This window comes from Rhizobium sp. YTUHZ044 (genome assembly GCF_051123975.1).
Classification (GTDB): Bacteria; Pseudomonadota; Alphaproteobacteria; order Rhizobiales; family Rhizobiaceae; genus Rhizobium.
The window spans coordinates 1-228730 of sequence record NZ_CP101430.1 but is presented as its reverse complement, the minus strand read 5'-3'; the positions used below and the strand labels follow the sequence as shown (position 1 = coordinate 228730).

Below are 228730 nucleotides of genomic sequence, written 5' to 3'. Positions count from 1 at the left end.
TAGCCGTTGACGGCGCCGATGAAGACCGAGATCGCGACGGCGGGAACGGTGATCGCCACCGAATTCCAGAAGCCGCTGCGAATGCCGACGCAGACAGTTCCCATGCAGGCGCCCGACCAGGCTGTCACCCAGGCGGAGAAATCGAGCGTGGCGGGCAGGGCAAATATCTGCCCGAGTCGGATTTCGTCCATCGACTTCAGCGAAGTGACGACCATCGTATAGAGCGGCAGCAGGAAGAAAAGGGCGGCGCCGACCAAGAAGGTATAAAGGCCGATGCGTCCCGCGGTGATCCGTGCCGGCTTCGGCCCATTCGGGTGAGGCTGGTTCATCACGCCCCACCCTTTGCCTGGTTGCGCATGTGCATCGCGTAGCGGAATGGCGTGACGGCGATGATGACGCCAAGGACCAGCACCGTCGCGCCTGCTGTGGCAAGGCCGAGATTCTGGCGCCCGAACAGATTATCCATGATGAATTTCGCCGGCACTTCGGTGGCATTGCCGGGGCCGCCGTTGGTCATGGCGACGACGATGTCGTAGGTCTTGATCACACCCATGGCGAGCAGCATGCCGGCAGCGGCAAGCGCCGGTCCGAGCTGGGGCAGGATGATTGAGACATAGATGCGCCAGACGGGAATGCCGTCAATGCGCGCCGCTTTCCATTGCTCGGCCTCGATGCCGCGTATGCCGGCGAGCGCAATCACCATGACGAGCCCGGCGCCCTGCCATACGCCGGCAAGCACCAGCGCATAGATCGCCATGTCCCGATTGACTGCCCAGTCGAGGACGAAGCCTTCCCAGCCGAGCGAACGCATGCTCGCCTGAATGCCGAGCGTCGGATTGAGCATCCATTGCCAGATCAGCCCGGTCACCACGAAGGACATGGCGTAGGGATAGAGAAAGATCGTCCTGAAGGCGCTTTCCAAGCGGATCTTGCGATCGAGGGCGGCGGCCAGCAGGAAGCCGAGCACCAGACAGCCCGACACATAGAGTACGCCGAAGATCAAGACGTTTTGCAGCGAGGCGAGCCATTTGGCCGAGGCGAAGAGCTTGGAATATTGCGCGAAGCCGACATAGGTCGAAGATGGAAAGAGCGTGGAATTGGTAAAGGACAGCCGGATCGACCAGGCCATCGTGCCGATGAAGACCACGACCGCGGCGAACCATGTCGGCAAGAGGGCGATGGTCGCGGAAAGATTGCGCTTGCGTTTGACGGGCATCGGCCAGCTCATTGACGGTGGAAAGCGGAACACGCGCCGCCCCGCGAGCGCGGCGGCCGGCCAGTAGTGGCGTCGGGATCAATCCGACGCCACGGGCACGATCCTACTCGAAGGTGGCGAAAAAGTTCTCGGCCGCAGCCGCCGCGTCGTTCGAGCCGCCGCTCCAATATTCGTCGACGAAATCGTCGAGCGCGCCGACCTGCTGCGGCGTGAGCACGATCGCCTGATCCGGTACGATCGCGCCGGCAGCCATCAGCTCCGCACCCTTCTGGGCGCAGGCATCAAGCTTCGACTTATCGACATCGGCGCGCATCGGGACCGAGCCCTTCTTAAGGGCGAATTCGACCTGGACGGTCGGGTCCATCACGACCTCGGCAAGAAGCTTCTGCGCCTTGTCGGTCTGGCCATTGCCGGTCTTGGGGAACCAGAGGGCGTCGGCGATGTAGACCATGCCCTTGGATTCAGGAGCGATCATGCAGCCATAATCCTTGCCCGGTTCCTTGCCGGCGACGGTGAATTCGCCCTTGGCCCAGTCGCCCATGAACTGCACGCCGGCCTTGGCGGTGATCAGCATGGCGGTCGCATCATTCCAGTTGCGGCCCGCAGCACCCGCATCGACATAGCCGCGCAGCTTGCCGAGGATTTCAAGCGTCTTCTTGATGCCGGCGACAGACGCTTCGCTCTTGTCCTTATCGACATAGATCTTGAGGAAGCCGTCGATGCCGACCTGCGAAAGCAGGATCATGTTGAAGACCTTCGTCTGCTGCCAGGGCTGGCCGCCCCAGGCGACCGGGATGATGCCGGCGGCCTTCAGCTTGTCGAGATCGGCGAAAAACTCGTCCCAGCTCTTCGGTTCCTGCGCAATCCCAGCCTTGTCGAAGGCCTCCTTGGAATAGAAGACCCAGCTTTCGCCATGCGCGCCGGTCGGCGCGAGATAGACCTTGTCGTCATAGGAAATGAGGTCATGGATCGATTTCGGCAGGGCGTCGGCCCACTTGCCGGCGGCGGCCACGTCGTCGATCGAATTGAACAGGCCCTGGCTGACGAAATCGGCGGCGGCAAGGCCGATGACGCCCTGCTTGGCGCCGGGCGCATCACCGGCAACGATACGGTTCTGAAAAGCCGCGTCGGCCGCGCCGAAACCGGCGATCGAGGAATCCTTCCAGACGCCGCCGCGCTTTTCGAACTCCGTCTTGATGACGTTGAGGGCTGCGGCTTCGCCGCCCGATGTCCAGGACGACATGATCTCGATCGTCGGCTTGTCCTCGGCATGCGCCGCGGCGAAGAGACCGGCGAAAGCCACACCGGCAAGAAAAAACTTCATCATGGTCTTCATATGTTCCACCTCTTGAAAATGCCCTCTTGGCGGGGCGTTTGTCGTCTTCGGAATGATATCAGCGGTAGATCGGCAGGAGTGCCTGCCGGACGAGCGTGAGCCCGTTAGCGATGTCGCGGACCGGGTCCGGCGCGGCATCGAGTTCAAGGATCGCCCAGCCTTCATAGGCCCGGTCGCGCAGCAGCCGGATCCAGGCCGGCCAGTCGACCCGTCCGAGGCCGAAGCCGCAGAAATAGGGCTGGTGGCGTTCGTGGATGTGCTTGTCGATCGGGGTGTCGGCAGGCATCGGGCCGATCGCGTCCTTCCAATGGGCGATGATCATGCGCTCATGATGGCGGTCGACGAGCTGGACGGGGTCGGAGCCGGCAACGATGATGTGGGCCGTGTCGGGGCACATATGCACATAGGCCGGATCGGTCAGCAACATCATCAGGTCGACGTCGCGCGCGGCGGCAAAGACCGAGTGCGCCTCCGTGTGCAGCGCGAGCCGGACGCCTCTGGCATGGAGGGTCGCGCCGAGCCGGTTGAGGAAATCCGCGATTGCCTTGGCATGGTCGAAGTCATGGAACTGCACCGGCTGGGCGCCGAGCGTCTGGCGCAGGGGGGCGCCGATCACCATGATATCGCTGCCGCAGGCCTTCAGGAAATCGGCATATCGTTCCGCCTTGTCGATCAAAGCGCGCTGGGCTTCAGGGTCGGTAAAGTCTCCCGCTGCCTCGAGCTCTGCGAAGAAGCCGCTGCAAAGCGTCAGCCCGCGCCTTGCCAGTTCGGCGGCAAAGCCATCGATCGAACCGTAGGTCTGGATCGCGTCCTGCCAGTTAAAGGGAGAGAAGGTCACCTCGACGCCGGTGACGCCGGAAGCCTGGACGCTGTCGAGGATTTTGTCCCAGAAGGCGCGCGGCGCGGCGCGCGCATGGTCGACAATCGCATCATGGCTGCCGACGCCCCAGAAACCGGGATGGAAGAACGTCACGAGATCGACACCGAAGCGTAGTCTGTCGTCAGTGGCCATAACCTATCCATTCTCAAGGCACGATGCTATCTGCATGCGAAACAGCGGCTCCGCATTCAATACGTCGTGCATTTTCAATGCATTAAGAGACGGCAATCGTTTGCCATGCCCAAATGATAGCCAAGCTGGTTTTTTAAGCAAGCGATTTTTGGCAAACGTTTGCTATAAACCGTCACCTGCCTTAGAATTGCAAATCGAAGCATCCGGGAGGACGGAATTAAAGGTGAATAAAAACAAGGATGTGGCGGGAGAAGAGCCGTCTGGCGCTTTGATGGCTGATGTCGCGCGGCTCGCCGGTGTCGCAATATCGACGGTCAGCCGGGCGCTTGCCAATCCCGGACGGGTCAACGAGAAGACCCGTGCCAAGATCAATGCGGCCGCCAGGCAACTCGGCTACACGCCGAACGCAATGGCACGCGGCCTGAGGGTCGGAAAATCCAACATCATCATGATCATCCTGCCGGGGTCGCTTTATTATGGCGTCTCCCAGATCATTCCTCAGGTCCTGCAGAGCATCAACAAGACGCTGATCCAGGGCGGCTATAACCTGATGATCGCCAACCTTGATCGCGACGAGGCCTCCGAGCGGCACATTCTCGATCTCGCCTTCGGCGGCAGCGTGCGCGGCGCCATCATCCTGTCGTCGAAGCTTCCGGAGGTCGACGGGCGTTCGCTGGCAAATTCCGGCCTGCCGATCGTGTCGATGCTGCTCGACATGAGCGATGCGGGCCTGCAGAGCGTCGTTACCAACGATCGCGAGGCTGTGCGCGACGTCACGGCCGAGTTGGTCCGGCTGGGGCATCGGCGGTTCCTCTATCTTGCAGGCCCTGAAGGCAATTATCACGATGTCGAGCGCTATGGCGGCGTGCTCGAGGCGCTCGATGCAGCGGGCCTGCCACAGCAGGCAGTGCGTCGCTCGGGCGGTCGCCTCGATTATCAACACGGCTTCGACATCGGCGTTCAGGCGGCGGACGATTTCACGAAGCTAGCCGAAAAACCAACGGCGGTTATCGCCACCAGCGATGACATGGCCATTTCATTCATCAGCCGCATCAAGCGTGCAGGCTTGCGCATTCCCGACGATCTGTCGGTCATCTCCTTCGACGGCTCCCCGGTCTGCGAATTCTCCGCGCCGCCACTCTCGACGATCGAGCAGCCGGTGGAAGAGATGGGCCGCGCGGCGGTGGAACTCCTGCTCGACACCATTGGCCGGGCGCAAAACCCGGCACCGCTGCGTACCGTCATCCGCAGCAGGCTTATCCTGCGGGAGAGCATCGCCGCTGCGAAGACTTGACGATGCCGGAACCCGCGGCCTCCCGTAATCAGGGGGCCGCACCATCAATTCTGAAGTTCCACTATAATCCATCAAGCGGTTCCGGCGGTTCTTACAACCGCCCGGGAGATTTTAGTTGTCAGTAATACAATCGTCCGGCAACATTACTGGCCAGCTTCTTGAACTGAATAGTATTGCCACCAGCGCGTTGGGGAGACGGGCATGTGCGCAGAGCTTGTTGAACGTCGGCTGGCGGCTATTCTGGCTGCCGATGTGGTGGGCTATAGCCGTCTCCTCGAAGCCAACGAAGAGGAGACGCTCAACGCCCTTCGTCAGCATCGCCGGGAACTCTTCGATCCTGCTGTCGCAACCCATGGCGGACATATAATCAAGGTCATGGGCGATGGTTTCCTGGTCGAGTTCGGCAGCGTGCTGAGTGCGGCACGCTGCGCTGTCGAGATCCAGCGCGGCATGCTGGAGCGCAACATAGGGATTCCGGCGGACAGGCATTTTGCGTTCCGCATAGGCTTGAATCTCGGCGACATCGTCTTCGATGAGGATGACTTTCATGGAGACGGCATTAATGTCGCAGTCCGGCTGCAAGCTCTTGCGGCCCCTGGCGGTATCGCCTGTTCGGCGGCCGTGCGCCACGAAGTCGCCAACAAGCTCGGCCTCGGTTTCGCAGACCAGGGCGCCATGACCGTCAAGAATATATCCCGACCGGTCCATGTCTATTTTGCCGATTGGGGCAATGCCCCCTCCAGTGAAGAGGTTCCGCTTACCGCAGGCGGACACACACGGGCGCCCGTCAACAAGCCCTCGGTTGCGGTTCTGCCATTCGCCAACATCAGCAACGATCCCGAGCAGGATTTCTTCAGCGACGGCATCACCGAAGATCTCATCACTGATCTATCGAATGTTTCAGGCCTGTTCGTACTAAGCCGCAACACTGTCTTTACGTGGAAAGGCCGGAGCGAAAACCTCCAACGTATCGCTGCCGAACTCGGCGTTGCCTATATCGTGGAGGGCAGCGTCCGCAAGGCAGGCAACCACGTCCGGATCAATGCGGAATTGATTGAAGCAGCCAGCGACGGCCATGTCTGGGCCGCGCGTTACGACCGCGATTTGACCGACATTTTCGAAATGCAGGACGAGATCGTCAAGGCAATCGTCGGGCAGCTCAAGGTCAAGCTGCTGCCGGAGGAGAAGAGGGCAATCGAGCAGGCGCCGACAGAGAGCGTTGAAGCCTATACGCATTTCCTCCGAGGACGCGAATACTACCATATTGCTTCACGCTCCAACCATCTGATGGCCAGGCAGAGCTTCGCCAGAGCCATCGAACTGGATCCGGGTTATGCCCGCGCCTATGCCGGCATCGCGGTCTGCGATGCGCGCCTGCGGTCTCAATTCGGCGCTGAAATTCCGGTCGAAGATATTCTTGCAAACACAGCGACGGCGCTCCTTATCGATCCTAATCTGGCGGAGGCTTATGCTGCCAAGGGATTTGCTTTGGCGGTGGCCGGCAATCGCACCGAGGCAGCTTCCGCATTCGAGCAAGCTTTGTCACTCGACGCCAATTGCCACGAAGCGAACCGCTACTATGCCGAATTTTGCGTCACTGAAGGTCAGTTCGAACTTGCGGCTACGCACTTTCAGCGGGCGATGGAAATCAAGCCTGCCGACTACGGTGCACCGATCATGCTTGTGAACGTCTTACGTTCACTCGGACAAATAGATAAGGCCAGCAGCTATGCCAGGATCGCATTGAAACGGGCGGAGGAGGAACTGCGGCTCCATCCGGAGAATGCCAATGTTGCCTGCCTGGGAGCGACAGCGTTGGCCTTCCTCGGTGTTCGCGACACCGCGCTGGAATGGTTGGCGCGCTCCCTGGCGACGGATCCCGATGATATAAACATTCAGTACAACGCCGCCTGCACCTATGCACTGCTTGGCGAGATCGATCGGGCGATAGACTTGCTTGAAGTCTGGATGCCGCAAGTCGGCATCGAAATGCGGCTATGGTTCAAGAATGATTCCGATCTCGATCCCATTCGCAGTCACCCGCGCTATTTGAAACTGGTTTCACTGTCTGAACAACGTCACTAATACCATTTTATTACTTGCTAAATCTGCCACGAGCGCCGAATGTCAACTTAAACTGGCAATCAAGAAAGTCTTTTGAGGGGGGAGCGGATGGGCACCCGGTTCAGACTTTTTGTGCAGCCTCCGTTTGAAGATGCTCGATCAAGTCCCGAGATTGTCGAAGTGTCGTCTCCGTTGGGCAGCCTGACCGCTGGTCCGGCCGACGATTACATGTTTGTTGTCGAACCGGTCGGCAAAATCTCTCCCTATGGCGTAAACCACGGCCCGCTCGGGACGCCGTATATGTCCCTTCCGCCCTGGACGGGCAAAATCCTCGAGCCGGCCGCTCCCGATGAGCGCGGCAATTTCGACCATCTCCGACCTTCGATGCCCGCTTTCGAAGCCGCGCATGTCTTCGGCTGCGTACGGTTCACACTCGATGTTTGGGAGCGTTATCTCGGCCAGCCGCTTACGTGGCATTTTCGCGATCACTATGACCGGTTGGAAATCTCCATTTTGCCGCAGTGGGACAACGCCCAGTACGGCTACGGCTTCCTTGAAGTCGGCAGCCAGTTCGAGAAGGATGGGCGCATCCTTCCCTTCAGCCTGGATTTCGACGTCATCGCCCATGAGGTGGGGCACGCGATCATCTTCAGCGTCCTCGGCGTACCGCGCCCGGGAACCGAGTATCCGGAATATCTCGGCTTCCAGGAGTCCTTCTCAGACTGCGTGTCGCTGATCGCGGCCATGCATTTTCCGTCGGTGATCGAGAATGTACTCGAGGAGACGCGCGGCAACCTTTACCGGGCAAATCGCCTCGCACGCTTTTCGGAATTCTCGCCGCATCGTCAGATTCGTTCGGCAAACAACAAACGGACGATGGCCGAATTCACGCGTGCCTGGAAGGACGAACACGAGCTCTCCCAGCCACTCACCGGTGCGGTATTCGATATACTCGTCGATATCTTTCACGAGAGCCTGGTGGCGCGAGGCCTCATCTCCCGGGACGTCGAAGATCTCTCGGATATTGCCGAGTTCGACCCGACTGCCGAGGCGCCCGTACAGCTCGCTTTCGACCGCGCTTTTGCGCGGAATCCGGATGGATTTGTCGAAGCGCTGCTCGATGCACGAGACATCGCCGGCACGTATCTGGCGGAAACCTTGTGGACCCTTGCTCCCGACTTTTTGGACTACGGTGACGTCGCGGAAACAATGCTTGCAGTTGATCGAAAGGAAACTCGCGGCCAATTCGCGGGGATCATCACCGGAAATTTCGGGCAACGGGCGATCGGCAAGCTACACGCCGGCGCGCACCTCAAGGGTAGCGAGCATCGCAGCCATTTTCACTCTGCGCGAATCTTGCTGCCGAGAGATCATCTGAATCTTCCGAAGATGAGCTATCGCGAGAAAGTTCTGCTGTCGACATTAGCTAGAAGCCAATAATCACAGAGATGGAGGGAGAAGTGGCAGACAATGAAACTTTACTAGGCATATCATCGATACATCTGTTCGGACGTCCGCTGAGCGATCTGATCCTTAGAGGAGGCCCCATTTATCAGAATCTAAGCGTACCAATAGCGGGAAGAAATAATTTTCTGAGAGACCAGCTTGGTGCAGCCGACGCGGTTCTGGCGCGAATCTTCGCTTTCTCGTTCGAGGGGGCGTTCGTTGAACTTGGTCGACCAGCGATCTTCGTTGTCCACGGCCCGGGAGCCGATCCTGACGATCCGCCGCCGAGGAACGTGGATGGCGATATTGAGTATGACAGATTGTATCGGGCTCCTGGTTCGAGTGCGCGAACCGGCCTTGGTTCCCAATTCGGAGCACTCGCCAAGGACATCAGGGTCTGGATTTATGACAAGGGCGACGTCTCGATGAGACTCGATGCTGAAACAGGAACCCTCGAGCAAATCCTTCTGTCGGCCGAGGTTTCCTCTGACCCCCGAGGGATGGCGAGCAGCGCAATGTCCAGATCGGGCGGGGCCCTGTCCCGCTCCGGTGGCGTGATGTCAAGATCAGGTGGGTTCATTCCTCGAAGATCAGGCGATAACGAGTAATTCAAGTTAAAGACGGATGAGGGAGGATCATATGCCCGCCGCAAACCCTAAAGTTAAAATCGAGCGCCTCGAGCCGGAGACCGTCGTTGCTCCATTGCTTGTTCGAACGCCCTTTAAAATAATAGGCTCCGGTCTCAGCAACAAGATATATGTCTATATCTCTACTCAGCCAGACGGGAGTGACGACGTTTCAAACCCAACTGCCAGCGACAAGAAAGAAATCTATAAAATCAAAATAGATACCGACGGCTCTGCGACGAACACAGACAAAGTGTTGTCGCTCGTTGTTAAACCGGAACTAGATGCCGGCCCATTCGACGAAAAAACTGAGTTCTGGATTGCCATAAAACTGGATGACATGAAGGGCAAAGTTGAAGCGACACGAAAAACATTCAAACTTGTCTGACGTCGAGGCCGCCGCTATCGATGGCGGATTGAGGGCGTACAGGACTTAAGCGCTTTTGTCTCAGCGCCGGCTGCCATAACGGCATCCGGCGCCATGTCCCCACAGGGCGCGGACTGCGCTCCATCAAAACTTCGTCTGACCCCATCAATCCGCCCGTCGTGCTACGAAATCACAACACCGGGCGATCTGAAACTTCGGCTATGCGCGGTGGTATTTTGAAATTCCGAGCACGCACATGGACCTCTCGAAGATCAAGACGCTGATCGACTTTGTCGGACGATCCAATATTACCGAGCTGACCGTGACGGAAAAGGACGTGACGGTTCGGATTTTCCGAACGGCAGCGAGCCAGGAGGCTGTCGCCGAACCCGAGCGAAAGCCGAGACCGATCGCCGGTGCGCCCTCGGGCGGCGTCGAGCAAACCTCCCATGCGGTGACGGCGCCTGTTTTCGGCGTTCTCCACAAGGCCCCGGCGCCCGGGGAACCGCCATTTGTCGCGATCGGAGACGCGGTGGAGGAGGGGCAGACGCTCTTCATCATCGAGGCCATGAAGGTTTTCAACACGATCACCGCACCGCGGGCCGGGCGCATCATGCGCCTGACCGAAATAGACGGCGGCGAGGTCGAGACCGGCGACCTGCTGGCGGAGATTGCCTGATGCCGGAATCAACTGAACAATCCGCTGTCTCACGGCGCCGCTTCGATACCGTCCTCATCGCCAATCGCGGCGAGATCGCAGCACGGATCCAGCGCGCGAGGCCGAGCCGGTGGAAAGAGCGATAAGGGCGGCAGCGGCGGCAAGAAGGCGGCGGTGACGCGAGGCAGAAATGCTGTTTTCAGAATTTTTCATGTCGATCCCCTTTTACGTGGCAGTGTTAGCACTTGCTATCTGTTTTTGTCCAATATAATGTACATATGATCTAAATACCGGACTGCCAGTTTTATGCGATTTGTCCGCCTCGCAAGAGGGATGAAAAAATTTTCGTCGGCCGGGAACAGCGGGATTGGTTGACAGATGCGGCAGAGGGTTTGAAAAGCTTGGCCAAACAGAAATTGGGATCGACAGCAATGGACGCAATTCAGGACGAAGCAATCGGCAAGCGTGCCCGAGGGCTCGACCGTGCCTTCGAAATCCTCGATTTCCTGCGCCAGAAGCGGCAGGCTTTGAAGCCGAATGAAATCGCAGCGCAGATCGGCGCGCCGCGCTCATCGGTTTATGAGCTCGTCAACTTGCTACTGAGCAATGGCATTCTGGAATTCACGGGCGGCGAGGGGCGCGTCTATCTCGGCCGTAAGCTCTATTTCCTCGGCGCCGCCTATGAAAACCATTTCGATTTCACCCGCGAATGCGAGGCCGCACTGGAGCAGCTCGCCGACGAAACGCGGGAGACGGCGCAGTTCTGCATGCTGGACGGAAATAAATATACGGTCGTGCGCATGCGCGAAGGCGCGCGGCCATTCCGCATTTCGACCGATATCGGTCAGTCGGTGCCGATCCCGTGGACTGCCTCCGGACGTCTGCTCGTCGCGCATCTGTCGGATCAGGAAATCCTGAACTTCATCCCGTCGCAGGATTTTCGTCTGCCGAACGGCGATTGGCTCGATCCGCAAAGCTTCATCGTCGAGGTCCGCCAGGCCGAGCGAGAAGGTCTCTTCACCTTCAACAGCATCGTCGACAGCTTTACCCATTGTTTTGCCGTGCCGGTGCGGGGCGAGGAGGGTCATGCGGCCGCAACGCTCTGCCTGGTCACGCCGCGCGATGACGGCATCGCCAACCGCGACCGCTACCTCGACTGCCTGAAAAAGGCCGCCGCCGGCCTGGAGCATGCCCCGGCCAGGCCGAAACGGGGCTGACACCCCGGACACGAACACGCATTGATCGCCGGCGACACTTTCTGCGGGAATTCGCGCCGAGCCGCGTGCTTCCTTAAATCTTAGCACGCTCGCTGGGCTCTGCCCGCGTGCACATCCAAGAGCCGCCGCAGGACGAGCTATGTTTCGTTGCGCGCTTCGATGTTAATTTCCAGTTTCAGCCCAATCCCGCAAATCTATTCACACTCCTCCCGAAACTACGGAATGAAGTTTCTCTATAAAATTTATAGAGTACGTATTTTAACATTTTGACGACAGTCGCAAAAACGGAGAGGACGCAAATGACGCGCAAAATCAGGCTTGGGGCATTTCTTCCTGGCGGTGGACAGCATGTTGCATCGTGGCGGCATCCCGACCAGCCGGCCGACGGTGCGACCAGTTTCGAGTTTCACAAGCAGCTGGCACTCACGGCCGAACGCGGCCTCTTCGATGCTTACTTCCTGGCCGATGGATTGGCGGTCGGTTTCGGCGGAGCGCGTGAAGGCGGCAACGCCCGCGTGGCCGGCTTCGAGCCCGTCACCTTGTTCTCCGCTCTTGCGCCGCTCACCACTCACCTCGGCTTTATCGCGACCTCCTCGACCACCTACGAGGAGCCCTATACGACAGCCCGCAAGTTCGCCTCGCTGGATCTGATCTCGGATGGCCGTGCCGGCTGGAACGTGGTCACCACAACGGGCGATCTCACCGCGCAAAACTTCAACCGTGAAACGCAGCTGCCGCATGCCGAACGATATCGCCGCGCCGCCGAGCATGTCGATGTCGTCCGCAAACTCTGGGAGAGCTTCGAGGACGACGCGTTCATCCGCGACAAGGAGACCGGCGTCTTCTTCGATCCGGCGAAGCTGCACGACACCGACCACCGCGGCGAACATTTCAGCGTGCGCGGCCCACTCAACGTCTCGCGCTCGCCACAGGGGCATCCCGTTATCGTGCAGGCCGGACAGTCGGAAGACGGCCGCGGACTTGCCGCAGCAACCGCCGAAGTCATCTTCACCGCCCACCAGCATATCGAAACCGCCCAGGAGTTCTACCGCGATATCAAGGCACGCGCCCGCAGCCTCGGCCGCAATCCCGATCATATCCTCGTCATGCCCGGCGTATCCGCCTTCGTCGGCAGGACCGAGGCGGAGGCACGCGAGAAGTATGATCGCCTGACCTCGCTCATCCTCGAAGAAGACGGGATCGGCCTGCTCAACGGCCTCACCGGCGGCACGCTCGACCTGCACGGCTACGATCTCGACGGGCCTCTTCCGCCCGCACCGCCGACGGAAGGCATGAAAAGCCGCCAGGCACTCATCCGTCAGATCGCAGACGAAAACAACTTCACCATCCGCCAGCTCTACCAGTGGATCGCCTCGGCCCGAGGGCACTACACCATCGTCGGCACGGCAGAGCAGATCGCCGATACGCTGCAGACATGGTTCGAGAACGAAGCGGCCGACGGCTTCAACATTTTGCCACCCTGGCTGCCAACGGCGCTCGAGGACTTTGTCGATCTGGTTATTCCGGAACTCCAACGCCGCGGCCTGTTCCGCACGGCCTACGAGGGCAAGACGCTCCGGGAAAACCTCGGCCTGCCTTTCCCGACAAACCGCTGGACTGCCGGACGCGCCGTCCTTGAGGCAGCGGAGTGAGGAGAAATCCATGGCCTACGAAATCAATCAAGCTCTTCCGAGAAGTTTCAGCCGGCTGAAAAGCCGCAAAGGCGATGATGCGCCTCTGGCCTCCCATGTGCGCGGATTGCTTGTAGCGTTTCTGCCGCGCTACGGTCTGCTCATCAGCTTCCTCGTGCTCTGGCAGGTGTCGAGCACCAGGGGCTGGATCAATCCCGCCGTCTTCCCGCCCTTGAATGTGATCCTGTCGGCGCTGTGGACCAATCTTGCCAATGGCGCCTTGCTCGATGACATCGCCATCAGCCTGCAGCGCTCCGGAACCGCTTTCGCCTTCGCGGTCGTTGTCGGTATTCCGCTCGGCCTGTTCATGGGCCAATTCCGCTTGGTTGAACAGGCGCTCGACCCGATCCTGCAGCTCTTCCGGCAGACCTCGGCGCTGGCTCTCTATCCGGTCTTCATCCTGCTGCTCGGGCTCGGTGAAACCTCCAAGATATTCGTGATCTTCTGGGCGACACTGTTTCCCGTGCTGCTCTCGACGATCGGCGGCGTCAAGGAAGTGGACAAGAAGCTCATCGAAATGGCTCGCACCTATGGCGCCGGACCGCTGACCGTCTTTCGCCGCGTCATTCTGCCGGCCTCCGTCCCGGCGATTTTCGTCGGCTTGCGACTTTCGGCGACGACGGCGCTTCTGCTGCTGATCGCTGCCGAGATGATCGGCGCCAACAAGGGCATCGGCTTTCAGGTGATGAACGCCCAGTACAATTTCCAGATCCCGCTGATGTTTGCGGCGATCCTGCTGCTCGCCTTCCTTGGGCTTGCCGCGAATGCCCTGCTCGTTCTCCTGCAGCGCCGTCTCTGCCGCTGGTCTCAGCCGAGCACGTAACCCGCTTCCCGCAAATCTCCTCTTCCGAAAGGATATTCCATGACATTCCACCCCCGCAATCTTCTTCTGCCGGCTGTGATCGCTCTCGGTCTTGCCACGCCGGCCGCAGCCACCGACACGGTCAAGCTGCGCTACCTCGCTAGCCAGGGCGGTCTTGCCGCCCATGAACTTGCCGCCGAACTCGGCTATTTCGACGGTACCGGCATCACACTGGAGAATGTCGGCTATGCCCAGGGCGGACCGGCTTCTCTCATCGCCCTGGCGTCCGGCGATGTCGAGATCGGCAGCGCCGCCACCTCCGCCGTCCTCAATTCGATTATCGGCGGCAACGACTTCGTCGCCGCCTATCCGTCGAACGGCATCAATGACGAGGTGCAGTCGACCTTCTACGTGCTGAAAGACAGCCCGATCAAAACGATCAAGGACATCGTCGGCAAGAGCATCGCGGTCAACACGCTCGGCGCGCATCTTGACTACACGATCCGCGAGGCATTGCATTCGGTCGGTCTGCCGAGCGACTCCGCCAACCAGGTCGTCGTTCCCGGGCCGCAGCTCGAACAGGTACTGCGCTCCAAGCAGGTCGATATCGCCGCCTTCGGTTATTGGCAGACAACCTTCGAGGGTGCAGCGCTGAAGAACGGCGGCCTGCGCCCGGTTTTCGACGATACCGACGTACTTGGCGACATCGCCGGCGGCTTCGTCGTCCTGCGCCGCGATTTCATCAAGCAACATCCGGAAGCCTCGAAAATCTTCGTCGAACAGTCGGCCCGCGCCCTCGACTATGCCCGCGAGCATCCCGAGGAAACCAAGAAGATCCTGGCCAAGGCGTTAGCCGAACGCGGCGAGAACGCTGATATCGCACAGTATTTCCGCGGCTACGGCGTGCGCGCCGGCGGTCTCCCGGTCGAGCGCGACATCCAGTTCTGGATCGACGTGCTGGTTCGCGAAGGCAAACTGAAGCAGGGCCAACTGGCGGCCAAGGACATCCTCTATACGGCCGACGCCAAACCGGCGAGCAATTGAGGAGGCGTGATGAGCGTCGCTGAGAACATTCGCCGCGGGGAGGTGACGATCCGTCGCCTCTCCAAATCCTACAAGCTGAACGGCAAATCGCTGCAGGTTCTGAAGGATATCAATCTCCATATCCGCTCCGGCGAAAGCCTCGCCATCGTCGGCGCCAGCGGTTCGGGCAAGACGACCCTGCTCAGGGTTCTGGCCGGACTTGAGGATTCCGATACCGGAGAGGTGCTGGTCGACGGCAAGGCAATACGAGGAGTCGGCGCCGAACGCGCCGTCATCTTCCAGGAGCCGCGCCTTCTTCCCTGGCTTGATGTACTCGACAACGTGGCATTCGGCCTGGAAACGAGAGGTCTGACGCGTCAACAGGCGAGGGAGAGGGCGCGCCGCTACGTCAAGCTCGTCGGCCTGCAGCAATTCGAAGCCGCCTACCCCCGGCAGCTCTCGGGAGGCATGGCGCAGCGCGTCGGCATCGCCCGCGCACTTGTCGTCCAGCCCGAAATCCTGCTGCTCGACGAACCGCTTGGTGCGCTCGACGCGATGACCAAGATCGGCATGCAACAGGAGCTCGCCCGGATCTGGCGCGATGAGGATGTGACGACCATTCTCGTCACGCACGATCTCGAGGAGGCGATTTATCTCGCCGACCGGATCCTGATCCTGCCACGGGAAAAAGGAGCCGAGCCGCGCCTGATCGACATCGATCTGCCCCGACCCCGCGACCGCAGCGCGACGGAATTCGTCCGCCACCGCGAGCAACTGCTGAACCTATTTGGATTGCATTGACGGATGCTTTGCGGGCAGCCGTTAGCAACTCGCAAATGGGATAGAGGAATGAAGACAGCTCCGGCCGCACAGCCGGGGCAGTTCTTATGATTCGTTTGCCGATGGCTTCGTGAAATGAGGTGAGATCGTCGAAAGTGTCGGGCCGTCCGGAGCGTCGCTTGGGAGCGGACGGGAAAATTGCCTCCGCACGACCCAACTCTTGGATGGGGTGGATCGCTAGGTGAAAGGCATGTGCGATCCGAAGTTACTACCTCTCGCCCGCGATCCGGTGAGTCAACTTCGTTGTCCCAATGCAGTTCCGGTACGATGCCGGACAAAAAAGCCCCGCCGAAACGGGGCAAGTCTTGCAACACGGATCGCACAGGAGGAACACCCGTGCTTTCCTGCTAATACAATAAGATAGGATCGGTAAGGTTCCGTGCATCGATCTCTTATTGAGGATTTATTCGCACCAGTCGTTACTGGTGTTGACGAGCGGCGTGTGCGATGGCGTGTTGTCCTCTCCGCTCACTACGATTTCGATTTCCGCCAGTCAGCGGCCCAAGCTCCGAATTCCGAGCAGAACCGCCGTTCTCCGTACTTGGGGTTGATCTTAGTCTGCTCGTAGTATCGCTGCACCGGCACATGAAAGATGCGCTCGCTCGTCTCGATGGGATGTTGCCCTTGATCCTGAACGACTGTCCGGAGCGGCCTGAAGTGCTCCATAAGGCGAGCAAGTCGCTGACAGTCAGCCGCCGGCGGCGCCAAATGCGAGAGCGCCGATGAGCAACCCCGGCGCCTCGAACAGCGCTGATCTCTGCGGATTGCGATTATTGTGACGCATGCCCCATCTCCGTCATTTCGGGCGGAGACTGTAACCCCCTAGGGCACGGCGAATATCTATCCAAAAGAGCTTATCTGACACGGCGCCGTAGGAGGGCTCGCGGCTGACGACCGCAGAGGCGGCATTGGTCGACGCGGAAAACAATCTCAGCGACTTGACGCGATCATCGCGTCACTGGCGAAAAACAGCGCCCGAGTGTCGGGCGGTGCATCGCTTTGAGCGGAAACGGGGAAACTTCAAGCGGGTCAATGGACCGTGATTGGACTCGGAGAGGTGAGATCGATCCAGATCGCCGGCGAAGTCTCCTTAGGGCGCATTAATGTCTGCGCAAATTCTTACTTAGCGATTTCGACGATCGACCGCGAAAGCCGGGCGATACGTCCAGAAATGAACGCCGCTGTGCAAGGGGCCTTTCGAGTTCAGGCCATCTTCGCACATTACGATTTCGATTTCCGCCGGCCGGCGGCCCAACTTTGGGCTGATCTTCGTCTGCTCGTAATATCGCTGCACCGGCACATGGAAGATGCGCTCGCCCGTCTCGATGGAGATGTTGCCCTAACAGCGTTTCACCCGACCCATGGATCCACGAGCTCGATTCCAAAACCTTCGAAGCCCCTGGTGTTGCGCGTCGCAAGGGCAAGATCGTGAGCAACCGCGGTCGCAGCGATCAACCCATCCATCGACGATAAGCCACGGCCGCTCCGCTTTGCGTGGCCCATCAGCTCTCCCCAAGCCACCGCGAATGGGTGAACGGCAAGCTTCGCGAAAGAAGTGACAGACGCCCGTCGCCGAGGCGGAATGGGCGACCTGCGCCATCATCACATGAATATGCTCGAAACAATCAAGGGCTGAGCGGCGGCACGGCGACCGTCACCCGCGGCCAAGATATCGCCTCAGCGCGAAAGCGTCCTGCCGAGGCGATGAATATGGGCAGCGCCGATGCCGCAGCAGCCGCCGATGATCGTGGCACCCGCTTCGGCCCAGGAACAGGCAAAGCGCGAATAGGCGTCGTCGTTCAGGTCATTACGGGTATCGTGCAGGCCTTCATTGGCGGCTCCCTCGCCCGTTTCTCCTTCGAAGGCATTGGCATAGACGCCGATTTCGATCTGCGCATTCCTCTCCCGGAACACCCGTGCCGCCGTCTCGACCGCGCGCTGCATGACCTCCGGCTTGCTGCAATTGAACAGGAAAGCCTCAGCACCCGACGACACCGCCCAGGAAGCCGCCTCCTCGACGCTTTCGCCGGAGCGGAGTTTAGGCGCGCCGCCCCTGGTCGCCGCCTCGTCATCCGCCAGTGTGAACGAAATCCAGAACGGCTTGCCCGATGCCGCCACTGCCTCGCGGACGGCCTCGCCCTCGGCAATCAGGCTCAAAGTCTCGCCGAGCCACAGGTCGACGAAGGGAGCGAGGTTTTCGACCAGCACCTTGAGATAGTCCTGCACCCGGGAAGGCTGGAAATTCTCAGGCTCGTAGGAGCCGAAGATCGGTGGCAGCGAGCCGGCGACCAGCACTCTGCGGCCGGTTACGGCATCGGCAGCCTCGCGCGCCAGGCGCCCGGCAAGGCGAATCAGAGCAGGCCCCGCCTGCTGAAATCGGTCTTCACCGATATGGAAGGGCACGAGCGCATAGCTGTTCGTCGTGATGATCTCAGAGCCGGCGGCGATGAATTCCCTGTGTACCTCCCGCACGATGTCGGGCGAATTCATCAGCGCCAGCGCCGACCATTCCGGCTGCTTCAGTTCGGCGCCCAGCCGCAGAAGCTCGCGGCTCATGCCGCCATCGAGAATTCGCGTTGTGCTCATGAGGTAGTCTCCATCCAGGCTGTCGCGCCGTCATCGGCGGCGGGCTTTTCAAAATAAAGTGGCGAGCTTCCGCCTAGCGGCGAACCGGCACCTGCGCTTCGAGACCTCGAAAGACGCGGGCGATAACGGCGGTCAGGACGAGATAAAAGAGGGTGACGACGATGAGCGGTTCGTAGACGAGCAACGTGTCCTGGCGAACCTTGTTGGCGACGGCGTAGAGATCCATCACCGTCACGGTGAAGGCGAGCGGCGTCGCCTTGAGCTGCATGACGATCTCTCCGGCAATGGTCGGCAGGGCGATGCGAATGGCGCGCGGCAACCAGATACGGCGGGTTAGCTTCCAGGGCGACAGGCCGAAGGCCCGACCGGCTTCAAGCTCGCCCTTGGGAACGGCAAGCAGCGCACCGCGCAGCACCTCGGCCTCATAGGCCGCATAATTCAGCGTGAAGCTGACGGAAGCGAAGAAAAACCCCTCGCGCAGGATCGGCCAAAACAGGCTCTGGCGGATGCCAGGGATCATCGGCAGCAGCGAGCCGACCCCGTAATAGAGGAGCCAAAGCTGGATCAGCAGTGGCGTGCCGCGGAAGAAGGTGCAGTAGCCGCGGGCGGCAAGCCGCGTCAGCCTGCCGCCGCTGACCTGTGCGAAAGCGAGACCGATGGCGATCACGAAACCGAGCACCACTGATATGACCAGCAGCGCTACGGTCTGCCAGGCGCCGGTCAGAAGCAGCGGCCAATAGGAGGAGATCCAGGTGAAACTCATGGCGCGCTTTCTTCAGGCCAGACGCGGCTGTCCCCGCCGCACCCGCCCTTCGATCAGTTTGAAGACGACGTTGGAAGCGAGTGTGATGGCGAGATAGAGAAGAGCCGAGGCGAGGAAAAACACGAAGTAATGTTTGGTGCTTGCCCCGGCGAGACGGGTGGCGAGCGCCAGTTCCTGATAGCCGACGACGGCGACCAGCGCGCTATCCTTGGTCACCGACATCCACAAATTAGCAAGCCCCGGCAGCGCGTTCGGCAACAGCGCCGGCAGCAGGATGCGGCGGAACCGCAGCACCGGTCCCATGCCGAAAGCCTTGGCGGCTTCAATCTGGCCGACGGGAATGGCGAGGATCGCGCCGCGCAGCACCTCGGTCATATAGGCGCCCTGCACGAAGCCGAGCACGGCGACGGCGGCGACGAAACCGTTCACCTCGAGCGGCGGCAGATTGAAAGCCGCCAGCAGCCGGTTGAGGCCGTCGGTGCCGGCATAATAGAGCCCGACGATCAGGATCAGCTCGGGAACAGCGCGAATGACGGTGGTATAGAAATCAAGCAGCAGGCGGAGCACTGGATTGCCCGAAAGCTTTCCCAGCGCGCCGCCCGTGCCGAGCAGCAGACCGACGGCAAAGGCGCAGGCCGAGATGGCGACCGTGGAGACTGCACCTGTCAAGAGAACGCCGCCCCATCCCGGAGGATAGGGGGACAGCAGGTCCAGAATGCCTTGTTGCGCGGTCGCCATCTCTAGAAGTGCTTACTTCGCGCCGTAGATATCGAAGTCGAAGTACTTCTTGGTGATCGCGTCGTACTGACCGTTGGCGCGAACCGCTGATATCGCCTTGTTCAGCTTGGCTTTCAGCTCCGTATCTTCCTTGCGCAGGCCGCCGGAAACGCCAGCCCCAAGGATCTCCTTGTCGTCGGCGACATCGCCCATGTTGGCGCAGCAATCCTTGCCGGCATCGCTTTTCAGGAAGGCGTCAAGCGCCAGCGAATCGCCGAAGACGTAATCGATGCGGCCGGAGGCGAGATCCTGGAAAGCCTCGTCGAGTGTCTGGTAGGTCTTTTCCTCGGCGACGTCGGCAAAATACTTCTTGTAATATTCCGACTGGATCGTCGACACTTGGATACCGATGGTCTTGCCCTTCACGTCCTCTGCCGTGGCGCCCGGCTTCTGATCCTTGGGGCCGATCAGCGTGCTCGGCGTGTTGTAGTATTTATCGGTGAAGTCGATCACCTTCGAGCGTTCCGCGGTGTTCGACATCGACGACCAGATCACGTCGAACTTCTTGCTCTCAAGAGCCGGAATGAGGCCATCCCAAGAGATCTCGACGATCGAGCACCTCTCCTTCATCTCTTCGCAGACGGCATTCATCAGATCGATTTCCCATCCCTGCCACTGGCCCGAAGCGTCCTTGGCGAAGAAGGGCGGATAAGATTCGTTCATGACGCCGAAGCGGACGTCGGCCTGTGCCGCGACGGCGGAAAGCGCAAATGCGACGCCGGCGAAAAGCGTGGGGAGCAGTTTCATTCGCAGGATTCTCCTGGTTCGTGTTGTGGTGATGGCTCGATGGCGGTTCAGTGGGCGCTGAGACGAGTGAATTCCCGGCAGCGGGCGCTGACAGGTGCCCCGAAGACTTGCTCCGGCGTGCCTTCCTCCTCGATCCGACCCTGGTGCAGGAAGAGGACGCGACTCGAGACGTCGCGGGCGAAGCGCATTTCATGCGTGACGATCAGCATGGTCCGGCCCTCTTCCGCCAGATCGCGGATGACTTTCAGCACCTCGCCAACCAGTTCGGGATCGAGCGCCGATGTCGGCTCATCGAACAGCATGACGGCGGGATCGACGCAGAGCGCTCTTGCGATCGCCGCGCGCTGCTGCTGGCCGCCGGAGAGAAAGGCGGGATAGGCATCACGCTTGTCGAAGAGCCCGACCTTGTGCAGCAGGGCTTCCGCCTTTTCGATCGCCTCGCGCCTGGAAACGCCCATGACATGCACCGGCGCCTCGATGACGTTTTCCAGCACGGTCCGATGGGCCCAGAGATTGAAGCTCTGAAAGACCATGCCGAGCCCGGTTCGCAGCCGCTCGATCTGCCGCCAGCTCTGCGGCTGCAGCCGTCCGCCGCGACCGGTCTTCAGAGCGACCGCCTCGCCGTTCACGGCGATGCGGCCGCGATCCGGCGTTTCCAGAAAATTGATGCATCTGAGGAAGGTGCTCTTGCCAGAACCGGACGAGCCGATAATGGAGATGACGTCAGACTTATGGGCCTCAGCCGAAATACCCTTGAGAACCTGTTGCGAGCCGAAGCTTTTATGAAGATCTTCGACGCGAAGAGCAGGAATGGACTGATCCGACATGCATGGGTCCGGCTGAAATGAGTTTGCGAAGGATAATGATAAAGTTGCGCGGTTTTTTCGCGCAATTTCTGCCTCTTCTGCATTTAATGTGCAAAATAATCTTTCTCATGCGGCAAATCGGGCAGAACGCATGAGCCGCGAAACGCCGAAATGGACTGGACAATGGAACAGCTGGATCGTTTTGATCGTGACATTCTCGATATCGTTCAGCGCGACTGCCAGCTGAAGGCCGAAACGATCGCCGAACGGGTGGGGTTGTCGGTCTCGGCCGTGCAGCGGCGGTTGAAGCGCCTGCGCGAGGAAGGGATCATCAAAGCGGAGGTCGCCGTCCTCGACCGGAAGGCGACGGGAACATCGATGGTGTTCATCGTCGGGATGGAGATCGAGCGGGACAATTACGACGCCTTGGCGAAGTTCCGCGTCTGGGCGGAAAAACAGGATCATATCCAGCAGGTCTATTACGTCACCGGCGCGGTCGATCTGATCGCGATCGTCACCGCCCGCGACGTCGAGCACTATGACGATATCGCCGCCCTCATCATGGCTGACAATCCGCAGATCCGCCGCATGCACACCAATGTCGTGCTGCGCGACGTCAAGCTCGGCCTGTTCGTGCCGCTGGAATAGGATCGCGCCCGGGCAAGCGACTGGACTCAGATCGGGCAAAGGGCATAATTCCGGGCGCAGATCCTTGGGAGGAATGACCGTTGACGCTACGACACCAGATCATCGCATTGGCGATCGTTCCGCTCGTCATCTCGATCCTCGCGATCACCACCTTCATCACCTGGCAATCGGCAAATCTCGCAAAGAACAGCATCGACACGTTCGAGCAGAACATGCTGAAGACAAAGGAAACCGAAATCCTCAACCTGACCAATCTTGCCTTGTCCGCCATCCAAGCGATCTATGATAAGGCCGGTCCCGACGACGAAGCCGCCAAGCAGCAGGTGGCTGAAATTCTGACCTCGCTCGATTACGGCAGGGATGGCTATTTCTTCGTCTATGACTATGACGGCAACAATATCGTTCATCCGCGCCAGAGCTTCCGGCATGGGCAGAATTGGCTGGATCTTACCGATCCTGACGGCGACAAGGTCATTGCCGAGCTGATCGCCACGGCAAAGGCCGGCGGCGGCCTGCATCAATATAAATGGCAGAAACCCTCGACCGGGCAGGTTGCCGACAAGCTCTCCTTCGTCGTCAGCCTCGACAAATGGCGCTGGGTGGTGGGAACCGGCGTCTATCTCGACGACGTCTTTGCCCAGAGTGCGGCCGCCAACGCCGTGATGCGCGCCAACATCAGACGAACCTTCGTCATCGTCGCGCTGATTGCCGTACCTTCGGTGCTCGTCGTCTTCACGACCTGCATGCTGCTGACCTTCCATGAGCGCCGTATGGCCGACGGCCGACTCAAGGAGCTGACGCAGCGGGTCATCGATACCCAGGAGGAAGAACGCGCGCGGCTCGCCCGCGAGCTGCACGACGGCATTTCCCAGAATCTTCTCGGGGTGCGCTATGCGATGGATCTCGCCGGCCGCAAGGTCAGGACCAACGTCGACGATGCAGCGCTGACCATCGACCGTGGTGTCGAGGCGCTAAACGGCGCCATCAAGGAAATCCGGCGGCTGTCGCACGATCTGCGCCCCCGCGTGCTCGACGATCTCGGCCTGACAGCCGCGCTGGAGGCGCTCTGTCATCATTTCGCCGAGCGCACGGGGATCGAGACTGATATCGACGCTTCAGGCTTTACCGGCACGCTGAAAGCCGAGGCCAACACTGCCCTCTATCGCGTCGCACAGGAAGCCTTCAACAATGTCGAGCGGCACTCGGGCGCCTCGAAGCTTTCGGTGAAGCTCTGGAGCGACGGCGGCCGCGCCCGCATGACGATTTCAGACAACGGCACCGGCTTCGACGGCAGCAAGGACGGCGCAGACGGCGAATCAGGGCTCGGGCTGCGCAACATGCAGGAGCGGATGGCCCACTTCCGCGGCCTGCTGCTTATCAACAGCAGCGAGTCCGGCACGACGCTGACGGCGATGATGCCGAGATCGGCCAATCTGCCCGCCGGCAAGCAGGCGGAAGCCGCATGACCGAACGCCCGAAAATCAAGGTGCTCCTGATCGACAACCATCCGCTGGTGCTGGACGGGCTGAAAGCCGTGCTCGAAACCTTCGATCATATCGAAGTCGCCGGCACCGCAGGGCTTGCCCAAACGGGTCTCGACATCGCCCGGCAGGTCCAGCCGCAGGTGGTGCTGATGGACATCAACATGCCGAAACTCAGCGGTATCGATGCGATCGAACTGTTCAGGAGCGAGCTTCCCCAGGCCCGTGTTGTCATGCTCTCCATGCATGACAGCCGCGAATATATCTCCTCCTCGGTCATGCATGGCGCTGCCGGTTACGTGCTCAAAGATGTTTCGACTGACGAGATTGTCTCGGCTATCGACACCGTGGCTGCGGGGGGCACCTATTTCTCCTCGGGTGTCTTCGACGCGCTGATGGGCGAACGCGCGGAAGAGGGCAGTGATCCCCTGACGCCTCGCGAGCGCGACATTCTCGGGCTGATCGTTGCCGGCAGCAGCAACAGGGAGATCGCCGAAGCGCTCGGAATAACCGCCGCGACGGCGGAAACGCACCGCAAGAACCTCAAGAAGAAGCTCGGCATCGCCACCACGGCCGGCCTCATCCGCTATGCGCTCGATCACGGTATCGTCTCGAAAATCAGCGGAAATCCGCGCCTACCCACTTCTGGGTAGGCCCCGGCATTTCGGCCCCGCGCCCATCTTGTGAGGACAAAACCGACGCCATAGGACTCCATCCGCGGCTGGCCAAGTGTCAGTCGTTGGGAGGAATTCATATGCGTTACATCAGCCTTCGATCGGCCGGGAAGGTCGAGCGATCCGAACCGGGCTCGCCGCGGCAGCCGGCTGACAGACCCGCCTTCCACGCCGACAACTGGAACATGGCGATCGCCGCCCGCGTCGCCTGAAAGGTATCCGACATGGAAAAACCACGTAGCAAGGCAGCGCTCTGGCTGCTGATCATTCCGTACATAGGGCTGCTCTGGCCGCCATTCTACAATCTCCGTGAGCCGTCGCTTTTCGGCTTTCCCTTCTTCTACTGGTATCAGCTTCTCTGGGTGCCGATCACCGCGACGCTGACCTGGATCGCCTATCGGAGCGTTCGCCATGACGACTGACATCGACGGCACGGCGCTTGCCGTCTTCATCTTCTTCTTTGCCCTTGTCACCGTCATGGGCTTCGTCGCCAGCCGCTGGCGCAAGCCCGAGACCCTCGCCCATATCGATGAATGGGGCCTCGGCGGCCGCAACTTCGGCACCTGGATCACCTGGTTCCTCGTCGGCGGCGATTTCTATACAGCCTATACCGTGATCGCCGTGCCGGCGCTGGTCTACACGGTCGGCGCCTACGGCTTCTTCGCGCTACCCTATACGATCGTCGTCTATCCCTTCGTCTTCATGGTCATGCCGGTCCTGTGGAAACGCGCCAAAGATTTCGGCTATGTCACGGCGGCCGACGTCGTCCATGGCCAATACGGATCGCGCGGTCTCGAACTCGCCGTCGCGGCCACGGGCGTCATCGCCACCATGCCCTACATCGCCCTGCAGCTCGTCGGCATGACGGCGGTCCTGAAGGGGCTCGGGCTGCATGGCGAACTGCCGCTGGCAATCGCCTTCATCGTGCTGGCGCTCTACACCTATTCGGCGGGCCTGCGCGCACCGGCGCTGATCGCTTTCGTCAAGGACATCATGATCTATATCGTGGTGATCGCAGCGGTCGCGCTGATCCCATCAAAGCTCGGCGGTTATGCGAATGTCTTCGCCTCAGCCGATGCGGCTTTCCAGGCCAAGGGCTCCGGTAATCTGCTGCTCGGTGGCAACCAATATGTCGCCTATGCCACACTCGCTCTCGGTTCGGCGCTCGCAGCCTTCATGTATCCGCATACGCTGACCGGCATCTTCGCCTCCAACAGCGGCAAGACGATCCGCAAGAACGCGATCATGCTGCCCGCCTATACGCTGCTGCTCGGCCTGCTGGCGCTGCTCGGCTATATGGGGCACGCTGCCAACCTGAAGCTCGACAGTGCGAACGACGTCGTTCCCACGCTGTTCAAGACGCTGTTTTCGGGCTGGTTCTCCGGCTTCGCCTTTGCGGCGATCGCCATCGGCGCACTGGTGCCGGCGGCGGTGATGAGCATTGGCGCAGCCAACCTCTTCACCCGCAATTTCTGGAAAGCCTATGTCGATCCCAAAGTCAGCGATGCGGGCGAGGCCAAGGTGGCGAAGGTGACGTCGCTCGTCGTCAAGGTCGGCGCGCTTCTCGTCATCATCTTCCTGCCGACGCAATTCGCACTCGACCTGCAGCTGCTCGGCGGCATCTGGATCCTGCAGACGCTCCCGGCGCTCGTCTTCGGCCTCTATACCAACTGGTTCCGCGCACCCGGCCTGCTTGCCGGCTGGTTCGTCGGCTTCTGCGGCGGCACCTTCCTGGTCTGGGATGCCGGCTGGAAGCCTCTGCATCTGATCAGCCTCGGCGGCGAACCCTTCACCGTCTATACCGGGCTGCTGGCGCTTGCGGCAAACATCGCGGTTGCAATCATGGTCAACGCCTTGCTTCCGGCCAGGGCGACGGCCCGCGCATAGCTGAAAACGCGAAGGGCAGCAAATGCTGCCCTTCGTCGCTTTATGCTTCGGGCAGAAGCTGATGAAAGATCAGGCGATCAGAACTCTTCCCAATCGCTGGCCAATGCCGCGTTGCCATTTGCCTGGAACGACTTGCTACCTTTGCAATCATCTGGCGCGGGCGAGACACGGCTGCTCGCCATGGTGTCAGGCAGCGCGAGGCGGGTATTCGCTGGCAGAGAAGACGTGGTGATGCACCTTCCCGGTGAAGAGCTTCAGAAGCTCACCCGTCACCTCGCGGCTCTGGAACCGCACATCGGAAAGAAGTGCTGCATTCACCGCATCCATATCGGGATAACGAATGGCAAGCGCCATGGCATAGACCGGAGCGCCCTCGTCACGCTCCATTCCATCCAACACCCGGACTTCCTCGGCTCCGGGAAATTTCGTCCATAGAGGAACGAGCCGCTGCCTGACAAAATCGCGGAATTCCTCTTCTCTGCCGGGATGGATTTCGCCTTCAAACAAAGCATAACGAATAATCATGGGTTCTCTTTTCCAAAACTCGCCGGAGCTGGATTGATGGTGGTGCGGAGGCGGGGAGGGCGTATCCTCCGATACGCCCGTGGGAAGGCTTATTTGCCCCAGATTTTCTTGTATTGATCGCGATAGCCGTTATCGGGATCGAAGCTGTTCTTCGGCCCTCCGTCGAATTCGACATTCGCGCTGGTCACCACGTGGAGCGGCGACACATAGCCCGACCACGGAGCGCCCGCGAAGGCGCGGTTCAGTTCATCGACGAGTTGCCAACCCTGGAGGTTGAGCGGCTCGGCGACCGTGACGGCCTGGAACTGCTTGGCGCGGATGCGCTGATAGGCGCTCTCCGAACCGTCGCCGGCAGCGACGTTGACCGGCTTTCCGTCGCCGGCGATACCGGCCGAGGCGAGCGAGGGGCCCATGAAGTCGTAATAGAGGTCGTTGATCGCCAGCGAATGCGTCCATTTCGCACCGTACTTCTGCAGGAGCGACGTGGTGAGCTGCGGCATGCGCTGCGAGGTTTCGGCAATCGGGGTATCGACGTATTCGAGCACCGTGCCGCCGAGATCCTCGATCTCCTTTTTCATGCGGTCGGCCTTGGCGATCGCGATCGCATAGGTGGAGTCGGTGAAGATGATGACACCCGGCTTGCCGCCGGCATCGGCGAAGGCCCAGTCTGCCGCGGACTTCGATACTTCCATCGCATCGGTGGTGACGTTGGCGAAGACGCCGACGTCGGCAACCGGACCGACGGCCGAGGCGGCGTGCCAGGACACCATCGGGATGCCGGCAGCCTTGGCCGCTTCCATCGCCGGCTTCTGCTCGACCGCGTCAAAGCCGTTGATGATGATGCCATCCGGCTTCAGCGCCATGGCCTGGCCGAAAGCCGCGGTGCGCCCACCGATCGAGCCGGCGCCGTCGAGTACCTTCACCGTCCAGCCGAGCGCGCCGGCCGCTTCCTGCACGCCGTTGGCCACGCCGAGGATGCCGCCGTTCTTCATGTCGCCGGCAAGGACGACGATGTTCTTGCCCGCAGCCCCCTTGGGGCCGCTCGTCGGGCCATCCCATGCGCTCACCTTGGACGCATACTTTTCGACCACCGCTTTGGCATCCGCCATGGAATCGGCCAGTGCCGGCACGCTGAGCATAAAGGCGACGGTTGCAACCGTTGCCTGCAATAAAGTCCTGCGCTTCATGTTCACTCCTCCATTTTGTTTGTTATGAAATGCCGGCTTGGCCGACATCCTCATTTGGATGCGGGTGTGATCCTCCTCACAGCTCCGCGCTTGCGCTGGGCGTAACCTGCAATGCCGATGGCAATCAGCAGGGTTACGCCGTTGAACAGCGGTTCGACGAAGAACGACCCGCCGAATTGCTGAATTCCCGATATACCGACCGCCAGGATGATGACGCCGATCAGGGTGCCCCAGACGTTGACCCGTCCCGGCTTGATCGTCGTCGATCCGAGAAATGCGCCGACAAGTGCCGGGAGGAGATATTCGAGGCCGACGCTCGCCTGACCGATGCGCAGCTTCGAGGCGAGGAGAACCCCCGTCAGAGCCGCCAGCAGGCCCGAGGTGACGAATGCGCCCATCACGAACTTGCGGACGGGAATGCCGTTGAGTGCGGCGGCCTTGGGGTTGGCGCCGATGGCGTAGAGATAACGGCCGATCGGCAGGTATTCGAGAACGATCCACATGCAGATCGCGATCAGCAGCACGTAGAAGCCGGTGATCGGCAGGCCGAACAGCATGGTGCCGTTCAGCGCGTAGAACCCTTCCGGCAGGACGCCGACCACCTGCCGGCCGCCGGTGTGCCAAAGTGCAAGCGCGTACAGCACCGTTCCCGTGCCGAGCGTGGCGATGAAGCTGTCGATCTTCGCCACCTCGACCAGCAGACCGTTGATGAAGCCGGTGAGGATGCCGAGCGCAAGAACGATGAGGACGGCGACCGGCCAGGGCAGGCCGTAGACCGTCTGCAGGCTGATGGCAAGAATGTGCCAGAGCACGATGCCGTAGCCAACCGTCAGGTCGATGCGGCCCGACGCCATCGGGATCATCGCGGCGAGCGACAGCAGCGCAATGATCGCCTTGTCGGAGACGATCGAACGGACGTTCAACACCGTCGGAAACGTATCCGGCAGCATGATCGAGAAGAGCAGGATCAGGCCGACGGTCAGGATCACCAGTCCGTAGACGGGGATCAGGCGCCCGATCTTCTGTCCTGTGGACAAGCCGGCCATTTCGCTTTTGGTCGGCTCCAGCGCCGTGGATTCAATGGATTGCATGGCTGTTCTCCCGATGGCTCAAGCAGCTTCCGATGCGGATGCGGCCGTGATGACCGCCTCCGTCGTCAGAGCCCTTCCAGTCAGTTCGCTGACGATTTTGCCGCGCGAGAAAACCAGCGCGCGGTGGCAGATATGGGCGATTTCCTCGAAATCCGTCGACACCACGACGACTGCGAGACCGGCCTCCAGCGCCTGGGTGATCAGACGGTAGATCTCCGCACGCGCGCCGATGTCGACGCCGGCGGTCGGATCTTCCGCGATCAGCAGCTTGCGGCCGGTTGCCAGCCAGCGGCCGACGACCACCTTCTGCTGGTTGCCGCCCGACAGGGCCTCGACAGGCAGATCCGGATCGTTCGGCCTGAGGCCGACGGTATGGCCGATCGCATGGGCAAGATCGGCTTCGCCGCGCGGTGACAGGAAGGACAACAGCCCGCGCCCGACAGCGCCGGGATTGAGGTAGGTGTTTTCCCGAATGGAAAGCGATGGTGCGACGGATTCCTCCGTGCGGTCACGGGCAATTAATCCGATGCCCGACGCCATTGCGCTCAGCGGGCTTGAAAGGTCCGGGGCCCGGTCATGCATCAGGATCGTGCCGCCGAAGGGCTCGCAGCCGAACAAGGCGCGGCCGATGCGTTCCTGGCCTGCGCCGCGCAGTCCTGCAAGGCCGAGCAACTCGCCCTCTCTTATATCGAAGGATATCGGGCTCGTGCCGGCGCAGACCAGGTCGCGCACCTTGACGATCGCCTTGCCGGGCTTGATCTCGGTCTTCGAAAAGAGACTGTCGCCGCTGCGGCCGATGATCATCGTCACCAGTTCGTCGGGCGTGGTCTCGCTGACGGGCTTCTGTCCGACCATGCATCCGTCGCGCAGCACGGCGACGCGATCGGCGATGCGGAAAATCTCGTCCAGTCTGTGGGAGACGTAGATCATGCCGACGCCGCGCTCCTTCAGCGGCCGGATCGCATTGAACAGGCGATCGACTTCGTCGGCGGGCAGGCTCGCTGTGGGTTCGTCGAGCACCAGAACGTCGGCTTCGACGGCAAGCGCGCGGGCAATGGCGACGAGCGATTTTTCGGTGCGCGACAGGGCCGAGACCCGCGTCGTCGGATCGAAATCGCAGCCGACCAGCTTTAAGGCCTCTTTGGCGCGCGCCTGCGTCCTGTTCCAGTCGATCAGGCCCCGGCGCATCGAGAAGCCCTGCGACAGGCCCATATTCTCACCGACCGTCATCCACTCGATCAAGCCGAGATCCTGATGGATGAATGCGACCGGTTGCCGCTCGTTCGGCTTCGGCGGGCGATGATGGTAGCTCTGGCCGCGGAACAAGATGTCACCGTTGTCGGGCTTGTAGATGCCGGCCAGCGTCTTGATCAGCGTCGATTTGCCGGCGCCGTTTTCGCCGAGCAGCGCGAGGATCTCGCCCTCGCGCAGGTCGATCGAGACGTCACGCAGCGCCTGCGTGCCGCCGAAGCTTTTGGTGATCGATTGGAACTCCAGCAGTCTCTTGGCTTCCACTGTGGCTCCTCCCAAAGCTGCAGCTGTCGTTATGGATAGATGTTATCGATAACATTCCCGAATAGTCAAGCGGAAAGTGACAATCTCCCATGCCTGAAATGAGGTCAGTCGGCGGCAAATCCGTCGAGCAGACGCATCATCTCTGCAGAGTCCTTCGGCCCAAGACCGGCAGCGCAAAGCAGACGGTGAATCTCCACCACCGCTCCCGTCATCGGTAGCGGCGTTTTCGTCTTCAGCGCAAAGGCCTGAAGCGAGTCCAGATCCTTCAGCATATTGTCGATCCTGCCTGTCGGCGAGAAATCCCGGGCAGCGAATTTTGCCATGAATTCCTGCAATATCCGGCTATCCGCCCTGCCGCCGGCAAGGGCGGCCGGAATGGCGGCGGGATCGACGCCGCCGGCTTCCGCCAGCTTGACGGCTTCAGCGACCGCCTGGAACAGCACGGCGCAGAACAGCTGGTTGATCAGCTTGGTGGTCTGCCCGGCGCCGGAGGCGCCCATCAGCGTGTAATTGGCGGCAAGATGCCGCATCACCACCCGCGCCCGCTCGAAATCCTCGGGGCTGCCACCGGCCATGATCGTCAGCTTTCCGCCGAGCGCGCCGGGCACGCCGCCCGAAAGCGGGCAATCCACCCATGCCATGCCCGTTTCCCCACGCAGCCGCTTCGCCATGTCGGCGGTCTCGGCCGGGTCGATCGAGGACATATCGATCAGCAGCTTGCCGGCGTTTGCCGCCGCCGCAATACCCTTCTCGCCGAAGACGACGGCGCGGACGATGTTTGCGTGATTGAGGCTGAGCACGCAGAATTCCGACCGCGAGACCGCATCCTCCACCGAAGCGGCCGCGTGGGCGCCCTTGGCTTCCAGCGCCGCGACCTTTTCAGCATCGAGATCGAAAACCGATACTTTGTGGCCGGTTTCGATCAATCGCGTGACGATCGCCGCTCCCATGATACCCGCGCCGATGACGGCGACATCTGCTCTGTGGTCATCCTGCATGATAATCTCCTCCCTTGACGGCCACGCCGCTCAGCCCCTCACAAGCCAGCGCCACCATATCATCCAAAGCCATATCGATCGCCACCGTCACGACACCGGGCTCACCGGTCGGCGGCTCCAGCGTCTGCAGCTGGCTGTCGAGCAGCGACGCCGGCATGAAATGGCCCTGACGGGCCTGCATCCGCGACAACAGCAGCTCGCGCGATCCCTCCAGGAAAACGAAGGCAAGACGCCCATTTGCCGCCTGCCGCAGCCTGTCCCGATAGCTTCTCTTCAGCGCCGAACAGGAAATCACCAAACCCTGCGACGCCTTTTGCGCCGCCGTTATTTCCTCGCCGATCCGGTCGAGCCAGGGCAGGCGGTCATCGTCGGTGAGCGGGGTGCCCTTTGCCATCTTCTCGACATTGGCAGCCGGATGGAGTTGGTCGCCTTCCAGGAACGGCATGCCGTTTTGCGCAGCGATGCGTTCTCCAACCGAGGATTTGCCGCAGCCGCTGACGCCCATGACGACAACGGCCGGGGGCAGTGCGTTTTTCTCGAGGTTCATCATCTCACCTCCCTTAGAGGCAGGTCGTGATGCCGCCGTCGACATAAAGCGTATGGCCGTTGATGAAGGACGAACCGCGGCCCGACAGGAAGACGGCAGCACCCACCAGTTCCTCGACATTGCCCCAGCGTCCGGCCGGCGTCCGCTTTTCGAGCCAGGATGAGAATTCGGGATTGTCGACCAGCGCCTGGTTGAGGGGCGTCTTGAAATAGCCCGGCGCGATCGCGTTGATCTGCAGGCCGTGCTTGGCCCAGTCGGCGCACATGCCGCGGGTCAGATTGCGCACCGCGCCCTTCGTCGCCGTGTAGGGAGCAATGCCGGGACGGGCGAGTTCGCTCTGAACCGAGGCGATGTTGATGATCTTGCCCTGACCGCGGGCGATCATCGCCTTGGCGGCCGCCTGGCCGACGTAAAAGACGCTGGAAACATTCGTGGTCAGCAGCAATTCCCATTTGTCCGCCGGGAAATCTTCCAGCGGCGTGCGGAACTGCATGCCGGCATTGTTGATCAGGATATCGAGCGGACCGATATCGGCCTCAATCGCATCGATGCCCTGTTTGGCGCCGTCCTTGCTGGTCACGTCGAAGATGGCCGCATGGGCAGACAGACCTTGAGCCTTGAGGCTTTCGACTGCGCGTTTGACGCTTTCGGGCGTGCGGCCGTTGATGACGACCTCGGCGCCATGCTGCGCCAAGCCCTCGGCCAGCGCATAACCGATCCCCTGGCTCGAGCCGGTGATCAGGGCGAGCCGCCCGGTCAGATCAAACAGGTTCTTCATGCAAATCACTCCTCCGGTGTCGCTGCGAATGACGGCTTATACCGCCACTTGAGGTGAAACTCACTTGACATCGCCTTTCCGAATTATATGTTATCGATAACATAATCAACAGCCAAAATGCGGGATGGAGACGGAATGCCTGACGTAGAAATCTTGATGGCCGGGGCCTATCCGGAGTGGGACATGGTTGATCTGGAGGCGACCTACCGCGTCCACCGCCTGTGGGAAGCCGCGGATCGGCAGGAACTGATTTCGAAAGTCGGCAGCAATATCCGCGCGATCGCGACGCGCGGCGAACTCGGCGCTTCCGCCGATCTGATGAAACAACTGCCGAAGCTGGAGATCGTCTCCTGTTACGGCGTCGGCACCGACGCCATTGACCTGTCCTATGCCCGCGCCAACGGCATTCGCGTGACGAATACTCCTGACGTGCTGACCGAAGACGTCGCCGATATCGCCATCGGACTGCTGCTTTCCACCGCGCGCCAGATTCCGCAGGCTGACGTTTTCGTCCGCAACGGCCAGTGGGGCAACGTACCCATGCCGCTGGTGACGCGGGTTTCGGGCAAGAAGGTCGGGATCGTTGGCATGGGGCGGATCGGCAAGGCGATCGCCTGGCGGGCTGCCGCTTTCGGCTGCGACATCTCCTATTTCGCCCGCAACAGGGACCAGGATGTCGCCTATGGTTATGAAGCCAATCTGGTCGCGCTTGCCAATTGGGCCGACTTCCTGATCGTCATCGTTCCCGGAGGGGCCGCGACCATGAAGATCATCAACGCCGAGGTGCTGGAAGCGCTCGGCCCGGAAGGCATGCTGATCAACGTTTCGCGCGGGACGACCGTCGACGAGGAGGCACTGATCGCAGCGCTTCAGAACCGCACCATCCAGGCCGCCGGCCTTGACGTTTTCCTCAATGAGCCGAAAATCGATGCGCGCTTCCTGACGCTGCCAAACGTCGTGCTGCAACCCCACCACGGCTCCGGCACCATCGAAACCCGCAAGGCCATGGGCAAACTGGTCAGAGACAATCTCGCCGCGTATTTTGCCGGTCGCGCGCTTCCGACTCCGGTCGTATGAGGATCCCGGTATGAAAGCCATCGTCATTCACGCCGCCAAGGATCTCAGGGTCGAAGAGCGCGAGCCGGAGGTTGCCGGAGCTGGGCAGGTGGAGATATCAATCGAAGCCGGCGGCATTTGCGGCTCCGACCTGCATTATTACAATCATGGCGGCTTCGGCACCGTTCGTCTGCGCGAACCGATGATCCTCGGCCACGAGATCGCCGGCACCGTCAAGACGCTGGGTGCCGGCGTGACCGACCTTGCCGTTGGAGACCGCGTTGCGGTTTCCCCGAGCCGGCCGTGCAGCCATTGCCAATATTGCCTGAAGGGACAGCAGAACCACTGCCTGAACATGCGGTTCTACGGCAGCGCCATGCCCATGCCGCACATTCAGGGCGGCTTCCGCCAGCGGCTGGTGGCGGAGCGCTGGCAATGCCACAAGGTCGCCGACGGCATTTCCATTCATGAGGCTGCCTTCGCCGAACCCTTTGCCGTGACGCTGCATGCGGCAAGCCGCGCCGGTTCGCTGCTCGGCAAGCGGGTGCTGGTCACCGGCTGCGGCCCCATCGGCATGCTGGCGATCGTTGCCGCCCGCGTTCTCGGCGCCCGTGAAATCGTCGCGACCGATGTGACCGACAGCGTTCTGGCCATCGCCCGCACCAGCGGCGCCGATCGCACGATCAATGTTGCCACGCATGCCGCCGATCTTGCCGCTTATGGCGCCGACAAGGGATATTTCGACGTCATGTTCGAGGCGTCTGGCAATGAGCGGGCCGTGCGCGCCGGCCTTGAGGTGCTGAAGCCCCGTGCCGTGCTCGTGCAGCTCGGCCTTGGCGGCGATGTCTCCATTCCGCAGAACATGATCGTTGCCAAGGAAATCGAGATGCGCGGCACATTCCGCTTTCACGAGGAGTTCGGGCTCGCCGTCGAATTGATCAATGCGCGCCGTGTCGATCTGAAGCCGCTGCTGACAGGGGTTTTTGCCATCGAAGAGGCTGTCGCCGCCTTCGAACTGGCCAGCGACCGCAGCAAGTCGATGAAGGTGCAGATCGCCTTCTGATATTGTCGCCAGCTATGAGGCGCTGCGATCAGTGCTTTCGCGCAGAACGACCCTGTAGCCCGTCAATATAATCTCGTCGCCGGTCGCCTCGCCGATGCCCTGCAAGGCATCGAGCAGGCGGGCGGCGGCCTGACGGCCGATGCCGTAACAGTCGACATTGATGGTGGTGATGCTGGGATGACAGATCGACGAGATCTCATAATCGCCGAAGCCGGCAATGGCGATATCACCCGGCACGCTCATTTCCCTGCGCTTGCATTCCATGATCGCGCCGAAGGCCGAAAGGTCGGAAACGCAAAGAACCACTTCCGTGTCCGGCCAGCGCTCCAGCAGGCTCATGATCGCCTGGCCGCCCTGTTCCATGGTGATCGGCGGCACGCCGAAGGAAATCGCCCGGCCCGGTCCCAGGCCCAGTTCTTCGACGGTCTTCAGGAAACCGCTTCGCCGCTGGCTGCCGCGCGTATCGCGCGCCGTCGTTCCGCCGATATAGCCGAACCTCCGATAGCCCTGGCTCGCCAGCGTCCGCACCAGCAGCGACATCGCCTCGCTGTTGGAAAAGCCGACGACATGGTTGATCGGCTTCTCCGGAAGCTCCCAGGTTTCCACCACCGGAATGCCGGCCTTATCAAGCATGCGTCGGGCGCGGTCGGTGTGCGAACCGCCTGTCAGGATGACGCCTTCGGGGCGCCGGCGCAGCATCGCCTCGATCAGCTTTTCTTCCTTCTCGGCGGAATAGTCGGTGTAGCCGAGAAGAAGCTGAAGACCGGTATTCTCCAGCGCATCGGTAATGCCGCGGGCGGTGTCGGAGAAATTCGAATTGTTGATGGAGGGCACCAGCGCCGCGATGAAGCCGCTGCGCCGCGAGGAAAGACTGCCGGCCGAAAGGTCGAGCACATAGCCGAGCGCATCGACGGCTTCCATGATGCGCTTGCGCGTCTCTTCGGAAACACTCGCATCCTGCCGAAAGGCGCGCGAAACGGTCATGGCCGATACGCCGACATATTTGGCGACCTCAGCCATCGTCAGCTTCTGGGCGTCTCCTCCTTTGAGACGCTTGTCTTTTGGCTCATCCTCGTTTTTCACTGGGTCCCGCTTTCACAACAGCTTCCGAGTTGGGCAACTCGGGACACGATAAAGTTATCGTTATCATCGCACAATCGATATTATTGCAGGAATGAGTCGTTCCACAGTCCGTCGGGTCTCTGTACGAAGGCTGCAAAACAAGGCAGCATGATATCGATAACAATTTGGGAGGGAGCGTCATGTTCGGAGAAATCGAGGGTACGGGCTTTGAGGTTCTCGACCCGCGCTTTGAAAACTGCTTCGTCGGCCATATCCGCGTCGAGCGGCTTTGGACGGGCGGCCGCTGGCTGGAGGGACCGGCCTGGTTCGCCGCCGGGCGTTATCTGGTTTTTTCGGATATCCCCAACAACCGCATGATGCGCTACGACGATACCAGCGGGCAGACCTCGGTATTCCGCTCGCCCAGCAACAATTCGAATGGCAACACCGTCGACAATCAAGGACGGCTCGTTACCTGCGAGCATCTGACGCGCCGGGTCACGCGGACGGATTTCGACGGCGGGATTACCATCCTGGCCGATCGCATTGCCGGCAACCGGCTCAATTCTCCCAACGACGTCACCGTTAAATCCGACGGCACAGTCTGGTTCACCGACCCGAACTACGGCATCCTCCACGATTACGAGGGTGACTACGGCGAAGAGGAAATCGGCGGATGCCACGTCTACCGGCATGATCCGGCGACAGGCGCGACCGAGCGGGTGGCGTCCGATTTTGTCAAGCCGAACGGGCTGGCCTTCTCCCCGGATGAGACAGTGCTCTACATCGCCGATACGGGAGGAACGCACTTGGCGGGCGGTCCGCGTCACATTCGAAAACTCGCCGCATCAGAGAATGGAAAGCTGACCGATCTCGGCATTTTCGCCCAATGCACTTCAGGCTTTTTCGACGGCTTTCGCGTCGACCGGAAGGGCAAGATCTGGACGAGCGCCGCCGATGGCGTGCACGCTTACGATCCGGATGGCACCCTGCTCGGCAAGATCCATATTCCCGAGATCGTCTCAAACGTCGCCTTCGGCGGCGAGAAACTGAACCGCCTCTTCATCACCGCAACAACCTCTCTCTACGCGGTCTATCTCACTGCCAACGGGTCGAGGCACGGGTAGCTCTCATACAGGCGAGGCCGCCCTTCAAGGCGGCCTCTACTTTGCGGTGCTTTTCTCTCATCGTTGGCTGAGGCTGTCAGCCAGCCTGACGAGGCCGAGGAAATCCGATCTGTAGCCGAAGGGATCCGTCCCCCGCGATGCCGCAGCGAGGTCGGCAATCGCCTGATAGGAATAGGCATCGACGGCGGCGATGCGGCTCAGCTTTTGGCCGAAGGCGGCGACGGCTACCGAGAAACGGACATCCTGCGGCGCGGCGTCGATGGTGGCGACCGCGTTCCCGGCGCCGACAGGTGTGGTGATCAGCGCGCTCTTGTCCTCGCCGGGCCGCTTGAAGCGCATCTTGACGAAGGCAAGCTCGCCCTGATGCCCGCTGCCCGCTGCCTCGGCCGGCGCCTTGTCGGCCGGCACCTTACCGGCTGCGCCATACCGCAGGTCGTCATTCATGACCGCAGGGCTTCCCTTGGGCGTAATCTCGTAGATCGCCGTGACGCTGTGGCCGGAGCCGATATCGCCGGCATCAACACGGTCATTGTTGAAATCCTCGCGGTTGAGGGCGCGGGTCTCGTAGCCGATCAGCCGGTATTCGGCGATCCGTTCCGGGTTGAACTCCACCTGGAACTTGACATCCTTGGCGATCGGAAACAGCGTCGACCTGGCTTCCTCGACCAGCGTCTTCTGCGCCTCCGCCAAGGTGTCGATATAGGCGGCGCTGCCATTGCCGTTCTGCGCCAGCGTCTGCATCAGGGAATCATTGAGATTACCGCGTCCGAAGCCGAGAACGGTGAGAAAGATGCCGTCTTTGCGCTTTTCTTCGATGATGTGCTTCAGATCCTCGTCGCTCGACGGGCCGACATTGAAATCGCCGTCCGTCGCCAGCATCACCCGATTGACGCCGTCCTTGACGAAAGCCTGTTTGGCGAGATCGTAGGCCGCCTCAATGCCCTCGGCGCCGCCGGTCGAGCCTCCAGCCTCCAGCCTGTCGATCGCCGAGAGGATCTTCGATTTCTCCGCCACCCGCGTCGGTTCCAGCACCGTCCCGGCATTGCCGGCATAGGTGACGATCGAGACGGTGTCGTCGGCCTTCAGCCTGTTGACCAGCAGCCGGAAAGCGCTCTTGAGGAGCGGCAGCTTGTCCGGTTCATCCATCGAGCCTGAGACATCGATCAGGAAAACCAGATTGGCATGCGGCGCGGTCGCCGGCGCGATGTCATACCCCTTGATCGCCACATGCATCAGTTGCGTGTCGTGATTCCACGGCGTCGGCATCACCGTCACGGTCGCCTTGAAAGGCTGATCGGCATTGTTGGGAAGCGGCCAGTCATAGGGGAAATAATTGATCATTTCCTCGACGCGAACCGATTGCGGATCGGGCATCGCCCCGCCCGTCAACGACCGGCGGACGAAGGAATAAGAGGCGCTGTCGACATCGGCGGAGAAGGTCGAGACCGGATCGGTCGCCACGCTCTTAATCGGATTTGCCGCGGCATTGGCAAACCGTTCGCGGCTGGGGTCGAGCTGGATCTGCACACGCCCATCTGCTGGCGGAACAGGCGAGGGGGCAACGGCGCCCATCGGCTCGACCAACAACTGTCCCTGAGCGGCCATGCCAGGAGCGGCCGGTGCAACACGTTTGGCCATCTCGAGTGCCGCGGCGGAATCCTCCGACTTGTTCTTGAGAGCCACAATTTCGCCGGCATCGAATTCAGAGGGCCGCTCCGCCGCGGGTTTTGCAGTCTGTAGCTCCTTGTCCTGCAAGGCTTGGGCGCCGCTGACGGCAGACGGTTGAGCCGGCCGGCTTTCTTCGGTCGGGGCTTCGGAAAGCTGAGGCGCGGCCGTGACTGGTTCGGCCGGTTTCGGCATGTTGTTTTGCACGAGGTGGCTGGCGATCTCGGTCTGGTCGACGATCGGCGATCCGTTGCGGGTCAGCTCGATCGTGAGGTAACCGGCAGCGGGAATGACGAGCAGCGTCGCGAGAGCTGAACCGGCGAGGAATTTCTTGTTCATGGCAGGGCTCCATATCCAGTTGATGATGGAGCTTGGACGCCAGCCTTTCGCATTTCCTTGGGCTGCCGCCGCATTATTTTCCGCGCTGTCGAAGGCCTGCATTGCCGCGGCAAGCGCGCGCGCGCGCGCTTCCGCATCGGCTGCCGGGGCTGTGAGACGGGAGAGCTTTTCGAGTTCCTTGTCCATCATACCTCTTCCTTGCCGAGCATGGCCTTCAGTCTCTTGCGCGCCTCGTGCACCTGCCAGGACACGGTCGCCTCCGAGCAGCCCATAACATCGGCGGCAGCCGAATGGCTGAGGCCTTCGCCATAGACGAGCAGCACGGCGTCGCATTGCCGTTCCGGCAAAGCACGCACGGCCGTCCATAATTCGCTCGACAGCTCGTCATCATGTCTGCCCGGCGCGGCCGGTTGCGGTTCGGCGGCATAAGCGCGGAATGTCAACTCTTCTCGCGCAAGCTTTCGCCTATGGTCGCGGGCGGCATTGAGCGTCAGCGTATAGAGCCATGTCCTGAAGCGGCTGGCGCCGCGAAAGCCGCGGATGGCCGCACCGAGCTTGACGCAGACCTCCTGTGCAATATCGTCGGCGTCGGTGGCACTGCCCGACCATCGCCACGCCGTCGCGTGGACGAAATCATAATGGCGCGAGACCAGTTGCCCGAAGGCCTCCCGGTCGCCCGCCTGCGCTCGTTCTATGAGCTCCGCATCCAATGCGCACCTACCCCCAAGATATCAGCCAAGATGCTATTTCGGGATTGAGACGTTTCTCCAATGGCTTTCCTTGGGTGGACCATAAAAAAATTATCGGATTTTTAGGAAAAGCGGCAAAGCCTGGAAACTCAAGGCGAAATAAGCAAGCATCGCGACATCCTTGGGTCGCGGTCAGACAGATTACCCTCGAGGCAAAGGCGCATGATGGGGTCAGAGTCGGCCAGGGACATGATCTGTATGTCCCAAATCGAAAGGACCCTGCATGTCCGCTCCATCGCCTGCCCCCACAGAAAAGGGCATTCTGCAGTTTCTCGAGATTTGCGATAGTTTCTATCCGCCGGATGCCGTCCAGGCATCGGTCGAGCAGCAGCGGCATTGGTACGACGCTCTTTGCGCCCGCTTCGACCGCTCGGCTCCCCCGGATATGATCTTTGCGGACGGCATGCTCCAGCGTATCCCGATCCGGCGTTATCGGCCACGGAAAATCAGCACGCGCACCATCCTGCTCTATCTTCACGGCGGCGGCTTCGTCGTCGGTTCGCTGGAAAGCCATCACGCCATCTGCGCCGAGATCGCCGATTTTGCCGGCGCGGAACTGGTTTCCGTCGATTACCGGCTGGCCCCAGAATATCGCTGGCCGGCACAGACGGATGACGGTTTCGCGGTGCTCAAACATCTGCTTGCCGCCAGCAACAAGGTCGTGCTGATCGGCGACAGCGCCGGCGGCAACCTTGCAGCCGGCCTTGCCTTGCGGGCGCGCGATGAAGAACTAACCGGAATTGTCGGCCAAGTCCTCATCTACCCCGCGCTCGGCGGCGACCTCGATGCCGGTTCCTATGTTGAAATGGCTGCGGCGCCCGGCCTGACGACGGCCGATGTCGCCTATTACCGCGATATCCTGCAGGCGCCTGATGGAAACGAGATCGCCGAGCCGTTAAAGGCATCCTCGGTTGCCGGACTGCCGCCAGCCTTCATCACGGTCGCCCATTTCGATCCGCTGCGGGACGACGGACGGCAATATGCCGCCCGGCTCACCGCCGAAGGCGTCGAAGTCTGGTTCCGGGAGGAGCCGCAGATGGTGCATGCATGGCTGCGCGCCCGCCACATCAGCGATGGTGCGCAAGAAGGCTTCCGCGCCGTTTGCGAGGCCGTCAGACATTTTGCAACGGCTTAGAGCCTTTCCGGGTTAGATTGCAGCATTCTGCCGGAGCAGGTTTTCGTCAGGGCAAAGGCGATTGGCGACGGGTATACCCCTTGGTACGTCCGAGCCGATCGCCTTTGATCCTGGCGGAAAGATGCCCGGCCCTTCGGGTTGGCTGAAACGGGCCGGCTGATCGACCGGCCGGCTTGGCCGTAGAGCCGGGCTACGACACGCGCCGGCCGGTCGACCATCGACTCCGTTTGAGCCAACAGAATGCTGCAATCTAACCCGGAAAGCCTCTAACGATCACATCAGGTCGCGCGCGATCCGCTTCTCCGCAAAGACCTTCTCGAAGATCTGCACGTCATCTTCAAAAGCCGTGACGACGGCGCTGATGATCCACTCGGTCCCGGTGCAGGCAATTCGCGCCGTCGCGACCGTGCGGGCAAACCAGCCAGGCCGGCGCATGTCGCAGGTCCAGGTGGACATGCCGGTCATCGACAGCGGATCATCCGGTGCAATCGACCAGACCTCCTCCCGCAATTGCCGGGTCGACAGGCCGGTCTCAGGATGTTCGGTGAGCCCGGTATCCTCGTGGATATGATACTGCGTCCGGTTGGCCGAGAGGTCGCGAACGACCTGCCGCTTCGTCGCCGCGGCCGCGTGCTCGATATATTTCGGCAAGGGATCGGGATTGGCCGGTTCCTCGATGTCGATCCGGCGATGGTCGCCGATCACCGGCAAACCCAGGCCGAGCGAGGCGATATCGATCTCGACCCCTTCGTCTTCAGGCGGCGGCAGGATCATCGGCCAATAAGCGGTGGAGAGTGAAAGGCGGATGCGATGGCCCTTGCGGAAGCGGTAACCGCAGGCATCGAGCACCAGCCGGATCGACGCCGTCTCGCCCGGCACCAGCGGTTTCGGATCCGCATTGCCGTCGCGATGGGTGAGATTGAGAACGCCGAAGGCGACACGCGTCGCCGTGCCGTCGGGATGGACGTCGATCAGGCGGGCGCAGAGATTGCCGCCCGTTGCATGAGCGCGCAGCGCAAGCGTCAGCACGGGCCGGCCGAGATAGTCGCAATCGTTGGCAAGCGGCATCGTATCGAAGACCAGCGAACCGGCATCGTCCGAGCGCTGATCGATCGCCAGTTCGGCGTCTGGCTTCAGCGTGAAATATTCCCCTGATGCCGTGCCGGTGTCGAGCGGAGAATGGAGATGGACGGGATGCGCGGGCGCATGCGGGATCGGCATGCCCTCCGTCAGCCGGCCGAATTGCTCGACATAGAAACACTGCATGTGCGGTGGCGACCAGACATCCCTTGCGATCCAGAAGCCGGGATCGCTGTCGCGGCGTGCGGCAGGACGGATCGCATCGAGAATATAGGCGCGGGTCTGCGCCAGCCCGTCGATGCCATTGTCCTCGCCGCGCAACCATTTGTTCCACCAGGCGATCGCTTCGCCATGAAAATCGACGCGCGGCTTCGGCCAGGCGAAATGCGGATATTTGTGGACCCAGGGACCGATCAGTGCCTTTGCTTTTTCACCGAGGCCTTCGACCGCCATCAGAGGCGTATTGCGGTAACCGTCCGCCCAGCCGGCAATCACCAGCGCCGGGACCTCCACCTTCGAAAAATCCTCCGAGATCGAGCCGTGACGCCAGAAACCGTCGCGCCGTTGATGGCTCAGCCATTCCTCCATGAAGAAGGGCTCGCCGGCCAGGCGTTCCAGCCACATCTCCTTCCACCGCTCGCCGACAAGGGCAGGATCCGGCGGGCGCGACTGATAGCCGAGCATGGTCGCCGCCCAGGAAAGCTGGGCGGAGAGATGGCAACCGTTCTTGTAGTGAATGTCGTCATTGTAGCGGTCGACGGTCGAGGCGATCGAGATGACGGCTTTGAGCGCCGGCGGACGCAGTGCCGCGACCTGCAGGCTGTTGAAGCCGCCCCATGAAATACCCATCATCCCGACCGCGCCGTTCGACCAAGGCTGCCCGGCAATCCAGGCGATCAGCTCGCAGGCATCGGCAAGCTCGCGCTCGGTATATTCGCCATCGATGACACCATCCGATTCCCCCGATCCGCGGATGTCGACGCGTACGCCGGCAATGCCTGCGGCTGCGAAGACCGGATAGGTCGACTCGTCGCGGGGGCTGGTTCCGTCCCGCTTGCGATAGGGCAGGAATTCGAAGACGGCGGGAACGGGATCGTCTGCCGCGCCGTCTGGCATCCAGATGCGCGCGGCGAGCCGCGTTCCATCCTTGAGGGCAATCCACTCATTCTCGATGGTGGTGAAGCCGCGCGAGGCCATGCTCACTCCTTCATTAACATTCAGTGGCCGGCGCTTTCCATGCGCCGTGTGGCAAGCACTCGTTCCAGCCAGCCGATTTCCATTTCCGGCACCGACTTCAACAGCAGGTCGGTGTAATCGTCGAAAGGCGGCGACAGCGCTTGAGATTTCGGGCCGAACCGTACCAGCTTACCACGATGCATCACCGCCACGCTGTCGGCGATCGCCCGGACGATCGCGATATCGTGGGTGATGAAGACATAAGAGAGCTGCTCTTCCTCCTGCAGGCGCAGCAGCAGCTTGAGGATACCCTCGGCCACCAGCGGATCGAGCGCCGAGGTCGGCTCGTCGCAGAGGATGAGTTCGGGCTTGGCGGCTAGGGCTCTGGCGATCGCCACGCGCTGCTTCTGGCCGCCGGACAGCTCCGCCGGATAACGATCGATGAAGCCGTTGCCCATTTCGATCTGGTCGAGCAATTCCTTCACCCGGGCGGTCTTCTCAGCGCCTCTCAGGCCATAATAGAAGGTCAGAGGCCGGCCGATGATGTCGCGCACCGTCTGGCGCGGGTTCATCGCCGTATCGGCCATCTGGTAGATCAGCTGGACGCGCCTGAGGTCGTCGTTCGGCCGGCTCTTGAGATCGGGCATCAGCGGCTTGCCGTCAAAGAGGATGCGCCCGCTCTTCGGCGGCAGAAGGCCGGTAATGGCGCGCGCCAGGGACGATTTGCCCGAGCCGGATTCGCCGACGACCGCAAGCGTCTGTCCCTTCGGCACGTGCAGCGAGATGTCGTGCAGCACCTTGAAGCCGTTGGAATATTCGGCGCTGACCTTCTCTATCCTGAGAAGGGCTGACGACTGATCGGCGGCTTCGTCGCGGTAGGCCTGCCTGACATTGACGAGGGCACGCGTATAGTCTTCCCGCGGCGCCTCGATGATCTGCTTGACGCTGCCATATTCCACCTGTTTCCCATGACGCAGCACCATGATGTCGTCGGAGATCTGGGCGACGACGGCCAAATCGTGGGTGATGTAGAGGGCGGCAGTGTGCGTTTCCTCGATCGCATGTTTGATCGCCGCCAGCACGTCGATCTGCGTGGTGACGTCCAGCGCCGTCGTCGGCTCGTCGAAGACGATCAATTCGGGGTTCGAGCAGAGCGCCATCGCCGTCATTGCGCGCTGCAGCTGGCCGCCGGAGACCTGATGGGGAAAACGTTCACCGAAGTTTTCCGGATTGGGCAGGCCGAGGACACGAAACAGGTAAAGCGCACGTTTGCGCGCCTCGTCCTTGCTCATCAACCCATGTTCGACCGACGCCTCGATCACCTGATCGCCGAGCCTGTGCGCCGGATTGAAGGCGGCTGCGGCCGATTGCGCGACGTAGCAGACCCTTGCGCCGCGAATTTTTCGGATGCCGTTCTTGCCGAGCGCCAGAATGTCGGTGCCGACGAGCCGCACCTCGCCGCCGGTGATTTCGGCGCCGCCGCGGCCGTAGGCCAGCGCCGAGAGGCCGATCGTCGATTTGCCGGCACCCGATTCCCCGATCAGGCCGAGGACCTTGCCCCTCTGGAGATCGAAGGAAACCCCGTCGACGATCGTCACCCGCTTCGGCGGTTCGCCGGGCGGATAGCTGGTCGCTTCGATCTTCAGATTGCGGACGGAAAGAAGCTCAGGCATCGCCGCGCCCTCCCTTGAGGCTGGATGTGCGTTTCAGGAGCCAGTCGACGACAAGGTTGACGCAGACGGCAAGGGCGGCGATCGCCGAGCCCGGCACCAGCGCGGCCGATATGCCGAAGATGATACCGTCCTTGTTGTCCTTGACCATGCCGCCCCAATCGGCCGCCGGCGGCTGAATGCCGAGGCCGAGGAAGGACAGGGTCGAAAGAAACAGGATGGAGAAGGCGAAGCGCAGGCCGAACTCGGCGAGAAGCGGCGACAGCGTATTCGGCAAGATCTCGCGGAAGATGATCCAGAGCTTGCCTTCGCCGCGCAGCTTGGCGGCCTCGACGAATTCCATCACCGCGACATCGAGCGCCACGGCGCGGCCGAGACGATAGACGCGGGTGGAATCGAGGACCGCCATGACCAGGATCAGCACGATCATATTCTGCGGCAGCACCGCAAGCACCACGAGCGCGAAGATCAGCGTCGGGATCGACATCATCAGATCATTGAATCGTGAGAGGACGGTGTCGATGAGGCCACGCGAAACGGCGGCGGTGAAGCTGAGGATGATGCCGAGCGAGAAGGAGATGATGGTGGCGGCGGACGCGACCAGCAGTGTCGTGCGCGCGCCGAAGATTAGGCGCGAGAGGATGTCGCGGCCGAGATTGTCGAGGCCGAAGACGTAATTCGCGTCGGCAGGCGCCCAGACGTCGCCGACGACCTGGGTCTCGCCATAGGGTGCGATCCAGGGTGCGAAGAGGGCGAAAATGAAGGCGATGGCGATGCCGATCATGCCGATCCAGGCGGTGATGGGGATGTCTCTCAATCTCATCGTGGATGCCTCAGCCGGGGATTGGCGATGATCGCGAGGATATCGGCCGTCATGTTGAGGAAGATGTAAACCGCGGCGAAGATCAGGCCGCAGGCCTGCACGACGGGCATATCGCGCACCGTCACCGCATCGACCATGTATTGCCCCATGCCGGGATAGACGAAGACGACCTCGACGACGACGACGCCGACTACGAGATAGGCGAGGTTCAACGCGACGACATTGATGATCGGCGCCAGCGCATTGGGAGCGGCATGCTTAACGATCGAGCGGAAGGCGCTGAGGCCCTTCAGTTCGGCGGTCTCCATATAGGCCGACGACATGACCGAGAGGATCGCCGCCCGCGTCATGCGCATCATGTGAGCCAGCACGACGAGCACCAGGGTCGCCGTTGGAAGCGCGATCGCCTTCAATCGCTCAGAAAAAGCCATGCTGTCATAGACCGTCGCCGGAAAGGTCGCCATGCCGAACTTCACCGCGAAGAAGAGGATCAGCAGGTAGCCGATGAAGAATTCCGGCAGCGAAATCGCCGCCAGCGAGATGACGTTGATGATCTTGTCGGGCATCCGGTTGCGGAAATGCACCGACACCATGCCGAGGCCGACGGCAAGCGGCACCGATATGACCGCCGCGAAACCCGCCAGGAAGAGCGAATTTCCCAAGCGCTTGCCGATCTGCTCGCTCACCGAGTTCTTGCTGGCCCAGGAGGTGCCGAAGTCGCCCTGAACGGCACTGCCGAGCCATTCGACGTAGCGCGTCGTCACCGGGCGATCGAGGCCGAGATCCTGACGGATATTGGCGACGGCCTGCGGCGTCGCCGACTGACCGAGATAGGTGGTGGCAAAATCGCCGGGCAGAGCCTCCAAACCGCCGAAAATCAGGATGGAGACGGCAAAAAGCAGGACGATGCTGAGCACGAAGCGCTCGAGGATGAGGGCCAGCAGCGGAAAACGCTGCCGGAACCGGAGGCCGGGCAGGATATTGCTTTGGGCAGGATTGGTCATGGTGAAGACCTAGCGCTGAAACGTCGGGAGGACCGCGGGGTTTTTCCCACGGTCCCGGCTTCGTTGAAGATCGAGAGGGCGTGTGCCTTTGCCGCTAGGCGTCCAGCCAGACGCGCGTTGCGACGTAGCCGTTCGACATGTCGTTGCCGATGTCGTGGACATAACCCTTCACCTGCTTGGTGGAGGCGTTCACGAAGTCGTTGAACATCGGCAGGATCACGCCGCCTTCGTCGCGCACCATCATTGCCATGGTGCGATACATGTCCTTGCGCTTGGCTTCATCAAGCTCGGCGCGCGCCTGCAGCAGCAGCTTGTCGAAGTCGGGGCGCTTGAACTTGGTGTCGTTCCAGTCCGCCGTCGAGAGATAGGCGGTGGAATACATCTGATCCTGTGTCGGCCGCCCGCCCCAATAGGAGGTCGAGAAAGGCTGGACGTTCCAGACGTTGGTCCAGTAGCCGTCACCCGGTTCGCGCTTCACCTCGATGTCGATGCCGGCCTTCTTGCAGCTTTCCTGGTAAAGGACAGCCGCATCGACGGCGCCCGGGAAGGCAACTTCGGAGGTGCGCAGGAGAACCGAGCCGCTATGGCCTGACTTCTTGTAGTGGAAGGCAGCCTTGTCGGGGTCGTAGGTGCGCTGCTCGATGCCCTCGGGGAAGAGCGCATAGGTGCTGTTGATCGGGAAATCGTTGCCCACCTTGCCGTAACCGCCGAGGATCTTCTGCACCATGGTTTCGCGGTCCATGGCATATTTGAGCGCCAGGCGCAGGTCGTTATTGTCGAACGGCGCCTTGTCGCAATGCATGATAAAGACGTAATGGCCGCGGCCGGCGGTCGAGAGAATCTCGACGTTGGGTGCGCGCTTCAACAGGTTGACTGTCTTCGGGTCGACACGGTTGATGTAGTGCACCTGTCCGGACGAGAGCGCGGCGATACGGGCGGTGGCGTCGTTCATGCCGATGATTTCGATGGAATCGACGTAACCCCGGTCGGAGCGCCAGTCGTCCTTGTTCTTTTCGAAGGTGGCGCGCACACCGGGCTCGAAGCTCGTCAGCTTGTATGGGCCGGTGCCGATCGAGGCAAGCGGATCGTCGACGCCGCCGTTCGGCTGAATGACCAGATGGTAGTCCGACAGCAGCAGCGGCATGTCGGCATTGCCTTCGCTGAGCGTCAGCACGAGATTGCCGCCGTCCGCCTTGATCTCCTTGATCGAGCCGAGGACACCGAGCGCGCCGGACTCCGACTTTTTGTCGGTGTGGCGATTCAGCGTCGCGACGACGTCGTCGATCGTCAGTTCCTTGCCATTATGGAACTTGACGCCCTTGCGGATCTTGAAGGTCCAGGTCACCGCGTCCTTCGAGGGCTCCCAGGATTCGGCGAGCGCCGGCACGGCGGCACCCGTCAGCGGGTCGGATTCGACCAGCATGTCGCCCCAGCAGCGGCCGACGCAGAACATGAACTGCGACAGGAATTTCGCCGGGTCCTTGGAATCGGTGGCGGCACCGCCTTCGAGGCCGAGCTTCAGGTGGCCGCCGCGCTTCGGTTCGGCGGCTTCGGCGCTTTCGGTGAAGAGCTTGTCGGCGACGGCAAGTGTGATGCCGGCCGCCATGGCGCGTCCGATGAATTCGCGGCGGCTGAGCCCGCCTGCGGTGACGCGGCTTGCGAGATATTTCGTATAGTCGTTCATTCCCCAGTTCCTTCTTTGGTGCGTTGACAGAACTTCCGGGCAGGATCGCAGGCGGTTTCCTCTCCACCTCCGGTGCCCGCATCATGCGGGAAAACATTGCGGTTGTTGCCGCCTTCTTATCGTCCTTTCCAAATGGGGCTTCGCTTCTCGGCGAACGCCCGCACGCCTTCCAATTGGTCTTCGCTCGAATAGAGCCGGTCGACTGTCGCAAACTGCCGCTTGGTGATTTTGTTCATGGCAGTCTGGAACGTCGAACCTTCCGCTTCGCGCACGATTTCCTTGATCGCCGCATAGACGAGCGGCGGCCCGCTTTCGAGCAACCGGGCAAGCTCCCAGGCTCTTTCCATCAGCCGGTCGGCCGGTAGAACCTCGTTGACGAAACCCCAGCGATGCGCCTCGTGAACATCGAGCCAGCGTCCCGTCAAAAGCATGTCCATGGCGATGTGATAGGGGATGCGCTTCGGCAGTTTGATCGAAGCGGCATCGGCGACCGTGCCCGAACGGATTTCCGGCAGGGCGAAGGTCGCATGCTCGGCGGCGATGATCAGATCGGTCGAAAGCGCGAGCTCCAGCCCGCCGCCGCAACAGATGCCGTTGACTGCACAAATGACAGGCTTGTTGAGGTCACGCAGCTCCTGCAGCCCGCCGAAACCGCCCACCCCATAGTCACCGTCGACCGCGTCACCAGCGGCAGCGGCCTTCAAATCCCATCCGGCGCAGAAAAACTTCTCGCCCGCACCCGTGACGATGGCGACGCGCAATTCAGGGTCGTCGCGAAAATCCCGGAAAATCAATCCCATGACGCGGCTGGTCGCCAGGTCGATGGCGTTCGCCTTCGGCCGGTCGATGACGACTTCCAGTACTGCGCCGTCACGTCGTGTACGAATGTGGTCGCTCAAACTATGCTACCTCCTTCGCCGTATGAGAGCATCGACTGCAACAACACCGCGCCCCTCGGGAAGAACCATCAGGGGATTAAGGTCCAGTTCCTCCAGGCGCACCGCATTCTTTACGACATATTCTGCCGTAGCTGCGACGGCGTCTATAGTGGCTTCAATATCGCCGCGCCGGCGTCCGCGATAGCCATGGATCAACTTTGCGATTTTAAGGCATGAAATCGCCGCACAAATATCGGCTTTCGTCACCGGAAGCGGCAGGATGACGGAATCTTCGAGCAGTTCGACGAAGATTCCGCCCGCTCCCAATGTCAGCGACAATCCGAAGACCGGGTCGCGGCTGGCGCCGACAATGAGCTCGGCGACCGGCGGATCAATCATCTTCTCGACGAGATAACCGCCATTCGGCGGCATCGCCGCCGCCGCATTCGACACCGCCTCTGAATCTTTGAGGTTGAGTACGACGGCGCCGGCCTCGGTCTTGTGCGCAATGCCGAGACCCTTCAGCACGACGGGAAAACCGAGCCGCTCGGCCTGCTCGGCGGCTTCACGGGGAGAAAAAGCCTGCAGCCCCCGGGGAACAGGAAGGCCGCAGGCAGCAAGTTCCGTCTTCGCATCGGCTTCCGTCAGCGTCTCGATTTCGCCGTCCATGGGCGGCACGTCGAGCAGCGGCAGGGGAGGCGGGCGATCCCAGACCTTGCCAATACCGGCGGCGACTTCCGCCGCTATGATAGCTTCGTCGATGCCAGAGAAGGCGACGATACCATTCGCCATCAGCCGATCGGCGATCGACTCGGGCATGTTCTCGGGAAGGGTCGCCAGAAGGCCGGCCAGCGCACCGGTGGCAGAGGCCGCGGCGATAACCGCGTCCGCCGTCGTCGCCCATTCGGCCGCATCGCAGCGGTCCCCGCGCGGAAAATCAAGGACGACGAGATTGAGGGCATAGCCGCCGTCGAACATGGCGCTGAAGGCTTCGGTCTGGCGTTCGAAATCGCCCCAGACGAAGGTATGGTAGTCGAGCGGATTGGAAAGCGCCACCATCTCGCCGAGAACCTGTCGCAGACGCGGCAATTGCTGCGGCTGCAGGGGTGGGAATTCTATCCTGCGGCCGACGGCGGCATCCGCCATCAGCGAAGCCTCGCCACCGGAGCAGCTCATGGATGAGATCGAATGGCTTGGCAGAGGGCCTGCGACATGCAGCAGCTTCAGGGTTTCGATGAGCGCCGGCAGGCTCTGGACCCGGCCGATGCCGAGGCGGGCGAGCACGGCATCGGCCACGCCATCGCTGCCGGCAAGCGAGGCGGTGTGCGACACGGCCGCCTTTTTAGCCTGCTCGGACCTGCCCACCTTCAGCAAGACGACCGGCTTCTTCGACCGGCGGGCGATGGCGGCAAGGCGCTCGAGGGCCGAGAGGTCGCCGAAACCTTCCACATGAAGGCCGACCGCCGTGACGCGCCGATCCTCCATCAGTGCGCAGGCGATATCGGCAAGCGATGTCTGCGCCTGGTTGCCTGCCGTCACCATATAGGCGATCGGCAGGCCGCGGGCCTGCATGGTGAGGTTGAGGGCGATATTGGATGACTGTGTGAGGATCGCGACGCCGCATTCGATGCGCTTCATGCCGTGCTGGTCGGGCCATAACAGGGCGCCGTCGAGACTGTTGATCAGCCCGTAGCAGTTCGGCCCGAGAATCGGCATGTCGCCCGCCGCCTCCAAAAGGGCTTGCTGCAGTTCGGCGCCGTCGGCAAGTTCCGCCGTCGCCTCGCTGAAGCCCGATGCATAACAGACCGCTCCACCGGCGCCCGCCCGCGAAAGGCTGCGCACGATCTCGACGGTGAGCGTCCTGTTGACGCCGACGAAAGTGGCGTCCGGGGCAGAAGGCAGATCGGATACGGAGCGGTAACACCGCCGTCCAAGCACCTCGTCGAGTTTGGGATGGACGGGCCAGATCGCGCCTGAAAAGCCCATGCGGTCGCATTGCTCGATCACCCTGCGCGCCTCGCGGCCGCCGAAGACGGCGATCGTTTGCGGTCTGAGCAGGCGGTCAAGCGGGCGAGATGTCATCGGCTCATGCTCCCAAAGGCCGGAGCAGGTCGCGGCTGATGATGTGCCGCTGGATCTCGGAGGTGCCGTCCCAGATGCGCTCGACGCGTGCGTCGCGCCAGAAACGGGCAAGCGGCAGGTCGTCCATCAGGCCCATGCCGCCATAGATCTGGATCGCCTCATCCGTCACGTGGGCAAGCATTTCGGAGGCATAGAGCTTGGCCGAAGCGATCTGCCGGTCGGCGGCAAGGCCGGCGTCGAGCCGCCAGGCGGCCGCAAGCGTCAGCCAGTCGGCCGCGTCGATCTCGGTGATCATATCGGCAAGCTTGAACGACACGCCCTGATTGGCGCCGATCGGCTTGCCGAACTGCTTGCGCTCGGCGGCATAGGGCAAGGCCATTTCGAAGACGCGGCGCGCCCGACCGACGCAGGTGGCGGCGACCGTCAGCCGGGTGCCGTAAAGCCACTGATTGGCGATATCGAAGCCGCGATGCACCTCGCCCAGCACCTGGGCTTCAGGAATGCGGCAATCTTCGAAGTTGAGCGTCGAGTTGTGATAGCCGCGATGCGAAACGGAATCGTAGCCTTTGAGGATTTGAAAGCCCGGCGTACCGCGATCCACCAGAAAGGCGGTGATCTTCTTCTTGATGCCTTTCGGCGTTTCCTCCTCGCCGGTCGCGGCAAAGACGATGACGAAATCGGCGACGTCGGCATGCGAGATGAAATGCTTCGTGCCGTTCAATACGAAATCGCCGCCATCGCGGCGGGCGGCGCATTTCATGCCGCGCATGTCGGAACCGGCATCCGGCTCGGTGATGGCAAGCGCATCGATCTTCTCGCCGCGCACCGCCGGCAGCAGGTAACGCTCGCGCTGTTCGCCCTCGCAGGCCATCAGGATGCCGGACGGTCGGCCGAAGAAAACCGTCAGCCCGAGGGAGCCACGCCCGAGCTCCCGCTCGACCAGCGTGAAGGTGACGTGATCGAGGCCGGCGCCACCGACCTCTTCGGGGAAATTGCAGGCGTAGAAGCCGAGTTCGATGCATTTGCGCTGGATCTCGCGCCCGAGTTCCGGCGGGACGATGCCGCTGCGCTCCACCTCGTTTTCATGCGGGTAGATTTCGGTTTCGACAAAGGCTCGAACCGTGTCGGCGATCATTTCCTGTTCTTCGCTGAGACCGAAATCCATGCCGCTCCTCCTATCGCCTCTGGCCGACGTGACGACCGGCGCCTTCGGGCAGCGTCAATTCCGAATGTGCCGCGGCGATCGCCTTGATCTTGTCGAGCACAGCGGCCGGCGCCGGCACGGCCCTGCCTGCCTTGCTGTCGACATGCAGCAGCATGTGCTCGGCGGTCGCGAGAGCCTCGCCCGACGCCGTGTCGTAGAGAGTGTGGAAGACATGCAGCCGCTTGTCATCGGCGGCCAGCACCTGGCAGGTCGAATGGATCGCCTGCCCGAGTTTTGCCTCGCCGAGATGGCGGATATGGCTTTCCACCGTATAGTAGCTGTGGCCTGCCTCGACATAGCCAAGGTCGACGCCGACGAGACGCAACAGGGCGTCCGAGGTGTCACCGAAAACCTGCAGATAGCGGTGCTCGGTCATGTGGCCGTTATAGTCGACCCAGGCAGGGCTTACCTTCGTTTCGACAAGCCGCAGCGGCTTCGACGGATCGAAGGACGCGGCCGCGCTGCCGTCCCGCGCCCAGAGCGACTGCTCGAAATCCTTCAGCAGCTTGCCGGCGCCCCATCCCCGGCCGCCGTGGCCGCCCTTGAGAGCCTGGAGGATGCCGACGAGGTTTTCGTCGCGGATGCGTTCGAGCTCGCGGATCGTAAGGCCGGCGGCCTGCTCGTCGGATTGCCGGCCGATCTTTTCGATCAGCGCATCGTCGAGATCGACGACATCGGTGAGCTTGGTCCAGGGCCAGGCAAGGCAAGGGCCGAACTGCGCCAGGAAATGCCGCATGCCGGCCTCGCCGCCGGCAATGCGGTAGGTCTGGAACAGGCCCATCTGCGCCCAGCGCAGGCCGAAGGAATAGCGGATAACGTCGTCGAGCGTCTCGACGGTGCAGATATCGTCATGGATGAGCCACAAGGCCTCGCGCCAGAGCGCTTCCAGCAGCCGGTCGCCGACAAAGGCCTCGATCTCCTTGGCGATGTGGACGCCCTTCATGCCGATCGGCGGCAGTCTGTCCATCGCCGCCTGGATGGTCGCCCCGGAAGTCTTCTCGCCGCCGACGATTTCGACGAGCGGCAACAGATAGACCGGGTTGTAGGGATGGGCGACGAAGAGACGTTCGGGATGTTTCATGTCGCGCTGCAGATCGGTCGGCAACAGTCCAGAGGTAGAAGAGCCGATCAATGCGTCGGGACGCGCCGCGGCGTCGATTTGCGTCAACACGCCGCGTTTGAGGTCGAGCCTTTCCGGCACGCTTTCCTGGATCCAGTCGGCATCGGCAACGGCTTCCTCGAGCGTCCCGCAAAAGGTCAGCCTGCCGCGCGGTGGCAGCGGCGCGCCGGTCAGCATGGCATAGGCCTTTTCGGCGTTGGCAATCACTTCGCCGACGACGCGGCCCGCCTCCGGGTGCGGATCGAACACATCCACGTCGATGCCGGCGAGCAGGAAACGGGCAATCCATCCGCCGCCGATGACGCCGCCGCCGATACAGGCCGCCTTGCCGATCTTGGTCATGATATCCTCAGCGTTTCGTCAATTTCAGCTTCTTGCGGACATCTTCCGGACCGATGATCCGCGCGCCCATGCCTTCCACCACCTGCACCGCCTTTTCGACGAGCTGCGCATTGGTGGCGAGCTGGCCCTTGCCGATGAAGAGATTGTCCTCCAGGCCAACACGCACATTGCCGCCGGCAAGAACCGCCGCAGCCGGATAGGCCATGGCGTTGCGGCCGATCGAAAAGGCCGAGAAGGTCCAGCTCTCGGGCACATTGTTGACCATCGCCATGAAGGTGTTGAGATCGTCAGGCGCGCCCCATGGAATGCCCATGCAGAGCTGGATCAGCACCGGGTCTTCGATCAGCCCCTCCTCGGCGAGCTGCTTGGCGAACCAGAGGTGGCCGGTGTCGAAGGCTTCGATTTCGGGCCGCACGCCAAGAGCCGTCATCTTGCTTGCCATCGCCCGCAGCATGGTCGGCGTGTTGGTCATGACATAGTCGCCGAGGTTGAAGTTCATCGTGCCGCAGTCGAGCGTGCAGATCTCCGGCAGGCACTCGGCGACATGGCTGACGCGCTCGCTGGCGCCCGCCATGTCAGTACCCCTCGCATTGAGGGGAAGGGGGCTTTCGACATCGCCGAAGATCAGGTCCCCGCCCATGCCGGCAGTGAGATTGAGGACGACGTCGACATCGGCCGAACGGATGCGGTCGGTGACCTCTTTGTAGAGATCGTTGCGGCGGCTGGCCGCCCCCGTTTCCGGATCGCGGACATGGCAGTGAACAACGGCCGCCCCAGCCTTGGCGGCGTCGATCGCGGAATCCGCGATCTGCTTGGGAGTGATGGGAACGTGGCTGGATCTGGAAACCGTATCGCCGGCACCGGTGACGGCGCAGGTGACGAAGACATCGCGGTTCATCGCTAGAGGCATGTTTTTGTTCTCCCAGTCTTGTCTCCATTACGCGACAGCATCGAGGAGGATGCTTTGCACTTTCAGAAGATCTTGATACATTATCAGAACTCATGGAGGTGGCCTTGCTGCAGCGATCAACGGAACGGCTCGATATCGACCTTCTCGTCCTGCCGGATACCAACCTGATCCTGATCGCGTCGGTCATCGAGCCGCTGCGCGGCGCCAATCGCATCTCCGGCAGCGAACTCTATCGCTGGCGGCTGCTGACGCCGGACGGGGCGCCGGTCCCGACCACCAGCCATATCGCCATTCCGGCCCAAGGCACCTTCAGGGCAACGAGCGAGGAGACGCCGCTTTTCGTGCTGGCCAGTTACAACTGGCACCAAAGCGCAACGCCGGCGCTGAAGATGCAGCTCTCGCAGGCCGCCCGCCACCGCACGGTCATCGCCGGCATCGAATCCGGCACATGGCTGCTGGCCGAAGCAAGCCTGCTCGACGGATTGCCGGCGACCGTCCATTGGGAGGATTACGAGGATTTTGCGCTCGCCTATCCGGAGGTGCGGGCCGTCAAGGATCGTTTCGTCATCGACGGCAAGCGGCTGACGACATCAGGCTCGCTTCCGACCGTCGACCTGATGCTGGAGATCATCCGGCAGCGCCAAGGTTATTCGCTGGCGCTCGAAGTCAGCCGGCTGTTCCGCTACGAGCAGCCCTCCTTTCATGCCGAAGAGCCGCTTTCCGCCGCCTCGCCAGGATTGCGCATGCACGATCCCCGCGTGGCGCAGGCGGTGCGGCTTATGGAAGAACATATCGAGCAGCCTCTGATCCTGGCGCGGATCGCCCGAAGGGTGGGCATCAGCGCCCGGCATCTGCAGGATCTCTTCCAGCAGAGCATCGGCGTGCCGCCGCATGTGCATTATCTCGCGCTGCGCCTGAACGCGGCGCGCCGCAAGGTGATCGAGACGACTGCCTCCTTCGCCGACATCGCGGCGGCAACCGGCTTCAATTCGGCCTCGGCCTTTGCCAGAAGCTACCGGGCGAGTTTCTCCGAAAGCCCGTCCGAGACCCGGCGCCGCCTGCGCCGCCGCATCACGCCATCGGCAGCGGCGACGTAGGCTGGAACGCGTCCCGGATCATCTCGGCGAGCTCGCGGATGGCTTCGGTGGAACGGTAGGTGCTGCGGCGGAGCACGACCTTTGAGGAATCAACTGGCGGGAAACCATCTTCGGCGGTCAGCTCCCGGCAGCCGGGCGGGATGCTGCTGCGGGAAAGTGTTGTCACGGCAAGGCCCGCGGTCAGCGCATTCTTCAGTCCCGATCCCGTATCGGCGATGAAAGCGATGCGGTAGTTGCGGCCGATCTGCTCCAGCGACCGGAGCGCAAAATCACGTGACCAGGTGGAGTTGCGATAGGTCGCAATGGGGAGGGGGTCGAGATCGTGCAGCCGGTGGACCATCGAGGTGACCCAGACTGTGGGATCGATGCAGATGACCTCACCTTTCGTCTGGTCGCTCCAGTCGAAAACGACGGCCAGATCGAGTTCGTCCCGCTCCAGAGCGGCAAGGTTGCGCGACGTATAATCACAGGAGACAGTGACCTCGACGGCCGGGTGACGCACAGCGAAAGCCGCAAGCGCCGCGGGCAGAACCGTCTGGCTGTATTCCTCGGGAATTCCGATGCGCACTGGCCCGTCCAGCGGCTTGCTGCGGATCGTCGCGGCGGCCTCGTTCAGCAGATCGATGACCCTGCGGGCATAGGGCACGAGCTGTATACCCGGGCGCGTGAGTTGCACGCCGCGGGCGCCGCGCTCGAAGAGGGGCTCGCCGATCGCCGCCTCGAGCCTCTTGATCTGGGTGCTGACGGCCGATTGCGTGCGCCCGATTCGCTGCGCGGCCGCGGAGAAGTTCGACGTCTCGGCCACGACCAAAAAGGTTCTGAGAAGGTCGCTTTCGATAGCCTCGTGCATTGGCAAGCCATAGAAAAACTCGATGATAGCCATCACTACTATTCGTTTGTCTAATGTCAATTGCTGGCGCAGAAATGGGCGGCGTTCGACTTCCTTCATTGAGACCATCCGCGTGACCATTGAAAATCCGGCCAGAGACCTCGCAGGCAGCGAGCACGAGAAGGGTGTGCTTCTCATCATTGCCGCGACCCTTGCCTGGAGCGCGAGCGGTGTTTACTCGCGGCTCCTGACCACCGACGTGTGGACGGCGATCGCCTGGCGGTCGTTGTTCGGAGGCCTGTTCCTGCTGATCCCCTGCCTTTTCCTCGAAGGGGGCATCTCGCGGCGGCAATGGCGCTCTGTCTTTCATCCGTCGGGACTTGCAATGATCGCATGCCAGACCTTCAGTCAGGGATGCTTCATCGGGGCGCTTTACATGACCACCGTCGCCAATGTGACGATGATCTATGCGACGACGCCCTTCATCGCGGCGCTGTTCGGCTGGCTCATCCTCAAGGAGAGAGTGGCCAGGCGGACGATGATTGCCGGCGCCGTTTCCCTCTTCGGCGTCGGCATCATCGTCGCTTCGTCGATCGGCGGCGGCACGGGCTGGGGGGACCTGCTGGCGCTCGGCATGACGGCCTCCTTCGCGCTCGTCATCATCATTCCGCGCATCAGCCCCGATGTGCCGAGCCTGCCGCCAACCGTCGTCAGCGCTTTCCTCACTCTCGTCATCTTCGCGCCCTTCGGCTCGGTCGGCTCGCTCGATCTGCACAACTGGATCGTCCTTGCCGCCTTCGGCGCGACCAACTTCTCGCTGGCACTGGTGCTCTTCCTTGCCGGGGCAAAGCGGATGCCGCCGGCGGAGGCGGCGCTGATCGGCACGATGGAAATCGTGCTGACGCCCTTCTGGGTATGGCTGTTGTTTTCCGAGCAGCCGCCGATCGCCACCTATTTCGGTGGCGCAATCATCATCGGCGCCGTGTTCTGGCACACGGCGGTCGACTTCAACCGGGACCGCCGGCCGTAGGCGGCTAGCTGCCGCCTATCCTCCAGTCCACTGACGCGACGGGTTAGGCAGTGTTCGCTCATGCGCCGATGAGCGACCAAGCGATTGCCGTGGCGGCCGTCCCACCCGGCGGCACGGCTAGCCCTTTGCAGCTCCAGGTGGCCTTGGCCTCAATTACCAAAGAACGCACGAAGCTGAGCGAAAAACCCGCCTGGTTTGTGAGCCGCCATCTTTCGTACGCGGCGAGCTAGTGTTGCAGCGCTGACGCGTTCCCCGAAATGACAAAAGCAGACCAGGTCGTGCAATTGCTCATCGCTGAGTTCGAAGAACCGCCTGGCTTCTCCATAGCTGTCATTTTCCATTCCTGCCGCCCGCAGAATGGGATCAGCGAACGCAACAGAGATCGGAGTGTCGTCATCCCGCAACGCAAGCCGATCTGCAATCGGCTGATACTCGGTTTCGTGAAGCGTCTTGAGAAACGGCCTGGGGCTGCGTTCCAGACTGTCGGCCCACCGTTCAAGCCGTTCGCGCCTCGTCATTTCAAGGCGATTATAGGTCGTGCTGACCTTCGCGATCGTTTTCAACTGCTCGAGTGCATGCTGTTCCATTTCGGCCTCCTATCCCGGAAAAATAGATGGTCCGCTCCCAAAAACAGCCTCGCTCAGGTCACAGCCGAAGTCCAATCACGATTGAAAACGACATCTGCCGCGGGCCAAAAGATGTGATTACAGGTGCCACGAGTTTAGCAGGGGAAGCCCGACGGTTGCGATCCTATCATCCGGAGCGATCCGGAAAACTGCCGTATTCGCGAGGTCAATCTATCGTTTCCGCTGGAAGCCGTTGCGACTTGGCGGACTGTCGCCTTGAGTGTCACTCATGTCGTTTTTTTGGGCGCCGTTTTCGATCAGGCATGGTTTTCTGGTCATGTTCACGGCGCTGCCTCTTAAGCTGGCGACATGAACATGCGAGGCTGGCCAGCCGCCGGCGCGCTGCCCCTTAGCGGTGGTAGAACTGAAGTCCTGAAAGCGGTCGCTGGATTGACATCCGCAGATCGAGACGGATCGAAAGGAGGTTCTGGAGCCCGAACGAGCTCTTTGTGCAGCAGATCTCTGGATTGCGGCGGGATATGACGATCGGAACGACAGGCCAGACCTATCGTGCTCACTCTCTCCTCGATCCCGCCTGTCGCCGCCTATCTGCGAAATTCGAAATATCGCCCGATGCGGCGATCTGAATACCGGACTGCGGAGGAGGCAGGCCGGAGGAATAGTTGTCGTCGACTGCATTGGTTGCAGCTCGAGGCATTCAACACATGGGAGGAATCCATGAGCAAGAATAGAGGCGTCGTCTATCTCCGGCCGGGAAAGGTCGAAGTCCGCGATATCGACGATCCGAAGCTGGAAGCGCCCGATGGCCGCCGCATCGAGCACGGCGTGATCCTGAAGGTTATCTCCACCAATATCTGCGGCTCCGATCAGCACATGGTCCGCGGCCGCACGACGGCAATGCCGGGCCTGATCCTCGGCCATGAAATCACCGGCGAAATCATCGAGAAAGGCGTCGACGTCGAGATGCTCGAAATCGGCGATATCGTTTCGGTGCCCTTCAACGTCGCCTGCGGCCGTTGCCGCTGCTGCAAATCCCAGGATACCGGCGTCTGCCTGACGGTGAACCCGGCGCGCGCCGGCGGCGCTTACGGTTATGTCGACATGGGGGGCTGGATCGGCGGACAGGCCCGCTACGTCACCATTCCCTATGCCGATTTCAACCTGCTGAAAATTCCAGATCGCGACAAGGCGATGGCGAAGATCCGCGATCTCACCATGCTTTCCGACATTCTGCCCACCGGCTTTCATGGCGCAGTGCGCGCGGGCGTCGGCGTCGGCTCGACCGTCTATGTCGCCGGTGCCGGTCCTGTCGGGTTAGCGGCTGCGGCTTCGGCTCGCATCCTCGGTGCCGCCGTCGTCATGATCGGCGATTTCAACAAGGATCGCCTGGCGCATGCCGCGAAGGTTGGTTTCGAACCCATCGATCTTTCCAAGAGCGATCGTCTCGGCGACATGATTGCCGAGGTCGTCGGCAGCAACGAGGTTGACAGCGCGATCGACGCGGTCGGCTTCGAGGCACGTGGCCATTCCGGCGGGGAACAGCCGGCGATCGTGCTCAACCAGATGATGGAGATCACCCGCGCCGCAGGCTCGATCGGCATCCCCGGCCTCTACGTCACCGAGGATCCGGGCGCCGTCGACAATGCCGCCAAGCACGGCAATCTCTCGCTTCGCTTCGGTCTCGGCTGGGCCAAGGCGCAGTCCTTCCACACCGGACAGACTCCGGTGCTCAAATATAATCGCCAGCTCATGCAGGCGATCCTCCACGACCGGTTGCCGATCGCCGACATCGTCAACGCCAAGGTCATCCCGCTCGACGATGCCGCCGCTGGATATGAAAGTTTCGACCATGGCGCGGCAACGAAGTATGTCCTCGATCCGCATGGAGAGGTCGCGAAAGCCGCCTGACGCCAGGGCCTGAAGACAAGATTTACGGCGCCGCGCCTGTCTTCGCAGGCGCGGCGCCGTAACGGTCTGAACCGATCGATTGCCAGAGGTTTACGGCAGAACTACTGGATGCTGAACGGGAAATACTTGGCGTTGATCATGTCGTAGGTCCCGTCGGCCTTGATGGCCTTCAAGGCCTCGTTCAGGCGCGCAAGACGCTCCTTGTCATCCAGGCGCAAGGCGATCCCCGCACCTTCGCCGAAATAGGTGACGTCGACCAGATCCGGTCCCTTGAATTCGCAGCAGGTTCCCGCCTTCGTGTTGGCGATCCAGTCATAAATGGCAAGCTTATCCTCAAGGATGATGTCGACGCGCCCGTCCGACAGACCTTTGTATAATTCCGGCGAAGACCGGAAAACCGTCTTCTTCAACTCCGGATAGAGGTGGTTGGCATAGGATTCCTGCGCCGTGGACGATGTCACCCCGAGCCTTTTGCCGCTGAGGGCGGCAGGGCTGACGTCGTTGATCGGCGAGTCCTTGCGGGCGATGAACACCGACGGGCTGGTGTAATATTGCTCGGTAAAAGCGACTTTCTGGCGGCGCTCCAGGCTCATCGACATGGACGAGATGATCGCGTCGTATTTGCCGGCGACGAGATCGGGGATCATGTCGTCCCATTTTTCGATGACGAACCGGCATTCGAACTTGCCGGCGTCGCAAAGGGCATTGGCAATATCGATGTCGAAGCCTTGCAGCTGGTTATTTGCATCAAGGTAATTGAAGGGCGGAAATGCACCTTCGACCGCAACTCTCAGAGGCGTACGATCTTGCGCCGCCAGCTGCAGCGGCGAGGTGGCGGCAAGAAGGACGACCAAACCGCCCGCCATGAGCGCTGCGCGCAGTATAGTCCGAAAGGATAGACGCAACATCGACGGAAACTCCTTGTGACGTAGTCTCCGCCATAGTGCGCCCCAGCCTTTAATTCTACGTGAACGCTTGTTTGTTACCGTCCACGAATGCGCCCGTGGTGGGTTCAGGGGTTTAGGCTTGCACATCGTTGTCCCTTCCAGCTCCAATTCGTTTCAGCAATCCTGGATCGCTTCAGGGAGAATTCTATTCCTGATCGCTGTCAGCGGACTCGGAGCGATCGGACTGGTCGTGCTTTCCGCACTCTGGGCGGGAACCGAGAGCGATGCGGCAGCCCTTGATCGACAACGCCAGCTTGTCAATGCGCGCCTCAGGGAACAGGTCGATCAAGTCGCGCATGTCATCGGCCAGTTCGGCAATGGCTACCTCTCCGGCGTTTATCCGGCCTCACGGGCAGCCGGAGTTTCCTCCAGCCTCGATACCGTTCTCACGGCGGCGGCCGGGAGTGCGATCAGCCACACTGCGATGTCGGCATTCGGCTATGACCAGGCCTTCGTCGTCGATGACAAGGCGCAGCTGATCATGCTGACCGACGGCGAAACCGAAAAGCGCTATCGCTGGATGAGACCGCTCTTTCTGCCTCTCCTTAAAGACGCGCGCCTGAACGCGAACCACGGCACCGCTTCCAGCGAACGGACCTCATCATCATTGGAAAGCCGAGCGGCCAACACCGCCCGCTCGAACCATGCACTGGCCAATCTGATGCGGCTCGAAGGCCGGCCGACGATCGTGGGCGTCGTTGCCGTCAACGAAGCGGCCGAGGGGCAACCACAGCCGATGCGGCAATTCCTGATCGTCGTGCGGTTTCTCGACGGCGCGGCGCTCGACGAGTTGAGCCGGCAGCAAGGCCTCAACGGCGCGCGCTTCGCGCGAACGGCCGACGCTGATGAAAACGAGGTTGCGTTCCAGATCGACGCAACGGCAAACGGCGAACCGATTGGCTTTATCGTATGGCGGCCTGATCTTCCTGGTTCGAGAGTGATCGGCCGCTTGATGCCGGCGCTTTCGATCGCCGCCCTGGTGATAGCGGTCCTGTTTTCGGTTCTGCTCGTGCGCCTGCGAAGCAGTCTCGGCGAATTGAAGAAAAGCGAGCTGCACGCCAGGCAGCTCGCCTTGCACGACGTGCTGACCGGCCTTCCCAACCGCGCCTTGTTCGCGATGCGGTTCGAGGCGTGCCTGGCCGATACACGCAATTCTGCCGAGCGGTCGGCCGTGGCGCTTCTCGACCTCGACCGCTTCAAGGCGGTGAACGACACCTTCGGGCATGCTGCCGGCGACGAACTCATCAGAATGGCTGCGGAGCGGATCCATGCGTTGCTTCGTCCGGACGACACGCTTGCCCGGCTCGGCGGGGACGAGTTTGCCCTGCTTCTCCGGAACATCAGAGATGATCAACTCTTGCCGTCCATCTGCGAAGCGATCGTTGCCGAACTCGGCAAACCCTTCCCGCTTTTGAGGGGCGAAGCGGTCGCCCGGGTCGGCGGCTCGATCGGCGTCACCGTCGTGCCGGATGCCGGGCGCAATGCCGACGATCTCATTCGTTATGCCGATGTCGCGCTCTATGAGGCTAAGGTGGGCGGAAGAGGTCAGTGGCGCGTCTACTCGCCATCCATGGACGGCGGCAGGAATGCGCGCGACGTCCTCAAGAACGAATTGCGGGATGTTCTGGCGAAGAGCGCGGCCTTGTCGGCTGGTGCTCCACAACCCGGTCCAATCGGCAACAGACCGGACTTCGGGTCGCTCGAGGTCTACTACCAGACAGTGCATCGCGCCGAGGGCGGATACTCCGCGTCTGGCGCGGAGGCTCTCGTGCGCTGGCGTCATAATCAGCGCGGACTGTTGACGCCTGCCAGCTTCATCCCTGCGGCCGAGGAAGGGGGCCTCATCGATGCCCTCGGTGTCTGGGTGCTGCGCGAAGCCTGCAGGGCTGCCTGCAAGTGGCCTGGAGACACCTTTGTGGCGGTGAATGTGTCTCCCTCCCAACTGAGAAGGCCCAACTTCGCCGAGGAGGTCTTCGCCGTGCTTGAAGAGACCGGCTTGCCGCCGTCTCGCCTGGAGCTCGAACTCACCGAGTCCTCGCTGATCGAGGATAGCTCGGATGTCTATTCGGTCCTGAAATCACTGCGCGGCCGCGGAGTTCAGATTTCGCTGGATGATTTTGGGACCGGCTTTTCGTGCCTCAGCCATCTTGTCCGCTTCGACATAGACCGCATCAAGATCGATCGTTCCTTCGTTTCCCAGCTGGGCGCAAAAGCCAACGGCGCGGCCATCATCGGCGCCATCGTCACGCTCAGCCGCAACCTCGGCATTTCGACGACGGCCGAAGGGGTCGAAACCGAATATCAAAGGGACTTTCTGGCCGCCCTCGGCTGCACCGACCTCCAGGGCTACTTCTTCTCCAAACCGGTTCCGCTTCGCGAACTCGACTGCTTCGGCAAACCCGAAAGCAGCGCCGCCTTACGGACGATCGTTCCAGGAGCCATTGCCTGACCATCTCCTGATCTTCCGGCCGTCGGGAACTTTCGCTCCGGGCAGCGGTTCGCGCCCAAAGACGAACGGAGGATGCGATGGGCGAGATCGGCGAGTGGCGGCACCTTTGCGTCGACATGCAGCGGATGTTTGCCGAAGACACGTCATGGCACGTTCCATGGATGGCCCGGATCTCCCCTCAGATCGAGGAACTCGCCGGCCGCTATCCAGCCCGAACGATCTTCACCCGTTTCGTGCCACCCCAGCATGCGGACGCGATGCCGGGAAAATGGCGCGATTATTACCGGAAATGGTGGATGATGACAGGCGAACATCTTCCGCGTGGCCTCGTCGAACTGGCTTCCTCGCTCGCCTCGCATGTTCCGCCGGCAAGATATTTCGACAAACGCACCTATTCCCCCTGGATCGACGGCCGCCTTCATAACATCCTGCAATCGGAACGCGTCGACACCCTTGTGATTACCGGTGGGGAAACGGACGTCTGCGTGCTTGCCGCTACGCTCGGCGCCATCGATCTCGGCTATCGTGTCATCATGCTGAAGGACGCCGTCTGCAGCAGCGCCGACGACACCTATGACGCATCGCTGGAACTTCTGCACGACCGCTTTTCCGTGCAGCTGGAGCTCATGGAAACCGATGAATTCTTGAGCGGCCTTGGCTGAGAAGCCTTTTCCGCGATCTTTATTGATGTGTATCAAGGCTGGTCTTTCCGCGCCGGCATACGTTTTCCGGGCAGCCTGTCCGAGGAGCCCGGCAGCGCGTGTTGTGGCAGGTTTGCGAGATCAACCGGTCCGGAGATAAGCAATGTCTTTGAAGCTGATCAGTGGAATGATGAAGTCGTCCGGCGAGGAAGCCCTGCTGGTTATGGATGCGGGCGGCACGAACCAGATGGTCGTTATCGACAGGGAGGCCCTTCTGGAGGTTGCCCAGCCGCCGCGTTGCGACGAAAGCCGGCTTCAGGAAAACATCGGCCTTTTCAGCCGGATTGCCTGCGCGAAATTCGATCGCGGCGATTTCGAGCGCGATGGGCGCATCAGAATTCATGCAGCCGACCTTGTCGCATGAGTGCCGCTCGCCTCCCTGACGTGGTGAGGCTCGCATAGGAAGCGGCGCGTCAGATCCAACGCGATCGAACGCCAAGCATCATCGCCAACGGCGAGATCATCCGCCTACGTCAGGAACGAGCCGGCGGCACCGGCGAGCACCGCGATACCGCTCACCATGGCGAGCCGAACCGCATAGCCAAGGCTTCCCGCGCTTGCTGCAAGCGCTGTTTTCGCAAGAAGATTGGCGAAGGCAGCAACCGCTATGGCTTGTGCAGCCGCATCCGCCGGCAGGTTCGGGAGCTTCGCGATCGAAAGCGTTATCGCATCGAGATCGCCCAGCCCTGTGATGAAGGCGACCACCCCCAGCGACTGGGTTCCGAAGAATTCCAAAGCCGCCCGCGTCACGATGGTGACGGTGGCAAGAAGAAGAGCAAAGCGCAGGACGACGTTCACCTCCAGCGGATTTTTCGGTGAAAAGTCGGGACTGTCACCGGCGCGCGGCGACAAGCCGGCCAAGCCACCGCCGATGGCAAGCGCCGCCGCACCCGGGCCGAGCAATGCCGCAAGCTCCGCCATCACCGCCGGTGCGATGACACCGCAAATCAAAAGCACCCGGCTCAGGGATACCGCCCCCGCCATCATCGCTCCGGCTGAAAGCAGCGGCGAGAGCGCGGGAATCTGCTTGGACTGTCGGGCAAAGGAAAGGGTCAAGGCCGTCGAGGAAACGATACCCCCACAAGCGCCCGTCAGGAGCAGTCCGGCTCTGGCGTCGGTGAGCCGGATCATGACATAGCCCACAAATGAAACCGCCCCCACGAATATGGTCAGCATCCACAGCTCGAAGGGGTTGATCATTTGCCAGGGATCGACCGCCTCATTGGGAAGAATTGGAAGAATGACGACGGTCATCGTCAACAAGATCAGGGCGGCTCTCAACTCGAGCCAGGTCAATTTCCGCAGAAATCCGTGCAGTGGCTCCCGCGCCGCCAGAAGTGCCGTCATTGCGACCGCGCTCGCCGCGATCGTCGTCATATCTGCAACGACGGCTCCGAAACCGAGCGCGAACACCGTGATCGCGGCAATGGCGCCGGTTGCGCTGTAGTCACCCTCCCGCAGCGCCTGCATGCGGCTGAAGACAAGGATCGTGATGCAAAAGAATACGAAGATGGCCGTCGGCAGGATCGGCCCCGCAATAGGTTGCAGGAAGCCGCAAAAGCCGCCGAGGAAACTCGAGAGGCCATAGGTCCGGATACCCGCCACTCTCTTGCCCGGCGGGGCCTCGCGTTCTTGCCATCCACGTTCGATACCGACGAGTATGCCGATCGCAAGTGCAAGACTGAGGCGCTGGAATGCATCAGCCGTCACCAATGAAGTCATCATCCGAAGGTCCAGTTTTTGTCGGCGCCGCCTCCCGGAGATCTTCTGCCCGATATGCCATAAGCATGCATTTCCCTCTCCCTGTTCCTGGAAGCCATCCACACCCATGCGGCCCGGTCATTGCGATTGCTCAATCACCCCATCTGATTGTGCCGTTGCAGTGAGCAGAGTCCGCTTGATGTAGATCAACGAGATCTTTCGCCGCGACGATAATCTTGAACGAGACGAGAGGATTCCGCCATGGTCGATAACGCGCTTTTGATACCGGAGCAGGCGCTGCCTGCTTCTGCTAGAAATCTTTTCCTCGCCGCCTACAGACTGAACATCGAGGCGTCGCGGATGATGCTGCGTTGTCAGATCGAACTACTGACTTCATTCCGGCGTCGGCTTCAACTTTACGAGACCTTCCTGGACGACCTCGCCGAAAGTGCCGAACTGAACGATACGTTCGAGGTCGTGGCCGACTTTGCACAGAATGCCTTGGCCGAGGCGCCTCGAGAGACCGCGCGACTGGCCGGGATCTCCTCGAAAATGGGGGTGGTCTCCGCAAAGGTCGTGCGCAAACTGGCGGATGAGACGGTCAAGGACTTGGGCGCTCGAACCTGCGCTTGAGGCGTCCGCTCAGCCCGCTATCTCGTCTTCTGCTTTTTCCAGGGCTGCGTTCAACAGTTGGAGCGCGAACTCCTCTGCTGCCTTTTCGTCATCCGCGCAAAGCTTCAATGGGGCGCACCGCTCCTTCAGATTACGGATAAGTCTCCGGCGAAGCCTCGGGACCAGGCGCGATTCCGTTTTGGCGACAAGCTCCTGCAAACAGGTGACGGCAATCGCTTCGAACATGAGAAGCTTGCCTTCGACTTCACCTTGTGAAGGAATGGGCAACCGCTCGCCGCCCCGTTTGAAGTCTCGTTCCGTCGACAGCATTTACGGCCTCCTAACCGATGACAGGCCCTGCACCTCTCCGAATTCCGCGATCGGGACGTCCACGGCCACGCCTGTCAATCGAGAAGCAGCCTACAGGGCGGAAATCGATATCGCTTTGACGAAGGTCAAGGAACCCGGGGCGATGGTGACTATCCTTTTCCTATCCAACCAGAGAGGTATATCGACATGACCATCAGGACGGTACTCAGCATCCTCAGCGTTCATCAGTTCGAGGAAGATCTCAAAACCGCCATCGACTTCTGCGGTGCCCATGGCGCGCATTTGAATGCGCTGGTGATCGCGACGGGAGCAGCTCCGATCATCGGGGACTACAATGTCATCTCGCCCGTATGGATTGAGGAACGCCAGCGCGAGATCGACGCGCTCTCCGACAAGGCTGCGGAGATCAAGGATATTCTCGACCGAAGCGAGATCTCCTACGAAGTCCAGGACGTCTACACGGAATTCGCATGGGCCGACGAAGATATTGCCGAAAGGGCACTCTATGCCGACGTCGTCCTGATCGGGCGGCAGGCGGCCCGAGACGAAGACCTCCGCAAACGCATCATCGATGGCGCACTCTTCCAGACGCCGACCCCGATCCTCATCAACCGCGGAACACGGGCGATGAATGCCTCGTCGAGATCGGTTTTGCTGGCATGGGATTCCAGCGACGAAGCGTCACGCGCCGCCCGGCAATCGCTTGATCTGCTCAAGCAAGCCGACACCGTTTACGTCACGATGGTGGATCCGGTGGCGCGGATGCGGGCGAACGGCGAGGAACCCGGCGCCGACATTGCCGCCTATCTTGCCCGGCACGGCGTGAAGGTGCAGGTGGATCGCATTGCCAGCGGCGGCCAGCCGGCAGACCAGGTCCTGCGGCAGCACGCCGTCGACGTGTCCGCCGACCTGATCGTCATGGGTGCCTATAACCATCCCCGCTGGCAGCAGACGATCTTTGGCGGCGTGACGCGCGGCATGATCGAAGAAAGCAGGATGCCGATATTCATGGCCCACTGATCGGCCGGCGTTCAGCCGGCCCGGCGCCTCTCACCTTGCATGCATGTCGCCCGGTTGCGGCACGTGTCCGGGCGATAGGTATTAATCGATGGCAAAGGCCGCGCGGCCTGACAACGTCCGGACAAGGATGCCAAAGAAGATGTGCGGAGATTCGGCAAGGATCGGAACCTCCTTCGGGCTGAGCGAACCGACTTCCCACCAGTCCGCGTGCTTCTGCAATATTTCCCAGGCGTGCAGACGCTCACTCCGCCGGAGCTCGGTGTCGGGGAACTCCTCGAACTTTCCTTCGGCGATAACGCTCGTCCAGCCCTTGCCCACCCGCCGGTCCACCTGCAGGCACGCCCTGTCGTTTTCCCGCATCCATTCCACTTTGCGGCCGGGCATCGAAAAACAGTATGCGACGCCATCTTCAAAGGAGAAATAGATAGGCACGACATAGGGCCGACCGTCCTTGCAGCAGGCCAGGTGCCCAAATCTTGTCTCTCCCAGGACGGCGTGGCATTCAGCCAGCGTAAGTTCCCGTAAACCCAATGACATGAGACGCTCCTTCGGGTGGTGTTCCAGGAGTCATTTTAGACCGGCCGCGCGGCTTCGCACATTGATAAAGAGCAATCTCGTTTGGGTCTGGCAGGGCCGACTGACGGCTCGGGCAACAGATCGCTCATCACAGAAGAGGTCAGCTTGGCTGACGCCAGAGTGCTGCATGGTCGCTGCGGGATGACCAGAGGAGCGATTATCCAGGCGGCGAGAAAGGCAGGCCCCCTCGCTTTCTCGCCGCCACAGAACGCTCGGTCTTACGGGGAGGGCCCCTCGTCCGCCAGACGGGCACAGCTCACGCAATATGGCGTGTAGGGGATGGCCTCCAACCGGTTGGGTTCGATCGGGGCGAGGCATCTGACGCAGCGACCGAAGCTTCCGCGCTTCAGCCGTTCCAGGGCCGCCTCGATCGATGTGATTTGCGCAACGGCTTCCCTTCGCATTTCGGTCAGCACCTGATCGTTCTCGACCTGGGTGATACGATCTTCGCTATCCGGATCCAGCGCGGCACCGAGATCGGCATCGATCGCCGACCGCCGGCGCTGCAGGTCCGCTTTCATGGTCTTCAGTTTGTTTTCTATCTCTTCGTTCTTCATCGACGCTTTCCCGCTGCGTGAAACGGCGGCACATGCCGCGCTCTGTTCGCCCATTCGGCCGGCCGAATGCAACGCTCATCACCGTACAACCGCCCGGGAAGGCTGCATTGATCGGCATCAATGGGGAGGGGATGGGCAGTTTGAGACATGTCAACGCGCAATTCCCGCTGAAGTGCGAGAGTGGCGACCCAGTCCGCCATTCTCTTCTTGGGGTGTCCACCATGAAACGGCATATCTTTTTACCGCTTCTCACCTATCCTGATGCGACTTCGGAAATCATGATCGCCAATGCGGTCATGCTGGCGCGCCACATGCAGGCGACGCTCACCGTCTGTGCGGTGGAGATTACCATTCCCGACGTCTCCAATGCCCTCTCCTCACTGATCATCGATGCGGCACAAATGGCGCGGGAAGCGGCGGCGCTGAGCCGCAGGCGCGCTTCGACGCTGACGCAGAAAGCGGTCGATGAGGCACGGGCGGCTTCCGTCGATCTACGCACCCGCGAGATCAAGGTCGAGGAGCCATTCGTCGTCGACGCGCTGGCGGAAGCCTCGCGCGCCTACGATCTCGTGCTTCTGGAACTGGCCGGCCTCTCCCGCCCGATCGTCGAGGCGGTACTGTTCGGGTCGGGGCGGCCGCTCATACTCTATCCGCCGGCGCCCTTCGGCGGCCGGATCGACCGTGTCGCCATCGCCTGGGATGGCAGCCGCGCGGCTGCCCGGGCGGCACATGATGCCTTCGTCTTCCTGGAGCAGGCCTCCAAAGTCTGCCTGCTTTCCGTGGTCGACGAGAAGCCGGTGACGTACGAGACAGGCGATTATCTCGTCGAAAACCTGCTGAAGAGCGGCGTGATGGCGGAGGTGACGCGGCTGCGCGCACACGGCGATCCTGTCGGGGAGGTACTGCAGAGCAGGGCCTTCGAATTGCGAGCCGATCTTCTCGTCACGGGCGGCTTCGGTCATTCGCGTTTGCGGGAATTCGTGCTCGGCGGCGCGACGCAGGCGGTGCTGACCAGCATCACCCTGCCTGTCCTGCTGTCGCATTGAGGGGCCTGCATGACGTTTAAGGACCGGCTTCGGAACGATCGGCTGTGGGATCGTATCGTCGATGCCGCGGAGGCCGCGCAGCTGATCACCGATGGCATGATCGTCGGCATGAGGCCAAGGCGACGACCGGTGCATCGCTCGGCCACAATCTCGACAGCACGCTCACCGAGGCTCATGTCATCGCGCGCCGCATGCCGGTCCAATCCGATCCCGTCTTGCTCCGGGCGATCAATGCGGCGAAGTGATGTTCGTCTATAGCATCTTTCGGAGACGGTGGAATTCCTGCGTACCGGCCGGCTTGCACCGGTGGATTTGGCCGTCATCGAGGCGACCGCGATTACCGAGGGCGGCGGCATCGTGCTGACGACCTCCGTCGGCAATTCGGCAAGTTTCGCCGTCCTCGCACCGAAGGTGATCGTCGAGATAAACCTGTCGAAGCCGGAAGCACTGGAAGGTCTCCACGATATCTATATCCCTGCCGCGCGACCGAGCCGGGAGGCGATCCCCATCGTTGCGCCCAACCGCCGCATCGGCGTACCCTTCATTCCGATCCCGCCGGAAAAGATCGCCGCGATCGTCGTCACCCAGCCTTGCCCCGCGGGAGCGGGCGGAGGTCGTCATCGCCAACTGCGTGCATCCGACCTATCGTGAAACGCTGGAAGATCATTATCGGCGCGCGCTGCTACGCGGCGGCCACACGCCTCATCTCCTGGAAGAGGCGCTCAGCTGGCATGACGCCTTGCGGCGGATGGGAAAGATGCTGCCGTAGTGCCGCCCGTTTCACGCCTCCATGGCGTCAGCCGCTGCCGTGTCCCCGACCATCTCGTCCTCCTGCAATCTTACGGCAGTACTTGCATCCCGGATCATGGCATACTTCACCTGCGTGACCCTCAGGTCGCGATACCAGTCGACGAGTTCTCCCCACGGGTCTCTGATTTTGGAGAGGCCGGAGATGAAGGCGACGACGGTTCCAATTTCCGTCTGACCAGTGACGACATAATAGCCGCCCAGGGCGAAGATGCCGGCATAGCCCAGCTGAGTCATCAGGTTCATCATGAAATTCATCGTGAATTTGATCCTGTAGACGCTCATGTTCAGCGAGAAGAGCCTCTCAATCCGATCATCCTGGGCATCGAGCGCATCACTAGTGACAACGTGCTGGACCATACTCTGGCTGACATGGCGCATGACGGTGATCTTGGTTTCGACGCGGCGGTTGATCGCGGACTGCATCAGCGGCACGAAGCCGATCTGCGGAAGGAAGACGACGGCGACGGCAAGCGCCATCAGGGGCTGCAGGAAGATCAAATAGCCGCCGACCGCGACAAGAATGCCTGCCTGCAGCAGCGGTTCCGAGATGCTGGTGCCGACAAAACCGCCGACCGGTTCGGCTTCGGCGATGATGATCGAGAGCTGCACGCCTTCGGCAATCGCATCGAGAGGAGCCTCGGCCGAGCGTTCCGAGGTCGCAAGCGCCGATTTACGCAGCCAGCGGACCGCGACCTCGCCGATCCAGCCACGATAGATATTGAGCATCAGCTTGGTCAGGCCTTCCAGCAGGACGAGGCCGAGATAGGCAAGAACGAGAATTAGAATGGCCTGATAGGGGGTGCCGTTTGTGGCCGCATTGATGATGCGCCTCTGGACCTCCAGCGGCGCGGTGCCGGCGAGGAAGAGAACGATCGAAAGGGCCGCGATCGCGATCTGGTGATGGCGCCCTATCAGGAACACGAATCCAAACAGACTTCTCGGCATTTCAGCCTCATGGCCTCGTATTTGTGCGTCAGAATGGCCGGCGCCGCTGCGAGCGACGGGAACGGGCTTTCACCTTTTGGAGCGCTCCTGCCGGCTGGCCATTCCGTGGTTTGCCTCCCTGACTTTTCAATTCTGTCTCATCTCGGCATCCGGCGGCGGCAGTGCGATGCCGTAATAGGGATCCACCCAGACGAGCAGGTCCCTGACAGACGTCACGCCTGCAACGTTCTCGGCCGCGACCTTTGCGGCCAGGCGCTCGCGTTCGTCGAAGATCGTTCCGGTCAGTTCGGCAACGCCGCCGGCGACGTGGCAATGGATGAAGCCGTTGCGGCTCCAGCTCTGCTTTGCAAGTTCCGATTCGATTGCCGCCTGGATCTGAGCGTCTCCGGCCGAAAGCGATGACGGTAGTGCCCGAGACAAAGCCCGCAAGAGATCGCAGCGCGAGACGATACCGACGAGCCTGCCATTTTCCACCACCGGCAGACGCTTGACATCCTGGCGTTCCATCGATTTGACGGCGTCGGAAATGGAGGCGGTCGGCGCGATCGTGCTGACCTTGGAGGTCATCACCTCATCGACCCGCCTTCCATGAGTTCGGACATATTCGGCGGCGATCTTTCCGGAGCTCGTCAGCCATTCGAGCAGCCACGACCGCTTGCGCTCGGTGTTCAATTCGCCGCGGCGCAGAAAGTCCCCTTCGCTGACGATGCCGACGAGCGCTCCATTGGCATCGACAACCGGTAGTCCGCTGATCTTGTTGTCGAGCATCAGCTTGGCGGCTTCGGCGACGGAGCAGGACGTCGTCACAGTGATCGCCGGCGATGTCATGATGTCTTGAACGAGCATTTTCGACTCCTGTTGCTTCGCATCTCCTCGGCAACGGCGCACGAGAATCTTTAACCAGGCCGGCATTTGCCTGCGAAGCCCGTGGGCTGAGTGCCAGCCTTTGGAGCAGGCAAGCAACCTTGGGGCTAGTGAGGATAAGTTAGCGGCGTTGAAGCCAGGACGCTTTGATCAACGTCAACAATGGAAGGAACTCGAAGCCGCGGCCGAATCGTCTTCAATTCCGGCGTGGGGGCTTTGCCCTGCTCACCGGATCGGCAGGACCAAGGCGCCCGCAGGCTACCCGTCTTCGCCTGCCGCAAATACGAATGGTCTCACCGACAGCAAACAGACAGGTTCAAGCCTCTATCCAGTCGCGGTCGCCTCATGGAAGGCAGAAGCAAAGGATTGAACGATGAAGTTGAAACTTATCTCCGCTCTTGTGATCATCGCCGCAACTCCCGCTCTGGCGATCGCCAGTCCAAGCTGCACCAAGGAGCCGAAGTCCAAGTGGATGCCCGAGAAAGCCATGAAGGAAAAAATCGACGCTCTGGGCTACCAGGTGAAAACCTTCGAGATCACCGGAAGCTGCTACGAGATCTACGGCAAAGACAAGCAGGGCGACCGCGCCGAAGTCTATTTCAATCCGGTGTCCGGCGAAATCGTCCAGAAAGGCGACTGACCATGGCGCCCATTGAGTTGCAGAAGCAGGAGGGCCTCCGGCCCTCCCAGGTCGCGAGCGGCACCGTCAAGGTCTGGGACCCAATCGTCAGACTGTTTCACTGGACCGTCGTTACGGCCTGCATCCTCAATCTTTTTGTGTTTGAGGAAGGAAAATATTGGCACCGTTTGACCGGCTACGTCGTTGCCATGGCCATCGTCGTACGGATCATCTGGGGGTTCGTCGGAACCAGGCATGCGCGGTTCCGAGACTTCTTCCCGACACCTGGCAAAGTGAGGGCGCAGATCCTTGGCATGATCAATGGCAGCGAGCAACGCTATATCGGCCATAATCCGCTGGCATCGATCATGATGCTGGGCCTCATGGTGATTCTTGCAATGACCGCGGTCAGTGGCTGGATGACGACGCTCGATGCCTTCTGGGGCGACAAATGGCTCGAGGAAGTGCACGGTGTCATCGCCAACAGCATCATGGTCTTCGCCTTCATCCATGCCGGGGCGGCATTGGTCGAGAGCTGGAGACATCGGGAAAATCTCGTCTGGTCGATGGTGACAGGTCGAAAGAGAGCATGAGAATTCTTCTGATCGAAGACAGCGTCCGGCTTCGCGATCTTCTTTGCGAAGCCATCCGCGAGGCCGGCTGGCGCATGGATGCCTTTGCTACGGCAAATGAAGGCCGTCTCGCGCTTGACGGAACAAGCTACGATCTCCTTCTTCTTGACCTTGGCCTGCCTGACGAAGATGGCCTCGACGTGTTGAAGTCTCTGCGTCTCGCGAAGCGGCAGATTCCGGTGCTCGTCCTGACGGCACGCGGGGCCGTCGACGAACGGATCGCCGGGCTGGATGCCGGGGCTGACGACTACTTGATCAAACCCTTCAACAATGGCGAGTTGATCGCGCGGATTCGAGCCCTGATGCGGCGCTCGCCCATGACAGCCATGCCGACACTGGAATTCGCCGACGTCAGGTTTGAGGCGGCGTCCCGCCAGGTCACCTGCAACGGCATTGAAATGGCGCTCGCCCCCTCGGAAAAGTCGCTGCTCGAACTGCTGATGCGCAATGGCGGGAACGTGGTTTCCAAGCGCAAGATGGAACACGCTTTCTCCGAGTTCGGTGACGAGCGCAGCAGCAACGCCGTCGAGCTGGCGGTCTCCCGGCTCCGGCGGAAACTGGAGGGACATCCCGCCAATGCCGTCATCGAAACCGTGAGAGGCGTCGGTTACATGCTGCGCGAGGACCGAGGTTGATTCGATCGGCTCCTACCTTGACGGCCATTCTGACGCGAAGGATCGCCTTCTTCGCCATGGTCGCGATGCTTGTCCAGCTCGCCGTCGTCTTCTCTGACTATTATTGGAACGTCGGGGAACTTTCCCGCCTGTATGTCGAGCAGGAAACAGAGCGGCTTGCCTCGGGCGTCGGTGGCAGGGACGGAGCCGTTACCTACAGGCTGCCGGCAGCTGTAGGCCGGCGTTATGCCCATCCGCAGACCGGCTATGTCGCCCGCATTCGCGACGGCCGGGGCCACCTTATCTTCGAGTCCTGCGACGATGCCTGCGAAAGCCGTTTCCTGCCCGCGGAGGTCAATCCTCCGGATTTTTGGCTTCGCACCATCAAGCCAGGGAAACCGCTTACGCTTGTCGGGGGCCGAGCTTTCCAGATCGGCGAGCAGCGGATTCTGGTTGATGTCGCCACTGTGGGCGATCCTGAGAATCTCGCCTCCGCCGTCTTTTGGAACGAGATCCTCGAGCACATGATCGTGCCGATGAGCATCTTGCTCGGACTTGTTCTCGGGGCAACCTTAATATCGGTTCGCCGCGCCCTGAAGCCTGTGAAGGCCGCGGCCGATGCTGCCGAACTCATCGATCCGATGGATTCCGGATCTCATCTGCCCTTCGAGGGAATGCCGCGAGAAATTGCCCATCTCGCGGTGGCCGTCAACCGGGCGTTCCAACGAATTGGCGAGCTGATGCTATCGCAAAGGATACTGACATCGGGCATCGCCCATGAAGTGCGCACACCGCTTGCGGCCATCAAACTCGAACTCGGCCGTATTGACCATCCGAGGGCGCGGAAAGCTGAGGCGGATCTCGATGACCTCGTGCATTTTGTGAGCCAGCTGACGGCGCTCGCGCGGCTGGACACGTTCGATCACAGCACGTTCGAAGAGGTCGATCTCGTCGTTCTTTGTACAGGCGTGGCCGAGCAGCTCGCACCTTGGGTTTACGAAAACAAGCATTCGCTGGAGGTGTTCGCCCAGATCGAGGCGGCAGGTGTCAGAGCAGCACCAGCCCTATTGAAAGACGCCCTTCGCAATCTGATCGAGAATGCGGTTCGCCATACGCCGGATTCAACGAAGATCATTGTCAGGGTGGGAGAATACGGTATCCAGGTCGAAGATCGACAGGATGTATTTGGCAGTTTCCTCCATCAAACCCAGAGTGCGGAAGGCCTCGGAATAGGACTTAAGATCGTTGAACGGATCGCGGAACTTCATAAGGGATCGTTGAGGCGTTCCATATCGCGGCACGGCAACATCTTCGAACTCTTATTGCCGGTGGTGGCGCGACGCAGGCGGTGCTGACCAGCATCACCCTGCCTGTCCTGTCGTCGTATTGAGCGACGGCAGGCGGTCAAGGACCGGCTCTCGAACTCATTGTCAACGCCACGAGGGCCGCGTACCTCATCAGCCGCAGCCTGCCGGCCGGCAACAAGCGGCTCCTCAATCCCGTCGCAGCGTCTTGCCGGACTCCGCATCGAACAGATGAAGCTTGCCCGGCCGGGCCGCGATCGTTACGGCCTGCCCGGGCTCGAAATCGTGACGTTCGGACAGCACCGCGACAAGTTCGCCGGATCCGTAGCGCAAAAATACCATCGTCTCGTGGCCAGTGGGTTCGGTGACGTTGACGGTCGTCTTCAAGCCGCTCGGAGCGAGCGACAGATGTTCGGGCCGCACGCCCAGGCGCACAGGCTGGCCATCGGACGCCTCCGGCGTGAAGCCGAGCGCAATCTCATCGCCTGTCTCCGTGACGAAGACCGCACCGTCGGCCTTGTAGTGACCTTTCAGCAGATTCATCGACGGCGAGCCAATGAAGGTGGCCACGAACGTATTGCGGGGACGGTCGTAAAGCTCCAGGGGCGTTCCCGTCTGTTCGACCTTGCCGCCCTGCATGACCACGATCTTGTCGGCCATCGTCATTGCTTCGACCTGGTCATGGGTAACGTAAATGGTCGTGGTCTTCAGCCTTTGGTGGAGCTCCTTGATCTCCTTGCGCATCTGCACGCGCAGCTTGGCATCGAGGTTCGACAGGGGCTCGTCGAATAGGAAGACTTGCGGCGATCGGACAATGGCTCGCCCCATCGCTACGCGCTGCCGCTGGCCGCCCGAAAGCTGGCGCGGATAGCGGTCAAGATAGGGCACGAGGTCGAGGGTTTCGGCCGCCGCCTGTAGGCGCTGCTTGATGACATCGGCCGGCTGCTTCTGCAGACGCAGCGCGAAGACCATGTTCTCGGAAACGGTCTTGTGCGGATAGAGCGCATAGCTCTGGAAGACCATCGCAATATCACGGTCCTTCGGCGGCAGATTGTTGACGATCTTTCCGCCGATCGAGATGGTGCCGCCGGTAATGCTCTCGAGGCCTGCGACCATGCGCAGCAAGGTCGACTTGCCGCAACCGGACGGGCCGACGAGGACCACGAACTCGCCATCGCGAATGTCTATATTGACCCCATGCAGGATGTTTAAGGCGCCGTATGCCTTCCGCGCCTCTGAAATATTGACCTCAGCCATATGCCTCCCACTCGCTTTCCGGTCACCCCCGGCACACGTTCCAGGGGATGAATTTCTCGACAGTATCCAGAGTTTGAGGCACAGCGAAAGTGCGCTCTGCCACGATCCGAAATACCTTCAGAACCTCCTCCATGAAACGTTTCATTTTTTATTGACTTTTTGCGCTTCCCGTCTAATGCTCACTGATGAGACCGAGAGGAGCGGTTTCAAACAAGAATTATGAAACGTTTCATTTTCTTGTTTACCAGATAGTTCTGCACGAGACCAGTCCCAAATTCGGGCCGGAGCCTATCCGGAACACTGGCTGGCGGCAGCGCACCAAACGTGGAGGAGGAAGACATGAAAGTCGAAATTTACGATGCATTGATGCGCCGTCAGGCAAGCCGCCGCGACCTTTTGCGCGGAACGGCAAGTGCGGCGGCTCTGCTCGGCCTGTCCGGCGCGATGGGCGGAATTGCCGGCACCGCATTCGCGGCCGATGACCTGCGCGCCCAGATCCTGCAGATCCCCGGCGTCGGCAAGGGTTCGCCGACGGACGCGGACTGGCAGAAGGTCGGCGAGCTCTGCCTCGGCCCGACCAAGGCCAATGTCAAGCAGGGCGAATTCGCCGGCGTCGAGCTGACCTTCATGGGGCTCAACAACCAGAATCTGCACAACTTCCTGTTCCGCGGCTTCCTGAAGCCTTGGGAAGCCTATACCGGCGCCAAGATCAACTGGATCGACCTTGCCCAGGCCGATTACAACGCCCGCCTTCAGCAGTCGATCGCAACCGGCACGGTTGATTTCGACATCCTTGAAATGGGCGCGCCTTTCGAAGGCGATACCGCCGGACGCGGGCTTCTCGACGAGATGCCTGATTGGGCTGCAAAGCAGGTCGAAGCCGACGACCTGGTGAGCTACCTGAAGCCGCCGGTCGGCACCTGGGACGGCAAGACCTATCGCGTCACGATCGATGGCGACTGCCACACCTTCGCCTATCGCAAGGATTACTTCGGCGAAGGCTCGATCAGCGGCATGGCCGAGCCGCCGAAGACCTGGCAGGACGTCAACGCAGCGTCCAAGGCGCTGATCGGCAAGACCGATCCGCTGACCGGCCAGCCGGCCTACGGCTATCTCGACCCGCTCAAGGGCTGGGGCGGCTTCGGCTTCTATTTCATCGAGAACCGGGCGACGGCCTATGCCAAATACCCCGGCGATCCAGCCTGGCTGTTCGATCCTGAGAACATGAAGCCGCTGGTCAACAACCCCGCCTGGGTCCAGGCGATCCAGGATGTGCTGGATCTGATCGCGGCCAAGGCCTATCCCGCCGACCAGATCAATGCGGACCCCGGCACCACCGCCTTCTCGCAGTTCCTGGCAGGCACCGGCGCAATGCTGATGTGGTGGGGCGACGTCGGCTCCAGCGCGCGCACCTCGGATACCTCGGTCGTCGGCGACGTGGTCGGTTTCGGCATCAACCGCGGCTCCAACCGCGTCTACAACCGCAAGTCCGGGCAATGGGAAGACAAGTATAACGAAGCGCCCAACATGGCCTATCTCGGCTGGGGCATCTACGTCACCAAACGGGTCTCCAGCGACGAGAAAAAGCGCAAGGCGGCCTGGTCTGCTGCAGCCCATCTCGGCGGCAAGGATCTTTCCCTTTGGACGTCGGCCTATCCGTCCGGTTTCCAGCCCTATCGTCAGTCGCACTTCAACTACGACGAATGGGAAAAGGCAGGTTACGACCGCGCCTACATCGAGGACTATCTGGGTTCGAACGCCGACAGCTACAACCATCCGAACGCTGCGATCGAGCCGCGCATCCCCGGCATCTTCCAATACTACTCCGTTGCGGAGGACGAATTGGCGAAGGGCTTTGCCGGACAATACAAGTCGGCACAGGAAACCGCGGATGCGATTGCAGCCGCCTGGGAAAAGATCACCGACCAGATCGGCCGTGATAGCCAGCTGAAGCTCTATCGGACGAGCCTCGGGCTCTGATCGATTGACATAAACGCGCTGGCGGACTGAAAGGCTTCGCCAGCGCCCATCCTGTCCGGGCGAGGAATATCAATGTCGACAGTCGAAGGCGACCTGCTCCACACGGTCGAAGCCGGCTCCATTTCCGCGAGCCGCCGTTTTTGGGGCCGCTCGGCTCTGTGGCTGAGCGCCATATGGTTCATGGCATCCTTTGTATTGCAGGCTGTCCACGAACTTGGCTGGACCGATTGGGGCTTTGCCAACTGGCGGCCGGTTCTCTACGCCTATTTCATTTGGGCCGCGGTTCTCTGCGTCACCCGCGTCGTCATATACGGCGAGGCCGGCAAGAAGGCGCTCTTTGTTCTGCCGGCCGCACTTTTCGTCGTATCGATGGTGGTCTTCCCGCTGCTCTTTGCGCTCTGGATCGGCTTTTCGGATTGGAACCTCGCCTCTTCTGCCGGGCGGCGCTTCAACGGGCTCGACAATGTGCGCCGGATGATCGCCGATCCGTTCTATGCCAATGCCTTGCTCAACATGATCCTTTATTGCCTTGCGATTGCCGTCGAATATGCGATCGCCTTCGGCCTGGCGCTGCTCCTCAACCAGGAAATCATTGCCCGGAAGTTCTGGCGGGTCACCTTCCTTGTGCCCTTGATGCTGTCGCCGGTTGCGGTGAGTTGGATGGTCGGCAAGTCGATGCTGGAGACCCGTTTCGGCCCGATCGCGCGCATGGCCCGCTGGCTCGGCTGGGAAAACCCGTCCTTTTTCGGCGATCCGCTGACGGCGCGCCTTTCGATCATGATCATGGATGCCTGGACCTTCATTCCCTTCATGATGATCATGCTGCTCGCCGGATTGCAGGCCTTGTCGAGGGAGGTGCTGGAGGCGGCCGAGGTCGACGGCGCCACCAAATGGCAGCGCTTCTGGCAGGTGATTTTCCCGCTGATGCTGCCAGTGTCGGTCACGGCAGTAATGATCCGCATCATCTTCAAGTTGAAGCTCGCCGACATCATCATCACGGTGACATCGGGAGGCCCCGGAGGAGCGACGGATTCCGTCACCAGTTTCATCTATCGCGAATACCGCGACCGTTCGAATGTCGGATACGGAACCCTGCTCGCGCTCGTCTATCTGGTGATCATCGTCGTCGGCATGACGGGGCTGATGAAGATCTCCGACCGTATCGTCAAGCGGATGACAGGAAGGCTCTGATGGTTCGCATCGATTTCGAAAAATACGGACGGGGCCAACGCATTCGCTGGTGGGCCATGCGTTTGGCGGTCTACGGCCTGCTCGTCATCTGGGCGTGTGTCTGCATCTTCCCGCTGTTCTGGACGGTTTCGACCTCATTCAAGACAGCCGCAGATGTCATGCGCGGCAATCTGATCCCCTGGTTCAATTTCGCGCCCAACTGGCTCGGCTGGCGCTCGCTCGGCCTCTCTCCCGATACGATTCCCCAGATTTCGACGGTGCGTGATGAATTCATGCGCAGGCTCTGGAACAGCGTGATCATCTCCGTCACGGCATCCGCTCTTGCGGTTGTGCTCGGATCGCTCGCCGCCTACGGCCTCAGCCGTTTCTCCTATAAATTCGGCCATATGCGCAATTCCGACATTTCCTTTTTCTTCCTGTCGCAGCTCATCATGCCGCCTGTCGTCCTCGCCCTGCCATTCCTGGTTCTCTACAAGGAGCTGGCGCTGCTCGACACCTATGCCGGCATGATCGCCGTCTATACGCTGATGGTCCTGCCGATCGTCGTCTGGATCATGCGCGATCAGTTCGCGACCATACCGGTCGAGCTCGAGGAGGCCGCGCTGGTCGACGGCCTGTCGATCTGGGGCGCGTTTGCCCGCATCATCGTGCCGCTCGTACTGCCGGGCATGGTTGCCGCCTTCCTTTTGGCGCTGATCCTGTGCTGGAATGAATATTTCTTCGCCGCATTGCTGACCTCGACCAACACGAACACGCTGCCGGTGATGATCGCCAGCCAGACCGGCAGCCAGGGCATCAACTGGTGGTCGATGGCTGCCCTTTCCACCGCTGGTATCCTTCCGCTGGTCATCGTCGGCGTCGTGTTGGAAAAGCACATCATCGCCGGGATGACCGCAGGAGCGGTAAAATAGCCGCGGGACGTTTGAACATGCCAAAGATGCCCACAGTCAAGGATGTCGCCGAATATGCGGGCGTCTCCGTGGGCACCGTTTCGCGCGTTCTGTCGGGCGAAGCCGCGGTCAAACCCCTGCTGCGGGAAAGGGTCAACGACGCTATTTCGGCGCTCGGTTACCGGCCGAACGTGACCGCACGAGCCTTGCGTACCAGCAGAACCGACGTTATCGGCCTCGTCGTTCCCGACATCACCAATCCTTTTTTTGCGCAGCTTGCGGCAAGCATCGAGCGTGCGGCGCTCGAATGCGGTCACAGCCTTATGCTGGCAAGCTCGCATAACGACAGCGAGGCGGAGCAGAGCCACGTTTCGGCTTTTCTCGACCGATCGGTGCGCGGCATCATCGTGGTGGCTTCGAGCGACGGTTCAGGTCTCGATCTGCCAGCCTCGGTCCCGGTCATATCGCTGGACCGGCGCTTCGGCGCCTTTCCCCTGGTGTCGACCAACCATGCGCAGGCGGCCACGCTGATTGCCGATCATCTCTATGGGCTGGGGCACCGGCGCATCGCTTATATTTCCGGGCCGACCGACACTGAGGCAGGGCGCATGCGCAAGGAGGCCTTCGTCAGCCGCATGGACGGCTTCGGCAAGACCGGCGAGCCTGTCGAACTGCAAATCGCCCATGGCAGATTCGACTATGAATCCGGCGAAAGAATTGCCCGCGAGCTGCTTTCGCGCCCGCCGCAGGATCGGCCGACGGCGATAGCCGCCGCCAGCGACCAGCAGGCGATCGGCGCATTGCGCGCCGCCCGTGACCTTAAGATCGATGTGCCGCGAAAACTGTCCGTCACCGGTTTCGACGACATTTCGCTTGCCAATCTCGTGGTGCCGCGGCTGACAACCATACGCCAGCCAGCCGACATGCTGGCGCGGCGCGCGGTCAGCCTTCTCCTGGAGGAACCGCCGGGCAAGGGGGACGAAATGGTGGACGGATCGCTGATCGTGCGCGGTTCGAGCGGCCCGTGCCCGCAACCTGGCGAACCGAAAGGCGCACGGGCGCTCCGAGCCGGACATCGCCGGGACAGAAATTGAAGCACGGCCGGCGCTCCGGCTAGAGAAAGGATGGAAGATCAATGCTCAAGGGAATTCGGGCCGAACTCAATGGCGACATTCTTCAGGCACTTAGCAACATGGGACATGGCGACTATCTCGTCATCTCCGACATGAATTTTCCATCGGATTCGATAGCCCGCCAGACGCGTCTGGGTAAACTGCTGACCATGGAAAACATTCCCGCGCCGCAGGCGATCGACGCGGTCCTTTCGGTCCTGCCTTTGGACACGCCGATTCAGCCGTCGGTCGGACGCATGGAAGTGATCGGCAAACCGGATGAAATCCCGCCGATCCAACAGGAAGTACAGTCGATTGTCGACCGGGCCGAAGGCAAGCCGTCGCCGATGTATCCCGTCGAACGCATGGCGTTCTACGACATCGCCAAAAAGGCCTATTGCGTGATCGCAACCGGGGAACTGCGGTTCTATGGATGCTTCCTTTTGACCAAGGGCGTCATTCCAGCGGAAGAGGCCGTGCGATGAGCGAGAAAAGCGGGATCGTCATCTTAGGCATTTTTGCCGCCGACACCGCCTATAAGGCAAAGCGCTTGCCCCAAATCGCCGAGACGCTGATGGGGTCGGGTTTTACGCTCGGGCCGGGAGGCAAGGGCTCCAACCAGGCGATCGCCGCGGCAAAAGCCGGCGGCAAGGTGACTTTCATTTCACGGGTGGGCAACGACGCGTTCGGCGCGATGGCCCTTGCGGCCTATGCGGAGGCGGGTGTCACAGCCAATGTGATGAAGATGGACGGGGTTTCCACGGGCGCTGCCTTCATCTTCGTCGACGAAGCGAGCGGCGACAATGCCATCATCGTGGTGCCGGGCGCCGCAGGGCTGATCGGCATCGAAGATGTCGAAGCGAACCGGGCAGCGATCGAAAGTGCTGCTATCTTCATGACACAGCTCGAACAACCGCTGGAAGCGGCCCTGCATGGCCTGTCGATCGCCAAAAGGGCAGGGGCCACGACCATCTTCAACCCGGCGCCGGCCAGCACCATCCCGGACAGCATCTATGGCCTGAGCGATTTCATCGTTCCCAACGAAGTCGAAGCGGCGCAACTGGTGGGCCATGCGATCGAAACCGATGAACAGGCGCGTGCGGCGGCGCGCACGCTGGTCGCCCGAGGCGCGCGCGCAGCGGTCATCACGCTCGGCGCGCGCGGTGCGCTCTATCACACCGCCGAGCAGAGCGAATTCGTCCCCGCATTTTCGGCGGGAAATGTCGTTGACACAACCGGAGCCGGCGACGCCTTTCTCGGTGGGTTCGCGACGGCGATCTCCGAAGGCCGGGCGCCAATCGAGGCCGTCCGTTTCGGCTGCGCGACTGCCGCGATCGCCGTAACACGGCCGGGTACGGCCCCCGCCATGCCTTCTCGCGCCGAGATCAGCGCCTTGCTTGGCTCCTGATGACTGGCCGTCGCAGGGGAATTGGGCGGGGCGTGTCAGCCTCGCCATCTCCAGAAGCCGTCAATCCAGCCTTGCGGTAAAGACGTAGCCGACGCCGCGCACGGCCTTGATGAATTGAGGCTTCTTCGGGTCCGTCTCAATCTTGCGCCGCAGCCGGACGATCTGGGCATCGATCGTCCGGTCGAAAGCTTCGAGGCTTCGGCCCCGGGTCAGATCCATCAGCACGTCGCGGGTCAGAACCCGTCCGGCATGCCGGACGAAGGTCGTCAGCATATCGAACTCGCCGGTCGTCAACTCGATTTCCGTGCCTTCCGGATCGAAAAGCTGCCTGCGGCTGAGATTGAGCTTCCAGTCTTCGAAGCCGACAATCTCCTCGCCGGCCGCCTCGGCACTGCGCGCAGGAGCTTGCCGGCGGCGCAGGATCGATTTCAGGCGGGCATGAACCTCCCGGAGATGGAAGGGCTTGGCGATGTAATCGTCGGCACCGACTTCCAGACCGACGATTCGATCGACGACGTCGTCACGGCCCGTCAGCATCATGATCGGCACGTCGGACTGGGCGCGAATTTCGCGGGCGAGGTCAAGGCCATCCGTGCCGCCGGGAAGAACGAGGTCGAGCAGGACGGCGTCGAAATTCTGCTGGCGCAGGCGCACGCGCATCTCGATTCCGTCGGCGGCGGAAGAGACCGTGTAACCCTCGTCCTCGAAGTAGCGCGTCAACATCTGGCGAATGCGCGGGTCATCGTCGACGACGAGAAGATGCGCGTCATGTTGAAGTGCTGCCATCGTCCATCCGCCAAGCCGTTGCTCGTTACAGATCGTCTTCAATGGCATCGTCTTTAACATGCCCGTCAAGCTGGTGTCACCACCAGGCGGTCGTTGTCCTCATCGTAAACCGCAAATCCATTCCGGCCAGAATTACGCGGGCCTGGCATCGTGCAGCCGATGGCGTTTGGTCTGCATCGGAACGGGAGCCGGCGAGGATTGCCACGCGCAGAGCCATCCGCGGACATCGTTCGCTGTGATCCGAACCGTGTTTGCGCTCGTGGAGGCAAGGCGGCGCGCGGCTATCTGGCAGAAAGTGTCGACGTATTGAAGAAGGCGGAATTCGGTAGCCCGCGGCGGCGAGGCCACCGACAGCAATGCCCGCCGCGACACGATGACGGTCTTCATGTCGGGCCCGAACCGCACATCGATACGCCCCGACTTGTCTTTCGCGTCGAGATTTGCTGTGACGATTTCATATGGCATTCCATCGCTCCGGATCGTTGGTTCGTCGCTGCGGCTTCTGAATTTTTTTCTCCAAGTTACGACGCCGGTCGTACGACGCTTTGACTTCGATCAAATGAACAGGGCGAGAGGTCGGCACCGAAACATCCGCGCCGTGACCGAAAGGATATGGACAAATATCCGGACAATTTCCACGCCGACGGCATCATCATTGATTTGGGACAAGGAAGAGCGTGCGGCCTGAGGTCATAAGGCATCCTGCTTTTGAAAAGGGATGTGACAATGTCCGACGATCTGGTCGCCAAATACGGCGATGCGCGGCTTCCGCGTTATACGAGTTACCCGACGGCACCGGCTTTTTCGGCCACCGTTGGGCCGGATGAATATGCCCGCGGTCTCGCCGATATCGGCAAGACCGGGCCTGTTTCGGTTTATCTCCACGTACCGTTCTGCCATTCGATGTGCTGGTACTGCGGCTGCCACACGACCAACACCCGGCAGGACGCCCCGGTCGTCGAATATCTTGATGTGATGAACCAGGAGATCGAACTCGTCTCCTTTGCCGCCGGAAACGACGTGCCCGTCAGGAACGTTCATTTCGGCGGCGGCACCCCTACAATCATGAAACCTCGGGACTTTTCCGCCCTGATGGCAAAGCTCAGGAGCGCCTTTGCTTTCGAGGCAGATGCCAGTGTTGCCGTGGAGATCGATCCGCGCAGATTGGCCGCTCCCATGATCGATGCGCTCTGCGAAAACGGCGTCGATCGCGCGAGCCTCGGCGTCCAGAGCTTCGATCCGGTCGTGCAGGCGGCAATCAACCGGCTGCAGTCCTTCGAGCAGACGGAGACGACAGTGGCCGAGTTGCGGTCCGCAGGTGTGACCAGCATCAATTTCGACCTGATCTATGGCCTTCCGAAGCAGACGGTACAATCCTGCTTGGAAACGGTCCGCCTGGCCACAGAGCTGCGTCCCGAACGTTTCGCCGTCTTCGGTTACGCCCACATACCCACCTTCAAGAAGCATCAACGCCTAATCGACGAAGCATCGCTGCCGGACGCAAAACAGCGGAATGAGCAGGCCGAAGCCATCGCCCGGGAGCTTCAACAAGCCGGATATGTGCGTATCGGGCTCGATCATTTTGCACTGCCGCAGGATCAGCTCGCACTTGCCGCCCGCAACGGCACGATGAGACGGAACTTCCAGGGCTATACCACGGATGATTGCGATAGCCTCATCGGCCTTGGCGCTTCCGCGATCGGACGGCTGCCGAGCGGCTATATGCAGAACCACGTGCCTCTCGGACTTTATGCCGAGCGGGTTGCCGCCGGCATGCTGCCCACGGCCAAGGGTTATCTTCTCAGCGAAGAGGACAAACTTCGCGCGAGAATCATCGAAAGGCTGATGTGCGATTTCGAGGTCGATCTCGGAAAGGTGAGCAGCGGCTCGGGTTTCGACACCGGCTTCCTTGTCGAACGCAACGAGCGCCTAGGCGAGCTGGTGGCCGACGGCGTCGTGGCGATCAGCGGCGAGCGGATCGTCGTATCTCAGGATGCACGCTTCATGGTCCGTGCCGTCGCGGCGGCATTCGACGCCTATTTCGGCTCGCACGGACGCACGCACAGCAAGGCCGCCTGACCTGAATCAGAGCCAGGCCGGAAGTGCCGATCCATGACTCCGGCCTGTTTACTCATGCCCTTCAGGCGGTGGGTTGATAGATTGCTGGCAGGGGTGCGCCAGCACCGTCTTCGCGTTTGTCACACGGCAGTAGAGATCGCCGGTCATTTCTTGCAGAGGTAATATGATGAACAAACCGATTCCGACCGATTTCATGGAACTCGAACGCTGCTACGACCAACTGATGTTGTGGTGCGACGTGCTCCAGGCAATCGCCGATTTCCTGCCTTGCCACATAGACGAAGATCTTTGCGACCGCATCTCTCGCGGCCTGCTTCCGCTGCTGCAGACGACGCATGAGCTCGAACAGCGGCTGATCTCCTCCCGGCTCGGATTGATCATGGACGCCGCGGAAAAAGCCGGCGCGGAAGAACGGCGGCGGGCAGGCCGCCTGGTGGGTCTTGGCGCCGCGCGAGACGTGGCCGTCACCCTGGAAACGGTGGGCGAGGGGGGCTGCCGGCTGTCCTGGGAAACTGTCGGATATCAGCTGCGTTCGTTCTTCTGCTCGATGCGCAGTCATATCCGGTCCGAACGCGAGATCATGACGTTAATGCAGCGGGCGACGGAAACTGCAGCGCGGCTGGAGGAGGCGACCAATCGGACCGAAGCAGCCTGAGCAAAGCCGGATTACCGTGCCGACATCTCAAGAACGCGCTTGCCGGTCCACGCGCCGCAACAGGCTTTTCAATTCCGGCTCGTTCACCATTGAGGCCGCCTCGAGAGGCGGCATCCAGGCGAGCTTGCGCTCCTTGTGCTCCGGGAAACGGGACTTGGTGTGGCGAACCGTCATGACGTGCACCGTCACGAATGACGCCACCTGTTTCCCATCCTGAAGCGTCTTGAGATAGGAGAAGCAGCCGAAAGCGCGTTTCTTCGCCCGCCCCTTCACACCCGCTTCTTCCCAGGCCTCACGCTCGACCACCTCATGCGGCGCGAGACCCTTGATGGGCCAGCCCTTCGGAATGGTCCACCGTTTCGCGCGTCGTGATGAGCAGGACCTCATAACCGCCGCCCGGTCCATCACGCAGGCAAAGCGCACCGAATTGCTCCAGGGCCTTGCCGAGGAGGATTGTCTCGGCATGGTCGGCTAGCTGGGACAAGAGTGTCGGGGCCTTGTTCATAGAATTCAGATGTGTCGGTTGTTCACCTTGGCAAGCAGACGCGACGGTTGAATTCCGCAGTGACCGTCATTCCGACAGGCTGCTTTTGAAATGCGCCGAATGACTCCGGCCGGCGCCGGTCCAGCGTCTCGTTGCCAGCCGGCATCTAACAGCTGCGCCGGCCGCACAGACAACCGCCGCGAAAGCAAGCATCACAGGCTTGAACATGATGGTTCTCCATCGTGCGGGATGGCGCGCGATCACGGCCATCCGCACCGGTCGTTGATCACTGGGCGATATGGACAAGATCGGCATCGAGCCGCTTGCGTACCATGTTCGGCACCTTTGCCGTCTTGATCGCTTCGAGATTGGCCGGGCTGTCGCCGACCTGGATCAAGGCAACCATGCCCATGCCGGCATGCGGCGTGCATTTCAGGACATAGGCGCCGGCAACATCGAATTTGGCCTGATACTGTTCGTTCGGCTTGGATTTGAATTCGGCGACGCCATCCGGAATGAGGCCCTTGAAGGTCTCGACGTTGTGGCTCTTGTCGGTGGGAATGAAGGTGACGGTGTCGCCGGGGGCGATCTTCAAGAAGCCGGGCTCGAACACCATTGCGCCGTCGGCGCCCTTGTTGAGCATCTGAACCTGGTGGTCGGCGGCCAGCAACGGCGCTGCCGAGGCAATCAAGGCTGCCGCCGCAGCGATCAGACCGAATTTCAAACGCATTTGCAATCTCCTGTTCTGCGAGGCTCGATCAGCCTCATGAACCTGTTTTAGGAGATGCCGAAACCGGCCTCTTTGACGCCCGTCAAATTCCCGGAAAAAGCTGAAGATCAGTTTTTGGCTGTTGCCCGCCACACCAGGAATGGCCTTGCCTTACTCGGCCATACGGCCTTGCGCCAATTGCCGGAGCGTTCCGACGAAGCCGTCAGGCGACGCAGATGACCGGGAGGACGTTCGCCTGGCGAGCGTCAGCAATTCGAGATGGCAGCAGGTCCGAGATCACCTCGCGTCGAGAAGCTCGCGGATCTTCAACCCCAGTTCCTTGGCGGTATAGGGCTTGCGCAGCCACTGTGCGCCGGGAACGATGCCTTTGCCCGCAAGGCCCGGCTCGCTATATCCGGAGGTGAACAAAACCGCGATGTCGGGACGCTGGAGGCGCACCTGTCGTGCGAGTTCGTCGCCCGTCATCCCGCCCGGCATGACGATATCGGTGAACAGCAGCGCGATTTCGGGATTTTCCCGCAGGAGGTCGAGTGCACGGTGGCCGTTTTCGGCTTCACGCACCCTGTAGCCCATTGAGGCGAGCCTGGCGACGGCCACGCGGCGGACGCGGGCATCATCCTCGACGACCAGCACCGTTTCGTCGCCGCGCGGCAGCTGGCTCTCGCCGCTGCCATCATCCGCCGCGGGCTCCCGGGGTTTTACCCCGTTGACCGCCGGCAGATATATCCTGACCGTCGTGCCGCGCCCCACCTCACTGTAAAGCTGGAGATGCCCGCCCGACTGTTTGACGAAACCATAGACCATGCTGAGTCCGAGCCCCGTGCCCGAGCCGACCTCCTTGGTGGTGAAAAACGGCTCGATCGCGCGCTTCCTGACCTCCTCGGTCATGCCCGTGCCGGTGTCCGTCATGGTAATGAGGACAAAGTTGCCGCTGCGCACCTCCGGATACATTTTCGCATAATCGGCATCGAGATGGACGTGCGAAATCGTTGTCGTCAGACTGCCGCCCTTCGGCATGGCGTCCCTTGCGTTCAGGGCAATATTGAGAATGGCGTTCTGAAGCTGTGAACTGTCGACGAGGACGTTGAGGCCCGACCCGTCAATGACGGTCGACAGCCTGATATCTTCGCCGAGCGTTCGTCGCAGCATATCCGAAAAGCCGCTGAGGAGCTGACCGAGATCGGCATGTTTGGGATTCAGCGGCTGCCGTCGGCCGAAAGCCAGCAGCTGGCCGGTCAGGATCGCCCCGTCCTGCGCGGCGGCCTGAGCCTCGTGGAGAATGTCTCGAAGGCTTCCGGAGGGCAGCTTGTCCTCAATCATTTCGAGATTGCCGCTGATGACGGTGAGAAGATTGTTGAAATCGTGCGCGATGCCACCCGTTAATTGGCCGACGGCTTCCATCTTCTGGGCCTGACGGAGATCCTCCTCGATCTTGAATCGGCTCGTCAGATCGCGGACGAAACCCGTGAAAATCCGCTCGCCATTGGCCGTCGCCTCGCCAACGTGCAATTCCATGGGGAATTGCGATCCATCGGCCCGCTGTCCGGTTACGACGCGCCCGTAGCCGATGATGCGCTTCTCGCCGGTTTCGATGTAGTGGTCGATATAGCCGTCGTGGGCGTCGCGGTAGGGATTCGGCATCAGATTGCTGACATTACGGCCGCAAATCTCCTCCGCCGGCATTCCGAACAGTTTTTCGGCAGCCTTGCTGAACGACAGTACCGTTCCCTTGTGGTCAATGACTACCATTGCGTCGGGCACTGTATCGAGGATCGAACTGAGATGTGCCTCACGCGACTTGACCGCCTCCTGAGCCTGCCTCAGGGCGCTGACATCGCTGTTTGTCTGGATGACGGTAAGCTCTCCGTCCGGCAGATTGACCAGCACGCAGCGGGAGGCGACATGGATGTCGTGCCCGCTCTTATGGCGATGAATGATTTCGCCGTGCCAGAAGCCGCGCGATTTCAACTGATCGCGGATGTTTTCCGCCGGTTCGGGAAACTTCGTCGCCAGAAGTTCGTGGACCTTCTCGCTGACGGCCTCCTCTCTTGCCCAGCCATACATGTTCTCGCAGCCGATCGACCAATGCGTGATCGTTCCGTCGAAACGATGAACCATGATATCCGCTCCGTCGAGCACGTGCACCATGGCATCCAGCTCCTGCGGCGATGCGGTTCTCGGTGACACGAGGCGGTGAGGCATGAATGTCGATCCTCCGGCTTGTTCCATCAGTGCAGGTTGACCCTATGACAGGAATCGTCAGTAAAATCATCTGCGTCGCCGGACAACTGTTTCAGGCGGGCGAGATTGACGATCCTCAGGTCGTGCCTGCCCTCGGGAATAACGATGTTGCGTGATGCCAGTTTCGTGATCGTGCGAGACACGGTCTCGATGGTCAGGCCGAGATGATCCGCAATGTCCTGGCGGTTCATCGGAACGCGCACCAACCCTTGGCGCGGCCGCGGGTTGCGGCGCGATGCAAGCTTGACGATGAAACTGCAGAGGCGTTCCTCGGCATTCTTTTTCGACAACAGCACCATCTGTTCATGCGCAGCGGCCGCCTCCTGGCAGAGCAGGGAGATATAGGCCGGGCCGAGGGCGTCGGAACGGGCGACTTCTTCATGAAAGCTCTTGCGCGACATGCGCCGGATCTTGCATTCGGTGACGGCCTCCGCAGTGAAAATGAAATCGTTCTGCAAGGATGCGCCGATGAGATCGCCGGCGAAATGAAAGGCGGTGATCACCCGGCGGCCTTCGCCGATGATGCGATGCAGGCGAACGACGCCTTCTTCCACCTGGAAGAGATGCTTCGCCTGATCGCCCTCCCAGCAAATCGCCTTGCCGGCTGCGACGGGTTCCGCCGCCGAGCTCCGGAAAAGCGACGAAAGCGATTGGCCGGCATTAATGGCTTCGCCCGTTTGCTCGGCATTTTCGAACGCGTGGTTGTTCTGCATCAGCATCGTCGTGTCCCCTCGTGGCAGTGGGTGCAGTAGAAAGCCGCTGCGTCACACGCGTATGAGCGGACGGTGCCAAAGGGTGAAAGAGTGTAACAATGTGTAACAGCGGCGGTCCATCCGCAGCTTGGAGTCTCCTTGTTGATGTAGATCAAGGAGCCGTCGCCGGCTTCGTGACAGTCCTGCCCCGAACTACGAGAAAGCCGGCCGCGGGGCGGTCGTCTTTGCACTGGGGACGACATCATGAATTATACTGTGGAAACAATGATGCTCGCGGTCGCGGCGTTTCTAGCGCTGCTCGGAGCCGCATTCGCGCATGATCATCTCTTTGCGGTCCATATGGGCATACTCAGCTTCTGCCTGGTTGCGGGAACCCTGCTCCTTGTCAGGAGGATCGACTTCGCACCGGCGGACCAACGGCGGAAGGTCGACCTGTCCGGCTATTTCGACGACGTGATCCGCTATGGTCTGATCGCCACCGTATTCTGGGGCGTGGTCGGCTTCCTGGTCGGCGTCATTATCGCGCTGCAACTGGCCTTTCCCGACCTCAATTTCGCGCCCTATCTCAATTTCGGCAGGCTGCGGCCGGTTCACACATCGGCGGTCATCTTCGCTTTCGGCGGCAACGCGCTGATCATGACGTCCTTCTACGTGGTGCAGCGGACCTGTCGCGCACGTCTCTTCGGCGGCAGCCTCGCCTGGTTCGTCTTCTGGGGGTACCAGCTCTTCATCGTCATGGCGGCAACCGGCTACGTGCTCGGCATCACCCAGGCGCGTGAATATGCCGAGCCCGAATGGTATGTCGACCTGTGGCTGACCGTTGTCTGGGTCGCCTATCTCGCCGTCTATCTCGGAACGATCCTGAAGCGTAAAGAACCACATATCTATGTGGCGAACTGGTTCTATCTTGGCTTCATCGTCACCATCGCGATGCTGCACGTGGTCAACAACCTTGCGGTACCGGCCTCGTTCCTCGGGTCCAAGAGCTATTCTCTCTTCTCGGGCGTTCAGGATGCGCTGACGCAGTGGTGGTATGGCCACAACGCCGTCGGCTTTTTCCTTACCGCCGGCTTCCTCGGCATGATGTACTATTTCGTGCCGAAGCAGGCCAACCGGCCGGTCTATTCGTACCGGCTGTCGATCATCCACTTCTGGGCCCTGATCTTCATGTATATCTGGGCCGGCCCGCACCATCTCCATTACACGGCGCTGCCCGACTGGGCCCAGACGCTCGGCATGGTTTTCTCGGTCATGCTCTGGATGCCCTCCTGGGGCGGCATGATCAACGGCCTGATGACCCTTTCGGGCGCCTGGGACAAGATCCGCACCGACCCGATCATCCGCATGATGATCGTCGCCATCGCCTTTTACGGCATGTCGACCTTCGAGGGCCCGATGATGTCGGTCAAAACGGTCAATTCGCTCAGCCACTATACCGAATGGACGATCGGCCATGTGCATTCCGGCGCGCTGGGCTGGGTCGGGATGATCACCTTCGGGGCGATCTATTACCTGACACCGAAATTGTGGGGGCGCGAACGTCTCTACAGCCTGCGGATGGTCAACTGGCACTTCTGGCTCGCGACCCTCGGGATCGTGATCTACGCCGCCGTGCTCTGGGTTGCCGGTATCCAGCAGGGGCTGATGTGGCGCGAATACAATTCCCAGGGCTTTCTCGTCTATTCCTTCGCCGAAACGGTCGCGGCGATGATCCCCTACTACGTGCTGCGCGCGGTCGGCGGAGCGCTTTATCTGGCGGGCGGTCTCGTCATGGCCTGGAACGTGTTCATGACGATCCGCGGCCACCTGCGCGACGAAGCCGCAATCCCGACCACTTTCGTGCCCCAGGCACAGCCTGCCGAATGAGGTGAGACATGGCATCGATATTGGATAAACATAAGATCCTCGAGAAGAACGCGACGCTTCTTCTGGTCGGCTCGCTGCTCGTCGTCAGCATCGGCGGCATCGTTGAAATCGCACCGCTGTTCTATCTGCAGAACACGATCGAGAAAGTGGAAGGCATGCGGCCTTACACGCCGCTGGAGCTCGCCGGGCGCAACGTCTATATCCGTGAAGGCTGCTATCTCTGCCATAGCCAGATGATCAGGCCGTTCCGTGATGAAGTCGAACGTTACGGCCATTATTCGCTGGCCGCGGAATCGATTTACGACCATCCGTTCCAGTGGGGATCCAAACGCACCGGGCCGGACCTGGCCCGTGTCGGCGGACGTTACTCGAACGAATGGCATGTCCAGCATCTCGCAAATCCGCGGGCCGTGGTGCCGGAATCGATCATGCCGAGCTACGCCTTCCTCAAGGAGCGGGAGGTCACCGTCAAGGACGTCGGAATGGACCTCAAGGCCAACGAGGACGTCGGCGTGCCTTACAACGACGACATGCTGGCGAATGCGGAGGCCGACATGAAGGCTCAGGCCGATCCGAATGCGGACACGATGGCCCTCCTCGAACGCTATCCGAAGGCTAAGGTCGGCGATTTCGACGGCGACCCGACCAGGCTGACCGAAATGGACGCGCTGGTCTCCTATCTGCAGATGCTCGGAACGCTGGTCGATTTTTCGACCTATGACGACGCGTCCGGCTACCGTTGAGGTGATCCATGGAAACCTACACTGCAATGAGACACTTCGCCGACAGCTGGGGGCTCCTCGCCATGGCGGCATTCTTCGTCGGCGTGGTCGTATTCACCCTTCGCCCGGGCAGCAAGCAGACGGCGAAAGAAGCCGCCGATATTCCCTTGAAGGACGATTGAGATGTCGGAAAAACATATCGATGAATTCAGCGGTGTCGAAACGACCGGACATGAATGGGACGGCATCCGCGAGCTCAACAATCCCATGCCCCGATGGTGGGTGTGGACCTTCTACGCCACCATACTTTGGGCGGTTGGCTATGCGATTGCATACCCCGCTATCCCGATGATCACTTCCGCCACTAAAGGCTATTTCGGCTACTCAACCCGCGCGGAGCTGCAGCAGGATCTAAATCAGGCCAAGGCGTCTCAGACGCAGTTTCACGACCTGATTGCTGCAAAGACGGTTCAGGAGATCGACGCCGATCCTGCCCTCCGTGAATTCGCAATTGCCGGCGGTGCGTCCTCATTCAAAGTCAATTGCGCGCCCTGTCATGGCTCGGGGGCGAGCGGCGGCCCCGGCTTTCCCAACCTGAACGATGACGACTGGCTGTGGGGCGGCGACTTGGGCGCCATCCAGACGACGATCGCCCACGGGATCCGATTCGATTCGGATGCCGAAACGCACGCCTCCGAGATGCCGGCCTTTGCCGATGTGCTGGAGCCTGTCCAGATGCGACAGGTCGCCGCCTACGTCTGGGGGCTGACCAACGCGCCCTCGAATCCCACAGTCGCGGAAGCCGGAAAAAAGGTCTTTCTCGATAACTGCGCCGCATGTCACGGCGAGGATGCCAGAGGAAAGGCGGAAATGGGTGCCCCGGATCTTGCCGACGCGATTTGGCTGAAGGCACGCGGCGAGGATGCCATCGTCCGCCAGGTCGCCTTTCCCAAACATGGCGTCATGCCTGCCTGGGCAGCACGCTTGGGCGACACGACAGTCAAGGAGCTCACCATTTTCGTCCATTCGCTTGGCGGCGGAACCTAGAGCAACCCAAGCAAAAGTGCGCGGCGGTTTTGCGCCCGCAATGGCGAGAAAACAAAGAGATAGAGCATTTCCGTGATTCAAGGAAAACGGAAATGCTCCAAGGAGAAACGATGACAGTCCACGATCACAATCCCATCCTCGGTCTCTATGGCACGCCGCGCGCCATCATCCGCTCTCGCGTTTCGGAACGCGCCAAGGCGGTGGCGCCGTCGGCCGAACAGGAGGATCCGGCAAAGATCGGAAATTCGATCGTAAGCTTGATCTGCCTCAAGGATCACAAGCAGACGAGCCGATAATTTCAGCTCCTGTCGAGGACGTCTCAGCGGTGTTTCTCCCCCGCTGTCCTCCCGCCACGCCCTTACCCCGGGGCGTGGCCTTTTCATTCCGAAAGGTCATTTCTTGATCTGCATCAAGGAACGGATGCGCCGCGGGTGGGACAAGGGCAGGCAAACACTGGACAGGTCTCCATGAATCTCTACACCGCCCCAGATCCGAATGACATCGAGCGCGTCAGTGTCGAGCCGGTCAACGCCCGGCGCAACCGACAGCCTCTCTATGCGCCGCGCAAGAAGATCTTCCCAAAGCGCGCCGAGGGTCGATTCCGCCGGTTCAAATGGATGGTGATGCTGATCACGCTCGGCATTTATTACCTGGCGCCGTGGATCCGCTGGGATCGCGGTCCCTACGCGCCCGATCAGGCAATTCTCGTCGACCTCTCCTCCCGGCGCTTCTTCTTTTTCTTCATCGAAATCTGGCCCCAGGAATTCTACTATGTCGCGGGCCTGCTCGTCATGGCGGGCTTTGGCCTCTTTCTCGTCACCGCCGCGGTCGGCCGCGCCTGGTGCGGCTACGCCTGTCCGCAGACAGTCTGGGTAGACCTGTTTCTCGTCGTCGAACGCGCCATGGAAGGGGACCGGAACGCGCGAATGAAGCTCGACGCCGGCCCCTTCACTTTCGACAAGCTCAGCAAGCGGTTGATCAAGCATGCGATCTGGCTGTTGATCGGAGCCGCCACCGGCGGGGCGTGGATCTTCTATTTTGCCGACGCGCCGAGCCTGGCGGCTTCGCTGTTTGGTGGCGGCGCTCCTGCGGCCGCCTATGCAACGATCGCCATCCTGACAGCCACGACCTATGTGCTTGGGGGGCTGATGCGCGAACAGGTGTGCACCTACATGTGTCCGTGGCCGCGCATTCAGGGCGCGATGCTGGACGAGAATTCGCTTGTCGTCACCTACAATGACTGGCGAGGCGAGCAGCGGTCGCGCCACGCCAAGAAAACCCAGGCCAAGGGCCTGCCGGTCGGCGATTGCGTGGATTGCAATGCCTGCGTCGCGGTCTGTCCGATGGGCATCGACATACGCGACGGTCAGCAGATGGAATGCATCACATGCGCGCTCTGCATCGATGCCTGCGACGGCGTCATGGACAAGCTGGGAAAACCTCGCGGGCTGATCGCCTATGCGACGCTCAGCGAATATTCGAGCAACATGTCGCTTGCGACGGACGGAGGACGGACCGCCATCCAGCCCTCCAATGTCCGAAACGCCGATGGAAGCTTCATCTCGGCGGTCCGGCATTTCGACTGGCGGATCATCTTTCGTCCGAGGATCGTTTTCTACGCCGTCGTCTGGGCATCGATCGGCATCGCCATGGTCATCCATCTTGCCTTCCGCGAACGACTCGAACTCAACGTCGTCCATGATCGCAACCCCCAATATGTCTTGGAAAGCGACGGCTCCATCCGCAACGGCTACACACTTCGCGTCCTCAACATGGTGCCGACGCCGCGGGATGTGACCATCACCCTCATCGGGCTCGAGGGCGGCGTGATGCGCATTCCCGAGTTCGGCAGGCAGGATGGCCGCAGCTTCACGGTCCATGCCGAACCGGACGCGGCCACGACGCTGAAGGTCTTCGTGACGCGCAAGCCCGACGGGGCCGAGATCAATGAATTCCTATTCGTTATCGAAGATTCGGACCATTCCGACCGGGCGACCTATCGCGCGGCGTTCAACGCACCGGGAGAGGTGAAATGAAGGCGTCCACTCGAGGTTTTACCGGCTTGCACATGCTGCTCGCCACCTCGGCATTTTTCGCCGTCGTGATTGCCGTCAACGTCACCATGGCCTTCTATGCCTCATCCAGCTGGAGCGGCCTGGTCGTTGAAAACACCTATGTGGCCAGTCAGGAATTCAACGGCAAGGCGGCAGCGATGAAGGCGATGGCCGCCTCCGGCGTCGAGGGCGCTCTCTCCGTCAAGGGCCGCGCGATCCGCTACGACATCCACGATGGCAAGGGCGCGCCTGCGATCATCGACGATGTCACGCTGAACTTCAAAAGACCGGTCGGTGATCACGAGGACTTCCACCTGACGCTCCGGAGGACCGGCGATGGCCGGTTCGAAGCCGACCACGAGGTGACCGGCGGCGACTGGATCGTCGAGGCCATATCGAGAAGGAACGGCGTGGTCGTCATGCACGAGGCGAAGCGCATCGATACGGCGGAGTTTGGCCAATGACCTGCTGCACCATGGATACGGAAAGCGTACTCGCCCTCAGCGCGACATCGGCCAGCGCCGACGAAGTCCGGCTGGCGAGCCACCCGCTCGGGGCCGGATTGCATCAGCTCGACCTCAGTGTCCCCGACGTCCACTGCGGCGGCTGCATAGTCACCATCGAAAAAGCGCTGTCGGCGCTTCCCTTCGTCAGGAAGGCCCGGGTCAATCTCACTGCCCGCCGGGTTAGCTGCATCTATCAGGAAGAATTCGAAAGGCAGGCGACCGATCCCTCCGAAATCCTCGCAGCCATCAATGCGGTTGGATACCGCGCGCATCTCTTCACAGCCGCGGCGCCTGAAAACGACCGAATCAGGAACCAGTTGCTGCTGGCGATCGGGGTTTCTGGTTTTGCAGCTGCCAACATCATGCTGCTCTCGGTGTCGGTCTGGTCTGGCGCCGACGCGGCGACCCGGGACATGTTTCACTGGATCTCGGCGATGATCGCGGCCCCCGCACTGGTCTATGCGGGGCGCTTCTTCTTCAAATCGGCTTGGAACGCCTTGAAACGCGGGCGCACCAACATGGACGTTCCGATCTCGCTCGCGGTGACGCTCTCCTATGCCGTCTCCCTGTGGGAGACCGTGCATCACGGCGAACACGCATGGTTCGACGCTTCGGTTTCGCTGCTGTTCTTCCTGCTGATCGGCAGAACCCTCGATCACGTAATGCGCGAAAAGGCACGCGCGGCGATCAACGGTCTGGCAAGACTGGCCCCGCGCGGGGCGCTGCTGATGATGCCGGACGGATCGCGCCGCTACCTTCCGGTGGAAGAGATCGCGGTGGGTGACGACATCGCGATCGCGGCGGGCGAGCGCATCCCCGTCGATGGCATGATCGTCAACGGCGAGAGCGACGTGGACCTCTCCATCGTCACCGGTGAAAGCAGTCCGGTCGCCGTCGCCAAAGGCAGCGCGGTGAATTCGGGTGCGATGAACTTGACCGGCTCCCTCATCCTGAGGGCGACGAAAGTGGCGAGGGATTCCCTTCTATCGGAAATCATCAGCCTCATGGGAGCCGCCGAAGGCGGCAGGGCTCGCTATCGCCGGATCGCCGATCGGGCCGCAGCGCTCTATTCCCCGGCCGTGCACCTGTTGGCGCTGGTCTCCTTTCTCGCCTGGGGATTTTTCGGCGGCGACTGGAAACAGGCGATGCTGGTCGCGGTCGCGGTGCTGATCATTACATGCCCGTGCGCGCTCGGCCTTGCCGTTCCCGTGGTTCAGGTGGTCGCGGCGGGTGAGCTTTTTCGCAAGGGCATCATGGTCAAGGACGGTTCGGCGCTCGAAAGACTGGCCGAGGCGGATATCGTCGCCTTCGACAAGACCGGCACGCTGACGATGGGGCGGCCCCGCCTCGTCGGGGTCGAGGCGACCGACGCGAGCAATACCGCCATCGCCTGCGCATTATCCGCGCATTCACGGCATCCTCTTTCCCAGGCGCTGCTGCGGGACATGGAGCAGGCTTCTTCCTTCTCCTTCGACAGGGTCACGGAAATACCCGCTGGGGGGCTGGAGGCCAGCAATGGAACGGATGTCTATCGGCTGGGCAATCGGGCCTTTGCCTGCGAAACCGGCCCTACGACCGGCGCGGCCGACAGGCCGTTTTCGGAAGTGGTCCTGTCGAAGAACGGTGCCGAACTGGCATATTTCCTCTTTGACGACACGCTTCGCCCCGGCGCTGCCGAGGCTGTCCGCGATATCACTGCCGCCGGCCTTGAAACGCTGATGGTATCAGGCGACCGGCAAACCGTCGTCGACAACACGGCGCGGGCTCTCGGTATTCGAAGGGCTCTGAGCGCAGTGGCGCCGAAGCAGAAGGTCGAGGAATGCCAGAGGCTGAGCGGCGAGGGCCATCGCGTGCTCATGGTCGGCGACGGGATCAACGACGCGCCGGCACTTGCCGCCGCGCATGTCTCGATGGCGCCCGCCACCGCATCCGACATCGGCAGGCAGGCCGCCGACCTCGTCTTTTTCAACGAACGGCTCGATGCCGTTCCGGAAGCGATCGCCGTCGCGCGACGATCCGCCAGCCTGATCCGGCAGAACTTTGTTCTGGCCATCGGCTACAACCTGCTGGCGGTCCCGATCGCGATCGCCGGACTGGCGACGCCGCTGATCGCAGCGGTGGCCATGTCGACATCATCGATCATCGTCGTAACCAATGCGCTGCGGTTGAATACCTTCGGCAAACACTCCCCCATGCCGACCGAAGCGCGAGCCGGCGGGGAGGTCAAAACCGCATGAACATGCTGATCTATCTGATCCCGATCGCGCTGCTGATGGGGGGAATGGGCCTCCTGGCATTCCTCTGGTCGTTGAAGAGCGGCCAGTATGACGACCTTGAAGGAGCCGCTTGGCGAATTCTCATCGAGGACGAAACCGACCGCAACAAATCTTGAGCCGCATATGACCAAGACGAGAGGAAGATCGATGCTTGCGAAAAATCCCATACTTTTGCGGTCTGACCTGTTCGACGGCCTCCACGAGTCGACGATAGAGGAGCTCGCCGCTACAGCTCAGTTTCAAACATTCGCTGCAGATGAGCGGATCATCGCAGAAGGCCAGCCAGCGTTGTTCGTCTATTGCGTGATGAGCGGATTCGTCCGACTTTCCAAATCCGAGTCCGCCGGGCGCGAGGCGGATATCTGCGTCTGCGAGCCCGGCGACACCTTCGGCGAATATCTTCTGTCGGGCGGCGGCACCTACGCCTACGGCGCGTGGTCCGCCGACGGAGCGGAGGTGGCCCTGTTCGAACTTGCGGACTTGCGGGCGCTCGCCGAGCGGTACCCCACCATTCATCGCAACGTCATGCGAATCATGACCCGACATCTGCTCGGCGCGATGGATTGCATAGCAGGAGACCGGCTGCACACGGCCGCGCAACGTGTCGCGAACTACCTCGTGAGCCGTTGCCCGGCCTCGGCGTCGCAGGCCACATTTCGCCTGCCTTACCGGAAGAGGATCCTGGCCGGCAAACTGGGGCTTGCGCCCGAAGCCCTTTCGCGCGCATTCGCGGCGCTCGTTCCTGCAGGTGTCGAAGTCAGAGGCAAGATTGTCCTGGTCGACAGTGTCGACCAGTTGCGGAAGGCGTGCTGACATCGGGAAGCCGGAAAAGAGCGCCGCAATTTGACCGGCGTCAATGTGGCGATCGCCCGCTCCACTAAGGTCGGGGCGAAAGGCACCTCGACGTCATGCTTATCTGGATTGTTTTCGCGGTCATCGCGACTGCCGTCATTGCTTCCCTTCTTCATCCGTTTGCTTCGGGCCTTGCCCGGATCGACAGTGGTGCGGCTGATGCATGCCGGGTCTATCGGGACCAGCTTGTCGACCTCGACAGGGACATGGAGACGAGCCAACTCCCTCGCAACGAGGACGAATATGCCCGTGCCGAAATCGCGCGGCGGCTTTTGCCCGACATGCCGTCGCAGCCGCTGCAGGCGCGGCTGGAAGATCCCGGCCACAATATCGCAATGCTCATTTCCAAGACGGAACGCCATCTCGCAAGCCAGCCCGATGACGGGCGGGGATGGAACGTCATCGCTCCGGTCTACCTCAGGACCGGCCGGATCGCCGAGGCACAGTCGGCTTATCGGAATGCGCTGCGGATCCTCGGACCCGACGTCGATCGCCTGGGCGGCCTCGCCGAGGCCCTGATGATCGAAGCGCAAGGTTCGGTGACCGCGGACACGCTTGACATCCTGCGGCAGATACTCCGGCTCGAACCGAAAAACCCGCGCGCGCTGTTCTACATCGCCGTCGGCATGGAGCAGGCGGGACGGACCACCGAGGCGCTGGCAGATTTCGAAGCGCTGGCGAAATTGTCGCCTGCCGGCGCGGCGTGGCTGCCGCTCGTCAACCAACATATTTCCGCCAATGGCGGCGTTCCGCTGGCCGCTTCGAGGCAGAAGCCTCACATGACAGCTGCAGGAGATTCGCGATGACGCGCAAGCAGAAGCGCCTTGCGGTGATCGCGGGCGGGATGAGTTTCATCCTTGCGGCGGTGCTTTTGGTGATGTTCGCCTTCAGCCAGTCGGTGGCCTATTTCTACATGCCGGCCGATCTGGCCAAGACGCCGGTGGCGCCGGAGACCCGCATCCGGCTGGGCGGCCTGGTCGGAGCGGGCAGCGTCGTGCGCGGCGCCGGTTCGACGGTGGAGTTTTCCGTCACCGACGGCAGCGCCAATGCGGTGAAGGTTCAATATACCGGCATCCTGCCCGATCTGTTCCGCGAAGGGCAGGGTGTCGTCACCGAAGGCATGTTTACACCAGGCACGAATGTCTTCGTTGCCGACACCGTGCTGGCCAAGCATGACGAGACCTATATGCCGAAGGAGGTGGCCGACAAGCTGAAGCAGCAGGGGCTGTGGCAGGAAGGCCAAGGGGGAGCCGGTCAGGGACAGGAGGCGAAGGCGACGCCATGATCATCGAGATCGGCCATTACGCTTTGGTGCTGGCGCTGGCGACGGCGCTGATCGTCTCGATCGTGCCGGTGATCGGCGCCCGCCGCCATGACCCGGCGATGATGGATGTGGCGAGCGTCGGCTCGCTGGTCATGTTTGCGCTCGTCGCCTTTGCCTTTGCCGTGCTGACCTATGCCCATGTCGTCTCCGACTTCTCGGTCGAGAACGTCTGGGAGAATTCGCATTCGCTGGTGCCGCTGATCTACAAATATTCCGGCGTCTGGGGCAATCACGAGGGATCGATGATGCTCTGGCTGCTGATCCTGGCGCTGTTCAGCGCCCTGGTCGCGATCTTCGGCGCCAACCTGCCGGAGACGCTGAAGGCCAATGTGCTGGCCGTGCAGGCCTGGATCTCGCTCGCCTTCACGCTGTTCATTCTCTTGACCTCCAATCCCTTCCTGCGGCTCGATCCGGCCCCGGCCGAGGGCCGCGACCTCAATCCGGTGCTGCAGGATATCGGCCTCGCCATCCACCCGCCGCTGCTCTATCTCGGCTATGTCGGCTTTTCCGTCTGCTTCTCCTTTGCCGTCGCAGCCCTGATCGAAGGCCGCATCGACGCCGCCTGGGCCCGCTGGGTCAGGCCCTGGACGCTGGCCGCCTGGACCTGCCTGACATTAGGCATCGCCATGGGCTCCTACTGGGCCTATTACGAGCTCGGCTGGGGCGGCTGGTGGTTCTGGGACCCGGTGGAGAACGCCTCCTTCATGCCGTGGCTCGCCGGCACCGCGCTGCTGCATTCGGCCCTCGTCATGGAAAAGCGCGAGGCGCTGAAGATCTGGACGGTGCTGCTCGCCATCCTGACCTTCTCGCTGTCGCTGATGGGCACCTTCCTGGTGCGTTCCGGCGTGCTGACCTCGGTGCATGCCTTTGCCAGCGATCCCACCCGCGGCGTCTTCATTCTCTCCATCCTGCTGATCTTCATCGGCGGGGCGCTGTCGCTGTTTGCCCTGCGCGCCCCGAAGCTTGCGGCCGGCGGGCTGTTTGCGCCGATCTCGCGCGAGGGCGCGCTCGTCCTCAACAATCTGATCCTGACGGTTGCCTGCGGCACGGTGCTGACCGGCACGCTTTACCCGCTGCTGTTGGAGACGCTGACCGGCGACAAGATCTCCGTCGGGCCGCCCTTCTTCAACCTGACCTTCGGCCTCTTGATGGCGCCGCTGCTCGTCATCGTGCCGTTCGGGCCGCTGCTGGCCTGGAAGCGCGGCGATCTGCTCGGCGCCCTGCAGCGGCTCTATGTCATCGCGGCTCTCGCCTTCGCCGCCGCGGTCGTCTTCTTCTATCTCCAGCATGGCGGGCCGGTGCTCTCCGTGCTTGGGCTGGTGGCCGGCCTGTTCCTGATCCTCGGCGCCATTGCCGATCTCTGGTATCGCGCCGGCATCGGCAAGGTGGCGGGCGCCATCGCCTGGCGGCGCCTGAGCGGTCTGCCGCGCTCGGCCTTCGGCACCGCGCTTGCCCATGCCGGGCTCGGCGTCAGCGTGCTCGGCATCGTCGCCGTCACTACCTTCCAGAGCGAACATGTCGTCGAGATGAAGCCGGGTCAGACGGTCGATGCCGGCGGCTACAGCCTTGAGTTCGACGGCATGCGGTCGGGCAGGGGGCCGAACTACACCGAGGAGCGCGGCCACTTCACCATCCGGCGCGCCGGTGTCACCATTGCCGACACCTGGTCGGCCAAGCGGCTCTACACCGCCCGGCAGATGCCGACGACGGAGGCGGGCATCCTGACCTTCGGCCTCAGCCAGCTCTATGTCTCGCTCGGCGACGCCACCAAGGACGGCGGCATCGTCGTGCGCATCTGGTGGAAGCCGTTCATCCTGTGCATCTGGGGCGGCGCCTTGATCATGGCCGCCGGCGGCCTCGTCTCGCTGAGTGATCGGCGCCTGCGCGTCGGCGCCCCGCGGAGAAAGGTCAAGGCCAAACCGGCCGCGCCTGCCATGGAGCCGGCGGAATGATGCATTTCTCCCGTCTCCTCGTCGCCGTGTTCCTGTTCTTCGCACCCGTTTCCGCCTTCGCCGTCAATCCCGACGAGGTGCTGGCCGATCCGGCGCTGGAGGCTCGCGCCCGGAGCGAATGTGACGGCGGTCATGAACAGTTTGACGAAGATCAAAGCGGTATGACCGCCCGCTCTCTAGCGTATCTCTAGAATAATCATGATCAGTGAGGCAACGACCATGCAAGCGAGGGATATAATGACCACGAATGTGGTTTCGATCAGCCCGGTGGTCAGCGTGCGCCATGCGGTCGCGATGATGCTGCAAAATCACGTCAGCGGCCTTCCCGTCGTTGACGACCACGGCCGCGTCTGTGGCATGATCACGGAAGGCGATCTGCTTTTACGCCGGGAGGTCCGCTTTTCTCCCCGACCGGCGCGAGCGCCGGAGCTGATTTCCGAGATCGATCTCGAACGTTACATCGGCAGCAACGGATGGTGTGTGGCGGACATCATGTCCCAAGATGTCATCGTCGCCCGACCGGACAGCGAACTCTCGGACATCGCCGAAAGCCTGCAGGTGCATCGCATCAAACGGCTGCCGATCGTCGATGACGAACGTCTGGTCGGGATCGTGAGCCGACGGGATATCTTGCGTGTCATTGCCGAAGCGCCGACGACCGTATTGCCGCGGGGAGACGAGGCCATCAGGCTGGCGGTGCGAACCCGGCTGAGATCGGATCTCGGTCTCACGCCGCAAAAAGTCCAGGTGTCCGTCCGGAACGGGCAGGTGACTGTCGACGGTCAGGTGGAATCCGAGCTCAAGCGCAGGGCGATCAAGGTTCTCATCGAGGGCCTTGGCGGGATTGCCGGCTATAAGGATTGCCTGCTCGTATCGCCTGTTCAAACCCAGGATTGAAAGCTTTGGCGCGCCCTCATCGCGCCAAATGACGAGGAGGCTTGCTCGATCTGTCAAGATCGAGCAAGCCATCTGTCAACCTCCCTGCTTGACACGGAAACTCCGACTCGCCCTGTGACTTTAGCCCGGCCGCCGGGCTTCCTCTTTGATGAAAGTCAATCGCGCCGGGCTCGGCGAAGCAGGCGACTTGCGCCGAACTTGACGGAGATCAAATACCGACCGGCTGCCCCGATGTATCGCTTGACCGTGCAAAAGGGAGCATATGATGGATTTCGAAGCATTTTTCAAAAACGAGCTGGACGGGCTTCATGCCGAGGGCCGCTACCGCGTTTTTGCCGATCTCGAGCGTCACCGCGGCAATTTCCCGCGGGCGACGCGCCATACGGCCGATGGCGAGAAGGAAGTCACGGTCTGGTGCTCCAACGACTATCTCGGCATGGGCCAGAACCCGAAGGTGATCGAGGCGATGAAGGCCGCCATCGACCACTGTGGCGCGGGTGCGGGAGGCACCCGGAATATTTCTGGCACCAACCATTACCACGTCCTGCTCGAGCGTGAGCTTGCCGATCTGCACGGCAAGGAATCCGCACTGATCTTCACCTCCGGCTATGTCTCCAACTGGGCGGCGCTCGGCACGCTCGGCGCGAAAATCCCCGGCCTGATCATCTTCTCCGATGCGCTCAACCATGCCTCGATGATCGAAGGCATCCGCCATGCCAAGTGCGACAAGGTGATCTGGAAACACAATGACGTCGCCGATCTCGAAGCCAAGCTCGCCGCCGCCGATCCGCAGGCGCCGAAGCTGATCGCCTTCGAGAGCGTCTATTCGATGGATGGTGACATCGCCCCGATCAGGGAGATCTGCGATCTCGCCGACAAATACGGCGCGATGACCTATCTCGACGAGGTGCATGCGGTCGGCATGTACGGCCCGCGCGGCGGCGGCATTGCCGAGCGCGAGGGGCTGATGGACCGGCTGACGGTGATCGAGGGCACGCTCGGCAAGGCCTTCGGGGTGATGGGCGGCTATATCGCCGCCTCGGCGGCGCTGTGCGATTTCATCCGCTCGTTCGCCTCCGGCTTCATCTTCACCACGGCGCTGCCGCCGGCGCTCGCCGCCGGTGCGGTCGCCTCGATCCAGCACCTGAAGGTCAGCCAGTTCGAGCGCGCACGCCATCAGGACCGGGTGCGCAAGCTGCGCGCGCTGCTCGACCAGCGCGGCATTCCGCATATGCACAATCCCAGCCATATCGTGCCGGTGATGGTCGGCGATGCCGCCAAGTGCAAGTGGATCTCCGACCTGCTGCTCGACAATTGCGGCGTCTATGTCCAGCCGATCAACTATCCCACCGTGCCGAAGAAGACCGAGCGGCTGCGCATCACGCCGACACCGCTGCATTCCGACGCCGATATCGCCCATCTGGTCGACGCCCTGCATTCGCTTTGGTCGCGCTGCGCGCTGGCGCGGATGGTAGCCTGAGCACAGGGGAAAGATGCACGAGATTGACCGCGATCAAAGAGATAAGTCGCCGCTCGCGGGACAAAAAGTGAAGCAAGCACCGAGGAGACAACGGCGTTGATGATAGCCCCGCATGACTGGCAAGCCGCCATTTCACCAGAAATAGCCTCCGCCATCGGCAAGGACGGCGGGAAAGATTCGCGGAATCGGACATTCACTCCGCTCTTCAGCCTGCTTCCGCGTCTTCGCCCACATAGGTCGCTCTCGGTTTGCGCACTTCTGGCGCTCACATCCGCAGCTCTCATCTCGCTCGCCCTGCCGATGGCTGTGCGGCGCATGGTCGATCACGGCTTCAACCAGGCGGACGGAGCCTTCATCAATCGCTATTTTCTCATGCTGATCGCGCTCGCCGTCGCGCTGGCAATCGCAAGTGCGGCGCGCTACTACTTCGTCACCACATTGGGAGAGCGGCTGGTCACCGACCTTCGCCTCGAGGTCTTCCACCATATCATCCGGCTTCCTGCGGCATTCTTCGATCGAAACCGCTCAGGCGAAATTGCCTCGCGCCTCGTGGCAGATGCGACCCAGATCAAATCCGCCGTCAGTCTCACGGCATCGGTGGCTTTGAGAAATTCAATCCTCTGCCTCGGCGCCCTTGCCATGATGTTCGTGACCAGTCCCGGCCTGTCGGCCATCGCTCTCGGGGCCATTCCCCTGGTGGTGGCTCCTCTCGTCCTGTTCGGTCGCTCGGTGCGGAAGAAATCCCGTGTCGCACAGGATGCGCTTGCCGAGGCTTCGGCCTATGCAAGCGAGATCATTGCGGCAAGCCGCACCGTGCAGGCATTCAACGGCGAAGATGCTGCGGGGCAGAGATATGGGCGCGATGTCGACCTGTCCTTCGACCGGGTGGTTGCGGCCTCCCGGGCAAGAGCCTTGCTGACCGCCATTGCCATCACGCTGGTCTTCGTCAGCGTCGTCGGCGTGCTGTGGCTGGGGGCTCATAAGGTGCTGGCGGGAACGCTCTCGCCTGGCAGCCTGAGCCAATTTCTCATCTACGCGGTGATCGCAGCCGGTTCTCTCGGCTCACTGTCGGAGGTCTGGGGAGAACTTTCGCAGGCAGCCGGCGCCGCCGGACGGCTGTTCGAACTGCTGAACGAACAGACTGACGAGCGCGAACCGCACACCTGCACGTCGCTCCGGACCCCCACCCAGGGGGGCATGGAACTGCATGACGTGCGCTTTTCCTATCCGGGCGCACCGGAAAAGGAGGTTCTGAGCGGACTTTCCTTCCGCGTTTCGCCAGGCGAAACCGTCGCCCTGGTCGGCCCTTCCGGATCCGGAAAGAGCACCGTTTTCTCCCTGCTCCTCGGCTTCTACGAAAACCAGGCGGGCAGCATTTCCATCGATGGCAGGGAGCTTGCCCTGATCTCCCCGCAGACCCTGCGCAAGGAAATCGCCATTGTCCCGCAGGAGGTGACGATGTTTGCCGCCTCCGTTTACGACAACATTGCGTTCGGAAAGCCGGACGCGCTGCGCGAAGATGTGATCGCCGCGTCGATCAAGGCGCAGGCGCATGGTTTCGTCACGAAGCTGCCGAACGGCTACGGTTCGGTTCTCGGCGAGCGTGGGCTGACGCTGTCGGGCGGACAGAGGCAGAGACTGGCCATCGCACGGGCCATGCTCAGGAACGCTCCGATCCTGCTCCTGGACGAGGCAACCGCATCGCTGGACGCGGAAAACGAGGCGCTCGTGCAGCGCGGCCTGGAGGAATTGATGGAGGCACGGACCACCATCGTGATCGCGCACAGGCTCGCCACCGTGCTCAAGGCGGACAGGATTCTGGTGATGGACAAGGGCAAGATCGTAGAAGAGGGGACTCACGCCTCGCTCATGCGCCAAGGCGGCCTTTATACGCGCCTGGCGGAACTGCAGTTCAAGATTCCGGCCGGTCTTGAACCGGAACAGCACGCAGCGTGATGACATCATCCGGCGTCCGCGCAACGGGACTTTGATCTTCCGGCGCTATTCTTCCAGGAGGAGAGCCGTCGCGAGATAACCCATGCCGATTGTGCTCGCAAAGAGGTAGATGAACAGGCCCTGAGCGAGATAATTTTGCGGCCCGCCTGCCGCGGCAAAACCGTTCTGCCAGACGAAGAACCCCACGGCGCTTCCGATTGCAAAGCCCGTGGCCAATCGAGTGAGTATGAACCTGATCATGCCGGGCATGGCGCCCACCTCTGACATAACCGCAATAAACGTCGGGGGTGCCCGGAATGTTCCGTCCCGCAAATGATCTCTGTCAACGACCGGCAGGCGCGGCCGTGCAAGATGCGGAAGAAACCCGGAGACCGTAACAGTGCATCTTCTGCCTTTCGCAGCGGGCGTTTTCACGCTTCTCATCCTGCCCGGACCGACCAACGCCATTTTGGCGATGGCATCTCAGGGGCTGACCTTCGGACGCGCGATCGCCCTGCTCGCCACCGTCATGTCCGCATATCTTGCGATCGTCCTTCCGGCGGCCGGTCTGGCCGGTTCTTTTCTCCGCGACCACCCTCTGGTTTCGCAAGGCGTCAAACTTGTCTCGGCGACCTGGGTTTTGTACCTGGCGCTGCGGCTCTGGGGCATCGGATCGAGCCCTGTCGAGGCTGTGCGCGTGCGGCAGCTGGCCGTGACGACGCTGTTAAATCCCAAAGCGCTGATCATCGGATTGACGATGGTGCCTCCCGCGCAGGAGGTGCCTTTGACAGGATCCATCGCCATTCTCGCATCGGTGGTCCTGGCAGTCTCCTCGATCTGGCTGTCGATCGGCAGGCTCATCCTCGGACGTGAAAAACGGATACCGCCATTTGCCCGGCGGTGCGGATCCGCAACCCTCGTCGCATTCTCCGCCGTGCTGACGTTCAGCGCCCTTGGCGGATGAAACCCGCGCTGTTGCGCTGCGCGCGGCGGAGCGACTGCCTGCGCAAGCCCTTGGTGCGGCTGGCAAAGGCCGTTGTTCCATAATGTCGATTACGCCAGAAATCGCTGTATCGGCTATTTAGTAATGCGACAGTTGGGCCAGTTAGAGATGCGACAGTCTCGCCTCTCGACGTTCTGGTCAACGCCAACGTTGGGAGCAAGGATGACGACCTTCAGCCTGGTCGAGACCATGAGCGGTCGGAGTCGTGATGTCCTGTTTGATCACCATGTCGCAGAAAGAGTTGCATCGCCTCGAAGTCATTCAGAAGATCCGCGACCGGCGCCTGAGCATTATCCAGGCCGCCGAGTTGCTTGATCTCAGTCGAAGTCAGGTTCATCGGCTGCTGCGGGACTATGACCGTTTCGGTGAAGCCGGCCTGGTTTCGAAGAAGCGATCCCGACCGAGCAATCGGCGCCACAGCGAGGATTTTCGCAATGCGGCGCTGGATCTGATCCGCGAACGCTATCTGGATTTCGGTCCGACGCTGGCGCGCGAGAAGCTGATCGAACTGCATCAGATTTCGGTCGCCAAGGAGACGCTGCGCCAATGGATGACCGAGGCTGGCATCTGGATCTCGCGGCGCGAACGTAAGAAGCGGGTTTTCCAGCCGCGCGGCCGGCGGGATTGTCTCGGCGAGCTCGTCCAGATCGATGGCTCGCATCACTGGTGGTTCGAGAACCGCGGCCCCAAGTGCGCCCTGCTCGTCTACATCGACGATGCTACCGGCAAGCTCTTACATCTGCGGTTTGCCGGATCGGAGAACACGTTCGATTACTTGCATGCGACGAAGGCCTATCTGCAGCAATGGGGCAAGCCTCTGGCGTTCTACAGCGACAAGCATGGTGTCTTTCGTTCGATCCATGCGTCGGAGAAAGACCGGACGAGCGGCCTGACGCAGTTCGGGCGAGCGCTTTATGAGCTCAACATCGACATCATCTGCGCCAACACCCCGCAGGCCAAGGGACGCGTCGAACGAGCCAATCAGACGCTGCAGGATCGGCTGGTGAAGGAACTGCGGCTTCGCGGCATCGACACGATCGAGGCCGCAAACCTCTATGCACCGGCGTTTATCGAGGATTTCAATGTCCGTTTTGGCAAACCGCCGCGCAATCCGAAGGACATGCATCGTCCTGTGGCCGATCATGAGAACCTCGATGGTGCCATGTGCCGGAAGGAGGTCCGCACGCTGTCGCAGTCCCTGACGCTCCGCTACGACAAGGTCTTGTTCATTCTCGATCCGACGGAGCTTTCCAGGCCCCTGGCGGGTAAGAAGGTCGTCGTTTGCGACTACCCGGACGGCCGCCTCGAGATCATGCACGAGAGTTTTACCCTGCCCTACAGAACCTTCGACACATTGCGGTCGATCCACCGGCCGGAGGTCGTCGAGAACAAGCGTTTGGACGACATGCTTTCGATCGTCGCTGAGCTGCAGGCTGGACGGGAACTGCAGCGCAGTAAAAGCGGCCCTCGCCGCACCGGTCAGACGGATCATATGTTTGGGATACCGGATGGCAGCCAGGGAAATGGTTATCAGAAGTGTGGCCGCAAGCCCGGCCGGCGGACGGACTTCATGAACGATCCGGAGGTGATTGCCAAACGACAGAAGGCGCTGGCGCGGATGGAAGCTGCGGAATGAAGGGTGAGGGACATAGTCTCAAAGCTAAAGCCGAAGGGGTGCGTCCTACCCGCCCCCGCTCCTCCCTGCAATCCGGCCCAGCCGGTCGGATCGGGGGCTGACCGGCAGGGCCGGGACAGCCAGAGCGTCGCAATTCTAACTGGCCAGCGGCGCCGCATCTCTAATCAGCTTTGACAATCGCCTGTAGCGGGGCACATTCTATCTCGAACTGCAACAAAGGCGCTAAGCTGCCTGCTTTTCGGGAGCCATGGTTTGATCCGTACCTTTTCGCATTTGAGTTTTGACGAACGCCGATCGATTTCCAGGATGTTGGATCAGAAGTTTAGCCAGTCTGAGATCGCCAGGCGCCTCGGCCGGGACCGCGCGACCATCTCCCGGGAGATCAAACGCAACTACTGGCACGATCAGGAATTCCCCGATGCCGAGGGCTACTGGGCGATGACCGCCAACGACATGGCGCGCGACAGGCGCCGGCGGATCGGCAAGCTCTTTCGTCGCGAGGATCTGCGGAACGAAGTGATCGGAAAGTTGGAATCCGGCTGGTCGCCGGAACAGATTGCTGGACGACTGAAGATCGAACCAGCGGCCAAGGCAAGCGTCTGTCACGAGACGATCTACCGATATGTCTATTCACCGGAAGGACAACGGCAGCAACTGGCGCGGCTTCTTCCGGAACGGCGGAGAAAGCGCCGGCCGAGATATGCTCGCAAACCGCAGAACCCGGTCTTTCCAGATGAGCGTTCGATCAAACATCGGCCGGAAGCCATCAACGATCGCAAGGAATTCGGTCACTGGGAAGCCGATCTGATGATCTTCGAAAGGGTTCAGGGCAATGCCAATGTGGCAACGGTTGTCGAGCGGATGAGCCGGTTCACCATGCTGTTCAAGAACAACGACCGGCAGTCCAAGCCGATCATGGAGCGGCTCATCAACGTGCTCAGCCCCCTGCCCAGGCATGCCCGGCAAAGTTTGACGTTTGATCGCGGATTTGAATTCGTCTCCTGGCGGCGACTGAAGCAAGGAATGGGAACCGATGCATGGTTCTGCGATCCGTCTGCGCCCTGGCAAAAAGGCTCCGTTGAGAACATGAATCGGCGGATTCGGCGTTACCTGCCGAGGGATACTGCTGTCCTGTCCGTTCCTGATGAATCGATACGATCACTGATCGATCGGTTGAACAGTACGCCGAGAAAATGCCTTGGGTTCCGCACCCCAGCTGAAGTGTTCAGGCGTGAAGTGAACAAATGACGGCAAGCCGGGGCGGAGGACGGATTTCATGAATGATCCTGCGGTGATTGCGCCGACCAGCCCCGATCTGAGCGCTGGTCCGGGTTGCAAGATCAGATCGGGACGGGTTCGTGGCACCATCGGCTTTAGCTTTGAGACTATGCGCTGACGCTGGTTCGTGAACGTCATGCGGGCTTCGGCCCGACGCTGGCGGCCGAGAAGCTTGCCGAGCGCGATAGATTGCGTGTGTCGCGCGGGAAGTTGCGGCTGGATGTCGGAGATTATGGCTGTCGCGCAAGCCACGGCGCACGTTTCATCAGCCACGATTACGGCGCGAAGCCTGTGGCGAGCCGGTGCAGATCGACGGGGCCGAGCACCGCTGGTTTCAGATCGTCGAGATCCGTGCTCGCTGTTGGTGTTTGTCGATGATGCGACAGGCAAGTTGATGCAGTGTTGCGGTTCGTGCTCTTGGAGCGCCTTTCGCCGGGACTGCACGCTCGAGCGACCGACGATGACGGCCGGTTCGCCATACGATGGCGATCGAACAGTTACTGTCGTCTTCGATCGCGGTGCTCCATCTCGGCAGGCGCAAGGATAGCATGAGATTCTGCACGGTTCAGCATGTTGACCAATTCTTCGCCCTCATCGGCGGTAAGCATGTCCATAACGAAGCCATCGACGAGAGCTTTCCGGTCTGAAACCGTATCGATTACCGTCCAGTAGATGTTCAGGTTCTTCTGCAGGGCGTATCTTTGGTTTTGCATGGATCATACCTTTCCACGATCTTTCGGTTATTCGCGTTGCGTCAACATCGATGAGCGTCCGTCCAATGGTAGGGATGCGCCGACCCGACGCAGATTCTTGCACCGAGACGTGATAACGTCCGTCTTGTCTCTGCATGTTTTTTCAGCTGGTAAGAGGATAGAGCCGACGGCCTTCGGAACGTATTGCCGAATGAGATAAGCGACCAGCCGAATTGAAGCCCCGACTATCCACCCGTGGCAGGCGCCCGATACTTTGGTCTAGATATGTGAGCCTACCGGACCCACGCCGGCTTCGTCGTCAATCCGAGGCTGTCCGCCATCCGGACCAGGTCAACGAGAGATCTCGCCTGCATCTTCTGCATGACGTGGCCGCGATGAACCTTGACCGTTACCTCGCTCAAGCCCACTTGAGCAGCGATTTGCTTGTTGACGCTGCCCGCGACCACCAGGTTCATGATCTCGCGCTCGCGCGGCGTCAAGGAATCATAGCGGGACCGCAGCTCGGCAATGAGCGCGACTTCCTGCCTCCGAGCGCAGTCGCGCTCGATCCCGGCATAGGCGGCATCGAGCAATTCCTGCTCGCGCAGCGGCTTCGTCAGGAATTCGATGGCGCCGGCTTTCATCGCCCGCACAGAGATCGGAATGTCGCTGTGGGCACTGATAAAAATGACCGGAAGCTCAATTCCAAGGGAAGTGAGCATGCTCTGAAATTCCAGGCCGCTCCGCCCCGGCAGCCTTACATCGAGAATGATACAGCCCGGAACGTCAGGGCGCTTGCTGTCCAAAAACTCCTGGCTGGAAGCGAATGTCAGTACCTCAAGTCCAACCGAGCGCAGGAGATCGCCGAGGCCTTCGCGGACAGATGCGTCATCATCAATGATGTAGACAATCTCCTTCATCCATGTCCCCAAGTTTCGCGCCGGTCAGGCGCCGCCCCGGACATGGATCATTATTTCTCCTCGGTTGGTAATGTAAACTGAAAAATGGCACCGTGGGGCGCGTTTGGCGTGGCCCAGAGTTGGCCTTTGTGAGCCTCTATGATCGAACGACTGATCGTCAGGCCCATGCCCATACCCTTGGGTTTGGTACTGTAGAACGCCTCGAATATATCGCCGATCTTCGCCAGGTCGAGGATAGGGCCGCTATCGCGGACTGCCACTAAAACGGTATTGGGTGCTGCCTTTTCAGTGCTCACGATGAGTTCGCGCGCTCCTTTTGGCATCGCCGCCATCGCGTCGTTGGCGTTCATGATAAGGTTCAGGATCACCTGCTGGATCTGCACTTGGTCCCCCACGATCGGGGGCAAGCCGTCGGTAAGGTTTGTACGAAGCGACACCGCACTGCGTTCGAGGTCCGTGGACACCAGCGCAATCGTCTCGGACACGATATCGTTGATGTTCAGCCGGTCCCGGCGTTCGGGTGATTTCTTCGCCATTGCCCGAATCCGGTCGATGACCTCGGATGCGCGAAAAGCGTCGCTGATCATGCGCTCGATGGCGCGACGGGCGGAGACGATGTCACGAGGATCCGCGTCGAGATAGCGAAGGCAGGCATTGCCGCTGCTGACCAGCCCGGTGAGCGGCTGTCTGACCTCGTGGGCGATGGAGGCTACAAGTTCTCCCATGGTGGTGAGCCTGCTTACATGGGCAAGTTCTGCTCGCGCAAGCTGAATAGCATCCTCGGCTTGCCTGCGGTCGGTGATGTCACGCGCCAGCGAAAGACGAAACCATTGCCCTTCCTGTTGGAATTTGCCGACGCGAACCTCGACCGGAAACGTTGTTCCGTCCTTACGCCGGTGGAGCGTTTCGAAAGTCATTGGCTGTCCTGCGTCGACGCGATCCACCAATGTCGCAAGAGCCTTTTCGTCGATAGCGCCGTCAAAGTCGCGCGGGTGCATGCCAATCAATTCCTCCCGGGTGTAACCGAGGCTTTCACAGGCTTGGCGGTTGACGTCTATGACGATCAGATCATCCGTATGGAGGAAAAAGGCATCGGTGGCATGGTCGACGAAGGTCCGAAAACGAGTTTCGCTTGCTCGAAGCCTCTCCTCTGCTCGCTTGCTCTCGGACAGGTCGAGCACGAAGGCCACGGCCTGGCTCCCGGCCCCCTCGAAACTTGCCTCACCGATCATCACGGGTACGTGACCGCCATCCTTTCGCTGATACTCCTTTTCAAAGGGGCGGGCGCTGCCGGTCACTCTCAGCTCGGCCTCGGCTTCGGCGTCACGCTCGCGCCATTCCGGCGGCGTCAGCTCTTTATCGATGATCTGACCGGCCAAGAGTTCGTCACGGCTGTAGCCCACCATTTGCAGGAACGCCTCGTTGGCCTCGATAATCCGACCTTCGATATCCCGGATAAAAATTCCGATGATGTTCGCTTCGACAAGCCGGCCTATTCGCGCTTCACGTTCTGCCAGGTCTCGGTAAAGTCCGGTTATTTCGAGCGTGCTGGCGGCTTGCGAGGCGATCAGCTTCAACACCGGAATGCGCCCTGGCGCGAAGACACGGCCCGCCAGAGTGTTTTCCAGATAAAGCGCACCGATCAGCTTGGCGTGATTGATCAGCGGCAAACAGAGAATGGATCTGGCCGCGCGATAGCGAATATAGGGATCGCCCGCAAAGGCCTTTTCAGCCGAGGCATCGTCGAGGCTGACGATTTCCCGCATACGCAGGACGTAATTGAGAACTGACTCCGGCATCACGCCGGCGATGGCCTCATTACGCAACTCTATGAGGACCGCTTCGCCGTGGATCGTCGCCTCAGCGGCAATCCGCGGTTCGCCGCCACGCGACAGGATCAGAAGGCCACGTTCGGCTCCGGCCTGCTCGACGGCCATTCGCAGGACCGTATCGATCAGCTTCTCGACGACGATTTCGCTGGAAACGGCTTGCGACACCTTGATGACGGTGGCGAGGTCGAGATGCTCGATCGGCGCTTCGATCGTGCTTGTTGCAGCCGGTGCCGATTGTCCATCGCGCAGTTGGGGATAGGCTTCTTCGAGCTGCCGCACCTTGCCGTCGGCTCCCCAACTGAGATAACAGCGACGGGCGTTTTGAAGATAGAGGCGAGCAATCTGATCGAAGCCGCGCGCCCGGTAAAAGGCGGAAGCGCGCTCATACGCAATCGCTTCATCGTGTGGGAGCGCGTGTGCATGCGCCAACTGGATCGCCTGTTCATAGAGGCGCTCGGCATGCAACTCGCGGCCTCCCAGGCGGGCGATCTCTGCGCCAAGCAATTTTGCGCGGCTTGCGAAATTCTCCGGGCAGTGCGCGGCCCAAGTGTCGAGCTGGCGGCGGTGAGCGCGCATGGCCTTGCGATAATGAGCTGTTTCAGTCGTCGATCCTTGCAAAGCAGAGGCCAATGAAAGGCCTGTGTAGAAGTGATATTCCGCCCGCTCGAAAATAGCAGGAGTCATCCAGAGGAGGCTTTCTGCTTTCGCCGCTGCCGAAAGTGCTGTGAGGGTATCCCCGGCAAATACACAAGCCTGCAGCTTGCGGATCCAGTACAAGCAACTGCCCGGCTTGCCGTCGGTCTTAAGTTCGAATTGCTGCTCGTCGAACCCTTCATCGTTGAAGCATCCGAAGATTGGCGTCAGCCCGCGAAGCGTTCGGATGAGTTGGAGCTGCCCGCTGATGAAACCGACGGCGACTCCAAAGCCGGCCTGACGCGCGAAGTCCAGGCCGGCTTCCGCATCGCGCTGAACCTGCGAGAGGGGCTCGCCGGCGGCCAGAAGATAAGTCACAAGATTATTTCGGCTTAAGACGGCATAGGTGAGATCGCCGACCTGCTGTGCCGTTTCTAATACGCGCTGCGCAAGCGCACGGCCGGTGCGGACATGACGCGATGACGATTTCGCAAGGTTGCCGAAGGCGAGGTAGACCCGTGCCTTCAGGCGTTCCATTCCAGGCTGTTCCGTCAGGTCCAGTCCCAGCAGGCCGAACCGAAAACCGGCTTCATAATTGCCAAAATACGGCCCGAGCACCGTGCCCACGGCAGTGAAGGCATAAGGCGATGTGTCGCTGTTGCCGTGCTTGAGGCTGAGGTTGCCCATTCGCCCGATAATGAGGCAGCGCAGATTCTCGTTGGTAAACAGGGCCGGAGTAACAAGTGAAGTCAGAACGTCCATGGTCGCGAGCGCGACAGGGTCCGCCATTGGGGGCGAGTTAAGCAGCGCTTCGATAGGGCGGCCCCCCAGTTGTCGCCAAAGCCGCGCGTATTCCTGGCGCACCTGGCTCCTGGTCGGGTGGGACGACCACGAAATGCCGACCCGGTGCAGGTAGTCGAGGCCGAATATGATGGCCTGATCGCTCCGACCCAGGCTCATGAAAAGGTCGACGCGCAGGCGCGTGACGCGGGCCAGATCGGCGAGGCTGGCGGCTCGGCTTGCTAATTCTGCAAGGCGGGCCTGCGCCTCCGCCGGTGCCCCAGTCAAGAATTCGCATTCGGCCCTGTGGAGTTCGAGGGCGAAAGCGAGTTCGTATCGGCGCTCCCAGGCATCGTCCGGCAGGTAAGCCGCACCCGTGCCGGCATAGGCCAGCGCCGATTCGTATGCAGCCGACGCCTTGGCGCGGCGAGTGGCAAGCAGGTTCAGGTCCGCGAGACGCTCGCGCTCTTCGCCGGGCGCGATGAGCGCGCCGCCGCAGTTGAGTTGGCCGACAATCTCGAAAATATTCTCCTCGAGTGCCTGCGGCGGCGTATGCATCAGCAGGAGGCGGCCAATGGAAAGATGCGCTGCCGCCCGCTCGTCTTCAGGGATCAGCCCATAGGCGGCCTCCTGCACACGATCGTGCAGGAAGCGGTATGATGACCCCTCTTCAAGCAGCACGAGTCCGGCCCGCGCCGCGGCCCAAAAGGCTGCATGAACCGCGTCGTGATTTTCGCTCCTGATCAAAGCCAGGGTATCAACGGCCGCGTGATTGCCGAGACACGCCAGCATGTTCAGGGCAGCCTGCGTGATATCGGGCAGGCGCCGCAGCTTGCTTAGCATCAGATCCGCGACGTTATCGGTATAGCCTTTGGCTCTTATGCGATCGAGATCCCAATCCCAGTGCGTCTGTTCGCGATTGAATTCCAGCAGGCCTTCGTCCGGCAGGGTGCTCAGGAACTGGAGCGCGAAGAAGGGATTGCCTCCGCTCTTCTTGTGCACTAGTCGAGCAAGCGGCTGGACACGGCTGCTTCCGCAATGAAGAGCGTCGGCCAGCATCCGGGTCAGATCTTCCAGCCTAAGGGGTGTCAGCACGATTTCATGCACCTGGGCACCGGCCTCCCGGATCGCTGCCAGCCGGCGGATCAGCGGATGGTTGGACGATACTTCGTTGTCGCGATAGGCGCCGATGAGCAGCAGGTGACGCATGTCCTGCTGGGTGCACAAATCTTCAAGCAGATCGAGCGTTGCTGCGTCCAACCATTGGAGATCGTCTAAAAACAGCGTGAGCGGATGTTCTGCTGTGGCAAACACGCGCAGTAGGCGCCTAATGTTCAATTGGAAGCGGCGTTTGGCGTCCTGAGGCGGCAGATCCGCAACCGCCGGAAGCCGGCCGATGAGAGATTCAAGTTCCGGAATAAGCGGTGCCAGCAGCCGACCGCTCGCGCCCAGTACTTTGGTTAAAGCAGCGCGCCAGGGCGCGAGTTCCGCTTCACTCTTGCCCAGCAGCACTCGGACGAGGCCTTGCAGGGCCTGCGCTACGCTCGCATAAGGAATGTGGCGCTGGTTCTGGTCGAATTTGCCGGAGGCAAACAGCCCACGCAGCGGCACGAGCGCGCGGTGGAGCTCATTCACGACCATGGATTTGCCCACGCCGGCATGACCCGAAACCAGCACCAGCGTCGGCCCGGCGCCTGCGACGACCCGGTCGAATGCGGAGGTTAGGGCGGCGATTTCGCGTTCGCGACCGTAGGGCCGCTCGGGAATCACCAGTCTGTCCGGCACATCGCGTGTCCCGAGCGGAAATTCTGCAATCCGCCCATGCTTCTCGCTCTGGACGAGGGCACGTCGCAGATCCGCCTCTAGCCCTGCGGCCGTCTGGTAGCGTTCCTCTGCGTTCTTGGCGAGCAGCTTCATCACGATTGCCGAGATAACGCCTGGTAGCTCTCTGACACGCTCGGACGGCGGCACCGGTCGCTTGGCAACATGGCAGTGCACCCATTCCATCGGCTCCGAAGCGGTGAACGGCAACTGGCCGGTGATCATTTCGTAGAGCGTGATGCCGACGGCGTAGAGGTCACTACGCGAGTCCACCGACCGGTTCATGCGCCCGGTCTGTTCGGGCGCCATGTATGCGAGGCTGCCAGCAATGACCTCAGGGGGCTCGGCGGCCTGGCGCTCACGAGAAAGATGCGACGCCACTCCGAAGCCCGTGAGACGGACCCGCCCTTCCGCCTCGTCCGCCAATATATTCGCCGGCTTGATGTCCCTGTGAATGAGGCCGCATCCGTGAGCCTTGCCGACTGCCGCCGCAATGCCCTTGGCAAGACGCAAAAAGACGGTGAGTTCGGCGGCCATGCCATGGCTGTGCCGTCCCATCAACTGCGGGAGGGGCACGCCGCCGCAATCTTCGAGGACGAGCACGACACGACCGTTTTCCGTTGTGAAATCCAGCGGTTTGGCTGCCCACTCCCGGTCGAGTTCGTCTTTCAGGCGATATTCGTGGGCCAGTCTGTCGAGGCTGGTTCGGCTGGGATGTTCGGCTGCAAGCTGCACCCTCAGAACGGCTTTTGATGCGCCGTTGCCGCTCCGGATCAGCTCTCGTGTAAAGATGCGATCGCCGTCACTCCAGGATGATTGTGGCTCGTAGTGCCGAAGGTCAGTCGAAGTCTGCTGGCCGACGGAAGCGAGAGCGCGCTTCCGTCCGAACATGTTTTTCCTGGTCTTCTGCGCATCTTTGACCGTGTCGTCCATGGCACACCGCTCGCTTCGATGCTGCCCGCATACGATCGGAGGTGCAGGCATCGGAGACCCAATCAAGCTTCACCGACTTTCCTCTCATGTCAACGAGCCTATGCTTCGGATTATTGAGGGGGTCGCATCTCTGCTGATCTTCCCGACTCAGGTTCCAGTGCGTGTTGTTAAGGCAGGTCCGCGAAGAGCAAAGCTGCGGCAATGCGGTTTCATGCTATAAGAGGCGCCGCGCCGGCAGGGGTGAAGGTCTTGCGGTCAAGCAAAACGCCGGCGCGGCAAGTCGGCCCGTGATGGGAGGGCGTTTTGCTTTAGGGCCGTTGCAACATTAACTCTGCCTGGAGCGCCCCCGCTATTATGCCGAAGTATATTTGTTTAGCCCTTTCGCCCGATTTCCTAAACGAGACCCATTATGCCGGATGTATCGGCTCGCCCTTCTTCGTGCTGATCACCCATCGCTAGACTAGCATTCGATGCCGGCGGATCCCGTTGGAAGCTATCGGCAGCGAGCGGCGCAACCTCTTTAAGTCTGCAAGAAAATCCGGCGATTACCTCAACATAATCGACGCCGGCTGCAATGGGAGACGGATCGCGCCAAGGGCGATCCCGGAATGGTCTGCACTTTCGTGCAGTTGAGTTCGGACGAACGCCGAGTGATAGCGCAGATGCATGCCAAGAAGATCTGGCAGGCAGAGATTGCACGCACCCTCAGCCGTGATCGCTCGAACGATCCAGGAACGCCCCTTATGCCCCTTTCGCAAAGACGGCGAAGCGCTATGCTGTTTATCGCAGGTCGAACGAGAGAATTCCATGACACGATCACGGCAGAACGAGCTACGCGAACGGATCGCGATCCTTGGCGACGTCAGTTCCGCCTCATTCGTCCCGTGGATACGCCGCCATGCCGACAAGCTCGGCCTTTCCCAAGATTTTTTGCAGGCCGGCGCCGAGCGGATCGAACTCGAGGTCGCAGGGCCTGTCGAGCTGATCGACATGCTGGAAATGGCGTGTTCGTTGGGGCCAATCGATGTCTGGGTCGACGAGATTCAGCGCAGGATTGTAGATCCCATCTCTACACCGAAGTCGGAACGCCATCCGACTTGATGCCCTTAATTTGATCATTGTTGCCAATGCGAATTTTTTATGCAAGCGTCAGAAACCGGGGTTGCACCGACACCAAGCTCGCAGGCGCCAGCCCACTGGTAAGATTGAGGAATTGACCGTCATGCCTTCCGATACGACCGGCTCCTGGACGCCTGTCGCCCTTTCTGCCGATCTGCCTCCGGCAAGCGTCATTCCGGCCTGGACGCCGGCAGGATCGATCGCTCTCTGGCGCAGCCGGTCCGGGCGCGCATCAGCTTCTTCGGATCGCTGTCCGCATCGCGGGATGCGACTGTCGCACGGCTTCGTGCGGGGCGAGGCGCTCTCCTGTATCTATCATGGCTGGAGCTATTCTCCGGCGGGAGGATGCATTCGCATCCCGGCTCATCCAAACCTTGTGCCGCCGGAAACGATCCGCGTGGCAGTTCAGCGGGTCGAGGAATCAGATGGAATCGTCTGGGTCGCAGTCGGCGAGCCGGCAATGCCGCCGCCAAGCCTGGATGGTTTGGCGCCAATACGCTCGCTGACGCTTGTTGCCGACATCGTGGCAATCGAAGCAGCAGCCGGCGGCAAGGCCGCGAGCGGGTTGATCCCAGTCGCGGACCGTCCATGGGTTCGGCTGTTGCCCGCGGCGCAGATCGGATGCACTCTGATACATGTCCTGGTCGAACGGGAGCGCACTGTCGCAGATCGGATTGCGGCGTCCCGCATCGCCGAAGCCCTGCGCCGCCGCGCGGAAACACGCCAGAAGGATGTCGCATGAAAGGGGCCGGTGCGATGATCGACGAATGGTACCCGGTTGGCCTCTTCAGCCAGCTCACCGGTGCAGGAAGCAGGACTGCTCTGATGGGCGAGCCCATAGAGGTGATGCGCACGGCTGATGGCGCGGCGCGGGTCACATCGGGCGATGGGCGTGCCCTGCCCGTCCGCGTCCGTTATGGTCATGTCTGGTCTTCTCTTGGCACCCCCGCCAAGGAGCTCTTCGCCATTCCCGAAGCGGATCAGCCCGGCCGCCGCTTCGTCGATGTCGGTGTCGTGCGGGTACGCTGTTCCCCCTTGAGAGCAGTCGAGAACTTCCTCGATATTGCGCATTTTCCCTTCGTCCACACCGATATACTCGGCGCCGAGCCGCATACGGAGGTCGAAAATTATAAAGTCGAGATCCGCGAGAAGGAGGATGAAGTCTGGGCGACGCAGGTGAAATTCTACCAGCCGCAGGCTGCAAAGTCGGCGACCGGCGGAATAACCACCGAGTATATGTACCGCGTGCCTGCCCCGACCTGCTCGGTGCTTTACAAGACCTGCCCTCCCCGCCCGGAGGAATGGGACGTCATTACCCTATTCGTCCAGCCGCTTGCCGAAGATCTCTGTGACGTATGGCCGTGGATGGCCCTCTTCGACGACGTGACGCCAATGACGGACCTCATCCATTTTCAGCAAATGATTTTCCTGCAGGATCGATCGATCCTCGAAAACCAGATCCCGGCGCTTCTGCCGCTCGATCCGGGCATGGAAATCCCGACCAGGGCCGACCTGACCTCTATCGCTTACCGGCGCTGGCTGAAGCGCCACAATTATCTCTATGGCGCGCAGTTGGTCGCACAATGAAGCTCTACGACTACATCCTATCGCCGAGCTGTTACAAGATCCGCCTGATGGCTGCCATCCTCTGCGTCGAGCTGGATATCCGGCCGGTCGATTTCCATCCCGGCAAGGAACATCGTGGTCCTGAGCTTCTGGCCCTCAATCCGGCAGGCTCAATCCCGATCCTCGTGGATGGCGATCTGGTGCTGACAGAATCTTCGGCCATGCTCGCCTATCTCGCCGCCCGGAGCGGGCCTGACTGGCTGGGTATGAGCGCGCCTGAGGAGACCGCGCGGGTGCACCAATGGCTCTCGTTTTCGCATCGGCTGACGACAAATCTCGGCGGCGCACGGCTGCATCAGATGCTTCTGCGTCCCGGCAATATCGAAGTCCTGCAGGCACAAGGAGTCGCGGCGCTGCGCGAGCTCGAAGCCGGCCTCTTTGAGCAGCGGCTCCGCGACATGCGGTTCCTGGCTTGCGACCGTGCGACGATCGCCGACATCGCCTGTTTCCCTTATGTGGCACTGGCGCCCGACGGCGGAATCTCGCTCGATCCCTATCCGAACATTAGGCTTTGGCTGCGCGCCATCCGCAGCCTTGAAGGTTTTATCGAAATGCCCGGCATCCACCGGCTGCACGAGTTGAAACCCGACCCTCATCCCGTCAACGAGGAGACGTGAGATGGCGGGCTACCTGCTGAAGAACTGCGCAGCGATTATCGTCGACGAAGGCAACGGGCCGGCCGTGCGCCGGAACGTCGATCTGCTGACCAATGGTCCGGCGATCCAGGCGATCGGGACGAACCTGTCGCAAGAGCCCTTGCCTGCGGACACGGTCATTCAGGATGCATCAGGCTGGTTTGTCTATCCGGGTCTCGTCAACACCCATCACCACTTCTTCCAATGCTTCGTGCGCAATCGGGCCGATCTCGACTGGACGAAGCTTTCGGTTATCGAGTGGCTCGACCGGATTTATCCGATCTTCTCGCGACTGAACGAGGATTGCTTCTATCATTCGTCGGTCACGGCCATGGCCGAGATGATCAAGCACGGCTGCACCACGGCCTTCGACCATCAATATTGCTTCCCCCGGCACGCAGGCAAACGCCTGATCGATCGTCAGTTCGAGGCGGCCGATCTTCTCGGCATGCGTTTCCACGCGGGACGCGGCGGCAACACGCTGCCGAAGTCCGAGGGCTCGACGATCCCGGACGCCATGCTGGAAACGACGGACGAGTTCATCGCCGATTGCGCCCGGCTGATCGACAGCTACCACGATGCCGGCGCCTTCAGCATGCGGCAGGTGGTCGTCGCTCCCTGTCAGCCCGTCAATTGCCACCGCGAAACCTTCGTCGAGTCGGTCGCGCTCGCCCGAGATCGCGGCGTCCGACTGCACACGCATGTCGGTGAAGGCGAAAGCCCGGTCATCCAGGCGCGGCATGGAATGCGGACGGTCGACTACTGCGCCGAACTCGGCTTTGCCGGGCCTGACAGCTTTTATGCCCACTGCTGGGAGCTGACACACGACGAATTACGCAAGATGGCGGCAAGCGGCACGGGTGTCTCCCATTGCCCCGAACCGGTCTATCTGGTCGGCGCCGAAGTGACGGACATTCCCGCTATGGCCGCTTTCGGCCTACGTATTGGCCTCGGTTGCGATGGCGCGGCCTCGAACGACAATTCCAACCTTATGCACTGCATCCACTCTGCCTATATGCTGCAATGCCTGACGGCCTCGACGCGCGCCCATCCGATTCCAGCGCCCGTCGATTTCCTGAGCTACGCGACCACGGGTGGCGCAAGCCTGCTTGGCCGCAGCGATATCGGCCGCCTTGCTCCCGGCATGGCCGCCGACCTCTTCGCCATCGATACCAGGCGCATGGATTATGTCGGAACCCGCCACGACCCGTTGAGCCTGATTGCCAAGGTGGGGATCGGCATGCCGACCGATTTGACCATGATCAACGGGCGCATCGTCTGGCAGGCCGGCGAATTTACCGGCCTCGACGAAGCTCAGCTTTTCGCCGCCGCGGAAGCGGCGCTCGAGACAGTCGAATTCTAAAACCAAAAGAGGGAACTGACATGACCAACGATTTCACCCGCAGAAAACTTATGAAGAGCGCGGCGGCTGCCGGTCTCGCGACGGCCTTTGCCGGCCGCTCAGCGCTTGCCGCCGACGAACCGCTCGGCATCGCGCTCGTCGTTCCCTCGCCTATCGGCGACGTCGGCTGGGGTCATGCGCTTGCCGCCGGCATCGATCCGATCAAGGCCGCCTATGGCGACAAGGTGAAGGTTACGGTCATCGAAAACATCGCCGAGGGCCCGGACGCCGACCGCATCATGAACAAGACCGTTGCCGACGGAAACCATTTCCTGATCGCCGGCTCCTTCGGCTATCAGAATGGCGCGCTGCAGATTGCCCGCCGCAATCCGAAGGTGACCGTCCTACATGCTTCAGGCTTCCAGGTCGCACCGAACTTCTCGCCCTTCGCCGCCAAATATTTTCAGGGAACCTACCTGTTCGGCATGGCGGCGGCGGCCCTTTCCAAGAGCGGCAAACTCGGCTCGGTGTCAGCCTTTGCCATTCCTGAGCTGATCACCTCCGTCAACGCCTTCACGCTCGGCGCTCAGGCCGTCAAGCCGGATATCGAAGTGTCTGTCGTCTGGGTCAATTCCTGGTTCGATCCGGCCAAGGAGCAGGAAGCCGCCAAGGCGCTGATCTCTCAGGGCTGCGACGTGATCTTCTCGAATGCGCAGGATACCCCTTCGGTGATCTCGGCCTGCGAGGAAGCCGGCGTCTATGCCTTCAACCTCAACTCGTCGATGAAGAAATATGCCGAGAAGACCTATCTGGGTTGCATCGCCACCGACTGGTCGCCCTTCTTTAAGGCGTCGGTCGACGCCCATCTTGCCGGCACCTTCAAGGGCGCCAACGCCTTCCTCGGCGTTGCCGACAAGGTTGTCCGGGTCGTCGATTGGAACCCGGCAATCCCGGCCGATATTATGACCAGGATCAAGGAAATCGAGGCCAAGATTGCCAATGGCAGCTTCTCGCCGTTTACCGGTCCGATCACCAAGGCTGATGGGAGCGAAGGTGTCGCTTCGGGGACCACGGCGACGGACGCCCAGATCGTCGCGATGGACTGGCACGTCAAGGGTGTCACGACGCCGCTGCCGAAGTAAGCCATGCCGAGCCCGCTCCTGTCGCTGCGCGGCATTACCAAGAGCTACGGCCCGGTCGATGCCAATCAGCAGATCGATCTCGACGTCGCTCCCCGCTCCATCCATGCCATCCTCGGAGAAAACGGGGCTGGCAAGTCGACGCTGATGAAGCTGATCTACGGCGTCGAGCAGCCGGACAGCGGCACCGTCGCATGGAACGGGAAAGCCCTTAGCCTTGCCTCTCCCGCAGAGGCAAGGCGAGCCGGTATCGGCATGGTGTTCCAGCATTTCTCGTTGTTCGAGAGCCTGACGGTCGTGGAGAATATCCGCCTGATCGTGTCCGGCAAGAAGAGCGAGCTTGCAGAGCGCGTTCGCAAGCTCGGGCATGAGTTCAGCCTCGAGGTCGATCCACACGCTCATATCCATTCGCTTTCCGTCGGCGAGAGGCAGCGGGTGGAAATCATCCGTTGCCTGATGACCGATCCGAAACTGCTCATCCTTGATGAGCCCACCTCGGTGCTGCCGCCGCAGGCGGTGGAAAAGCTCTTCGAAACATTGCGCCGGCTGCGGGACGGCGGCGTGTCCATCCTGTTCATCTCTCACAAGCTGGAAGAAATCCAGTCGCTCTGCGATCGCGCCACGATCTTGCGCGGCGGTCGGGTGACCGGCCACGTCGATCCCCGCGAACACGATGCCCACGAGCTTGCCCGCTTGATGATCGGCCGCGACATGCCGGAACCCATGCCTGCGCTGCCTTTGGGAGAAGGTGAAAAGCGGCTGGAACTTGTCGGGCTCGATTACCGGGCGGATCCTTTCGCCGTGCCGCTTTCGAATGTGAGCTTGGTCGTGCGCGCCGGCGAAATCCTCGGCATTGCAGGCATTTCGGGAAATGGTCAAAGCGAACTCGCAGCGCTGATTTCGGGTGAAACCCAATTGCCGCGGGATCAACGCGACCAGATTTTCATGATGGGCCAGGATGTCGGCACGCTCGACTCCGCCGCCCGCCGACGGCTCGGTCTCGCCTTCGTCCCGGAGGACCGGCTCGGCCGCGGCGCGGTCCCTGAGATGTCGCTCACCTATAATAGCCTGCTGACCGCCCACCCGCTGAACCTTGTAAAACATGGCCTGCTTGACAAGGTGAGGGCGAAGGCCTTCACAAGTGATTGTATCCGGGACTTCGACGTGCGCACGCGCGGTCCAGGGGCAGAGGCCGGTTCGCTCTCCGGCGGCAATCTGCAGAAATTCATCGTCGGACGCGAAATCATGCTGGCGCCGAAGCTTCTTTTCCTCGCCCAGCCGACCTGGGGCGTCGATATCGGCGCGGCGGCGGCGATCCGCAAGCGCCTCATGAGTCTTCGCAACAAGGGCATGGCCGTCCTGGTCATTTCCGAAGAGCTCGAGGAACTGTTCGAACTGAGCGACTTTATACAGGTCCTGCATCACGGCACGTTGAGCCCGCCGTTGCTCACGCGTGACACCAACCCGGAGGAGATCGGCCGATACATGATCGGAGCTCAGCCGCAGCGCGAGAAAGCCACCGCATGAGCAGACCCTTCCTCGCCGCTCCGCCCATTCTCGTCCGCCGGGAGCGGGCATCGCTTGCCGCCACCCTCCTGGCGCCGCCCATAGCCCTCATCGTCACCGTCATTCTCAATCTCGGACTTTACGTCATCATGGGGCGCGATCCGGCTGCGGTCGTCTACGCGATGCTGATCGAGCCCTTCTTTTCATGGGCGTCGTTTTCCGAAGTGCTGCTGAAGACCGGACCGCTGCTCCTCATCGCGCAGGGGCTTGCAGTCGGCTTTCGTGCCAAGGTCTTCAATATCGGTGCCGAAGGACAATTCGTCCTCGGCGCGATCTTCGCCTCCGCCATTCCGATCTGGTGGCCCGGCGCAACCGGCCAGTGGATCTGGCCGCTAATGCTGCTGTTCGGCGCGATGGGCGGCGCATTCTGGGCGTCGCTCACCGCCTTCTGGCGCGTCCGGCTCAATGCCAACGAAATTCTCGTTTCCCTGATGTTGAGTTTTGTCGCCGTGCAGCTCCTCAATTATCTGCTGCTCGGCCCCTGGAAGGACCCGAACGGCTTCAATTTCCCGCAGTCCGTCATGTTCCAATATGACGCGATGGTGCCGATCCTGATTGAGGGAACGCGCGTCAATGTCGCGCTCATCCTCGCCGTTCTCCTGTCGATTGCCGCTTGGGTCTTCATGCAGAAGAGCTTCATCGGCTATAAACTGCAGGTCGGCGGACTGGCGCCGCGCGCTGCGAGCTATGCCGGATTCCGGGAGAGCGGCGCAATCTGGCTTTCGCTGCTGATCGGTGGAGCCGCAGCCGGTCTTGCCGGTGCAGCCGAAGTCGCCGGTCCGCTTGGCCAGCTGCAACGCTCGATCTCGACCGGATACGGCTATGCGGCAATTATCGTCGCCTATCTCGGCGGCCTGCACCCGGTCGGCATCGTTGTCTCAGCGATCGTCATGGCCGCGCTCTATATCGGGGGCGACAATGCGATGGTCTCCGCCAATCTGCCGGTTGCGGCGGTCCGGGTTTTCCAGGGCAGCCTGCTCCTTGCCTATCTGGTGGCCATCGCCTTCGTGCGCTACCGTCTTGCCTGGCGGTCCACATCCACCAGGAGCCCCACATGAACGCCGTCGAGTTCGTTCTGGCCGGAATGCTGGCGGCTGCGACACCCTTTCTCCTGGCCGCTCTCGGAGAACTTGTCGTCGAGCGTGCCGGCGTGCTCAATCTTGGCGTCGAGGGGCTGATGGCATTCGGCGCCGTCATCGCCTTCATCATTGTCTATCACGGCGGCGGGCATTTTCTGGCTTTTCTCGCCGCCGGCCTCGGCGGCCTGCTTCTGTCCCTGATCTTTGCGGCGATTGTCCTCGGCTTCAACGCGAACCAGGTGGCGACCGGGCTGGCGATCGGGATTCTCGGCCAGGGCCTGTCAGCGTTGTTCGGCAAAACCTATGAGAGCCTGACGGTTAAAGCTGTGCCGAAAATCGCCCTTCCCGGCCTCTCCGATATCCCCGTCATCGGCGGCCTGTTTAGCCAGGATATCGTCGTCTGGCTTTCACTGCTCGTGACTGTCGCCATCTGGGCGATGTTTGCCTATGGCAAGCTCGGCCTGATCATCCGCGCCGTCGGTGAAAACCCGAAAGCGGCGCATGCCATCGGCTATCCGGTTATCGCCATCCGATTCGCCGCGGTCGCAGTCGGCGGCATGATGGCCGGCTTTGCAGGCGCCTATGCAGCGACGATCTACACGCCGCTCTGGGCCGATGGGATGATTGCCGGTCGCGGCTGGATTGCGATTGCGCTCGTCGTCTTCGGAACCTGGCTGACCGGCCGCATCTTTCTCGGGGCATGCCTGTTCGGCGCAGTATCGCTGATGGGGCTTGCCGCCCAGGCAACCGGTCTCAACGTCTCGTCGCAGCTGCTCGCCTGCCTGCCCTATCTGGTGACGATCATCGTGCTCGGTATTATTTCGGCGGATCGCCGCCTGCTCAAACTCAATGGCGTCGCCTCGCTCGGCGAGCCGTTCGAGCGATCATGATAACGCCCGTCGAAGCGATGGCAATTGAGAGTCAACTTGCCTTCCGAGCCCGCCACGAACGGTAATCAGAACGAGGAGCCCCGCAATCGTATCAGCCGTGGTCAGACTTCTTCTGACCCCGAGGTTCAAATTCGACGAGCAGCGACTTGAGTTCGACCTCTCGAACTCGTCGCGCCGCCTCGTCAGGGCTGACCCATTCGAGAATACGCTGGCCTTGCTCCTTGAAGTCGTTTCCGATCTCGGTGACTTCGATCTGAAACAGATCGACGATACATGGCGCCACATCGCCGTCGTCGAATTCCTTGAGATAGGTATAGCGGCCGACAGGTTTCCTTTTCACCGCCCCGCGCATGCCTGCTTCCTCCCAGGCTTCGATCGCCGCCGCTTCGAAAGGCTTCTTTCCTTTCATCGGCCAGCCCTTCGGTATGACCCAGCGCGCGCGCTCGCGCGATGTGATCACGAGAATTTCGATCTTCGGCCCGCCATCGCAATAGCGGAAGCAGATGGCGCCGTACTGTTGGCGGAAGGCGCCGGCAAACAGCTTCGCAGGAACCGCAGCGAGCTGCCGCAGCAATGGCTGAGACTTGTCTGGTCGGGACTTGCTGCGTTTTTTTGTAGGCTTCATGACGCTCCGTCTTCAGCGCATCGTGCGGCCGCGCATGGCCTTGTGGGGTCCCCGCCGGCTATTCGCCGGTGGTCCTGGCATTCAGGATTGTCCCGGCAATGTCGGCAAAACCAAGTCCTGCCGGCTGGGAGGAGATCCAACGCGGCACATGCTGAAGGTGCGGAAGAACAGGAAGAATATTGCCGACACCGAAAGAGTTGCGGATGAAGCCGAACATCGGCGCATCGTTTCGAGAATCGCCGACGAACGCCGTGACCGATGGCAATTCTATGGGATCCACCCCGAATTTGCTGGTCAGGAGGCGCTCGCTCATGGCGCGTTTGTCATAATCGCCAATCCAGGTGTTGATGTGGATGGAACTGATGGCGACGGTGCCGCCGATTGCCCTGATATCGCATGCAAAATCTTCGACGTCCTGGGTATCATGACGCTGAATGTCGATTGCCACGTCAGCCAGGCGGAACACCTGGTCGTGTGCGATCTTGAATGTGCCGCCTTTTTCCGCGATCAGTTTTTCGATGGCACCAAGATGCTGGCGTTGACGCTCGCCCTGCAATGCGCCGTTCTCCCAGTAATCGAAAACAACCTCACCGTTGCGGCGGGTGACGGCATAAGCACCGCTTTCGCCGATGACCGCGGCAACAGGCCAGGCACGGACGATGTGTTCGCACCAGCCGGCTGAACCACCCGTGACCGGCACGACGGCGATGCCGGCCCGGCTGAGTTCCCAAAGGGCATCATAGGTGCGCGGCAGAAGTTTACCTTCTGTCGTCAGCGTGTCGTCGATATCGGTGAAGAGATAACGCACATGCTGCAATTCATGCGCGGAGGGTGCCAGATCTACGAACGTCACGTCATGTCCTCGCAGGTCACCACCTCCATGCTGCTATCGGCCAGCACACTGGCGACGGACGGATCGGCCGGCAGCCGATCCGTGTAAAAGCGGGTTATCTTATTGAAAGGTGCAACGCGCACCGCCGCATGGCGGGTCCATTTGCTGACGTCTGCAGCCAAAAGACGCGTTTGCGAATTCTCCAGAAGCGCATTGGTGATCTGCGCCTCGCTATAGCTGAAGTCCATCATGCCGTTCACCGGACTGAGTGCACCGGCACCGACGACGGCATAAGTCGCATAGAATTTTTCCACGAATTTGATCACATCGCTGCCCACGACGTCGCGGTCGTCATGGCGCAGCAGGCCGCCGGTGAGATGGACCTCGACACTCGGCGATTCGCAAAGGGTCAGAGCGACATGAATGTTGTTGGTGATAACAGTCAGCCCCTGGTGATCGCGCAACGCCTCCGCGACGAATTGGACCGTGCTGCCGATTCCCAGGAATACCGTCGCATCCGGGCCGATGTCGGCGGCGACCCGCTTGGCGATCAGCCGCTTGGCCCGACGGTTCAGTTGGGCGCGGGCGTTCAGCGAAATATTGCTGCCTTCGACCGGCACATCGACACCGCCGTGAAAGCGGCGGGCATGCCCGAGATCACACAGCGCATTGATATCACGGCGGATCGTCTGGGTCGTCAGATCGTACCGGCGCGCCAGATCATCGATATATTGGACGCCCTCCGTTTCGATCAGCGCCAGTATTTCGCGTTGTCGGCTCGATATGACCCGCTGCCCCATCGCTTTTTCCTATGAGAGATAGACACTCGGGTCGTCTGTTATCACACCGGTCAAGCAGACAGGCCAAAAAGATGCGAGGAGCTTGGGGTCATTGCAGGTCCATGCCCGCACCTTGATCCCCTGGTGCGCCGCCTCCTCAAGGAAACCGATGCTGAGAGACTTGTAACCAAGATGGATCGTTCTTGCGGGAATTGATTGGAGAACATCACTCCAGTCATCCGGCAGTCTACTCCACAACATAGCGAGCTCGTAACTGGGATCGATTTCGTGCATGCGCCTGAGCGCCGCCGCGTCGAAGCTCGATATCATGATCTTGGTCTGCGGCGCGCGCGCCTTCAGATGCTCGTCAACGGTCTTTACCAGCTGGTCGAGAGATTTGTGATGCGGATGCTGCTTGATCTCGACGTTGGCGTTCAATCCCAGCTCTCCCAATGCGGACAGGACCTCGGCAAGGGTCGGCAAGGGTTCGCTCTTGAAACGGGGGGCGAACCACGCGCCGGCGTCGATCTCCCGCAGGTCGGATGCAGTGAGATCGCCGAGCCTGCCGGTCGATGAGGAGCAACGGTCGACGGACACGTCGTGGATGACGACTGCGGTCCCATCGCCAAGGAGCGCGACGTCCAGTTCGACCCATTCGGCGCCCCGGTCCGCAGCCGCCCGAAACGCGGCAATCGTGTTTTCGGGCGCGACAGCGGATGCGCCTCGATGTGCTTGAACCTCACTGCGGCCGGGTTCGGATCGCGGCTCTGACTTTGGCATGTCTTTCTCTTTTTCCTCACTTTTCGACGCTGCAGATGTCGGACAGCTCTATCCGGCCGTTTCAGTCCGTACGTCGTCCAGTTTTGCTGTTGAATGGATGCATCTGATCAATCCGCGCGAAGATCTCGATCTTTGCAGTCTCGGCGAAGTCCGGCCGGCCCTGAACCGTCAGAACGACCGTCTGCTGGCCTTCCCCCAGTCTTACATGCAAGTGGCTTTCGCCGCCGATCGGCTCGAGCAATTCGACGAGGGCGTTCAGACGAACGGAAGGCTCGCTGGGCTTTGCGATGAGAAGAGCATCCGGCCTGAGACCGACGATGTCCGTCCCGTCAGGCAAGGCTAGGACGTTCCTGGCATCGGCCGTACCCAGCACCTCGATCGGCACGAGGTTCATCGGCGGAGAGCCGATGAAGCCGGCAACGAACAAACTTGCCGGACGGTCGTAGACTTCAACGGGCGTTCCCACTTGTTCGACCAGTCCGCCATTCATGACGACAAGCCGGTCGGCAAGCGTCATCGCTTCGAGCTGATCATGGGTGACGTAGATGCTGGTGGTCCTCAGGCGGCGTTGCAGCCGGCGTATTTCGACGCGCATCTGCACGCGCAGCTTGGCATCAAGATTGGACAGAGGCTCGTCGAAAAGAAACGCCGCCGGTTCGCGCACGATGGCCCGTCCCATCGCGACGCGCTGGCGCTGTCCTCCCGACAATTCGCGCGGCTTGCGATCCAGCATTGGCCCAATTTCGAGAATGTCGGCCGCTTCCTTGACGCGGCGATCGATTTCCGCCCGCGGCGTGCCGCGGTTCTTCAGGCCATATTCAAGATTTCCGCGCACCGTCATATGTGGATAAAGCGCATAATTCTGGAAGACCATGGCGATATCGCGCTCGGCCGGCTCCGCCTTGTTGACGTTACGGCCGCCGATTTCGACTTGGCCGCCGGTGATCGATTCCAATCCGGCGATCATGCGCAGCAAGGTTGACTTGCCGCAGCCGGAAGGGCCGACGAGCACGATGAATTCACCGTCTTCGACCGTCAGGTTGATGCCTTTGACAGCAGGAATCGAACCATAGTTTTTCTTGACGTCGACGATATTGATCGGGGCCATTTCATTTCTCCGTTTCGACCAGGCCTTTGACGAAAAGGCGTTGCATGGCGACAATGACGAGGACGGGCGGCAAGGCGGCCAGGATGACCGCTGCCATGACAAGATTCCAGCGCGGCTCGGCATCCGCGACCGCGGCCATGCGCTGAATGCCCATGACGACGGTGTAGAGGCTCTGGTCGGTCGTGACGATGAGCGGCCACAGGTACTGATTCCAGCCGAGCACGAACAGGATTATGAACAAGGCTGCGATGTTGGTCACCGACAAGGGCAGCAGGATATCGCGGAAGAATTTCATCGGCCCCGCCCCGTCGACACGCGCAGCCTCCATCAGCTCGTCGGGCACGGTGAGGAAAAACTGACGAAACAGGAAGGTGGCCGTCGCCGATGCAATCAACGGAATGATGAGTCCGCCATAATTGTTCAGCATTCCCAGGTCGGCGACCACCTTGTAGGTCGGCACGATGCGCACCTCGACCGGCAGCATCAGGGTGATGAAGATCATCCAGAAGGCGAGCGTGCGAAAGGGAAATCGGAAATAGACGATGGCGAAGGCGGAAAGGATGGAAATGGCAATCTTACCGACCGCGACACCGACGGCCATGATCAACGAGTTGAACAGCATCGGTCCGATCGGCGGTGCGCCGGAACTCGTCATACCCGAAGACAGCATGGTCGAATAATTCTCAATGAGGTGCGGTCCCGGCATCAGCGGCACGACACCGGACAAAAAGTCGTTGGGGCCATGGCTCGAGGCGATGAAGGCGATATAGACCGGGAAGATCACGATCGTGACGCCGAGGATAAGGACGAGGTGAGCCAGAAAATTCAGGAAAGGACGATTTTCAACCACCTTTGACGCTCCTCAATATTGCACACGGCGTTCGACGAAGCGGAACTGGACCGCGGTCAGAGCAACAACGATGATCATCAGTATGACCGACTGCGCTGCCGAGGAGCCCAGGTTGAGGCCGATGAAACCGTCGAAATAAACCTTGTAGACGAGGATTTCCGTGGCGCGCGCCGGTCCGCCCTGCGTCGTCGCATGAACGATGCCGAAAGTGTCGAACATGGCGTAAACGATGTTGATGACGACCAGATAGAAGGTTGTCGGCGAGATCAGCGGAAAGACGATCGTCCAGAAGCGCTTCACCGGCCCGGCGCCATCGATGGCGCCGGCTTCCTGGAGCGAGCGCGGCACGCTTTGCAGCGCGGCCAGGAAAAACAGAAAATTGTAGGAAATTTGCTTCCAGGTGGCGGCGATCACGATCAGGACCATCGCGTTGTCCGGATTGATCAGATGGTTCCAGCTGATCCCCATGCTGCGAAGCATATAGGCGACGATGCCGATCGAGGGATTGAACATGAACCACCAGAGTATGCCGGCGATCGCAGGCGCAACGGCGTAAGGCCAGATCAGCAAGGTCGAATAGATGCGGGACGTCCGCAGCACACGCATGGCCGCGGCGGCCAGAGTGAGCGCAATCGTCGTCGACAGAACCGTCACCGAGACGGCGAAAACCAGGGTGTGACCAAAGGCGTCCATATAGAGCGGGTCGGCAAACAGCCGGCGATAATTCTGGAACCAGACGAAGTTCGTTTTGAAACCGAACGCATCCTGGCGAAGGAACGATTGCCAGAAGGCGGTTGCGGCCGGCCAGAGAAAGAAGACGACGGTTATCAGAAGCTGGGGAGCAATAAGCAGATAAGGCAAAACCTTATTGGGAAAGACGGTTCGTTTCGTTTGCATGGGCCCTCACAGAATGACGGAGAGGCAGGGGCCGGTTTGGCCGGCCCCTGCCCCGAGCCCTTAATTGGCAGATTCGAAATCGCGAAGCTGTTCGTTGCCGCGTGCGACGACGGAATCAACCGCTTCCTTGGCAGTCTTCTTGCCGCCGAGCAATGCCGCGAATTCGTCATCGATGATGCCGCGGACCTGGACGTAATTGCCGAAGCGGATGCCCTTGGAATTTTCGGTCGGCGTCACCCGCGTCAGCTGCTTGATGCCAACATCTGCACCGGGGTTCTTTTCGTAATATCCCTGCTCCTGGCTCAGCTTGTAGGCAGCCTCGGTGATCGGCAGATACCCCGAGAACTGATGCCAGTCGGCCTGAACTTCCGGCTTCTGCAGATAGGTATAGAATTTTGCCACACCCTTATATTCTTCTTCCGGACGCCCCCTCAGCGTCCAGAGTGTGGCGCCGCCGATGATCGAGTTGAGCGGCTGCTTGATGACGTCGTCATAATAGGGAAGCGGCGCAAAACCGACCTTGAAGGCTTTGGCATTGTTGATGACGCCCGCCCGGCCGGCGGACGAGTTCATGTACATCGCGCATTCCTGCGAATAGAACATCGGAGGCGCGTTATCTCCGCCGACCGGCCCGCCGAACTTGAAGAGCCCTTCGTCCTGCCACTTCTTCAGGTTCCCCCAATGGCGGATCGTCAGATCATTGTTGAAGGTGAACTCCGCATCCAGGCCGCCGAACCCGTTGGCCTTGGTGGAATAAGGCTTGTCGTGCAGGGCGTTGAGATTTTCCGTCTGAATCCAGGAGATCCAGGCGCTGGTGAAGCCGCATTTGGCGGCGCCCGACTTGATGATCGTGCGCGAAAAGGCCTCCACCTCGGCCCATGTCTTTGGCGGCGTCTCCGGATCAAGCCCGGCTTTCTTGAAGACATCCTTATTGTAATACATGATCGGCGTCGACGAATTGAAGGGCAGCGACAACACGTTGCCGCTGGTGTCGGAGTAGTAGCCGACAACCGGCGCGATGAACTTGTTCTGGTCCCAGGGTTCGCCTTGGTCCTTCATCAACTGATACACCGGATAGACCGCGCCCTGTGCTGCCATCATGGTGCCGGTGCCGACTTCATAGACCTGCACGATGGCCGGCTGTTGCTTGGCGCGGAACGCAGCGATAGCGCCCGTCAGCGTCTCGTCGTAGGTGCCCTTGTAAACCGGCACGATTTCATAATCGGACTGAGATGCGTTGAAACCCTTGGCGATTTGCTCCAGCTTCGCGCCGTTCTCGCCGCCCATCGCGTGCCACCACTGGATTTTCGTGGCGGCCATCGCCGGAACGGACAAGGACAGGCTGGTCAATCCTGCGGACAGGAAAAAAGCGATCTTGTTCATAATCTCTCCCACTTCTCTCGGTCCGCAGCCTCCCGCTCCAGACGCGCGGATGGTAGCAGCCGAGTTTCACTTTGCAACAACGGAATGTTCACATGAACATTTGAAGCGCTCGTAAACCGAAGGCCGCACGGGCCTCCTGCTTCCAAAGCATGATTGGCTGGGCACGGAGTTCGCCGTCAGCCACTCGGATGCTCGATACAGTGTTCAAATGAACGTCTTGTGTCAGTTGGCGCCGAAATATCATTTTTTGCGGGAACCCAGACTTTGCCGCAGCACCGTTCCATCTTCGACGTGAAGCTCAGCGAAAGAAGGCCGCACATGGCTGCGTAGGCGCGCAAGCTGGTCGATACCCCGCGAGTATCGTTTCATCGACCTGTTTTCGCACGACGAAATGGAATGCTGATGCTTGTTTCTTCCAAATGAACTAAACTCGTGCGCTAGCTTTCTCTAGCTGACATTCATCGGATCATCATCATGAATATCAGGCAGATGACCGAGATCGCCGAGCAGTGGCTAACGACATTCATTCTGAACGAATGGACGTTCTTTCAGCTTGCGATCATCGTGGCGGGCTTGGGTTTTGCGTCCTTACTTGCGTCACGCACAGAGCCTGCGATGGAGGCAAAGGCGCGCCTGATCAAGGGTAATCCAGACCTCCTTCGGGTCATCATTGCTCCTATGCGCCGGATGATGTGGCTTTTCCTTGTAGGTTGGTTATGGCTCGCCAACGTTGTGCTGAGCAAGAGCGCGTGGCCCTCACAACGCTGGCTTGTGTCAACGGCTCTGACGCTGGCAGCGGCATGGTTCGTCATCTCCGTTCTGACCAAAATCATCCGCAACCCAACCCTGTCACGCGCCGTCGCGATCGGCAGTTGGAGCTACATCGCTCTTTATGCAGTCGGTCTTGACGGCCCAGTTCTATCTGCTCTTGACGGTCTCGCGATTAATTTAGGCGCGGTGAGACTCTCGCTTCTGCTTGTGCTCAAAGCCCTCGTGCTGGCGATCGCCCTGATCTGGTTGGCCGTCCTCATTGGCAATATGCTTTCCCACTGGGTTCAGCGGTCGGCCGACTTGTCGCCTTCCATCAAGGTGTTGATCAGCAAATGCATCAAGATCAGCCTGATCATAATCGCTGGAGCCATCGCTTTGTCGGCGACCGGGGTCGACCTGACGGCCCTGACCATTTTCTCAGGCGCAGTCGGCGTCGGAATAGGCTTCGGCCTTCAAAAAGTCGTATCGAACTTCATATCCGGCATAATCATCTTGATCGACAAGTCGATAAAGCCGGGTGACACGATCACCCTTGGCGACACGTTCGGGTCGATCCGCGACCTGCGATCGCGGTTTGTTTCCGTCATCACCCGCGATGGCAAGGAGTACCTCATTCCAAATGAGGACTTCATATCGCAGCAGGTCGTCAACTGGTCGTTCTCCAGTGATTATGTGCGGATCGACGTTGACTTCGGGACGTCCTATAACAGTGATCCGCATCAAGTCGTTAAGATCGCCATTGCGACAGCATCGACCGTGCCCCGGGTCGCTAACGAATACAAGCCACCCGTCTGCTGGCTGACCGCCTTTGGCGCTTCGTCGCTCGACTTCCGGCTTCGCTTCTGGATCTCGGATCCAGCGAACGGGCTGACGAATGTTCGTGGGCAAGTCCTGATGGCGCTGTGGGACGCCTTCAAGAAAGCTGGCATCTCTATCCCATTTCCGCATCATGAAATCATCATGAAAAGCCCTATAGAGATCAAACAACAGGACTGATTTGCCAAGCCCGTCGATCCGCCGAGCGGATGCCGTTTTCGAACACGCTGCTGGAAGGCGACATCGATCTGTGCCGAACAGGAGCCGGCCTTGAAGAACAGGACGGCAGCGCCCGGACTGCTCACCGCCTCCCACCAGCCGATGCGGATCTTTCCACGGCCGCCGCCGGAGCCTTGTCGGAGCGGCTGATAGCGGCGAACATCTCGCCTCCCGCTATCCGAGGAGACGACGCGGTTCCTCCTGCGGTCGGTCGGCGTTCTCCGTCACGTCGGGTTTGCGTGCACACAGGTATTCGCCAACATGTTCGCGACCCATGGGTTTGCCGAACAAATAGCCCTGCAGCGTGGTGCAGCCCATTTCCAGCAAACACATCGCCTGCCGATGGCTCTCTACGCCTTCCGCCGTGACCTTCATATCGAGCTTCCGCGCCAGATTGAGCACCAGTTCGACGATTGCGAGGCTCGATTCATCCACGAGCATGGTGTCGATAAAGCTCTTGTCGATCTTGATGATGTCGACCGGCAGACTTCGCAGATGCGTCAGCGATGCATAACCTGTCCCGAAGTCATCAAGCGCCACTGTCAGGCCCTTCTTGCGCAAACGTTGCAGGGTTGTTGCAACGGTATCTTCCAAGCCCTGCAGGAAGACCGTTTCCGTCACCTCCAGCACGAGCGTATCCAGCGGGATGCCTCTCGACGCAAAGGCGGCAACGATCCGGGTTTCCAAGTCGCCCCTCATGAAATCGGAGGCGCTTATATTGAGACCCACCCGCCCGAATTCCAGCCCGCGGTCGATCCAGCTTCGAATGTCGGTCGCGACCTGCTCGAGCATGCGGGTCGTAATGTGGTGGGCAACGCTTGGATCTGTGAACGCCTCGTGAAATTGCGCCGCCGACACGATTGAACCATCCGAATGCTGCATTCGCACCAGCGCTTCAAACGCCCATACCCGACCGTCGGCACAACCGACGATCGGCTGATAGTGCGGCACCATCCGATAATCGGTAAGAGCCGACTCCACCTCCCGGATGATCTGAATGCGTCGCGCTATCCTCGAACGCAGGCTGGGCTCGTAGTGGACATAGCTGCCGCGCCGCGTTTCTTTGGCATGATAGAGGGCGAAATCCGCGTTTTGCGAAAGCGTTGCGGCATCCATCCTGCCCTCCGAAATCGCTCCACCCACAGTTATCGTCGGATTTATCGTCGACCCCCCAACATCCAGAGGGCGACCGATATATCCGATCAGGTGGCGCGCGAGTGAACCCATGCGGCGTACGCTTGCGGGCGCGTCCAGAATAACAGAGAACTCATCGCCGCCCAGGCGAAAGACCCTTCCTCGTTTTCCCAAGCGTTCATCCAGACGTGAGGCCACGCCTTTCAGCAGCAGGTCACCTGTCGCATGGCCAAGGATATCGTTCACTTGCTTGAGGCGATCGACGTCGATCAGCAGCAAACCGATGGAAGGAGCGTCGGCCGCTGTGAGCCGCTCCATATGAGCGTTGTAGGCTGCCCGGTTGCCAAGTCCGGTCAGCGGATCGGCGTTTGCCGCCTGGAGCAGACGTTGCTCGTACTGCACTTTTTCGGAAACATCCTGAACGATGCCAAACAGACGACTGGGCTTGTCGCTCAAGCGCTCGATATCGCTGACCACGCGTACCCAGCGCTCCTCCCCCTCTGGCGTCATGATGCGATATTCCCTGTCGATGCCGGCCGCAGAACCATCGAGGACATCGCGTATCCTGCGTCTGACGCTCTCGCGCTCTTCGGGAGCATAGCAGCCGATCACCTCCTCCGAGGTCATTCGTTTGCCGACCGGCAATCCAACGGTGCGGTAAATCTGGTCGGACCAAATGATCGTGCCGGTCTCGAGATCCATCTCGAAGCCGCCGACCTTGGCAGAGCGTTCGGTCTGCTCGAAACGGGCCTGCTTCAATTCAAGTTCACGTTGCTGCTCTCTCAGCAGGCTTTGCTGACGATGTTCCCTGATGAGGCCGACGACGACGCTTGCCAAACTGCGAAGCTGTCCGAGATCCCGATCGCCGAAGCGGCGGTTCTTGGTGTCGAGGACGCAGAAACTGCCGTAGCAGGTCTCCCCTTCCGAAAGCGGCACTCCCGCATAGAACCGGACCGAACGCTCTCTGACGAAGATGTTTCCGGAAAAGCGAGAATCCTTGTCGGCGTTTTTAACGACGAGCGGTGACTTCGTTTGTACGATGTGGCTGCAGAAGGAATGCTCGCGAGGCGTCTCTTTCAAAAAGAGACCGTGCTCGGCCTTGAACCACTGCCGATCCCCGTCGACGAACGAAACCAACGCCATCGGCATGTCGAACACGCTGCAAGCCAGCCGCACGATTGCATCGAACTCTTCCGTCGGCGGCGTATCGAGAATACTGGCCTGGTGAAGGAGATTCAATCTCTCATCTTCTGAAAGGGACATGCGACCTTGGGCTCCTCGCAGCACTTGATGACGCGGAGTGAAACCCTTCATGGGTCATGGAAGCGGAAGAACTAACCGCTGACTATCTGTAGAATGGCACAATCTGGTTGCCAAATATTGAAGCGGCCCACATATAGTTTGGTCGTAAGACATCCTGCCGAACGGGATATTCTCGCCTGGCCGCAAGATACTGAATATCTGAGTGACATGCCATCTCCGATCGGTCGATGGCCCAGCGACCTTCAAAAAACATAGGCCACGCGGTTCGCATCCGTGTAACGCGCTTAGCCAACTTTGCCTTTACGAGCGCGCAAGACGGCTTGAACATGAGCCTTTGACGCCTCCGTCTTTTTCTTTGTAATTTCCGACATACATTAAATATTATGTACGTTTCGCCGATTGGCACGCGGGGATTGAGGTGTTGGCGATGGCAACCGCCAATCTTCACTTTGTTGTTTTTGCTGCTTTCAGCTTGGGGATTCGGCGTACCGTCGGCGTCTGACCGGGCGTCTGTCGTCCTCAAGGTGAATGGCGCCATTGGGCCTGCTATAGCTGACTACGTGGTACGAGGCATTCAGCGTGCTGGCGAACGTGCAGCGGTCTTGATCGTCCTGCAAATGGATACACCAGGCGGCCTTGACACCTCCATGCGGGAAATCATCCGCGCGATCCTTGCCTCGCCGGTGCCTGTCGCGAGTTTCGTCGCGCCAAGCGGGGCACGGGCTGCCAGCGCCGGCACCTATATTCTCTACGCAAGCCACATTGCGGTAATGGCCCCTGGGACCAATTTGGGTGCGGCGACACCAATCGCGCTCAGCGTAAAGCCTTTCGGCGGTGATGAGGAACCGGAAAAGAAGCCGAGCGAACCTAGTGGCAAGCAGCCGGAAGCTTCAGGCAATGCCCACGAAGCAAAAGCCGTTAACGACGCAGTCGCTTACATTCGTGGGCTTGCGGAATTGCGCAATCGCAACGCCGACTGGGCAGAGCGTGCTGTCCGCGAAGCTGCAAGCCTTTCATCCACAGCGGCAGTGCGCGAACATGCCATCGATTTCACGGCAACTGATGTCAACGATCTCCTTGCAAAGGCGCAGGGCCGCATGGTGCGGGTCGGTCAAACGGAGGTCCGGCTCGATACCGCCGGTTTGGCCGTGCAGGAATTCGAGCCTGACTGGCGCACGCGCCTGCTTTCCGTCATTACCGATCCGAACATCGCAATCATCCTGATGATGGTTGGTATCTATGGCCTGATCTTCGAATTTCTCGCACCTGGGACAATGCTTCCTGGAACGATCGGCGGCATCTGTCTCCTCCTTGGTCTCTATGCCCTGGCATTGCTGCCGGTAAGTTTTGCCGCCGTTGGGCTTATTTTACTCGGCGTGGGATTGACTGTGGCTGAGGCGCATTCGCCAAGCTTCGGCGCTCTGGGCATCGGCGGCGGGGTAGCCGTGATCCTGGGAGCAACCATCCTGTTTGATACCGATATCCCCGGGCTGCAAGTATCGCGCCCCCTACTGGGCGCAATTGCATTTGCGACTCTTGCCTTTAGCCTTGTCGTTGCTCGCGTGGCATTCACCTCGCGATTGCGCCGGGTAGCCACCGGTGCAGAGGAGATGATTGGCATTTCCGGCAAAGTTGAGAGTTGGACGGGGCTCACGGGGTACGTCATCGCGCATGGCGAACGCTGGAAGGCCGTTTCCGCCGAACCCCTTGTTGCTGGTGACCCTGTCAGGGTGACGGGCCGCAACGGGCTGGCGCTCGAGGTCGCCAGCCGTCCTAAGAACACCTAGCGGCATTCAAGGACGCAGGAGGAGAAGTCATGGATATGTTTGCAGATCTTGCCTTCTACTTGGTGGCCATAGTCATTGCCGTCGCCATCCTCGCATCCGCGGTTAAGATCCTGAGGGAATATGAACGCGGCGTCGTGTTCACACTTGGCCGCTTTACCGGAGTCAAGGGACCCGGCTTGATTCTGCTCATTCCCTATGTCCAGCAGATGATCCGGGTCGACTTGCGCACGCGCGTACTCGATGTCCCTAGCCAGGACGTCATCTCACATGACAATGTCTCGGTTCGTGTCAGCGCGGTGATCTACTTCAGGGTCATTGACCCCGAGAAATCGACAATACAGGTCGAGGATTTCATGATGGCAACAAGCCAGCTTGCTCAGACGACTTTGCGCTCCGTGCTCGGCAAGCACGACCTCGATGAAATGCTGGCAGAACGCGACAGGCTCAACTCCTATATTCAGGAAATCCTCGACTCTCAGACGGACGCTTGGGGAATTAAAGTAGCCACTGTCGAGATCAAACATGTGGATATCAACGAGTCGATGATACGGGCGATCGCTCGCCAAGCGGAAGCCGAACGCGAACGCCGCGCAAAGGTCATCAATGCCGAGGGCGAACAGCAAGCTGCAGCGAAGCTACTGGAAGCGGCGGAAATTCTGGCCAAACAGCCGGAGGCGATGCAACTTCGTTACTTGAGCACTTTGAACGTCATCGCCAGCGAGAAGACTTCGACGATTTTATTCCCCTTCCCGATGGAATTGGGCAATCTAATTGCCATTAAGCCGAAGAGATCGAACGGCACTGGCGTTGATGTTTGATCCGGCTTCTGTGTCGCCCTCGGGCCAAAATGAGGCCACGCCCCAGAGAAATGATATGAATGTTGAATCAGCTTCGACTCGCCTCGTCACCTCACAATCGATTCATCGATCACAGGATCTGCTCTAGCGCATGGGAGGCGATTACGTGTTTGCCTCTCGGAGGGGCTGATCGCGGCGAACACCTCGTCCCCTGCTATCCGAGGAGACGACGCGGTTTCTCCAGCGGTCGGTCGGCGTTCTCTTAACAGGCTTTGCTGACGATATTCCCGGGGCCTATTGCCGCCATGCAACTGTGCTTGTTCATTCGCTCAGCCAGGCCTAAGCAGGATCGCTGGCCCAGTCTTCGTGTCCATGGCGTATTCGGATCACGAATATAGCTCCGTGCTCCTCGATCCGGTAGACAATGAGATGGGCTTTGAACGGATGAACTCTAACTGGCGGCGAAATCTCCTCTCGCTCACGCGCCATTCGCGGATTGGCCGCAATCAGATCAAGCACGGTAAACAACTCGTCATGATACTGCCTAGCCTGTGCGGCTCCGAACATGCGCACTCCTTGTTCGGCGATCGCAATGATGTCCTCTTCCGCTTCGACTGAAAGGTCAAAGCGCATTATCTACCGCCGCGCGTTGTTTCTGCACGTGCCACTGCCGCGGCAAAGAGTTCGTCCTTCGAGCGGCTGCCAATACCGCTTTTAAAACCGTCATCAACGAAACGCTGCATGGCGGCAACCTTGTCACTGCGAATTTGGTCCCTCCGGATCAGGTCGCGCACATAGTCACTCGCATTGGAATATCGCCCGCTCTTTGCTTGTGCCTCAACCCAATCTTTCATCGGGTCCGGAAGAGATACGTTCATCGTAGCCATTCGAGCCTCCATGGTGCGAGTAGGTTAGCTGGACTTGGCAAAGTTTGTCAATCGGCTCCACGAACGGCGATCTGTGTCATATCCGGGGATTGCCGCCTACGCGATGACGAAGTCAGCGCTTCAGGGGTAGTCGGCCTGTCGATCAACGTCCGTGTGACGCTGATCCTCGTACGACAGGTCGAGCTCTTGCCCTTGTGGGCAAAGCTTTTCGGCATCGGCACGGCCTTATTCCGGTCTCAGTTGATGGGATCCGAACCGGCAGACGTCAATGCGTGATCCGGGTCCAGTCGGCTCAGATGTGCAAAGCGTTTCCCAACGCTTTCAGCGCCGCTTCCATGAGCGCTTCGCTGCGGGTCGGATGGACGTGAATGGTGCCGGCGATGTCTTCCAGGCGTGCTCCCATCTCGATCGCTAGCGCAAAAGCTGCCGAAAGCTCGGAGACTCCGGCTCCCACCGCCTGCAAGCCGAGAACCAGATTAGTGTCGGCACGGGCGACGACGCGCACGAAACCTTCCTCAGAGACCATCGTCATCGCCCGCCCGTTGGCGCTGAACGGAAACTGGGCGGTGCGGATCTCATATCCTTGCGCGCGCGCCTCCGCCGGCGTCAGGCCGGCGCTGACGATCTCAGGATCGGTAAAGCAGATGGCGGGAATGCATCTTTTGTCCCAGCCCCGCTTCTTGCCCGCAACGATTTCTGCCACCATCTCCCCTTGCGCCATCGCCCGATGCGCCAGCATCGGTTCGCCGGTCACGTCGCCGATCGCATAGATGCCGCGCATCGAGGTGCGGCATTGATCGTCGATCCTCAGATATGGACCGGCGCGGTCGAGATCCAACTCCTCGAGACCGGACCCTGCCGTTCGCGGGCGGCGGCCGACAGTGACAAGGATGCGATCCGCCGGCAGTGTCTCATGCCGGCCATCCGACGTTTCAACGATCAATGACTCGCCATTATCGGCAAGACCCATCGCCTTCGCACCCGTCAGCACCCGGATGCCGCTCTCGGTCAGCTTGCGCATCACGGGACGCACCAATTCCGCATCATAGAGCGGCAGCACCTGGGGAGTCGCCTCGACGACGCTCACCTCCGAGCCCATCTTCGAAAAGGCCATCCCGAGTTCCAGCCCGATATAACCGCCGCCGACCACGACGATCGTTTTCGGTAGTTCCGTCAGCGACAGCGCCTCGGTCGAGGAAATGACGCGGCCGCCGAAGGGCAGGTTGGCAAGCTCCACCGGATCGGAACCGGTGGCGATCACCACGGTCTCGGCGCGGATGACCTGCTGACCGGTTTCGGTCTCCACCTCCACCGTCTTGCCGTCACGGAAGTGCGCGCGGCCATGGACGATTTTCACCCGCGCCTTCTGCAACAGACCTGAAACACCTCCCGTCAGCCGGCCGACAATGCCGTCTTTCCAGGCGATCGTCCTTGCGAGATCGATCGAGGCGCCTTCGACGCGGATGCCCATCGGGTTCTTGCCTGCCAGCATTTTTTGCGTGGCGTCGAATTCCTCGGCCGCATGGATCAACGCCTTGGAAGGAATGCAGCCGACCGTCAGACAGGTGCCGCCCGGCTTGCCGGCTTCGACGATGACGGTATCGATGCCGAGCTGTCCGGCGCGGATGGCGCAGACATAGCCGCCCGGGCCGGCGCCGATGACGAGGAGCTTGCAGACCATTTCTTTCATGTGCTCAGCCTTCGATGAAAATGAGCGCCGGCGTTTCAAGGAGCGTGCGGATACGCTGGACAAAGGTCGCCGCATCCCAGCCGTCGATGATGCGATGATCGAAACTCGAAGAGAGGTTCATGATCTTGCGCGGCACGAATTGCGTGCCGTCCCAGACCGGGCGTGTGGCGATCTTGTTGACGCCGATGATCGCCACCTCGGGATGGTTGATGACAGGCGTCGAAACGATGCCGCCGAGCGCACCGAGCGAGCTGATGGTGATGGTGGAGCCGGAAAGCTCGTCGCGCGTCGCCGTGCCCGAACGCGCCGCATCCGCCAGCCGGCTCATTTCGGCGGCGCAATCCCAGAGGCCGCGCGCTTCCGCATGCCGCACGACAGGCACGGTCAGGCCGGCCGGCGTCTGCGTGGCGATGCCGATATGGACGGCGCTATGGCGCGTGATGATGCCGGCATCGTCGTCGAAGGTGGCGTTGACCTCCGGCTGCCCGGCAATGGCCTTGACCAGCGCCCGCATCAGAAAGGGCAGGACCGTCAGCTTCGGATGGCCCTCCCTGCGGTCGCCGTTCATGGTGGCGCGCAGCTCCTCCAGCGCCGTCATGTCCACTTCCTCCACATAGGTGATGTGGGGAATGCGCGAGGTGGAAAGCACCATTTTTTCGGCGATGCGCCGCCGCAGTCCGGTGAGCTTGATCTCCTCCGTCGCTGTCTTCTTGACGGATCCACCCTTTAGGAGGGCCGGAGCGGCGCCTTGCATCAGGAATTGCTCGACATCTTCGCGCAGGATACGTCCGGCCGGCCCGCTCCCCTGCACCTGCCTGAGATCGACGCCGCTTTCCCTGGCAAAGAGCCGAACGGAAGGGGCAGCAAGCGGTTTTTCGACGGGCGGGGCGGCAGTAGACGGGATTGCGGAGACCGGCGCTGCCGGGGCAGGCCTCGTGATTTCCGCTACGACGACTTCGGCGGTCGGCGCCTGCGAAATCCGCATCGGCTGGGCCTCGCCGGCACCTTCCGCCGTTTCGATCCGCACCAGCGGCGCCTTGACCGCGATGCGGTCTCCGATATCGCCGGCGAGCCAGATGACCGTGCCATCGACGGGAGAGGGAATTTCCACTGTGGCCTTGTCGGTCATCACGGCGGCGATCACCATGTCCTCGCGGACGGGATCTCCCGGCTTCACATGCCATTCCACAAGTTCGGCCTCGGCGACCCCTTCCCCGACATCGGGCATCTTGATGATGAATTCGCCCATGGCTCAGGCCTCCATGACTTCGGCAAGCGCCCGCCCGACCCGGCCGGGACCGGGGAAATAGTCCCATTCCTGCGCATGCGGATAGGGCGTATCCCAGCCCGCGACGCGCACGACAGGCGCTTCGAGATGATAGAAGCAATGTTCCTGCACCAGCGCCACGACCTCGGCGCCGAAGCCCGACGTCAAGGTCGCCTCATGAACCACGACGCAGCGGCCCGTCTTCGAAACTGATTTGACGATCGTATCGAGATCGAGCGGCAGCAGGCTTCTCAAATCGATCACTTCGGCGTCGATGCCGGCATCCTCGGCCGCGGCCAGCGCCACATGCACCATCGTGCCATAGGCAACGACTGTTACCGCCGATCCCGTGCGCCGCACCTCGGCCTTGCCGATCGGGATCGTATAATGGCCATCGGGCACCTCGCCGAGAGCGTGTTTCGACCAGGGTGTGACCGGCCGCTCGTGGTGGCCGTCGAAGGGGCCGTTATAGAGCCGCTTCGGTTCGAGGAACATCACCGGATCCGGATCCTCGATCGCCGCGATCAGCAGGCCTTTGGCGTCATAGGGATTGGACGGCACGATCACCTTCAACCCGCAGACATGGGTGAAGAGCGCTTCCGGGCTCTGACTGTGCGTCTGGCCGCCGAAGATGCCGCCGCCAGTCGGCATGCGCACGACGATCGGGCAGGTGAAATCGCCGTTGGAACGGTAGCGGATACGCGCCGCCTCCTGCGTCAGCTGGTCATAGGCGGGATACATGTAATCGGCGAACTGGATCTCGACGCAGGGTTTGAGCCCGTAGGCCGCCATGCCGATTGCCGTGCCGACGATGCCGGATTCGCTGATCGGCGTATCGAAGCAGCGCGTCCTGCCGTATTTTGCCTGCAGGCCCTGGGTGCAGCGGAAGACGCCGCCGAAATAGCCGACATCCTCGCCGAAGACCACGACATTGTCATCCTTCGCCATCGACACGTCCATGGCGCTGCGCACGGCCTCGATCATCGTCATCCTGGCCATGTCAGTATCCTGCCTTCTGCCGCTGGCGGCGGATATGCGCCGGCATCTCGGCATAGACGCCCTCGAAAATGTCGCGCACCGAAGGTCTGCCGCCGGCATGCAGCGTGCCATGCGCCTCGGCCTGGCGCTGCGCCTCGATCACCTCATCGGCGATTTCGGCTTCCGCCTGCACATGCCGTGCCTCCGACCATACGCCCTTGCCGATCAGATGTTTCTTCAGCCGCAGCACGGGATCGCCGAGCGGCCAGGCCTCCGATTCCGTCTTCGGCCGATAGGCGCTCGGATCGTCGGAGGTCGAATGCGCGCCGACGCGGTAGGTGACATGTTCGATCAGCGTCGGCCCGAGATTGCGCCGGGCGCGTTCAGCTGCCCAGCGGGCGACGGCATGGACGGCGAGATAATCATTGCCGTCGACCCTGAGCGCCGGAATGCCGAAGCCGAGGCCTCGGGCGGCAAAGGTGCCGGAGCCGCCGCGAGCAATTCCCTGAAAAGTGGAGATCGCCCACTGATTGTTGACGATGTTGAGGATCACAGGGACCTTGTAGGTCGAGGCGAAGACGAGCGCCGAATGGAAGTCCGATTCCGCCGTCGATCCGTCGCCGATCCAGGCCGCGGCAATGCGGCTGTCGTTCTTGATCGCCGAAGCCATCGCCCAGCCGACGGCCTGCACATATTGGGTGGCGAGATTGCCCGAAATGGTGAAGAAGCCATGCTCCTTGGAAGAATACATGATCGGCAGCTGCCGGCCGTGCAGCGGATCACTCTCGTTAGAGTAGATCTGGTTCATCATCTCGACCATCGGATAGTCGTCGGCGATCAAGAGGCCCGCCTGGCGATAGGTCGGGAAATTCATGTCGCCCTTAGCAAGCGCCTTGCGGAAGGCGCAGCTGACGGCCTCTTCGCCGAGATGCTGCATGTAGAAGGAGGTCTTGCCCTGGCGCTGCGCCATCAGCATGCGGGCATCGAAGGCGCGCAGCTTCATCATGTTACGAAGCCCGGTCAGCAGTTCCTCATCGGTGAGCGATCCGGCCCAGGGACCGACCGCCTCGCCGTCACGGTTCAAGACACGGATGATCGAATAGGCGAGATCGCGGATATCCTCGGACGCGACATCGACCTCCGGCCGCGGCACGGAACCGGCCTTGGCGATCTTGACGTTGGAAAAGTCGGGCTGGCCGCCCGGGCGGACGGCGGGTTCGGGGACGTGCAGGCTCAAATGAGCGGAATCCACCATGTTTTTGCGTTCCTCCCTTTGCCGACCCCGCCTCCCTCCCGGAAGCGGGCCGGATGTCATTCCTAAAGATTGCGGGCGATCACCATGCGCTGCACGTCGCTCGTTCCCTCGTAGATCTGGCAGATGCGCACATCGCGGTAGATGCGCTCGACCGGATAATCGGCCATGTAGCCGTAGCCGCCGTGGATCTGGATCGCATCGGAGCAGACGCGCTCGGCCATCTCAGAGGCGAAGAGCTTCGCCATCGAGGCTTCCGACAGGCAGGGCAACTCCGCCTCCCGAAGAGACGCGGCGTGAAAGACGAGCTGGCGCGCCGCCTCGATCTGCATCGCCATGTCGGCAAGGCGAAAGGCGACGGCCTGATGTTCGAAAATCGGCTTGCCGAAAGCCGTGCGCTCCTTGGCGTAATCACGCGCCGCCTCGAAGGCCGCCCGTGCCATGCCGACCGCCTGCGCGGCAATGCCGATCCGCCCCCCCTCGAGATTGGCGAGCGCGATGCGATAGCCTTCGCCTTCCCCACCCAGCCTCAGATCCACGGGAATGCGCATCGTGTTGAAGGCGATCTGACAGGTGTCGGTGGAATGCAGTCCGAGCTTTTCCTCGACGCGGATCACCTCATAGCCGGGTGTGTCCGTCGGCACGATAAAGGCGGTGATGCCCTTCTTGCCGGCATCGGGATCGGTGACGGCAAAGACGATGATGACATTGCCGTTTTTTCCCGAGGTGATGAACTGCTTGGCACCGTCGATCACATAGTGGTCGCCGTCACGCCGGGCCCTTGTCTTCAGGTTCGAGGCATCGGATCCGGCCTGCGGCTCGGTGAGGGCGAAGCCGCCAATCCATTCGCCGGTCGCAAGCTTCGGCAGGAAACGCTGCCGCTGCTCCTCGGTGCCGAATTTCAGGATCGGCACGCAGCCGACGGAGCTGTGCACGCTCATAATCGTCGAACAGGGTCCATCGCCGGCGGCAATCTCCTCGAGTGCCGCGGCATAGGCGACAACACCCGTGTCCGAGCCGCCATAGGCCTCCGGCACCAGCATGCCGAGCAGCCCTAGTTCGCCCATCTCCTTCAGTTCCTCGCGCGGGAAAAGATGTTCCCGGTCGCGTTTGGCGGCTCCCGGCGCCAACCGGTCGCGGGCAAAGTCGCGGGCGAGATCTGTGATCTGCTGCTGAAGGTCGGAAAGGATCATGTCGCTCCTCCTTCCCGCTAATGCCGCTCGATGGCGACGGCCGTCGCCTCGCCGCCGCCGATGCAAAGCGCCGCCATGCCGCGCTTCAGATCGTAGCGCTCCAATGCTGAAAGCAGCGTCACCAGGATGCGGGCGCCTGATGCGCCGATCGGATGGCCGAGCGCGCAGGCGCCGCCATGCACATTGACCTTTTCATGCGGCAGGTCGAGATCGCGCATCGCCGCCATGGCGACGACGGCAAAAGCCTCGTTGATTTCGAAGAGGTCGACGTCCGAAAGCGCCAGGCCGGTCCGATCTGAGAGCTTCTGCAACGCGCCGATCGGCGCGGTGGCGAAAAGATTGGGCGCCTGCGAATGGGTGGCATGACCGAGGATGGTGGCGAGCGGCGTCAGGCCGCGATGCTCTGCCTCGGAGCGGCGCATGAGCACGAGCGCTGCCGCGCCGTCGGAAATCGAACTTGAATTGGCGGCCGTCACCGTGCCATCCTCTCGGAAGGCGGGCTTCAGCATCGGGATTTTGTCGAGCTTCGCCCGACCCGGCTGCTCGTCGCGGCTCGCCCGCTGCTCTGATTTGCCCGACTTGACCGTCACCGGCACGATCTCGCTTTCAAACCAGCCTTCCGCGATCGCCTTCTGCGCCCGCGTCAGGGAGGCGATGGCGTAATTATCCTGCGCTTCGCGCGTGAACTGATAGGCTTGGGCGCAGTCCTCCGCGAAGCTGCCCATCAAGCGCCCCTTGTCATACGCATCCTCCAGCCCGTCGAGGAACATGTGGTCCACGACACGCCCATGGCCGAGCCTGTAGCCGCCGCGGGCCTTGTCAAGGAGATAGGGCGCGTTCGTCATGCTTTCCATGCCGCCGGCGACTGCCACAGAAGCACTGCCGGCGGTGATGAGGTCATGAGCCGTCATGACCGCCTTCATGCCCGAGCCGCACATCTTGTTGACGGTGCTTGCCCCCGTCGCGAAAGGCAGGCCGGCGCCGATCGCCGCCTGGCGCGCCGGCGCCTGGCCTTGGCCTGCAGGCAGCACGCAGCCGAAAACGACTTCTTCAACCGCCTCGGCCGAGACATGGCTACGCTCCATTGCCGCGCGGATCGCCGTGGCTCCGAGTTCCGGCGCTGTCGCCTCCTTCAGCTCTCCCTGGAAACTGCCGATCGGCGTGCGCGCCGCGCCGACGATGACGATAGGGTCCTGCAGTGCCATGTTTCCTCCCTGGGGCAAACGCTCAGCGCGCGCCCATCCGCAATGCGCCGTCGAGGCGGATGACCTCGCCGTTCAGCATGGTGTTTTCAAAGATATGGCGCACTAGCGCAGCAAATTCCGCCGGCCGGCCGAGCCGCGGCGGAAAGGGCACGCTCTGGCCGAGTGCCGCCTGAACCTCGGCCGGCATACCGGCCATCATCGGCGTCTCGAAAATGCCGGGCGCGATCGACACGACGCGGATGCCGTGACGGGCGAGCTCGCGGGCGATCGGCAAGGTCATCGCCGCCACCCCGCCCTTGGAGGCGGCATAGGCCGCCTGGCCGATCTGACCGTCAAAGGCGGCAACCGAGGCCGTATTGACGATCACGCCGCGCTCGCCTTCGGCATCCGGCTCCCCGGTCTGAATCGCAGCGGCGGCAAGCCGGATCATGTTGAACGTGCCGATGAGATTGATGCCGACGGTGCGCGCGAAACTCTCCAGCCGGTGTGGCCCGTCGCGGCCGATCACCTTTTCGGCCGGCGCCACGCCCGCGCAGTTCACCAGCCCGCGCAAACCGCCAAAGGCTTCGGCCGCCGCGGCAACCACAGCTGCTCCAGCCTCGCCATCGGTCACATCCGCCTTGACGTAGCGGGCATCGATGCCAAATTCCCGCGTGATCGCCTCGCCCAGGTCAACGTTGAGATCGGCGATCGTCACGCGCCCGCCGGCCTCGACGAGCATGCGCGCCGTCGCCGCTCCGAGCCCGGAGCCGCCGCCGGTGACGATGAAACTTGCCCCACGGATCAGCATGAATCTGTTCCTCCCTGTCGGCTGCGTCCTCCTCCGAGCGCCACCGACGGTCACGATTCTATTCGTTCCACCTATTGCAAGCGATGACAGAACTGCTCCATTATTTCGGCCAGTTTTGCCATAGCGGGGTTGAGATGGCCGAGATCGAGCGACGCATGATTGCACCGGGCTTCGTCGAAGAGGCGCTGGACAGCCTGCGGCGGCTCGGCAAGCCGACGGCGCCGATCCTTGCGCGGGTCGGCCTGCCGCCGATCGTCGATCAGCCGGTGTCTGCCGAAACTTATGGCGCCGTCTGGCTGATGATCGCCGCCGAACTCGACGACGAATTCTTCGGCATGGGCGGCCGACCGATGCGCAGCGGCAGCTTCACGCTGCTCTGCCATTGTGTGCTGCATGCGCCGACGCTCGGTCAGGCGCTGCGTCGGGCGCTACGTTTTCTCGATGTCGTGCTCGACGACCCTAGAGGCCGGCTCGTCATCCGCGACGGCTTGGCCGAGATTGAGCTCAGGGATGTGGGCGGCCCGCGATCGGCCTTCGCCTATCGCACCTACTGGATCATCCTGCACGGCATCATATGCTGGCTGGTCGGCCGCCGCATCCCCATCCGGCTTGTCGACTTCCGCTGCGCCGAACCGAAACAGGGCGCCGACTACCGGTTGTTCTTCGGCGCTCCGGTGCGCTTCTCGCAACCGATCAGCCGTCTCGGCTTCGACAGCACCCTGCTCGACCTGCCGATTTCCCGTAGCGAACAGGCGTTGAAACAGTTCCTGCGCGGCGCGCCCGCCAATATTCTGGTGCGCTACCGCTACGACGCGGGCATCGCCGCCGCCGTCCGTCGGCGATTGAGCCAGGCAACGCCGGCGACGTGGCGCAGCTTCGCCGAACTCGCCGCCGACATGCGCATGCCGCCCTCGACGCTGCGCCACCGCCTGCACGACGAAGGACAAAGCTATGCCGCCATCAAGGACGACATCCGCCGGGATCTCGCCGTCGAACTGCTGCTGAATACCTCGAAAACGATCGGCGAGATCGCCGTACAGCTCGGCTATTCCGAACCCAGCGCCTTTTTTCGCGCATTTCGCAAATGGATGGGCAAGAGCCCTGAGACTTTTCGACGGGAGGAAGCGGGGGAATAGCGCAGTGGGTAACAAGCCGAGACCTGCATCTAGACCCAGTCGCTATTTGGCGCTGGCGGTTCCACACCCTCCCTCATGCCTGTGCTTGTCACAGGCATCCAGCGCGCCCAAGTCCTTGGGCGCAAGAGACTTTCTTCGAGCGAGCAACGAGCCATTCTCCGCGCGGACGCGCGATGGTTGGATGCCGGTGACAAGCACAGGCATGAGGGAGGCATGGGGTGCCTCTTTGAACCTGCCGCAACCCGCGCTACATATTTCAGCGGGAGGAGTGCCATGTTTGATTTCTCGCTCGGCGAAACCGCGGACGCGATCCGCGAAACGACGGCGCGATTTGCCGCCGATCATATTGCTCCGCTCGCCGCGGAGATTGACGAAAGCAACACGTTTCCACGCCAGCTCTGGCCGCAGATGGGCGCACTCGGCCTGCATGGGATCACCGTCGAGGAAGAGTTCGGCGGCGCCGGTTTCGGCTATCTCGAGCACGTCGTCGCCATGGAGGAGGTCTCGCGCGCCTCGGCTTCCGTGGGCTTGAGCTACGGTGCTCATTCCAATCTCTGCGTCAACCAGATCCGCCGCTGGGCCTCAACGGAGCAGAAACGCCGCCATCTGCCGAAGCTGATCTCGGGCGACCATGTCGGCTCGCTTGCCATGTCCGAGGCCGGCTCCGGTTCCGATGTCGTCTCCATGGGGTTGCGAGCCGAGAAAAGAGGCGACCGCTATATTCTCAACGGCACGAAGTTCTGGATCACCAATGCCCCGCATGCCGACGTACTCGTCGTCTATGCCAAGACCGATCCGGCCGCCGGCCCGAAGGGCATTTCCGCCTTCATCATCGAAAAGGGCCTGACCGGCTTCAGCGTCTCCAAGAAGCTCTCGAAACTGGGCATGCGCGGCAGCGACACGGCCGAACTGGTCTTTCAGGATTGCGAGGTGCCAGCCGATGCGCTGATGGGCCGGGAGGGAGAAGGCGTGAAAATCCTGATGTCCGGCCTCGATTACGAACGCGCCGTGCTCGCCGCCGGCCCGCTCGGGATCATGCAGGCCTGCCTCGATGTCGTGCTGCCCTATGTGCGCGAGCGCAAGCAGTTCGGCAAGGCGATCGGCGATTTCCAGCTGATGCAGGGCAAGATCGCCGACATGTATGTCGCGCTGAATTCGGCGCGCGCCTATGTCTATTCCGTCGCCCGCGCCTGCGATGCCGGCCGGGCAACGCGCACCGATGCGGCCGCCGCGATCCTTTTTGCCAGCGAAAATGCCGTGAAAGTCTCACTGGAAGCGATCCAGGCGCTCGGCGGCGCCGGCTATACCAAGGAATGGCCGGTCGAGCGTTTCCTGCGCGACGCCAAGCTCTACGATATTGGCGCCGGCACCAACGAGATCCGCCGCTATCTGATCGGGCGGGAGCTCATCGCATCATGACGGTGATTTCGACTGCGATCGATCGCGACAGCGAAAGCTTCAAAGCCAATACCGCCAAGAATAAAGCCCTCGTCGACGAACTCTACGCGCGTTCGGCGAGCGCGCGCGAGGGCGGATCGCAGACGGCGCGCGCGCGCCATACCGGCAAGGGCAAGCTCCTGCCGCGCGACCGCGTTCAGCTCCTGCTCGATGCCGGCAGCCCTTTCCTGGAGATCGGCACGCTGGCAGCCAACGGCATGTATGGCGACGAGGCGCCGGGCGCCGGCATCATATCGGGCGTCGGCCGCGTTTGCGGCCGCGAGGCGATGATCGTCGCCAATGACGCGACGGTGAAGGGTGGCGCCTATTTCCCGATGACGGTGAAGAAACATCTCAGGGCGCAGGAGATCGCCCTGCAGAACCGGCTGCCCTGCCTCTATCTGGTCGATAGCGGCGGCGCCAATCTTCCGCATCAGGCCGAGGTCTTTCCCGACCGCGACCATTTCGGCGCCATCTTCTACAATCAGGCGCAGATGTCGGCCGAAGGCATTCCGCAGATCGCCTGCGTGATGGGAAGCTGCACGGCCGGCGGCGCCTATGTCCCCGCCATGTCTGATGAAACCGTCATCGTGCGCAATCAGGGCACGATCTTCCTCGCGGGTCCCCCGCTGGTCAAAGCCGCGACCGGCGAAATCATCTCGGCCGAAGAACTCGGCGGCGCCGAAACCCATGGCCGCCGCTCCGGCGTCGTCGATCATGTTGCCGAGAATGACGAACATGCGCTGCTTCTGGTGCGAGACATCGTCGCCAGCCTCAACAGCGTCAAATCGGTCGATATCGACATCCAGCCTCCGCGGCCGCCGAAACTCGATTTCCAGGATCTTCTTGGCCTCATTCCCGATGACGTGCGCTCGCCCTATGATGTGCGCGAGGTGATCGGACGGATCGTCGACGGCTCGGAACTGCACGAGTTCAAGCCGCTCTACGGCTCCACGCTCGTATGCGGCTTCGCCCGCATCTGGGGCATGCCGGTCGCCGTCATCGCCAATAACGGCGTGCTCTTTTCCGAAAGCGCGCTGAAGGGTGCGCATTTCATCCAGCTCGCCTGCCAGCGCCGCGTGCCGCTGCTGTTCCTGCAGAATATTTCCGGTTTCATGGTCGGCGGCCGCTATGAGGCCGGCGGCATCGCCAAGGACGGGGCAAAGCTGGTGACGGCGGTTGCGACGGCGACCGTGCCGAAGGTCACCGTCATCATCGGCGGCAGTTTCGGCGCCGGCAATTACGGCATGTGCGGCCGCGCCTATCGCCCCCGTTTTCTCTTCACCTGGCCGAACAGCCGCATCAGCGTCATGGGCGGCGAACAGGCGGCTTCCGTGCTCGCCACCATCCGCCGCGACGCACTGGAGGCGCGCGGAGAGAATTGGTCTGTCGAAGAAGAGGAGGCTTTCAAGGCGCCGATCCGCGCCGGCTACGAGGCGGAGGGCAATCCCTATTATGCCACTGCCCGCCTCTGGGACGACGGCATCATCGATCCCGGCCAGACGCGAGACGTGCTCGGCCTTGCCTTTTCCGCCTGCCTGAACGCGCCGATCCCAAAAGGGCCGCGCTTCGGACTGTTTCGGATGTGAGGCGGCTATGATGGAAAGCCTTCTCATCGCCAACAGAGGCGAAATCGCTCGCCGCATCATCCGCACGGCAAAGACTGCCGGCATCCGCACCATCGCCGTCTACTCCGAGGCCGATGCCGGCCTGCCCTTCGTCGGAGAAGCCGACGAGGCGATCGCCATCGGGCCGTCGCCGGCCCGCGAAAGCTACCTGTCTGAGGTACACATCCTCGAAGCCGCCCGCAAGACCGGGGCGGCCGCGATTCATCCGGGCTATGGTTTCCTGTCGGAAAATGCCGAATTTGCCGAAGCAGTCGAGAAGGCCGGTATCATCTGGGTCGGAGCGCCGGCGGCCGCTATCCGGGCGATGGGGCTGAAAGACGCGGCCAAAGAATTAATGCAGGCAGCCGGCGTGCCGGTCACTCCAGGTTATCTCGGACCAGACCAGAGCGAAGCAAGACTGGCGGCCGAGGCCGAGGCCATCGGTTATCCCGTACTCATCAAGGCGGTGGCCGGCGGCGGCGGCAAGGGCATGCGCCGCGTCGACCGCCCGCAGGATTTCACCGAGCTTCTCGCCTCCTGCCGCCGCGAAGCCGCCGCTTCGTTCGGCGATGATCGCGTTCTCATCGAACGCTATATCGCCAATCCGCGTCATATCGAGGTGCAGATCTTCGCTGACGAGCATGGCAACTGCGTCCACCTCTTCGAACGCGACTGCTCGCTGCAGCGCCGTCATCAGAAGGTCATCGAGGAGGCCCCCGCTCCCGGGCTCAATGCAACCACGCGGGCTGCGATCTGCGATGCGGCGGTGAAGGCCGCAAGAGCGGTGAACTATGTCGGCGCCGGCACGATCGAATTCATCGCCGATGCCTCGCAAGGCCTGCGTCCGGATCGAATTTGGTTCATGGAGATGAATACACGCCTGCAGGTGGAACATCCCGTCACTGAAGCCATAACAGGTGAGGATCTGGTGCTCTGGCAACTGAAGGTGGCTAACGGCGAGCCGCTGCCGAAAAGCCAGGATGAGATCGCCATGAAGGGCTGGGCCCTCGAGGCCCGGCTCTATGCCGAAAATCCCGCCGCCGGCTACCTGCCCTCGACCGGCCGGCTCGAACATCTCAAACTCCCCCGAACCATCCGCGTCGAGAGCGGTGTCGAACAGGGCGATGAGATCACCGCCTTCTACGATCCAATGATCGCCAAGATCATTGCGCATGGGCCGAACCGCGAAGCCGCGCTGTCGAAGCTGGCCGCCGCTTGTGCCGGTATCGAGATCTGGCCGGTCAGATCCAATGCCGGCCTTCTCGCCCGCGTCGCCACCAACCCGGATTTTCGCGCCGCCCGGATCGATACCGGCTTCCTCGACCGGCATGGCGAGGGCCTTGTGGCGACGGAGCCAGATGAGACGACAATCGACAAAGCGGCAACGGCACTTTCGAAGGCCGCAAATGAGGATCCCTGGTCGGTGCTGACCGGTTTTCGCATCGCCGGGCCAGGTGACGGCCGCGTTCGGGTGCGCATCGACGGTCACCTCCACTGGGGGCGCGTGCGCCCCGACCTTGAGGCGAATGCCGTCGAGATCGACGCGAAGACCGTGCTTTTCGACGCCGGCAATGCCTGGCCGATCGGCCTGCCCCATGCGGGCGAAGTCGAGGCACGTCAGGGTGCGGGCGACGGCGCGATGCTTTCGCCCATGCCGGGCCTCGTCATCTCGGTCGATGTCGCCGAAGGCGACACTGTTGCCAAGGGGGATCCTCTGCTGACGGTCGAAGCGATGAAGATGGAACATACGTTACGCGCGCCCTTCGACGGCATCGTTGGGAAATTGCAGGTTTCCACCGGCGCCAGGGTCTCGGAAAACCAGCTGGTCGTCAGCGTCATCAAGGAGCAGGCGTGATGGCCGGCCGTTATTTCGACGAGTGGACAGTCGGCGACCGCATCGCCCACGAGATCCGCCGCACCGTCACCGAGACCGATAACCTGCTGTTCACGACGCTGTCCCACAATCCGCAGCCGCTGCATCTCGATGCCGATTATGCCGCCGGCACCGAGTTCGGCCGCATCGTTGTCAACGGCACCTTCACCTTTGCGCTCACCATCGGCCTTTCGGTCGGCGACACCACACTCGGCACGCTCGTCGCCAATCTCGGCTATGACACGGTGACGATGCCGAAGCCGGTCTTCATCGGCGATACGCTGCGGGTGGAAACCGAGGTGACGGAACTGCGCCGCTCGAACTCCCGCCCCGATGCCGGCATCGTCACTTTCCGGCATGTCACGTTGAACCAACGTGACGAGATCGTCTGCCAGTGCCTGCGCACGGCGATGCTGAAGGTGAAACCGTCATGAGGCTGCGCTCGCTGCTCTTCGTACCCGGCGATCGGCCGGAGCGTTTCGAGAAAGCGCTCGCTTCCGGCGCCGATGCCGTCATTCTCGATCTGGAAGATTCGGTTGCGCCCGCGAACAAGCCAAAAGCACGCGAGACCGTGCACGAATTCGCCCACCGCTATGCCGGCGAGACCGTTCTCTTGATCCGCGTCAATCCCCTCACCTCCCCTGAATTCGAAGCCGACCTTGCCGCTCTGAACGGTCTTCATCCCTTCGCCATCATGTTGCCGAAGGCCGAGGGGGCCGTTTCCGTGGGCAAACTCGCAGCCTCGTTGACCCCGGCCGTTCCCGTTTTGCCGATCGCGACGGAAACGCCGTCCGCGATCTTCGAGATTGGCAGCTACCGCGACGTCTCGGCGAAGCTTTGCGGCCTGACCTGGGGCGCCGAGGATCTGCCGGCCGCGATAGGGGCTGCGACAGCGCGGAGGACGGATGGCCGTTATACGCCGCCCTACGAGCTTGCCCGCTCGCTCACCCTATTCGCAGCCCATGCCGCCGCCGTTCCGGCAATCGAAACCGTCTATCCCGATTTGCGCGATCTCAACGGTCTCAGGGCCTATGCCAGCCGCGGCCGGCGCGACGGCTTTTCCGGCATGATGGCCATCCATCCGAGCCAGGTCGAAACGATCAACCACGCCTTCACACCTGACGCCGCCGAGGTCGCCTGGGCAGAGAAGGTCGCCGCCGCCTTCGCCGCCAGGCCTGACGCCGGCGTCATCCAGCTTGACGGACGCATGCTTGACCTGCCGCACCTCAAGCTTGCGCTGCGCATTCTGGAAAGCGCCGGACGATAAGCCCACCCATCCAGCGGATCAGCCCGGTTTTGCGGTTTGCCTGGAGGCGGCCTGCTCCGGCTCGAGGTAACCGGCGCCGATGGCGACATAGAGATCCACATAATCCTTTGCGACCTGCTGCATGGTGGCAGCAAGGCTTTCCTGAGCATCCGAGACGGACCGCTGCGCGTCCAGAACGTCGAGCAGCGAAGAGGCGCCGTCCTTGTAGCTCGTGGTCGAAAGCGCCAGCGATTCCTGCGCCGTCTGTACCTGCCTGCGCAACGGCCCCAGCGTCTGCGTGTCGTGGCGAACGGCCGCAAGCGCGTTTTCGACCTCTTCGACGCCGTTCAGCACCGCCGCTTTCCACGCCAGATATTGCGTTTTGGCATCGGATTTCTCGATATCGACATTGGCCCGCAATTTGCCGCCATCGAAGATCGGCAGGTTGAGCGTCGGTCCGAAAGACCAGCTCGTCAGGCTTGCGCCGGTGGCGCCCGATGATTTGACCCAGCTCGGCGAAATCGAACCGGAAAGCGAGATCGACGGGTAAAGCTGGGCTTCGGCAGCACCGATATCGGCGACAGCTGCCGCCAGCTCGCGTTCGGCCTTTCTTATATCGGGACGGTTGCGGATGAGATCGGCCGGGATGCCGGCACCAATGTCGCCGCGGAACACCGGCTGGCCAGTATTCCTGCGCAGCTTTTCCGTCAGCGAAGCCGCCGGCATCCCGAGCAGTGTGGCAATGTGATGGGCCGATTCGGTAAAACTCTGTTCGAGGCCGGGAATGTCGGACTTCGTCGACTGTACAAGACCCTCGGCCTGGACGACGTCGAGGCGGGAGGCCGCACCAGCTTTCAACTGCAGCTCAGTGAGTTCGTAAGTCTGCTGGCGGGATTTCAAATTCGCCTGAGAAAGGGCGATGCGCTCCTGGTAATAGCGGGCGTCGATATAACTCTCGACCAGGTCTTTCAGAAAGGTGAGCCTGGCATTATCGGCCGTCGCATAAGCGGCTCCAAGCGAGGCGAGGGCGCGCTCTTTCGAGCGACGGTACTGGCCGAAGACGTCGAGCAGCCAGGAAAGGCTGGCATCGCCTCCCGTCGTGTTCGTGGTGCCGACCGTCGTCCGCAGCCGCCCCTTCTCCCCGGAGAGAGTATGCGATCCGTCGACCGTCAGGCTCGGCAGGGCGCCGGCGCCGGCTACCGTGACGTTGGCGGAAGCCGAATTGATGCTCTCGAGTGCCCGCAACACATCTAGGTTCTCGCTGAGACCCTGCGTGACCAGCCCGTTGAGCTTCTTGTCGCGATAGGCCGTCCACCACTTTGCCGTCACGACATCGCCGTTGCTCTTATTACCCCCGTCTTCGAACTTGGCGGGAAGCGGCATCTCGGGGGCAACGTGATCCGGGCCGCTGACGCAGCCTGCCAGCAGCAGTGTGAATGCGGCTGCGGTGTAGCGGAGGGATGATAATCTAGTGCGAAGCGACGTACTCACGGGGGAGCCTTCTGAACCGGGATCGTGGGTTCAGGCTTAGCGGCGCTAGCGTTAATGGCGGTTAAGAAACGGTAAAGTTAGGTAAAAGCAGCGTCCCGCCGCACATCTCGGTTCAGCAGAGCTGCGCGGCCTCGTCCTCGATGAGGGAGAGATGCATCGAGTCAGGATGGAAGGAAGGCACCGCAATTCCCTCATTGATGCCGCGAGCGGGTGGGAAGATAGCGAGGGGCACCCAGCTTATTCGCGATCTTCTCGTCGGTCAGATCGTCGAGAGGCTTGGGGGCTATGCCCGCCTTCGCGCCAGCGAACTCTTGCCTCAAATCGACAATGCAAATGCTGCTCAACATGACGGGATCAAGGCGTGCCGCCCCTGCCACTCGCTGCTTTTTGTCCTGCCGCTGCTGTTGGTCCGGCCGGCCGCTGCGCTGGCGGGTGATGAGCCCGACCGACCAGCTTCCGGTGCTAGTCCGTCGGCTCAAGCAAATCGTCCAGTTTTTCGACGACGGCCCGAACCACGTCAGCGCGGCTGACGATGCCAACCAACACGCCGTCACGCAGGATAGGGACGCGCTTGATCCGATGTTTCAGCATCAGATCGGCCAACTCCGCAAGCGAGGCTTCCTCATCCGCGGCGATGATGGTCTCGTTCATAATCTCGCGGACATGCTGCTGGTTGAGGCGGATTTCGGCGAGAAACTCCGGGGCGAGCTTCTCGCCTTCGGCCAGCATGCGCAGCCATTGCGCTCGCTTGCTTTGAAACTGCGAGCCAAAGTGGCGCATCACATCGCCTTCGCTGACCAATCCAAGCGGCCGGTTATCGGCGTCCACCACCGGTACGGCGGTGATATGATGGATAAGCATGCACCGGGCGGCCTCGGCCACCGTGGTCTCAGGCGATACCGTAATTAAATCCGTTGTCATCACCGACTTGGCAGGGATCGTCATGTGTAAAGGCTCCAGCTAAAGGAGCATGCACGATACCGGATCGGCTTGGCGGCCGCCTTGACTTACCGCAATGTGCGATGGCGCGGTTCGCGACCATCGCGCCCGTCGCTTTTACTTCTGGATGAGCAACCACGATACCAAGCTTCGTCGATTGGTGCTCAGGCCTGTTCGTCCGCCAAACCATAGGGTATCGGCTTCCTGGGAAGCTCCAGGGTGATCGCCAGCCCCCCCGCCTCCGGCAATGACGCATGCACGCGCCCGCCATGCCGTTCGATGGCCTGCCGGGTGATTGCAAGACCGAGACCGTATCCGCCTCTCGGCACCGCCTCTCTCCCGCGAGAGAACGGCTGGAAAATGCGTTCGAGTTCGTCCCGTTGGACGCCCGGCCCCTGATCCGTGACGCAGATTTTTAGCCGGTCGGCTGTCGCCTCTGAGGAGACCGAGATGTGCGAATGGTCGGCCGTATATTTGACGGCATTTCGAACGACGTTTTCGAGCGCCCGATAGATAAGCTCGCCTTCGACTTCGGCCCGGAAGGTGCCATCGACGCTCGTCGTGATCGAGATCTCCCGCGCCTGGGCTTCGAATGCCGCATCGCTGAGGATCTCGTTGAGGAGTTCGATGACATCGATGGTCTGCGTCTTCAGCGGCAGGCTGGATCCTGCCGTCAGCCTGGCGAGCGTCAGAACCTCGCCCACCAGCATATCGAGCCGTTCGACCTCGCGGTCCATTCGATCCAGCATGGCGCCGAGTTTGGCGGGGCTTTGCCGCAACACACCGACGGCGGCCTGCAGCCGGGACAGAGGCGAGCGCAGCTCATGGGAGACGTCATGGAACAGCCTCTGCTGCGCATCCTGTAGCTCCTGAAGGCGGGCGGCAGTGGAATCGAAATCATGCGCAAGTGCTGTGACCTCGTCCCTGCGTCCCGCCATCTTGTCGCCGATACGGACGTCGAAACGGCCGTGGGCAAGCGCGCTCAGGCCATCGCGAAGGTGGACGACGGGACGAATGAGGTATCGCGCCAGCGCGCCGGCCGCGATCGTGCTGGCGACCAGGATGGTGAGCCACGGCAGGAATGGTCCAAGGCTGTCGAAAGTGGAACCGGCCGGGGCCGACACGGAAAGCCGATAGCAGACTCCATCCTTCAGCATGGATCGGGCGGTGCCCGTGTCCTTCTCGGCGCAGGCGTCGGCGTCGTCGGGCTTGGACAAGGTCAGGCCAAGCGGTAGCGTCTTCTGGCTTGTGGTCACGAAACGCGCGGCGGCGGCTTCGCCGTCCTCAGCCAGAATATTTGCAGTCAGGTTGAGCACAAGCGTCCGCCGCTCATGTTCCAGCTCGCTTGCGAAGGGAACCGCCTGAAGGAGTTTGACGATAAGGATAACGGCAGCAAGGCTTGCCGCCAGAGTCAGCCAGATAATCCTGAAGAACTTCCAGAAAAGCCGGGGCATGGTCAGTCCACGAGAAGTTGATAGCCCTGGCCGCGAACGGACTGGATCCAGGATTGCCCGTCCTCCCGCAGCCCGAGCTTCTGGCGAACGCTGCTGATGTGGACGTCGATGCGGCGATCGAACGGGGTGAGCGGCTTGCCGAAGGCCCGCTTGGAAATATCCTGTTTCGACACGAGCTGGCCGGCGCTGCGGGCGAGAACCTCGAGCAGGCTGAACTCCGTGCCGGTGAGGTCAAGGCTTTCCCCCCGCCATTCGGCGATCCGGCTGCCCGGATGGATCACCAGCCGCCCTGCCCTGACCGTGTCTGTGGACATGCCGGCCGCCGGCTGACCTGCCCGGCGCAGGATGGCGCGCAGCCTCGCGGCCAGTTCGCCCGGCGAACATGGCTTCGGCACATAGTCGTCGGCGCCGAGATTGAGACCGGATATCCTGTCCACGTCGTCGCCTCTGGCCGTCAGCATCAGCACCGGAACCTGGCTCAGCTTCCTGATCCGCTGCAGCACTTCGATGCCGTTCATCCGGGGCATCATGATGTCGAGCACGATGATGTCGACCGTATTGCCGGCCGCCGCGGCAATGGCGGCGCGGCCATCCGTGTCCGTTACGACGTCATATCCTTCTTCGACCAGATATTCCTGCAGAAGTGTCGTCAGCTCCGCATCATCGTCGATCAGGAGAACCTTGTTCATTCGCGTCATCCATTATCAAGCCGGGCAAGCCATACAGCACAAACACGCTCAGGCGACCAAGTTTTACCCAACTTAACACTAACTTGACCGCACTTAACGTTCGCCCCGTTACATAGCGGTCATGACATCGACCCGCGCCGAGACCCGGTTGCCATGCATGAACGGTAATTCTTGGTCGAATTGGCGCCGATCGGGAAAAGGCGCCGATGCCTTGACGACAAGGAATGCATCGTTGAGAAAAACCTCCAGACTATTCGCCTCCGCCTTCGTTGCGATGGCGCTGTTTGCTCCCCTCCGCAACGCCATGGCGGAACAGGCCGCGGCAACCGCCCTCACTGTCTCTTTGACGGCGCCGGCTCAGCGGGACTGGCCTGAGACCGTTCCCGCGAGCGGATGGCTGAAACCGTGGCAGGAAGCGGTCATCGCCTCCGAGACGAGCGGGCTGCGCATAACCGATGTTCTGGTCGATGTCGGTTCGGTCGTCACCAAGGGCCAGACGCTCGTGCGGCTTTCGCAGGAGAGCGTGCTTGCAGATCTTCGCAAGCAGGAGGCCGCCGTCGCGACCGCCAAGGCAAGCCTTTCAATGGCCGAAGCCAATGCCGACCGGGCGCGGCAGCTCCAGCCTTCAGGGGCGCTCTCCGACGAGAAGATCGTCGAATATCTCGCCGACGAGCAGACGGCGACGGCAAGTCTTGCATCCGAAGAGGCCGCGCTCGACAGCGAAAAGATCAAGCTTGCGCAGACGACCATAACGGCCGTCGATGACGGCCTCATCACGTCGCGTTCCGCCGATCTCGGCGCCGTCGTCTCCGCCGGCACCGAACTGTTCCGCATGGTTCGCCAGCAGCGGATCGAATGGCAGGCCGAGGTTTCCGCTCGCTACCTCCCACGCATTTCACAAGGCCTGAGCGTCCAAGTCAACGGGCCTGAAGGCCACGCCATCGAGGGCAAGGTGAGGCTTGTCGGGCCGTCGGTCAGCACTGATACCAGCCGGGCAATCGTCTATGTCACGCTGCCGGCCGACACCCGTCCACGCACGGGCCTTTACGTCACGGGCAACATCGAGCTGCAGACCTCCCCGGCGCTGACCGTGCCCGAGACCGCAATCGTGTTCCGGGACGGGATCAGTTACGTCTTCACTGCGAGCGAGGATCAACGGGTGCAAAGGGTCCGGGTGGAAACCGGCCGCCGCAACAATGGCGAGGTGGAAATCGTCTCCGGCATAGATCGGACGTCGAAGGTGGTGACCTCGGGCGGCGCGTTCCTCTCGGACAATGACCTCGTGAAGATCGCGGAGAAAAACTGATGAACTTCTCGGCATGGTCGATCCGCAACCCCGTCCCGGCAATCTTGCTGTTCGTGATGCTGACGGTTGGGGGACTCTTGGCCTTCAAGACCCTGGCGGTCCAGAACTTCCCCGATATGGATCTTCCGACGATCAGCGTCACGGCGACGCTCGACGGCGCGGCGCCGGCACAGCTCGAAACCGAGGTCGCCCGCACCATCGAAGACAGTTTGGCTTCGCTCAGCTATCTCGACCACATCACCACGACCATCACCGACGGCACCGTCTCGATCAAGGTTTCCTTCAAGCTGGAGAAAAACAGCGAAGCGGCGCTCAACGAAGTCCGCAACGCCGTCGACAGCGTCAAGAGTGATCTTCCCTCGCAGATGGAGACACCAAGCGTCACCAAGGTCACAGTCCAAAGCTCCGCGCTGGTCACCTATGCCGTCCGCTCGACTGCTCTCAACGAAACCGAGCTTTCCTGGTTTGTCGACAATGATCTGACCAAGACGCTGCTTTCGGTGCCCGGCGTCGGACAAGTCAACCGCATCGGCGGCATCGACCGCGAGATTCACGTCGATCTCGATCCCGCGACGATGGCGTCGCTCGGGGTCACTGCGGCGACCGTATCGTCGCAGCTGAAGGCGGTGCAGGCGGATACGTCGGGCGGCCTCGGCGAAATCGGCGGCACTCGTCAAACCCTGCGCACGCTCGGCGCTCTGCCGTCGGTCGAGGCACTGAAAGGGCTGAGAATTCCCTTGGCCAACGGCCAGCAGGTTCGTCTCGACGAAGTCGCATCGGTAACGGACAGTTTCGCGGAGCGGTCCTCGATGGCTTATCTCGACGGCAAGCCGGTGATCGCGGTCGAGATCAAGCGCTCGAACGGCTTTTCCGACAGCGGCGTCGCCGGCGACGTCGACAAGGCGATCAAACAGTTCGCCGCCAAACATTCCAATGTGCAGATCGACGAAGCCTACAGCACGATCGGCCCGATCATCGACAATTATGACGGTTCGATGCACATGCTGTTCGAAGGGGCGATCCTGGCGATCATCGTCGTCTGGCTCTTCCTGCGGGACTGGCGCGCGACGATCCTGTCGGCCGTGGCACTGCCCTTGTCCGTGATCCCGACCTTCCTGGTCATGTACCTCTACGGCTTCAGCCTGAATATCATCACGCTGCTGGCGCTGTCGCTGGTGGTCGGTATCCTGGTCGACGACGCCATCGTCGAGATCGAAAACATCGCCCGCCACCTGCAGATGGGTAAACGGCCGATCGATGCCGCCCTCGAAGCGGCCAACGAGATCGGGCTCGCCGTCATCGCAACCACCTTCACGCTGGTCGCGGTCTTCCTGCCGACGGCCTTCATGAGCGGCATTCCGGGGCTTCTGTTCCGCCAGTTCGGGGTCACCGCCGCCGTCGCCGTTCTCGCCTCGCTCGTCGTTGCCCGCCTGCTGACGCCGATGATGGCAGCCTATTTCATGAAAGCGGTCCCGCCGACGGAGGAAAATGATGGCCGCATCATGCGCGCCTATCTGGCAATCGTGAAAGCTGCCATGAACCGCCGGAAGACCACCGTGGCCGTAACCGCCATTGTCGTCGCGCTTTCTCTCTCCACTATTCCGCTGCTGAAATCCGGCTTCCTGCCGGCTTCGGACGACGCGCGCACCCAGATCACATTGACCATGCAGCCGGGCGCCACCATAGAGCAGACCGATGCGGCGATCAGAAAAGCCGCCGATCTCGTCGGCAAGCTCACGGATGTCACCCGTGTCTTCTCTTCGGTCGGCTCCGCATCTTCGGGTGGCGGCGCCGACGCCAGCACCACGAGCAGCGTCAATTCCGCCACGATCGTCGCCGTGCTGACCCCGATCGGCGAGCGTGACCGCAAGCAGTCGGAAATCGAAAACGACATCCGGCAGGCGCTCTCCCTGCTGCCCGGTGTGCGCGTGGAGGTCGGCAGCGGCGGCAACGGCACGAAGCTCGAAATCACGCTGGCGAGCGACGATGCGAATGTCCTGGAAAGTGCAAGCACGGCTCTTGAGGAACAGCTCCGCACGCTGCAGGGTATAGGCGCGGTGACGTCGACTGCCGCGAGGCAGGCGCCCGAAATCCAGATCAAGCCGGATTTTGACCGCGCAGCAGCGCTCGGCGTGACGTCGAGTTCCATCGCCGAGGCCGTCCGCGTGGCGACGAATGGCGAATATTCCGCCAGTTTGCCAAAACTCAACCTGCCGCAGCGCCAGGTTCCGATCGTCGTCCGCTTCAGCCCGGAGTCGCGCACCAGCCTGGACGATATCAAGAACATGCGGGTGGCGGGCACCAACGGCAATGTCGATCTCGGATCGATCGCCGATATTGGGATCGGCGGCAGCCCCTCCGAAATCGATCGCATCGACCGGATGCGCAATGTCACCGTATCGGTCGAGCTCAACGGCCGCATCCTCGGCGACGTCAACCGCGAGTCGCAGGCGCTGCCGGCGCTCCAGCATCTGCCGTCCGGCGTCACGCTTGTCGAACAGGGTGAACTTCAGCGCAGCTCGGAGCTGTTCCAGAGCTTCGGCCTTGCCATGGCGATCGGCGTGTTCTGCATCTATGCGGTCCTCGTCCTGCTCTTCCACGACTTCCTGCAGCCGCTCACCCTGCTGATGGCTCTGCCGCTCTCGCTCGGCGGCGCGCTCCTGCCGCTGGTGCTGACCGGGACCAGCTTTTCGATGGCGGCCGTCATCGGGCTGCTCATGCTGATGGGCGTGGTGACGAAGAACTCGATCCTGCTGATCGAATACGCGATCATGTCGCGCCGCCAGGGCATGGCCCGCTTCGATGCCCTCGTCGATGCCTGCCACAAGCGCGCCCGGCCGATCGTCATGACCACCATCGCCATGGCATGCGGCATGCTTCCGGTCGCCCTCAGCCTGACCGGCGGCGATTCGAGCTTCCGGCAGCCGATGGCGATCGTGGTGATCGGCGGCGTGATGATGTCGACGCTGCTCAGCCTCATCGTCATCCCCGTCATCTTCACCTTCGTCGACGATCTGGACGAGGCGCTCAAGCGTCTTTTCCGTCGAGCCGAACCGAAAGCTCCCGACAGCGAACCGCAGGCTTCCAACGATCACGCGGCAATCACCTTCAAGCCCGGGCAATCGAGGCGAGGGCAAGGTCAGCGATGATCGCCTTCCGGCGAGCGATCAGCCGGATCGTCCCACGCCCGCTGCGGGCGAGGCTCGGTGAATCTTGATGGCAACCTCTTCGGTCGCGTTCCCCCCCGGAACAAGACCGCGGGACGTGTTCCCCCGCAGGCGGCGTCAGCCGCCTGCGCGTCCTGTCCATCCGATAAGCCAGGGCGCTGCAGGAGAGCATAATGAGGCGCACCTTCAAATGCATATAATCCCTGAACACCGCATGCTTCCAGTCGGAAAATGTCAGCGGCCGTGCTTGGCGCGCCAGGCGGCGAATTCTTCGAGATTGTGCGGCCGCGTCGCCGGATAGAGACCGATGATCGACTGGCCGGCCAGCACGCGCTCGGTCACGAAGTCCTCATAAGTGGTCATTTCCACGGCCTCCTCGGCAATCTCGTCGGCCAGTTCCGCCGGAATGACGATCACCGCTTCGTCGTCGCCGACCATGATATCGCCGGGCCAGACCGCCACGTCACCGCAACCGATCGGCACGTTGATGTCGAGCGCCTGGTGCAGCGTCAGGTTCGTCGGCGCCGAGGGGCGGTTGTGATAGGCCGGGATCGCCAATCTCGCTATTTCGGGGCTGTCGCGGAAACCGCCATCGGTGACGACACCCGCCACGCCGCGCACCATCAGCCGCGTGACGAGGATCGAGCCGGCGGAGGCGGCGCGTGGATTCTTGCGGCTGTCCATCACCAGGACGGCGCCGGGGGGGCAGCTTTCCACGCAGGCGCGCTGCGGGTGTTCGGGATTGCGGAAAACCTCGAGCTTGTTCAGGTCCTCGCGCGCCGGAATGTAGCGCAGCGTATAGGCCGGGCCGACCATATTGCGGCCTTTGCCGGCGACCGGCTGCACATCCTGGATCGTCTGGTTGCGCAGGCCGCGCTTGAAGAGCGCAGTGCTGATGGTGGCGACGCTCACCCGCATGAGTTTTTCGCGCGTGCTGTCTGAAAGTGTGATCATGCATGTCCTCCTAGAAAATGTCCGGTTCTCCGGCTGCCGCTCCGAATTCGGGCAGCAGATAATCGAAATCGCAACCCTTGTCGGCCTGGCTGACATGCGAGGCGTACATCCAGCCGTAGCCGCGGCCGAAACGATCCGCCGGCTGCATCCAGGCGGCGCGGCGCCGGACCAGCTCCGCCTCGTCGACCAGCATATCCAGCCGGCGGTTGGGGATGTCGATCCTGATGATGTCGCCGTTCCGCAACAAAGCGAGCGGGCCGCCGACATGGGCTTCGGGCGCCACGTGCAGCACGCAGGCGCCATAGCTGGTGCCGCTCATGCGCGCATCCGACAGCCGCAGCATGTCGCGATATCCTTGCTTCAGCAGCGCCTTGGGCATCGGCAGCATGCCCCATTCCGGCATGCCGGGGCCGCCGAGCGGTCCGGCATTGCGCAACACCATCACATGATCCGGCGTCACATCGAGCGTCTCGTCCTCCACCGCCGCCTTCATGTCGGGGTAACTGTCGAAGACCAGGGCCGGGCCTTGGTGGACATGGAAGCGCGGGTCGCAGGCGACGGGTTTGATCACCGCGCCGTCGGGCGCCAGATTGCCCTTGAGTACGGCAAGCGAGCCCTCCGGATAGATCGGATTGGAAAGCGGGCGGATCACATCGTCATTATAGATCTTTGCATCGGCCAGAGCCGCGCCCAGCGTTTCCCCCGAAACCGTCAATGCGTCGAGATCGAGCCGCTCGCGGATCTGCGACATCAGCGCCAGAAGACCGCCGGCATAGTAGAAATCCTCCATCAGATAGGTCTTTCCGGACGGACGGACATTGGCGACTACCGGAGTGACGCGGCCAAGCGCGTCGAGATCGTCGAGCGTCAGCGCGACCCCGCCCCTGCGCGCCATGGCCAGGAGATGGATGACGGCATTGGTCGAACAGCCGGTCGCCATGGCGACCGTCGCCGCATTGCGAATGGCCGCCGGAGTGACGATTCGGTCCGGCGTCAGATCTTCCCAGACCATCTCGACGATCCGCCGGCCTGAATGAGCCGACATGCGAATATGATTGGCATCAGCCGCGGGAATCGAAGAGACCCCCGTCAGCGTCAGCCCCATCGCATCGGCAATTGCCGTCATCGTCGAAGCGGTGCCCATCGTCATGCAATGGCCGTAGGAGCGCGCAATGCCGGCTTCAATGCCGGCCCATTGCTTGTCCGATATCGTTCCGGCGCGCCGCTCGTCCCAGTATTTCCAGGCATCCGAGCCGGAACCGAGCTGCTGGCCCGCATAGTTGCCCCGCAGCATCGGCCCCGCCGGCAGGTAGATCATCGGCACGCCGGCGCTGAGCGCGCCCATGATGAGGCCAGGTGTGGTCTTGTCGCATCCTCCCATCAACACCACGCCATCGATGGGGTGGGCGCGGATCTGCTCTTCGGTCTCCATCGCCAGAAGGTTGCGGTAGAGCATGGTCGTGGGCTTCATGAAGTTTTCCGACAGCGCCAGCGCCGGCATCTCCACCGGAAAGCCGCCCGCCTGTAGCACGCCGCGCTTCACGTCTTCGACGCGATGCTTGAAATGGGCGTGGCAGGGATTGAGGTCCGACCAGGTGGACAGGATGCCGATCAGCGGCTTGCCGCCCCAGTCACCGGCGTCATAACCCATCTGCATCAGGCGCGAGCGATGGCCGAAGCCGCGCAGGTCTTCGGATGCGAACCAGCGCGCCGACCGCAATTCCCCCGGCGCCTTACTGATTTTCAAGGACATGCCCACATGCCTCCGTCTTCGTAAAGTCTGTGACCATTGATGTACCTCGAAGCCTCCGAGGCCAGAAAGATACAGGCGCCCGTCAATTCCTCAAGCCTGCCCCGGCGGCCTGGATGCGCTGGCCGGCAAGATCGAATATGCGCAATTCCTACATGACGCCAGCGATGTCACCTGGCTGCGCCCGGCCGCCGATACCTTATGAGCAAATACCAGTTCCCGGTCGCCGAGGATGAACTGACCTTCATCCTGCGGTGCGCCGACCTAAGCTCGTGGTCCCGGTCATAGAGGTCAAGCTCAAGTCCGGAAGCGCTGCCGGCGTTCAAAATTGAGGTGCAGTTGCCTGAGCGGGCGGACGGCGCCCGCTCAGGAGAACGGCTCGGTCGGTCCGGCCGCCGGATCGGTGAACCAGCGCGGACCGTCCGCGGTCATGCAGATATGGTCCTCCAGCCGGATCCCGAATTTATCGGGGAAGACGATCATCGGTTCGTTGGAAAAACACATGCCGGCGGCAAGCGGCGTGTCGTTGCCGCGAACGATGTAAGGCTCTTCATGGATCTCGAGCCCAAGGCCATGTCCGGCGCGATGCGGCAAGCCCGGCAGGCGGTAGTCGGGGCCGAGCGAATGTTTGGCGAGCACCTTGCGGGCCGCATCGTCGAGGCTCGAGCAGGCGGCGCCGATCCGGGCGGCATCGAAGACGGCCTGCTGCGCCTCGCGTTCGATCCACCAGGCGCGTTCGAAGTCGCCGTTACCGCCGCCGAGCATATAGGTCCTGGTAATATCGGAATGGTAGCCGTCGATCCGGCAGCCCGTGTCGACGAGAACGACCTCGTCGTCGCCCAGGATCTGATCGCCGTCGGCGCCATGAGGAAGCGAAGTCGCCGCACCGAAGGAAACGATTGCGAATGTCGAGCCGTCGTCGGCACCCGCCTGGCGATGCTGCCGATCGATGAAATCGACCACCTCGGATGAGGTGATGCCCGGCTTCAACAGCGCGTGCACCTGTCTGTGGACGTCGAGCGTCAGGTTCATCGCATGTTGAATGAGCGCGATCTCGGCCGCCGACTTGATGCGGCGCGGGCCATGGATCAGCCGCCCGCCGTCGGCGAGCCTGTCGGCGCCCATCGCCGCTGCCAAGGCGTGATAGAAGAACAGCGGCAAACCATCGTCGAGGGCGAGCGTGCCGCCCTGGCCGACAAGCCGGGCGATGAGCGCTGCACTGCTTTCCTCCTCTTCCCAGACCAGGATTTCCCCCGGCAGATGCGGCAGCGTTTCGACGCGGCTGCGCTCGAAACCCGGAACGATGTAGGAAACGGCCGTGGGTGTGATCAGCGCGCCGAGGAACCTTTCGCTCGGATGCCAGACGAGCCCGGTGAAATAACGCAGACTTTCGGTCGGGCCGAGAAGCAGGCCGGCAAGCCCTTCGGCTTCAATCGCTTCGCGAAGCCTGGAAAGGCGGATCTGACGCTCGTCTTCAGTGATCCGGGGTACGGGGTGCTGCCATGACATGTCGTTTTCCTGTTCTTACCGTTTATGCCTGGTCCAGCGTAGCGCTTCACGACAGACCGATCGCCACCGGCCGATCGAGGTTGCGGGCGAGATAATCCTGAATCTGCCGGACGATCTGGCCGGCGTGGGCAATCGCCAGCCGATCGGCGCGTTCGGCGTCTCCGGCGTCGATGGCGGCGATGATTTCCTCATGCTCGTCGACGTATTGGCGGGGCAGCCGGTCGTCGAAGGTCGAATAATACAAGCGAAGGATGCGCCGGCCTTCGTCGAGCAGTTTGGCGAAGAAGGCCGTGTAATAGGCGTTGCCGGCAAGCTCGGCGATCGCCACGTGGAATTCGCGGTTCGCCTCGATCATCGCATAGGCGTCGCGCGCGGCAACCGCGCCGGCGAAGTCCTTCTGGTGGCGGCGGATGGTCTCCATGATCGCGTCGTTCCGCCGACCGGCGGCCCCGCGCGTCGTCACCCGGTACATCAGCGTCAGCGCTTCGAAATAGGTAGGCAGGTTGGCGAAATCGATCGGCGCAACGATCGTGTTCCGGTTCGGCAGGGTCGTGACCAGCCCATCGGCGGCAAGCCGTAACAGCGCCTCGCGGATGGGTGTCCTCGACATGCCGAAACGCTCCGACAGCCGCACCTCGTCGAGCGGACTGGCTGGCTCCAGCGCCATCGACAGGATCTCCCGGCGCAGCGCGGCATAGATGCTCTGCGTGCCGGAACCGCGCACCCGCACATTTTCCGCGTCGTTCTGCATGCGTCCCTCCCCTTGATGAGAGCCTTGTAGTGCGTTTTGGCCGATTTCGGCAACGCCCCACGAATTTACAAATAACCGCGATTGAGTCTTGTCGACAGTTTGTATATAACGAACCGACTTTAACGGAGTTTCGATAGATGACAACAGGATGGAAGGGCGTATTTCCCGCCGTAACGACGCAGTTCAACGAAGATCTTTCCGTGGATCTTTCCGCAACCCAGCGTGTTCAGGACGCGCTCGTCAACGACGGCGTCAACGGCCTGATCGTCATGGGCACATGCGGTGAGAACAACTCGCTCGATCCCGATGAGAAGCGCACGATCCTCAAAGCCGCCGTCGAGGTCGTCAACGGCCGCGTTCCTGTCGTGACGGGCGTCTCCGAATTCGACACGCGCCGCGCCGTCGCCTATGCCCGCGACGCCGAAAAACTCGGCGCCGACGGGCTGATGCTGCTGCCGGCCATGGTCTATGTCCCGAAGCCGGAGGAGCTGATCGCGCATTTCCGCACCGTCGCCGAGGCGACCTCGCTGCCGATCATGCTCTACAACAATCCGCCCGCCTACCGCGTCAACATCGGCGTCGACGTGCTGAAGGTGCTTGCCGACGTGCCGAACATCAAAGCGGTCAAGGAAAGCGCCCCGGATCCACGCCGCTTCACCGATCTCATCAATGCCTTCGGCGATCGTTTCGATATCTTTGCCGGCCTCGATGACGTCGCGCTTGAGGGCCTGATGCTCGGCGCCAAGGGTTGGGTCTCCGGCCTGACCAGCGCCTTCCCTGAGGAGTCCGTGCAGCTCGTTGCAGCGGCCGAACGCGGCGACTGGGAAGAGGCCCGCAGGATCTACCGCTGGTTCATGCCGCTGCTGCATCTCGATGCCGAGCATGACCTCGTGCAGTCGATCAAGCTCGCCGAGCAGATCATGGGCCGCGGCTCCGAGCGCGTCCGCATGCCGCGCCTGCCGCTTTCGGGTGCACGGCGCACCGAAGTCACCGCCATGGTCGAGAAGGCTGCTGCGACGCGCCCCTCGAAACTCGGCAAGGCAGCCTGAGATCACGAGGCCGGCGAGCGCGCAGCCGCAGCCGGCCTTACCATCTCTGGCGCTATGTGCCTGGAGCGTTAACGGAGCGAGTCAGGCTGTTGCGGCTGACCAGCGACGGTATCTGGAAAATGTGCTCGGCGCCGGTGCGGCCCTCTATTCTGGAAATCAACGTTCGGGTGGCGACCTGGCCGAGTTCCCTGCCCGACTGATCGATGCTTGCGAGATTGACGAGGCCGAGCGCTGCGGTCGACGAATTGTCATATCCGACGACGGCAAGATCCTCGGGCACGCGCACACCCGTTTCCATCGCCAGGCTCAGAAGGGTGATGGCGTCGAGGTCGCTCCAGCAGAACACCGCGCGCGGCCTGTTCTTTCTCGATAGGAACTTTCGCATCGTTTCCTCCCGCTTTGGCGGGGCGATCGGAATTTTGGTGATCGGCGCAGACGATCCCAGTCCGGCGCGCTGTATCGCCCGGCGAAAGCCGATCTCACGCTGGCGCACGACGGAGACCTGGTGCCCTTCACGCTCGCCGAGGCTCAGCATCTCGATGTCGCGATAGCCGCAGGCAAGCAGCGCTTCGACTGCGATTTCCGCCCCGCGCTGGTCGTCGGCATTGACCGTATCGAAGGCCGTGGCGCCGGCATCGTGATAACCGACCGCAACGATCGGTATCTGAGCCGCAAACTTTGCGATGATGTCCGAGGGCAGGCGCGGCGCAACCAGGATCAGGCCGTCCATCTTGTAATCGATCATCGACTCGATCAACGACGTCTCCAGCTGCACGCGCGCGTCGCTGACGCCGATCATCGCCTGGTAGTGCGAAGGCGCGAGCACGCCGTTGACGCCGGCAATCACCTCCGGAAGGAAGGGGTTGCGGATGTCGATCAAAAGCACGCCGATGGTGAAACTCCGGCCGCGCAACCCGCGCGCCGCCCGTGAGGGGCGATATCCGAGAACTTCGATAGCCTCGATCACCTTTGCCCGTAATGCTTCACTAACGCCATAAGCGTTTCGCATCACCTTGGAAACTGCGGCGACCGACACGCCCGCATGCGCTGCCACTGTCCGGATCGTCACGCGATCATTTCGTTGCAGTCTTTTTTGCTCTTCGATCGACATGAAATCTCTGGACTACTCTGCGGGCCGTCACAATCGCTCGCAGAACCACCATGGCAGACTGGCGACGAAATTTCTATTGCGCTTCCGAAAAAAATGTAGAACGTTATATGGAGAACGTTCTACAACTCTCCGGGAGGACTTGATGAACTTTCAGCCGGCAGCCATCGACGGCAATCTCGTTTCGCGCGCCTGGGCCGGAGAGATGATCGCACCACTATCGGACCGCGGCCAGGGAACGGCCGCAAGCTTCGTCTCCAAGACCTTTGATCATGACGGCACCGGCCTTCCGATAGAACTCTTCATCTCGGCGCTCGGCCTCTATCGCTGCTTCATCAACGGCGCCCGCGTCGGGAACGATGTGCTGACGCCCGGCTGGACAAATTACGACGCCCGCATTGCCTATCAGCGATACGACATCTCGAGATTGCTGAAGTCAGGCTTCAACAGGATAGAAATCTGGCTCGCCGACGGATGGTACCGCTCGCCGATCATGTGGGGCGCCCAGGCTATTCCCAATTGCTGGGGCGACAGGATCGGGGCCATTGCGGATCTGGTCGGCCCCAGCGGCACCCTTCTTTCTACCGACACGACATGGCAAAGCGGCCTTCTGCCGATCCAGAAGTCGGGGATTTATTTCGGCGAGATTTACGACGCACGCCTGGAAAACGTCGCCGAAACCCACGGGACCGCGCGATTGCCGTTCGACACGGGGCTGCTCGTCGCGCATGAGACTGCGGCGGTGCGGGAGCTGCAGCCGCTCGCCCCTATCGAAAGCTGGACCGATCACGAAGGCAGAACGATCTATGATTTCGGCCAGAATGTCGGCGGTTACGTCAGATATGCGGTCCGTGGCGTCGGCGGCACCGAAGTGCGGGTCGAGCACTCGGAAGTCCTTGGGCCGGAACGCCATTTCGACAATCGCAACTATCGCGCGGCGGCCGCGCATACCCTCTATACGCTCTGCGGAGATGGCGACGAGACCTATGCGCCCCATTTCACCTTCCACGGCTTCCGTTATGCCAGGGTGACGATCAAAGGCGAAGCGGAGATTCTTGCGATCCAGTCGATCCCGATCTCCTCGGTGCCGGAACCGGCCGGCGGCTTCACCTCGGGCAATCCTCTTGTCAATCGACTGGTTGAGAATACCATCTGGTCGCAGCGCGCCAATTTCATCGAAGTGCCCACAGATTGCCCGCAACGCGACGAACGGCTTGGCTGGACGGGTGATGCCCAAGTCTTTGCCGCGACGGCCTGCTGGCTGAGCGACAGCCAGTCCTTCCTCAAGAAATATCTGCGGGATGTGATGGCCGACCAGCGCGAGGACGGCGCCGTTTCGCATTTCTCGCCTGACCCGACGCGTCTGCACCCGGGCAATTTCCCGGGCTATGCCGGCTCGACCGGCTGGGGTGACGCGATTGTCGTGATCCCCTGGGTCCTCTACACCCATTACGGCGACCGGTCGGTTCTTTCGGAGTGCCTGGGCTCGATGGTGCGCTGGGTCGATTTCGTCTGGTCCATCTCGGATGGCCCGATCGTCCGTCCGCCCTCGCATTGGGGCGCCCGCGGCTTCACCTTCGGCGACTGGCTGCAGCCGGTCGGCGATAACAGAAAGCCGCGCCCGACAATTGCCGACGATTGTGCAGCCACCCTCTACCACTTCATCTCGACGGATCTTCTGGCGAAGATCGCAGGCGTGCTCGGCGAGCAAATGCTTGAAGAACAGATGAAAGGCCGCGCCGACAATATCCGGATGGCCTTTGCTAATGAGTTCATCACGCCGGCAGGGCGGCTCGCCCATAATGACCAGACATCCTACGCACTCGCTTTCCTCTACGATCTGATACCGGCGGTGCATCAGGAAACCGCTCGGCAGCATTTCCGGAAGGTGATCGTCGACGCCGACTACAAGATCGGCACCGGTTTCATCGGCACGCCTGCCCTTTTGCCGGCCCTGACGAAGCTCGGAATGGACGATCTCGCTGAAAAGGTCTTCCTGCAGGAGGACGTGCCGGGCTGGCTTTACCAGGTGTCGAAGGGAGCGACGACGATCTGGGAGCGGTGGGATTCCATGGCGCCCGACGGCACCATCTACGAACCCGAAATGAACAGCTATAACCACTATGCCTATGGCGCGGTCTGCCAATGGCTGTTCGAATGTGTTGCCGGCATTTCGCCGAGCCCGGCCGCACCCGGCTTTGCCGAAGTGATCGTCGACCCGGCACCGATCCGGTCGCTTTCGTCGGTTTCGGCCTATCACGATATCAGCCAAGGGCGCATCGAGGCCGGCTGGCACTGCACCGGCAGCGAGGTCACCTATGTGCTGACGCTTCCGGAGGGTTGTATCGGCCGCTTCCGGCCCGGCCGGCGGCACCGGAATGCGTCACTCAATGGCGAGCCTGTCATTGAGGAGGCGGTTCTCCCCCCGGGTACGCACCAGCTGGTCTTTTCGCTACCCGATTACTGAGGAGCATATAGGTCACACCGTTCAGAGGAGGAACGTCATGACACATCGGATAAAGCTCATTCTTGCCGGCGCATCCGCGCTTCTGGCCTTGGCTGCGGCCAGCCCGTCGCATGCGGAAACCACGCTGTCTTTCCTGATCGACAACAACCCCGACACGGTCGCGGCAGCCGAAGCACTGGTTGCGGCCTATCAGGCCAAGGCGCCCGACGTGACGATCGAAATCGAGCCGCGTGCAGGCGGCGGCGAGGGTGACAACATCATCAAGACGCGCCTGGCGACGGGGGAGATGTCCGATGTGTTCCTCTATAATTCCGGATCCCTCTTACAGGCGCTGAAGCCGGCGCAGACACTTGTCGATCTGAGCGGTCTCGCCTCACAGGCGAAGGTGGTTGAAGGCTTCAAATCGGTCGTCCGTGCCGATGGCAAGCTCTACGGCGTTCCCTTCGGCACGGTGATGGCGGGTGGCATCCTCTACAACAGGAAGGTCTATCAGGACCTCGGCCTCACCGTTCCGAAGACATGGGCGGATTTCATGGCCAACAATGCCAAGGTCAAGGCTTCGGGCAAGGTCGCCGTGGCCCAGACCTATCGCGATACCTGGACCTCGCAGCTGTTCGTTCTGGCCGACTATTACAATCTGCATGCCGCCGTGCCGAACTTCGCCGGCGACTATACCGCCAACAAGGCGAAATATGCGGAGACGCCCGCCGCCACAAAAGGCTTCGAACGGCTGAAGGATGTTCACGACGCCGGCCTGATGAACGAGGATTTCGGCGCGGCAAGCTATGACGATGGCCTCAGAATGGTGGCGACGGGCGAAGCGGCGCATTATCCGATGCTGAGCTTCGCCATCGGCGCCATCAAGCAGAATTATCCCGAAAATCTTGCAGATGTCGGTTTCTTCGCGCAGCCGAGCGACGATGCGGCGACGAATGGTCTGACCGTCTGGATGCCGCCCGCCCTCTATATTCCCCTGACCAGCCAGCACACAGAGGAAGCGAAGAAATTCGTGGATTTCGCCGGAAGTGTCGAAGGCTGCAAGATCATGGTGGAAACCAACACCGTGCAGGGGCCTCCGCTGATCAACGGCTGCGATCTGCCTGCCAACGTACCGCCTGCCGTAAAGGACATGCTCCCCTATTTCGACGCCAAGGAAAAGACGACCCCCGCATTGGAATTCGTATCGCCGGTGAAGGGCCCGGCTCTCGAGCAGATCACCGTCGAAGTCGGTTCCGGCATTCGCCAGCCGGCCGAGGCAGCGAAGCTCTATGACGAGGATGTGCGCAAACAGGCCAAGCAGCTCGGCCTGCCCAACTGGTAGCGGTCGCTCGGGCCAGCTAACCTCGCTCCTGACGGGGCGAGGTTTCCCCGATCGAAGAGGTAGTCATGACCGAGACACCCCCGCACTCGCGCAAATCGCCCTACCCGCTGTGGTTTTTCATTCCCGCCGCCATCATCTACGGCGTGCTGTTCCTTTTTCCGACCATATCGTCTCTCTGGTACAGCCTGACGCGCTGGGATCTCTCGACGGCCCAATTCATCGGGCTCGAAAATTTCCAGCAGTTCTTTTCCGAGCCGTTCTTGGTCAAGGGGCTGGTCAACACCCTGCTCTATGCCGTGACGACATCTGGCCTGAAAACGGTCTGCGGCCTGCTGCTCGCCGTGCTGCTCACCAGCAATATCTTCGCCCGCGGCTTCCTGCGCACGCTGGTCTTCTTTCCCGTGTTGGTCTCGACCATCGGCATCGGCATCACCTTCACGGTGATGATGCATCCGACCAAGGGCATCATCAATGTTACACTCGAGACGCTCGGCATTCCTGGGCCGGGATGGCTGACCAATCCGGCGCTCGCGCTTTTTTCGGTGGCCCTCGTCGACGTCTGGAAGGGCGTCGGCCTCGCCACCCTGATTTTCATCGCTGGTCTTGCTGCGATCAGCCCCGATTATTACGAGGCGGCGAGGATCGATGGCGCCACGCGGCTCCAGCAATTCTTTCGGATCACCCTACCGCTCGTGCGTCCCGCCACCGTCATCGTGGTGACCTTGTCGCTGATCGGCGGGCTTCGTTCCTTCGATCTCATATGGGCCATGACCCGCGGCGGACCCGGTTTCTCCTCCGATGTGATCGCCTCGGTTATCTACAAGCAGTACCAGGCTGGTTTCTATGGACTGTCGACGGCTGGAAACGTCATCCTGTTCGCGCTGATCGCCGTGATCATCCTGCCCTTCACCCTATGGTTCAACCGGCGCGAGGTCGAGGAATGAGAAGCGTCCGCCCCTATCTGACGGGTGCGATAGCCCTTGCCGTCGCGGCCGTCATCTTCGTTATGCCTTTCGTTTTCGTCGCCCTGCAGGCGGTCAAATCCAAATCCGAGGCCTCCCGGCTCGATTTCGAACTTCCTGAGCATTGGCTGTTCCGGGACAATCTCGTCGCCGTCTTCAAGGCGCGCGACTATCAGCTCGTGCTCGCCTATTTCAATTCGACGCTGATCACGGTCGTTTCCGTCACGATCCTGATCCTGCTGTCGGCGATGGTCGGATATGTGATGCAGCGCCGCAAGACGGCGTGGAACCGCGTGGCTTTCGCTGCGCTGTTCATGGGCCTGATGATGCCGCCGGCCGTTGTTCCCACCATCGGCCTTCTGCAGGACATCGGCCTCTTCAAGACCATGACGGGAATGATCCTGATCCAGGTTGCCTATAATCTCTCCTTTTCGGTCCTGCTCTATCGGTCGTTCATTTCGACCATCCCGCGCGATCTCGACGAGGCGGCGCTGATCGACGGCGCCAAGCCTCGGCAGATCTTCTTCAGGGTGGTCCTGCCGCTGCTGAAGCCGGTGACCGTGACCAATATCGTCGTCCAGTCGATCGCGATCTTCAACGATTTCACCAATCCGCTCTATTACCTGCCGGGCAAGGAGAACGTGACGGTGCAGCTGACGCTCTATAATTTCCAGAGCATGTATTCGAGCCAGTATAATCTGCTCTTCATGAACATCCTCCTCGTGACGATCCCGCCGCTGATCGTCTTCATCTTCTTCAACCGCCAGATCGTCGCAGGCATGACGGCAGGCGGGGTCAAGGGATAGCAGAATGGCTGAGCTCACTCTCAAACAGGTTCGCAAGAGCTTTGGCGCCCTTGAGGTCATCAAGGGCGTCGATCTGGAGGTTGCCTCCGGCGAGTTCGTCGTTTTCGTCGGCCCGTCGGGATGCGGGAAGTCGACGCTGCTGCGCATCATCGCCGGCCTGGAAGAGACGACCTCGGGCAGGCTGACCATCGGCGGCAAGGACGTGACCTATGCGGAACCTTCCGAGCGAGGCATCGCCATGGTGTTCCAGAGCTATGCGCTCTACCCGCATATGACGGTTGCCGAGAATATCGGCTTCGGACTTTCGCTCGCCCGCCGCCCTAAGGCTGAAATCGCCGAGAAGGTTGCGGCGGCGGCCGAAACGCTGCAGCTCACCCATCTCTTGCAGAGAAAGCCGAAAGCGCTTTCCGGCGGCCAGAGGCAGCGTGTCGCCATCGGCCGGGCCATCGTGCGCGATCCCAAGGTTTTCCTCTTCGACGAGCCGCTCTCCAATCTCGATGCTTCCCTGCGGGCACAGATGCGCCTGGAGATCTCGGAACTCCACGCCCGTCTGAAGTCGACGATGATCTATGTCACCCATGACCAGGTCGAGGCCATGACGATGGCCGACAAGATCGTCGTCCTCAACGGTGGCGCGGTCGAGCAGATCGGCAGCCCAATGGAGCTCTACCGCAATCCCGCGACACCCTTCGTCGCCGGCTTCATCGGCAGCCCGAAAATGAACCTCTATGGCGGCGAGACGGCACGGCGAATGAATTGCGCGACCTACGGCATCCGCCCGGAACATGTCAGGCTTTCGGAAGGCACCGGCCAGTGGCAAGGCAGAATCCGCCATGTGGAACGGCTCGGCGCCGACGCGATCCTTTATCTCGACGTCCCCGAACTCGGTGAAATGATCGTGCGCGCCGAAGGCGAAACGCCTTTCGGGCCTGGCATGACGGTCTGGGCAAACCCGCTGGAGGGAGCGGAACACCGGTTCTGAGTCCGGGTTAAAGCGCACATCGAGGATCAATCCTACCGACCGAAGATTCCGCGCCCTCACGGCAGTTTGTTTGAGAGAGCCGCCAGATCCTCTTTGAGCCGGACCGGCAGATTCATCCGTTCGTGAAGAATGCTCATGACACCAAGATCGCCGTTCTTAAGCTCGCGAAAGAACACGTAATGTTGTTCATAACGACCGAAATAGGCCAACCGCTTGATGTCTGTCGGAACTGCCAGACGTTGCGGAAGCTGTCGCCAGATCGACCGATCCTCGCACAAACGCTGCAAATAGGCGTGCAGCCCGAAAATGTAGGCATCCGCCTGCTTCTCCCCCCACGCCTCAATCGTGTCGCGCCAAATCTTGTCCTGCGCGTCGTCAGGGCGCGGATAAAATCGATAGGCTGCCATCAGGCTTATTGACGCTTGTTGCGGCGGATGACGTCTTCGGCCGAAACCGCGATGAATTCGCTGTCTTCAGCCCGCATCGCCGGCGCAAGCTCTCTTTGCAGCATGTCCCAGGCCTCATTACGGGACTGCAAGTCGCGGCGAATGAGCGCACGAATATACTCGCTGGCGTTTTCATAAAGGCCGTCATCGCCGATCTGCTGCTGGATATGATCCTGCAACTGCCCACTGACCTTCACATGAATGCTACCCGATGCCATCGGTATACCCTTCGTTTTGTCTATGATGGGTAGCGTGGCACATATTGTCAATATTCATCACGCACGCCTTCGTAGCTTTAATAACTGGTCGGGTTCAGCAGCGCTAAGGTCGAGCAGTAACCCTCACGTCGGGGCCGGATGCTTGACGGAAGACCGTTAGTTGCAAGCCCGTGACACTCGCTAACAACCATCCGGAGGGATGCCGGGCAACTTGCCTTTGTATCATTTAGTCTTTAAGGACGCCCCAATTTCGAAGGCGTAGAGGCTGAACCAGCATGTCACACAACCAGACCATACCCTCGGACCTCGCCGTGACGGCCGGCGATCTCGATCGCTATTTTACATTTCTCCGCCATGTTCTCGTGAATGCAGCCGCGTCGCGGCGGGGTGACGAAAGCCTCGATTATGCAACTGCGATGAGTGAGGCCATGCGGCTGGCCCGTGCTACCCATGATGCCGGCCGGAAGATCATCTTCATCGGTAACGGCGGCAGCGCCGCGATTGCCAGCCATATGGCGACGGACTATTCCAAAAATGGCGGACTCCGCGCCATGGCAATGAACGATGGCGCGACGCTGACATGCCTCTCGAACGACCTCGGCTATGAGAACGTATTCGCAAAGCAGATCGAAATGCATGCGAATGAAGGGGATCTGCTGGTCGCGATCAGCAGTTCAGGCAGATCGGAAAGCATCACCAAGGCCGTCCGCACCGCCCGCGAAAAAGGCGGCGCCGTTATCACCCTGAGCGGCTTCGCTCCAGGCAACCCGTTGCGTGCGCTCGGCGATTTGAACTTCTACGTCGCCTCCGATCAATATGGCTATGTGGAGATTGCCCATCTGGCGATCTGCCACGCCATATTGGATTTTTCCTGCGGCCTCGTCCCGCCCAGCCTTTCCTAAGAGCCTTATCACGCCCATGAATTTCCCCCACATCCACGATCCGGAACTGTCGCTCCTTACGCCGGACGACGACGTCACCGACCCGGAAGTCACCATTCTCGTCCCCTCGCTCAACGAGGAATTGACGATCGGAACCTTCGTCGACTGGTGCCGTCAAGGCATCGCGGCAAGTGGTGCGGCGGTCGAAATCCTGATCGTCGACAGTTCGACCGATCGCACGCCGGAAATCGCACGTGAGCGGGGCGCGCGCGTGTTGCGGACGCCGAAGCGCGGCTTGGGCAGAGCTTACATCGATGCCATTCCCTTCGTCCGCGGCAAGTTCATCATCATGGGCGATGCGGACTGCACCTATGATTTTCGCCAGATAGCGCCCTTCATCGAGGCATTCCGGAAGGGATCCGAATTTGTCATGGGCTCGCGGTTCAAAGGCTCGATCGAGGACAATGCGATGCCGCTGCTGCATCGCTATTTCGGAACGCCGCTGACGACGTGGATTCTCAATCGGATGTTCGGCAGCCGCTTTTCCGACATCCATTGCGGCATGCGGGGCATCAGTGTCGATGCGCTGCTTCGTATGGATCTCCGCTCGCAAGGGTGGGAATACGCCTCGGAAATGGTGCTGAAATCAGTCCATATGGAGCTTGCGACGACCGAGGTGCCGATTCACTTCCTGAAGGATCCGGAAGGACGGCTGAGTCACATGAAGCGCCGAGGCTGGATGGAGCCCTGGCGCGCCGGCTGGCGCAATCTGCAAGCGATGTTTGTCTACGGGTTCGATTTCTTTTTGATCTGGCCGGGCTTCCTGCTGCTGGCCCTCGGCTTGATCACCATGTTGCCGCTGCTCGCGGGACCTATGTCGATAGCAGGCGTGCGGTTCTCCTCGAATGCCATGCTGTTTGCGATGGCTCTGGCCGTCCTTGGTCAATCAATGCTGATTTCGGCAGCGATCGGTCGGGTGATCTTTGACTATTCGGGACATGTGCAGCCTCGCCTCGAGCGGCGCCTTCCCTACAATGCAACGATATGGGGATCGGTTATCGCCGTTCTGGCAGGCGTCTTGCTGGCGGTTCCGCTCTTCGATTCCTATGTCGGGAACGGCTACGTGCTGCCCGAGATCGGCATCGAGACCAACTGGGCCGTCTTCGGGCTGTGGCTTATCATCACGGCGTTCCAGATCTTTATATCAGGGCTCATGATACGAGCGCTCGGGGTCATGCTGCCCGTCAAGAAGCCTGCGCCGCCTCTCGCGGGATAAGAGCCACGAAAGGGCGATCATGATCCTAGGCTGGTGCACGGTTCTTTCCATAATATTATGGGGCCTCGTGATCGACAGAGGCATTGTTGCCCGGCTCAACCGACGTTGCGATCAGCCCTTTCGAGACGGCATCGATTTTCTGTTCAGCGGTATTCTGCCGGCTCTGGCGATCGCCGGCGGCGCGGCCACCATTCTTGGCGCGTTTCATGGATTGAGATGGGAAATCGTTCTTCCCATAGTGGCAGTCTCGATGATCTGGCGGCGGCGCGATCTCGTCGCTGTTCTTTGCGATCTGGCTTTGCTGTTTCGTAGAATCGCAACTGAATCGAAAAACGGAAATCCAATTCCGGCGCTTGCGGCCTTCACATGCATCATACTCTGCTATGTGTGGAGCGTGCTGTCCCTCTTCCCGTCAGCCGTTGCCGACGTGTGGGTTTTCCATATCCCGCTCGCCAACAGTATCATCGATCATGCCGGCTTTGTGTCGCCGCAGATCGATCATCCCTTCTACGGCAATATTCCCCTCTTCTTCAATCTGCTGTTTGCGCTCGTCATGATGGTCAGCGGTCACTGGACCGGCGCGGCCGCCATGAACATCGCAATTTTCTTCGGATTTCTGTTCCTGCTTTCAAGTTGCGCCAGTCGTTGGCGAGCATGCGGTTTTTTCCTGGTGGCAGCGCTGATCCTCAGCATCCCCTTCTTCAGGGGGAGTATCGGCGAACCGATGACGGACTTGGCCCGGTCGTGTTTCTCCGTCGCAGCCGTGCTTTTCCTGTGGCGTTATCTGGAGACCCGGCGGCCGGCGGAGCTCTTTCATTGTGCGCTCGTATTGGGAGGCGCAGTCGGAGGAAAATATACGGAACTGCAAATGGTCGGCCTCGTAGGGCTGGTATTGATACCGATGCTTCTCAAGGGAAGGATATCCCTGCCGCTCCTTCTGTCATGCCTTTGCGCATTCCTCGCGGTCGCCGGCTACTGGTATGCAAAAAACCTGATCGCCCTCGGCAATCCGATCTATCCCTTCATGTTCGGCCATCAGGGCCTCAGCGATGCCTGGATGGCGGATTACATGCTCGAATTGGGCAGGGCCTTCGATCCCGCCAACCGGCACTTTGTTACGAACCTCGCTACTTTGCAGGGTTGGCACGACTTCCTCTATATCCTTTACGACTGGTTTCTCGAAAATAAGCCAAATGCTTTCGTCGCTCTCGCTTTGATTCTGGCCGGTCTGGCAGTGGCTTTCCGGCGCATCGCCTTTCTCGCAGCGATGGTCCTTGCCATGTTCGTGATATGGTACACCGTTATGTTCAATCACATACGGTGGGCGACGCCAGCCTATCTGCTTTTCTTTTCGACCGGGTTTATCGGCGCCTCCCTGGTTCGGGAAAGATTGGATGCATGGCTCGACCGACGGGTCATGCCGCAGATGGCTCCACTGACAAAAATGGCCTCTTCGCCAGCAGGCATGGTCGCCAGCCCGATGATAATAGTCTTGCTGGCCGGCGGGCTCTGGATTGCCCACTGGCACCGAATGGGCGGTAGCGACATCGACCCCGTCAAGGCGAAAGACTTCGATGTGGTGCTCGGGATGATAAGCGTCGATAAATACTTGGAGAGCCATCGCGAAGCTTATTTCATGTACCGCTATATCGCAGATCACGACCTGCGAACCGTCTTTCAACCTTTCGATACGGCCAATATGTTATTGTCCACGGCTTATAACGACGGTCGTGACGGCGGCTGGCAATTGCCGCGCTACGTGCTGCCAGCGCCGGGTTCGGATATCGATGCTTTCATCAAAGACAATAAGATAGCTTACTTCATCGTTCCACCCGATGCCGATAGCGCGTTTCTCGCCGAACGCATCGGAGAAAACAAGATCGTGATGGCCAACAGCATCATAGCCCATATGATGCCTCGCTCCTCGCTGATATTGACGGATCGGTTCGGCTGGAAGCTCTATCGCTTTGAAGCGGATCGGGCATCGTGACTATACCATCCCTCCGCGCATTGCTTCGCATCGCCATCCCGGTTCTGAAAGTGGCCGTCGCGCTTGGCCTCGTCATATGGATCGCGCGTAAGGTCGATTTCGCAGAAGGGTGGGCTGCGATCCGGACCCTGTCGGTAACGATCATCTGGGCCAGCGTCTTCCTGCTTCTCTTGCAGGCCGTGCTTTCGGCATGGCGATGGTGCCTCCTGTCGGAAATGATAGGGCAAAGACTGAAACTGACCGGCGCCACGAAGCTCTTCATGCAGAGCCTCTTTTATAATCAAGCTCTTCCAAGTCCCATTCCAGGCGATGCCGCCCGCATATTCGGCGCCATCAAATATGGCCTGACGATAACGGAAGCGACACTGGGTGTGGTAATCGACCGTATCCTCACGCTTTTCGGGCTGGCGGTGGTTGCGCTGATCGGACTGATCATCATGCGCGGCTTTTACGGGCACGACTTCCCAATCCCCTATTTGGTCGAACTCACGGCCCTTGGCGTGGCGGGAACGATCGCATCGGCCCTGGTCTTCAGCTGGCGCCGGCATTTCTTCGTGCGGTTTCTTCCGGCAAAGCTGCACGCGCTGACCGAGGCGCTAGCAGCGTTTCTCGCCCACCGAAGAATGCTCGGGGTATTCCTGTTGACCCTCGTCATTCACGGATTGAGTGTCGTCTCGCTTGAAATCCTCGTTCTCGGTCTCGGTCTTCCGCTCGATTGGGGTCAGGCCGCAGCCGCTTTCCCGCCAGTCCTGTTGATCGCCATGGTTCCGATTTCCGTCGGAGGATGGGGGCTGCGCGAAGGCGGCATGATCGTTTCCCTTGCAGTGTTCGGCATCGGCACGACAGATGCCGCGACGCTGTCGGTGGTTTTCGGCCTGTTGCAGCTTGTGGTCGGCTTGGCCGGTGGTGTATTCGTCCTATCGCGTCCTCATTCGGGAAAGATCAAAGCGCTCTGAAGAGCCTTAACAGATCATATGGAGCTGCCGACATGCATGCCTTGGTAACAGGAGGGGCCGGTTTTATCGGCAGCCATCTCTGCGATCGTCTGTTGGATTCGGGTTATCGGGTAACCGCGATCGACAATCTTCATCTTGGCCGCATGCGCAACATCGATCATCTGCTGCAGCGATCGGATTTCCGCTTCCATGAGCTGGATATGCTCGATCGGGAAGGCATGGTTCGGCTCATTGGCGCGGATCGTCCCGACGCCGTTTTCCATCTCGCCGCCAACTCCGATATTGCCGCCGGCAATGCCAATGTCGAACTCGACCTCCAGCTGAACCAACTGACGACGACGACGCTGCTCGCCATCATGCGCAAGCATGAGATCGGCAAGCTTTTTTTCGCCAGCACCTCCGCCGTATTCGGTGAAGCCGAAGGCAACATTCACGAAAATCATGGCCCGCTGCGGCCGATTTCGCTCTATGGCGCCAGCAAGCTTGCCGCCGAAGCCTATTTGTCCGTCTACGCGCTGTCATTCGGCATCAAGACGCTCGTGCTGCGCTTTCCCAATGTCGTCGGGGAACGCTCCACCCACGGAGCCATCTATGACTTCATCAACAGACTGAAGGCTGATCCTGCGCGGCTCCAGGTGCTCGGCAACGGCATGCAGACAAAGCCCTATCTCTATGTCGGCGACCTGGTGGATGCCATTCTGCTTGCCTGGGAAAAGGCGCCCGGTGCCTATGAGGTATTTCATGCCAGCGGCATCGGTGAAACGTCTGTCCGGGATATCGCCGAGATCGTAGTCTCCAAGGTCGCATCCGGAGCCGCTATCGAATACGGCAGCGAAGACCGTGGTTGGCTGGGCGACGTGCCGCGCTTCAGCTACGACATAAGCCGACTTGTCGCGCTCGGCTGGACGCCGAAGCGGAAGTCCACCGAGGCTGTTGAACTCGCCGTCGAGCGGATCCTGGCGAATGGGTTCTGAGAACGCTATCTGCGAGGCTATCATTATCGCCGGAGGCCTCGGAACGCGCGCGCGCAGCATGACGGGCGATGTCATTCCGAAGGCTCTTCTGCCGCTTGCCGGCGTGCCGATCATTGTCAGGCAGATTCGTGTGCTCGCCCGCGAAGGCGTTCAGCATGTGCGTGTGCTTGGCGGCCACCTGGGCAGCCAGCTCGAGCCTGCCCTTGGACCGGAAGCCGAAAAGCTTGGCATTGCGATCGACGTCTTCGTTGAGAAGTCTCCGCTCGGTACGGCCGGTTGCTTGACGACTTTGGACACGATCGCCGATGACGTCCTTATCGTCTACGGTGACATGCTTTTCGATATCGATCTGTCGGCCCTTGCGCGTCATCGGCGGCAATTTCCCGCCGCGCTGACGATAATCGCCCATCCCAACGATCATCCTCGCACATCCGATATCGTCGTTCAGAAGAACGGCTATCTCCAGCGCCTGTTGCCCCGCAAGGCGCCACGTGACGCCGATTGGCGCAATCTGGTGCCGGCCGGTTTGTACGTGGCTTGCGGCCAGTTCTTCGACACTCTCCAGTCGGGGCAGCCGGCCGATATGATCCATGATGTGATCCCCGGCCTCCTCGAGCGATCCATACCCGTCGCAATTTATGATACGCCCGAATATATAAAGGATACCGGCTCTCCGAGCCGACATGCCGCCGCGGCTGAGGATATTCGCCATGATCGGGTTCATGCCGTCCATCTCTCGGTTCGAAGACCCGCTGTGTTTTTCGATTGCGACGGCGTGCTCAACGAAGATGTCGGCGGCCACGGAGTCATACGTCCAGACCAGGTGAAGCTGGTGAGCGGAGCCGGCGAAGCGGTGCGGCTCGCGCGCGAGGCCGGCTTCCTTGCGGTTGCCGTGACCAACCGGCCGCAGGTCGCCAAAGGCTTGCTGGACGAGACCGGCCTGGATCATGTTCTTGGTCGCCTGGAGGCCGAGCTTGCCGAAGACGGCGGCGTCCTGGACCGAATCTATTTTTGTCCGCACCATCCGGACAAGGGATTCCCTGACGAGGTCCCCGAACTCAAGATCGAATGCGCTTGCCGCAAACCGGGCGATCTGATGATCCGCCGGGCCATGTCGGAACTGCCGATCGAAAAATCGAAATCCGTCATTATCGGCGACAGCCTGCGCGACATAGGTGCGGGCCGCAAGGCGGGCATCTGGGCCTATGGTGTGCGGACCGGTTATGGACTGCGGGATGTGAAGAGCTATCCTGCCGCCGAAACCGAAATCCCGCGAGCCGACCTTGTCTTCGATACGGTCCATGACGCCGTTCGCTTTCAGTGCGGCTACCAGCATATCGGGAAAGCTCCAGCCAGAGCGATTGAGGAACGGCTTTCAGGTATGGCAGGGCCTCTGCTCGTCAGCATATGCGGTCGTTCCCGCTCCGGGAAAAGTACGTTTGCGCATGCCGTTCAACGCATCCTCTCGGAAGCAGGGCGCAGGGTGCTGAGGCTGGAACTCGACCGCTGGATATTGCCGCTCGAACATCGCAGCCCGGATATGAGCGCGGAAGAGCGCAGCAGGGTAGAGCTCTATCCCGAAATCGTCAGCGTGCTGCGCCGAGCGGGACGGGTCGAAGCACCCGGCTACGACGCGGCCAGCCGTGCCCAGCTGAGGGGTACTGCCATCTATGATGCGCGAGATGCCGAGGTCATCCTGCTGGACGGCATCTTTGCCGGCCATGCGTCGATCCGCGAAGAGGTCGATATAGCCGTCTTCGTCGAAGCGTCGCAGCAGACTCTGCTGAACCGCTTTCACACATTCTATGCCTGGAAAGGCCTCACGCCGCTTGCCGCCGAAGGGCTCTGGCAGTCGCGAATTCAAGAAGAGTGGCCGAGGATCGATCTGCAGCGCACATCGGCCGATATCGTCATCAATCTCGAGGAGACAACCCTTTGATCGTTTCATCCGCACCTTTTCGGGTCAGCTTCGCCGGCGGCGGCTCGGACATCGCGTCCTATTACCGTCGGCAAGCCGGAGCGGTCTTGTCCTGCGCGATAGCCAAGTACAGCTTCGTCATCGTGCATAACTATTTCAACGAAAACAAATACCATTTGAAATACACGCGCACCGAACTGGCTGACACCCTTGAAGAGGTCGCGCATCCGCTGCTGCGCGAAGCCCTGCGTATGCATCAGGTCGAGCCGGGCATCGAAGTCGCTTCCGTCGCCGACATTCCCTCCGGGACTGGGCTGGGGTCATCCAGCTCCTTTTCCGTGGCGCTGATCAACGCGCTTTATGCCCACAGGTCGCGTTTTGCTTCCAAGGATCAGTTGGCGGAAGAAGCCTGCAGACTCGAAATCGACATCCTGAAGGAGCCGATCGGCAAACAGGACCAGTACGCAGCCGCCCATGGCGGCTTGAATTTCATCGAATTCAATTCCAACGGCAGCGTCAACGTGCAGCCCGTCGTGCTCAGCGCCAACAAGATGGCGGAGCTCGAGAGCAATATCCTCCTGTTTTTCACCGGAAGCCAGCGCGACACGCGCTCTGTGCTGTCGACGCAGGTGCAGGCCATGGAGACGAACGAAGAAAAGTTCCGGACGGTCGAGAGCATGGTGCAGCTGGCTTACGAAATGCGCGACATCCTGATGGCTGGCGACCTCGGCGCCTTTGGCGAAGCGCTGCATCGCGGATGGATGATGAAGCGATCGCTGACGTCACAGATCACCAATAGCGCCATTGACGAGTTTTACGAGGCGGCACGCGCTGCCGGCGCGATCGGCGGCAAGCTCGCAGGCGCCGGCGGAGGCGGCTTCCTCGTTCTCTATTGCCCCAGAGATCGCCAGGCAAAAGTCCGGCACGCGCTGTCGCAGCTCAAGGAAATCGAGTTTCGTTTTGACTGGAGCGGCGCGCGTATCGCCTTCGCACAATAGAGGACGTGAATGGCACCGCGTCTCATCATCACGGGATCAACCGGCTATATCGGTGCAAGACTTGCCGCGCTGGCGCGTGAGCGCGGCTTCGAGGTGGTCGAGCTCGGCCGGCGCTCCGAAGCAAAGTGGCGCATCGGCGATGAGCCCGCCGCGTCCGATCTGAAGGGGGGGGCTGCCGTCGTTCATCTCGCGCATTCCTGGGCCACCGGGCCGGAGACGGCCGAGGAAAACAACATCAATATCTCGGGCACCGTAAAATTGGCGGAAGCGGCAAAGGCAGCCGGAGTGCTACGCTTCGTCTTTGCCTCCTCCACCTCGTCCAGGCAGGAAGCGCTGAACGTCTACGGCCGCACCAAGTACAGAATTGAACAGCATTTGGCGGCCAGCTTCGCGGCACCGATCGTTCGGATCGCGCGAATAGGGCTTGTTTACGGCGGCCCGCGCGCGGCGATGTACGGTCTCATGGCGAAATTATCGGCCTTAAGTCCGCTTCTGCCGATGATTGGGCTTAGCCGGAAGGTTCAGCCCATTCATCTCGACGAAGTCGCAGCGGGCTTGTTGACGCTGGCGACAGACGAAAGCCAGCTGCCGCAAACATTCGTGCTCGCTCAGGAGAAGCCGATAAGCTTTGCCGCCTGGCTGCGCATTCTTCGCCGCAGCCAAGGCAAAGGGAATCTGCATTTCATCCCGATCCCCCTCACTGCGGCCCTGCTTGCCTGTCGCATGACGAAGCTTCTGCCGCTGATCCCGACGGTCGATCCGGAGCGCGTCCTGGGGCTCGCGGGGGCCGCTCCTATGGAAAGCGGCGAGAGCCTCAGGCTGCTGAAGTTGAACTTGGCTGATCCATTGGTGGTGCTTTCCGCGGAGTTCGGCCAGAAGAGTGGAGAACCGTCGCGAAACGAGGCCGAGGCGCTGCTGCACTATCTCGGCGCCGCACCCACCGAAGCGCAGGTGCAGCGCCTCTCTGAAGGGCTTCGGCGCGAGGGACTGGCGCCGCTCGGTCTCTCCCCGACGCTGATCAGGCATCCGCGTCTGCTGTCGCTCTTTGAACCACCCGCCAATCAGACGCAGCATCGCCTCGCAAGAGCGCTTTACCTCGCCGATCTCGCGAGCGAGCCGGAACGGCAGCGGCGCAAAAAGGCCGGCTTCTTCAAGGCAATCCTGACCATATCAAGCGATGTCCTGCTGCTTCCGCTCCGCGCTCTTTTCGCCGGGAGATATCGATGAAAGGGGCCGATGCCGACTTCATCATCATCGGCAGCGGCCCTGCTGGTGTTTCCGCCGCGTTTCCGCTTATAGCGGCCGGCCGCCGTGTTCTGATGCTGGATGCAGGCAATGATCTCGGATCGCAGGAGGAAAGCCGCAGTGTGCGCATCCTTGGAAGCGATCTCGAATCCCTGCGCGTGGACGATGGCAGCTCGCCAAAACTGCAGACGCCGGTGTCGCGTGGAATTGTCGAACGGTTTCGACGCGATTCCGGCATAGCGGGCGCCGGCTTCATGCCCATCGGCAGCCTCGCCCGCGGCGGCCTCTCCAATATCTGGGGCGCGCAGATCAGCTATCTCGACGCCGAGGACATTGCCGATTGGCCGATAGACATTGCTTCCCTTCAAAGATCCTACGAGCGCATATCCCAACGCATCGGGATCAGCAGGAATGCCGATTTTACGGAAAGCGCCAACGAGCAGTCCGTCCTGCCGCTCGGGGCGACGGCCGCCCATATTCTTCAGAGACACAAGGTCGCGAAGCCGGTGGACGGATCGTTTCGGCTTTTTCCTGCCGTCAATGCCATGCTTTCGCAGGCGAGACCCGGGCGGGCGGCATGCGACCTGCGCGGCGACTGTCTCTATGGTTGCCCGAGCGGGGCGATATATAACAGCAGGCAAGATCTCCTTCTGTTGCGGAAATCCCCGCATTTTCGTTTGCTCGACAACATGCGGGCCGTCTCGTTGGCCCGCAACGCGGGCTGGACGGTCGGAACGGCCGACGGCTTGTCGTTTTCCGCTCCGAGGATCATTCTTGCCGCAGGGGTGCTTGGAACGGCCGCCCTGCTGGCCGACCATCTTCCGCTTGAGGAACAGGGACTGCGCCTCTTGAACAGTCCCACGCTGGCCATTCCCCTGCTCTCCCCCGCGAGATTGCTGCGCTCGTCAACGCCGACGCACAGCCTGGCGCAGCTCGGATTATCGCTGCGCTACGGCGGGGGCACATCCGATTATGTGACGGGAGCGATCTATGAGGTGGGCTCCCTGCCGGCACAAAGCTTCATCAACAGGATGCCGCTCGGCCGGAAGGCCGGACGTGCAGCGTTCGAGACGATCGCCGGAAGCCTGCTCGTCGCCACGATTTATTATCCTGGCGATCAAAGCCGCAGCTATATCCACCGAGATGCAACGACAGGAAGGAGTTTGATCATCCGGGGCGGCTTCGCGGACGGCTTTGAGATTCGTGCCGAAGCTTTGAAAAAGGCGCTTCGTCGCGAATGGAAACGATTGGGATTGATTCAGCTGCCGGGCGCATCGCTGGCAGAGCCGGGTGTCGACGCGCATTTCGCCGGCACCTTACCGATGGGTGCCTCCGGTCCGTCCGGCACCTCTGCCGACGGCGAGTTGAACCTCCATCCCGGTCTTCACATCGTCGACGGCTCGATTATTCCGGATCTGTCATCGAAATATATCACGATGACGATTATGGCCAATGCCGATCGCATCGCCCATCGTCTTGCCGAAACAGAAGCAAAGCCGGCACTCTGAATCCATTCGGCTCATCAAGCTCTCAGCTGCGGCAACGCATCTCCGGCCATTGACAGAAGCGGCTCGTAATCGGCTTCGGAAAGCACCGAGATATCAATGAGACCCAGAGCCGCACGCATGGCGGCCAGCGACGGATCCTTGATGGCGGCACGCAGTGCATTACGCAGGAGCTCGACCCTCTCCTCCGGTGCATCGCCCGAGGTGATGAACGGCAGGCCGGGACCCTTGGGTGTTTCGGCGATGATGCGAACCTGCCTCAGATCGTCGGGATCGAACCGGCCTATATTGGCATAGGTGATGCAATCGATGGCCGCGCTGTCTGCCCGGCCTTCAGCCACGGCGGCGATGCTGCCGCCGTGGCTGCCGGTTTCGATGATCCGACCAAAGAAGCGGCCGCCCCGGGCAAGCGGAGCGATTGCGGCGCGAAACAGATTGCTGCCGGAATTGCTGTCGAGACTGTTGATCGCGGCGGTGGTGCCGCGCAAATCCTCCAGCGACCGAAGCGGAGAATCCTTTCGGACGATGATGAAGCTGCGCATCAGCGCGCCGTCGCAGCCGGGATGTCCGTAGACAGGTGTCGCCACCAGGCGGACCCTGCCACGCAGGCGCCTGGCAAAAGGATAACCGCATGTCTGGGACAGGAGCAGATCCGGCCGTAGCCAGGCCTCGTCATAGCCAACCGTCCGGTCAAGCTTTTCCGGCACATCCTGAAGGCCGGCGTTCGAGAGGTAGTCTCGGAGGAACGACCACAGCTCGGCCGTCGCATGCGCGAGCGGCTCTGATGTGACATACATGGCGATGCTGACGAGCCCCGTTCCGGTGCTTTCCGCGGGAAGCGCAAGCATCGGCCCGCTCAGGCGATGCCGCCCAGACACACATATTTGAGTTCGGTATATTCGTCCAAACCGTGGCTTGACCCCTCGCGGCCGAGACCCGACATCTTGACGCCGCCGAATGGCGCTTCCGCCGTCGAGACGAGACCGGTATTGACGCCGACCATCCCATATTCCAACGCTTCGGCGACGCGAAATACTCGCGACAGGTCGCGGGCGTAAAAATAGGAAGCAAGGCCGAACTCGGTATCGTTTGCCTGTTCGATGACATCCTCTTCGTCGCGGAAACGGAAAAGCGGGGCAAGCGGCCCGAAGGTTTCCTCGCGTGCGACCTGCATGCCGGCATCGACGTCACGCAGGATCGTCGGTTCGAAGAAGTGGCCACCAAGCGCGTGGCGCTTGCCGCCCGAAACGATGCCGGCGCCCTTTGCAACGGCGTCCTGAATATGGCTTTCGACCTTGGCGACGGCGTTGTCGTCGATGAGCGGGCCAAGCACGACGTCACGTTCCAGACCGTTGCCGACCTTCAATGCCGAAACGGCCGCGGCGAGCTTTACGGCAAATGCCTCGTAGACGCCGTCCTGGACGTAAAGCCGGTTGGCGCAGACGCAGGTCTGGCCGTTGTTGCGGAACTTGGCGATGATTGCGCCTTCGACCGCAGCGTCGAGATCGGCGTCGTCGAAGACGATGAAGGGCGCATTGCCGCCGAGCTCGAGACCGAGTTTCTTGATCGTCGGCGCGCATTGCCGGTAAAGCAGTTCGCCCGTCCGGGTGGAACCGGTGAATGTCAGGACCCGGACGTCGCGGCTTGCGGTCATCGCCCCGCCGATTGCGGCGGCGTCACCCGTGACGATATTGAGAAGCCCCGCCGGCAAGCCGGCGCGCTCTGCGAGAACGGCAATCGCGATTGCGGAGAACGGCGTCTGCAGCGCCGGCTTGAGAACGACGGCGCAGCCGGCGGCAAGGGCGGGGCCGATCTTGCGGGTGATCATCGCGTTCGGGAAATTCCAGGGCGTGATCGCCGCGACCACGCCGGCCGGCTGCCGCAGGACGAGGAGGCGTTTGTCGGGCTGGTGTCCCGGTATGGTCTCACCGTTGATGCGTCTTGCCTCTTCGGCAAACCATTCGATGAAACTCGCGCCATAGGTGATCTCCCCCTTGGCCTCAGCGAGCGGCTTTCCCTGCTCCAGCGTCAGGATCATCGCCAGATCATCGCGGTTTTCGATCATCAGGCGGTGCCATGTTTTGAGAACAGCGGCGCGTTCGCCGGCGGTCTTCTTGGCCCAAAGCTTCTGGGCGACGACGGCTGCCCGGATAGCGTCTTCCGTTTCCGCCGCACCGAAGTCAGGGACCGCGCCCAGCACCTCACCTGTCGCCGGATTGCGGACCATGGCCGCCCGGCGCCCCTCCGCTTCGATCCAGCGATCGGCGATGGGGCAGGCCTGACGGAACAGCGAGGGATCATTGAGCTTCATGGGACAACTTTCAGCAGAATACGTGAGCGGCGCCGGGATCGAAATCCAGATGGACTATATCTCCACGATTGAGCCCGGCAATAGCCTCATGACCGAACGGCAAGCGAACCGAAAGCGCCTCGCCTGTCGTCGTCTCTGTGGAGACGTGGATATTGTTGCCAAGAAAGGTGATGTCGCTGACAGTTGCGGCAAGGCCTGCGCCGGCGGCTCTTGCGCGCGACAGCCGAATGCGCTCCGGTCTCAGCATCAGCGCCGCCCTTGCGCCGGAGGTGCCTTTGCCATGCACCGGGATTTGATTGAAGATGGTTCCGCCTCCGAGCGCAATGGTGGCCTGTCCATCGGAGGAGGACACCAGGTCGCATGAAATGAAGTCGCTATCGCCGATGAATTCGGCGACGAAGCGGGTCTTGGGATTGGTGTAAAGTTCGGGGCCAGTCCCGATCTGGTCGATGACGCCCTTCGAAAAGACAGCGATGCGATCGGAGAGCCGCAGCGCTTCCTCCTGGTCGTGCGTGACATAAAGGATCGTCACTTCCGTCTGCTGGTGGATGCGGCGGATCTCGTGCTGGATCTCCTCGCGCAGCTTCTTGTCGAGCGCCGACAGCGGCTCGTCCATCAGCAGCACCGGCGGATCATAGGCAAGCGCCCTGGCAAGGGCGACACGCTGCTGCTGGCCGCCGGACATCTGCGCGGGCTTGCGATCCTCGAAGCCTTCGAGTCGGACGAGGCGCAGCATTTCCTTCACCTTCAAGTCGATCTCGGCCTTCGAGTTGCGCCGGACTTTCAGCGGAAAGGCGATGTTCTCGCCCACTGTCAAATGTGGAAACAGCGTGTAGCGCTGGAACACCATGCCGATATTGCGCTTGTGCGACGGTGTGGCGAGCAAGGTCTTGCCCTCGAGCGTAATGTCGCCCTTGGTCGGGTTTTCGAAGCCTGCCAGGATGTAGAGTGTCGTGCTCTTGCCGGAGCCGGACGGTCCGAGAAAGGTCAGGAACTCCCCGCGCCGGACGTCGAGATTGACGTCGTGGACGGCGACGACAGGGCCGTATTCCTTGCGTATGCCGCGGATCTGAAGGAATGGTTCGTTCATTGTTTCAGTACCTTACGCACGACGGCAACCAGCGCCATCAAGATGATCGTCAACAGGATGAGAAGGGTCGAGGCTGCTGCGACGACGGGTGTCAGATCCTGTCGCAGCGTCGCCCAGACCTTCACGGGCAGTGTCTGCAGAGTCGGACTGGACATGAAGATCGCCACCACCACCTCATCCCAGGATGTCAGGAACGAGAAGACGGCGGCCGAAAACAGCCCATGGCTGATCGCGGGAAGCGTGACCCTGATCTTTGCTTCGAGCGGCGCGGCACCGCAGAGCACCGCCGCATCCTCGATCGATTTGTCAAAACCCTCCAGCGCACTCGATATGGACAGGATCGAGAAGGGCAGCGCGAGCACGAGGTGCGAAATGACGAAGCCCGTCAAGGTGCCGCCAAGGCCGATCCTCAAGAAGAAGGCGTAGAGAGCAACCGCGAGAACCACGACCGGAAGGATCATCGGCGTAAGGAACAGCGCCTTCAGCGCATCGCGGAACAGGAACGAACCGCGCACCAGTCCGAAGGACGTTACAAGCCCGAGCAGCACCGACAAAACCGTCACAATGACCGCGATCTTGAAGCTCGTCAAAGCCGATTCCAGCCACCGCGGGTCGGCGAAGAGCTCGCTATACCACTGAAATGTCCAGCCCGGCGGCGGAAAGATCAACCATTGCGACGAGCCGAAGGACAGCGCCGCGATAAAGACGATCGGCAGCAGCAGGAAAGCCGCGGTCAGAAGCGTGATCGCCAGGAGGAGATATTTCCACCAGCCAAGACGGTCGAAATTGAGCAACATATCAACGCCCTCCCGGGTTCTGGCTGCCGAAGAACCGCAGCTGCGCGGCATAGAGCGACAGTGTCACCACGAGCAGCACCAGCGCCGCCGCACCGCCCATTCCCCAGTTGACCAGCGACTGCACGAACTGCGCGATCAGCTCCGCGAGCATCATGTTGGCGGTACCGCCGAGGAGCGAAGGCGTAACGAAATAGCCGAGCGACATCACGAAGACCATGAGGGCGCCGGCCGCCATGCCGGGCATCGCCAAGGGCAGCAGAACGCGGGTCAGGCACTGCCAGCGGTTGGCGCCGCAAAGGGCTGCCGCCTGCAGGGTCGACGGGTCGATTTTCTTGATCACACCGTAGAGCGGAAGGATGATGAAAGGCAGCATGATATAGGTCATGCCGATCGTCACGCCTGTGAGATTGTTGACGAGTGCGAGCGGCTGGTCGACCAGGCCCATTCCCATCAGCATCTTGTTGATCAGGCCGGTCCGCTGCAACAGCACCATCCAGGCATAGGTGCGAGCCAGCAGATTGGTCCACATCGACAAGAGCAGGATCGCAAAGATCACCGACGTCAGGCGACCGGGCATGATCGCCAGCGCCCAGGCGACGGGAAAACCGATCAAAAGCGAAATGACCGTGACGAAACCGGAGACGATGAACGTATTTGCGAAAATCTTGAGATAGGTCGCCGACCCGATCAGTTGCGCATAATTGCCCAGACCCGGGACGGGTTCCAATACGCTTCGCAGCAGCAGGACCACCACCGGAACCACGAAAAAGATTCCCACGAAGGCCAGAGCCGGAACGACCCCGCCAAAACCTGTTGCCCTGCGCGCCTTCGGCAGAGGCATAATCGCGCCAGAGGCATCGCTATATGTCGACATGACAGTCCTTCCCACCCGTCAGTTTCCGCTGGCGGCGAGGTCCGATGACCGGCGCCGACGCTGCGGGAGGCACGGCGAACAATCGCCGTGCCCGTTGCTATGCCATTCCAGCTTATTTCGCCTGCCAGGCGTACCACTTCTCGCCGATGGCATCGCGATTATCGGCCCAGTAATTCATATCGGCATTGACCTGGCTTGCGGTCTGTTGGTCCGGCAGGGTCTTGGCGGTTTCAGGATCCATCAGCTTGGCCGACTCGACATTGATCGGCGCATATCCCGTGGCCTTTGCCAAGGCGGCCTGCGGTTCGGCGGAGGTCGCCAGCGCGATGAATTTCATCGCAGCCTCGGCATTCGGCGCGCCCTTCGGCACGACGAGCGCATCCGCAGCGGTGATGTTCTGCTCCCAGGAGGTCTCCACCTTGATGCCGGTCGCCGCAAGCGCCGTCATGCGGCCGTTCCAGACACTGCCGAAGGGCGCCTCTGCGGAGGCCAGGAGTTGCTGCGACTGGGCGCCGCCCGACCACCAGATGATATCGGACTTGATCGTATCGAGCTTCTTGAAGGCACGGTCGAGATCGAGCGGATAAAGCTTGTCCGCAGGCACGCCGTCGGCAAGCAGCGCGGCTTCGATCACACCCGGCGCCGACCACTTGTAGAAGGTGCGCTTTCCCGGGAATTTCGCCGTGTCGAACAGGTCGGCCCATGTCTTCGGGCAGGGTTTGACCGCATCGGCATTGCAGCCTATGACGAAGGAATAATAGAAGCTGCCGACCGAATAATCGGTGACGAAACGCGGATCGAGCTTGGATTTGTCGATAACGGAGAAGTCGAGCTTCTCGAGCTGGCCGTTCTTGCCGGCCTGGGCGGCATAATCGCCTTCGACATCGACGACATCCCAGTTAACTTCGCCGGCCTCGACCATCGCCTTGAGTTTACCGTAATCCGTCGGCCCGTCCTGCACGACGGTGATGCCGGTTTTTTCGGTGAAGGGGCTTGCCCAAGCGGCCTTCTGTGCGTCCTGGGTCGTTCCCCCCCAGCTCGAGAAAACCAGGCTGTCGGCCTTGGCCGGGGCGGAGACCGCCACGAATGCGGCAACCGCCGCAAAAGCAAATGTTGTTTTCATGTTCCCTTATCCCTGTTCTGGTTTGTCCTACGGGTATGCCTTATGCCGTCAGTGCGCCTCGCCCCTGGGAGAAAAGCTTGCTGGCTTCATAATCTTGTTTTCCGCCACCTCGATGAGATCGCGGATCTTGGGCAGGAAGGCCTGCCAGCGGGGATCGGCCAGAAGCCGTTGGCGTCTCGCCTCCCGGTCGTCCAGGCTTGTAAACGCCCAGATGTGAACGATTTCGTTGATCGTCCCGATCTCCGAAAAGAAATAGCCGACGAGCCGGCCGAGATGGCTCTTCTGGATTTCGATCCCCTCTTCCTCGACGACCTTGAGATATTGCGGGATCGCGCCGTTCTTCAGCCGATAGGTGCGGATCTCGTAAAACATCGGCGTCACCTCATCACGAAAGGATCGGGGATCGGATCGTCGGACGTCCTCAACCAGATCGTCTTGGTGCGGGTATAATCGAGGGCTGCGGCCATGCCGCCTTCCCGGCCGTGGCCCGACAGGCCGAAGCCCCCGAAGGGCGCAATCGGCGATACGGCGCGGTAGGTATTGACCCAGACGATGCCGGCGCGGATGTCCTTCATCAGCCGGTGCGCCCGGGTGAGGTTCTGGGTGAAGAGGCCGGAGGCCAGGCCGTAGCGGGTGTCGTTGGCAAGCCGCAGCGCCTCTGCCTCGGTCTCGAACGAGACGACGGAGAGGACCGGGCCGAAAAATTCCTCGATCAGCGAGGGCGAAGCGACATCATCGCAATCGAGAATCGTCGGGGCGAAGTAAAAGCCTTCACCATCGATCTTGCGTCCGCCGGTGACAAGACGGGCGCCGCTTTCGACCGACTTGGTAACGAGTGCACCGATATTGTCCTGCTGGCGCCGGGTGGCAAGCGGGCCGACCTCCGTCGTCATGTCGAGCGGCGGCCCGATCCGGATCGCCTCAGCCTTCTCCCGCAGCAGCGCGACGAATCTGTCCTTGATGTTGCGTTCGACGATGAGGCGCGATCCGGCAACGCAGCTCTGGCCTGTCGCCGCGAAGATGCCTGCGACCTGGGCATTGGCGGCACTTTCGAGATCGGCGTCGGCGAAGACGATGAAGGGCGATTTGCCGCCGAGTTCAAGCGAGGTGGAGGCGAGGTTTTCGGCCGAGTTGCGAACGACGTGCCGGGCGGTCTCGGGACCGCCGGTAAAGGCGACGTGGGCGACCTTCGGGTGACGGCCGAGTGCCGCACCGCAGGAGGCGCCGAAACCGGTGATGATGTTGACGACGCCGGCGGGAAAGCCAGCTTCGTGCACGAGGCGGGCAAATTCGAGAAGCGGCGCCGGCCCGTCTTCCGAGGCCTTCACAACCATCGTGCAGCCGGCAGCGAGCGCCGGTCCGATCTTGACAGCCGACAGGAAGAGCTGGCTGTTCCACGGCACGACCATGGCAACGACGCCGATCGGCTCGCGGCGAAGCCAGACATCCATGTCGGGCTTGTCGATCGGCAGGTAGGAACCCTCGATCTTGTCTGATACGCCGGCGTAGTAGCGATAATATTCGGCGACATAGGCGATCTGCGCGGATGTTTCGCGGATGATCTTGCCGGTGTCGCGTGTTTCCAGTTCCGCGAGGACCTGCGCATTGGCGGCAACGAGGTCGGCGAGCTTATAGAGCAGCTTGCCGCGCTGCGTGGCCGTCATCTTCGCCCAGGGGCCTTCGTAGAGCGCCCTCTCGGCAGCGTTCACCGCCCGATCGACATCGCCCTCGCGCGCTTCGGGCATTTCAGCCCAGACCGCACCGGTGGCCGGATCGATGCTCGGATAGCTCGCTTCGCCATCCGAGAATTCGCCGTCGATATAATGCTGGAAACGCCGCATGGCCCTACTCCTGAAATGCCGGCATGACCTCGGCGATGAAGCGTTCGAGCGACGCCTTCTTGCGCTCGAAACTCATGCCGGTGTCGATCCAGAAGGAATATTCGTCGTAGCCGAGGGCTTCATAGGCCTTGAGTCTGCTGATGACGGTCTCGGCGTCGCCAACGACATTGTTGATGCGCATGACCTGATCCGACAGCATGGCGTTCGCTCGGATCTGCTCGTCCGGGATCCGTTCGATCAGGCCTTGGGTCACCGGCTTCTCATTCTTGAACCAGGCGAAGAAGTAGTTGTAGTAGACGCTCAGTTCATGGGCCGCCTGGGCGACGTCTTCTTCCGAAGAGCCGACATAGGTGTGGCGCAGCAGCATGATCTTCGGCCGCTCGACATGGGGATTCTTGGCGCAGGCATCGTTGAAGCGGTCCATCAGCGACTGAACCTCGTCGTCACCCTGCCAGAGCGGCGTGACCTGAACGTTGCAGCCGTTGGCGACGGCAAATTCGTGCGAATTCGGATCGCGCGCCGCCACCCAGATCGGCGGGTTCGGCTGCTGCAGCGGCTTCGGCGCCGACGTGGTCGCGGGGAACTTGAAGAACTCCCCGTCATGGGCGTAGTCACCGGCCCATATGCCCTTGACCGCCGGGATGAGCTCGCGCATGCGCTGGCCGGCACCCCAGGCGTCGAGACCCGGCAGCAACCGCTCGTATTCGAAGGAATAGGCGCCGCGCGCAATGCCGATATCGAGCCTGCCGTCGCAGATGATGTCGGTCATGGCTGCCTCGCCGGCAAGCTTGATCGGATGCCAGAAGGGGGCGATTACCGTCCCCGTCCCGAGCCTTGCCCGCGACGTGCGGCGTGCAAGATCGGCAATGGTCACGAAGGGGTTGGGCGCGATGGTGAAATCCATGCCATGGTGCTCACCCGTCCAGATCGCATGCATGCCGCCCTTGTCGGCGATCTCACAGAGCGCGACGAATTCGTCGTAGAGGCTCTTATGGCTCTGGCTGGCGTCGAGCCGTTCCATATGGACGAAGAGGGAGAACTTCATGCTTTTGCGCCCTTGGCTGGAATGGGATGAACTTTGCCGCCGGTCTCGTCGCCGAAATAGACGCCGAAATTGCCGATCGAGCTTTCCATGGCAAAACGGTTGACGATATCGGCGGTCGAGCTGGTCTTGAACTTTACGGCAGCCAGTGCGTCCGGCTTTACGAACCTGCCGCTCGCCGGCTCCCCATCGCCTGCGACAGCGTGGTAGACGATATGCTGCTTGCCATCGCTCTTGCCTTCGTAAACCGAATAGAGAAAGCCGATGCTGACCTTCAGCCCGGTGAGAGCCTCCAGATATTTTTCCAGCGCCTCGGTCGGGTTGCCGTCATGGGCATCGATGCTCGGGAGAGCGAGCACGTCGTCGCCGAGGAGCAAAACCTCGCCGCGGCGTTCGACGACGGCTGCAAGTTCGATATTGCCTTCGGCCGCGGCGGAAACCGCCTTGCTTGCGAGCGTCGGCGTGAAGTAGCCGCCACGGGCATAACCGAGACCGTTGCGGCCGCTATTGTCGAAGGATTCGATGCGTCCCATCAGAATGACGTGGTCGCCAGCCTCGATGACCTCTTCCATCGCGCATTCGAACCAAGCGGCGACGTTCGAGAAGATCGGGCAACCCGCCGATCCCTTGTCCCATTCGACCGCCGCAAACCTGTCTTCAACAGGACGCGCAAAAGTGTTCGACACGTCCTTCTGCGTTTCCGACAGCACATTGATCGCGAAATGCTGCGCGCCGGTCATGGTGGCAAAATTGCGCGAGGTCTTGGCAAGGCAGACGAGAAGCAAGGGCGGGTTGAGGGAGACTGAGGTGAATGAATTCGCCGTGAAGCCGATCGGATTCCCCTCCCCGTCGCAGGCGGTGACGACGGTCACGCCGGTCGGAAAAGCCCCGAATGCATCTCGCAATGCTCGTGGATCGACAGTCTGGATTGTCATCGTTCATCCTCCCCGAACGATAGCCACTCGGCGAGCAGCGAATTGACGATATCAGGCGCGGTCAGGTTCACCATGTGACGATGACCTTTGACGATGCGAGCCCAGCCCTTGGGTGCAAGCGCCGCCATCTGCGATGCCATCAGAGGCGTCGAGTTGGGATCATCCGATCCCGTCAGAAACAAGGCCGGACCGCGGACGTCTTTCCAGCGATCGGCATAGGTCTCGTCGCCTCCGGCGAAGGCGGCGTAAGCGACGGCATAGCCTTCCGGATCGACGAGGTTCAGCCACTCCCGCGTCAATTCGCGCGCAATGAGGCTGTCCGGCTCGTCGCCGAACCAGCGCGCCAGCGGGCCTTCCTTGTCGACGCCCGTCACCGGAATGGCGGCAGCCCGCGCAAGGACGGCCGCCTTCGCTTCCGGATCGCGCCTGTAGACGCCGTTGAGGTAAGCGACACGGCCGATTCGCTCGCCCAAGGTCGCCGCCGCCCCGCCGGAGATCAACGCCCCCATAGAATGTCCGGCGACACTCGCCGTGTCGATCGCCATCTCGTCGAGAAAACGCCCGAGCCAGGCGACGAATTCCTCGAGGCGGCTGCCCGCCGGCAGCTTCGCGCTCTCGCCGTGTCCCGGCATGTCGACAGCGATGACGCGATGGCCAGCCGACAGAAAGGCGATCTGCGGCGCCCAAGCCTCGAGCCGCATGCCGACGCCATGGATCAGAACTAGTGGTTCCCCGCTGCCGGCCTCGTGATAGGCTGTTCCGCTTGCCGTCCTCTTTCGAGGCAAGGCACCAGCGGCGCTCGTTGCTGCAGCGGTGCCTTTGGTCGATCCGGCTGTCAGCATCTGAGACGCGCTCCCTCAAACGCCCGCAGGATTGGCGACGTCCTGCCCCAGGTCTTTCAGATCCTGGTAGCGGTCGCCAATGCGGTGATGCGGACGTCCGCCCACCGAAGCGCCGAGAGCCACGACAATCTCGTCGGCGGCAGGCGCGTCGGGGATCGACGTCTGGATGGTCAAATAATGCGAGCGGCGGCCTTCGTCATTCTTGTCCATCAGCGGGATCATGATCGGCGCGTTGGCAGGGCCGCGGGTATTGCAGAAGGCGAGATAGGACTTGGCGCCGACGGCCTGGCGATAGAAATTGCCGAAACGCAGCGTGTGGATGAGCGCGGACGCATGTTCGATTTCGCCATCCAGGCCGACGAGGGCCGACTTTCCATAGGCTTCGACAGCCTCACCCGATCCGACGGCATCGATGATCATCTTGGTCAACAATTCGCCAAGCACCGGCGCGCCCGCATGAATTTCGGGTTTGAGATCTTCGACGAAGCCCTGCCCTGCCCAGGGGTTCTTCACGACAGCGTAGGCCGAAAACAGCTTCAGCGGCACGGCCGCGGCCTTGCCGCCTTCGATCAGCGTCGTTTCGATCTGCAGTCCCGTCTTGCGAATTTGAATGGCCATCGAATACCTCAATCTCGTTTAGTTTGTATTATGGTATACCATAGTATCGGACTGTCAAGTTCGCTGTGCGCGCGGCCTCGACAGAGACAAGCGCCTTTCAGGATATTCGCAAAAAACAATAGATTACCGCTTCGCCAGCCTTATCCCCATAGGCCACCAAGGCATTTACTTGGCTGACAACTTCGGGCCGCACTAACGTCGCTTAGTCCCAATGATCTCTTCGTTCCTGTCAATTGTTGTCAGCTGACACAGCCCCTGCGCATGGCGGCCCACGGGCTTTGAAGGAGGCTGAAAGCCGGAAGGATCCAAGCTCATGCCAACGCCATATTATTTATTATGGCATACCATCACATCAGACAAACTGGGTGTCAAGCGGGAGTGTGGGCCCTCCGGCATCTTGACCACGTATGCTGATAGAAATCGATGATGCGAATGCTTCGCCCGCTTCCAATGGAAGCTGCGGCGGTTGCAGGGTTTACTCGGCTGACTTTTTGGCCGACAGCACCGCTTCAGCAATCGCGCTCGCGGCAGCGACATGATCCATCGCCGCCCGGTAAGCCCCCTCGCCGTCGCCGCGACGGATGGCGTCGACGATCTTCGCCATCTGCGCCGGCCCTTCAATGCCGCGCCTCTCCGTTTTAATCGTCATCGAGCGCAAGTGGTTTATGCGCACGGTGAGGAGATTGACGACACCCCAGGCAACGTGCCTGTCAACCATCGTGAACAGCGTCTGATAGAAGGAAGAGGTGTTGGTCAGCACTCCCGCCATATCGTTGTCGCGATAGCTGTTGCGTATTTCGTTCAGAGATTCTTCCAGCGCCGCGACGATCTGGGGGCTGCTGTGCTCCGCGCAGAGCCGCGCCGCCATGCCCTCGAGAGCACCGCGGATCTCATAGATCTGCTTGGCTTCCTCGATGCCGAGTTGGGCGACTATCGGTCCCTTGTTCGGCAGATTGGCGACGAGCCCTTCCGATTCCAGGTGTCTCAGAACCTCGCGCACGACAGTCCGGCTGACGCCGAGTTGGGCGCAGAGGTCACGTTCGACAAGCCGATCTCCTGGACGAAAATAGCCGTTCACGATGGCTTCCCGGACCTTGTCGAGCGCCAATTCCCGCAATGTCTTTGCAGGACGCTCGACCCTGATTGTTGCGTCCTTCAGAGCGCCGCTCATTCTGCACCTCAGTGTTGACCGGCTTCACACGCTGCGGCAGCCGAATTCGAAATCGTATTATGGCGTACCACGCACTGTAGCTGTCGGCGGCTGTCAATTCAACAAGCACCGAACCGACCACTGGGGATAGCCGGTCTATGACTCGGCCGCCGGCCGCTGCGCGACGATCTCTTCGACCACGGCTTTGGCCTGCACCCGAATGTCGGGGACGGCCGTAATTTCCCAGAATTGTCCCGCCGTCAAGGCTCCCACCGCAAACAGCCGGACAGGCGAGATCCGGGATGGCCCTATGACCTCGGAAGCGGCATCCACCTGAATGCCGAGGCCGAGAGGATCGGCGGCGATCAGCTGAGACCGGCTCATTTCCTTCAAAAGCGGTGAATGGCTGATCCCGGCGCGCTCCATTCCCGTGCAGTTGATCACCCAATCCGCCTTGATTGCGGCGAGATCGCGTGTCGCTCTGACCCTGTATCCGGCAACGAGCCTGCCCTTCTCGGCCTCGAGCGATTTCAGGAAACCGGCGTGGAATCGAACGGTTCCCTCCGAGACAAGTTGGTCGAACCTGTCGAACACGTCAGGCGCGACGCGGTGACGGTGGATGTTCCACCAGGGAAGCGCATGCCTGAGGAAACGGGCCCGTTCCTTGCTGGAAAGCCGTTGCCAGAGAGCCTGCGTTTGAGGCCTCAGGCCATCCATCACGCTCCGCCAGTCGTCGACTGACCTGCCCTTTTCCCGCAAGCACTTCAATATGCCGCTGATCGTACCGGGAAGCGCCTCAACATCGATCTTCAGAGGCGCGGGCAGTTTCCTCGCATGCCCGAGCGGCGCAAGCCCGCGGCGCGAAAGCACGTCGATCCTGCCTCTATGGCCGTGAGCGCGCAGAGCCAGAACCTGATCGATCATCGTCAGGCCGGAACCGAGGATGCAGACCGTATCGGACGATGCGACACGTCTCAGCCAGGAGAGCCGCCATGGGTTCTCGATTATCCGCGATCGCGCCGACAGTGGCACGCCAGCCGGATCGATGGGCAGGTTGGCGTTGCCGACGCCAAGGCAGAGCACCACGTTCCTGCCGGCAATCTCGTCGCCAGTGCCGAGATGGAAGGCCAGAGTGCTGTTGCAACGTTCCACGCATCCCGCTGCCTTGGCCCGGATGAAATCAACCCGACAGCGGCCGTCCCGCTTCCGAAGCAGCTGCGCGAGCGTATCCCTGACATACAGGCCGTAATCGCTGCGCGAAGCGAAATCGCCGGCCTGCAGCCTCCGTCCGCGATTTTTCAACCAGTCGACGAAGTCGTCGGGCTGATGCGGCATCAGGCTCATCCGGCCAGCGGGCACGTTGAGACGATGAAGATAGAGTTCCGTCCGGTACGCCGTCCCGCGGCCGAAGCCGGGATCGTCGCCAACGACGGCAACCGTCGCCGAAGCTGGAAGCTGCCCGATGAGATTACAGGTTACGGCTATCGCCGAAAACCCAGAACCGACCACGATAACATCGTATATCAACGCATTCTCCCTGAGGGTCTGCACCTTGGCTCCTGCCGCTCACCCGTTCCGGGGACCGCGCAAGCGGCAGAATCACGAAAACAAATGTCTCCATAGTCTATAAATATAGTTTGTTATTCCTCCCGCTAGCCCGTTCTCAACCATTACCCTTTTGAGGGTGAGATCAAGGGCCGGATGTGGCCCTGAACAAAGGGGCTCAAGATGAATTTCAGAAATTTCATTGCCGCGATCGCCGTCGGCGTCGGAACTCTTGCAACGGCTGTCGTCGCTGAAGCGGCCGACAAGAAGGTCGTCGTCGGCTATCAAACTGATGCGCTACCGTCATCGGTCGCGATCGCCAATGGTGAATTTGCCAAGACGACGGGATACGATATCGACTTCCGCAGGTTCAATTCGGGCGCTGAGATCTTTGCCGCCGTTGCCTCGGGCGATGTCCAGGTCGGCTATGTCGGCTCCAGCCCGTTCGCGGCCGCGGTATCACGCGGGCTCGAGGTCAAAGCCTTCTACTTGGCGTCCATCTCGGGGATCGACGAGGCTCTTGTCGTCCGTAACGGCTCCGGCATCGAAAGCCTGAACGATCTGAAGGGCAAGAAGCTTGCCGCCGCGCCCGTGTCGACGGATCACTATCAGCTGCTGGCGCTGATCAAATCGCTGGGCCTGACCGAAAAAGACGTCCAGGTCTTCGCCATCCCCCAGCCGGAAATCGTTGCCAGCTATAATCGCGGCGATATCGACGGCGGCTTCGTCTGGGATCCGGCGCTGACAGAGTTGAAAAAGAACGGCAAGGTCCTTGTGACCTCCAAGGACGTGGCGGACAAGGGTGCACCGACCTTTTCCGCCTGGGTTGCGACCTCGAAGTTCGCCGCCGACAATCCGGATTTCCTCAAGAGCTTCGCTTCGGTCGTCACCAAATACTACGCATCCTTCGCGGCGGACAAAGCCGCCTGGGGTCCCGACAGCGACAATGCCAAGTCACTCGCCAAGCTTCTCGGCGGAACGCCCGAGCAGCAGGCCTCGGCCCTGAAGAACCTGACGCTTCTTACGCCCGAAGTCCAGGCATCGGACGCCTGGCTCGGCGGCGGAGAAAAGGCGGGGGCCGGCAAGATCCTCAAGGACACGGCATCCTTCCTGAAGGAGCAGGGCAAGGTGTCCGGCGTGCTGGACAATTACGGCAGCTTCGTCACCGTCGACGCGCTCGCCGGCGCCACAAACTGATCCTCCCCGGCGCCGGCGCGGCTTGCCGCGCCGGCGCCTAACGCGCGAGTTCCCCTATGCTCAAAGTCGATCACGCCAGCGTTTTCTTCTCCGCCCGCGACGGGCGGACCGTTCACGCGCTCGATCGCGTGTCTTTCGATATTCCCGAACGCGGTTTTGTCGTCGCACTCGGAGCCTCGGGCTGCGGTAAGTCGACCCTTCTTAACGCGATTGCCGGCTTTCTTCCGCTTTCGGATGGCCGGATCACGCTCGATGGCCGCAGCGTCGAACGTCCGGGCGCCGACCGCGGCGTCGTCTTCCAGAAGGACTCGCTGCTGCCTTGGAAGTCAGTCGTCGACAATGTCGCGCTCGGGCTAAAATTCGTCGGCGTAGGCCGGAAGGAGCGGCAAGCGCAGGCGCTGGAGCTGCTCCGGCTCGTCGGTCTCCACGAGTTCGCCAGCGCCTTTCCCTACGAATTGTCGGGCGGCATGCGTCAGCGCGTCGGCATCGCGCGGGCTCTGGCCACCAATCCCGATATCCTGCTGATGGACGAACCGTTCGGCGCGCTCGACAGCTTGACGCGCGAGCAGATGCAGGAATTGCTGGTTTCCGTCTGGAACAAGACGGCAAAGAAAGTTTTCTTCATCACCCATTCGATCGAAGAGGCTCTGTTCCTCGGCACGCAGGTGCTCGTCATGTCGCCTCGGCCGGGGCGCGTCGTCGCCCGCTTCGACCTCGACTTCGTCACACGCTTTGCCGAAACAGGAGATGCCCGCTCGATCAAGGCCTCGCCAGAATTTGCCGAGTTGCGCCAGCAGATACGCGCCATTCTCCACAGCAACGAAGATTTGAGGAGCGTCGCATGAGCGATATAACACAGGCTCCGCCGATTGCGGCTCACACCGAGGATCGCCAGGTCAAGCTGGTAAAAATGGCCGCCTTCGGCGCAGGCGAGAAATCGACGGTGGCCATCAGCGTCGCCACGGCCCTCGCCATATTGCTGCTGTGGTGGTTCGTCGCCGCGCTAGGCGTCGTTCCGCACCTGTTTCTGCCGCGCCCGGACGAGGTGCTGACGCAGATCGGCGTCATCTATCATGACGGTTATGCCGGGGCATCGCTCTTCGAGCATGTCTCCGCGAGCCTGTTTCGCATCGTCCTCGCCGCCCTCATCGCAATCTCCGCCGGCATTCCGCTCGGCTTGCTCATGGGGCTTAACCGCTGGGCAAAAGGCGTGCTCGACGCGCCGATCGAATTCTACTGGCCGCTTCCGCCTCTTTCCTACCTGCCGCTGATGATCATCTGGCTCGGCATCGGAGAGACGTCGAAGATCACGCTCCTGGTGCTTGCGATGTTCGCACCGATCTGCCTCTCGGCTCAGGCCGGCGTTCGGTCGTTGCCGATCGAGCGCGTCAATGCCGCCCGTTCGCTCGGAGCAAGCCGGCTGCAACTCTTCCTGGACATTGTCCTGCCCTCGGCCCTGCCCGAGATCCTCACCGGCATCCGCATCGCGCTCGGAGTCGGCTGGAGCACGCTGGTTGCGGCCGAACTGATCGCCTCCACCCGCGGCATCGGCTTCATGATCATGTCGGCTTCGCAGTTCCTGGCAACTGACGTCGTGTTTGTCGGCATCGCCATCATCGCGATCTGCGCCTTCACATTTTCGGCCGCCATCCGCTTCCTCGAGGCCTTCCTCGTTCCGTGGAAAGGCAAGCTTTGAGCGGGCAATTCAGCGGCTCCTTCAATTTACGACGCGGAGAGTCAGGGAGTTAGCAGCATTCTTTGTGCGTCCGAAAAGACGCACGGCGCGCTCAGTCTCAATGCACCGTAAACCTGGCCGCATCGGTTCGACGACGCTCCAGGCTGCGTATCAGCATCGCCGCCTCCCTCACAATCGCCGAGAATGTCGCATCGTCGGCCTCGGCGATCCTTGTGGTCATGTCGCGGATGATCGTCGTCAGATGGAGGAGTGACTGGCGGCTGTGCGCATCTTCCGGTCCAACCTGGCTATCGGTCATGCGAAGGAGCGCATGCACCAGCCGCTCCATCGTCTGCCGGCGCCTGCTTCTCGGGTCGGCATTGGGATCTTCGCTCAGGCGCAGGAGATCGGCGACGATATCGGACATTCCGGCTCCATTCACATCGCAAAGGCCGGCGACGCGGAAGCGATATTATGTCGACCCCGCGCCTGCGTCTTCAAGCCTTCCAGCAGCCGGTAACCGTTGCGCCAACGGCCGAAGCCGCTCGCGATGTTGATATGTCCGGCAAGGCCGATATTCCTGGTCTCGGCGTTCCACAGGCGGCCGAACAGGGTCAACCGGTCGACGGCCATGTAAGCATCATTCATGCTGCCGATGACGACGGAAGGAAAAGGCAAAGGCGCTGTCGGCATCTCGCCGAACGAGATATGCCCCGGATGCAGAATTTCCGTGACCGCCAAGTCGCATGGCGCAACAAGCAAGGCCCCTTTCACGCGGCGCGCCGCGCTCCGTCCGGCGAGCCGGGCGGCCAGCAGGCATCCGAGACTATGGGCAACGAGATAGGCCTCGCCAGCCTCTTCGAGCGCACTTTCCAGTCGAAGCAGCCAGCGGTCAAGGTTCGGATGGTCCCAATCGTCCTGGGTAACGCAACGACTGCCCGGCTGGTCCTGCAGCCAGTGCTGTTGCCAATGTCCTTCAGCCGAACCGAACAGGCCGGGAAGAATGAGCACATCACTCATCGAATCAACCCGATCACCAGCGCGAACAGAAATGTGAATGAGCCCGCTATCGTGCAGACCCCGGCCGCATGCCGGAATCGCGACATAAGGCTTCCCGTTGCTCTTACAGCAGCGTGCCGGCGGAGGCCGGTCTCGATGACGATTGCCATCATACCACCTCCTCAATACCAATGGCCGGGTGTAGCGCCCCAATAATGAAGTTCGTATTCGCGTGCAGACCGGTCGCGCTCTTCGTCGCGGATGAGCAATTCGTTTTGAAACTTTCGCGCTGGCTTCGGATCAAGGAAGCGGCCGATCGCGAGCTTCAGCCAGAAGTGGAAATCAAACTTCATGCGAATCTCCTGTCTGGAACTGATGTTCTCGGGCGAAAGCGCATCGCATCAAATCGGATTTATGCGGAGCGCCTTTGATGTCGTAATGCCAAAACCGCTGCGCACTTGTGGGCGAACTGCATCAGGAAATCAGCGAATGACGTCGCGCGTTGGCGAGAAGATCGCCAAGCGGTGCGCTCGGTCCATAGAGCATCAGCAGACGGTTCTCTTCCCGCTTGGCGAGGCGATAGCGCCGAGCGAATTCGAAGACACTCCACATCTGCTCGCCCGCTTCGGGCCTTTCCGCATCGTCCGGCGCCGCCTTCTGAGATCGGAGCATGGCGGCCACCCTATTCGGCCGCCGCCAGTGCCGGCTTTACCTCGGGGAAGAAAGCCGCCAATTCCCCGACCACTTCGCCGATGCGGTTCGAAAGCGCATCCGACGACACCCCGTAGTCGATAAAATCGCGATCGGAGGCGTAGACGGCCGTCGGCAGCGTATGGGCCATGAAAAACCCGAACAGCGGTCGAAGCTGATGCTCGACCATCAGCGCATGCCGGTCGCCGCCGCCGGTCGCCGTGATGATGATCGGCTTCGCCCGCAATTCGTGCGGGTCGATCAGATCGATGAGGTGCTTGAAGTGGCCGGGATAGGAGCCTTTGTAGGTCGGCGAGCCGATAATCAGGGCATCGGCATGCACGATCTCGTCGAGGACGCGCCTCGCCTGCTCATCGAGGTCTTTGCGCCATAAGGAGCTTCCCAGTGAGGGACCGACATCATTGAGATCATAGGTCTTGCTCGTAAAGCCGTATCGATCACTTGCGCGTTCGGCGACATACCGGACGAGGGCCAGTGTCTTCGATGGACGATTGAAGCTGCCAGCAATGCCGACGAGTTTGAAACCTGACATCAGTTTTCCTCTCTGTGATTGCTTCAACTATTGTCTATAAAATTGATAGATTAAAGGAATGGGCGTCTCTCCTTGCTCGCCGGGGTGAAAAAATATTCGTCTTCGCCCGGTTGATTGCGCCTAAGGCCTGTCGCCGCGCAGATGACGTTCGAGGAAGGGCAGATTGTCCTGTCCCCAGTAGATCTCGCCGTCATGGACGTAGGTCGGAAAGCCGAAGACGCCGCTGTCGCGCGCATGCACGCGGTCGGCCGACCATTTGTTCTGAACATCGTCGTCGGCTTGGCGCCTGAGCAGTGCGGCGCCGTCGAAACCGGCGGCGTTCACGATCGCCTCCCGCACATCCGCCTTGCCTATATCCTTCGCCTCGCTCCAGAAGGCATGCTGCAGAGCACGGGCCACGCCGACCCAATCCTGCCCGTCGAGATAGGCGGCGATCACGAAGAGGGACGCCGGTGTTGGGTCGCTGAGCTCGGGGCGGTGCTCGAGCCACAGTTGCTTGCCGCGCACACGGGCCCAGCGTTTGAGATCCCGAATCCAGTAGGCGCGGCGGATTTCCGGGCGGTTGCGCGAAAAAATGCCGCCGTTTTCTTCGACCACTGTCGTCAAATAGGGCGTGATGAGGACGTCGTTCTGCGCCGCCAGCTCGGTAAAGGCGTTGAATCCAATGTATGACCAGGGCGAGCCGATCGAAAAGAAATATTCTACCGTTTTGGTCACTGATGAATGTTCCTCGTAAAGTGAATGTTCAGCCATCGAATGGCGCAGATCGTCGGTCTGGCGAGATTTAGGAAGCGGCCCGAGTTCCGGATTGCGCTTTCCATCCGAGCTCGGGTGCGATTGTTGCCACGAAGTCGTGGAGGATTTGGCGATATTGCTCGTGCTCGAATTCGTAAGGAAGTTCCAGCCTCAGCTCGCTGACTTCGGGCAGGATCGGATCGGAAAAAAGCCGCTCCAATATCTCCTCCGACGTGCCAACGATATCGCGGGCGAACAAGGTACGCCGCTCGCCCTGCGGCGAAAGCGTCCGCTCGTGCCGGCCATCGGTATAATCGCGGTAGCGGCGGCGCGTTGCCGCATCGGCGCTGTCGAGAGGCACGATAACGCGGCCGAGTGCGATCCGGCGCGCGGTTCCGCAGGCACGATAAGTATCGATCAGCCGGGACTGGGCGACGAAGAAGTCATCCGTCCCCTCCCCGGTTATCACATTCCCCGTCAAGAGGTTGAAACCGTTGTGGCCGGCCCATTCGGCCGAATGCTGCGACCCGCCGCCATACCAGATGCGGTCGACCAGGCCCCTGGCAAAGGGCTGCAGACGCGGCCGCTGCGGACCAAAGGGCGTCTTGATGAAGGTCTGCTCGTCGCCGAGATAGCTGCCGCGCAGATTGTCGGCAAAGCGCAGCACCCGCGCGTGCGACAAATCATAGCTCGTCCAGTCTCCGTCGAAGGCCAGCGGGCCAATCAGCTCGGCATGCAGCGGCCGGCCGGCGCTGACGCCGATGTTCAGCCGCCCGCGCGAGAGAACATCGACTGTGGCAAGGTCTTCGGCCAGCCGGTAGGGGCTTTCATAACCGATCGGAATGACCGCGGTTCCGAGCTCGATCCGGCTGGTGCGCTGCGTCGCCGCCGCCAGGAAGGCGCTGGCCGAAGAAATCCCCGGCTCCAGATGCCGCTGGCGGACCCAGGCGCTGTCGAAGCCCAGTTCCTCGCCATACTGGAGTTGCTGGAGCGTCTGCTCCAATCCCGACAGCGGATCGTCATCGGGATAGTTTCCGGGCGTGAGGAAGCCGATATGGCTGATCGATATATTGCGGCCGCTCATGTCATACTTTCCGGATCAATATTTCGGCAGGCCGGGCGGATTGGTCTCTGATGCCGGTAGGGCTTCCTCGGAAAGATGCCAGTGTTCGAGTATCCGCTTGTAAGTACCATCCTCGATCAGGCCATTGGTGGCGATTGTCAGCGCGTCCGCCAGGCCGCTTCCCTTGCGGGTGGCGATCGCGACATCGGAACGATCCGGCCAGCCGGCGCTCAACGTGCCGACCCGCTTGATGTTCTTGTCACGCGCGGCGATGAAGACGAGCTGGGCATGCGGCTGGACGATGACGTCGGCCCGGCCGGAACGAAGCGCGAGAAGGCTTGCCGCCTCGTCATCGTAATATTGCAGTTCGATCGGCTTCAGGCCGGCGGCGACGTCCTCTTCGCTCCACTTCACCAGGATGCGCTCCTGGTTGGTGCCGGCGCCGACGATGATCCTGAGGCCCGCCGCGTCCTTCGGCTCCTTGATCGAGGAGATGGAGCTGTCAGATCTCACGAAGAAGCCGTGCAGGCCCTGGCGATAGGTGGAGAAATCGAACTTCTCCTTGCGCTGCTCGGTGACGCCGACATTGGAGATGACGGCATCGTATTTGCCCGAAGTCAGACCGAGCGGCCAGTCGATCCAGGCGACCGGAACGATCTCCAGCGTCAGGCCAAGACTGTCGGCGACGGCATAGGCATAATCGGGATCGGCCCCGACCACTGTCTTGGCGTCGGTGGCATAGGTGGCAAGCGGAGGCCCGCTGGGGCTGACGGCGATGGTGAACTTGCCAGGTGTAACGAACTTGAAATCCTTCGGGATCGCAGCGATCGCCGCATCGTTCCTGGCGGCATGAAGCCGGCCCGGCTGCTGCGGGCTGAGGTCGAATTCCCCTGCCGCTTGGGCTGCACCGAAGCCGGTTAAGGCAGCCGTCAGCGCTGCGTAGAAGAAGGTGCGGATCGCGGGAAAGGTCGTCACGGTCGATATGTCTCCGTTTGCATCGAAAAGCAGGAGACGGACCGGCCCACATGCCGGTCCGTCAAGTGAACGTTATGAACCGCTCTTCGGCAGGCCGGGCGGGTTGGTCTGCGCCTTGTCGATCGCCTCGGGGCCGAGATTCCAGGCATCGAGGATTTTCTTATAGGCGCCGCTGGCGATTAGATCATTGACGACATTGGTCACGGGTGCGGCAAGTCCGCTGCCCTTGCGTGTGGTGACGGCAATCTCGGCGGTGATCGGCCAACCGCCGCTGACCGTGCCGACGAGCTTGGTCTTGCCGTTGATCCCCGCTGAATAGGCCTGCGTCGCGTTGACGCTGAAGACGGCGTCGGCCCTGCCAGACTGGACGGCAAGATCCTTGACCGCGTCATCGTCGTAATATTGCACCTCGATCGGCTTCAGGCCGGCCGCGACATTCTGCCGATCCCATTCCAGCAGGATCTTCTCCTGGTTGGTGCCGGCATCGGTGATGACCTTCAGACCGGCAATATCCTTAGGCTGCTTGATCGAGCTGATCGGATTATCGGCCCTGACGTAGAAACCGAGCTCATCCTTGCGGTAGGTCGAGAAATCGAATTTCTCCTTGCGCTCTTCCGTGACCGTCACGTTCGAGATTACCGCGTCGAACTTGCCGGAGGTGAGCCCGAGCGGCCAATCGGCCCATGCGACAGACACGAGGTTAAGCTTCAGGCCAAGGCTGTCGGCAATCGCCTGCGCGAGATCGACGTCATAGCCGATGACGGTCTTGGAATCGGAGGCGTAGTCGTGCAGCGGCAGATTGCCGCTTGTGCTGATGCCGACAGTGAAGACGCCCTTTTCGACGAACTTGAAGTCCTTGATTTCGGCGATGCGCTTCTCGTTCTTTTCCACCCGCAGCCGGTTCGGCTGTTCGGGACTGAGATCGAACTTCTGCTGCGCCTGAGCGGAACCGAAAACGACCGCCGCAATAGTGACGGCTCCCGCTATCAGAAGCCTTGCTCTATTTGTAAATGTCATGCCCCTTCTCCACTTCATCTTAAGGTTGTGATTGTTGTCATTCGACCGGAGCAGCCCGTCGCGGCCCGGCATTTCACCAGCGTTGTCGGCGCTAGAGAACCTTGGCGAGGAATTCGCGTGTTCGAGGATGTTCCGCTTGCGTAAAGATCCGGGCCGGAGGGCCAGCCTCCAGGATACGGCCGCTTTCCATGAAGACGACGGTGTCGGCGACCTCGCGGGCGAAACCGATTTCATGGGTGACGATGACGAGCGTCGTGCCGGTGCGGGCCAGTTCCTTGATGACATCGAGCACTTCGCCGACGAGTTCCGGATCGAGCGCGGAAGTCGGCTCATCGAAGAGCAGAACCTTGGGGCGGAGCGCCAGCGCCCGGGCGATCGCCACGCGCTGCTGCTGGCCACCGGAGAGCTGGCGCGGATAGGCGTTGATCTTGTCGCTGAGGCCGATACGGGCGAGGAGTTCCCGCGCCAATTGCACGGCTTCCTCGCGGCCGATGCCGCGAACCTGGATCGGTGCCTCGATGAGGTTTTCGAGAACGGTCAGATGCGGGAAGAGGTTGAAGCTCTGGAAAACCATGCCGATATCGGCGCGGCGCTTGAGGATATCCTTTTCCTTGAGCTCATAGAGCGTATCTCCTTTCCTGCTGTAGCCGACGAAGTCGCCGTCGACGGAGATGAAGCCCTCGTCGACACGTTCCAGATGGTTGATAGAGCGCAGCAGAGTCGATTTTCCCGAACCGGAAGGGCCCAGGAGGGCCGTCACGCTGCCCGCCGCCAGGTTGAGCTCGACACCATCGAGCACCTTCAACGATCCGAAACTTTTGGAGATAGCGTGGATGCGCACCGCACCGCCTGTCCGCAGTGCCGTCGAGTCATGGAACCCGAGATTGCGTGCTCTGTCGGTCGTATTATCGAGGGCCGGCAGCGGACGGCGGAAGCGCTCCAGGAATGCCTGGAAGGGCAGCGGCGTCGGATTGCGCACGGCGCCCCTGGAGAAATAGCGCTCGATATAGTGCTGGGCGACCGAGAGCACGGTCATGATGATCAGATACCAGACCGTCGCGACCATCAGCAGCGGAATGACTTCGAGATTGCGGCGGTAGATGACCTGGACCGTGTAAAAGAGCTCCGGCAGCGCCAGCACGTAAACCATGGATGTGCTTTTTGCCAATCCGATGAGCTCGTTGAAACCGGTCGGCAGGATGGAGCGCATGGCCTGTGGTAGCACGATGCGGAAAGCCTGGCGGCGGCGCGGCAGACCGAGCGCGGCTGCGGCCTCCAGCTGCCCATGATCCACCGACAGAATGCCGCCGCGGACGATCTCGGCGAAAAACGCCGACTGGTTGAGCGTGAGGCCAAGGTACGCAGCGGCAAAAGGCGTCAGCAGTTGCACGGTGGGATAGCTGAACAAGACAGTGTCGGTGAAGGGAACCCCAATCCTGATCGTTTCGTAGAGGTAGCCGAGATTGTTCAAGATCAAGAGCAGCACGATCATGGGGATCGAGCGCAGCAGCCAGATATAGCCCCAGGAAAGGCCTGATAGCAGCGGCGACTTGGAAACACGGGCGAGCGCCAGAGCCGTTCCGAGGATGGAGCCGGAAACGGCGGCGAGCGCAGTCAGGATCAATGTCCTGCCAAGGCCGACGAGCACTGGTTCGGCAAAGAACCATTCGGCAAAGACGCCCCAACCCCAACGCGGATTGGTGAAGGTGGAATAGAGCACCGCGACGATGACGACAGCGGCGAATATCGTACCCGCCAGCCGCTCGGGATGGCGGGCCGGCACGATGCGGTAACGGGAAGTGTCCTGCCTCGGTTCTGCCGTCCCGCTGGCGGGCTCGAGGCCTGCAAAATCCGTCGTCAGTGCCATTGTTGTTTCCCTTTTATGATTGTCGGTCTGCCGTTTCAGAGACTTGCGCCGGCCACCTTCAGGCGCGGTTCGCTTTCGAAAGCCGGCGCAGCGAGATGGGTGATGTCCTTTTCGAAGGGCAGGCTCTTGTAGATCTCGGGGTCGGCAGCCGTGTCGAAGAGCGCGGTGTAGCCATAATTCAGATAAAGGCCGACGGCCTCCGGTTGGCGGAAACCGGTCGTCAGATAGATCCTGCCATAACCTTGGCGCGCGGCCTGGGCTTCCAGCTCCACCAAAACCTTGCGCGCGAGGCCCTGGCGGCGCAGATCGGAGCGCGTCCAGATGCGTTTGAACTCGGCCGTGCGATCGTCATAGTGCTTGAAGGCGCCGCCGCCGATGGTTTCACCATTCCGGATCAACAGCAGAAAATTGCCATGAGGCGGCGCGAAGGCCTCGGGGGGATAGCGGTTGAGCTCGGCCGCTGCACCCTCGGCGTTGAAATAATTGCCGTAGCGGCTGTCATATTCGTAGATCAGCTCATCGATCAGCGGCTTGGCGCGGGGATCGAGAGGGGTCGTATAGAGAAACGAATCGCTCATATCGTTCATCACCCGTTGTCTTCAGTGAGGAAGGTTTCCGCGAGGCGCACCCAATAGCGGGCGGCCGGCGCGATGATCGCGTCGTTGAAATCGTAATGGGCGCTGTGGAGAGGAGCGCTGTCGCCATTGCCGACGAAGAGATAGCTGCCGGGATTGGCCTGCAGCATGAAGGCGAAATCCTCGCTTGCGGTTCTCGGCCGGAAATCCTTCTCGATCGCGGCAAGACCGAGCGCGTCATAGGCGACGTCGCGGGCAAAGGCCGTTTCTTTTGCGTGATTAATGAGCGCCGGAAAACCGAGCCGGTAGTTCACGTCAGCCTCGGCGCCGAAGCTTTCGGCCTGGGCGCGGGCAAGGGCCGGAATGCGCTCCTGCAGCAGCTGGCGGACCGTCTCGCTGAAGGCCCGCATGGTGAGCTTCATCTCCACGCTTTCCGGGATAACGTTCGAGGCGGATCCGGCATGGATCGAGCCGACGGTGGCGACCGCCATGTCCTGCGGATCGACATTCCGCGAGACGACGCTCTGGAGCGCGGTGATGAAGGAGGCCGACGCCAGCACCGGGTCGACGGCGCGGTGCGGCTCGGCGCCATGGCCGCCCTTGCCGATGATCCTGACGACCGCCTGGTCGACCGACGCCATGGCGGGGCCGGTGACAAAGCCGAACTGACCTGCCGCGACACCGGGCCAGTTGTGCAACCCGAACACCGCATCGACGGGAAAACGTTCGAACAACCCTTCCGAAATCATCTTTCGGGCGCCCGCGCCGATCTCTTCCGCCGGCTGGAAGATCAGCCGGAGCGTGCCGTTGAAAGTGCCGCTCTCTGCGAGATAGCGGGCAGCCGCCAGCAGGATGGACGTGTGCCCGTCATGGCCGCAGGCATGCATGACGCCGGGGTTGCTGCTGGCATAGCCAAGGTCGGTCGCCTCCTCGATCGGCAGCGCGTCCATATCGGCCCGGATGCCAAGGCGCCTCTTGCCTTCGCCGCGCCTGAGGGTGGCGACGATGCCGGTGCCGGCAATGCCCGTCGCCACCTCATAGCCCCAGGAGGAAAGGCGGGATGCCACGAGCTTGCTGGTCCTCAGCTCCTGGAACGCCAGCTCGGGATATTGGTGCAGATCATGGCGCAGCGCGATGATTTCATCGAGATAGCAGGCGATGCCCTTCTCGACCGGATCGTTGCTGCACGGGTTCTGAGCGATGACGTCCATGGCGGTTCGCCGGCGCCTCAGGCGCCGACAGCCTTTCCGCGTTCGAGCTCATCCGTAGCGGTCGCATAGCGGCTTTCGCGGAAGGGCAGGCCCAGATGGTCGCGCAGCGTCTCGCCCTTCAGGACGGGATCGAAATAGCCGCGCTCGGTGAGGATCGGCAGGACATATCGGGCGAAATCGTCGAAGCCCTCGGCAATGACGGGAAAGCCGAGGATGAAGCCGTCGGCGGCGCCATGATCCACCCAGCGGATGATCTCGTCGGCGATATGCTCGGCAGTGCCGATGAAGGCAGTGCGCGGCGTTGCTGAATCGAGCGCGACCTGGCGCAGCGTCAGCCCTTTTTCCCGTGCTGTCCTTTTGATGCGATCGGTGGTGGCGCGGAAATTGTTCCTGCCGATATCGCCCAGTTCAGGGAACTGATCGTCGAGCGGGTAGACGCTGAAATCATGATGATCGAAGAAGCGGCCGAGGTAGAGGAGCGCCTCTTCGATCGTGACGAGATTGCGGATCGCCTGGTACTTGGCTTCCGCCTCCTCGGGCGTCGCTCCGACGATCGGCCCGGTGCCTGGATAGATACCGACTTCCGCGGCACTGCGGCCATGCGCAATCACGCTGTCCTTGAGCTGCCGGTAGAAGGTCTGCGCCTCATCGAACGGCCCGCCATTGGTGAAGACGGCATCGGCATGTTTGCCGGCAAGCCGGATACCGGAATCCGAAGCACCGGCCTGAAAGACGACGGGCTGGCCCTGCTTCGAACGGCCGATGTTGAGCGGCCCCTCGATGCGGAAAAAACGGCCCTTATGGTTGAGCCGATGCATCTTCGTCTTATCGACAAAGACGCCAGTCTCGCGATTGCGCACGAAAGCATCGTCGTCCCAGGAATCCCAGAGGCCTTTGATCGCTTCGATATAATCCTCGGCGATCTCGTAGCGCAGCTCGTGCTCGGGATGTTCGCGGCTGTAATTGCGCCCCGAGCCTTCGAGCGGCGAGGTCACCGCATTCCACCCTGCCCTGCCGCCGCTGATGAGATCGATCGAGGCGAACTGGCGGGCGATGGTGAAGGGATCGCTGTAGGAGGTCGAGACCGTGCCGACAAGCCCGATCTTCGAGGTGGAGGCTGCCAGCGCCGAGAGAATGGCGATCGGCTCGAACCGGTTGAGGAAATGCGGGATCGAGTGTTCGTTGATATAAAGTCCGTCGGCGACGAAGGCAAAGGCGATGCCGGCAGCCTCCGCCTTGCGTGCCGTTTCGACGACGAAGTCGAAATTGACGCTGGCATCGGCTGGCCCGCTCGGATGCTTCCAGGCATTCATATGGCCGCCAGGCCCCTGCAGCATGATGCCGAACGTGACGTGTTTCTGAGTCATGGGATTCGATCCTCCTTGAAAAGGGTCAGGCGACGAGGGACAGCCGCTCGGCGGCGAGCAGCTCGATCGAGGCAAGGCGGTCGGCGGTTGAAAGCGCCGGCGTGTCGAGGACGAACTCCTTGACGCCGTACCGGCGGTGAAGCTGGTCCAGTTCCCCGCGGATCTGCTTGGCCGTGCCGTGGAGCACGCTCGGCACCTTTTCCTCGATGCGGTAGTCGGTGACGCCCGCCTGACGGGCAAATTCGGCTGCCTGCTCCTCACTGCCGACATTGACGGTCTGGCCGCTCGGCAGGAACACCTTGACGATGCGCAGACTACCGACGCGCTCGCGGGCATATTCCTCGCTTTCGGCGGCAAAGGCGGCGAGCGCCAGGATCGGGCGCTTGCCGCCGGATGCCCGCTCATAGGCCGCGAAAGTCTTGCTGAGATTGTCAGGATCGCCGTTCAGGTGGCCGGCGAAGACGAGCTGCCAGCCCTTCTCGGCAGCGAGTTCGGCGCTTTCGACACTGGCGCCGAGCAGGAAACGTTCAGGAGCCATCGGCGGAAAGGGCGTTGCCTGCGCGCCGTCGTAGTTGGGGTCGGCGGCGAGATAGGTATTGAGGTCCGAAAGTTGGCGTGCAAAATCCGGCTTCCTAGACGGATCGACGGCAAGCTGCAGAGCCCGCGTCGATAGCGGGAAACCGCCCGGCGCTTTGCCGACTCCAAGATCGACGCGGCCGGGCGCGAGCGAAGCCAGTAGATTGAAGGTCTCGGCAACCTTGTAGGCGCTATAATGCTGCAGCATGACGCCGCCGGAGCCGACGCGGATCTTGGAGGTCCTGGCGAGAAGGTAGGCGATCAACGCTTCCGGTGCGGAGCTCGCCAGGTTGGACATGTTATGGTGTTCGGCGACCCAGAATCGGTGATAACCGAGTTCCTCGGCCCGGGTGGCGATCTTCACCGTCGCCCTCAACGCGTCCACGGCGGAAAGGCCCTGTTCGATCGGGCTTTTGTCGAGAAGGCTGAGGAGGTAAGTCATGACGCCGCGATCCGCTCAATGGTTGCAAAACTTACTCTATAAAATCAGTAGACAAACTTTGTTATAAGAAATGACATTCTCTTTCGCAGCCACTGAGGGGAAAAAAGCAGGCGCGCCTGAACGCTCCGATGGCGTGCTGGGATCGCCGGTTGAGCTCTTCCAATCGACCATTTGATGATCTATATTTTGGTCGAAAGGGAGTAATCGCATGAAGCTGTCAGAACGGGTCAAGCCGATCAGCTATCTCAAGGCGCACGCGCCCGAAATCATCCGGACGCTGAAGGACAACCCGCAGCCTGTCGTCATAACCCTTCACGGCGAGGCAAAGGCGATCCTTCAGGATGTCGGCCAGTATGAAGAGACACAGGAGACCTTGGCGCTCCTGAAGGTGCTGGCGCTTACCAATCGGCAAGTCGAGGAAGGCAAGACGCGCCCCGCTGCGGAATCCTTCGCGCACATTCGCAAGCGTCTGGCCGACAGCCAGTCCTGATGCCTTATCGTGTTCTTTTCGCCGAAGGCGCGGAGCGCGACGTCGAGGATCTCTATCGTTTCATCGCCGGTCGCGACGGCACCGAAACGGCGGAACGCATCCTGACGGAAATCGAGAGCGCCTGTGCCGATCTCGAAGAATTCCCCGCCCGCAGAAATATCCCAAGGGAATTGGCCAGCATCGGCATCTCCGAATACCGGGAACTGCACCATAAACCCTGGCGTATGATCTACCGCATCATCGGCACCGACGTCGTCGTCTATTGCGTGGTGGACGGACGCCGCGACATGCAGGCTTTCCTCGAGCGAAGGCTTATCCGCTGAAATTCTCCACATCGTCCCTCCTCCGTTTTGACATGCTTCGCCGGCATCCACCCGACCACCGGCAGCCGCCGAGACCTATCCAGCCTTTCGGCCGGCCGGCGCATTTGCCCGCAGGAGCGCCATCAGCATCGGGCCGATCGCGAATTCTCCCTTTTCACTTCGCCGCGTCAGGTCGCGAAGATAACCGCCGGCTGAATTGATGTGGCCCCCGCGTTCCAGGATGCATGCCATCACGGTCGCAGCGTTCTCAGCGCCCATCACATTTGCCGCCTCCTCATAGGCTGACGGGCTGACGCCCAGCATCGATCGAACCGTGACGGCAGCGCTCATCAGCTCGCGCCAGTTGCCGATCACGCCATTCGGCCCATAGGCCAGGATTTCCGGGCAGGCCTGCAGGACCAGGCCAAGCGGGAAGGATTTCAGGCCGCCAGCATTATGGCGACCGCCCGGTCCCCCGCCTTGCCGTTCCTCCAGCTTGGTCATCTCGGCATCCTCGTGCTTCTTCCCTTCCGTCGTCACGACCCCTCGCCCATTGTCTTGCTCCGCCGCTGCGCCCTGCTTCGTTTCGAAGCTTGGTTCAAGTTCAGAAGTGGATTCGGGATTTGAATTCTGTATGTGACGCTCGATATAATGGGCATTGCCGCGCTGTTTTGTTGATTTAATCTGAGTTTGCAGCCGGTTAAGGATCTCCGCCCGAAGTGCCGTCAATTCATCCAGCAGCTGTTCGATCTGGGCTGTCGTCGGCGACCTCGGCAGGCCTTCGACCAAGTCCCGAAATTCCTGATACAGCCCCTGCCAATCCCCTGGCACGTCCTCCTCGACGCCCGCTTCGATCAGCTTGGCGATATCACGGCGGCAAAGGGTGACGCGTTCGCGCAAGCGCTGGACGTGCTGTCGCTCCGCCATCACCTCGGCAGCGAGCTGCTCGATCTCCTCGGCCCGGGCAAGCAGTGGCGCCAGCGAGAAGCCGAAGGCCTCGTTGACCTCCCCTGCGCTGTCCCTGCGGACATAGCGCTTGCCGTTGGGACTGTCCTTGCGCAACAGGAGCCCCGCCTCGACAAGTGCCGCAAGATGGCGCCGCACCGTCTGTTCGGCCATGCCATGCGTTCGGAGCGACAGCTGGATATTCGACGGGAAGACGATCAAGCCGTTTTCCTGGGCCAGTTCGTTCTTCGGATAAAAGCTCAACAACGCGTTGAGCACCGCAAGCGCGCGATCGGTGATGCCGAGCAACGGCTTTGCTTCGCACAGCGCGCGAAACAGTTTCCATTTGTCGACCGACTGATCAGGCTTGATCTCGCTTGCCATGACCTGGTTTGCGAGCATTCCAAGCGTCATCGACCGCCGCCCAAAGGGCGTCGTTATACTTCCGGTTTCCATATCTTCCACCTCGACGAGGCAACAGAAATCTGCTCGCCTGAACGGCGCCAAAAACTCTTGACAGCGATTCTCGGAAGTGCGATTCTCGGAGGTGTTCAAGACTACGAGGAAAGCTTCCGTGACGGTGACGTTCGGGGGCTTTTTTCTTTTGCGCGTTATCTCCTGTTCAAATTGTCAGCTGACAATCAGTTAAACTGCCTCATTTTCCGTTATTTTCCTCTTCAAATTCGGCGGCGAGACCTGCCAACCGCCGAGCCAGGAAATCAGAAAATGCCGCCGATTTAACGGTGATGCGAAAGCTCATGCCCGAGCGGCTCACCGAAGCAAGCGTCCCGCCGCTTTGCGTCCGAAGCGTCTGCTCGACCCGCTGCGGCGCGCCCTTCTCCTCCAGTGCCTTCCAGGTGACATCGAAGCGGCTATTGCTCTCCAGCGTTTGGAAAGCGGCGCCGGCGATTGCGGCCTGCACCTTCTTCCGCCCACCTGTCTCCCTGAATTTTTCGGCAAAGGCCAGCCAGCGGGGGCGCCCCACCTTGGGCGCAGGTCCAATGGCAAGGATAATCTCGGGATCGATCGTCTGCGCCACCTGCAGCAGCCGTGACGTTTCCGGTTTATCCGTCGCCAGCGCCTGGGCAATCATGTCGCGACTGAAGCCATGCTCATCCATGCGTCGCGCAAACAGCGCCCGTTCGATGAAACTCAAGTCGACACGCGGGCCGTTCTCCTGACCCTGCGCAAGGATCAACTCTTCATCCGTGAGTTTGCGCACAACGGCCTTGACGGCAACACCGGTCTCCGCGGCCGCACGCAAGCGCCGGTGGCCATAGGCGGCCTGGTAATGCCCGGCCTTTACCGGGTCCGGACGCACAAGGATCGGAACCTGCTGTCCGCTTTCCTGGATCGACTGCTTCAATCGCTCGAACTCGGGATCCTTGTCGACCGGGATGCGGTCACGAATAAAGGACATTTCGACGACAGCCGGATCGATCTCCAGCACTTTGTCGCCAGAGGCGAGGGACTCACGCAGGGCCTTGGCGGCCGCTGCTTCCTCTCCTAACCGTCCCAGCGACAGGTTCATCGCCTTGACCGCACCCGACGGCCGATGCGGCGGTGGCGCGCTTGGCGTCTCCGGCCGTGCCGGTTCGACGGCGCCAACCATGCTCTTCAGGATATCGCGACCTTTTGGGCTCATGTCCTGCTCCATGCACTGCGGATGAGTTGCTCGACCTCGGCATTGACGTTGTCGACGGATTCGACGCCGCGGTCATAGGTCTGGCGATGCATCGTCTCGCGGCCCGCCTCGTAGATCGTCTGCTTGGACAGGCCAGCGTCCGAAACCGCCGTTGACTTTACCATCATCGAGGTCAGCACGCGCTCGCCGAACAGGCTGCGCAGGAAGGCGACGATCTGCGCCTGCGGACCGTCATTGGACTCATAGCGGGTGATCAGATAACGCATCCAGTCATATTCGAGATTGCCGCCGGCCTGTTTGACGACGGCCAAAAGGTCGGAGGTCATCGTCAGGAACTGGTTCATCGACGCCACGTCGAGCATCTGTGGATGAACGGTGATCAGCACGGCAGTGGCAGCGCAGAGAGCAGACAGCGTAAGAAAGCCGAGGGTAGGGGGGCAATCGATGATGACGACGTCGTAGCTCTGCTCCAGCGAATGCAGCGCATTGCCGACCCGCATGAAGAACATGTCCTTGTCGTCGCGATTGCTGTCGGCCAGCGCCTTCGGCGTATCGTGCTCGAACTCGTGCAGTTCGAGATTGCCCGGGATGAGATCGAGACCGGGGAAATAGGTCTGGCGGACGATGTCGGCCACGTCACGGCGCGTCTCGTCATACTTGATGGCGCCGTAAAGCGTCTCGTTTTCACCGACATCGAACTCCGGCTGATATCCGAGCATCGCCGACATCGACGCCTGCGGGTCAAGGTCGACGGCGAGCACGCGATAGCCACGCAGCGCCAGGAACTGCGCCAGATGGATTGACGTTGTCGTCTTGCCGGATCCGCCCTTGAAATTGGTGACGGCGATCACCTGGAGATGATCGCCCGGCCGGCGCATCGGCAGATAGGATGGTTTGGTGCGCCCCAGATGCTGGCGCATCGCATGGATTTCTTCGAGCGAGAAGACACGGCGACCGGCGGACGTCTTTTCAGGATTGATGCTTTCCACCTGGGCAGTGAGATGACGAACATAGCTGTCGGTGACGCCGAGCAGCTTGGCGGCCTCGGTGCTGCTGAACCGCCGCAGCGACTTGCGGGCATCGGGCGAAAACAACCGCTCGAACAGCACCTGGAGCTGGCTGCTGAGCATCGTCGAGTCCTGCGCAATCGTCTCGTCGATCGAGACTTGACTCGCTCTTCTGGCTTTCTCAACTATCGCGGCCTTGGTCGGCAT

General features: G+C 61.2%; 211 protein-coding genes and 8 pseudogenes (1 of these 219 cut by a window edge). 106 read left to right on the top strand and 113 right to left on the bottom strand.

From position 1 onward, the window contains the following. The 4 genes from NL154_RS30520 to NL154_RS30505 form a co-directional block, all read right to left on the bottom strand. A protein-coding gene (locus tag NL154_RS30520; protein ID WP_221147245.1) for a carbohydrate ABC transporter permease crosses the window boundary here: on the bottom strand, window positions 1-329 show its beginning. Its footprint begins 556 nt before the window's first position; 329 of the gene's 885 nt are visible here — the first part of the coding sequence; the start codon lies at window positions 327-329; its stop codon lies off the left edge, out of view. Further along, a complete protein-coding gene (locus NL154_RS30515) occupies window positions 329-1216 on the bottom strand; it encodes a carbohydrate ABC transporter permease (protein ID WP_434734583.1) in 888 nt (295 codons plus the stop codon). Before NL154_RS30515 ends, NL154_RS30520 begins: the two co-directional genes overlap by 1 nt. Window positions 1217-1319: 103 nt before the next feature. Further along, entirely contained in the window at window positions 1320-2552 is a 1233-nt protein-coding gene (locus tag NL154_RS30510; RefSeq protein WP_221164475.1) for an ABC transporter substrate-binding protein, read from the bottom strand. 58 nt (window positions 2553-2610) lie between these two features. Continuing rightward, the gene (locus NL154_RS30505) at window positions 2611-3564 is read right to left on the bottom strand and encodes a sugar phosphate isomerase/epimerase family protein (RefSeq protein ID WP_434734582.1); all 954 of its coding nucleotides are present in this window, start codon (window positions 3562-3564) and stop codon (window positions 2611-2613) included. 223 nt (window positions 3565-3787) lie between these two features. Here NL154_RS30505 and NL154_RS30500 point away from each other — a divergent pair, with 223 nt between their 5' ends. The 11 genes from NL154_RS30500 to NL154_RS30450 all read left to right on the top strand — a co-directional run bounded on the left by NL154_RS30500 (window position 3788) and on the right by NL154_RS30450 (window position 15553). Further along, on the top strand, window positions 3788-4858 hold the full coding sequence (locus NL154_RS30500; protein ID WP_221155763.1) for a LacI family DNA-binding transcriptional regulator: 1071 nt from the start codon (window positions 3788-3790) through the stop codon (window positions 4856-4858). A 201-nt stretch (window positions 4859-5059) separates the two neighbouring features. Next, on the top strand, window positions 5060-6943 hold the full coding sequence (locus NL154_RS30495) for an adenylate/guanylate cyclase domain-containing protein (RefSeq protein WP_221123308.1): 1884 nt from the start codon (window positions 5060-5062) through the stop codon (window positions 6941-6943). An 87-nt stretch (window positions 6944-7030) separates the two neighbouring features. Further along, window positions 7031-8362 carry a hypothetical protein gene (locus NL154_RS30490; protein ID WP_221155711.1) on the top strand — a complete coding sequence of 444 codons (1332 nt, stop codon included), beginning with the start codon at window positions 7031-7033 and terminating at the stop codon, window positions 8360-8362. Window positions 8363-8370: 8 nt separating this feature from the next. After that, complete coding sequence (locus tag NL154_RS30485; protein WP_210633481.1) at window positions 8371-8976, top strand: hypothetical protein; 606 nt, start codon at window positions 8371-8373, stop codon at window positions 8974-8976. A gap of 31 nt (window positions 8977-9007) precedes the next feature. Beyond that, entirely contained in the window at window positions 9008-9382 is a 375-nt protein-coding gene (locus tag NL154_RS30480) for a hypothetical protein (RefSeq protein WP_434734581.1), read from the top strand. A 235-nt stretch (window positions 9383-9617) separates the two neighbouring features. Next, on the top strand, window positions 9618-10040 hold the full coding sequence (locus NL154_RS30475) for an acetyl-CoA carboxylase biotin carboxyl carrier protein (RefSeq protein WP_221123311.1): 423 nt from the start codon (window positions 9618-9620) through the stop codon (window positions 10038-10040). A gap of 410 nt (window positions 10041-10450) precedes the next feature. Further along, window positions 10451-11236, top strand: a complete 786-nt coding sequence (locus tag NL154_RS30470; protein WP_221123325.1) for an IclR family transcriptional regulator — start codon at window positions 10451-10453, stop codon at window positions 11234-11236. A gap of 299 nt (window positions 11237-11535) precedes the next feature. Continuing rightward, window positions 11536-12888 carry an LLM class flavin-dependent oxidoreductase gene (locus NL154_RS30465; RefSeq protein WP_434734580.1) on the top strand — a complete coding sequence of 451 codons (1353 nt, stop codon included), beginning with the start codon at window positions 11536-11538 and terminating at the stop codon, window positions 12886-12888. Between the two features lie 10 nt (window positions 12889-12898). Beyond that, window positions 12899-13750 carry an ABC transporter permease gene (locus NL154_RS30460; protein WP_434734579.1) on the top strand — a complete coding sequence of 284 codons (852 nt, stop codon included), beginning with the start codon at window positions 12899-12901 and terminating at the stop codon, window positions 13748-13750. Between the two features lie 39 nt (window positions 13751-13789). Beyond that, window positions 13790-14773, top strand: coding sequence for an ABC transporter substrate-binding protein (locus tag NL154_RS30455; protein ID WP_434734578.1), 984 nt, complete (start codon window positions 13790-13792; stop codon window positions 14771-14773). A gap of 9 nt (window positions 14774-14782) precedes the next feature. Next, window positions 14783-15553: an ABC transporter ATP-binding protein gene (locus NL154_RS30450; RefSeq protein WP_210633452.1), complete on the top strand. Its 771-nt coding sequence runs from the start codon at window positions 14783-14785 to the stop codon at window positions 15551-15553. A gap of 510 nt (window positions 15554-16063) precedes the next feature. Here the strand turns inward: NL154_RS30450 and NL154_RS30445 are convergent. The 8 genes and pseudogenes from NL154_RS30445 to NL154_RS30410 all read right to left on the bottom strand — a co-directional run bounded on the left by NL154_RS30445 (window position 16064) and on the right by NL154_RS30410 (window position 21292). Further along, window positions 16064-16376 (bottom strand): annotated as a pseudogene (locus NL154_RS30445) (succinoglycan biosynthesis protein exoi). Between the two features lie 459 nt (window positions 16377-16835). Further along, window positions 16836-16931: pseudogene (locus tag NL154_RS30440) on the bottom strand (succinoglycan biosynthesis protein exoi); the annotation flags it as partial. 11 nt (window positions 16932-16942) lie between these two features. Next, a pseudogene (locus NL154_RS30435) lies at window positions 16943-17122 on the bottom strand (VapC toxin family PIN domain ribonuclease); the annotation flags it as partial. A gap of 147 nt (window positions 17123-17269) precedes the next feature. Next, entirely contained in the window at window positions 17270-18178 is a 909-nt protein-coding gene (locus NL154_RS30430) for a homocysteine S-methyltransferase family protein (protein WP_434734577.1), read from the bottom strand. Window positions 18179-18251: 73 nt separating this feature from the next. Next, on the bottom strand, window positions 18252-18941 hold the full coding sequence (locus NL154_RS30425; protein ID WP_434734576.1) for an ABC transporter permease: 690 nt from the start codon (window positions 18939-18941) through the stop codon (window positions 18252-18254). A 12-nt stretch (window positions 18942-18953) separates the two neighbouring features. Further along, entirely contained in the window at window positions 18954-19679 is a 726-nt protein-coding gene (locus tag NL154_RS30420) for an ABC transporter permease (protein WP_434734575.1), read from the bottom strand. Between the two features lie 12 nt (window positions 19680-19691). Further along, window positions 19692-20465 (bottom strand): transporter substrate-binding domain-containing protein, encoded by a 774-nt coding sequence (locus NL154_RS30415; protein WP_210633447.1) that lies wholly within the window; start codon window positions 20463-20465, stop codon window positions 19692-19694. A gap of 47 nt (window positions 20466-20512) precedes the next feature. Beyond that, on the bottom strand, window positions 20513-21292 hold the full coding sequence (locus tag NL154_RS30410; protein WP_210633446.1) for an ABC transporter ATP-binding protein: 780 nt from the start codon (window positions 21290-21292) through the stop codon (window positions 20513-20515). Window positions 21293-21454: 162 nt separating this feature from the next. On the opposite strand from NL154_RS30410, the gene NL154_RS30405 reads away from it, so the two are divergent. From NL154_RS30405 to mctP, 6 genes are all read left to right on the top strand, one after another. After that, on the top strand, window positions 21455-21919 hold the full coding sequence (locus NL154_RS30405; protein ID WP_064807195.1) for an Lrp/AsnC family transcriptional regulator: 465 nt from the start codon (window positions 21455-21457) through the stop codon (window positions 21917-21919). An 80-nt stretch (window positions 21920-21999) separates the two neighbouring features. Continuing rightward, window positions 22000-23385: a cache domain-containing protein gene (locus NL154_RS30400; RefSeq protein WP_434734574.1), complete on the top strand. Its 1386-nt coding sequence runs from the start codon at window positions 22000-22002 to the stop codon at window positions 23383-23385. After that, window positions 23382-24053 (top strand): response regulator transcription factor, encoded by a 672-nt coding sequence (locus tag NL154_RS30395; RefSeq protein ID WP_210633444.1) that lies wholly within the window; start codon window positions 23382-23384, stop codon window positions 24051-24053. Before NL154_RS30400 ends, NL154_RS30395 begins: the two co-directional genes overlap by 4 nt. A gap of 101 nt (window positions 24054-24154) precedes the next feature. After that, window positions 24155-24286, top strand: coding sequence for a hypothetical protein (locus tag NL154_RS30390; protein WP_259665290.1), 132 nt, complete (start codon window positions 24155-24157; stop codon window positions 24284-24286). Window positions 24287-24298: 12 nt separating this feature from the next. Beyond that, window positions 24299-24496: a DUF3311 domain-containing protein gene (locus NL154_RS30385; RefSeq protein ID WP_007539443.1), complete on the top strand. Its 198-nt coding sequence runs from the start codon at window positions 24299-24301 to the stop codon at window positions 24494-24496. Then, window positions 24486-25961, top strand: coding sequence for a monocarboxylate uptake permease MctP (gene mctP, locus NL154_RS30380; protein WP_210633443.1), 1476 nt, complete (start codon window positions 24486-24488; stop codon window positions 25959-25961). The genes NL154_RS30385 and mctP overlap by 11 nt, the downstream gene beginning before the upstream one ends. A gap of 186 nt (window positions 25962-26147) precedes the next feature. Here mctP and NL154_RS30375 read toward each other — a convergent pair whose 3' ends face one another. From NL154_RS30375 to NL154_RS30345, 7 genes are all read right to left on the bottom strand, one after another. After that, the gene (locus NL154_RS30375) at window positions 26148-26486 is read right to left on the bottom strand and encodes a hypothetical protein (protein WP_210633442.1); all 339 of its coding nucleotides are present in this window, start codon (window positions 26484-26486) and stop codon (window positions 26148-26150) included. 89 nt (window positions 26487-26575) lie between these two features. Then, window positions 26576-27673 (bottom strand): ABC transporter substrate-binding protein, encoded by a 1098-nt coding sequence (locus NL154_RS30370; RefSeq protein WP_210633441.1) that lies wholly within the window; start codon window positions 27671-27673, stop codon window positions 26576-26578. 50 nt (window positions 27674-27723) lie between these two features. Further along, window positions 27724-28764 carry an ABC transporter permease gene (locus tag NL154_RS30365; protein WP_210633440.1) on the bottom strand — a complete coding sequence of 347 codons (1041 nt, stop codon included), beginning with the start codon at window positions 28762-28764 and terminating at the stop codon, window positions 27724-27726. A gap of 18 nt (window positions 28765-28782) precedes the next feature. Continuing rightward, window positions 28783-30279, bottom strand: coding sequence for a sugar ABC transporter ATP-binding protein (locus NL154_RS30360; RefSeq protein WP_210633439.1), 1497 nt, complete (start codon window positions 30277-30279; stop codon window positions 28783-28785). A gap of 104 nt (window positions 30280-30383) precedes the next feature. Then, the gene (locus NL154_RS30355) at window positions 30384-31277 is read right to left on the bottom strand and encodes an NAD(P)-dependent oxidoreductase (RefSeq protein ID WP_210633438.1); all 894 of its coding nucleotides are present in this window, start codon (window positions 31275-31277) and stop codon (window positions 30384-30386) included. Beyond that, a complete protein-coding gene (locus tag NL154_RS30350; protein ID WP_434734573.1) occupies window positions 31267-31824 on the bottom strand; it encodes a gluconokinase in 558 nt (185 codons plus the stop codon). The genes NL154_RS30355 and NL154_RS30350 overlap by 11 nt, the downstream gene beginning before the upstream one ends. Before the next feature lie 13 nt (window positions 31825-31837). Further along, entirely contained in the window at window positions 31838-32602 is a 765-nt protein-coding gene (locus NL154_RS30345; protein ID WP_210633436.1) for an SDR family oxidoreductase, read from the bottom strand. Between the two features lie 135 nt (window positions 32603-32737). On the opposite strand from NL154_RS30345, the gene NL154_RS30340 reads away from it, so the two are divergent. Together NL154_RS30340 and NL154_RS30335 are read left to right on the top strand one after the other, a co-directional pair. Further along, window positions 32738-33679, top strand: a complete 942-nt coding sequence (locus tag NL154_RS30340) for a 2-hydroxyacid dehydrogenase (RefSeq protein WP_210633435.1) — start codon at window positions 32738-32740, stop codon at window positions 33677-33679. A gap of 10 nt (window positions 33680-33689) precedes the next feature. Continuing rightward, window positions 33690-34721, top strand: coding sequence for an L-idonate 5-dehydrogenase (locus NL154_RS30335; protein WP_434734572.1), 1032 nt, complete (start codon window positions 33690-33692; stop codon window positions 34719-34721). A gap of 12 nt (window positions 34722-34733) precedes the next feature. On the opposite strand, the gene NL154_RS30330 is transcribed toward NL154_RS30335, so the two are convergent. Then, a complete protein-coding gene (locus NL154_RS30330; RefSeq protein ID WP_434734571.1) occupies window positions 34734-35804 on the bottom strand; it encodes a LacI family DNA-binding transcriptional regulator in 1071 nt (356 codons plus the stop codon). A 179-nt stretch (window positions 35805-35983) separates the two neighbouring features. Here NL154_RS30330 and NL154_RS30325 point away from each other — a divergent pair, with 179 nt between their 5' ends. Beyond that, on the top strand, window positions 35984-36910 hold the full coding sequence (locus NL154_RS30325; protein ID WP_434734570.1) for an SMP-30/gluconolactonase/LRE family protein: 927 nt from the start codon (window positions 35984-35986) through the stop codon (window positions 36908-36910). Between the two features lie 57 nt (window positions 36911-36967). Here NL154_RS30325 and NL154_RS30320 read toward each other — a convergent pair whose 3' ends face one another. Both NL154_RS30320 and NL154_RS30315 read right to left on the bottom strand, forming a co-directional pair. Next, complete coding sequence (locus tag NL154_RS30320) at window positions 36968-39103, bottom strand: YfbK domain-containing protein (RefSeq protein ID WP_434734569.1); 2136 nt, start codon at window positions 39101-39103, stop codon at window positions 36968-36970. Next, on the bottom strand, window positions 39100-39624 hold the full coding sequence (locus NL154_RS30315) for an RNA polymerase sigma factor (protein ID WP_210633430.1): 525 nt from the start codon (window positions 39622-39624) through the stop codon (window positions 39100-39102). The genes NL154_RS30320 and NL154_RS30315 overlap by 4 nt, the downstream gene beginning before the upstream one ends. A gap of 262 nt (window positions 39625-39886) precedes the next feature. Between NL154_RS30315 and NL154_RS30310 the strand changes: the two genes are divergently transcribed. Beyond that, window positions 39887-40798, top strand: a complete 912-nt coding sequence (locus NL154_RS30310; RefSeq protein ID WP_210633429.1) for an alpha/beta hydrolase — start codon at window positions 39887-39889, stop codon at window positions 40796-40798. Between the two features lie 273 nt (window positions 40799-41071). On the opposite strand, the gene NL154_RS30305 is transcribed toward NL154_RS30310, so the two are convergent. The 10 genes from NL154_RS30305 to NL154_RS30260 form a co-directional block, all read right to left on the bottom strand. Then, window positions 41072-43075, bottom strand: a complete 2004-nt coding sequence (locus NL154_RS30305) for a CocE/NonD family hydrolase (protein WP_430961951.1) — start codon at window positions 43073-43075, stop codon at window positions 41072-41074. 20 nt (window positions 43076-43095) lie between these two features. Next, the gene (locus tag NL154_RS30300) at window positions 43096-44727 is read right to left on the bottom strand and encodes an ABC transporter ATP-binding protein (protein ID WP_221158197.1); all 1632 of its coding nucleotides are present in this window, start codon (window positions 44725-44727) and stop codon (window positions 43096-43098) included. Continuing rightward, complete coding sequence (locus NL154_RS30295) at window positions 44720-45547, bottom strand: ABC transporter permease (protein ID WP_210633426.1); 828 nt, start codon at window positions 45545-45547, stop codon at window positions 44720-44722. The genes NL154_RS30300 and NL154_RS30295 overlap by 8 nt, the downstream gene beginning before the upstream one ends. Then, entirely contained in the window at window positions 45544-46551 is a 1008-nt protein-coding gene (locus NL154_RS30290; protein WP_221155695.1) for an ABC transporter permease, read from the bottom strand. Before NL154_RS30290 ends, NL154_RS30295 begins: the two co-directional genes overlap by 4 nt. 94 nt (window positions 46552-46645) lie before the next feature. After that, a complete protein-coding gene (locus tag NL154_RS30285) occupies window positions 46646-48235 on the bottom strand; it encodes an ABC transporter substrate-binding protein (protein ID WP_221155694.1) in 1590 nt (529 codons plus the stop codon). Window positions 48236-48351: 116 nt separating this feature from the next. Further along, window positions 48352-49134, bottom strand: a complete 783-nt coding sequence (locus NL154_RS30280) for a carnitinyl-CoA dehydratase (RefSeq protein WP_434734568.1) — start codon at window positions 49132-49134, stop codon at window positions 48352-48354. Window positions 49135-49140: 6 nt separating this feature from the next. Continuing rightward, window positions 49141-51195: an acetate--CoA ligase family protein gene (locus NL154_RS30275; protein ID WP_221147266.1), complete on the bottom strand. Its 2055-nt coding sequence runs from the start codon at window positions 51193-51195 to the stop codon at window positions 49141-49143. A 4-nt stretch (window positions 51196-51199) separates the two neighbouring features. Next, complete coding sequence (locus tag NL154_RS30270) at window positions 51200-52360, bottom strand: acyl-CoA dehydrogenase family protein (RefSeq protein ID WP_434734567.1); 1161 nt, start codon at window positions 52358-52360, stop codon at window positions 51200-51202. Window positions 52361-52370: 10 nt separating this feature from the next. Beyond that, the gene (locus tag NL154_RS30265; RefSeq protein WP_434734566.1) at window positions 52371-53861 is read right to left on the bottom strand and encodes a carnitine 3-dehydrogenase; all 1491 of its coding nucleotides are present in this window, start codon (window positions 53859-53861) and stop codon (window positions 52371-52373) included. A gap of 7 nt (window positions 53862-53868) precedes the next feature. Further along, window positions 53869-54771, bottom strand: a complete 903-nt coding sequence (locus NL154_RS30260; protein ID WP_434734565.1) for a 3-keto-5-aminohexanoate cleavage protein — start codon at window positions 54769-54771, stop codon at window positions 53869-53871. Between the two features lie 104 nt (window positions 54772-54875). Between NL154_RS30260 and NL154_RS30255 the strand changes: the two genes are divergently transcribed. Then, the gene (locus NL154_RS30255) at window positions 54876-55868 is read left to right on the top strand and encodes a GlxA family transcriptional regulator (RefSeq protein WP_210633418.1); all 993 of its coding nucleotides are present in this window, start codon (window positions 54876-54878) and stop codon (window positions 55866-55868) included. Here the strand turns inward: NL154_RS30255 and NL154_RS30250 are convergent. Beyond that, on the bottom strand, window positions 55843-56718 hold the full coding sequence (locus tag NL154_RS30250; protein ID WP_221147272.1) for a LysR substrate-binding domain-containing protein: 876 nt from the start codon (window positions 56716-56718) through the stop codon (window positions 55843-55845). The two genes, NL154_RS30255 and NL154_RS30250, sit on opposite strands and share 26 nt — an antisense overlap. Before the next feature lie 112 nt (window positions 56719-56830). On the opposite strand from NL154_RS30250, the gene NL154_RS30245 reads away from it, so the two are divergent. After that, window positions 56831-57727, top strand: a complete 897-nt coding sequence (locus NL154_RS30245) for a DMT family transporter (protein ID WP_210633417.1) — start codon at window positions 56831-56833, stop codon at window positions 57725-57727. 149 nt (window positions 57728-57876) lie between these two features. Here NL154_RS30245 and NL154_RS30240 read toward each other — a convergent pair whose 3' ends face one another. Next, complete coding sequence (locus tag NL154_RS30240; RefSeq protein ID WP_210633416.1) at window positions 57877-58314, bottom strand: hypothetical protein; 438 nt, start codon at window positions 58312-58314, stop codon at window positions 57877-57879. 717 nt (window positions 58315-59031) lie between these two features. On the opposite strand from NL154_RS30240, the gene fdhA reads away from it, so the two are divergent. Beyond that, on the top strand, window positions 59032-60222 hold the full coding sequence (fdhA, locus tag NL154_RS30235; RefSeq protein WP_020922845.1) for a formaldehyde dehydrogenase, glutathione-independent: 1191 nt from the start codon (window positions 59032-59034) through the stop codon (window positions 60220-60222). 101 nt (window positions 60223-60323) lie between these two features. Here fdhA and NL154_RS30230 read toward each other — a convergent pair whose 3' ends face one another. Next, window positions 60324-61130, bottom strand: a complete 807-nt coding sequence (locus NL154_RS30230; protein WP_210633415.1) for a transporter substrate-binding domain-containing protein — start codon at window positions 61128-61130, stop codon at window positions 60324-60326. A gap of 118 nt (window positions 61131-61248) precedes the next feature. Between NL154_RS30230 and NL154_RS30225 the strand changes: the two genes are divergently transcribed. The 3 genes from NL154_RS30225 (at window position 61249) to NL154_RS30215 (ending at window position 64683) form a co-directional block, all read left to right on the top strand. Continuing rightward, the gene (locus NL154_RS30225; protein WP_434734564.1) at window positions 61249-63618 is read left to right on the top strand and encodes a putative bifunctional diguanylate cyclase/phosphodiesterase; all 2370 of its coding nucleotides are present in this window, start codon (window positions 61249-61251) and stop codon (window positions 63616-63618) included. A 77-nt stretch (window positions 63619-63695) separates the two neighbouring features. Then, on the top strand, window positions 63696-64280 hold the full coding sequence (locus tag NL154_RS30220; protein WP_434734563.1) for a cysteine hydrolase family protein: 585 nt from the start codon (window positions 63696-63698) through the stop codon (window positions 64278-64280). A gap of 142 nt (window positions 64281-64422) precedes the next feature. After that, window positions 64423-64683: a hypothetical protein gene (locus NL154_RS30215; protein WP_221147269.1), complete on the top strand. Its 261-nt coding sequence runs from the start codon at window positions 64423-64425 to the stop codon at window positions 64681-64683. 104 nt (window positions 64684-64787) lie between these two features. Here NL154_RS30215 and NL154_RS30210 read toward each other — a convergent pair whose 3' ends face one another. After that, window positions 64788-66044, bottom strand: a complete 1257-nt coding sequence (locus tag NL154_RS30210) for an MgtC/SapB family protein (RefSeq protein ID WP_221147270.1) — start codon at window positions 66042-66044, stop codon at window positions 64788-64790. Between the two features lie 237 nt (window positions 66045-66281). On the opposite strand from NL154_RS30210, the gene NL154_RS30205 reads away from it, so the two are divergent. Then, window positions 66282-66653 (top strand): hypothetical protein, encoded by a 372-nt coding sequence (locus tag NL154_RS30205; protein WP_210633410.1) that lies wholly within the window; start codon window positions 66282-66284, stop codon window positions 66651-66653. A 9-nt stretch (window positions 66654-66662) separates the two neighbouring features. Here the strand turns inward: NL154_RS30205 and NL154_RS30200 are convergent, their stop codons facing one another. Beyond that, window positions 66663-66962 carry a hypothetical protein gene (locus NL154_RS30200; protein WP_210633409.1) on the bottom strand — a complete coding sequence of 100 codons (300 nt, stop codon included), beginning with the start codon at window positions 66960-66962 and terminating at the stop codon, window positions 66663-66665. 186 nt (window positions 66963-67148) lie between these two features. Here NL154_RS30200 and NL154_RS30195 point away from each other — a divergent pair, with 186 nt between their 5' ends. Next, entirely contained in the window at window positions 67149-67982 is an 834-nt protein-coding gene (locus NL154_RS30195; protein WP_434734562.1) for a universal stress protein, read from the top strand. An 81-nt stretch (window positions 67983-68063) separates the two neighbouring features. Here NL154_RS30195 and NL154_RS30190 read toward each other — a convergent pair whose 3' ends face one another. Beyond that, the gene (locus NL154_RS30190) at window positions 68064-68519 is read right to left on the bottom strand and encodes a pyridoxamine 5'-phosphate oxidase family protein (protein ID WP_210633408.1); all 456 of its coding nucleotides are present in this window, start codon (window positions 68517-68519) and stop codon (window positions 68064-68066) included. A gap of 257 nt (window positions 68520-68776) precedes the next feature. Continuing rightward, complete coding sequence (locus NL154_RS30185; RefSeq protein WP_210633407.1) at window positions 68777-69115, bottom strand: TraR/DksA family transcriptional regulator; 339 nt, start codon at window positions 69113-69115, stop codon at window positions 68777-68779. A gap of 221 nt (window positions 69116-69336) precedes the next feature. Between NL154_RS30185 and NL154_RS30180 the strand changes: the two genes are divergently transcribed. Both NL154_RS30180 and NL154_RS30175 read left to right on the top strand, forming a co-directional pair. Beyond that, on the top strand, window positions 69337-70161 hold the full coding sequence (locus NL154_RS30180) for a universal stress protein (RefSeq protein WP_434734561.1): 825 nt from the start codon (window positions 69337-69339) through the stop codon (window positions 70159-70161). A gap of 9 nt (window positions 70162-70170) precedes the next feature. Further along, a pseudogene (locus NL154_RS30175) lies at window positions 70171-70746 on the top strand (propionyl-CoA--succinate CoA transferase); the annotation flags it as partial. 195 nt (window positions 70747-70941) lie between these two features. Here NL154_RS30175 and NL154_RS30170 read toward each other — a convergent pair. After that, window positions 70942-71916, bottom strand: a complete 975-nt coding sequence (locus tag NL154_RS30170) for an ABC transporter transmembrane domain-containing protein (RefSeq protein ID WP_210633405.1) — start codon at window positions 71914-71916, stop codon at window positions 70942-70944. Between the two features lie 126 nt (window positions 71917-72042). Then, the gene (locus tag NL154_RS30165) at window positions 72043-72762 is read right to left on the bottom strand and encodes a CBS domain-containing protein (RefSeq protein WP_434734560.1); all 720 of its coding nucleotides are present in this window, start codon (window positions 72760-72762) and stop codon (window positions 72043-72045) included. Between the two features lie 391 nt (window positions 72763-73153). Between NL154_RS30165 and NL154_RS30160 the strand changes: the two genes are divergently transcribed. Genes NL154_RS30160 through NL154_RS30145 form a run of 4 tightly spaced genes read left to right on the top strand, consistent with a single transcriptional unit; the run spans window position 73154 to window position 76000 of the window. Then, window positions 73154-73420, top strand: coding sequence for a PepSY domain-containing protein (locus NL154_RS30160; protein ID WP_210633403.1), 267 nt, complete (start codon window positions 73154-73156; stop codon window positions 73418-73420). A gap of 2 nt (window positions 73421-73422) precedes the next feature. Beyond that, the gene (locus NL154_RS30155) at window positions 73423-73992 is read left to right on the top strand and encodes a cytochrome b/b6 domain-containing protein (protein ID WP_210633402.1); all 570 of its coding nucleotides are present in this window, start codon (window positions 73423-73425) and stop codon (window positions 73990-73992) included. Then, window positions 73989-74666, top strand: a complete 678-nt coding sequence (locus tag NL154_RS30150; protein ID WP_210633401.1) for a response regulator — start codon at window positions 73989-73991, stop codon at window positions 74664-74666. The genes NL154_RS30155 and NL154_RS30150 overlap by 4 nt, the downstream gene beginning before the upstream one ends. Beyond that, a complete protein-coding gene (locus NL154_RS30145) occupies window positions 74663-76000 on the top strand; it encodes a sensor histidine kinase (protein WP_210633400.1) in 1338 nt (445 codons plus the stop codon). The genes NL154_RS30150 and NL154_RS30145 overlap by 4 nt, the downstream gene beginning before the upstream one ends. 138 nt (window positions 76001-76138) lie before the next feature. Here NL154_RS30145 and NL154_RS30140 read toward each other — a convergent pair whose 3' ends face one another. Beyond that, on the bottom strand, window positions 76139-77206 hold the full coding sequence (locus tag NL154_RS30140; RefSeq protein WP_434734559.1) for an ABC transporter ATP-binding protein: 1068 nt from the start codon (window positions 77204-77206) through the stop codon (window positions 76139-76141). Window positions 77207-77545: 339 nt separating this feature from the next. On the opposite strand from NL154_RS30140, the gene NL154_RS30135 reads away from it, so the two are divergent. The 6 genes from NL154_RS30135 (at window position 77546) to NL154_RS30110 (ending at window position 83787) form a co-directional block, all read left to right on the top strand. Further along, the gene (locus NL154_RS30135) at window positions 77546-79186 is read left to right on the top strand and encodes an extracellular solute-binding protein (protein WP_221123606.1); all 1641 of its coding nucleotides are present in this window, start codon (window positions 77546-77548) and stop codon (window positions 79184-79186) included. A gap of 72 nt (window positions 79187-79258) precedes the next feature. Further along, on the top strand, window positions 79259-80377 hold the full coding sequence (locus NL154_RS30130; RefSeq protein WP_221123605.1) for a carbohydrate ABC transporter permease: 1119 nt from the start codon (window positions 79259-79261) through the stop codon (window positions 80375-80377). After that, window positions 80377-81288 (top strand): carbohydrate ABC transporter permease, encoded by a 912-nt coding sequence (locus NL154_RS30125; protein WP_183700060.1) that lies wholly within the window; start codon window positions 80377-80379, stop codon window positions 81286-81288. The genes NL154_RS30130 and NL154_RS30125 overlap by 1 nt, the downstream gene beginning before the upstream one ends. Before the next feature lie 17 nt (window positions 81289-81305). Continuing rightward, window positions 81306-82361, top strand: coding sequence for a LacI family DNA-binding transcriptional regulator (locus NL154_RS30120; RefSeq protein ID WP_221123604.1), 1056 nt, complete (start codon window positions 81306-81308; stop codon window positions 82359-82361). A 41-nt stretch (window positions 82362-82402) separates the two neighbouring features. Continuing rightward, window positions 82403-82864 carry an RbsD/FucU family protein gene (locus NL154_RS30115; RefSeq protein WP_184459996.1) on the top strand — a complete coding sequence of 154 codons (462 nt, stop codon included), beginning with the start codon at window positions 82403-82405 and terminating at the stop codon, window positions 82862-82864. Then, window positions 82861-83787, top strand: coding sequence for a ribokinase (locus tag NL154_RS30110; protein WP_221123603.1), 927 nt, complete (start codon window positions 82861-82863; stop codon window positions 83785-83787). The genes NL154_RS30115 and NL154_RS30110 overlap by 4 nt, the downstream gene beginning before the upstream one ends. A gap of 60 nt (window positions 83788-83847) precedes the next feature. Here the strand turns inward: NL154_RS30110 and NL154_RS30105 are convergent, their stop codons facing one another. Then, window positions 83848-84573, bottom strand: a complete 726-nt coding sequence (locus tag NL154_RS30105; protein ID WP_221123602.1) for a response regulator — start codon at window positions 84571-84573, stop codon at window positions 83848-83850. Window positions 84574-84705: 132 nt separating this feature from the next. Continuing rightward, window positions 84706-85038: a hypothetical protein gene (locus NL154_RS30100; RefSeq protein WP_221123601.1), complete on the bottom strand. Its 333-nt coding sequence runs from the start codon at window positions 85036-85038 to the stop codon at window positions 84706-84708. 261 nt (window positions 85039-85299) lie between these two features. Here NL154_RS30100 and hemN point away from each other — a divergent pair, with 261 nt between their 5' ends. Continuing rightward, entirely contained in the window at window positions 85300-86652 is a 1353-nt protein-coding gene (gene hemN / locus NL154_RS30095) for an oxygen-independent coproporphyrinogen III oxidase (protein ID WP_221124609.1), read from the top strand. 166 nt (window positions 86653-86818) lie between these two features. Beyond that, the gene (locus NL154_RS30090; RefSeq protein WP_221123610.1) at window positions 86819-87307 is read left to right on the top strand and encodes a hypothetical protein; all 489 of its coding nucleotides are present in this window, start codon (window positions 86819-86821) and stop codon (window positions 87305-87307) included. A gap of 27 nt (window positions 87308-87334) precedes the next feature. Here the strand turns inward: NL154_RS30090 and NL154_RS30085 are convergent. The 4 genes and pseudogenes from NL154_RS30085 to NL154_RS30070 all read right to left on the bottom strand — a co-directional run bounded on the left by NL154_RS30085 (window position 87335) and on the right by NL154_RS30070 (window position 91481). After that, window positions 87335-87812 (bottom strand): annotated as a pseudogene (locus NL154_RS30085) (NUDIX hydrolase). Between the two features lie 265 nt (window positions 87813-88077). After that, complete coding sequence (locus NL154_RS30080) at window positions 88078-88521, bottom strand: pseudoazurin (RefSeq protein WP_210633378.1); 444 nt, start codon at window positions 88519-88521, stop codon at window positions 88078-88080. Between the two features lie 276 nt (window positions 88522-88797). Next, entirely contained in the window at window positions 88798-90723 is a 1926-nt protein-coding gene (locus tag NL154_RS30075) for a hybrid sensor histidine kinase/response regulator (RefSeq protein WP_210633376.1), read from the bottom strand. Between the two features lie 26 nt (window positions 90724-90749). After that, window positions 90750-91481: a Crp/Fnr family transcriptional regulator gene (locus tag NL154_RS30070; protein ID WP_210633375.1), complete on the bottom strand. Its 732-nt coding sequence runs from the start codon at window positions 91479-91481 to the stop codon at window positions 90750-90752. Window positions 91482-91718: 237 nt separating this feature from the next. Between NL154_RS30070 and ccoN the strand changes: the two genes are divergently transcribed. The 17 genes from ccoN (at window position 91719) to NL154_RS29985 (ending at window position 108407) form a co-directional block, all read left to right on the top strand. Then, a complete protein-coding gene (gene ccoN, locus NL154_RS30065) occupies window positions 91719-93341 on the top strand; it encodes a cytochrome-c oxidase, cbb3-type subunit I (protein ID WP_221123597.1) in 1623 nt (540 codons plus the stop codon). An 8-nt stretch (window positions 93342-93349) separates the two neighbouring features. After that, window positions 93350-94084, top strand: a complete 735-nt coding sequence (gene ccoO, locus NL154_RS30060; RefSeq protein WP_210633365.1) for a cytochrome-c oxidase, cbb3-type subunit II — start codon at window positions 93350-93352, stop codon at window positions 94082-94084. Window positions 94085-94092: 8 nt separating this feature from the next. Further along, window positions 94093-94245: a CcoQ/FixQ family Cbb3-type cytochrome c oxidase assembly chaperone gene (locus tag NL154_RS30055; RefSeq protein WP_017969139.1), complete on the top strand. Its 153-nt coding sequence runs from the start codon at window positions 94093-94095 to the stop codon at window positions 94243-94245. A 1-nt stretch (window position 94246) separates the two neighbouring features. Continuing rightward, window positions 94247-95110 (top strand): cytochrome-c oxidase, cbb3-type subunit III, encoded by an 864-nt coding sequence (gene ccoP, locus NL154_RS30050; RefSeq protein ID WP_210633364.1) that lies wholly within the window; start codon window positions 94247-94249, stop codon window positions 95108-95110. A 110-nt stretch (window positions 95111-95220) separates the two neighbouring features. Beyond that, a complete protein-coding gene (locus NL154_RS30045; protein ID WP_210633362.1) occupies window positions 95221-95406 on the top strand; it encodes a hypothetical protein in 186 nt (61 codons plus the stop codon). Window positions 95407-95577: 171 nt separating this feature from the next. Then, on the top strand, window positions 95578-97146 hold the full coding sequence (ccoG, locus tag NL154_RS30040) for a cytochrome c oxidase accessory protein CcoG (protein WP_221165539.1): 1569 nt from the start codon (window positions 95578-95580) through the stop codon (window positions 97144-97146). Then, complete coding sequence (locus NL154_RS30035; protein WP_210633359.1) at window positions 97143-97628, top strand: FixH family protein; 486 nt, start codon at window positions 97143-97145, stop codon at window positions 97626-97628. The genes ccoG and NL154_RS30035 overlap by 4 nt, the downstream gene beginning before the upstream one ends. Next, complete coding sequence (locus NL154_RS30030; protein WP_434734629.1) at window positions 97625-99907, top strand: cation-translocating P-type ATPase; 2283 nt, start codon at window positions 97625-97627, stop codon at window positions 99905-99907. The genes NL154_RS30035 and NL154_RS30030 overlap by 4 nt, the downstream gene beginning before the upstream one ends. Then, window positions 99904-100062 (top strand): cbb3-type cytochrome oxidase assembly protein CcoS, encoded by a 159-nt coding sequence (gene ccoS / locus NL154_RS30025; protein WP_210633356.1) that lies wholly within the window; start codon window positions 99904-99906, stop codon window positions 100060-100062. The genes NL154_RS30030 and ccoS overlap by 4 nt, the downstream gene beginning before the upstream one ends. A gap of 31 nt (window positions 100063-100093) precedes the next feature. Beyond that, the gene (locus NL154_RS30020) at window positions 100094-100759 is read left to right on the top strand and encodes a Crp/Fnr family transcriptional regulator (RefSeq protein ID WP_210633549.1); all 666 of its coding nucleotides are present in this window, start codon (window positions 100094-100096) and stop codon (window positions 100757-100759) included. A gap of 95 nt (window positions 100760-100854) precedes the next feature. Beyond that, window positions 100855-101604: a c-type cytochrome biogenesis protein CcmI gene (ccmI, locus tag NL154_RS30015; RefSeq protein WP_434734628.1), complete on the top strand. Its 750-nt coding sequence runs from the start codon at window positions 100855-100857 to the stop codon at window positions 101602-101604. Beyond that, the gene (gene ccmE / locus NL154_RS30010; protein ID WP_210633354.1) at window positions 101601-102083 is read left to right on the top strand and encodes a cytochrome c maturation protein CcmE; all 483 of its coding nucleotides are present in this window, start codon (window positions 101601-101603) and stop codon (window positions 102081-102083) included. Before ccmI ends, ccmE begins: the two co-directional genes overlap by 4 nt. Continuing rightward, window positions 102080-104074: a heme lyase CcmF/NrfE family subunit gene (locus tag NL154_RS30005; protein ID WP_434734627.1), complete on the top strand. Its 1995-nt coding sequence runs from the start codon at window positions 102080-102082 to the stop codon at window positions 104072-104074. The genes ccmE and NL154_RS30005 overlap by 4 nt, the downstream gene beginning before the upstream one ends. Then, entirely contained in the window at window positions 104071-104265 is a 195-nt protein-coding gene (locus tag NL154_RS30000; protein WP_434734626.1) for a hypothetical protein, read from the top strand. Before NL154_RS30005 ends, NL154_RS30000 begins: the two co-directional genes overlap by 4 nt. A gap of 28 nt (window positions 104266-104293) precedes the next feature. Continuing rightward, window positions 104294-104971 carry a CBS domain-containing protein gene (locus NL154_RS29995; RefSeq protein WP_434734632.1) on the top strand — a complete coding sequence of 226 codons (678 nt, stop codon included), beginning with the start codon at window positions 104294-104296 and terminating at the stop codon, window positions 104969-104971. Between the two features lie 265 nt (window positions 104972-105236). Next, window positions 105237-106451, top strand: coding sequence for a 5-aminolevulinate synthase (gene hemA / locus NL154_RS29990; protein ID WP_210633351.1), 1215 nt, complete (start codon window positions 105237-105239; stop codon window positions 106449-106451). Window positions 106452-106550: 99 nt separating this feature from the next. After that, window positions 106551-108407, top strand: coding sequence for an ABC transporter transmembrane domain-containing protein (locus tag NL154_RS29985; RefSeq protein ID WP_434734631.1), 1857 nt, complete (start codon window positions 106551-106553; stop codon window positions 108405-108407). A 45-nt stretch (window positions 108408-108452) separates the two neighbouring features. Here NL154_RS29985 and NL154_RS29980 read toward each other — a convergent pair whose 3' ends face one another. After that, window positions 108453-108656 (bottom strand): hypothetical protein, encoded by a 204-nt coding sequence (locus tag NL154_RS29980; RefSeq protein WP_210633349.1) that lies wholly within the window; start codon window positions 108654-108656, stop codon window positions 108453-108455. 130 nt (window positions 108657-108786) lie between these two features. On the opposite strand from NL154_RS29980, the gene NL154_RS29975 reads away from it, so the two are divergent. From NL154_RS29975 to NL154_RS29960, 4 genes and pseudogenes are all read left to right on the top strand, one after another. After that, the gene (locus NL154_RS29975; RefSeq protein WP_210633347.1) at window positions 108787-109350 is read left to right on the top strand and encodes a threonine transporter RhtB; all 564 of its coding nucleotides are present in this window, start codon (window positions 108787-108789) and stop codon (window positions 109348-109350) included. Between the two features lie 247 nt (window positions 109351-109597). After that, window positions 109598-111025, top strand: a complete 1428-nt coding sequence (locus NL154_RS29970) for an ISNCY family transposase (protein WP_434733963.1) — start codon at window positions 109598-109600, stop codon at window positions 111023-111025. Between the two features lie 252 nt (window positions 111026-111277). Further along, window positions 111278-112273 (top strand): IS30 family transposase, encoded by a 996-nt coding sequence (locus NL154_RS29965; protein ID WP_210633345.1) that lies wholly within the window; start codon window positions 111278-111280, stop codon window positions 112271-112273. Between the two features lie 135 nt (window positions 112274-112408). Further along, window positions 112409-112733, top strand: a pseudogene (locus tag NL154_RS29960) (ISNCY family transposase); the annotation flags it as partial. Between the two features lie 67 nt (window positions 112734-112800). On the opposite strand, the gene NL154_RS29955 reads toward NL154_RS29960, so the two are convergent. The 3 genes from NL154_RS29955 to NL154_RS29945 all read right to left on the bottom strand — a co-directional run bounded on the left by NL154_RS29955 (window position 112801) and on the right by NL154_RS29945 (window position 119914). Beyond that, window positions 112801-113016: a hypothetical protein gene (locus NL154_RS29955; RefSeq protein ID WP_210633343.1), complete on the bottom strand. Its 216-nt coding sequence runs from the start codon at window positions 113014-113016 to the stop codon at window positions 112801-112803. A 272-nt stretch (window positions 113017-113288) separates the two neighbouring features. Next, entirely contained in the window at window positions 113289-113915 is a 627-nt protein-coding gene (locus NL154_RS29950; protein WP_210633342.1) for a response regulator transcription factor, read from the bottom strand. Window positions 113916-113965: 50 nt separating this feature from the next. Further along, window positions 113966-119914 (bottom strand): AAA family ATPase, encoded by a 5949-nt coding sequence (locus NL154_RS29945; protein WP_434734625.1) that lies wholly within the window; start codon window positions 119912-119914, stop codon window positions 113966-113968. 608 nt (window positions 119915-120522) lie between these two features. On the opposite strand from NL154_RS29945, the pseudogene NL154_RS29940 reads away from it, so the two are divergent. The 10 genes and pseudogenes from NL154_RS29940 to NL154_RS29895 all read left to right on the top strand — a co-directional run. Continuing rightward, a pseudogene (locus tag NL154_RS29940) lies at window positions 120523-120636 on the top strand (helix-turn-helix domain-containing protein); the annotation flags it as partial. 85 nt (window positions 120637-120721) lie between these two features. Further along, on the top strand, window positions 120722-121015 hold the full coding sequence (locus NL154_RS29935) for an acylphosphatase (protein ID WP_221147172.1): 294 nt from the start codon (window positions 120722-120724) through the stop codon (window positions 121013-121015). Window positions 121016-121136: 121 nt separating this feature from the next. Next, a complete protein-coding gene (locus NL154_RS29930) occupies window positions 121137-121775 on the top strand; it encodes a Rieske 2Fe-2S domain-containing protein (protein WP_434734624.1) in 639 nt (212 codons plus the stop codon). After that, window positions 121772-122620 carry an aromatic ring-hydroxylating oxygenase subunit alpha gene (locus NL154_RS29925; protein ID WP_210633336.1) on the top strand — a complete coding sequence of 283 codons (849 nt, stop codon included), beginning with the start codon at window positions 121772-121774 and terminating at the stop codon, window positions 122618-122620. Before NL154_RS29930 ends, NL154_RS29925 begins: the two co-directional genes overlap by 4 nt. Continuing rightward, window positions 122617-123276 (top strand): glutathione S-transferase family protein, encoded by a 660-nt coding sequence (locus tag NL154_RS29920; RefSeq protein WP_210633334.1) that lies wholly within the window; start codon window positions 122617-122619, stop codon window positions 123274-123276. The genes NL154_RS29925 and NL154_RS29920 overlap by 4 nt, the downstream gene beginning before the upstream one ends. A gap of 1 nt (window position 123277) precedes the next feature. Beyond that, window positions 123278-124657: an amidohydrolase gene (locus NL154_RS29915; protein WP_434734623.1), complete on the top strand. Its 1380-nt coding sequence runs from the start codon at window positions 123278-123280 to the stop codon at window positions 124655-124657. Between the two features lie 20 nt (window positions 124658-124677). Then, on the top strand, window positions 124678-125778 hold the full coding sequence (locus NL154_RS29910) for a BMP family ABC transporter substrate-binding protein (RefSeq protein WP_221155757.1): 1101 nt from the start codon (window positions 124678-124680) through the stop codon (window positions 125776-125778). 3 nt (window positions 125779-125781) lie between these two features. Then, window positions 125782-127302, top strand: a complete 1521-nt coding sequence (locus NL154_RS29905) for an ABC transporter ATP-binding protein (protein ID WP_210633325.1) — start codon at window positions 125782-125784, stop codon at window positions 127300-127302. Then, complete coding sequence (locus NL154_RS29900) at window positions 127299-128399, top strand: ABC transporter permease (RefSeq protein WP_221155756.1); 1101 nt, start codon at window positions 127299-127301, stop codon at window positions 128397-128399. Before NL154_RS29905 ends, NL154_RS29900 begins: the two co-directional genes overlap by 4 nt. Further along, a complete protein-coding gene (locus tag NL154_RS29895) occupies window positions 128396-129310 on the top strand; it encodes an ABC transporter permease (protein WP_221147177.1) in 915 nt (304 codons plus the stop codon). Before NL154_RS29900 ends, NL154_RS29895 begins: the two co-directional genes overlap by 4 nt. A 91-nt stretch (window positions 129311-129401) precedes the next feature. Here the strand turns inward: NL154_RS29895 and NL154_RS29890 are convergent, their stop codons facing one another. The 8 genes from NL154_RS29890 to ugpB all read right to left on the bottom strand — a co-directional run bounded on the left by NL154_RS29890 (window position 129402) and on the right by ugpB (window position 136564). Continuing rightward, the gene (locus tag NL154_RS29890) at window positions 129402-129935 is read right to left on the bottom strand and encodes an NUDIX hydrolase (protein WP_210633321.1); all 534 of its coding nucleotides are present in this window, start codon (window positions 129933-129935) and stop codon (window positions 129402-129404) included. Window positions 129936-129993: 58 nt separating this feature from the next. Continuing rightward, on the bottom strand, window positions 129994-130788 hold the full coding sequence (locus tag NL154_RS29885; protein WP_210633320.1) for an HAD family hydrolase: 795 nt from the start codon (window positions 130786-130788) through the stop codon (window positions 129994-129996). Next, a complete protein-coding gene (locus NL154_RS29880) occupies window positions 130785-131567 on the bottom strand; it encodes a DeoR/GlpR family DNA-binding transcription regulator (RefSeq protein ID WP_210633318.1) in 783 nt (260 codons plus the stop codon). The genes NL154_RS29885 and NL154_RS29880 overlap by 4 nt, the downstream gene beginning before the upstream one ends. A gap of 9 nt (window positions 131568-131576) precedes the next feature. Continuing rightward, entirely contained in the window at window positions 131577-132326 is a 750-nt protein-coding gene (locus NL154_RS29875) for a glycerophosphoryl diester phosphodiesterase (protein WP_434734622.1), read from the bottom strand. Between the two features lie 61 nt (window positions 132327-132387). Beyond that, the gene (ugpC, locus tag NL154_RS29870) at window positions 132388-133434 is read right to left on the bottom strand and encodes a sn-glycerol-3-phosphate ABC transporter ATP-binding protein UgpC (protein ID WP_434734621.1); all 1047 of its coding nucleotides are present in this window, start codon (window positions 133432-133434) and stop codon (window positions 132388-132390) included. A gap of 1 nt (window position 133435) precedes the next feature. Then, complete coding sequence (ugpE, locus tag NL154_RS29865) at window positions 133436-134284, bottom strand: sn-glycerol-3-phosphate ABC transporter permease UgpE (protein ID WP_221155755.1); 849 nt, start codon at window positions 134282-134284, stop codon at window positions 133436-133438. 12 nt (window positions 134285-134296) lie between these two features. After that, window positions 134297-135181 (bottom strand): sn-glycerol-3-phosphate ABC transporter permease UgpA, encoded by an 885-nt coding sequence (gene ugpA, locus NL154_RS29860; RefSeq protein WP_221147178.1) that lies wholly within the window; start codon window positions 135179-135181, stop codon window positions 134297-134299. A 60-nt stretch (window positions 135182-135241) separates the two neighbouring features. Continuing rightward, window positions 135242-136564, bottom strand: a complete 1323-nt coding sequence (gene ugpB / locus NL154_RS29855) for a sn-glycerol-3-phosphate ABC transporter substrate-binding protein UgpB (RefSeq protein ID WP_210633309.1) — start codon at window positions 136562-136564, stop codon at window positions 135242-135244. Between the two features lie 474 nt (window positions 136565-137038). Here ugpB and NL154_RS29850 point away from each other — a divergent pair, with 474 nt between their 5' ends. Beyond that, window positions 137039-138331, top strand: coding sequence for a mechanosensitive ion channel family protein (locus NL154_RS29850; protein ID WP_210633307.1), 1293 nt, complete (start codon window positions 137039-137041; stop codon window positions 138329-138331). A 213-nt stretch (window positions 138332-138544) separates the two neighbouring features. On the opposite strand, the gene NL154_RS29845 is transcribed toward NL154_RS29850, so the two are convergent. Further along, on the bottom strand, window positions 138545-140767 hold the full coding sequence (locus NL154_RS29845) for an EAL domain-containing protein (protein ID WP_434734620.1): 2223 nt from the start codon (window positions 140765-140767) through the stop codon (window positions 138545-138547). Between the two features lie 383 nt (window positions 140768-141150). Here NL154_RS29845 and NL154_RS29840 point away from each other — a divergent pair, with 383 nt between their 5' ends. Both NL154_RS29840 and NL154_RS29835 read left to right on the top strand, forming a co-directional pair. Continuing rightward, complete coding sequence (locus NL154_RS29840; RefSeq protein ID WP_434734619.1) at window positions 141151-142554, top strand: NfeD family protein; 1404 nt, start codon at window positions 141151-141153, stop codon at window positions 142552-142554. Between the two features lie 29 nt (window positions 142555-142583). After that, window positions 142584-143372 (top strand): slipin family protein, encoded by a 789-nt coding sequence (locus NL154_RS29835; protein ID WP_434734618.1) that lies wholly within the window; start codon window positions 142584-142586, stop codon window positions 143370-143372. A gap of 318 nt (window positions 143373-143690) precedes the next feature. On the opposite strand, the gene NL154_RS29830 is transcribed toward NL154_RS29835, so the two are convergent. From NL154_RS29830 to NL154_RS29790, 9 genes are all read right to left on the bottom strand, one after another. Then, window positions 143691-143984, bottom strand: coding sequence for a type II toxin-antitoxin system RelE/ParE family toxin (locus tag NL154_RS29830; RefSeq protein ID WP_210633303.1), 294 nt, complete (start codon window positions 143982-143984; stop codon window positions 143691-143693). Continuing rightward, the gene (locus NL154_RS29825) at window positions 143984-144238 is read right to left on the bottom strand and encodes a type II toxin-antitoxin system ParD family antitoxin (protein WP_221147182.1); all 255 of its coding nucleotides are present in this window, start codon (window positions 144236-144238) and stop codon (window positions 143984-143986) included. The genes NL154_RS29830 and NL154_RS29825 overlap by 1 nt, the downstream gene beginning before the upstream one ends. Before the next feature lie 292 nt (window positions 144239-144530). Continuing rightward, window positions 144531-145928 carry a dihydrolipoyl dehydrogenase gene (gene lpdA / locus NL154_RS29820; RefSeq protein WP_210633294.1) on the bottom strand — a complete coding sequence of 466 codons (1398 nt, stop codon included), beginning with the start codon at window positions 145926-145928 and terminating at the stop codon, window positions 144531-144533. A gap of 4 nt (window positions 145929-145932) precedes the next feature. Then, on the bottom strand, window positions 145933-147177 hold the full coding sequence (locus NL154_RS29815; RefSeq protein ID WP_210633293.1) for a dihydrolipoamide acetyltransferase family protein: 1245 nt from the start codon (window positions 147175-147177) through the stop codon (window positions 145933-145935). A 3-nt stretch (window positions 147178-147180) separates the two neighbouring features. Continuing rightward, window positions 147181-148194, bottom strand: a complete 1014-nt coding sequence (locus tag NL154_RS29810) for an alpha-ketoacid dehydrogenase subunit beta (protein ID WP_210633291.1) — start codon at window positions 148192-148194, stop codon at window positions 147181-147183. Window position 148195: 1 nt separating this feature from the next. Beyond that, window positions 148196-149428, bottom strand: a complete 1233-nt coding sequence (locus NL154_RS29805) for a 3-methyl-2-oxobutanoate dehydrogenase (2-methylpropanoyl-transferring) subunit alpha (protein WP_434734617.1) — start codon at window positions 149426-149428, stop codon at window positions 148196-148198. A gap of 62 nt (window positions 149429-149490) precedes the next feature. Further along, window positions 149491-150618 (bottom strand): acyl-CoA dehydrogenase family protein, encoded by a 1128-nt coding sequence (locus NL154_RS29800; RefSeq protein WP_221155750.1) that lies wholly within the window; start codon window positions 150616-150618, stop codon window positions 149491-149493. 17 nt (window positions 150619-150635) lie between these two features. Beyond that, window positions 150636-151823: an acetyl-CoA C-acyltransferase gene (locus tag NL154_RS29795; protein WP_221147186.1), complete on the bottom strand. Its 1188-nt coding sequence runs from the start codon at window positions 151821-151823 to the stop codon at window positions 150636-150638. Window positions 151824-151845: 22 nt separating this feature from the next. Next, entirely contained in the window at window positions 151846-152613 is a 768-nt protein-coding gene (locus NL154_RS29790) for a 3-hydroxyacyl-CoA dehydrogenase (RefSeq protein WP_210633285.1), read from the bottom strand. A gap of 83 nt (window positions 152614-152696) precedes the next feature. Here NL154_RS29790 and NL154_RS29785 point away from each other — a divergent pair, with 83 nt between their 5' ends. From NL154_RS29785 to NL154_RS29760, 6 genes are all read left to right on the top strand, one after another. Then, a complete protein-coding gene (locus tag NL154_RS29785) occupies window positions 152697-153749 on the top strand; it encodes an AraC family transcriptional regulator (RefSeq protein ID WP_434734616.1) in 1053 nt (350 codons plus the stop codon). A gap of 273 nt (window positions 153750-154022) precedes the next feature. Continuing rightward, complete coding sequence (locus NL154_RS29780) at window positions 154023-155168, top strand: isovaleryl-CoA dehydrogenase (RefSeq protein WP_210633282.1); 1146 nt, start codon at window positions 154023-154025, stop codon at window positions 155166-155168. Then, entirely contained in the window at window positions 155165-156775 is a 1611-nt protein-coding gene (locus tag NL154_RS29775) for a carboxyl transferase domain-containing protein (RefSeq protein WP_434734615.1), read from the top strand. Before NL154_RS29780 ends, NL154_RS29775 begins: the two co-directional genes overlap by 4 nt. Window positions 156776-156782: 7 nt before the next feature. Further along, window positions 156783-158648 (top strand): biotin carboxylase N-terminal domain-containing protein, encoded by a 1866-nt coding sequence (locus tag NL154_RS29770; protein WP_434734614.1) that lies wholly within the window; start codon window positions 156783-156785, stop codon window positions 158646-158648. Further along, the gene (locus NL154_RS29765; protein ID WP_434734613.1) at window positions 158648-159100 is read left to right on the top strand and encodes a MaoC family dehydratase; all 453 of its coding nucleotides are present in this window, start codon (window positions 158648-158650) and stop codon (window positions 159098-159100) included. Before NL154_RS29770 ends, NL154_RS29765 begins: the two co-directional genes overlap by 1 nt. Further along, the gene (locus tag NL154_RS29760; RefSeq protein WP_434734612.1) at window positions 159097-159933 is read left to right on the top strand and encodes an HpcH/HpaI aldolase/citrate lyase family protein; all 837 of its coding nucleotides are present in this window, start codon (window positions 159097-159099) and stop codon (window positions 159931-159933) included. The genes NL154_RS29765 and NL154_RS29760 overlap by 4 nt, the downstream gene beginning before the upstream one ends. 18 nt (window positions 159934-159951) lie before the next feature. Here NL154_RS29760 and NL154_RS29755 read toward each other — a convergent pair whose 3' ends face one another. The 4 genes from NL154_RS29755 to NL154_RS29740 all read right to left on the bottom strand — a co-directional run bounded on the left by NL154_RS29755 (window position 159952) and on the right by NL154_RS29740 (window position 164485). Beyond that, the gene (locus NL154_RS29755; protein ID WP_434734611.1) at window positions 159952-161403 is read right to left on the bottom strand and encodes an efflux transporter outer membrane subunit; all 1452 of its coding nucleotides are present in this window, start codon (window positions 161401-161403) and stop codon (window positions 159952-159954) included. Window positions 161404-161865: 462 nt separating this feature from the next. Beyond that, window positions 161866-162348: a CBS domain-containing protein gene (locus NL154_RS29750; protein ID WP_221147191.1), complete on the bottom strand. Its 483-nt coding sequence runs from the start codon at window positions 162346-162348 to the stop codon at window positions 161866-161868. A gap of 158 nt (window positions 162349-162506) precedes the next feature. Continuing rightward, window positions 162507-163796 (bottom strand): HAMP domain-containing sensor histidine kinase, encoded by a 1290-nt coding sequence (locus NL154_RS29745; protein ID WP_221158179.1) that lies wholly within the window; start codon window positions 163794-163796, stop codon window positions 162507-162509. 2 nt (window positions 163797-163798) lie between these two features. Further along, window positions 163799-164485 (bottom strand): response regulator, encoded by a 687-nt coding sequence (locus NL154_RS29740; RefSeq protein ID WP_210633270.1) that lies wholly within the window; start codon window positions 164483-164485, stop codon window positions 163799-163801. Between the two features lie 274 nt (window positions 164486-164759). Between NL154_RS29740 and NL154_RS29735 the strand changes: the two genes are divergently transcribed. Together NL154_RS29735 and NL154_RS29730 are read left to right on the top strand one after the other, a co-directional pair. Beyond that, window positions 164760-165791, top strand: coding sequence for an efflux RND transporter periplasmic adaptor subunit (locus tag NL154_RS29735; RefSeq protein ID WP_434734630.1), 1032 nt, complete (start codon window positions 164760-164762; stop codon window positions 165789-165791). Beyond that, the gene (locus NL154_RS29730) at window positions 165791-168940 is read left to right on the top strand and encodes an efflux RND transporter permease subunit (protein ID WP_434734610.1); all 3150 of its coding nucleotides are present in this window, start codon (window positions 165791-165793) and stop codon (window positions 168938-168940) included. Before NL154_RS29735 ends, NL154_RS29730 begins: the two co-directional genes overlap by 1 nt. A 252-nt stretch (window positions 168941-169192) precedes the next feature. On the opposite strand, the gene NL154_RS29725 is transcribed toward NL154_RS29730, so the two are convergent. The 3 genes from NL154_RS29725 to NL154_RS29715 are packed head-to-tail and all read right to left on the bottom strand — an operon-like array spanning window position 169193 to window position 171751. Then, the gene (locus NL154_RS29725; protein ID WP_434734609.1) at window positions 169193-169912 is read right to left on the bottom strand and encodes a ribonuclease activity regulator RraA; all 720 of its coding nucleotides are present in this window, start codon (window positions 169910-169912) and stop codon (window positions 169193-169195) included. Between the two features lie 10 nt (window positions 169913-169922). Next, window positions 169923-171665: an L-arabinonate dehydratase gene (araD, locus tag NL154_RS29720; RefSeq protein WP_221158182.1), complete on the bottom strand. Its 1743-nt coding sequence runs from the start codon at window positions 171663-171665 to the stop codon at window positions 169923-169925. Continuing rightward, the gene (locus NL154_RS29715) at window positions 171656-171751 is read right to left on the bottom strand and encodes a hypothetical protein (RefSeq protein ID WP_405047672.1); all 96 of its coding nucleotides are present in this window, start codon (window positions 171749-171751) and stop codon (window positions 171656-171658) included. Before NL154_RS29715 ends, araD begins: the two co-directional genes overlap by 10 nt. Window positions 171752-171777: 26 nt before the next feature. On the opposite strand from NL154_RS29715, the pseudogene NL154_RS29710 reads away from it, so the two are divergent. Continuing rightward, window positions 171778-171994: pseudogene (locus tag NL154_RS29710) on the top strand (alpha-L-fucosidase); the annotation flags it as partial. 34 nt (window positions 171995-172028) lie between these two features. Here NL154_RS29710 and NL154_RS29705 read toward each other — a convergent pair. Then, window positions 172029-173171: a M24 family metallopeptidase gene (locus tag NL154_RS29705; RefSeq protein WP_221155743.1), complete on the bottom strand. Its 1143-nt coding sequence runs from the start codon at window positions 173169-173171 to the stop codon at window positions 172029-172031. 46 nt (window positions 173172-173217) lie between these two features. Beyond that, window positions 173218-173922 (bottom strand): GntR family transcriptional regulator, encoded by a 705-nt coding sequence (locus NL154_RS29700; RefSeq protein ID WP_221147198.1) that lies wholly within the window; start codon window positions 173920-173922, stop codon window positions 173218-173220. Between the two features lie 137 nt (window positions 173923-174059). On the opposite strand from NL154_RS29700, the gene NL154_RS29695 reads away from it, so the two are divergent. Further along, window positions 174060-174971, top strand: coding sequence for a dihydrodipicolinate synthase family protein (locus tag NL154_RS29695; protein WP_210633261.1), 912 nt, complete (start codon window positions 174060-174062; stop codon window positions 174969-174971). Window positions 174972-175023: 52 nt separating this feature from the next. Here NL154_RS29695 and NL154_RS29690 read toward each other — a convergent pair whose 3' ends face one another. Beyond that, complete coding sequence (locus tag NL154_RS29690) at window positions 175024-176082, bottom strand: LacI family DNA-binding transcriptional regulator (protein ID WP_210633260.1); 1059 nt, start codon at window positions 176080-176082, stop codon at window positions 175024-175026. Window positions 176083-176224: 142 nt separating this feature from the next. On the opposite strand from NL154_RS29690, the gene NL154_RS29685 reads away from it, so the two are divergent. The 5 genes from NL154_RS29685 to NL154_RS29665 all read left to right on the top strand — a co-directional run bounded on the left by NL154_RS29685 (window position 176225) and on the right by NL154_RS29665 (window position 182617). After that, window positions 176225-178546 (top strand): family 78 glycoside hydrolase catalytic domain, encoded by a 2322-nt coding sequence (locus NL154_RS29685; RefSeq protein WP_434734608.1) that lies wholly within the window; start codon window positions 176225-176227, stop codon window positions 178544-178546. Window positions 178547-178583: 37 nt separating this feature from the next. Further along, window positions 178584-179867: an ABC transporter substrate-binding protein gene (locus NL154_RS29680; protein WP_434734607.1), complete on the top strand. Its 1284-nt coding sequence runs from the start codon at window positions 178584-178586 to the stop codon at window positions 179865-179867. Window positions 179868-179932: 65 nt separating this feature from the next. Continuing rightward, window positions 179933-180811, top strand: coding sequence for a carbohydrate ABC transporter permease (locus tag NL154_RS29675; protein WP_221147201.1), 879 nt, complete (start codon window positions 179933-179935; stop codon window positions 180809-180811). Then, window positions 180808-181635 (top strand): carbohydrate ABC transporter permease, encoded by an 828-nt coding sequence (locus NL154_RS29670; RefSeq protein WP_221147202.1) that lies wholly within the window; start codon window positions 180808-180810, stop codon window positions 181633-181635. The genes NL154_RS29675 and NL154_RS29670 overlap by 4 nt, the downstream gene beginning before the upstream one ends. Window positions 181636-181639: 4 nt before the next feature. Next, a complete protein-coding gene (locus NL154_RS29665) occupies window positions 181640-182617 on the top strand; it encodes an ABC transporter ATP-binding protein (protein ID WP_210633254.1) in 978 nt (325 codons plus the stop codon). Between the two features lie 56 nt (window positions 182618-182673). Here the strand turns inward: NL154_RS29665 and NL154_RS29660 are convergent, their stop codons facing one another. Continuing rightward, window positions 182674-183024 carry a type II toxin-antitoxin system RelE/ParE family toxin gene (locus NL154_RS29660; RefSeq protein WP_210633253.1) on the bottom strand — a complete coding sequence of 117 codons (351 nt, stop codon included), beginning with the start codon at window positions 183022-183024 and terminating at the stop codon, window positions 182674-182676. 5 nt (window positions 183025-183029) lie between these two features. Next, window positions 183030-183281 carry a ribbon-helix-helix domain-containing protein gene (locus NL154_RS29655; RefSeq protein ID WP_210633251.1) on the bottom strand — a complete coding sequence of 84 codons (252 nt, stop codon included), beginning with the start codon at window positions 183279-183281 and terminating at the stop codon, window positions 183030-183032. Between the two features lie 275 nt (window positions 183282-183556). Between NL154_RS29655 and NL154_RS29650 the strand changes: the two genes are divergently transcribed. The 9 genes from NL154_RS29650 to NL154_RS29610 are packed head-to-tail and all read left to right on the top strand — an operon-like array spanning window position 183557 to window position 195027. Continuing rightward, window positions 183557-184183, top strand: a complete 627-nt coding sequence (locus NL154_RS29650) for an SIS domain-containing protein (protein ID WP_210633246.1) — start codon at window positions 183557-183559, stop codon at window positions 184181-184183. 16 nt (window positions 184184-184199) lie between these two features. Next, complete coding sequence (locus NL154_RS29645) at window positions 184200-185438, top strand: glycosyltransferase family 2 protein (RefSeq protein ID WP_221147204.1); 1239 nt, start codon at window positions 184200-184202, stop codon at window positions 185436-185438. 19 nt (window positions 185439-185457) lie between these two features. Further along, a complete protein-coding gene (locus tag NL154_RS29640) occupies window positions 185458-187428 on the top strand; it encodes a hypothetical protein (RefSeq protein WP_434734606.1) in 1971 nt (656 codons plus the stop codon). Then, complete coding sequence (locus NL154_RS29635; protein WP_210633241.1) at window positions 187425-188384, top strand: lysylphosphatidylglycerol synthase transmembrane domain-containing protein; 960 nt, start codon at window positions 187425-187427, stop codon at window positions 188382-188384. Before NL154_RS29640 ends, NL154_RS29635 begins: the two co-directional genes overlap by 4 nt. A 32-nt stretch (window positions 188385-188416) precedes the next feature. Further along, window positions 188417-189358: an NAD-dependent epimerase/dehydratase family protein gene (locus NL154_RS29630; RefSeq protein ID WP_434734605.1), complete on the top strand. Its 942-nt coding sequence runs from the start codon at window positions 188417-188419 to the stop codon at window positions 189356-189358. Further along, entirely contained in the window at window positions 189348-191297 is a 1950-nt protein-coding gene (locus tag NL154_RS29625) for an HAD-IIIA family hydrolase (protein ID WP_221155737.1), read from the top strand. The genes NL154_RS29630 and NL154_RS29625 overlap by 11 nt, the downstream gene beginning before the upstream one ends. Further along, a complete protein-coding gene (locus tag NL154_RS29620) occupies window positions 191294-192274 on the top strand; it encodes a GHMP family kinase ATP-binding protein (protein WP_434734604.1) in 981 nt (326 codons plus the stop codon). Before NL154_RS29625 ends, NL154_RS29620 begins: the two co-directional genes overlap by 4 nt. A 9-nt stretch (window positions 192275-192283) precedes the next feature. After that, on the top strand, window positions 192284-193501 hold the full coding sequence (locus tag NL154_RS29615; protein WP_434734603.1) for an NAD-dependent epimerase/dehydratase family protein: 1218 nt from the start codon (window positions 192284-192286) through the stop codon (window positions 193499-193501). Continuing rightward, the gene (locus NL154_RS29610) at window positions 193498-195027 is read left to right on the top strand and encodes an FAD-dependent oxidoreductase (RefSeq protein ID WP_434734602.1); all 1530 of its coding nucleotides are present in this window, start codon (window positions 193498-193500) and stop codon (window positions 195025-195027) included. Before NL154_RS29615 ends, NL154_RS29610 begins: the two co-directional genes overlap by 4 nt. 14 nt (window positions 195028-195041) lie before the next feature. On the opposite strand, the gene NL154_RS29605 is transcribed toward NL154_RS29610, so the two are convergent. The 14 genes from NL154_RS29605 to NL154_RS29540 form a co-directional block, all read right to left on the bottom strand. Further along, complete coding sequence (locus NL154_RS29605; RefSeq protein WP_221147209.1) at window positions 195042-195872, bottom strand: phosphate/phosphite/phosphonate ABC transporter substrate-binding protein; 831 nt, start codon at window positions 195870-195872, stop codon at window positions 195042-195044. A gap of 8 nt (window positions 195873-195880) precedes the next feature. Beyond that, complete coding sequence (locus NL154_RS29600; RefSeq protein ID WP_221155735.1) at window positions 195881-197335, bottom strand: NAD-dependent succinate-semialdehyde dehydrogenase; 1455 nt, start codon at window positions 197333-197335, stop codon at window positions 195881-195883. 10 nt (window positions 197336-197345) lie between these two features. After that, window positions 197346-198425 carry an ABC transporter ATP-binding protein gene (locus NL154_RS29595; RefSeq protein ID WP_434734601.1) on the bottom strand — a complete coding sequence of 360 codons (1080 nt, stop codon included), beginning with the start codon at window positions 198423-198425 and terminating at the stop codon, window positions 197346-197348. Continuing rightward, entirely contained in the window at window positions 198422-199222 is an 801-nt protein-coding gene (locus NL154_RS29590; protein ID WP_210633232.1) for an ABC transporter permease, read from the bottom strand. Before NL154_RS29590 ends, NL154_RS29595 begins: the two co-directional genes overlap by 4 nt. Window position 199223: 1 nt before the next feature. Further along, window positions 199224-200096 (bottom strand): ABC transporter permease, encoded by an 873-nt coding sequence (locus NL154_RS29585; protein ID WP_210633231.1) that lies wholly within the window; start codon window positions 200094-200096, stop codon window positions 199224-199226. Between the two features lie 112 nt (window positions 200097-200208). Then, complete coding sequence (locus NL154_RS29580) at window positions 200209-201219, bottom strand: ABC transporter substrate-binding protein (RefSeq protein ID WP_434734600.1); 1011 nt, start codon at window positions 201217-201219, stop codon at window positions 200209-200211. A gap of 48 nt (window positions 201220-201267) precedes the next feature. Beyond that, window positions 201268-201591 carry an NIPSNAP family protein gene (locus NL154_RS29575; protein ID WP_210633229.1) on the bottom strand — a complete coding sequence of 108 codons (324 nt, stop codon included), beginning with the start codon at window positions 201589-201591 and terminating at the stop codon, window positions 201268-201270. A gap of 5 nt (window positions 201592-201596) precedes the next feature. Beyond that, window positions 201597-203060 carry an aldehyde dehydrogenase gene (locus NL154_RS29570; protein ID WP_221147214.1) on the bottom strand — a complete coding sequence of 488 codons (1464 nt, stop codon included), beginning with the start codon at window positions 203058-203060 and terminating at the stop codon, window positions 201597-201599. Between the two features lie 4 nt (window positions 203061-203064). Beyond that, window positions 203065-204105, bottom strand: coding sequence for an LLM class flavin-dependent oxidoreductase (locus NL154_RS29565; protein ID WP_221158185.1), 1041 nt, complete (start codon window positions 204103-204105; stop codon window positions 203065-203067). Beyond that, window positions 204102-205037: a flavin reductase family protein gene (locus NL154_RS29560; RefSeq protein WP_221164458.1), complete on the bottom strand. Its 936-nt coding sequence runs from the start codon at window positions 205035-205037 to the stop codon at window positions 204102-204104. Before NL154_RS29560 ends, NL154_RS29565 begins: the two co-directional genes overlap by 4 nt. Then, complete coding sequence (locus NL154_RS29555; protein WP_434734599.1) at window positions 205034-205879, bottom strand: alpha/beta fold hydrolase; 846 nt, start codon at window positions 205877-205879, stop codon at window positions 205034-205036. The genes NL154_RS29560 and NL154_RS29555 overlap by 4 nt, the downstream gene beginning before the upstream one ends. A 15-nt stretch (window positions 205880-205894) precedes the next feature. Further along, window positions 205895-206497, bottom strand: coding sequence for an amino acid synthesis family protein (locus tag NL154_RS29550; RefSeq protein ID WP_210633224.1), 603 nt, complete (start codon window positions 206495-206497; stop codon window positions 205895-205897). Between the two features lie 475 nt (window positions 206498-206972). Next, window positions 206973-207668 carry a GntR family transcriptional regulator gene (locus NL154_RS29545; RefSeq protein ID WP_210633542.1) on the bottom strand — a complete coding sequence of 232 codons (696 nt, stop codon included), beginning with the start codon at window positions 207666-207668 and terminating at the stop codon, window positions 206973-206975. Between the two features lie 135 nt (window positions 207669-207803). Next, complete coding sequence (locus tag NL154_RS29540) at window positions 207804-209174, bottom strand: FAD/NAD(P)-binding protein (protein ID WP_434734598.1); 1371 nt, start codon at window positions 209172-209174, stop codon at window positions 207804-207806. Window positions 209175-209375: 201 nt separating this feature from the next. On the opposite strand from NL154_RS29540, the gene tauA reads away from it, so the two are divergent. From tauA to NL154_RS29525, 3 genes are read left to right on the top strand one after another with little or no spacing between them, the layout of a single operon-like run. Continuing rightward, window positions 209376-210389 carry a taurine ABC transporter substrate-binding protein gene (tauA, locus tag NL154_RS29535; protein WP_210633540.1) on the top strand — a complete coding sequence of 338 codons (1014 nt, stop codon included), beginning with the start codon at window positions 209376-209378 and terminating at the stop codon, window positions 210387-210389. A gap of 56 nt (window positions 210390-210445) precedes the next feature. After that, the gene (locus tag NL154_RS29530; protein ID WP_434734597.1) at window positions 210446-211234 is read left to right on the top strand and encodes a taurine ABC transporter ATP-binding protein; all 789 of its coding nucleotides are present in this window, start codon (window positions 210446-210448) and stop codon (window positions 211232-211234) included. After that, window positions 211231-212085 (top strand): ABC transporter permease subunit, encoded by an 855-nt coding sequence (locus tag NL154_RS29525; RefSeq protein WP_434734596.1) that lies wholly within the window; start codon window positions 211231-211233, stop codon window positions 212083-212085. Before NL154_RS29530 ends, NL154_RS29525 begins: the two co-directional genes overlap by 4 nt. Window positions 212086-212182: 97 nt before the next feature. On the opposite strand, the gene NL154_RS29520 is transcribed toward NL154_RS29525, so the two are convergent. From NL154_RS29520 to NL154_RS29455, 14 genes are all read right to left on the bottom strand, one after another. After that, window positions 212183-212491, bottom strand: a complete 309-nt coding sequence (locus NL154_RS29520; RefSeq protein ID WP_221164462.1) for a hypothetical protein — start codon at window positions 212489-212491, stop codon at window positions 212183-212185. An 11-nt stretch (window positions 212492-212502) separates the two neighbouring features. After that, on the bottom strand, window positions 212503-213084 hold the full coding sequence (locus NL154_RS29515) for an RBBP9/YdeN family alpha/beta hydrolase (protein ID WP_210633536.1): 582 nt from the start codon (window positions 213082-213084) through the stop codon (window positions 212503-212505). Window positions 213085-213245: 161 nt separating this feature from the next. Continuing rightward, the gene (locus NL154_RS29510; protein WP_210633535.1) at window positions 213246-213416 is read right to left on the bottom strand and encodes a hypothetical protein; all 171 of its coding nucleotides are present in this window, start codon (window positions 213414-213416) and stop codon (window positions 213246-213248) included. Between the two features lie 121 nt (window positions 213417-213537). Then, window positions 213538-213735: a hypothetical protein gene (locus NL154_RS29505; RefSeq protein ID WP_210633534.1), complete on the bottom strand. Its 198-nt coding sequence runs from the start codon at window positions 213733-213735 to the stop codon at window positions 213538-213540. Between the two features lie 10 nt (window positions 213736-213745). Continuing rightward, a complete protein-coding gene (gene msuE / locus NL154_RS29500) occupies window positions 213746-214306 on the bottom strand; it encodes an FMN reductase (protein ID WP_210633533.1) in 561 nt (186 codons plus the stop codon). A gap of 120 nt (window positions 214307-214426) precedes the next feature. Continuing rightward, window positions 214427-215023, bottom strand: a complete 597-nt coding sequence (locus tag NL154_RS29495) for a 2-hydroxychromene-2-carboxylate isomerase (RefSeq protein WP_210633532.1) — start codon at window positions 215021-215023, stop codon at window positions 214427-214429. 67 nt (window positions 215024-215090) lie between these two features. Continuing rightward, the gene (locus tag NL154_RS29490; protein WP_221147222.1) at window positions 215091-216125 is read right to left on the bottom strand and encodes an LLM class flavin-dependent oxidoreductase; all 1035 of its coding nucleotides are present in this window, start codon (window positions 216123-216125) and stop codon (window positions 215091-215093) included. A 15-nt stretch (window positions 216126-216140) separates the two neighbouring features. After that, window positions 216141-217079, bottom strand: a complete 939-nt coding sequence (locus tag NL154_RS29485) for an ABC transporter substrate-binding protein (protein ID WP_221147223.1) — start codon at window positions 217077-217079, stop codon at window positions 216141-216143. A gap of 72 nt (window positions 217080-217151) precedes the next feature. Further along, window positions 217152-218096 carry an ABC transporter substrate-binding protein gene (locus NL154_RS29480; RefSeq protein WP_221158187.1) on the bottom strand — a complete coding sequence of 315 codons (945 nt, stop codon included), beginning with the start codon at window positions 218094-218096 and terminating at the stop codon, window positions 217152-217154. Between the two features lie 91 nt (window positions 218097-218187). After that, window positions 218188-219963: an amino acid ABC transporter permease/ATP-binding protein gene (locus NL154_RS29475; protein ID WP_210633528.1), complete on the bottom strand. Its 1776-nt coding sequence runs from the start codon at window positions 219961-219963 to the stop codon at window positions 218188-218190. A 35-nt stretch (window positions 219964-219998) separates the two neighbouring features. Then, complete coding sequence (locus NL154_RS29470; protein ID WP_210633527.1) at window positions 219999-220553, bottom strand: GNAT family N-acetyltransferase; 555 nt, start codon at window positions 220551-220553, stop codon at window positions 219999-220001. Then, window positions 220550-221749, bottom strand: a complete 1200-nt coding sequence (locus tag NL154_RS29465; RefSeq protein WP_210633526.1) for a M20 aminoacylase family protein — start codon at window positions 221747-221749, stop codon at window positions 220550-220552. The genes NL154_RS29470 and NL154_RS29465 overlap by 4 nt, the downstream gene beginning before the upstream one ends. 17 nt (window positions 221750-221766) lie before the next feature. After that, entirely contained in the window at window positions 221767-223116 is a 1350-nt protein-coding gene (locus tag NL154_RS29460) for an LLM class flavin-dependent oxidoreductase (RefSeq protein ID WP_434734595.1), read from the bottom strand. A gap of 25 nt (window positions 223117-223141) precedes the next feature. Further along, window positions 223142-224134, bottom strand: coding sequence for an LLM class flavin-dependent oxidoreductase (locus NL154_RS29455; RefSeq protein ID WP_210633524.1), 993 nt, complete (start codon window positions 224132-224134; stop codon window positions 223142-223144). A gap of 208 nt (window positions 224135-224342) precedes the next feature. Between NL154_RS29455 and NL154_RS29450 the strand changes: the two genes are divergently transcribed. Together NL154_RS29450 and NL154_RS29445 are read left to right on the top strand one after the other, a co-directional pair. Further along, window positions 224343-224624: a type II toxin-antitoxin system Phd/YefM family antitoxin gene (locus NL154_RS29450; RefSeq protein WP_210633523.1), complete on the top strand. Its 282-nt coding sequence runs from the start codon at window positions 224343-224345 to the stop codon at window positions 224622-224624. Then, window positions 224624-224947, top strand: coding sequence for a type II toxin-antitoxin system RelE/ParE family toxin (locus NL154_RS29445; RefSeq protein WP_221123305.1), 324 nt, complete (start codon window positions 224624-224626; stop codon window positions 224945-224947). Before NL154_RS29450 ends, NL154_RS29445 begins: the two co-directional genes overlap by 1 nt. 75 nt (window positions 224948-225022) lie before the next feature. Here NL154_RS29445 and repC read toward each other — a convergent pair whose 3' ends face one another. The 3 genes from repC to repA form a co-directional block, all read right to left on the bottom strand. After that, entirely contained in the window at window positions 225023-226327 is a 1305-nt protein-coding gene (gene repC, locus NL154_RS29440; protein WP_434734594.1) for a plasmid replication protein RepC, read from the bottom strand. A gap of 199 nt (window positions 226328-226526) precedes the next feature. Beyond that, the gene (gene repB, locus NL154_RS29435; protein ID WP_434734593.1) at window positions 226527-227516 is read right to left on the bottom strand and encodes a plasmid partitioning protein RepB; all 990 of its coding nucleotides are present in this window, start codon (window positions 227514-227516) and stop codon (window positions 226527-226529) included. Then, window positions 227513-228730 carry a plasmid partitioning protein RepA gene (gene repA, locus NL154_RS29430; RefSeq protein ID WP_210633519.1) on the bottom strand — a complete coding sequence of 406 codons (1218 nt, stop codon included), beginning with the start codon at window positions 228728-228730 and terminating at the stop codon, window positions 227513-227515. The genes repB and repA overlap by 4 nt, the downstream gene beginning before the upstream one ends.

Excerpts from the sequence above, each read along its gene's own strand:
- NL154_RS30515 (WP_434734583.1), bottom strand. The coding sequence starts at position 1,216 with ATGCCCGTCAAACGCAAGCGCAATCTTTCCGCGACCATCGCCCTCTTG.
- NL154_RS30510 (WP_221164475.1), bottom strand. The coding sequence starts at position 2,552 with ATGAAGACCATGATGAAGTTTTTTCTTGCCGGTGTGGCTTTCGCCGGT.
- NL154_RS30505 (WP_434734582.1), bottom strand. The coding sequence starts at position 3,564 with ATGGCCACTGACGACAGACTACGCTTCGGTGTCGATCTCGTGACGTTC.
- NL154_RS30495 (WP_221123308.1), top strand. The coding sequence starts at position 5,060 with ATGTGCGCAGAGCTTGTTGAACGTCGGCTGGCGGCTATTCTGGCTGCC.
- NL154_RS30490 (WP_221155711.1), top strand. The coding sequence starts at position 7,031 with ATGGGCACCCGGTTCAGACTTTTTGTGCAGCCTCCGTTTGAAGATGCT.
- NL154_RS30485 (WP_210633481.1), top strand. The coding sequence starts at position 8,371 with ATGGAGGGAGAAGTGGCAGACAATGAAACTTTACTAGGCATATCATCG.
- NL154_RS30480 (WP_434734581.1), top strand. The coding sequence starts at position 9,008 with ATGCCCGCCGCAAACCCTAAAGTTAAAATCGAGCGCCTCGAGCCGGAG.
- NL154_RS30475 (WP_221123311.1), top strand. The coding sequence starts at position 9,618 with ATGGACCTCTCGAAGATCAAGACGCTGATCGACTTTGTCGGACGATCC.
- NL154_RS30470 (WP_221123325.1), top strand. The coding sequence starts at position 10,451 with ATGGACGCAATTCAGGACGAAGCAATCGGCAAGCGTGCCCGAGGGCTC.
- NL154_RS30465 (WP_434734580.1), top strand. The coding sequence starts at position 11,536 with ATGACGCGCAAAATCAGGCTTGGGGCATTTCTTCCTGGCGGTGGACAG.
- NL154_RS30460 (WP_434734579.1), top strand. The coding sequence starts at position 12,899 with ATGGCCTACGAAATCAATCAAGCTCTTCCGAGAAGTTTCAGCCGGCTG.
- NL154_RS30455 (WP_434734578.1), top strand. The coding sequence starts at position 13,790 with ATGACATTCCACCCCCGCAATCTTCTTCTGCCGGCTGTGATCGCTCTC.
- NL154_RS30450 (WP_210633452.1), top strand. The coding sequence starts at position 14,783 with ATGAGCGTCGCTGAGAACATTCGCCGCGGGGAGGTGACGATCCGTCGC.
- NL154_RS30430 (WP_434734577.1), bottom strand. The coding sequence starts at position 18,178 with ATGAGCACAACGCGAATTCTCGATGGCGGCATGAGCCGCGAGCTTCTG.
- NL154_RS30425 (WP_434734576.1), bottom strand. The coding sequence starts at position 18,941 with ATGAGTTTCACCTGGATCTCCTCCTATTGGCCGCTGCTTCTGACCGGC.
- NL154_RS30420 (WP_434734575.1), bottom strand. The coding sequence starts at position 19,679 with ATGGCGACCGCGCAACAAGGCATTCTGGACCTGCTGTCCCCCTATCCT.
- NL154_RS30415 (WP_210633447.1), bottom strand. The coding sequence starts at position 20,465 with ATGAAACTGCTCCCCACGCTTTTCGCCGGCGTCGCATTTGCGCTTTCC.
- NL154_RS30410 (WP_210633446.1), bottom strand. The coding sequence starts at position 21,292 with ATGTCGGATCAGTCCATTCCTGCTCTTCGCGTCGAAGATCTTCATAAA.
- NL154_RS30405 (WP_064807195.1), top strand. The coding sequence starts at position 21,455 with ATGGAACAGCTGGATCGTTTTGATCGTGACATTCTCGATATCGTTCAG.
- NL154_RS30395 (WP_210633444.1), top strand. The coding sequence starts at position 23,382 with ATGACCGAACGCCCGAAAATCAAGGTGCTCCTGATCGACAACCATCCG.
- NL154_RS30390 (WP_259665290.1), top strand. The coding sequence starts at position 24,155 with ATGCGTTACATCAGCCTTCGATCGGCCGGGAAGGTCGAGCGATCCGAA.
- NL154_RS30385 (WP_007539443.1), top strand. The coding sequence starts at position 24,299 with ATGGAAAAACCACGTAGCAAGGCAGCGCTCTGGCTGCTGATCATTCCG.
- mctP (WP_210633443.1), top strand. The coding sequence starts at position 24,486 with ATGACGACTGACATCGACGGCACGGCGCTTGCCGTCTTCATCTTCTTC.
- NL154_RS30375 (WP_210633442.1), bottom strand. The coding sequence starts at position 26,486 with ATGATTATTCGTTATGCTTTGTTTGAAGGCGAAATCCATCCCGGCAGA.
- NL154_RS30370 (WP_210633441.1), bottom strand. The coding sequence starts at position 27,673 with ATGAAGCGCAGGACTTTATTGCAGGCAACGGTTGCAACCGTCGCCTTT.
- NL154_RS30365 (WP_210633440.1), bottom strand. The coding sequence starts at position 28,764 with ATGCAATCCATTGAATCCACGGCGCTGGAGCCGACCAAAAGCGAAATG.
- NL154_RS30355 (WP_210633438.1), bottom strand. The coding sequence starts at position 31,277 with ATGCAGGATGACCACAGAGCAGATGTCGCCGTCATCGGCGCGGGTATC.
- NL154_RS30350 (WP_434734573.1), bottom strand. The coding sequence starts at position 31,824 with ATGAACCTCGAGAAAAACGCACTGCCCCCGGCCGTTGTCGTCATGGGC.
- NL154_RS30345 (WP_210633436.1), bottom strand. The coding sequence starts at position 32,602 with ATGAAGAACCTGTTTGATCTGACCGGGCGGCTCGCCCTGATCACCGGC.
- NL154_RS30340 (WP_210633435.1), top strand. The coding sequence starts at position 32,738 with ATGCCTGACGTAGAAATCTTGATGGCCGGGGCCTATCCGGAGTGGGAC.
- NL154_RS30335 (WP_434734572.1), top strand. The coding sequence starts at position 33,690 with ATGAAAGCCATCGTCATTCACGCCGCCAAGGATCTCAGGGTCGAAGAG.
- NL154_RS30325 (WP_434734570.1), top strand. The coding sequence starts at position 35,984 with ATGTTCGGAGAAATCGAGGGTACGGGCTTTGAGGTTCTCGACCCGCGC.
- NL154_RS30320 (WP_434734569.1), bottom strand. The coding sequence starts at position 39,103 with ATGATGGACAAGGAACTCGAAAAGCTCTCCCGTCTCACAGCCCCGGCA.
- NL154_RS30310 (WP_210633429.1), top strand. The coding sequence starts at position 39,887 with ATGTCCGCTCCATCGCCTGCCCCCACAGAAAAGGGCATTCTGCAGTTT.
- NL154_RS30305 (WP_430961951.1), bottom strand. The coding sequence starts at position 43,075 with ATGGCCTCGCGCGGCTTCACCACCATCGAGAATGAGTGGATTGCCCTC.
- NL154_RS30300 (WP_221158197.1), bottom strand. The coding sequence starts at position 44,727 with ATGCCTGAGCTTCTTTCCGTCCGCAATCTGAAGATCGAAGCGACCAGC.
- NL154_RS30295 (WP_210633426.1), bottom strand. The coding sequence starts at position 45,547 with ATGAGATTGAGAGACATCCCCATCACCGCCTGGATCGGCATGATCGGC.
- NL154_RS30290 (WP_221155695.1), bottom strand. The coding sequence starts at position 46,551 with ATGACCAATCCTGCCCAAAGCAATATCCTGCCCGGCCTCCGGTTCCGG.
- NL154_RS30285 (WP_221155694.1), bottom strand. The coding sequence starts at position 48,235 with ATGAACGACTATACGAAATATCTCGCAAGCCGCGTCACCGCAGGCGGG.
- NL154_RS30275 (WP_221147266.1), bottom strand. The coding sequence starts at position 51,195 with ATGACATCTCGCCCGCTTGACCGCCTGCTCAGACCGCAAACGATCGCC.
- NL154_RS30270 (WP_434734567.1), bottom strand. The coding sequence starts at position 52,360 with ATGGATTTCGGTCTCAGCGAAGAACAGGAAATGATCGCCGACACGGTT.
- NL154_RS30265 (WP_434734566.1), bottom strand. The coding sequence starts at position 53,861 with ATGACCAAGATCGGCAAGGCGGCCTGTATCGGCGGCGGCGTCATCGGC.
- NL154_RS30260 (WP_434734565.1), bottom strand. The coding sequence starts at position 54,771 with ATGCCTCTAGCGATGAACCGCGATGTCTTCGTCACCTGCGCCGTCACC.
- NL154_RS30250 (WP_221147272.1), bottom strand. The coding sequence starts at position 56,718 with ATGCACGAGGCTATCGAAAGCGACCTTCTCAGAACCTTTTTGGTCGTG.
- NL154_RS30240 (WP_210633416.1), bottom strand. The coding sequence starts at position 58,314 with ATGGAACAGCATGCACTCGAGCAGTTGAAAACGATCGCGAAGGTCAGC.
- fdhA (WP_020922845.1), top strand. The coding sequence starts at position 59,032 with ATGAGCAAGAATAGAGGCGTCGTCTATCTCCGGCCGGGAAAGGTCGAA.
- NL154_RS30230 (WP_210633415.1), bottom strand. The coding sequence starts at position 61,130 with ATGTTGCGTCTATCCTTTCGGACTATACTGCGCGCAGCGCTCATGGCG.
- NL154_RS30220 (WP_434734563.1), top strand. The coding sequence starts at position 63,696 with ATGGGCGAGATCGGCGAGTGGCGGCACCTTTGCGTCGACATGCAGCGG.
- NL154_RS30215 (WP_221147269.1), top strand. The coding sequence starts at position 64,423 with ATGTCTTTGAAGCTGATCAGTGGAATGATGAAGTCGTCCGGCGAGGAA.
- NL154_RS30210 (WP_221147270.1), bottom strand. The coding sequence starts at position 66,044 with ATGATGACTTCATTGGTGACGGCTGATGCATTCCAGCGCCTCAGTCTT.
- NL154_RS30205 (WP_210633410.1), top strand. The coding sequence starts at position 66,282 with ATGGTCGATAACGCGCTTTTGATACCGGAGCAGGCGCTGCCTGCTTCT.
- NL154_RS30200 (WP_210633409.1), bottom strand. The coding sequence starts at position 66,962 with ATGCTGTCGACGGAACGAGACTTCAAACGGGGCGGCGAGCGGTTGCCC.
- NL154_RS30195 (WP_434734562.1), top strand. The coding sequence starts at position 67,149 with ATGACCATCAGGACGGTACTCAGCATCCTCAGCGTTCATCAGTTCGAG.
- NL154_RS30190 (WP_210633408.1), bottom strand. The coding sequence starts at position 68,519 with ATGTCATTGGGTTTACGGGAACTTACGCTGGCTGAATGCCACGCCGTC.
- NL154_RS30185 (WP_210633407.1), bottom strand. The coding sequence starts at position 69,115 with ATGAAGAACGAAGAGATAGAAAACAAACTGAAGACCATGAAAGCGGAC.
- NL154_RS30180 (WP_434734561.1), top strand. The coding sequence starts at position 69,337 with ATGAAACGGCATATCTTTTTACCGCTTCTCACCTATCCTGATGCGACT.
- NL154_RS30170 (WP_210633405.1), bottom strand. The coding sequence starts at position 71,916 with ATGCCGAGAAGTCTGTTTGGATTCGTGTTCCTGATAGGGCGCCATCAC.
- NL154_RS30165 (WP_434734560.1), bottom strand. The coding sequence starts at position 72,762 with ATGCTCGTTCAAGACATCATGACATCGCCGGCGATCACTGTGACGACG.
- NL154_RS30160 (WP_210633403.1), top strand. The coding sequence starts at position 73,154 with ATGAAGTTGAAACTTATCTCCGCTCTTGTGATCATCGCCGCAACTCCC.
- NL154_RS30155 (WP_210633402.1), top strand. The coding sequence starts at position 73,423 with ATGGCGCCCATTGAGTTGCAGAAGCAGGAGGGCCTCCGGCCCTCCCAG.
- NL154_RS30150 (WP_210633401.1), top strand. The coding sequence starts at position 73,989 with ATGAGAATTCTTCTGATCGAAGACAGCGTCCGGCTTCGCGATCTTCTT.
- NL154_RS30140 (WP_434734559.1), bottom strand. The coding sequence starts at position 77,206 with ATGGCTGAGGTCAATATTTCAGAGGCGCGGAAGGCATACGGCGCCTTA.
- NL154_RS30135 (WP_221123606.1), top strand. The coding sequence starts at position 77,546 with ATGAAAGTCGAAATTTACGATGCATTGATGCGCCGTCAGGCAAGCCGC.
- NL154_RS30130 (WP_221123605.1), top strand. The coding sequence starts at position 79,259 with ATGTCGACAGTCGAAGGCGACCTGCTCCACACGGTCGAAGCCGGCTCC.
- NL154_RS30125 (WP_183700060.1), top strand. The coding sequence starts at position 80,377 with ATGGTTCGCATCGATTTCGAAAAATACGGACGGGGCCAACGCATTCGC.
- NL154_RS30120 (WP_221123604.1), top strand. The coding sequence starts at position 81,306 with ATGCCAAAGATGCCCACAGTCAAGGATGTCGCCGAATATGCGGGCGTC.
- NL154_RS30115 (WP_184459996.1), top strand. The coding sequence starts at position 82,403 with ATGCTCAAGGGAATTCGGGCCGAACTCAATGGCGACATTCTTCAGGCA.
- NL154_RS30110 (WP_221123603.1), top strand. The coding sequence starts at position 82,861 with ATGAGCGAGAAAAGCGGGATCGTCATCTTAGGCATTTTTGCCGCCGAC.
- NL154_RS30105 (WP_221123602.1), bottom strand. The coding sequence starts at position 84,573 with ATGGCAGCACTTCAACATGACGCGCATCTTCTCGTCGTCGACGATGAC.
- NL154_RS30100 (WP_221123601.1), bottom strand. The coding sequence starts at position 85,038 with ATGCCATATGAAATCGTCACAGCAAATCTCGACGCGAAAGACAAGTCG.
- hemN (WP_221124609.1), top strand. The coding sequence starts at position 85,300 with ATGTCCGACGATCTGGTCGCCAAATACGGCGATGCGCGGCTTCCGCGT.
- NL154_RS30090 (WP_221123610.1), top strand. The coding sequence starts at position 86,819 with ATGAACAAACCGATTCCGACCGATTTCATGGAACTCGAACGCTGCTAC.
- NL154_RS30080 (WP_210633378.1), bottom strand. The coding sequence starts at position 88,521 with ATGCGTTTGAAATTCGGTCTGATCGCTGCGGCGGCAGCCTTGATTGCC.
- NL154_RS30075 (WP_210633376.1), bottom strand. The coding sequence starts at position 90,723 with ATGCCTCACCGCCTCGTGTCACCGAGAACCGCATCGCCGCAGGAGCTG.
- NL154_RS30070 (WP_210633375.1), bottom strand. The coding sequence starts at position 91,481 with ATGCTGATGCAGAACAACCACGCGTTCGAAAATGCCGAGCAAACGGGC.
- ccoN (WP_221123597.1), top strand. The coding sequence starts at position 91,719 with ATGAATTATACTGTGGAAACAATGATGCTCGCGGTCGCGGCGTTTCTA.
- ccoO (WP_210633365.1), top strand. The coding sequence starts at position 93,350 with ATGGCATCGATATTGGATAAACATAAGATCCTCGAGAAGAACGCGACG.
- NL154_RS30055 (WP_017969139.1), top strand. The coding sequence starts at position 94,093 with ATGGAAACCTACACTGCAATGAGACACTTCGCCGACAGCTGGGGGCTC.
- ccoP (WP_210633364.1), top strand. The coding sequence starts at position 94,247 with ATGTCGGAAAAACATATCGATGAATTCAGCGGTGTCGAAACGACCGGA.
- NL154_RS30045 (WP_210633362.1), top strand. The coding sequence starts at position 95,221 with ATGACAGTCCACGATCACAATCCCATCCTCGGTCTCTATGGCACGCCG.
- ccoG (WP_221165539.1), top strand. The coding sequence starts at position 95,578 with ATGAATCTCTACACCGCCCCAGATCCGAATGACATCGAGCGCGTCAGT.
- NL154_RS30035 (WP_210633359.1), top strand. The coding sequence starts at position 97,143 with ATGAAGGCGTCCACTCGAGGTTTTACCGGCTTGCACATGCTGCTCGCC.
- NL154_RS30030 (WP_434734629.1), top strand. The coding sequence starts at position 97,625 with ATGACCTGCTGCACCATGGATACGGAAAGCGTACTCGCCCTCAGCGCG.
- ccoS (WP_210633356.1), top strand. The coding sequence starts at position 99,904 with ATGAACATGCTGATCTATCTGATCCCGATCGCGCTGCTGATGGGGGGA.
- NL154_RS30020 (WP_210633549.1), top strand. The coding sequence starts at position 100,094 with ATGCTTGCGAAAAATCCCATACTTTTGCGGTCTGACCTGTTCGACGGC.
- ccmI (WP_434734628.1), top strand. The coding sequence starts at position 100,855 with ATGCTTATCTGGATTGTTTTCGCGGTCATCGCGACTGCCGTCATTGCT.
- ccmE (WP_210633354.1), top strand. The coding sequence starts at position 101,601 with ATGACGCGCAAGCAGAAGCGCCTTGCGGTGATCGCGGGCGGGATGAGT.
- NL154_RS30005 (WP_434734627.1), top strand. The coding sequence starts at position 102,080 with ATGATCATCGAGATCGGCCATTACGCTTTGGTGCTGGCGCTGGCGACG.
- NL154_RS30000 (WP_434734626.1), top strand. The coding sequence starts at position 104,071 with ATGATGCATTTCTCCCGTCTCCTCGTCGCCGTGTTCCTGTTCTTCGCA.
- NL154_RS29995 (WP_434734632.1), top strand. The coding sequence starts at position 104,294 with ATGCAAGCGAGGGATATAATGACCACGAATGTGGTTTCGATCAGCCCG.
- hemA (WP_210633351.1), top strand. The coding sequence starts at position 105,237 with ATGGATTTCGAAGCATTTTTCAAAAACGAGCTGGACGGGCTTCATGCC.
- NL154_RS29985 (WP_434734631.1), top strand. The coding sequence starts at position 106,551 with ATGATAGCCCCGCATGACTGGCAAGCCGCCATTTCACCAGAAATAGCC.
- NL154_RS29980 (WP_210633349.1), bottom strand. The coding sequence starts at position 108,656 with ATGCCCGGCATGATCAGGTTCATACTCACTCGATTGGCCACGGGCTTT.
- NL154_RS29970 (WP_434733963.1), top strand. The coding sequence starts at position 109,598 with ATGTCCTGTTTGATCACCATGTCGCAGAAAGAGTTGCATCGCCTCGAA.
- NL154_RS29955 (WP_210633343.1), bottom strand. The coding sequence starts at position 113,016 with ATGCAAAACCAAAGATACGCCCTGCAGAAGAACCTGAACATCTACTGG.
- NL154_RS29950 (WP_210633342.1), bottom strand. The coding sequence starts at position 113,915 with ATGAAGGAGATTGTCTACATCATTGATGATGACGCATCTGTCCGCGAA.
- NL154_RS29945 (WP_434734625.1), bottom strand. The coding sequence starts at position 119,914 with ATGGACGACACGGTCAAAGATGCGCAGAAGACCAGGAAAAACATGTTC.
- NL154_RS29935 (WP_221147172.1), top strand. The coding sequence starts at position 120,722 with ATGACACGATCACGGCAGAACGAGCTACGCGAACGGATCGCGATCCTT.
- NL154_RS29930 (WP_434734624.1), top strand. The coding sequence starts at position 121,137 with ATGCCTTCCGATACGACCGGCTCCTGGACGCCTGTCGCCCTTTCTGCC.
- NL154_RS29925 (WP_210633336.1), top strand. The coding sequence starts at position 121,772 with ATGAAAGGGGCCGGTGCGATGATCGACGAATGGTACCCGGTTGGCCTC.
- NL154_RS29920 (WP_210633334.1), top strand. The coding sequence starts at position 122,617 with ATGAAGCTCTACGACTACATCCTATCGCCGAGCTGTTACAAGATCCGC.
- NL154_RS29915 (WP_434734623.1), top strand. The coding sequence starts at position 123,278 with ATGGCGGGCTACCTGCTGAAGAACTGCGCAGCGATTATCGTCGACGAA.
- NL154_RS29910 (WP_221155757.1), top strand. The coding sequence starts at position 124,678 with ATGACCAACGATTTCACCCGCAGAAAACTTATGAAGAGCGCGGCGGCT.
- NL154_RS29905 (WP_210633325.1), top strand. The coding sequence starts at position 125,782 with ATGCCGAGCCCGCTCCTGTCGCTGCGCGGCATTACCAAGAGCTACGGC.
- NL154_RS29900 (WP_221155756.1), top strand. The coding sequence starts at position 127,299 with ATGAGCAGACCCTTCCTCGCCGCTCCGCCCATTCTCGTCCGCCGGGAG.
- NL154_RS29895 (WP_221147177.1), top strand. The coding sequence starts at position 128,396 with ATGAACGCCGTCGAGTTCGTTCTGGCCGGAATGCTGGCGGCTGCGACA.
- NL154_RS29890 (WP_210633321.1), bottom strand. The coding sequence starts at position 129,935 with ATGAAGCCTACAAAAAAACGCAGCAAGTCCCGACCAGACAAGTCTCAG.
- NL154_RS29880 (WP_210633318.1), bottom strand. The coding sequence starts at position 131,567 with ATGGGGCAGCGGGTCATATCGAGCCGACAACGCGAAATACTGGCGCTG.
- NL154_RS29875 (WP_434734622.1), bottom strand. The coding sequence starts at position 132,326 with ATGCCAAAGTCAGAGCCGCGATCCGAACCCGGCCGCAGTGAGGTTCAA.
- ugpC (WP_434734621.1), bottom strand. The coding sequence starts at position 133,434 with ATGGCCCCGATCAATATCGTCGACGTCAAGAAAAACTATGGTTCGATT.
- ugpA (WP_221147178.1), bottom strand. The coding sequence starts at position 135,181 with ATGCAAACGAAACGAACCGTCTTTCCCAATAAGGTTTTGCCTTATCTG.
- ugpB (WP_210633309.1), bottom strand. The coding sequence starts at position 136,564 with ATGAACAAGATCGCTTTTTTCCTGTCCGCAGGATTGACCAGCCTGTCC.
- NL154_RS29850 (WP_210633307.1), top strand. The coding sequence starts at position 137,039 with ATGAATATCAGGCAGATGACCGAGATCGCCGAGCAGTGGCTAACGACA.
- NL154_RS29845 (WP_434734620.1), bottom strand. The coding sequence starts at position 140,767 with ATGTCCCTTTCAGAAGATGAGAGATTGAATCTCCTTCACCAGGCCAGT.
- NL154_RS29840 (WP_434734619.1), top strand. The coding sequence starts at position 141,151 with ATGTACGTTTCGCCGATTGGCACGCGGGGATTGAGGTGTTGGCGATGG.
- NL154_RS29835 (WP_434734618.1), top strand. The coding sequence starts at position 142,584 with ATGGATATGTTTGCAGATCTTGCCTTCTACTTGGTGGCCATAGTCATT.
- NL154_RS29830 (WP_210633303.1), bottom strand. The coding sequence starts at position 143,984 with ATGCGCTTTGACCTTTCAGTCGAAGCGGAAGAGGACATCATTGCGATC.
- NL154_RS29825 (WP_221147182.1), bottom strand. The coding sequence starts at position 144,238 with ATGGCTACGATGAACGTATCTCTTCCGGACCCGATGAAAGATTGGGTT.
- lpdA (WP_210633294.1), bottom strand. The coding sequence starts at position 145,928 with ATGAAAGAAATGGTCTGCAAGCTCCTCGTCATCGGCGCCGGCCCGGGC.
- NL154_RS29815 (WP_210633293.1), bottom strand. The coding sequence starts at position 147,177 with ATGGGCGAATTCATCATCAAGATGCCCGATGTCGGGGAAGGGGTCGCC.
- NL154_RS29810 (WP_210633291.1), bottom strand. The coding sequence starts at position 148,194 with ATGGCCAGGATGACGATGATCGAGGCCGTGCGCAGCGCCATGGACGTG.
- NL154_RS29805 (WP_434734617.1), bottom strand. The coding sequence starts at position 149,428 with ATGGTGGATTCCGCTCATTTGAGCCTGCACGTCCCCGAACCCGCCGTC.
- NL154_RS29800 (WP_221155750.1), bottom strand. The coding sequence starts at position 150,618 with ATGATCCTTTCCGACCTTCAGCAGCAGATCACAGATCTCGCCCGCGAC.
- NL154_RS29795 (WP_221147186.1), bottom strand. The coding sequence starts at position 151,823 with ATGGCACTGCAGGACCCTATCGTCATCGTCGGCGCGGCGCGCACGCCG.
- NL154_RS29790 (WP_210633285.1), bottom strand. The coding sequence starts at position 152,613 with ATGCTGATCCGTGGGGCAAGTTTCATCGTCACCGGCGGCGGCTCCGGG.
- NL154_RS29785 (WP_434734616.1), top strand. The coding sequence starts at position 152,697 with ATGACAGAACTGCTCCATTATTTCGGCCAGTTTTGCCATAGCGGGGTT.
- NL154_RS29780 (WP_210633282.1), top strand. The coding sequence starts at position 154,023 with ATGTTTGATTTCTCGCTCGGCGAAACCGCGGACGCGATCCGCGAAACG.
- NL154_RS29775 (WP_434734615.1), top strand. The coding sequence starts at position 155,165 with ATGACGGTGATTTCGACTGCGATCGATCGCGACAGCGAAAGCTTCAAA.
- NL154_RS29770 (WP_434734614.1), top strand. The coding sequence starts at position 156,783 with ATGATGGAAAGCCTTCTCATCGCCAACAGAGGCGAAATCGCTCGCCGC.
- NL154_RS29765 (WP_434734613.1), top strand. The coding sequence starts at position 158,648 with ATGGCCGGCCGTTATTTCGACGAGTGGACAGTCGGCGACCGCATCGCC.
- NL154_RS29760 (WP_434734612.1), top strand. The coding sequence starts at position 159,097 with ATGAGGCTGCGCTCGCTGCTCTTCGTACCCGGCGATCGGCCGGAGCGT.
- NL154_RS29750 (WP_221147191.1), bottom strand. The coding sequence starts at position 162,348 with ATGACGATCCCTGCCAAGTCGGTGATGACAACGGATTTAATTACGGTA.
- NL154_RS29745 (WP_221158179.1), bottom strand. The coding sequence starts at position 163,796 with ATGCCCCGGCTTTTCTGGAAGTTCTTCAGGATTATCTGGCTGACTCTG.
- NL154_RS29740 (WP_210633270.1), bottom strand. The coding sequence starts at position 164,485 with ATGAACAAGGTTCTCCTGATCGACGATGATGCGGAGCTGACGACACTT.
- NL154_RS29735 (WP_434734630.1), top strand. The coding sequence starts at position 164,760 with ATGGCGCTGTTTGCTCCCCTCCGCAACGCCATGGCGGAACAGGCCGCG.
- NL154_RS29730 (WP_434734610.1), top strand. The coding sequence starts at position 165,791 with ATGAACTTCTCGGCATGGTCGATCCGCAACCCCGTCCCGGCAATCTTG.
- NL154_RS29725 (WP_434734609.1), bottom strand. The coding sequence starts at position 169,912 with ATGATCACACTTTCAGACAGCACGCGCGAAAAACTCATGCGGGTGAGC.
- araD (WP_221158182.1), bottom strand. The coding sequence starts at position 171,665 with ATGTCCTTGAAAATCAGTAAGGCGCCGGGGGAATTGCGGTCGGCGCGC.
- NL154_RS29705 (WP_221155743.1), bottom strand. The coding sequence starts at position 173,171 with ATGTCATGGCAGCACCCCGTACCCCGGATCACTGAAGACGAGCGTCAG.
- NL154_RS29700 (WP_221147198.1), bottom strand. The coding sequence starts at position 173,922 with ATGCAGAACGACGCGGAAAATGTGCGGGTGCGCGGTTCCGGCACGCAG.
- NL154_RS29695 (WP_210633261.1), top strand. The coding sequence starts at position 174,060 with ATGACAACAGGATGGAAGGGCGTATTTCCCGCCGTAACGACGCAGTTC.
- NL154_RS29690 (WP_210633260.1), bottom strand. The coding sequence starts at position 176,082 with ATGTCGATCGAAGAGCAAAAAAGACTGCAACGAAATGATCGCGTGACG.
- NL154_RS29685 (WP_434734608.1), top strand. The coding sequence starts at position 176,225 with ATGAACTTTCAGCCGGCAGCCATCGACGGCAATCTCGTTTCGCGCGCC.
- NL154_RS29680 (WP_434734607.1), top strand. The coding sequence starts at position 178,584 with ATGACACATCGGATAAAGCTCATTCTTGCCGGCGCATCCGCGCTTCTG.
- NL154_RS29675 (WP_221147201.1), top strand. The coding sequence starts at position 179,933 with ATGACCGAGACACCCCCGCACTCGCGCAAATCGCCCTACCCGCTGTGG.
- NL154_RS29670 (WP_221147202.1), top strand. The coding sequence starts at position 180,808 with ATGAGAAGCGTCCGCCCCTATCTGACGGGTGCGATAGCCCTTGCCGTC.
- NL154_RS29665 (WP_210633254.1), top strand. The coding sequence starts at position 181,640 with ATGGCTGAGCTCACTCTCAAACAGGTTCGCAAGAGCTTTGGCGCCCTT.
- NL154_RS29660 (WP_210633253.1), bottom strand. The coding sequence starts at position 183,024 with ATGGCAGCCTATCGATTTTATCCGCGCCCTGACGACGCGCAGGACAAG.
- NL154_RS29655 (WP_210633251.1), bottom strand. The coding sequence starts at position 183,281 with ATGGCATCGGGTAGCATTCATGTGAAGGTCAGTGGGCAGTTGCAGGAT.
- NL154_RS29650 (WP_210633246.1), top strand. The coding sequence starts at position 183,557 with ATGTCACACAACCAGACCATACCCTCGGACCTCGCCGTGACGGCCGGC.
- NL154_RS29645 (WP_221147204.1), top strand. The coding sequence starts at position 184,200 with ATGAATTTCCCCCACATCCACGATCCGGAACTGTCGCTCCTTACGCCG.
- NL154_RS29640 (WP_434734606.1), top strand. The coding sequence starts at position 185,458 with ATGATCCTAGGCTGGTGCACGGTTCTTTCCATAATATTATGGGGCCTC.
- NL154_RS29630 (WP_434734605.1), top strand. The coding sequence starts at position 188,417 with ATGCATGCCTTGGTAACAGGAGGGGCCGGTTTTATCGGCAGCCATCTC.
- NL154_RS29625 (WP_221155737.1), top strand. The coding sequence starts at position 189,348 with ATGGGTTCTGAGAACGCTATCTGCGAGGCTATCATTATCGCCGGAGGC.
- NL154_RS29615 (WP_434734603.1), top strand. The coding sequence starts at position 192,284 with ATGGCACCGCGTCTCATCATCACGGGATCAACCGGCTATATCGGTGCA.
- NL154_RS29610 (WP_434734602.1), top strand. The coding sequence starts at position 193,498 with ATGAAAGGGGCCGATGCCGACTTCATCATCATCGGCAGCGGCCCTGCT.
- NL154_RS29605 (WP_221147209.1), bottom strand. The coding sequence starts at position 195,872 with ATGCTTGCGCTTCCCGCGGAAAGCACCGGAACGGGGCTCGTCAGCATC.
- NL154_RS29600 (WP_221155735.1), bottom strand. The coding sequence starts at position 197,335 with ATGAAGCTCAATGATCCCTCGCTGTTCCGTCAGGCCTGCCCCATCGCC.
- NL154_RS29595 (WP_434734601.1), bottom strand. The coding sequence starts at position 198,425 with ATGAACGAACCATTCCTTCAGATCCGCGGCATACGCAAGGAATACGGC.
- NL154_RS29590 (WP_210633232.1), bottom strand. The coding sequence starts at position 199,222 with ATGTTGCTCAATTTCGACCGTCTTGGCTGGTGGAAATATCTCCTCCTG.
- NL154_RS29585 (WP_210633231.1), bottom strand. The coding sequence starts at position 200,096 with ATGTCGACATATAGCGATGCCTCTGGCGCGATTATGCCTCTGCCGAAG.
- NL154_RS29580 (WP_434734600.1), bottom strand. The coding sequence starts at position 201,219 with ATGAAAACAACATTTGCTTTTGCGGCGGTTGCCGCATTCGTGGCGGTC.
- NL154_RS29575 (WP_210633229.1), bottom strand. The coding sequence starts at position 201,591 with ATGTTTTACGAGATCCGCACCTATCGGCTGAAGAACGGCGCGATCCCG.
- NL154_RS29570 (WP_221147214.1), bottom strand. The coding sequence starts at position 203,060 with ATGCGGCGTTTCCAGCATTATATCGACGGCGAATTCTCGGATGGCGAA.
- NL154_RS29565 (WP_221158185.1), bottom strand. The coding sequence starts at position 204,105 with ATGAAGTTCTCCCTCTTCGTCCATATGGAACGGCTCGACGCCAGCCAG.
- NL154_RS29560 (WP_221164458.1), bottom strand. The coding sequence starts at position 205,037 with ATGACAATCCAGACTGTCGATCCACGAGCATTGCGAGATGCATTCGGG.
- NL154_RS29555 (WP_434734599.1), bottom strand. The coding sequence starts at position 205,879 with ATGCTGACAGCCGGATCGACCAAAGGCACCGCTGCAGCAACGAGCGCC.
- NL154_RS29550 (WP_210633224.1), bottom strand. The coding sequence starts at position 206,497 with ATGGCCATTCAAATTCGCAAGACGGGACTGCAGATCGAAACGACGCTG.
- NL154_RS29545 (WP_210633542.1), bottom strand. The coding sequence starts at position 207,668 with ATGAGCGGCGCTCTGAAGGACGCAACAATCAGGGTCGAGCGTCCTGCA.
- tauA (WP_210633540.1), top strand. The coding sequence starts at position 209,376 with ATGAATTTCAGAAATTTCATTGCCGCGATCGCCGTCGGCGTCGGAACT.
- NL154_RS29530 (WP_434734597.1), top strand. The coding sequence starts at position 210,446 with ATGCTCAAAGTCGATCACGCCAGCGTTTTCTTCTCCGCCCGCGACGGG.
- NL154_RS29525 (WP_434734596.1), top strand. The coding sequence starts at position 211,231 with ATGAGCGATATAACACAGGCTCCGCCGATTGCGGCTCACACCGAGGAT.
- NL154_RS29520 (WP_221164462.1), bottom strand. The coding sequence starts at position 212,491 with ATGTCCGATATCGTCGCCGATCTCCTGCGCCTGAGCGAAGATCCCAAT.
- NL154_RS29515 (WP_210633536.1), bottom strand. The coding sequence starts at position 213,084 with ATGAGTGATGTGCTCATTCTTCCCGGCCTGTTCGGTTCGGCTGAAGGA.
- NL154_RS29510 (WP_210633535.1), bottom strand. The coding sequence starts at position 213,416 with ATGAAGTTTGATTTCCACTTCTGGCTGAAGCTCGCGATCGGCCGCTTC.
- NL154_RS29505 (WP_210633534.1), bottom strand. The coding sequence starts at position 213,735 with ATGCTCCGATCTCAGAAGGCGGCGCCGGACGATGCGGAAAGGCCCGAA.
- msuE (WP_210633533.1), bottom strand. The coding sequence starts at position 214,306 with ATGTCAGGTTTCAAACTCGTCGGCATTGCTGGCAGCTTCAATCGTCCA.
- NL154_RS29490 (WP_221147222.1), bottom strand. The coding sequence starts at position 216,125 with ATGAGCGGCCGCAATATATCGATCAGCCATATCGGCTTCCTCACGCCC.
- NL154_RS29480 (WP_221158187.1), bottom strand. The coding sequence starts at position 218,096 with ATGACATTTACAAATAGAGCAAGGCTTCTGATAGCGGGAGCCGTCACT.
- NL154_RS29475 (WP_210633528.1), bottom strand. The coding sequence starts at position 219,963 with ATGGCACTGACGACGGATTTTGCAGGCCTCGAGCCCGCCAGCGGGACG.
- NL154_RS29465 (WP_210633526.1), bottom strand. The coding sequence starts at position 221,749 with ATGGACGTCATCGCTCAGAACCCGTGCAGCAACGATCCGGTCGAGAAG.
- NL154_RS29460 (WP_434734595.1), bottom strand. The coding sequence starts at position 223,116 with ATGACTCAGAAACACGTCACGTTCGGCATCATGCTGCAGGGGCCTGGC.
- NL154_RS29455 (WP_210633524.1), bottom strand. The coding sequence starts at position 224,134 with ATGACTTACCTCCTCAGCCTTCTCGACAAAAGCCCGATCGAACAGGGC.
- NL154_RS29450 (WP_210633523.1), top strand. The coding sequence starts at position 224,343 with ATGAAGCTGTCAGAACGGGTCAAGCCGATCAGCTATCTCAAGGCGCAC.
- NL154_RS29445 (WP_221123305.1), top strand. The coding sequence starts at position 224,624 with ATGCCTTATCGTGTTCTTTTCGCCGAAGGCGCGGAGCGCGACGTCGAG.
- repC (WP_434734594.1), bottom strand. The coding sequence starts at position 226,327 with ATGGAAACCGGAAGTATAACGACGCCCTTTGGGCGGCGGTCGATGACG.
- repB (WP_434734593.1), bottom strand. The coding sequence starts at position 227,516 with ATGAGCCCAAAAGGTCGCGATATCCTGAAGAGCATGGTTGGCGCCGTC.
- repA (WP_210633519.1), bottom strand. The coding sequence starts at position 228,730 with ATGCCGACCAAGGCCGCGATAGTTGAGAAAGCCAGAAGAGCGAGTCAA.